This is a genomic window from Bacillus sp. WMMC1349 (assembly GCF_013155385.1).
Classification (GTDB): domain Bacteria; phylum Bacillota; class Bacilli; order Bacillales; family Bacillaceae; genus Bacillus.
In genome coordinates, this window is sequence record NZ_JABJUQ010000007.1 from 2,176,032 (window position 1) to 2,406,717 (window position 230,686).

At 38.0% G+C, this 230,686-nt stretch carries 242 protein-coding genes, 1 tRNA gene, 12 pseudogenes and 2 riboswitches (1 of these 257 running past the window's edge); of the genes and pseudogenes, 65 read left to right on the top strand and 190 right to left on the bottom strand.

What is annotated here, in order from left to right; all coding sequences use genetic code 11:
- Positions 1 to 487 carry the 5' portion of an aKG-HExxH-type peptide beta-hydroxylase gene (locus tag HOO54_RS23865; protein WP_216664775.1) on the bottom strand. 317 nt of this gene lie to the left of the window's left edge, so the window shows 487 of its 804 coding nt (coding positions 1-487); the start codon lies at positions 485 to 487; its stop codon lies beyond the left edge, outside the window.
- A 244-nt stretch (positions 488 to 731) separates the two neighbouring features.
- On the opposite strand from HOO54_RS23865, the gene HOO54_RS13440 reads away from it, so the two are divergent.
- Together HOO54_RS13440 and HOO54_RS24765 are read left to right on the top strand one after the other, a co-directional pair.
- Positions 732 to 1,901, top strand: coding sequence for an MFS transporter (locus HOO54_RS13440; RefSeq protein WP_172296053.1), 1,170 nt, complete (start codon positions 732 to 734; stop codon positions 1,899 to 1,901).
- Between the two features lie 174 nt (positions 1,902 to 2,075).
- A pseudogene (locus HOO54_RS24765) lies at positions 2,076 to 2,222 on the top strand (DUF4372 domain-containing protein); the annotation flags it as partial.
- A 258-nt stretch (positions 2,223 to 2,480) separates the two neighbouring features.
- Here the strand turns inward: HOO54_RS24765 and HOO54_RS13450 are convergent.
- Positions 2,481 to 3,599: a tripeptidase T gene (locus HOO54_RS13450; protein ID WP_172296055.1), complete on the bottom strand. Its 1,119-nt coding sequence runs from the start codon at positions 3,597 to 3,599 to the stop codon at positions 2,481 to 2,483.
- A 269-nt stretch (positions 3,600 to 3,868) separates the two neighbouring features.
- Between HOO54_RS13450 and prli42 the strand changes: the two genes are divergently transcribed.
- Positions 3,869 to 3,970: a stressosome-associated protein Prli42 gene (prli42, locus tag HOO54_RS25190; protein WP_375335807.1), complete on the top strand. Its 102-nt coding sequence runs from the start codon at positions 3,869 to 3,871 to the stop codon at positions 3,968 to 3,970.
- A 290-nt stretch (positions 3,971 to 4,260) separates the two neighbouring features.
- Here the strand turns inward: prli42 and HOO54_RS13460 are convergent, their stop codons facing one another.
- The 5 genes from HOO54_RS13460 to artP all read right to left on the bottom strand — a co-directional run bounded on the left by HOO54_RS13460 (position 4,261) and on the right by artP (position 9,169).
- On the bottom strand, positions 4,261 to 5,529 hold the full coding sequence (locus HOO54_RS13460; RefSeq protein WP_172296059.1) for an MFS transporter: 1,269 nt from the start codon (positions 5,527 to 5,529) through the stop codon (positions 4,261 to 4,263).
- A 393-nt stretch (positions 5,530 to 5,922) separates the two neighbouring features.
- Positions 5,923 to 6,882, bottom strand: a complete 960-nt coding sequence (locus HOO54_RS13465; protein WP_172296061.1) for an aromatic acid exporter family protein — start codon at positions 6,880 to 6,882, stop codon at positions 5,923 to 5,925.
- A 76-nt stretch (positions 6,883 to 6,958) separates the two neighbouring features.
- Positions 6,959 to 7,681, bottom strand: coding sequence for an arginine ABC transporter ATP-binding protein ArtM (gene artM / locus HOO54_RS13470; protein ID WP_172296063.1), 723 nt, complete (start codon positions 7,679 to 7,681; stop codon positions 6,959 to 6,961).
- The gene (gene artQ, locus HOO54_RS13475; RefSeq protein WP_172296065.1) at positions 7,674 to 8,336 is read right to left on the bottom strand and encodes an arginine ABC transporter permease ArtQ; all 663 of its coding nucleotides are present in this window, start codon (positions 8,334 to 8,336) and stop codon (positions 7,674 to 7,676) included. The genes artM and artQ overlap by 8 nt, the downstream gene beginning before the upstream one ends.
- A 71-nt stretch (positions 8,337 to 8,407) precedes the next feature.
- Positions 8,408 to 9,169: an arginine ABC transporter substrate-binding protein ArtP gene (gene artP / locus HOO54_RS13480; RefSeq protein ID WP_172296067.1), complete on the bottom strand. Its 762-nt coding sequence runs from the start codon at positions 9,167 to 9,169 to the stop codon at positions 8,408 to 8,410.
- A 449-nt stretch (positions 9,170 to 9,618) separates the two neighbouring features.
- Here artP and HOO54_RS24350 point away from each other — a divergent pair, with 449 nt between their 5' ends.
- From HOO54_RS24350 to HOO54_RS24360, 3 genes are all read left to right on the top strand, one after another.
- Positions 9,619 to 10,104 carry a transposase gene (locus HOO54_RS24350; protein WP_253907677.1) on the top strand — a complete coding sequence of 162 codons (486 nt, stop codon included), beginning with the start codon at positions 9,619 to 9,621 and terminating at the stop codon, positions 10,102 to 10,104.
- Positions 10,105 to 10,112: 8 nt separating this feature from the next.
- Positions 10,113 to 10,523 (top strand): transposase, encoded by a 411-nt coding sequence (locus HOO54_RS24355; RefSeq protein ID WP_253907678.1) that lies wholly within the window; start codon positions 10,113 to 10,115, stop codon positions 10,521 to 10,523.
- 189 nt (positions 10,524 to 10,712) lie between these two features.
- Positions 10,713 to 11,081, top strand: coding sequence for a transposase (locus HOO54_RS24360; protein ID WP_253907679.1), 369 nt, complete (start codon positions 10,713 to 10,715; stop codon positions 11,079 to 11,081).
- Positions 11,082 to 11,104: 23 nt separating this feature from the next.
- On the opposite strand, the gene HOO54_RS13490 is transcribed toward HOO54_RS24360, so the two are convergent.
- Entirely contained in the window at positions 11,105 to 11,542 is a 438-nt protein-coding gene (locus HOO54_RS13490; protein WP_172296069.1) for a BrxA/BrxB family bacilliredoxin, read from the bottom strand.
- A 143-nt stretch (positions 11,543 to 11,685) separates the two neighbouring features.
- Between HOO54_RS13490 and HOO54_RS13495 the strand changes: the two genes are divergently transcribed.
- Positions 11,686 to 12,588, top strand: a complete 903-nt coding sequence (locus HOO54_RS13495; protein WP_172296071.1) for a YegS/Rv2252/BmrU family lipid kinase — start codon at positions 11,686 to 11,688, stop codon at positions 12,586 to 12,588.
- Between the two features lie 29 nt (positions 12,589 to 12,617).
- Here HOO54_RS13495 and HOO54_RS13500 read toward each other — a convergent pair whose 3' ends face one another.
- From HOO54_RS13500 to HOO54_RS13535, 8 genes are all read right to left on the bottom strand, one after another.
- On the bottom strand, positions 12,618 to 13,856 hold the full coding sequence (locus HOO54_RS13500; protein ID WP_172296073.1) for a dihydrolipoamide acetyltransferase family protein: 1,239 nt from the start codon (positions 13,854 to 13,856) through the stop codon (positions 12,618 to 12,620).
- Between the two features lie 22 nt (positions 13,857 to 13,878).
- The gene (locus HOO54_RS13505) at positions 13,879 to 14,862 is read right to left on the bottom strand and encodes an alpha-ketoacid dehydrogenase subunit beta (RefSeq protein ID WP_172296075.1); all 984 of its coding nucleotides are present in this window, start codon (positions 14,860 to 14,862) and stop codon (positions 13,879 to 13,881) included.
- Positions 14,863 to 14,874: 12 nt separating this feature from the next.
- A complete protein-coding gene (locus tag HOO54_RS13510; protein ID WP_172296077.1) occupies positions 14,875 to 15,867 on the bottom strand; it encodes a thiamine pyrophosphate-dependent dehydrogenase E1 component subunit alpha in 993 nt (330 codons plus the stop codon).
- Positions 15,868 to 15,882: 15 nt separating this feature from the next.
- On the bottom strand, positions 15,883 to 17,304 hold the full coding sequence (lpdA, locus tag HOO54_RS13515) for a dihydrolipoyl dehydrogenase (RefSeq protein WP_172296079.1): 1,422 nt from the start codon (positions 17,302 to 17,304) through the stop codon (positions 15,883 to 15,885).
- Positions 17,288 to 18,400 carry a butyrate kinase gene (buk, locus tag HOO54_RS13520; protein WP_172296081.1) on the bottom strand — a complete coding sequence of 371 codons (1,113 nt, stop codon included), beginning with the start codon at positions 18,398 to 18,400 and terminating at the stop codon, positions 17,288 to 17,290. The genes lpdA and buk overlap by 17 nt, the downstream gene beginning before the upstream one ends.
- A 30-nt stretch (positions 18,401 to 18,430) precedes the next feature.
- Positions 18,431 to 19,525, bottom strand: a complete 1,095-nt coding sequence (gene bcd / locus HOO54_RS13525; RefSeq protein ID WP_172296083.1) for a branched-chain amino acid dehydrogenase — start codon at positions 19,523 to 19,525, stop codon at positions 18,431 to 18,433.
- Between the two features lie 2 nt (positions 19,526 to 19,527).
- Positions 19,528 to 20,439 carry a phosphate butyryltransferase gene (gene yqiS, locus HOO54_RS13530; RefSeq protein WP_172296085.1) on the bottom strand — a complete coding sequence of 304 codons (912 nt, stop codon included), beginning with the start codon at positions 20,437 to 20,439 and terminating at the stop codon, positions 19,528 to 19,530.
- A gap of 131 nt (positions 20,440 to 20,570) precedes the next feature.
- Positions 20,571 to 22,640: a sigma-54 interaction domain-containing protein gene (locus HOO54_RS13535; protein ID WP_172296087.1), complete on the bottom strand. Its 2,070-nt coding sequence runs from the start codon at positions 22,638 to 22,640 to the stop codon at positions 20,571 to 20,573.
- Between the two features lie 154 nt (positions 22,641 to 22,794).
- On the opposite strand from HOO54_RS13535, the gene HOO54_RS13540 reads away from it, so the two are divergent.
- Positions 22,795 to 23,043 carry a DUF2627 domain-containing protein gene (locus HOO54_RS13540; RefSeq protein WP_172296089.1) on the top strand — a complete coding sequence of 83 codons (249 nt, stop codon included), beginning with the start codon at positions 22,795 to 22,797 and terminating at the stop codon, positions 23,041 to 23,043.
- A gap of 30 nt (positions 23,044 to 23,073) precedes the next feature.
- Here the strand turns inward: HOO54_RS13540 and HOO54_RS13545 are convergent, their stop codons facing one another.
- Together HOO54_RS13545 and HOO54_RS13550 are read right to left on the bottom strand one after the other, a co-directional pair.
- Positions 23,074 to 23,796 carry a glycerophosphodiester phosphodiesterase gene (locus HOO54_RS13545; protein ID WP_172296091.1) on the bottom strand — a complete coding sequence of 241 codons (723 nt, stop codon included), beginning with the start codon at positions 23,794 to 23,796 and terminating at the stop codon, positions 23,074 to 23,076.
- 1,010 nt (positions 23,797 to 24,806) lie between these two features.
- Positions 24,807 to 25,073 carry a hypothetical protein gene (locus tag HOO54_RS13550; RefSeq protein WP_172296093.1) on the bottom strand — a complete coding sequence of 89 codons (267 nt, stop codon included), beginning with the start codon at positions 25,071 to 25,073 and terminating at the stop codon, positions 24,807 to 24,809.
- A 742-nt stretch (positions 25,074 to 25,815) separates the two neighbouring features.
- Here HOO54_RS13550 and HOO54_RS13555 point away from each other — a divergent pair.
- From HOO54_RS13555 to HOO54_RS13590, 8 genes are all read left to right on the top strand, one after another.
- Positions 25,816 to 26,151: a glycosyltransferase family 2 protein gene (locus HOO54_RS13555; RefSeq protein ID WP_172296095.1), complete on the top strand. Its 336-nt coding sequence runs from the start codon at positions 25,816 to 25,818 to the stop codon at positions 26,149 to 26,151.
- Complete coding sequence (locus HOO54_RS13560) at positions 26,148 to 26,660, top strand: SMI1/KNR4 family protein (RefSeq protein ID WP_172296097.1); 513 nt, start codon at positions 26,148 to 26,150, stop codon at positions 26,658 to 26,660. Before HOO54_RS13555 ends, HOO54_RS13560 begins: the two co-directional genes overlap by 4 nt.
- Positions 26,661 to 26,985: 325 nt before the next feature.
- A protein-coding gene (locus HOO54_RS13565; protein WP_172292672.1) for an IS3 family transposase occupies positions 26,986 to 28,136 on the top strand; the annotation gives its coding sequence in 2 pieces (ribosomal slippage) (positions 26,986 to 27,247 and positions 27,247 to 28,136; 1,152 coding nt in all).
- Positions 28,137 to 28,925: 789 nt separating this feature from the next.
- Positions 28,926 to 29,174 carry a hypothetical protein gene (locus HOO54_RS13570; RefSeq protein WP_172296099.1) on the top strand — a complete coding sequence of 83 codons (249 nt, stop codon included), beginning with the start codon at positions 28,926 to 28,928 and terminating at the stop codon, positions 29,172 to 29,174.
- Between the two features lie 178 nt (positions 29,175 to 29,352).
- Entirely contained in the window at positions 29,353 to 29,580 is a 228-nt protein-coding gene (locus tag HOO54_RS13575; protein ID WP_172296101.1) for a hypothetical protein, read from the top strand.
- A gap of 197 nt (positions 29,581 to 29,777) precedes the next feature.
- The gene (locus HOO54_RS13580; protein WP_172296103.1) at positions 29,778 to 30,155 is read left to right on the top strand and encodes a hypothetical protein; all 378 of its coding nucleotides are present in this window, start codon (positions 29,778 to 29,780) and stop codon (positions 30,153 to 30,155) included.
- A gap of 192 nt (positions 30,156 to 30,347) precedes the next feature.
- Positions 30,348 to 30,500 (top strand): hypothetical protein, encoded by a 153-nt coding sequence (locus HOO54_RS13585; protein WP_172296105.1) that lies wholly within the window; start codon positions 30,348 to 30,350, stop codon positions 30,498 to 30,500.
- 218 nt (positions 30,501 to 30,718) lie between these two features.
- Positions 30,719 to 30,880 (top strand): hypothetical protein, encoded by a 162-nt coding sequence (locus HOO54_RS13590; RefSeq protein WP_172296107.1) that lies wholly within the window; start codon positions 30,719 to 30,721, stop codon positions 30,878 to 30,880.
- Positions 30,881 to 30,948: 68 nt separating this feature from the next.
- Here HOO54_RS13590 and HOO54_RS13595 read toward each other — a convergent pair whose 3' ends face one another.
- The 28 genes and pseudogenes from HOO54_RS13595 to HOO54_RS13730 form a co-directional block, all read right to left on the bottom strand.
- On the bottom strand, positions 30,949 to 31,221 hold the full coding sequence (locus HOO54_RS13595) for a DUF3784 domain-containing protein (RefSeq protein ID WP_253907680.1): 273 nt from the start codon (positions 31,219 to 31,221) through the stop codon (positions 30,949 to 30,951).
- Between the two features lie 953 nt (positions 31,222 to 32,174).
- On the bottom strand, positions 32,175 to 32,975 hold the full coding sequence (spo0A, locus tag HOO54_RS13600; protein ID WP_172296109.1) for a sporulation transcription factor Spo0A: 801 nt from the start codon (positions 32,973 to 32,975) through the stop codon (positions 32,175 to 32,177).
- 285 nt (positions 32,976 to 33,260) lie between these two features.
- Entirely contained in the window at positions 33,261 to 34,583 is a 1,323-nt protein-coding gene (gene spoIVB / locus HOO54_RS13605) for a SpoIVB peptidase (RefSeq protein WP_172296111.1), read from the bottom strand.
- A gap of 276 nt (positions 34,584 to 34,859) precedes the next feature.
- Positions 34,860 to 36,590 (bottom strand): DNA repair protein RecN, encoded by a 1,731-nt coding sequence (gene recN, locus HOO54_RS13610; RefSeq protein ID WP_172296113.1) that lies wholly within the window; start codon positions 36,588 to 36,590, stop codon positions 34,860 to 34,862.
- A gap of 27 nt (positions 36,591 to 36,617) precedes the next feature.
- Positions 36,618 to 37,067: a transcriptional regulator AhrC/ArgR gene (gene ahrC, locus HOO54_RS13615; RefSeq protein ID WP_172296115.1), complete on the bottom strand. Its 450-nt coding sequence runs from the start codon at positions 37,065 to 37,067 to the stop codon at positions 36,618 to 36,620.
- 106 nt (positions 37,068 to 37,173) lie between these two features.
- Positions 37,174 to 38,019, bottom strand: a complete 846-nt coding sequence (locus HOO54_RS13620) for a TlyA family RNA methyltransferase (RefSeq protein ID WP_172296117.1) — start codon at positions 38,017 to 38,019, stop codon at positions 37,174 to 37,176.
- On the bottom strand, positions 38,016 to 39,917 hold the full coding sequence (gene dxs / locus HOO54_RS13625) for a 1-deoxy-D-xylulose-5-phosphate synthase (protein WP_172296119.1): 1,902 nt from the start codon (positions 39,915 to 39,917) through the stop codon (positions 38,016 to 38,018). The genes HOO54_RS13620 and dxs overlap by 4 nt, the downstream gene beginning before the upstream one ends.
- Before the next feature lie 192 nt (positions 39,918 to 40,109).
- Entirely contained in the window at positions 40,110 to 41,000 is an 891-nt protein-coding gene (locus HOO54_RS13630) for a polyprenyl synthetase family protein (protein WP_172296121.1), read from the bottom strand.
- Positions 40,990 to 41,247 (bottom strand): exodeoxyribonuclease VII small subunit, encoded by a 258-nt coding sequence (locus HOO54_RS13635; RefSeq protein WP_172296123.1) that lies wholly within the window; start codon positions 41,245 to 41,247, stop codon positions 40,990 to 40,992. Before HOO54_RS13635 ends, HOO54_RS13630 begins: the two co-directional genes overlap by 11 nt.
- A complete protein-coding gene (gene xseA, locus HOO54_RS13640; protein WP_172296125.1) occupies positions 41,240 to 42,589 on the bottom strand; it encodes an exodeoxyribonuclease VII large subunit in 1,350 nt (449 codons plus the stop codon). Before xseA ends, HOO54_RS13635 begins: the two co-directional genes overlap by 8 nt.
- Positions 42,590 to 42,661: 72 nt before the next feature.
- Positions 42,662 to 43,510, bottom strand: a complete 849-nt coding sequence (gene folD / locus HOO54_RS13645; protein ID WP_172296127.1) for a bifunctional methylenetetrahydrofolate dehydrogenase/methenyltetrahydrofolate cyclohydrolase FolD — start codon at positions 43,508 to 43,510, stop codon at positions 42,662 to 42,664.
- 16 nt (positions 43,511 to 43,526) lie between these two features.
- Positions 43,527 to 43,916 (bottom strand): transcription antitermination factor NusB, encoded by a 390-nt coding sequence (gene nusB / locus HOO54_RS13650; RefSeq protein WP_172296129.1) that lies wholly within the window; start codon positions 43,914 to 43,916, stop codon positions 43,527 to 43,529.
- Between the two features lie 206 nt (positions 43,917 to 44,122).
- A complete protein-coding gene (locus tag HOO54_RS13655) occupies positions 44,123 to 44,506 on the bottom strand; it encodes an Asp23/Gls24 family envelope stress response protein (RefSeq protein WP_172299551.1) in 384 nt (127 codons plus the stop codon).
- A 47-nt stretch (positions 44,507 to 44,553) separates the two neighbouring features.
- Entirely contained in the window at positions 44,554 to 45,906 is a 1,353-nt protein-coding gene (accC, locus tag HOO54_RS13660; protein WP_172296131.1) for an acetyl-CoA carboxylase biotin carboxylase subunit, read from the bottom strand.
- An 11-nt stretch (positions 45,907 to 45,917) separates the two neighbouring features.
- Entirely contained in the window at positions 45,918 to 46,400 is a 483-nt protein-coding gene (gene accB / locus HOO54_RS13665; RefSeq protein ID WP_172296133.1) for an acetyl-CoA carboxylase biotin carboxyl carrier protein, read from the bottom strand.
- Positions 46,401 to 46,597: 197 nt separating this feature from the next.
- Positions 46,598 to 47,123 (bottom strand): annotated as a pseudogene (tnpA, locus tag HOO54_RS13670) (IS200/IS605 family transposase).
- A gap of 171 nt (positions 47,124 to 47,294) precedes the next feature.
- Complete coding sequence (locus HOO54_RS13675) at positions 47,295 to 47,918, bottom strand: SpoIIIAH-like family protein (protein ID WP_172299553.1); 624 nt, start codon at positions 47,916 to 47,918, stop codon at positions 47,295 to 47,297.
- Positions 47,919 to 47,921: 3 nt separating this feature from the next.
- Positions 47,922 to 48,599 carry a stage III sporulation protein AG gene (gene spoIIIAG / locus HOO54_RS13680; protein WP_172296135.1) on the bottom strand — a complete coding sequence of 226 codons (678 nt, stop codon included), beginning with the start codon at positions 48,597 to 48,599 and terminating at the stop codon, positions 47,922 to 47,924.
- On the bottom strand, positions 48,562 to 49,221 hold the full coding sequence (spoIIIAF, locus tag HOO54_RS13685; RefSeq protein ID WP_172296137.1) for a stage III sporulation protein AF: 660 nt from the start codon (positions 49,219 to 49,221) through the stop codon (positions 48,562 to 48,564). Before spoIIIAF ends, spoIIIAG begins: the two co-directional genes overlap by 38 nt.
- Before the next feature lie 11 nt (positions 49,222 to 49,232).
- Positions 49,233 to 50,432 carry a stage III sporulation protein AE gene (gene spoIIIAE, locus HOO54_RS13690; RefSeq protein ID WP_172296139.1) on the bottom strand — a complete coding sequence of 400 codons (1,200 nt, stop codon included), beginning with the start codon at positions 50,430 to 50,432 and terminating at the stop codon, positions 49,233 to 49,235.
- Between the two features lie 20 nt (positions 50,433 to 50,452).
- Positions 50,453 to 50,854 carry a stage III sporulation protein AD gene (spoIIIAD, locus tag HOO54_RS13695; RefSeq protein ID WP_172296141.1) on the bottom strand — a complete coding sequence of 134 codons (402 nt, stop codon included), beginning with the start codon at positions 50,852 to 50,854 and terminating at the stop codon, positions 50,453 to 50,455.
- A gap of 7 nt (positions 50,855 to 50,861) precedes the next feature.
- A complete protein-coding gene (spoIIIAC, locus tag HOO54_RS13700) occupies positions 50,862 to 51,068 on the bottom strand; it encodes a stage III sporulation protein AC (protein ID WP_172296143.1) in 207 nt (68 codons plus the stop codon).
- Between the two features lie 20 nt (positions 51,069 to 51,088).
- Positions 51,089 to 51,604: a stage III sporulation protein SpoIIIAB gene (spoIIIAB, locus tag HOO54_RS13705; RefSeq protein ID WP_172296145.1), complete on the bottom strand. Its 516-nt coding sequence runs from the start codon at positions 51,602 to 51,604 to the stop codon at positions 51,089 to 51,091.
- Positions 51,598 to 52,521, bottom strand: a complete 924-nt coding sequence (spoIIIAA, locus tag HOO54_RS13710; protein ID WP_172296147.1) for a stage III sporulation protein AA — start codon at positions 52,519 to 52,521, stop codon at positions 51,598 to 51,600. The genes spoIIIAB and spoIIIAA overlap by 7 nt, the downstream gene beginning before the upstream one ends.
- Before the next feature lie 85 nt (positions 52,522 to 52,606).
- The gene (locus HOO54_RS13715; protein ID WP_172296149.1) at positions 52,607 to 52,888 is read right to left on the bottom strand and encodes a YqhV family protein; all 282 of its coding nucleotides are present in this window, start codon (positions 52,886 to 52,888) and stop codon (positions 52,607 to 52,609) included.
- A 285-nt stretch (positions 52,889 to 53,173) separates the two neighbouring features.
- The gene (gene efp / locus HOO54_RS13720) at positions 53,174 to 53,731 is read right to left on the bottom strand and encodes an elongation factor P (protein ID WP_172296151.1); all 558 of its coding nucleotides are present in this window, start codon (positions 53,729 to 53,731) and stop codon (positions 53,174 to 53,176) included.
- 36 nt (positions 53,732 to 53,767) lie between these two features.
- The gene (locus tag HOO54_RS13725) at positions 53,768 to 54,832 is read right to left on the bottom strand and encodes a M24 family metallopeptidase (protein ID WP_172296153.1); all 1,065 of its coding nucleotides are present in this window, start codon (positions 54,830 to 54,832) and stop codon (positions 53,768 to 53,770) included.
- Between the two features lie 181 nt (positions 54,833 to 55,013).
- Complete coding sequence (locus HOO54_RS13730; RefSeq protein WP_172296166.1) at positions 55,014 to 55,550, bottom strand: YqhR family membrane protein; 537 nt, start codon at positions 55,548 to 55,550, stop codon at positions 55,014 to 55,016.
- A gap of 254 nt (positions 55,551 to 55,804) precedes the next feature.
- On the opposite strand from HOO54_RS13730, the gene HOO54_RS13735 reads away from it, so the two are divergent.
- On the top strand, positions 55,805 to 56,761 hold the full coding sequence (locus HOO54_RS13735) for a DUF1385 domain-containing protein (protein ID WP_172296168.1): 957 nt from the start codon (positions 55,805 to 55,807) through the stop codon (positions 56,759 to 56,761).
- Positions 56,762 to 56,801: 40 nt separating this feature from the next.
- Positions 56,802 to 57,188 (top strand): SA1362 family protein, encoded by a 387-nt coding sequence (locus HOO54_RS13740; RefSeq protein WP_172296170.1) that lies wholly within the window; start codon positions 56,802 to 56,804, stop codon positions 57,186 to 57,188.
- Here HOO54_RS13740 and HOO54_RS13745 read toward each other — a convergent pair.
- From HOO54_RS13745 to HOO54_RS13755, 3 genes are all read right to left on the bottom strand, one after another.
- Entirely contained in the window at positions 57,185 to 58,057 is an 873-nt protein-coding gene (locus tag HOO54_RS13745) for a patatin-like phospholipase family protein (protein WP_172296172.1), read from the bottom strand. The genes HOO54_RS13740 and HOO54_RS13745 overlap by 4 nt on opposite strands.
- A 107-nt stretch (positions 58,058 to 58,164) precedes the next feature.
- The gene (gene mntR / locus HOO54_RS13750; protein WP_172296174.1) at positions 58,165 to 58,593 is read right to left on the bottom strand and encodes a transcriptional regulator MntR; all 429 of its coding nucleotides are present in this window, start codon (positions 58,591 to 58,593) and stop codon (positions 58,165 to 58,167) included.
- Between the two features lie 80 nt (positions 58,594 to 58,673).
- The gene (locus HOO54_RS13755; RefSeq protein WP_172296176.1) at positions 58,674 to 59,510 is read right to left on the bottom strand and encodes a lipoate--protein ligase family protein; all 837 of its coding nucleotides are present in this window, start codon (positions 59,508 to 59,510) and stop codon (positions 58,674 to 58,676) included.
- A 176-nt stretch (positions 59,511 to 59,686) separates the two neighbouring features.
- Between HOO54_RS13755 and HOO54_RS13760 the strand changes: the two genes are divergently transcribed.
- The 3 genes and pseudogenes from HOO54_RS13760 to HOO54_RS13770 all read left to right on the top strand — a co-directional run bounded on the left by HOO54_RS13760 (position 59,687) and on the right by HOO54_RS13770 (position 61,005).
- Complete coding sequence (locus HOO54_RS13760) at positions 59,687 to 60,067, top strand: rhodanese-like domain-containing protein (protein WP_172299555.1); 381 nt, start codon at positions 59,687 to 59,689, stop codon at positions 60,065 to 60,067.
- 192 nt (positions 60,068 to 60,259) lie between these two features.
- Positions 60,260 to 60,482: pseudogene (locus HOO54_RS13765) on the top strand (plasmid recombination protein); the annotation flags it as partial.
- 316 nt (positions 60,483 to 60,798) lie between these two features.
- Positions 60,799 to 61,005 carry a hypothetical protein gene (locus HOO54_RS13770; protein WP_172296178.1) on the top strand — a complete coding sequence of 69 codons (207 nt, stop codon included), beginning with the start codon at positions 60,799 to 60,801 and terminating at the stop codon, positions 61,003 to 61,005.
- Positions 61,006 to 61,102: 97 nt separating this feature from the next.
- On the opposite strand, the gene HOO54_RS13775 is transcribed toward HOO54_RS13770, so the two are convergent.
- The 7 genes from HOO54_RS13775 to gcvT all read right to left on the bottom strand — a co-directional run bounded on the left by HOO54_RS13775 (position 61,103) and on the right by gcvT (position 69,188).
- Entirely contained in the window at positions 61,103 to 61,354 is a 252-nt protein-coding gene (locus HOO54_RS13775) for a YesK family protein (RefSeq protein WP_172296180.1), read from the bottom strand.
- 581 nt (positions 61,355 to 61,935) lie between these two features.
- Positions 61,936 to 62,817, bottom strand: a complete 882-nt coding sequence (locus HOO54_RS13780; RefSeq protein ID WP_172296182.1) for a glycine betaine ABC transporter substrate-binding protein — start codon at positions 62,815 to 62,817, stop codon at positions 61,936 to 61,938.
- Positions 62,817 to 63,671 carry an ABC transporter permease gene (locus HOO54_RS13785; RefSeq protein ID WP_172296184.1) on the bottom strand — a complete coding sequence of 285 codons (855 nt, stop codon included), beginning with the start codon at positions 63,669 to 63,671 and terminating at the stop codon, positions 62,817 to 62,819. The genes HOO54_RS13780 and HOO54_RS13785 overlap by 1 nt, the downstream gene beginning before the upstream one ends.
- Before the next feature lie 2 nt (positions 63,672 to 63,673).
- The gene (opuAA, locus tag HOO54_RS13790; RefSeq protein WP_172296186.1) at positions 63,674 to 64,930 is read right to left on the bottom strand and encodes a glycine/proline betaine ABC transporter ATP-binding protein OpuAA; all 1,257 of its coding nucleotides are present in this window, start codon (positions 64,928 to 64,930) and stop codon (positions 63,674 to 63,676) included.
- 344 nt (positions 64,931 to 65,274) lie between these two features.
- Positions 65,275 to 66,738, bottom strand: a complete 1,464-nt coding sequence (gene gcvPB, locus HOO54_RS13795) for an aminomethyl-transferring glycine dehydrogenase subunit GcvPB (protein ID WP_172296188.1) — start codon at positions 66,736 to 66,738, stop codon at positions 65,275 to 65,277.
- Positions 66,731 to 68,077 (bottom strand): aminomethyl-transferring glycine dehydrogenase subunit GcvPA, encoded by a 1,347-nt coding sequence (gcvPA, locus tag HOO54_RS13800; protein ID WP_172296190.1) that lies wholly within the window; start codon positions 68,075 to 68,077, stop codon positions 66,731 to 66,733. Before gcvPA ends, gcvPB begins: the two co-directional genes overlap by 8 nt.
- A 13-nt stretch (positions 68,078 to 68,090) precedes the next feature.
- Positions 68,091 to 69,188, bottom strand: a complete 1,098-nt coding sequence (gene gcvT, locus HOO54_RS13805; RefSeq protein WP_172296192.1) for a glycine cleavage system aminomethyltransferase GcvT — start codon at positions 69,186 to 69,188, stop codon at positions 68,091 to 68,093.
- Between the two features lie 214 nt (positions 69,189 to 69,402).
- A riboswitch (glycine riboswitch) is annotated at positions 69,403 to 69,494 on the bottom strand.
- Between the two features lie 146 nt (positions 69,495 to 69,640).
- Here gcvT and HOO54_RS13810 point away from each other — a divergent pair.
- From HOO54_RS13810 to sinR, 4 genes are all read left to right on the top strand, one after another.
- Entirely contained in the window at positions 69,641 to 71,320 is a 1,680-nt protein-coding gene (locus HOO54_RS13810; protein WP_172299557.1) for a DEAD/DEAH box helicase, read from the top strand.
- Between the two features lie 3 nt (positions 71,321 to 71,323).
- Positions 71,324 to 72,118 carry a YqhG family protein gene (locus tag HOO54_RS13815; RefSeq protein ID WP_172296194.1) on the top strand — a complete coding sequence of 265 codons (795 nt, stop codon included), beginning with the start codon at positions 71,324 to 71,326 and terminating at the stop codon, positions 72,116 to 72,118.
- Between the two features lie 135 nt (positions 72,119 to 72,253).
- Positions 72,254 to 72,424 (top strand): anti-repressor SinI, encoded by a 171-nt coding sequence (gene sinI / locus HOO54_RS13820; RefSeq protein WP_375335808.1) that lies wholly within the window; start codon positions 72,254 to 72,256, stop codon positions 72,422 to 72,424.
- 33 nt (positions 72,425 to 72,457) lie between these two features.
- A complete protein-coding gene (gene sinR, locus HOO54_RS13825) occupies positions 72,458 to 72,793 on the top strand; it encodes a transcriptional regulator SinR (RefSeq protein WP_172296198.1) in 336 nt (111 codons plus the stop codon).
- A 115-nt stretch (positions 72,794 to 72,908) separates the two neighbouring features.
- Here the strand turns inward: sinR and tasA are convergent, their stop codons facing one another.
- The 3 genes from tasA to tapA form a co-directional block, all read right to left on the bottom strand.
- The gene (tasA, locus tag HOO54_RS13830; RefSeq protein ID WP_172296201.1) at positions 72,909 to 73,703 is read right to left on the bottom strand and encodes a biofilm matrix protein TasA; all 795 of its coding nucleotides are present in this window, start codon (positions 73,701 to 73,703) and stop codon (positions 72,909 to 72,911) included.
- A gap of 84 nt (positions 73,704 to 73,787) precedes the next feature.
- Complete coding sequence (sipW, locus tag HOO54_RS13835) at positions 73,788 to 74,357, bottom strand: signal peptidase I SipW (RefSeq protein WP_172296203.1); 570 nt, start codon at positions 74,355 to 74,357, stop codon at positions 73,788 to 73,790.
- Positions 74,358 to 74,399: 42 nt separating this feature from the next.
- Positions 74,400 to 75,017 carry an amyloid fiber anchoring/assembly protein TapA gene (gene tapA, locus HOO54_RS13840; RefSeq protein WP_172296205.1) on the bottom strand — a complete coding sequence of 206 codons (618 nt, stop codon included), beginning with the start codon at positions 75,015 to 75,017 and terminating at the stop codon, positions 74,400 to 74,402.
- A 268-nt stretch (positions 75,018 to 75,285) separates the two neighbouring features.
- Here tapA and HOO54_RS13845 point away from each other — a divergent pair, with 268 nt between their 5' ends.
- Positions 75,286 to 75,609: a DUF3889 domain-containing protein gene (locus HOO54_RS13845; RefSeq protein WP_172296229.1), complete on the top strand. Its 324-nt coding sequence runs from the start codon at positions 75,286 to 75,288 to the stop codon at positions 75,607 to 75,609.
- Positions 75,610 to 75,646: 37 nt separating this feature from the next.
- On the opposite strand, the gene HOO54_RS13850 is transcribed toward HOO54_RS13845, so the two are convergent.
- From HOO54_RS13850 to comGA, 8 genes are all read right to left on the bottom strand, one after another.
- Positions 75,647 to 75,829, bottom strand: a complete 183-nt coding sequence (locus HOO54_RS13850; RefSeq protein WP_172296231.1) for a YqzE family protein — start codon at positions 75,827 to 75,829, stop codon at positions 75,647 to 75,649.
- 82 nt (positions 75,830 to 75,911) lie between these two features.
- Positions 75,912 to 76,295 (bottom strand): competence type IV pilus minor pilin ComGG, encoded by a 384-nt coding sequence (comGG, locus tag HOO54_RS13855; protein WP_309244875.1) that lies wholly within the window; start codon positions 76,293 to 76,295, stop codon positions 75,912 to 75,914.
- 2 nt (positions 76,296 to 76,297) lie between these two features.
- Entirely contained in the window at positions 76,298 to 76,795 is a 498-nt protein-coding gene (comGF, locus tag HOO54_RS13860) for a competence type IV pilus minor pilin ComGF (protein ID WP_309244876.1), read from the bottom strand.
- A complete protein-coding gene (comGE, locus tag HOO54_RS13865) occupies positions 76,698 to 77,045 on the bottom strand; it encodes a competence type IV pilus minor pilin ComGE (protein WP_172296233.1) in 348 nt (115 codons plus the stop codon). Before comGE ends, comGF begins: the two co-directional genes overlap by 98 nt.
- Positions 77,029 to 77,478: a competence type IV pilus minor pilin ComGD gene (comGD, locus tag HOO54_RS13870; protein ID WP_172296235.1), complete on the bottom strand. Its 450-nt coding sequence runs from the start codon at positions 77,476 to 77,478 to the stop codon at positions 77,029 to 77,031. The genes comGE and comGD overlap by 17 nt, the downstream gene beginning before the upstream one ends.
- The gene (gene comGC, locus HOO54_RS13875; RefSeq protein ID WP_172296237.1) at positions 77,479 to 77,775 is read right to left on the bottom strand and encodes a competence type IV pilus major pilin ComGC; all 297 of its coding nucleotides are present in this window, start codon (positions 77,773 to 77,775) and stop codon (positions 77,479 to 77,481) included.
- A 15-nt stretch (positions 77,776 to 77,790) separates the two neighbouring features.
- Positions 77,791 to 78,828 (bottom strand): competence type IV pilus assembly protein ComGB, encoded by a 1,038-nt coding sequence (gene comGB, locus HOO54_RS13880; protein ID WP_172299563.1) that lies wholly within the window; start codon positions 78,826 to 78,828, stop codon positions 77,791 to 77,793.
- Entirely contained in the window at positions 78,815 to 79,882 is a 1,068-nt protein-coding gene (comGA, locus tag HOO54_RS13885; protein ID WP_253907682.1) for a competence type IV pilus ATPase ComGA, read from the bottom strand. The genes comGB and comGA overlap by 14 nt, the downstream gene beginning before the upstream one ends.
- A 232-nt stretch (positions 79,883 to 80,114) precedes the next feature.
- On the opposite strand from comGA, the gene HOO54_RS13890 reads away from it, so the two are divergent.
- A tRNA-Gln gene (locus tag HOO54_RS13890) sits at positions 80,115 to 80,186 on the top strand.
- A 168-nt stretch (positions 80,187 to 80,354) separates the two neighbouring features.
- A complete protein-coding gene (locus tag HOO54_RS13895) occupies positions 80,355 to 80,600 on the top strand; it encodes a DUF2626 domain-containing protein (RefSeq protein ID WP_172296239.1) in 246 nt (81 codons plus the stop codon).
- An 86-nt stretch (positions 80,601 to 80,686) separates the two neighbouring features.
- On the opposite strand, the gene HOO54_RS13900 is transcribed toward HOO54_RS13895, so the two are convergent.
- Positions 80,687 to 81,325: an MBL fold metallo-hydrolase gene (locus HOO54_RS13900; RefSeq protein WP_172296241.1), complete on the bottom strand. Its 639-nt coding sequence runs from the start codon at positions 81,323 to 81,325 to the stop codon at positions 80,687 to 80,689.
- 151 nt (positions 81,326 to 81,476) lie between these two features.
- Between HOO54_RS13900 and HOO54_RS13905 the strand changes: the two genes are divergently transcribed.
- Positions 81,477 to 81,650 carry a DUF2759 domain-containing protein gene (locus tag HOO54_RS13905; RefSeq protein WP_172296243.1) on the top strand — a complete coding sequence of 58 codons (174 nt, stop codon included), beginning with the start codon at positions 81,477 to 81,479 and terminating at the stop codon, positions 81,648 to 81,650.
- A 105-nt stretch (positions 81,651 to 81,755) separates the two neighbouring features.
- Here HOO54_RS13905 and HOO54_RS13910 read toward each other — a convergent pair whose 3' ends face one another.
- The 11 genes from HOO54_RS13910 to rpmG form a co-directional block, all read right to left on the bottom strand.
- On the bottom strand, positions 81,756 to 82,076 hold the full coding sequence (locus HOO54_RS13910; RefSeq protein ID WP_172296245.1) for an MTH1187 family thiamine-binding protein: 321 nt from the start codon (positions 82,074 to 82,076) through the stop codon (positions 81,756 to 81,758).
- A gap of 15 nt (positions 82,077 to 82,091) precedes the next feature.
- Positions 82,092 to 83,180: a YqgU-like beta propeller domain-containing protein gene (locus HOO54_RS13915; protein ID WP_172296247.1), complete on the bottom strand. Its 1,089-nt coding sequence runs from the start codon at positions 83,178 to 83,180 to the stop codon at positions 82,092 to 82,094.
- A gap of 66 nt (positions 83,181 to 83,246) precedes the next feature.
- On the bottom strand, positions 83,247 to 84,371 hold the full coding sequence (locus HOO54_RS13920; protein WP_172296249.1) for a M14 family metallopeptidase: 1,125 nt from the start codon (positions 84,369 to 84,371) through the stop codon (positions 83,247 to 83,249).
- A gap of 88 nt (positions 84,372 to 84,459) precedes the next feature.
- On the bottom strand, positions 84,460 to 86,346 hold the full coding sequence (locus HOO54_RS13925) for an LTA synthase family protein (protein WP_172296251.1): 1,887 nt from the start codon (positions 86,344 to 86,346) through the stop codon (positions 84,460 to 84,462).
- Positions 86,347 to 86,500: 154 nt separating this feature from the next.
- Positions 86,501 to 87,487: an ROK family glucokinase gene (locus tag HOO54_RS13930; protein WP_172296262.1), complete on the bottom strand. Its 987-nt coding sequence runs from the start codon at positions 87,485 to 87,487 to the stop codon at positions 86,501 to 86,503.
- Positions 87,488 to 87,501: 14 nt separating this feature from the next.
- On the bottom strand, positions 87,502 to 87,699 hold the full coding sequence (locus HOO54_RS13935) for a YqgQ family protein (protein ID WP_172299567.1): 198 nt from the start codon (positions 87,697 to 87,699) through the stop codon (positions 87,502 to 87,504).
- Between the two features lie 102 nt (positions 87,700 to 87,801).
- Positions 87,802 to 89,256 (bottom strand): spore germination protein, encoded by a 1,455-nt coding sequence (locus HOO54_RS13940; protein ID WP_172296265.1) that lies wholly within the window; start codon positions 89,254 to 89,256, stop codon positions 87,802 to 87,804.
- A 214-nt stretch (positions 89,257 to 89,470) separates the two neighbouring features.
- A complete protein-coding gene (locus tag HOO54_RS13945) occupies positions 89,471 to 90,652 on the bottom strand; it encodes a rhomboid family intramembrane serine protease (protein WP_172296267.1) in 1,182 nt (393 codons plus the stop codon).
- 90 nt (positions 90,653 to 90,742) lie between these two features.
- Entirely contained in the window at positions 90,743 to 90,916 is a 174-nt protein-coding gene (locus HOO54_RS13950) for a hypothetical protein (protein ID WP_172296269.1), read from the bottom strand.
- A gap of 45 nt (positions 90,917 to 90,961) precedes the next feature.
- On the bottom strand, positions 90,962 to 91,546 hold the full coding sequence (locus HOO54_RS13955) for a 5-formyltetrahydrofolate cyclo-ligase (RefSeq protein ID WP_172296271.1): 585 nt from the start codon (positions 91,544 to 91,546) through the stop codon (positions 90,962 to 90,964).
- 48 nt (positions 91,547 to 91,594) lie between these two features.
- Positions 91,595 to 91,744, bottom strand: coding sequence for a 50S ribosomal protein L33 (rpmG, locus tag HOO54_RS13960; protein WP_172296273.1), 150 nt, complete (start codon positions 91,742 to 91,744; stop codon positions 91,595 to 91,597).
- A 322-nt stretch (positions 91,745 to 92,066) separates the two neighbouring features.
- Here rpmG and HOO54_RS13965 point away from each other — a divergent pair, with 322 nt between their 5' ends.
- Entirely contained in the window at positions 92,067 to 92,417 is a 351-nt protein-coding gene (locus HOO54_RS13965) for a hypothetical protein (RefSeq protein WP_172299569.1), read from the top strand.
- Positions 92,414 to 92,956, top strand: coding sequence for an endolytic transglycosylase MltG (locus HOO54_RS13970; protein ID WP_172296275.1), 543 nt, complete (start codon positions 92,414 to 92,416; stop codon positions 92,954 to 92,956). Before HOO54_RS13965 ends, HOO54_RS13970 begins: the two co-directional genes overlap by 4 nt.
- A 254-nt stretch (positions 92,957 to 93,210) precedes the next feature.
- On the opposite strand, the gene pstB (HOO54_RS13975) is transcribed toward HOO54_RS13970, so the two are convergent.
- From pstB (HOO54_RS13975) to HOO54_RS14015, 9 genes are all read right to left on the bottom strand, one after another.
- Positions 93,211 to 93,990, bottom strand: coding sequence for a phosphate ABC transporter ATP-binding protein PstB (gene pstB, locus HOO54_RS13975; RefSeq protein ID WP_172296277.1), 780 nt, complete (start codon positions 93,988 to 93,990; stop codon positions 93,211 to 93,213).
- A gap of 12 nt (positions 93,991 to 94,002) precedes the next feature.
- Entirely contained in the window at positions 94,003 to 94,818 is an 816-nt protein-coding gene (gene pstB / locus HOO54_RS13980; RefSeq protein WP_172296279.1) for a phosphate ABC transporter ATP-binding protein PstB, read from the bottom strand.
- A 16-nt stretch (positions 94,819 to 94,834) separates the two neighbouring features.
- A complete protein-coding gene (gene pstA / locus HOO54_RS13985) occupies positions 94,835 to 95,722 on the bottom strand; it encodes a phosphate ABC transporter permease PstA (protein ID WP_172296281.1) in 888 nt (295 codons plus the stop codon).
- Positions 95,722 to 96,651 (bottom strand): phosphate ABC transporter permease subunit PstC, encoded by a 930-nt coding sequence (gene pstC / locus HOO54_RS13990; RefSeq protein WP_172296283.1) that lies wholly within the window; start codon positions 96,649 to 96,651, stop codon positions 95,722 to 95,724. The genes pstA and pstC overlap by 1 nt, the downstream gene beginning before the upstream one ends.
- A 73-nt stretch (positions 96,652 to 96,724) precedes the next feature.
- Entirely contained in the window at positions 96,725 to 97,630 is a 906-nt protein-coding gene (locus HOO54_RS13995) for a phosphate ABC transporter substrate-binding protein (protein WP_172296285.1), read from the bottom strand.
- A 167-nt stretch (positions 97,631 to 97,797) separates the two neighbouring features.
- Positions 97,798 to 99,921: a peptidoglycan D,D-transpeptidase FtsI family protein gene (locus HOO54_RS14000; RefSeq protein ID WP_172296287.1), complete on the bottom strand. Its 2,124-nt coding sequence runs from the start codon at positions 99,919 to 99,921 to the stop codon at positions 97,798 to 97,800.
- Between the two features lie 58 nt (positions 99,922 to 99,979).
- Entirely contained in the window at positions 99,980 to 101,266 is a 1,287-nt protein-coding gene (locus tag HOO54_RS14005) for an MFS transporter (protein ID WP_172296289.1), read from the bottom strand.
- A 120-nt stretch (positions 101,267 to 101,386) separates the two neighbouring features.
- Complete coding sequence (gene sodA, locus HOO54_RS14010) at positions 101,387 to 101,995, bottom strand: superoxide dismutase SodA (RefSeq protein ID WP_172296290.1); 609 nt, start codon at positions 101,993 to 101,995, stop codon at positions 101,387 to 101,389.
- A 158-nt stretch (positions 101,996 to 102,153) separates the two neighbouring features.
- A complete protein-coding gene (locus HOO54_RS14015; RefSeq protein WP_172296291.1) occupies positions 102,154 to 102,636 on the bottom strand; it encodes a DUF456 domain-containing protein in 483 nt (160 codons plus the stop codon).
- 113 nt (positions 102,637 to 102,749) lie between these two features.
- Here HOO54_RS14015 and HOO54_RS14020 point away from each other — a divergent pair, with 113 nt between their 5' ends.
- The 3 genes from HOO54_RS14020 (at position 102,750) to ispG (ending at position 105,101) form a co-directional block, all read left to right on the top strand.
- Positions 102,750 to 103,508: a DUF1189 domain-containing protein gene (locus HOO54_RS14020; protein ID WP_172296292.1), complete on the top strand. Its 759-nt coding sequence runs from the start codon at positions 102,750 to 102,752 to the stop codon at positions 103,506 to 103,508.
- Positions 103,509 to 103,583: 75 nt separating this feature from the next.
- A complete protein-coding gene (locus HOO54_RS14025; protein WP_172296293.1) occupies positions 103,584 to 103,898 on the top strand; it encodes a LysM peptidoglycan-binding domain-containing protein in 315 nt (104 codons plus the stop codon).
- Between the two features lie 90 nt (positions 103,899 to 103,988).
- Positions 103,989 to 105,101 (top strand): flavodoxin-dependent (E)-4-hydroxy-3-methylbut-2-enyl-diphosphate synthase, encoded by a 1,113-nt coding sequence (gene ispG, locus HOO54_RS14030; RefSeq protein ID WP_172299571.1) that lies wholly within the window; start codon positions 103,989 to 103,991, stop codon positions 105,099 to 105,101.
- Positions 105,102 to 105,126: 25 nt separating this feature from the next.
- Here ispG and HOO54_RS14035 read toward each other — a convergent pair whose 3' ends face one another.
- A complete protein-coding gene (locus HOO54_RS14035) occupies positions 105,127 to 105,498 on the bottom strand; it encodes a DUF4190 domain-containing protein (RefSeq protein WP_172296295.1) in 372 nt (123 codons plus the stop codon).
- 139 nt (positions 105,499 to 105,637) lie between these two features.
- Here HOO54_RS14035 and HOO54_RS14040 point away from each other — a divergent pair, with 139 nt between their 5' ends.
- Positions 105,638 to 106,234, top strand: a complete 597-nt coding sequence (locus HOO54_RS14040; RefSeq protein WP_172296297.1) for a hypothetical protein — start codon at positions 105,638 to 105,640, stop codon at positions 106,232 to 106,234.
- Positions 106,235 to 106,246: 12 nt separating this feature from the next.
- Here HOO54_RS14040 and zur read toward each other — a convergent pair whose 3' ends face one another.
- The 5 genes and pseudogenes from zur to HOO54_RS14060 all read right to left on the bottom strand — a co-directional run bounded on the left by zur (position 106,247) and on the right by HOO54_RS14060 (position 109,317).
- Complete coding sequence (gene zur, locus HOO54_RS14045; RefSeq protein WP_172296299.1) at positions 106,247 to 106,675, bottom strand: zinc uptake transcriptional repressor Zur; 429 nt, start codon at positions 106,673 to 106,675, stop codon at positions 106,247 to 106,249.
- Complete coding sequence (locus tag HOO54_RS14050; protein ID WP_172296301.1) at positions 106,653 to 107,513, bottom strand: metal ABC transporter permease; 861 nt, start codon at positions 107,511 to 107,513, stop codon at positions 106,653 to 106,655. The genes zur and HOO54_RS14050 overlap by 23 nt, the downstream gene beginning before the upstream one ends.
- Positions 107,513 to 107,839: pseudogene (locus HOO54_RS25385) on the bottom strand (AAA family ATPase); the annotation flags it as partial. The gene HOO54_RS14050 and the pseudogene HOO54_RS25385, both read right to left, overlap by 1 nt.
- 3 nt (positions 107,840 to 107,842) lie before the next feature.
- A pseudogene (locus tag HOO54_RS25390) lies at positions 107,843 to 108,268 on the bottom strand (metal ABC transporter ATP-binding protein); the annotation flags it as partial.
- A 167-nt stretch (positions 108,269 to 108,435) separates the two neighbouring features.
- On the bottom strand, positions 108,436 to 109,317 hold the full coding sequence (locus tag HOO54_RS14060; protein WP_172296305.1) for a YitT family protein: 882 nt from the start codon (positions 109,315 to 109,317) through the stop codon (positions 108,436 to 108,438).
- Between the two features lie 116 nt (positions 109,318 to 109,433).
- Here HOO54_RS14060 and HOO54_RS14065 point away from each other — a divergent pair, with 116 nt between their 5' ends.
- Positions 109,434 to 109,691, top strand: coding sequence for a DUF2624 domain-containing protein (locus tag HOO54_RS14065; RefSeq protein WP_172296307.1), 258 nt, complete (start codon positions 109,434 to 109,436; stop codon positions 109,689 to 109,691).
- 194 nt (positions 109,692 to 109,885) lie between these two features.
- Here the strand turns inward: HOO54_RS14065 and HOO54_RS14070 are convergent, their stop codons facing one another.
- Complete coding sequence (locus HOO54_RS14070) at positions 109,886 to 110,779, bottom strand: deoxyribonuclease IV (RefSeq protein ID WP_172296309.1); 894 nt, start codon at positions 110,777 to 110,779, stop codon at positions 109,886 to 109,888.
- Positions 110,780 to 110,790: 11 nt separating this feature from the next.
- Positions 110,791 to 112,110 carry a DEAD/DEAH box helicase gene (locus tag HOO54_RS14075; protein WP_172296311.1) on the bottom strand — a complete coding sequence of 440 codons (1,320 nt, stop codon included), beginning with the start codon at positions 112,108 to 112,110 and terminating at the stop codon, positions 110,791 to 110,793.
- Between the two features lie 244 nt (positions 112,111 to 112,354).
- Between HOO54_RS14075 and vrrA the strand changes: the two genes are divergently transcribed.
- Entirely contained in the window at positions 112,355 to 113,044 is a 690-nt protein-coding gene (gene vrrA, locus HOO54_RS14080) for a VrrA/YqfQ family protein (RefSeq protein WP_172296313.1), read from the top strand.
- A 124-nt stretch (positions 113,045 to 113,168) separates the two neighbouring features.
- On the top strand, positions 113,169 to 114,125 hold the full coding sequence (locus HOO54_RS14085) for a 4-hydroxy-3-methylbut-2-enyl diphosphate reductase (protein WP_172296315.1): 957 nt from the start codon (positions 113,169 to 113,171) through the stop codon (positions 114,123 to 114,125).
- 23 nt (positions 114,126 to 114,148) lie between these two features.
- On the opposite strand, the gene HOO54_RS14090 is transcribed toward HOO54_RS14085, so the two are convergent.
- From HOO54_RS14090 to rpsU, 26 genes and pseudogenes are all read right to left on the bottom strand, one after another.
- Positions 114,149 to 115,270, bottom strand: a complete 1,122-nt coding sequence (locus HOO54_RS14090; RefSeq protein ID WP_172296317.1) for a Nif3-like dinuclear metal center hexameric protein — start codon at positions 115,268 to 115,270, stop codon at positions 114,149 to 114,151.
- Positions 115,263 to 115,979: a tRNA (adenine(22)-N(1))-methyltransferase gene (locus HOO54_RS14095; protein WP_309244877.1), complete on the bottom strand. Its 717-nt coding sequence runs from the start codon at positions 115,977 to 115,979 to the stop codon at positions 115,263 to 115,265. Before HOO54_RS14095 ends, HOO54_RS14090 begins: the two co-directional genes overlap by 8 nt.
- Positions 115,980 to 116,057: 78 nt before the next feature.
- A complete protein-coding gene (locus HOO54_RS14100; protein ID WP_172296321.1) occupies positions 116,058 to 116,768 on the bottom strand; it encodes an endonuclease V in 711 nt (236 codons plus the stop codon).
- An 823-nt stretch (positions 116,769 to 117,591) separates the two neighbouring features.
- Positions 117,592 to 117,951 (bottom strand): cytochrome c550, encoded by a 360-nt coding sequence (cccA, locus tag HOO54_RS14105; RefSeq protein ID WP_172296323.1) that lies wholly within the window; start codon positions 117,949 to 117,951, stop codon positions 117,592 to 117,594.
- Positions 117,952 to 118,272: 321 nt separating this feature from the next.
- On the bottom strand, positions 118,273 to 119,394 hold the full coding sequence (gene rpoD, locus HOO54_RS14110) for an RNA polymerase sigma factor RpoD (RefSeq protein ID WP_172296326.1): 1,122 nt from the start codon (positions 119,392 to 119,394) through the stop codon (positions 118,273 to 118,275).
- Between the two features lie 166 nt (positions 119,395 to 119,560).
- Positions 119,561 to 121,384: a DNA primase gene (gene dnaG, locus HOO54_RS14115; RefSeq protein WP_172296328.1), complete on the bottom strand. Its 1,824-nt coding sequence runs from the start codon at positions 121,382 to 121,384 to the stop codon at positions 119,561 to 119,563.
- Positions 121,385 to 121,416: 32 nt separating this feature from the next.
- Positions 121,417 to 121,944 carry a YaiI/YqxD family protein gene (locus HOO54_RS14120; protein WP_172296330.1) on the bottom strand — a complete coding sequence of 176 codons (528 nt, stop codon included), beginning with the start codon at positions 121,942 to 121,944 and terminating at the stop codon, positions 121,417 to 121,419.
- 218 nt (positions 121,945 to 122,162) lie between these two features.
- Positions 122,163 to 122,981, bottom strand: a complete 819-nt coding sequence (locus HOO54_RS14125) for a pyruvate, water dikinase regulatory protein (protein ID WP_172296333.1) — start codon at positions 122,979 to 122,981, stop codon at positions 122,163 to 122,165.
- 12 nt (positions 122,982 to 122,993) lie between these two features.
- A complete protein-coding gene (gene ccpN / locus HOO54_RS14130; protein WP_172296336.1) occupies positions 122,994 to 123,632 on the bottom strand; it encodes a transcriptional regulator CcpN in 639 nt (212 codons plus the stop codon).
- 167 nt (positions 123,633 to 123,799) lie between these two features.
- Entirely contained in the window at positions 123,800 to 125,839 is a 2,040-nt protein-coding gene (glyS, locus tag HOO54_RS14135; protein ID WP_172296338.1) for a glycine--tRNA ligase subunit beta, read from the bottom strand.
- Positions 125,832 to 126,719: a glycine--tRNA ligase subunit alpha gene (glyQ, locus tag HOO54_RS14140; protein WP_172296340.1), complete on the bottom strand. Its 888-nt coding sequence runs from the start codon at positions 126,717 to 126,719 to the stop codon at positions 125,832 to 125,834. The genes glyS and glyQ overlap by 8 nt, the downstream gene beginning before the upstream one ends.
- A gap of 250 nt (positions 126,720 to 126,969) precedes the next feature.
- Positions 126,970 to 127,774: pseudogene (gene recO, locus HOO54_RS14145) on the bottom strand (DNA repair protein RecO).
- 40 nt (positions 127,775 to 127,814) lie between these two features.
- Positions 127,815 to 127,958, bottom strand: coding sequence for a YqzL family protein (locus HOO54_RS14150; RefSeq protein WP_172296345.1), 144 nt, complete (start codon positions 127,956 to 127,958; stop codon positions 127,815 to 127,817).
- Positions 127,959 to 128,116: 158 nt separating this feature from the next.
- Positions 128,117 to 129,022 carry a GTPase Era gene (gene era, locus HOO54_RS14155; protein WP_172296348.1) on the bottom strand — a complete coding sequence of 302 codons (906 nt, stop codon included), beginning with the start codon at positions 129,020 to 129,022 and terminating at the stop codon, positions 128,117 to 128,119.
- Complete coding sequence (locus tag HOO54_RS14160; RefSeq protein ID WP_172296350.1) at positions 129,003 to 129,413, bottom strand: cytidine deaminase; 411 nt, start codon at positions 129,411 to 129,413, stop codon at positions 129,003 to 129,005. The genes era and HOO54_RS14160 overlap by 20 nt, the downstream gene beginning before the upstream one ends.
- 144 nt (positions 129,414 to 129,557) lie before the next feature.
- Entirely contained in the window at positions 129,558 to 129,938 is a 381-nt protein-coding gene (locus HOO54_RS14165; protein ID WP_172296353.1) for a diacylglycerol kinase family protein, read from the bottom strand.
- Complete coding sequence (ybeY, locus tag HOO54_RS14170) at positions 129,916 to 130,392, bottom strand: rRNA maturation RNase YbeY (protein WP_172296356.1); 477 nt, start codon at positions 130,390 to 130,392, stop codon at positions 129,916 to 129,918. Before ybeY ends, HOO54_RS14165 begins: the two co-directional genes overlap by 23 nt.
- Positions 130,389 to 132,422, bottom strand: coding sequence for an HD family phosphohydrolase (locus HOO54_RS14175; protein WP_172299573.1), 2,034 nt, complete (start codon positions 132,420 to 132,422; stop codon positions 130,389 to 130,391). The genes ybeY and HOO54_RS14175 overlap by 4 nt, the downstream gene beginning before the upstream one ends.
- Before the next feature lie 166 nt (positions 132,423 to 132,588).
- Positions 132,589 to 133,548, bottom strand: a complete 960-nt coding sequence (locus tag HOO54_RS14180) for a PhoH family protein (protein ID WP_172296358.1) — start codon at positions 133,546 to 133,548, stop codon at positions 132,589 to 132,591.
- Positions 133,545 to 134,771: a sporulation protein YqfD gene (gene yqfD / locus HOO54_RS14185; protein ID WP_172296360.1), complete on the bottom strand. Its 1,227-nt coding sequence runs from the start codon at positions 134,769 to 134,771 to the stop codon at positions 133,545 to 133,547. Before yqfD ends, HOO54_RS14180 begins: the two co-directional genes overlap by 4 nt.
- A 15-nt stretch (positions 134,772 to 134,786) precedes the next feature.
- Positions 134,787 to 135,083 (bottom strand): sporulation protein YqfC, encoded by a 297-nt coding sequence (yqfC, locus tag HOO54_RS14190; RefSeq protein WP_172299575.1) that lies wholly within the window; start codon positions 135,081 to 135,083, stop codon positions 134,787 to 134,789.
- A 468-nt stretch (positions 135,084 to 135,551) separates the two neighbouring features.
- Entirely contained in the window at positions 135,552 to 135,998 is a 447-nt protein-coding gene (locus tag HOO54_RS14195) for a hypothetical protein (protein WP_172296362.1), read from the bottom strand.
- Positions 135,999 to 136,029: 31 nt separating this feature from the next.
- Positions 136,030 to 137,022 carry a flotillin-like protein FloA gene (floA, locus tag HOO54_RS14200; protein WP_172296364.1) on the bottom strand — a complete coding sequence of 331 codons (993 nt, stop codon included), beginning with the start codon at positions 137,020 to 137,022 and terminating at the stop codon, positions 136,030 to 136,032.
- 26 nt (positions 137,023 to 137,048) lie between these two features.
- The gene (locus HOO54_RS14205; protein ID WP_172296366.1) at positions 137,049 to 138,368 is read right to left on the bottom strand and encodes an NfeD family protein; all 1,320 of its coding nucleotides are present in this window, start codon (positions 138,366 to 138,368) and stop codon (positions 137,049 to 137,051) included.
- 135 nt (positions 138,369 to 138,503) lie between these two features.
- On the bottom strand, positions 138,504 to 138,950 hold the full coding sequence (locus HOO54_RS14210) for a GatB/YqeY domain-containing protein (protein WP_172296368.1): 447 nt from the start codon (positions 138,948 to 138,950) through the stop codon (positions 138,504 to 138,506).
- A gap of 14 nt (positions 138,951 to 138,964) precedes the next feature.
- Positions 138,965 to 139,138: a 30S ribosomal protein S21 gene (gene rpsU, locus HOO54_RS14215; protein ID WP_010196218.1), complete on the bottom strand. Its 174-nt coding sequence runs from the start codon at positions 139,136 to 139,138 to the stop codon at positions 138,965 to 138,967.
- Positions 139,139 to 139,322: 184 nt separating this feature from the next.
- On the opposite strand from rpsU, the gene HOO54_RS14220 reads away from it, so the two are divergent.
- A complete protein-coding gene (locus HOO54_RS14220) occupies positions 139,323 to 140,249 on the top strand; it encodes a Na/Pi symporter (RefSeq protein WP_172299577.1) in 927 nt (308 codons plus the stop codon).
- A gap of 45 nt (positions 140,250 to 140,294) precedes the next feature.
- On the opposite strand, the gene mtaB is transcribed toward HOO54_RS14220, so the two are convergent.
- The 12 genes from mtaB to gpr all read right to left on the bottom strand — a co-directional run bounded on the left by mtaB (position 140,295) and on the right by gpr (position 154,244).
- The gene (gene mtaB / locus HOO54_RS14225; protein WP_172296370.1) at positions 140,295 to 141,650 is read right to left on the bottom strand and encodes a tRNA (N(6)-L-threonylcarbamoyladenosine(37)-C(2))-methylthiotransferase MtaB; all 1,356 of its coding nucleotides are present in this window, start codon (positions 141,648 to 141,650) and stop codon (positions 140,295 to 140,297) included.
- A gap of 2 nt (positions 141,651 to 141,652) precedes the next feature.
- Entirely contained in the window at positions 141,653 to 142,420 is a 768-nt protein-coding gene (locus HOO54_RS14230; RefSeq protein ID WP_172296372.1) for a 16S rRNA (uracil(1498)-N(3))-methyltransferase, read from the bottom strand.
- 24 nt (positions 142,421 to 142,444) lie between these two features.
- Positions 142,445 to 143,380 carry a 50S ribosomal protein L11 methyltransferase gene (gene prmA, locus HOO54_RS14235; RefSeq protein ID WP_172296374.1) on the bottom strand — a complete coding sequence of 312 codons (936 nt, stop codon included), beginning with the start codon at positions 143,378 to 143,380 and terminating at the stop codon, positions 142,445 to 142,447.
- A 23-nt stretch (positions 143,381 to 143,403) separates the two neighbouring features.
- The gene (dnaJ, locus tag HOO54_RS14240; protein WP_172296376.1) at positions 143,404 to 144,534 is read right to left on the bottom strand and encodes a molecular chaperone DnaJ; all 1,131 of its coding nucleotides are present in this window, start codon (positions 144,532 to 144,534) and stop codon (positions 143,404 to 143,406) included.
- 151 nt (positions 144,535 to 144,685) lie between these two features.
- The gene (gene dnaK, locus HOO54_RS14245) at positions 144,686 to 146,521 is read right to left on the bottom strand and encodes a molecular chaperone DnaK (protein ID WP_172296378.1); all 1,836 of its coding nucleotides are present in this window, start codon (positions 146,519 to 146,521) and stop codon (positions 144,686 to 144,688) included.
- A 22-nt stretch (positions 146,522 to 146,543) separates the two neighbouring features.
- Positions 146,544 to 147,113 (bottom strand): nucleotide exchange factor GrpE, encoded by a 570-nt coding sequence (gene grpE, locus HOO54_RS14250; RefSeq protein ID WP_172296380.1) that lies wholly within the window; start codon positions 147,111 to 147,113, stop codon positions 146,544 to 146,546.
- A gap of 78 nt (positions 147,114 to 147,191) precedes the next feature.
- Positions 147,192 to 148,223, bottom strand: coding sequence for a heat-inducible transcriptional repressor HrcA (gene hrcA, locus HOO54_RS14255; protein ID WP_172296382.1), 1,032 nt, complete (start codon positions 148,221 to 148,223; stop codon positions 147,192 to 147,194).
- Between the two features lie 80 nt (positions 148,224 to 148,303).
- Positions 148,304 to 149,443 carry a radical SAM family heme chaperone HemW gene (gene hemW / locus HOO54_RS14260; protein ID WP_172296384.1) on the bottom strand — a complete coding sequence of 380 codons (1,140 nt, stop codon included), beginning with the start codon at positions 149,441 to 149,443 and terminating at the stop codon, positions 148,304 to 148,306.
- A 57-nt stretch (positions 149,444 to 149,500) separates the two neighbouring features.
- Positions 149,501 to 151,339, bottom strand: a complete 1,839-nt coding sequence (gene lepA / locus HOO54_RS14265) for a translation elongation factor 4 (protein ID WP_172296386.1) — start codon at positions 151,337 to 151,339, stop codon at positions 149,501 to 149,503.
- Positions 151,340 to 151,488: 149 nt separating this feature from the next.
- On the bottom strand, positions 151,489 to 151,812 hold the full coding sequence (locus HOO54_RS14270) for a YqxA family protein (protein WP_172296388.1): 324 nt from the start codon (positions 151,810 to 151,812) through the stop codon (positions 151,489 to 151,491).
- 14 nt (positions 151,813 to 151,826) lie between these two features.
- A complete protein-coding gene (gene spoIIP / locus HOO54_RS14275; RefSeq protein ID WP_172296390.1) occupies positions 151,827 to 153,029 on the bottom strand; it encodes a stage II sporulation protein P in 1,203 nt (400 codons plus the stop codon).
- Positions 153,030 to 153,134: 105 nt separating this feature from the next.
- Positions 153,135 to 154,244, bottom strand: a complete 1,110-nt coding sequence (gpr, locus tag HOO54_RS14280) for a GPR endopeptidase (RefSeq protein WP_172296392.1) — start codon at positions 154,242 to 154,244, stop codon at positions 153,135 to 153,137.
- Between the two features lie 205 nt (positions 154,245 to 154,449).
- Here gpr and rpsT point away from each other — a divergent pair, with 205 nt between their 5' ends.
- On the top strand, positions 154,450 to 154,716 hold the full coding sequence (gene rpsT / locus HOO54_RS14285; protein ID WP_172296394.1) for a 30S ribosomal protein S20: 267 nt from the start codon (positions 154,450 to 154,452) through the stop codon (positions 154,714 to 154,716).
- Between the two features lie 41 nt (positions 154,717 to 154,757).
- Here the strand turns inward: rpsT and holA are convergent, their stop codons facing one another.
- Complete coding sequence (gene holA / locus HOO54_RS14290) at positions 154,758 to 155,798, bottom strand: DNA polymerase III subunit delta (RefSeq protein WP_172296396.1); 1,041 nt, start codon at positions 155,796 to 155,798, stop codon at positions 154,758 to 154,760.
- Positions 155,799 to 156,025: 227 nt separating this feature from the next.
- Here holA and HOO54_RS14295 point away from each other — a divergent pair, with 227 nt between their 5' ends.
- Positions 156,026 to 156,157 carry a YqzM family protein gene (locus HOO54_RS14295; protein WP_172296398.1) on the top strand — a complete coding sequence of 44 codons (132 nt, stop codon included), beginning with the start codon at positions 156,026 to 156,028 and terminating at the stop codon, positions 156,155 to 156,157.
- Positions 156,158 to 156,239: 82 nt separating this feature from the next.
- On the opposite strand, the gene HOO54_RS14300 is transcribed toward HOO54_RS14295, so the two are convergent.
- From HOO54_RS14300 to HOO54_RS14310, 3 genes are all read right to left on the bottom strand, one after another.
- Positions 156,240 to 158,561, bottom strand: a complete 2,322-nt coding sequence (locus HOO54_RS14300; protein WP_172296400.1) for a DNA internalization-related competence protein ComEC/Rec2 — start codon at positions 158,559 to 158,561, stop codon at positions 156,240 to 156,242.
- A 6-nt stretch (positions 158,562 to 158,567) separates the two neighbouring features.
- Positions 158,568 to 159,137, bottom strand: a complete 570-nt coding sequence (locus HOO54_RS14305) for a ComE operon protein 2 (protein WP_172296402.1) — start codon at positions 159,135 to 159,137, stop codon at positions 158,568 to 158,570.
- Between the two features lie 67 nt (positions 159,138 to 159,204).
- Entirely contained in the window at positions 159,205 to 159,834 is a 630-nt protein-coding gene (locus HOO54_RS14310; protein ID WP_172296404.1) for a helix-hairpin-helix domain-containing protein, read from the bottom strand.
- Positions 159,835 to 159,917: 83 nt separating this feature from the next.
- Here HOO54_RS14310 and comER point away from each other — a divergent pair, with 83 nt between their 5' ends.
- A complete protein-coding gene (gene comER / locus HOO54_RS14315; protein WP_172296406.1) occupies positions 159,918 to 160,739 on the top strand; it encodes a late competence protein ComER in 822 nt (273 codons plus the stop codon).
- Positions 160,740 to 160,806: 67 nt separating this feature from the next.
- Here comER and HOO54_RS14320 read toward each other — a convergent pair whose 3' ends face one another.
- From HOO54_RS14320 to HOO54_RS14355, 8 genes are read right to left on the bottom strand one after another with little or no spacing between them, the layout of a single operon-like run.
- Positions 160,807 to 161,562, bottom strand: coding sequence for a class I SAM-dependent DNA methyltransferase (locus tag HOO54_RS14320; RefSeq protein ID WP_172296408.1), 756 nt, complete (start codon positions 161,560 to 161,562; stop codon positions 160,807 to 160,809).
- A complete protein-coding gene (gene rsfS, locus HOO54_RS14325; RefSeq protein WP_172296410.1) occupies positions 161,559 to 161,912 on the bottom strand; it encodes a ribosome silencing factor in 354 nt (117 codons plus the stop codon). Before rsfS ends, HOO54_RS14320 begins: the two co-directional genes overlap by 4 nt.
- Before the next feature lie 19 nt (positions 161,913 to 161,931).
- Positions 161,932 to 162,489 (bottom strand): bis(5'-nucleosyl)-tetraphosphatase (symmetrical) YqeK, encoded by a 558-nt coding sequence (gene yqeK / locus HOO54_RS14330; RefSeq protein WP_172296412.1) that lies wholly within the window; start codon positions 162,487 to 162,489, stop codon positions 161,932 to 161,934.
- On the bottom strand, positions 162,479 to 163,048 hold the full coding sequence (locus HOO54_RS14335; protein WP_172296414.1) for a nicotinate-nucleotide adenylyltransferase: 570 nt from the start codon (positions 163,046 to 163,048) through the stop codon (positions 162,479 to 162,481). The genes yqeK and HOO54_RS14335 overlap by 11 nt, the downstream gene beginning before the upstream one ends.
- Positions 163,049 to 163,066: 18 nt before the next feature.
- Entirely contained in the window at positions 163,067 to 163,357 is a 291-nt protein-coding gene (gene yhbY, locus HOO54_RS14340; RefSeq protein WP_172296416.1) for a ribosome assembly RNA-binding protein YhbY, read from the bottom strand.
- Complete coding sequence (gene aroE, locus HOO54_RS14345) at positions 163,357 to 164,187, bottom strand: shikimate dehydrogenase (protein WP_172296418.1); 831 nt, start codon at positions 164,185 to 164,187, stop codon at positions 163,357 to 163,359. The genes yhbY and aroE overlap by 1 nt, the downstream gene beginning before the upstream one ends.
- Positions 164,188 to 164,201: 14 nt before the next feature.
- A complete protein-coding gene (gene yqeH / locus HOO54_RS14350) occupies positions 164,202 to 165,302 on the bottom strand; it encodes a ribosome biogenesis GTPase YqeH (RefSeq protein ID WP_172296420.1) in 1,101 nt (366 codons plus the stop codon).
- Positions 165,303 to 165,305: 3 nt separating this feature from the next.
- Positions 165,306 to 165,824, bottom strand: coding sequence for a YqeG family HAD IIIA-type phosphatase (locus HOO54_RS14355; RefSeq protein WP_172296422.1), 519 nt, complete (start codon positions 165,822 to 165,824; stop codon positions 165,306 to 165,308).
- Between the two features lie 362 nt (positions 165,825 to 166,186).
- Here HOO54_RS14355 and sda point away from each other — a divergent pair, with 362 nt between their 5' ends.
- Positions 166,187 to 166,327: a sporulation histidine kinase inhibitor Sda gene (gene sda, locus HOO54_RS14360; protein ID WP_172296424.1), complete on the top strand. Its 141-nt coding sequence runs from the start codon at positions 166,187 to 166,189 to the stop codon at positions 166,325 to 166,327.
- A gap of 112 nt (positions 166,328 to 166,439) precedes the next feature.
- On the opposite strand, the gene HOO54_RS24770 is transcribed toward sda, so the two are convergent.
- A complete protein-coding gene (locus tag HOO54_RS24770) occupies positions 166,440 to 166,565 on the bottom strand; it encodes a hypothetical protein (RefSeq protein ID WP_301539288.1) in 126 nt (41 codons plus the stop codon).
- A gap of 391 nt (positions 166,566 to 166,956) precedes the next feature.
- Between HOO54_RS24770 and HOO54_RS14365 the strand changes: the two are divergent.
- Positions 166,957 to 167,304: pseudogene (locus tag HOO54_RS14365) on the top strand (sigma-70 family RNA polymerase sigma factor); the annotation flags it as partial.
- Between the two features lie 34 nt (positions 167,305 to 167,338).
- Here HOO54_RS14365 and HOO54_RS14370 read toward each other — a convergent pair.
- Together HOO54_RS14370 and HOO54_RS14375 are read right to left on the bottom strand one after the other, a co-directional pair.
- Positions 167,339 to 168,841, bottom strand: a complete 1,503-nt coding sequence (locus HOO54_RS14370; RefSeq protein WP_172296426.1) for a recombinase family protein — start codon at positions 168,839 to 168,841, stop codon at positions 167,339 to 167,341.
- A 253-nt stretch (positions 168,842 to 169,094) separates the two neighbouring features.
- Positions 169,095 to 169,301: a hypothetical protein gene (locus HOO54_RS14375; protein WP_172296428.1), complete on the bottom strand. Its 207-nt coding sequence runs from the start codon at positions 169,299 to 169,301 to the stop codon at positions 169,095 to 169,097.
- Between the two features lie 83 nt (positions 169,302 to 169,384).
- On the opposite strand from HOO54_RS14375, the gene HOO54_RS14380 reads away from it, so the two are divergent.
- From HOO54_RS14380 to HOO54_RS14390, 3 genes are all read left to right on the top strand, one after another.
- Positions 169,385 to 169,966 (top strand): hypothetical protein, encoded by a 582-nt coding sequence (locus HOO54_RS14380; RefSeq protein ID WP_172296430.1) that lies wholly within the window; start codon positions 169,385 to 169,387, stop codon positions 169,964 to 169,966.
- A 665-nt stretch (positions 169,967 to 170,631) separates the two neighbouring features.
- Positions 170,632 to 173,145 (top strand): ribonuclease YeeF family protein, encoded by a 2,514-nt coding sequence (locus tag HOO54_RS14385; RefSeq protein ID WP_172296432.1) that lies wholly within the window; start codon positions 170,632 to 170,634, stop codon positions 173,143 to 173,145.
- Positions 173,146 to 173,161: 16 nt separating this feature from the next.
- Positions 173,162 to 173,431, top strand: coding sequence for a hypothetical protein (locus HOO54_RS14390; RefSeq protein ID WP_172296434.1), 270 nt, complete (start codon positions 173,162 to 173,164; stop codon positions 173,429 to 173,431).
- Between the two features lie 117 nt (positions 173,432 to 173,548).
- Here HOO54_RS14390 and HOO54_RS14395 read toward each other — a convergent pair whose 3' ends face one another.
- The 3 genes and pseudogenes from HOO54_RS14395 to HOO54_RS14405 form a co-directional block, all read right to left on the bottom strand.
- Positions 173,549 to 174,478 carry a peptidoglycan-binding protein gene (locus tag HOO54_RS14395; protein WP_172296436.1) on the bottom strand — a complete coding sequence of 310 codons (930 nt, stop codon included), beginning with the start codon at positions 174,476 to 174,478 and terminating at the stop codon, positions 173,549 to 173,551.
- 60 nt (positions 174,479 to 174,538) lie between these two features.
- On the bottom strand, positions 174,539 to 174,802 hold the full coding sequence (locus tag HOO54_RS14400; RefSeq protein WP_172296438.1) for a phage holin: 264 nt from the start codon (positions 174,800 to 174,802) through the stop codon (positions 174,539 to 174,541).
- Positions 174,803 to 174,821: 19 nt separating this feature from the next.
- Positions 174,822 to 175,010 (bottom strand): annotated as a pseudogene (locus HOO54_RS14405) (hemolysin XhlA family protein); the annotation flags it as partial.
- A gap of 18 nt (positions 175,011 to 175,028) precedes the next feature.
- Between HOO54_RS14405 and HOO54_RS14410 the strand changes: the two are divergent.
- A complete protein-coding gene (locus tag HOO54_RS14410; protein WP_172296440.1) occupies positions 175,029 to 175,607 on the top strand; it encodes a hypothetical protein in 579 nt (192 codons plus the stop codon).
- 167 nt (positions 175,608 to 175,774) lie between these two features.
- Here HOO54_RS14410 and HOO54_RS14415 read toward each other — a convergent pair.
- From HOO54_RS14415 to HOO54_RS14425, 3 genes and pseudogenes are all read right to left on the bottom strand, one after another.
- Positions 175,775 to 176,170: pseudogene (locus HOO54_RS14415) on the bottom strand (sigma-70 family RNA polymerase sigma factor); the annotation flags it as partial.
- 683 nt (positions 176,171 to 176,853) lie between these two features.
- Positions 176,854 to 177,276: a GNAT family N-acetyltransferase gene (locus HOO54_RS14420; RefSeq protein WP_253907683.1), complete on the bottom strand. Its 423-nt coding sequence runs from the start codon at positions 177,274 to 177,276 to the stop codon at positions 176,854 to 176,856.
- Between the two features lie 116 nt (positions 177,277 to 177,392).
- The gene (locus HOO54_RS14425) at positions 177,393 to 178,604 is read right to left on the bottom strand and encodes an MFS transporter (protein ID WP_172296442.1); all 1,212 of its coding nucleotides are present in this window, start codon (positions 178,602 to 178,604) and stop codon (positions 177,393 to 177,395) included.
- A 123-nt stretch (positions 178,605 to 178,727) separates the two neighbouring features.
- On the opposite strand from HOO54_RS14425, the gene HOO54_RS14430 reads away from it, so the two are divergent.
- Positions 178,728 to 179,552, top strand: a complete 825-nt coding sequence (locus HOO54_RS14430) for a MerR family transcriptional regulator (protein ID WP_172296445.1) — start codon at positions 178,728 to 178,730, stop codon at positions 179,550 to 179,552.
- Between the two features lie 394 nt (positions 179,553 to 179,946).
- Here HOO54_RS14430 and HOO54_RS14435 read toward each other — a convergent pair whose 3' ends face one another.
- The 3 genes from HOO54_RS14435 to HOO54_RS14445 all read right to left on the bottom strand — a co-directional run bounded on the left by HOO54_RS14435 (position 179,947) and on the right by HOO54_RS14445 (position 184,116).
- Positions 179,947 to 180,654, bottom strand: coding sequence for a hypothetical protein (locus tag HOO54_RS14435; protein ID WP_172296448.1), 708 nt, complete (start codon positions 180,652 to 180,654; stop codon positions 179,947 to 179,949).
- A 68-nt stretch (positions 180,655 to 180,722) separates the two neighbouring features.
- Positions 180,723 to 182,108, bottom strand: coding sequence for an alkaline phosphatase family protein (locus HOO54_RS14440; RefSeq protein ID WP_172296452.1), 1,386 nt, complete (start codon positions 182,106 to 182,108; stop codon positions 180,723 to 180,725).
- Between the two features lie 958 nt (positions 182,109 to 183,066).
- A complete protein-coding gene (locus HOO54_RS14445; protein ID WP_172296454.1) occupies positions 183,067 to 184,116 on the bottom strand; it encodes an NAD(P)/FAD-dependent oxidoreductase in 1,050 nt (349 codons plus the stop codon).
- A 528-nt stretch (positions 184,117 to 184,644) separates the two neighbouring features.
- Here HOO54_RS14445 and HOO54_RS14450 point away from each other — a divergent pair.
- Positions 184,645 to 184,752 (top strand): YjcZ family sporulation protein, encoded by a 108-nt coding sequence (locus HOO54_RS14450; protein WP_172296457.1) that lies wholly within the window; start codon positions 184,645 to 184,647, stop codon positions 184,750 to 184,752.
- A gap of 404 nt (positions 184,753 to 185,156) precedes the next feature.
- Positions 185,157 to 185,717 carry an SMI1/KNR4 family protein gene (locus tag HOO54_RS14455; protein WP_172296460.1) on the top strand — a complete coding sequence of 187 codons (561 nt, stop codon included), beginning with the start codon at positions 185,157 to 185,159 and terminating at the stop codon, positions 185,715 to 185,717.
- A 400-nt stretch (positions 185,718 to 186,117) separates the two neighbouring features.
- Here HOO54_RS14455 and HOO54_RS14460 read toward each other — a convergent pair whose 3' ends face one another.
- The 7 genes from HOO54_RS14460 to HOO54_RS14490 all read right to left on the bottom strand — a co-directional run bounded on the left by HOO54_RS14460 (position 186,118) and on the right by HOO54_RS14490 (position 192,296).
- A complete protein-coding gene (locus tag HOO54_RS14460) occupies positions 186,118 to 186,654 on the bottom strand; it encodes an SMI1/KNR4 family protein (RefSeq protein ID WP_172296463.1) in 537 nt (178 codons plus the stop codon).
- A gap of 628 nt (positions 186,655 to 187,282) precedes the next feature.
- Positions 187,283 to 187,786, bottom strand: a complete 504-nt coding sequence (locus HOO54_RS14465; protein WP_172296465.1) for a hypothetical protein — start codon at positions 187,784 to 187,786, stop codon at positions 187,283 to 187,285.
- Between the two features lie 186 nt (positions 187,787 to 187,972).
- Positions 187,973 to 188,866 carry a heme o synthase gene (gene cyoE / locus HOO54_RS14470; RefSeq protein WP_172296468.1) on the bottom strand — a complete coding sequence of 298 codons (894 nt, stop codon included), beginning with the start codon at positions 188,864 to 188,866 and terminating at the stop codon, positions 187,973 to 187,975.
- A 736-nt stretch (positions 188,867 to 189,602) separates the two neighbouring features.
- Positions 189,603 to 190,031 (bottom strand): HIT domain-containing protein, encoded by a 429-nt coding sequence (locus tag HOO54_RS14475; RefSeq protein WP_172296471.1) that lies wholly within the window; start codon positions 190,029 to 190,031, stop codon positions 189,603 to 189,605.
- Positions 190,021 to 190,620, bottom strand: coding sequence for a CdiA family toxin C-terminal domain-containing protein (locus HOO54_RS14480; protein WP_172296474.1), 600 nt, complete (start codon positions 190,618 to 190,620; stop codon positions 190,021 to 190,023). The genes HOO54_RS14475 and HOO54_RS14480 overlap by 11 nt, the downstream gene beginning before the upstream one ends.
- 189 nt (positions 190,621 to 190,809) lie before the next feature.
- Complete coding sequence (locus tag HOO54_RS14485; protein ID WP_172296477.1) at positions 190,810 to 191,043, bottom strand: hypothetical protein; 234 nt, start codon at positions 191,041 to 191,043, stop codon at positions 190,810 to 190,812.
- Positions 191,044 to 191,444: 401 nt separating this feature from the next.
- Entirely contained in the window at positions 191,445 to 192,296 is an 852-nt protein-coding gene (locus HOO54_RS14490) for an alpha/beta hydrolase (protein WP_309244878.1), read from the bottom strand.
- Positions 192,297 to 192,773: 477 nt separating this feature from the next.
- Between HOO54_RS14490 and HOO54_RS14495 the strand changes: the two genes are divergently transcribed.
- Positions 192,774 to 193,226 (top strand): hypothetical protein, encoded by a 453-nt coding sequence (locus tag HOO54_RS14495; RefSeq protein ID WP_172296479.1) that lies wholly within the window; start codon positions 192,774 to 192,776, stop codon positions 193,224 to 193,226.
- 12 nt (positions 193,227 to 193,238) lie between these two features.
- Positions 193,239 to 193,444, top strand: a pseudogene (locus HOO54_RS14500) (helix-turn-helix domain-containing protein).
- Positions 193,445 to 193,615: 171 nt separating this feature from the next.
- Here HOO54_RS14500 and HOO54_RS14505 read toward each other — a convergent pair.
- Both HOO54_RS14505 and murQ read right to left on the bottom strand, forming a co-directional pair.
- Positions 193,616 to 195,037: a PTS transporter subunit EIIC gene (locus HOO54_RS14505; protein WP_172296481.1), complete on the bottom strand. Its 1,422-nt coding sequence runs from the start codon at positions 195,035 to 195,037 to the stop codon at positions 193,616 to 193,618.
- 26 nt (positions 195,038 to 195,063) lie between these two features.
- A complete protein-coding gene (murQ, locus tag HOO54_RS14510) occupies positions 195,064 to 195,951 on the bottom strand; it encodes an N-acetylmuramic acid 6-phosphate etherase (protein ID WP_172296483.1) in 888 nt (295 codons plus the stop codon).
- Positions 195,952 to 196,299: 348 nt separating this feature from the next.
- Here murQ and hpaB point away from each other — a divergent pair, with 348 nt between their 5' ends.
- From hpaB to HOO54_RS14530, 4 genes and pseudogenes are all read left to right on the top strand, one after another.
- Positions 196,300 to 197,745, top strand: coding sequence for a 4-hydroxyphenylacetate 3-monooxygenase, oxygenase component (hpaB, locus tag HOO54_RS14515; RefSeq protein WP_172299585.1), 1,446 nt, complete (start codon positions 196,300 to 196,302; stop codon positions 197,743 to 197,745).
- A gap of 477 nt (positions 197,746 to 198,222) precedes the next feature.
- Positions 198,223 to 198,333 (top strand): annotated as a pseudogene (locus HOO54_RS25195) (matrixin family metalloprotease); the annotation flags it as partial.
- Positions 198,334 to 198,438: 105 nt separating this feature from the next.
- A complete protein-coding gene (locus HOO54_RS14525) occupies positions 198,439 to 198,699 on the top strand; it encodes a hypothetical protein (RefSeq protein WP_172296485.1) in 261 nt (86 codons plus the stop codon).
- Positions 198,700 to 199,089: 390 nt separating this feature from the next.
- Complete coding sequence (locus HOO54_RS14530; RefSeq protein WP_172296487.1) at positions 199,090 to 200,460, top strand: amino acid permease; 1,371 nt, start codon at positions 199,090 to 199,092, stop codon at positions 200,458 to 200,460.
- A 171-nt stretch (positions 200,461 to 200,631) separates the two neighbouring features.
- Here the strand turns inward: HOO54_RS14530 and HOO54_RS14535 are convergent, their stop codons facing one another.
- The 13 genes from HOO54_RS14535 to HOO54_RS14595 form a co-directional block, all read right to left on the bottom strand.
- Positions 200,632 to 200,904 carry a hypothetical protein gene (locus HOO54_RS14535; protein ID WP_172296489.1) on the bottom strand — a complete coding sequence of 91 codons (273 nt, stop codon included), beginning with the start codon at positions 200,902 to 200,904 and terminating at the stop codon, positions 200,632 to 200,634.
- Between the two features lie 105 nt (positions 200,905 to 201,009).
- A complete protein-coding gene (locus HOO54_RS14540; RefSeq protein WP_172296491.1) occupies positions 201,010 to 202,434 on the bottom strand; it encodes an MBL fold metallo-hydrolase in 1,425 nt (474 codons plus the stop codon).
- A 24-nt stretch (positions 202,435 to 202,458) separates the two neighbouring features.
- Complete coding sequence (locus HOO54_RS14545; RefSeq protein ID WP_172296493.1) at positions 202,459 to 203,652, bottom strand: FAD/NAD(P)-binding oxidoreductase; 1,194 nt, start codon at positions 203,650 to 203,652, stop codon at positions 202,459 to 202,461.
- Positions 203,653 to 204,059: 407 nt separating this feature from the next.
- Positions 204,060 to 204,887 (bottom strand): PTS system mannose/fructose/sorbose family transporter subunit IID, encoded by an 828-nt coding sequence (locus HOO54_RS14550; RefSeq protein WP_172296495.1) that lies wholly within the window; start codon positions 204,885 to 204,887, stop codon positions 204,060 to 204,062.
- A 22-nt stretch (positions 204,888 to 204,909) separates the two neighbouring features.
- On the bottom strand, positions 204,910 to 205,707 hold the full coding sequence (locus tag HOO54_RS14555) for a PTS mannose/fructose/sorbose transporter subunit IIC (RefSeq protein ID WP_172296497.1): 798 nt from the start codon (positions 205,705 to 205,707) through the stop codon (positions 204,910 to 204,912).
- A gap of 15 nt (positions 205,708 to 205,722) precedes the next feature.
- A complete protein-coding gene (locus tag HOO54_RS14560) occupies positions 205,723 to 206,211 on the bottom strand; it encodes a PTS sugar transporter subunit IIB (RefSeq protein ID WP_172296499.1) in 489 nt (162 codons plus the stop codon).
- Positions 206,208 to 206,642 (bottom strand): mannose/fructose/sorbose PTS transporter subunit IIA, encoded by a 435-nt coding sequence (locus HOO54_RS14565; protein ID WP_172296501.1) that lies wholly within the window; start codon positions 206,640 to 206,642, stop codon positions 206,208 to 206,210. Before HOO54_RS14565 ends, HOO54_RS14560 begins: the two co-directional genes overlap by 4 nt.
- A 195-nt stretch (positions 206,643 to 206,837) precedes the next feature.
- Positions 206,838 to 209,627, bottom strand: a complete 2,790-nt coding sequence (locus tag HOO54_RS14570) for a sigma-54-dependent transcriptional regulator (RefSeq protein ID WP_172296503.1) — start codon at positions 209,625 to 209,627, stop codon at positions 206,838 to 206,840.
- 201 nt (positions 209,628 to 209,828) lie between these two features.
- The gene (locus HOO54_RS14575; protein ID WP_172296505.1) at positions 209,829 to 210,989 is read right to left on the bottom strand and encodes an MFS transporter; all 1,161 of its coding nucleotides are present in this window, start codon (positions 210,987 to 210,989) and stop codon (positions 209,829 to 209,831) included.
- A gap of 143 nt (positions 210,990 to 211,132) precedes the next feature.
- A complete protein-coding gene (locus HOO54_RS14580) occupies positions 211,133 to 211,678 on the bottom strand; it encodes a PadR family transcriptional regulator (RefSeq protein WP_172296507.1) in 546 nt (181 codons plus the stop codon).
- Positions 211,679 to 211,854: 176 nt separating this feature from the next.
- Positions 211,855 to 212,217, bottom strand: coding sequence for a GNAT family N-acetyltransferase (locus HOO54_RS23870; RefSeq protein WP_309244879.1), 363 nt, complete (start codon positions 212,215 to 212,217; stop codon positions 211,855 to 211,857).
- 309 nt (positions 212,218 to 212,526) lie between these two features.
- Positions 212,527 to 212,940: a YjdF family protein gene (locus HOO54_RS14590; protein WP_172296509.1), complete on the bottom strand. Its 414-nt coding sequence runs from the start codon at positions 212,938 to 212,940 to the stop codon at positions 212,527 to 212,529.
- Positions 212,941 to 213,114: 174 nt separating this feature from the next.
- Positions 213,115 to 214,377, bottom strand: a complete 1,263-nt coding sequence (locus HOO54_RS14595) for an ATP-grasp domain-containing protein (protein WP_172296511.1) — start codon at positions 214,375 to 214,377, stop codon at positions 213,115 to 213,117.
- 170 nt (positions 214,378 to 214,547) lie between these two features.
- Here HOO54_RS14595 and HOO54_RS14600 point away from each other — a divergent pair, with 170 nt between their 5' ends.
- A complete protein-coding gene (locus tag HOO54_RS14600; protein WP_172296513.1) occupies positions 214,548 to 215,840 on the top strand; it encodes an aminotransferase class I/II-fold pyridoxal phosphate-dependent enzyme in 1,293 nt (430 codons plus the stop codon).
- A 729-nt stretch (positions 215,841 to 216,569) separates the two neighbouring features.
- On the opposite strand, the gene HOO54_RS14605 is transcribed toward HOO54_RS14600, so the two are convergent.
- Together HOO54_RS14605 and HOO54_RS14610 are read right to left on the bottom strand one after the other, a co-directional pair.
- Complete coding sequence (locus HOO54_RS14605) at positions 216,570 to 217,208, bottom strand: SdpI family protein (RefSeq protein WP_172296515.1); 639 nt, start codon at positions 217,206 to 217,208, stop codon at positions 216,570 to 216,572.
- A 23-nt stretch (positions 217,209 to 217,231) separates the two neighbouring features.
- Positions 217,232 to 217,486, bottom strand: coding sequence for an autorepressor SdpR family transcription factor (locus HOO54_RS14610; protein ID WP_172296517.1), 255 nt, complete (start codon positions 217,484 to 217,486; stop codon positions 217,232 to 217,234).
- A gap of 733 nt (positions 217,487 to 218,219) precedes the next feature.
- On the opposite strand from HOO54_RS14610, the gene HOO54_RS14615 reads away from it, so the two are divergent.
- The 3 genes from HOO54_RS14615 to HOO54_RS14625 all read left to right on the top strand — a co-directional run bounded on the left by HOO54_RS14615 (position 218,220) and on the right by HOO54_RS14625 (position 219,476).
- Complete coding sequence (locus HOO54_RS14615) at positions 218,220 to 218,372, top strand: hypothetical protein (protein ID WP_172296519.1); 153 nt, start codon at positions 218,220 to 218,222, stop codon at positions 218,370 to 218,372.
- Between the two features lie 119 nt (positions 218,373 to 218,491).
- On the top strand, positions 218,492 to 218,761 hold the full coding sequence (locus HOO54_RS14620; protein WP_172296521.1) for a hypothetical protein: 270 nt from the start codon (positions 218,492 to 218,494) through the stop codon (positions 218,759 to 218,761).
- A gap of 613 nt (positions 218,762 to 219,374) precedes the next feature.
- Positions 219,375 to 219,476 (top strand): YjcZ family sporulation protein, encoded by a 102-nt coding sequence (locus HOO54_RS14625; protein WP_172296523.1) that lies wholly within the window; start codon positions 219,375 to 219,377, stop codon positions 219,474 to 219,476.
- 162 nt (positions 219,477 to 219,638) lie between these two features.
- Here HOO54_RS14625 and kdpDN read toward each other — a convergent pair whose 3' ends face one another.
- Genes kdpDN through kdpF form a run of 5 tightly spaced genes read right to left on the bottom strand, consistent with a single transcriptional unit; the run spans position 219,639 to position 225,505 of the window.
- Complete coding sequence (kdpDN, locus tag HOO54_RS14630) at positions 219,639 to 220,787, bottom strand: KdpD-like non-kinase potassium sensor (RefSeq protein WP_172299587.1); 1,149 nt, start codon at positions 220,785 to 220,787, stop codon at positions 219,639 to 219,641.
- A 50-nt stretch (positions 220,788 to 220,837) separates the two neighbouring features.
- Positions 220,838 to 221,401: a potassium-transporting ATPase subunit KdpC gene (gene kdpC, locus HOO54_RS14635; RefSeq protein ID WP_172296525.1), complete on the bottom strand. Its 564-nt coding sequence runs from the start codon at positions 221,399 to 221,401 to the stop codon at positions 220,838 to 220,840.
- Between the two features lie 17 nt (positions 221,402 to 221,418).
- Positions 221,419 to 223,488 (bottom strand): potassium-transporting ATPase subunit KdpB, encoded by a 2,070-nt coding sequence (gene kdpB, locus HOO54_RS14640; protein ID WP_172296527.1) that lies wholly within the window; start codon positions 223,486 to 223,488, stop codon positions 221,419 to 221,421.
- A 25-nt stretch (positions 223,489 to 223,513) separates the two neighbouring features.
- Entirely contained in the window at positions 223,514 to 225,181 is a 1,668-nt protein-coding gene (gene kdpA / locus HOO54_RS14645; protein ID WP_172299589.1) for a potassium-transporting ATPase subunit KdpA, read from the bottom strand.
- Between the two features lie 27 nt (positions 225,182 to 225,208).
- On the bottom strand, positions 225,209 to 225,505 hold the full coding sequence (gene kdpF / locus HOO54_RS24940; RefSeq protein WP_216664782.1) for a K(+)-transporting ATPase subunit F: 297 nt from the start codon (positions 225,503 to 225,505) through the stop codon (positions 225,209 to 225,211).
- Positions 225,506 to 225,509: 4 nt separating this feature from the next.
- A riboswitch (cyclic di-AMP (ydaO/yuaA leader) is annotated at positions 225,510 to 225,655 on the bottom strand.
- A gap of 260 nt (positions 225,656 to 225,915) precedes the next feature.
- Here kdpF and HOO54_RS24370 point away from each other — a divergent pair.
- Positions 225,916 to 226,149 (top strand): hypothetical protein, encoded by a 234-nt coding sequence (locus HOO54_RS24370; RefSeq protein WP_253907684.1) that lies wholly within the window; start codon positions 225,916 to 225,918, stop codon positions 226,147 to 226,149.
- Between the two features lie 21 nt (positions 226,150 to 226,170).
- Entirely contained in the window at positions 226,171 to 226,641 is a 471-nt protein-coding gene (locus tag HOO54_RS14655) for a Type 1 glutamine amidotransferase-like domain-containing protein (protein ID WP_253907685.1), read from the top strand.
- Between the two features lie 41 nt (positions 226,642 to 226,682).
- On the opposite strand, the gene HOO54_RS14660 is transcribed toward HOO54_RS14655, so the two are convergent.
- Both HOO54_RS14660 and HOO54_RS14665 read right to left on the bottom strand, forming a co-directional pair.
- Positions 226,683 to 226,862: a hypothetical protein gene (locus HOO54_RS14660; RefSeq protein ID WP_172296529.1), complete on the bottom strand. Its 180-nt coding sequence runs from the start codon at positions 226,860 to 226,862 to the stop codon at positions 226,683 to 226,685.
- 1,023 nt (positions 226,863 to 227,885) lie between these two features.
- Positions 227,886 to 228,068 (bottom strand): hypothetical protein, encoded by a 183-nt coding sequence (locus tag HOO54_RS14665; protein WP_172296531.1) that lies wholly within the window; start codon positions 228,066 to 228,068, stop codon positions 227,886 to 227,888.
- A gap of 201 nt (positions 228,069 to 228,269) precedes the next feature.
- Here HOO54_RS14665 and HOO54_RS24375 point away from each other — a divergent pair.
- Positions 228,270 to 228,652 (top strand): annotated as a pseudogene (locus HOO54_RS24375) (zinc ribbon domain-containing protein); the annotation flags it as partial.
- 88 nt (positions 228,653 to 228,740) lie between these two features.
- Here HOO54_RS24375 and HOO54_RS14675 read toward each other — a convergent pair.
- A complete protein-coding gene (locus HOO54_RS14675) occupies positions 228,741 to 229,565 on the bottom strand; it encodes a uroporphyrinogen-III synthase (RefSeq protein WP_172296535.1) in 825 nt (274 codons plus the stop codon).
- Between the two features lie 93 nt (positions 229,566 to 229,658).
- Here HOO54_RS14675 and HOO54_RS14680 point away from each other — a divergent pair, with 93 nt between their 5' ends.
- Complete coding sequence (locus tag HOO54_RS14680; RefSeq protein ID WP_172296537.1) at positions 229,659 to 230,612, top strand: cupin domain-containing protein; 954 nt, start codon at positions 229,659 to 229,661, stop codon at positions 230,610 to 230,612.
- Positions 230,613 to 230,686 lie beyond the last annotated feature (74 nt).

The following is a 230,686-nucleotide window of genomic DNA, read 5'->3' on the forward strand; positions in this document are numbered from 1 at the left end:
CCATGTCATCTAAAAATAGACTATTGTGAATAAACTCATGATAAATGGCTTCAGCGTAATCTACTACTGACCACGTCTTTGGCGGGCTTAACCATGTTAGTCCAATAATACTTGAAACTGAGCCACCGCCAAAACCTTTTTTTCTAAAACATATATAAGATCCAGTAAGCAATTGAATTAAATCATGAAGATCTGAGTGTAGAATTTTTATTAGTTGAAGTCCTTTTTCTATATTATATCTTATTTCTTCTCTTTCTATTTCATTATATAAATGTTTATTTTGCTCAATATCTTTTTCTTCAATCATTCTTCTATTAATTAATTTTTGTATCAACTCATTATCCTGGAATTCAACTTTAATATTCTCCTTTTCCATTGGGAGGTTAACATTTTGCAAATTTTTCATTACCTTAAAAAAGTTACTTTTACGATTCTCTTTTGTAATTACTTCATTTCTGTCATTTACATAATTTATTACAATATCCATATTTGAGATTATGTTCTCTCTATTCAAAAAATATAATTCATATTTTGATTTAGTTAATACATTATTCTAAGTGGTCCAACCATTTCATCCGCAAAGTGATTTTTTGAAAAATTCTCAATATTGTCTTTAATCTTTTCCTTCATTGAAATCACCTCCTATTTTATGTTAATTTATAATATATCAAAATTTTATTGAATGCTCAACTAACTTTAACCATTTTTTTAAAAAGGTGGAATAGTTGTTAATGAAAAATAAATCATTTTATGCCCTCTTTACTGGAAACTTTCTAGCTCAATTAGGCGATTCCTTTTATATCATTGCTTTAATCTCTTTCATTTATAATCAAACTGGTTCTGCTACTATTTCTGCTGTCATACCGGTCCTAAGGGTTATGGCCCAAGTCTTAAGTGGATTATTAACCCCATTTTTAATAGACCAATTTCCCTTAAAAGCTTTACTAGTAAGCTCTCAAGCATGCCAAACCAGTATTCTTTTACTTTTAACAATGGCAACGAACTCTGTTTCACTTCTGTTGATATTAACTTTTATCATATCCTTTTTTGATGGTTGGATTAAGCCCTGTAGAAATTCGTTAATTCCATCACTTGTTCCTAAAAGTCAAATCTTTAAAGCAAACAGTTTTATCAACAGTTTTGATCAAGTGATTCAGCTTATCGGATGGTCAACGGGTGGCTTGTTCATTGTATATTTTGGAGAAGTAGAAGTCTTATTGGCGACGGTAAGTTTATTTTTAATCTCAACACTTTTATTATCTGTCATAAAGACTCGATCAACGTTAGAAAAAAACAAAAAAGTAAAAGAAGCAAAACTAAAAAAGTTCCTTTCCGGTTGGTTACTAATTTGGAACAATAAAGTCTTAAAAACAATCGTTGCTATGGACATCATTGAAACCTTTGCTGGATCAATTTGGATAGGATCTATCATTCTCGTTTTTGTAAAGGAAAATCTTCATCAAAGTGAATCATGGTGGGGATTTATTAATGCAACGAACTGTGGTGGGATGATACTTGGAAGTTTGGTTGCTTTGTTGTTTTCTAAAAAAATGGATCATAAATTACGAGCAACTATCTTCGCCTCTTCTTTATCCGTTTGTATTTTAACAACGCTTTTTGCTATTAACACAAACCCGTGGTTCGCGCTCGGCATTTCCTTATTGATGGGAATTCCTTATCAAATTCGAGATATTACTCAACAAACTTTTTTTCAAACAAGCGTTTCATATACTGAGCTTCCTAAAGTATATTCAGTTCATGGAATTTTAAACTATTCAGCATTTGGTTTGTCTGTTTTGATGATGGGATTTATATCGGATTACTTTGGTGTACAGAAGGTTTATATTGTTGCCAGCTTTCTTTATGGATTATCGGCTCTTATGACAAGGTTTTTAAAATGAATAGATCAAGAAGATATCACTAGCAATGCATTAATTTTCGTTCTTTTTATGTTCATACAAAAAAAAGTCCTTTACAATGGAAGTACAGGTGGTTCCTGTCCAAATTCAAAAGTAAAGGATATCTGATATGAACAAGAATACACTATTTCAATCATGTGATAATGGGTATCACCATTAAGTATTGGAAAACTTTCTGAACAAGTTAAGGAACATAAACAGGATAATTACACAAAGAAACTTACGACACTTTCTTATATTAAGTTTCTACTTTTTGCTCACCTGCATGAAAGTGAGCGTCTACAAGCCTTGAGTAATGAATAATAAAAACGTGATCATCAAAAGTTACTTCCGCAGAGACCGACTGAAAAGGAGTAGTAAAGGAAGCGCTAACTTCTTTTTTAACATTTTGAGATATTTATAATCTTACAAACATAAAATGGGTTTCCAACCATTTTAACTCAATAAAGGGGAATTAGGGAGAACTTCATTTAAGTGTAATCGCAGAATACTCGAGGTTTTAGAATAAATGAAATTTTTTCATATATCGGGGCTGTTACGCCCCGATTTCTCTTACTGCCGTTATGACCGTTTTGCTGCTTCCTCAATAATCGCAATCACCATTTCTGCTGTTTTAGAAAGCTCTTCAATTGGCATTTTTTCATTTTTTGTATGAATTTGTTCATATCCGACTGCAAGATTGACTGTCGGAATGCCATGACCAGCAATAATATTAGCATCACTACCACCGCCACTAGTGAGCAACTCAGACGGCCGGCCAATTTTTTCTGCAGCTTTTTTGGCGATCTCTACCACAAGATCTCCGTCTTGGTAGCGATAGCCCGGATACATAACCTCTATACTTACCTCCGCCTTACCGCCCATTTCAGCAGCTGCTGCTTCAAAAGCATCCTTCATTTTTTCGGTTTGCTTCTCCATTTTTTCAGGATCAAGTGAACGAGCTTCCGCTAATATTTCAACATGATCACAGACGATATTCGTTTGAGTTCCGCCTTCAAAGCGACCGATATTTGCCGTTGTTTCTTTATCAATACGGCCAAGCGGCATTTTTGTGATAGCTTTTGCAGCCATTGTAATCGCAGAAACGCCTTTTTCTGGCTCAACTCCAGCATGAGCAGTTTTTCCGTAAACAGAAGCTTTTACTTTGGCTTGTGTTGGTGCAGCCACAATAATTTGTCCGACCTTTCCGTCAGAATCAAGGGCATAGCCATATTTCGCTTTAATGAGCGCACGGTCTAAAGCTTTTGCACCAACAAGGCCTGACTCTTCACCAACTGTAATGATAAACTGAATCGTACCGTGTGGAATTTTCTTTTCTTTTAGGACTCTGATTGCTTCAAACATCGCTGCCAGACCTGTTTTGTCATCTGCTCCTAAAATCGTTGTGCCATCTGTTTTGATATAGCCGTCTTCAATCACTGGTTTTACACCTTTGCCTGGTACAACTGTATCCATATGTGAAGTAAAGTAAATCGTATCAGCTTCCTTTGTACCTGGAAGTGTACAAATAAGATTGCCGGCTCCGTGACCAGTGACAGCCGCACTATCATCCTCATAGACATCAAGTCCGAGAGCCGTAAATTTTTCTTTCAGCACGTTGCAGATCTCTGCTTCGTATTTTGTTTCTGAATCAATTTGTACAAGTTCTAAAAATTCTTCCAATAAACGTTTTTCATTCATGTTGATTCCCTCCAATTTCAAAGCGATATATGCTAGCAAACACAATATGAGATATCCTTGCAATAGGATTCGAATGTGGAACGATAAAAACTTTTCGCTGATTCATTATGTAAAAATATCAAATCCCCAGAACAAGGACATCCGTAAAATAATGATCTTAATTAATGATAGCACAACAACTTGAAAACTCACACTATCAGGCCGGAAAAAGCTTGTCTACATAAGAAAATCAAGCTAAAATGATAGGTAGACGAATTTATTAAGCAGAGGTGAAAAACTTGTCTCAAAAAACGATCAAGTTTCTCGTGATTTTAATGATTAGTGTCATGGTGCTGACGAGCGTCCTTGCAGGAATCAGCATGATGTTTTAATACAACTGTGAAGCAGGCAGACAGCCTGCTTTTTTAACGATAATAATGGTCGTCTTCCTTTGTCATGAATACCATTGATGAAAAAGAACGATTCTCATTTGATATTAAGATTTTTTTCCAATCCATCTCCCCTAGTTGTGCCTGGATAATCTGTGCATTTGACGTCTTTGCACCCCACAGAGGAAACAGGACTAACAGTCAGCTCATTTTGTGACAAATAATAAAGTGTTTTTATATAGCATTACTTGCTTCTAAAAAGATATCAGTACCTTCCCTTTAATACTCGATAGCTAGACACTTTGTTTTTTTGCTCTCTGATCATATTGGACTTCCAGAATGTTCTTTCTTAAAAAAATGAGATAAGCAGATGCAGCCAAGATACATAGAATACCAGACAATGTAAATACATGACCGACTCCAAAAGCTTTAGCCATTAAAGCACCAATACTTGGTGCCAGAAGCATCATCATCATCTGAAGACTTTGAGCTACTGAGCTGACTCTCCCCATTTTTTCATTTGGTGTTTCAATTTGCAAAACATAACCATATGGTAAGTTCTGTCCTGATGACAAAGCTCCCAACAAAAATGCACACAGATAATAAATGATTGAAGGAAGTTGAAGGTAATGGGCTCCACCCAATCCCATGATCATAATCGTAATACCGGTGAGAAAAAAATTGACCGCCATCACTGTTAAAGGTTTATTTTTCCACAATGACAATTGTCCAAATACAAATGAATTGATGACAGAACCTAAGCCAACTAACGAAATGATTAAACCATACCCTGCTTGATTAAATCCAATTTGTTTAGACAAAATAACGAATAACCCATCACAAAGAAATACGATAAATAAAGATAAAGCAGATGAAATAATTGCAGTACTTAAAATAGGGCTGTTGAATATATGTTTTATGCCCTCTTGGAGTTCTTTTCGAAACTTTTTATTATTCTGAAATTGATTAAGTTTAGTTAAATTTCTTTGTTCAGGTATATCAACAAATATTAGTATTATAGTTGTTAAAACAAAGCAGAAAGCTTCTATCACAAATGCAATGTCAGAATTAAATGAGGCTACTAAAACACCTCCAAGTGATGGGCCGACTATTTTCATCGAATTTAATGAAATTTGAGTTAAGGTTATCCCTTGGGCCAATTTGGATTCATGTACTAGTGAACGAATACTCGCTTGACGAGCAGGATCAAACAAAGAAGCTAGGAGACCTTTAAAAAATACCAATATTAATAAAACATAGAAATGAGGAGCAACTATGTAACCTATGATCACAAATATGCGAAAAAAAGAAGTCATCATAAGGACCTTTTTCCTTGACCAGCGATCTACGAAAACGCTCGCAAAAGGACCGATTACAATCCATGGCAGACCATACACAATGACAAATAATGCCATTGATGATTCATTTAATCCCCACTCATATATAATTAAAACTGTCAAAATCGTGAAATCAATCCAATTTCCTAAATCTGAGAATAATTGTCCAATATAAAATCGCCTATAAGCTTTAAATGACAACGGAGAGAATAAAGAACTCTTCATGATTCCCCCTTTCTGATCTCTTGGTTTTTTTATCATTCTTGTGGATCATCTATGATTATGGTTGATGCACTGCCTCCAGCCGCATATTTTATTACATTCAAATTTCTCAAATTGATAAACTAGAATTTTCTTTGGGGGTTGTTAACTCTCATATCATTTTATGTATCAGCTAGACTTCCCTTACAGTATGTTCAAATTTTGCACACTATGAACAATTAACACCATTTTTCCCTTTCTTTTCTATACCATATATATCACTATGATATATCAGCTAGTAAATATTTTCAATAGATTGATTTGTGAAGGTTTTTGATATTTAGAGGAGAATTGTTAAAGAAAACATCGCTTCTCCTTTAGTGTTAGATTGGCTCATAAGGAGAAGCTGATGAGTCATTAGACAGGCGACTTAATTCCTTTAAAATAACTTTTAATTACCAAATACTGTTCCATCTCACCAAGAAAATTGAAGAGGGCTGCACGCGCTTCAAATTCTTCGCGTGTCGCTGGCAACTCCATTTCTTCAAATATTTCTCTCATTTCGACGAGGCGTTTAAGATATTTATGAGCCGTATTGCCCGGATGGATATGCAGCCTTAGATCATGTATAAAATCAGCAATCATTTGCCCCTGTTCAATTTTTATTGAAATCGATGTGATTTTAGGAAGAACCCTTTCAATAATGTCAAACTGTTTTTCCCGCATTTTAAAATATCGATAATATTGATTTTCATGACGCAAAAAATGATTTTGCACATCACGATATGCGATTGCCTTTGCTTCATTAATTAATCGGTGTGTCTCCGGTATTTCTTTACCTGTCCAATCCTGATCACCTGTCAGCAAATAGCGCTCAATTTCTTTAAACATGATTGAGAATTGATCTTCAATTTTCTGTTGGTACTGTTTCAACTGTTTATCTACACTCGGCATATATAAATTCATAAGAAGTGCAACACCAATACCGGTGATGATGATCAGAAATTCATTCCAAATGATCGGGATGGTAATGCCTTCTGACATATAAAGATGAAGAATAATTACTGAACTTGTGACAACCCCTTCATTTACTTTCAAAAAAACGGTAGTCGGAATAAAAAACAGTAACATCAAACTGATCACAACTGGATGATAGCCAATCAATTCAAAAAAACTATATGAAAACAGTATGGCCAGACAGCAAGCAACAAATCGTGACCACGATGCTTGCAGAGAGCGCTTTTTCGTTACCTGAATACAAAGGATCGTGATAATTCCTGCTGAAACAAAATTATGAAGTCCAAAAAGCTGTGCCAAATATATGGACAACCCTGTTCCTAACGCTGTTTTCAATGTACGATAACCTATCTTAAACATGATAACCCCATTCTTTTTTACTATAATAAACTCTAATCAAAAAAGAAGATGATCATCATCTTCCCCTGAGCCTATTTTATAGTATTTTATCCAAAAAGTCTTGAGCTCTTTTCGTTTTTGGTGAAGAAAAAAATGTCTTAGGATCGTCATCTTCAACAATAGTACCTTCATCCATGAACAATACCCGATCTGCAACCTCTTTTGCAAAGCCCATTTCATGAGTCACAATCACCATAGTCATTCCGGTTTCCACTAAATCTTTTATGACTTGAAGTACTTCTTTGACCATTTCAGGATCAAGTGCAGATGTTGGTTCATCAAACAACATCATTTTAGGATTCATAGCCAGTGCCCGTGCGATGGCGACACGCTGTTTTTGTCCTCCTGACAACCGATTTGGATAAGCTTCTTGTTTATCAATGAGTCCGACTTTTTCAAGTAATTGTTCTGCTGTTTTAACAGCTTCTTGTTTGCTTTTTTTCTTTACATTTATTGGTGCATAGATAATATTTTCAAGAACAGTTTTGTGTGGAAATAAATGAAAATGTTGAAAGACCATACCGATGTTTTCTCTGATTTTCAAAACGTTTGTTTTTGGCTTTGTGATCTCCTGGTCCTCAATCAAAATACTTCCTTGCGTTGGTTTTTCCAACAGATTAAGACATCGTAAAAATGTCGACTTACCTGAACCAGATGGACCGATGATTGCGGCTACTTCACCTTTTTCAAAGGATACAGAGATATCTTTCAACACCTCATGTTTCCCAAAAGATTTTGATAAATGACTCACATTAATCATTGACATTCAGCTTCCTTTCAATTGCTTTACCGAGAAACGTCAAAATAAGGACGAGTACATAATAGATGAGACCGGCAAACAGCATGGGTTCTAATGGGCTGTATATCGCCGCTCCGGCTTGATAACTACGTCTCATAATATCACCAAGCCCGATCACTGTGACAACGGCAGATTCCTTTGTTAGGGTAATCGATTCATTAATGAGAGCAGGCATAATATTTTTGAAAGCCTGCGGAAGCAGAAGATCCTTCATCATCTTTGCATATGGTACTCCAAGAGCGATTGCCGCCTCTTTCTGTCCTTTATCAATTGCATTGATGCCAGCTCTAATAATTTCTGATACATAGGCAGCTGAATTCAGTCCAAATGCAGTCACTGCTGCCCAATAAGCATCTATATCAAATCCTAATACTTGAGGTAACCCATAATAGACAATCATGAGTTGAAGAACGAGCGGTGTCCCGCGAAATATGGAGGTGTAAAAATCAGCGATCCAAGCAAGAGGTTTGATCGGGCTTATTTTCATCAGTGTGATGACAACCCCCAATAAAAATCCAAATACCGCTGCAGCTGCAACTACTTTTAATGTAATCCCCAGGCCTTCAAGTATAAAAGGCATCTCGGGTATCGTACTTGAAAAATCAAGAAAGCTCATTTTGTCTCTCCTTCTCCGCCTTCTTTATCATTGAAAAAAAGTTCAACAAAAAGTTGAACTTTTTGAGGCTTTTATTTTTTCTCTCCACCAAACCATTTCTTTTTCAATTTCTCTAATTCTCCGTTTTTCTCCATTTCTTGAAGTGCTTTATTAAACTTCTTTGTCAATTCACTATCCTTTTTAAAAGCGATCGCAGAACCTGCTTTGTCATCTGGTTCTTTTGGTAAATTAAAACCGATCAATTCAGAGTTTTTATCAATGTACTTTTGAGCAACGATATCTTCAATAATAGCGGCATCAAAACGTCCAGCTTTAATTTCTTCTGTCAAATCTGAAATACGGTTGCGATTTTCGACATTCAAATCGTAATCAGCTGACAATTCTTTTGCTTTTTTTTCTTGGATTGAACCAAGCTGAACACCGATTGTTTTTCCTTTAAGATCATGAAGTGATTTTATGCCGGATGCTTTTTTCGTCACAATCATATTGTGAGCTGTATAGTAAATATCTGAAAAATCAACTTGCTTTTTACGATCTGGTGTCGGTGTCATCCCTGACAGCACGATATCAACTTTGTTTGTTTTAAGAGCTGTGATCAAACCATTAAAATCCATATCTTTAATTTCGAGATCATGCCCTGTTTTTTTCGCTAAAGCTTTGGCAAGATCAACGTCAAAGCCAACAATTTTATCACCATCTTTTGATTCAAATGGCGGATAATCAGCAGAAGTTCCCATAACTAATGTTTTTTTATCACTATCACTTGAATTTCCACAAGATGTTAAAACAAAAATTATACAAAATGCAAAAAAAAGTAAAATAAATTTCTTCATGTTCTCTTCTCCCTCTTAGTCTATTTGAATATTTATTCGTTGTTATGTATTTTAAACACTTTCTTGAAAGTATTCAAGACTTTTTTATCAATAAATATATAAGTTTATGAAAAATAACTATTTATTCGTTATTCATTATTATAAATAATTATGCATTATAGTTGATTATAAATACCCCAAAGAAGTTTTCTAAAAAAGAAAAAATACGGGGCTGTCCTGAAAGTCGTGTGGATGAATAAAAATTGGGGAATTTGCTCGCTTTCCGCGGGCGATCCGCGAGCCTCCTCAGAGCTCGTTCCTTGCTCCTGCGGGGTCTCGCAATTCCCCCTGATTGATGTTGAAAAAGGACTTTTTAGACAGCTCATTCTAATAGTTTTTTTCACAAAAAAATCGTCCTTTTAGTAAAATAAAGTTACCAGACCACATTTACGAAAGGACGTAACACGCAAATGACACTTCTACCAGAGACAAAGAAAAAAAGAAGCCGAAAAAAACAATTAGCCCCTACCTTCAAATCTTATGACAATCATCAAATTCAAGCGATTTATGATCTTGAACAACTGATTCCAGAACATCATGTGGCACGTGTGGTAGATGAAATGGTCGAAGCTGTTCCAGATGAGCAACTGTTTTCACATTATACTGGTGGAGGTCGAAGTGCCTTTCATCCGAAAATGATGCTTAAAATCATCTTGTTTGGTTATTCCCAAAAAATCTATTCTTGCCGAGGAATTGAGAAATTAACAAAAGAAAACATCCCTGCCATGCTACAACCCGATTTTCGGACAATCAATGAGTTCCGTGGTGTACGAATGAAGGCACTTATGGATGAGTTATTTGAAGCGATGATGTTAAAATTGATCGAACAAAAATACGTAACACTGGAAAACTACTTTTTAGATGGTACTAAAATTGAAGCGAGTGCCAACAAGTAGTCTTTCGTATGGAAAAAATCTTTAAGCTGATTCGAGAAAATTTCTTACCACGGTTGGCAAAATACAAGAAACAAAACAGTACATTTGGCGATCGGAACAGCTATTCCAAAACAGACCATGATGCCACCTTTATGCGAATGAAAGAAGATCATATGAAAAACGGTCAACTAAAACCTGGATATAATGTGCAGATCGGAACGGAAAATCAATTTATTTTGTTTTATTCCATTCATCAACGGCCAACGGACACACGTTGTTTTATACCGCACTTAGAAAAACTAGCATCTACCTCTTTACCCATGCCTCAAACAGTGATTGCCGATGCAGGGTATGGGAGTGAAGAAAATTACATGTATGCAGTTGGTGAAGAGAAAGAACCACGTTTTGATTTTCTCATTCCATATGGCTCTCTTACATAAAAGAACAAACACGCAAATATAAAAAGGACATCAAAAACGCAAAAAACTGGACCTATCAAGAACAAGACGACTGCCTTATTTGCCGTAACGAACGAAAAGTCATGTTTAAAGGATATCGGATGAATAAAAGTAATATGGCTATGAGAGAAGTTATAAAATATATAATGTGAAGATTGTACAGGTTGTCCATTGAAAGCGAGGTGTACGAAAGCAAAAAGAAATCGTCAAGTTCGCTGGAATCCAATCTTCGAAGAAATGAAAGCGAAGGCAAAAGCAGCCTTTGAATGTGAAGAGAAAGCCGCCATCTATACACGACGAAAAGTCGAAGCAGAAAGCGTGTTCGGTCACATCAAGGGCAATCGGTCGTTCCGCAGGTTTTCTTTACGAAGCCTCGACAAAGTTCATGTCGAATTTGGAATTGTTGCATTAGCCCACAACCTACTGAAAGTAGCAGGTATCCGCCAGCTACTTTCAGGGAAAAGCCGAAACAAAAAATTAGCAAGTGGAGAAACACAATTCAAGTTTCTTCACTTGCTTTATTTTTGGACTTATTATTAGACAGCCACGTTTAATAAAATTGATTATACTTCTTCACAATATGTTTCAAATAACTCTTGTAACTTGTTCATGACTTCTGTTTGCTCAAATCCTTCAATTTCATGACGTTCAACCATTTTTAAAATCTTTCCATCTTTCAACAAAGCAAATGATGGTGAAGATGGCGGGTATCCTTCAAAATATTCTCTCGCTCTTGCAGTTGCTTCCTTATCCTGACCTGCAAAAACCGTGACCAGTTGAGCAGGTCGTTTATCATAGTGGATTGCATGATGAGCAGCCGGTCTCGCAATCCCACCGGCACATCCGCAGACAGAATTCACCATAACAAGCGTTGTCCCTTTTTTTGTAAGTGCCTCATCGACATCATCAGCTGTTTTTAATTCTTTGTATCCAGCAGCTGTTATTTCCTGTCTTGCTTGCCGGACAATATCATTCATAAACAAATTAAAATCCATACTCATTTTTAAACTCTCCTTTGTTAACAGATCATCTCTTCATTATGATACTTTGAAACCACACAGACCGCAAATGAGCCGTTTTGTTTATCATCCGAATTGATGGGGAAACTAAAAATAGACCACTTTTATCGATAAAGGAGGGCCATATGAGTCGACGAAAAGCGATGTTGATCTATAACGGCCATGCAGGACAGAAAAGTATTGATAAAACGCTTGGTATCACCGTTCCAATCCTTTCTGAGGAAACCGATGAACTAATCGTAAAAGGTACAAAACAGCAACATGATGCTCTCCATTTTTGTCAAAACATAGACAACGAAATTAAAGAATTGTTTATTTTAGGCGGGGATGGTACAGTTCACGAATGCATAAATGGCGTTAGCCAGCTTCAGTCCCCACCTACAATCGGTATTCTTCCCGGCGGAACATGCAATGATTTTTCAAGATCTCTTCACATTCCACAGGATATAACAAAGGCAACTAAAGCGCTTGTAAACGGAGATTCTATTCCTGTTGATATTCTGAAAACAGACGAGCACTATTGTTTAAACTTTTGGGGAGTAGGGTTCATCACCGAGGCTTCAAACCATATCAATCCAACAGAAAAAGCTTTTTTAGGAAGACTCAGTTATTTCACAAGCGCATTGCGGATGATGACAAACCTTAAACCTTTCCCTGTTAAACTGACCATTGATGGAAAAACACTTACTGATCATGTCGTGCTGGTTTTGGTTTTAAATGGACAGTATATCGGAACAAACCGGCTGCCCCTTTCAAATTTAAGTATTTCTGACGGAAAAGCGGATGTACTAGTTTGCCGGAATCCAAATCTAGCTGCATTAAAAGAGCTTCTCACATTAGAAGAACCTGAATGGGAAGCTTTCAAAGGGGAACTTTCGTATTATAGGGGAACAACGATGACGATTGAAACGGCTGAAAAAATGGATGTCGATACCGATGGTGAAATCTATACACAGTCACCAACTTCTATCGAAGTGCTGAACAGGCACCTCAATATGCTTGTCCCATCTCATAGCGAAAACAGCTGACCTCACTTAAGATCAGCTGTTTTTTATCGTTAATAAACAGATGTATGTTCATCCATATGTTCTAAAATATGTTTGACACGAGTTAAGAACTTACCACAAATTAGACCGTCCAGAACGCGATGATCAATTGATACACATAAATTGACCATATCTCTGACAGCGATCATGCCATGTTCCATCACAACAGGACGTTTAACAATTGATTCCACTTGCAAAATTGCCGCTTGCGGATAGTTGATGATCCCCATTGATTGAACAGAACCAAATGAACCGGTATTGTTTACAGTAAACGTTCCGTCCTCCATATCTTTACTCATCAGCTTTCCGCTTCTCACTTTATTTGCCAAATCAGTAATTTCTCTCGCAATACCTTTAATTGTCTTTTCATCAGCATACTTAATGACCGGCACGAACAAAGCGTCTTCTGTTGCAACTGCAATAGAAATATTAATGTCTTTTTTCTGAATGATTTTATCACCAGCCCACATGCTATTCATTTGCGGGAATTCTTTTAAAGCCTGCGCAACCGCTTTGATAAAAAACGCAAAAAAGGTTAAATTGAACCCTTCTTTCTTTTTAAAATCAGCTTTTATTTTATTACGGTAGCTGACAAGATCGGTTACATCAACCTCCATCATCATCCAGGCATGAGGAATTTCATGCTTGCTTCTGACCATATTGGCAGCAATTGCACTGCGGACGCCAGTAACCGGGATTTCAATATCACCGACTGTTCCACGAGGCTTTGGTGTTTCTGCCTGTGGCTCCGGTTGTGGTTCAGCATGTTTCAGCTCTGCTTCATGTTCTTTAGAAACAGTGCCTGATGCAATGATTTGTTCAATATCTTTGCGAGTAATTCTCCCGCCGGCTCCAGTACCTTCCACATGTTCCAAATTAATCTGATGTTCCCCGGCAAGTCTCACAACAGCGGGCGAATAACGTTTTTTATTCGTTTGATCTGCCGGAAGTGGTGATTTTTCTGGTTCATTTATTTCTTCTTTCACTACCTTATTGTGCTTCTCTTTCTCAGCTGTTTCAAATGTGCATATCATTTCTCCGACTTCCAACGTTTCTCCTTCTTTTGCAATCAGTTTCGTAATTTGACCAGTAAAAGAAGAAGGTATCTCAGCATTCACTTTATCTGTCATCACTTCAGCGATCGGATCGTATTTATTGACATGATCTCCGACATTGACAAGCCATTTACTGATTGTTCCCTCTGTGACACTCTCCCCAAGTTTCGGCATTGTCATCTGTTCCACTGCCATTCAATCGTCCTCCTTCCGTCTATTAAAACTCTGCTAGTTCTCTCATGGCCTTTTCTGTTTTATCTGGATTGATCAAGAAATATTTTTCCATTGTCGGTGCATAAGGCATTGCCGGAACATCCGGACCAGCCAACCGTTTAATTGGTGCATCCAAATCAAATAAGCAATGTTCAGCAATAATGGCAGCCACTTCACCCATGACACTGCCTTCTTTTGTATCTTCCGTCAACAGAAGTACTTTTCCTGTTTTCGCAGCGGCTTCAATGATCGCTTCTTGATCAAGCGGATATACTGTTCTCAAATCAAGAATGTGAGCCGAAATTCCATCTTTTGCGAGGCGTTCAGCAGCCTGAAGGGCAAAGTGGACACATAAACCATAAGTGATCACAGTGATGTCTTCACCTTCCCGCTTGACATCTGCTTTTCCGATCGGGATCACATCATCATCTGTTGAAACTTCCCCTTTAATTAGACGATATGCTCTTTTATGTTCAAAAAAGAGCACTGGATCTTCATCACGAATTGCCGCTTTTAACAGCCCTTTTACATCGTTTGGTGTTGAAGGCATGACAATTTTCAAACCAGGCTGGTTAGCAAATATGGCCTCAACTGATTGGGAATGGTACAATGCTCCGTGAATCCCACCGCCATATGGAGCCCTGATGACAACCGGACAAGTCCAGTCACTATTTGAGCGGTAGCGGATTTTTGCTGCTTCAGACACGATCTGGTTAACAGCCGGCATAATAAAATCAGCGAACTGAATTTCACAAACCGGTCTCATCCCATACATTGCAGCTCCAATACCAACACCAGCAATCGCAGATTCAGCTAAAGGAGCATCCATCACTCTATCCGCTCCAAACTGTTCATAAAGACCGGTAGTCGCTTTAAATACCCCGCCTTTTTTTCCGACGTCTTCTCCAAGAATAAAGACACGGGAGTCTCTTTCCATCTCCTCTTTTAAAGCCAAAGTAACAGCATCTATATATGACATAACAGGCATTGTTTTTCCCCCTTACTCTGCATAAACATGCCGCAATGCTTCTTCTGGTTCAGCGTAAGGTGCATGTTCAGCATATTCTGTTGCTTCATTGACGATTTTTGCAATCTCATCTAAGATCTCTTTTTCTCGGTTGTCATCAAGAAGTCCTACTTCTTTTACATACTCTGTGTATTTCACAAGCGGATCATTTTTTTTAGCCTCTGCTACCTCTTCCTGACCTCTGTAGCTACGGTCATCATCATCACTTGAGTGAGGGGTTAACCGGTATGAAATGGTTTCAATCAATGTTGGTCCTTCACCTCTTCCAGCTCTTTCCCTGGCTTCTTTGACCACTTTATATACTTCAAGCGGATCATTACCGTCAACTGTCACACCTGGCATACCATAGCCAAGGGCACGATCGGAAATATGTTCACATGCCACCTGTTGTTCATAAGGAACTGAAATGGCATATTTATTGTTCTCACACATGAAAATAACAGGAAGCTTATGGACGGCCGCAAAGTTTATACCTTCATGAAAATCCCCTTGATTTGAAGAACCTTCACCAAAAGTCACAAAGGTAGCCAACTGTTTGTTATCAAGCCTTCCTGCAAGCGCGATGCCGACCGCGTGGGGAACTTGTGTTGTTACCGGGGAAGACCCTGTCACAATCCTGTTTTTCTTTTGACTAAAATGACTCGGCATTTGTTTGCCTCCTGAATTTGGGTCTTCGGCTTTAGCAAACGCAGAAAGCATTAAATCTTTTACCGTCATCCCAAAAGCTAGCACGATCCCCAAATCTCTGTAATATGGAAGGACATAGTCGTGTTCACGATCAAGCGCGAAGGCTGCACCAACCTGAGCCGCCTCCTGACCTTGACAGGAAATAACAAATGGAATTTTTCCAGAGCGATTTAACAACCACATTCGCTCATCAAGTTTTCTTGCTAAGAGCATGGTTTTCAATATATCAAGCGCTTGCTCATCTGTTAAGCCCACAGCCTCATGACGATTTTTGCTCATTATTTTCCACTCCTTTTAAAAATGAATCGCTTTTCCATCAGCGGCAAGCGCCGCTTCGCCGATCGCTTCAGAAAGTGTTGGGTGCGGATGGATCGTTTGGCCAACTTCCCACGGCGTTGCATCAAGCACCTTTGCCAACCCAGCTTCAGAAATCAACTCTGTCACATGAGGACCGATCATATGGATACCTAAAATATCATCTGAGTCCCGGTCAGCAACAATTTTAACGAAACCAGCCGTTTCACCATACACAAGCGCTTTTCCGATGGCCTGAAATGGAAACTTTCCAATTTTCACATTTCGTCCTGCCGACTTTGCCTCTGCTTCTGTTAAACCAACAGACGCCGCTTCAGGACTTGAGTAAATACATTTTGGAACAACAGTATCATCTAGAGGAAAAGGCTCTTGACCAGCAATATGTTCAACAGCAGTGATGCCTTCATGTGAAGCCATATGAGCCAGCTGCAAACCACCGATGACATCTCCAACCGCATAAATATGAGACTCTTTCGTCTGATACATATTGTTGGTTACGATATACCCATTTTCTATTTGAATATCAGTGTTTTCCAAACCGATCCCTTCTACATTTGCCTGTCTGCCGACGGAGATCAAGATTTTTTCAGCAGCAAACATCTCCTTTTCTCCGTCCTTTTCAGCTTGAATCCTAATTGTTTCTCCATTTTCAAGGCTGTCAGGCATCACTTTCACACCTGTGACGATCCGAATCCCTCTCTTCACCAGTTGCGCTTGCATTTCTTTAGAAATATCGCGGTCTTCGGTCGGTAAAATGCTGTCCGCATATTCAAGCACTGTCACCTCAACACCAAAGTCATGAAGCATTGAAGCCCACTCAATTCCGATGACACCACCACCAACGATTAGGATCGATGCCGGCAGACTCTCTAGTTCAAGCGCTTCATCAGAGGAAAGAATATTTACCCCATCAGGCTCCAGTCCTGGAAGTGACCGCGGTCTTGATCCGGTAGCAATGATCACATTTTTCGGAACCAGCATTTCATTTTCATCGCCATTTGCCATTTCAACTGATACCGTTCCTGGAATGGGAGAAAAAATTGACGGTCCGAGAATTCGCCCAATCCCTTCATAAACATCAATTTTACCTTTTTTCATTAATTGTTTAACACCGCGATAAAGCTGATCAACAATCTTTTGTTTTCTGTTTTGCACTTGAGAAAATTGCAGCTCAGCTCCAGAGATGTTTACCCCGTATTCAGCTGCCTTTTTTGTCATTCGAAAAACTTCAGCGCTCCTCAGAAGCGCTTTAGATGGAATACACCCTTTATGAAGACATGTGCCACCAAGCTTTCGTTTTTCAACAACAGCCGTTTTTAATCCAAGTTGCGAAGCTCTTATCGCTGCCACATATCCACCGGTTCCTCCTCCAAGAATGACGAGATCATACTCGGTAGCCATCTGTTTCCCTCCTTTGGTTCGGATACTGTTTTGCCTCTTCCTCGTTGTTTAATACACGATAAGCCCCCTCTGCCAAGGCTTGAAGTTCGTTTTCACCAGGATATACAAAGACATCCGAAATCCAATCAATATATTTTTTGATTGAAGCAATAAACATTTTGCCGTAAGCAAGTCCGCCAGTCAGTATGATGACATCAACTTCACCTCTTAAAACAGTACTGGCAGCCCCGATTTCCTTGGCAATCTGATAAGCCATCGCCTCATAAATAAGCTCTGCGGTTTGATCGCCTTCCTTAATCATTGTTTCAACCTTTACAGCATCTTTTGTCCCGAGATAGCCATATAGGCCACCGCCGCCAATTAGCATTTTCATCAGTTCTTCACGCGTATAGTCGCCTGAAAAACATAAATCAATCAGGTCACCAGCCGGAATAGTACCGGCACGCTCAGGACCGAGCGGGCCTTCGCCATGGAGACCATTATTGACATCGATGACACGACCATTGCAATGGACACCGATTGTAATACCGCCTCCCATATGAGTGATGATCATTTTCATATCCTCATAGCGTCTACCAAACTGCAAAGCCACTTTTCTGGCCACCGCTTTTTGATTGAGAGCATGGAAAATGCTTCTTCTCTCAATTTTTGGAGTGCCGGAAATTTTTGCAACTGGAGACATTTCGTCAACAACAACAGGGTCAACGATAAAGGCTGGGATATTTAAACCATCAGCAATTTCTTTAGCGATGATTCCACCAAGATTTGAAGCGTGCTGTCCAGCATAGCCGTTTTTTAAGTCCTCAACCATTTGATCATTTACTTTATATGTGCCGCCTTCAATCGGGCGAAGCAAACCCCCTCTGCCACAGACGGCATTCAGCTTCGAAATGTTAATCCCTTGTTCATGTAATGTCTCTAAAACAGCCTGTTTTCTAAAAGCATATTGATCAATAATCGTTTCAAATTGTTGGAGCTTCGCCTCGTCATGGCGAATAGATTTTTCAAAAATTGAACGGTCATCATGAAAAACGCCGATCTTTGTAGATGTTGATCCCGGATTTATGACGAGAATACGTTTTTCCTGTAGCTGCATTTATTTAAAACCTCCTGTATGGGGGACATTTTAACGTCTGCTTAAAATGTGATGCCCGTTTTGTAAAAATTGGCTTCTTGACTGACGCATGCGCTCGATCCGCTCTTCAGCAAGGCGATCTGCTGCTAAATATGTCGGAATACCATCACGTTTTGATATTTCAAGGACACGCTCTATATTTCCATAAATTCCTTCGACCTTTTTCAAAGCTCGTTCAGCATTATAGCCATACAGTTCATCTGCTACATTAATGACACCACCAGCATTAATCACATAATCTGGTGCATAGACAATCCCCATCTCGTGAATCTGATCCCCATGTCTTGTTTCTTTAAGCTGATTGTTAGCAGCTCCGGCAATTACTTTGGCTTTCAGCTTAGATATTGTCTCATCATTAATCGTTGCACCAAGTGCACATGGTGCATATATATCACAATCTTGCGAATAAATATCATCAGGGTCGACAGCCCTAGCACCAAATTCGGCAACAACTCGCTCAACCGCTTCTTTGTTGATATCTGTCACAATTAAGTTTGCACCTTCTTTGTAAAGATGACTACAAAGATGATAAGCAACATTACCGACACCTTGGACGGCAACCGTTTTTCCAGCAAGAGAATCCGTACCAAAAGCCTCTTTTGCGGCTGCTTTCATTCCTTTGTATACACCGTAAGCAGTAACAGGCGAAGGATTTCCTGATGAACCGAATGCAGGAGAAATACCAGTGACAAAGTCTGTTTCATCATGAATAATATCCATATCTTCAACAGTTGTGCCAACATCCTCTGCCGTAATGTATCTTCCATTTAGACCTTGAATATAACGGCCGAAGGCACGGAACATTTCCTCATTTTTATCTTTGCGCGGATCACCGATGATGACGGTTTTACCTCCACCAAGATTTAATCCTGCCGCCGCATTTTTATAGGTCATTCCCCGAGCCAAACGCAAGGCATCTTCAATAGCCGCATCTTCATTTTCATACGTCCACATTCTTGTACCACCTAAAGCAGGACCAAGTGTTGTATCGTGGATGACAATGATCGCTTTTAAACCAGAAAGTTTATCTTGACAAAATACCATTTGTTCATAGTCATATCGTTCCATATACTGAAATAATTCCATTTTTATTCCTCCTCGTGTTGACTTTCAGACGTACATAGTGCGAGAGCAATTGAATACAATTTGTTCTCAGCGGAATCAGCCCTGCTTGTTAAGGCGATTGGAGCTTTTGCTCCAACTAGAACAGCTCCTACCTTTGCATTTGCAAAATGAATTAAGGATTTATAAAGAAGATTGCCAGCTTCAATTGAAGGAACAAGTAAAATATCAGCTTGACCTGCTACAAGGCCGCTAATATTTTTATGACGAGCGGCACTCTCTGAAACAGCATTATCCAGAGCCAAAGGACCATCGACAATACAATTTCGAATTTGTCCTCTGTGGTACATTTGTGTGAGAACAGCTCCATTTAAAGTCGCTTCCATAGCTGGGTTTACCGTTTCAACAGCTGCAAGACAAGCGACTTTCGGCATCGAAACCCCGACTGCTCTTGCAACACGTACAGCATTTTCTAAAATTTGTTTCTGTTCCTCTAGCTTTGGTTTAATGTTCATTGCGGCATCAGTGATATAGATCAACCTATCAAACCCGCTGATTTCAAATGCCGATACATGCGATAGAACACCACGAGAACGCAAACCATATTCTTTGTTCAAAACAGCTTTCAACAGGATAGCTGTAGGAAGGTTCCCTTTCATCAAAACATCCGCATGACCATTCCTCACAGATTGAACCGCAATATTTGCAGATTCTTCGACTGTCTCCGAATGAATGATGTCCACATGGCGTTTGGGAAGATCGATCTCCAACATGATTTCCCTGATTTTCTCTCTGTTTCCGATTAATAAAAAACGGGCAAATTGTTGCTCGATTGCAAGTTTGACAGCCTGAAGTACTTCATCATCTTCTGCATGTGCAACAGCTACCGTTTTATTTTTCAACTCTGTTGCTTTGTGCAATAGTTGTGTCAGTTTCATAGTACCCACCTTTCTCAGCAAACATCCGCTCCCATTTACTACATTGCAAGTTTTGTGCCACATTCATAAACCGACTAAAGTACTGTGAACCTGTTGAACACCCTGCATGATTTTGCATAAATACCTGCATTTTATTGCATGCCATCTTTTGCAAGATCGTATTTGTCAATCTTATAATAGAGATTACGGATGCTAACACCAAGTGCTTTGGCAGTTTTTGTTCTATTATATTGATGTTTTTCAAGCGCCTCTTGAATCACATGAGCCTCAAACCGCTCAACAGCGTCTGACAGTTTTTCATTTTCGATTTCTGTTAAAAGCGGGTCTATCTTGAGTTTATTCTTCGGATGATCTATTTCAGGTAGATGTTCAAGATCGATCCACTCAAGTTGCGGCTTCAAAAAGATCATTGCTCGCTCAAGCACATTTTCAAGCTCCCTGACATTCCCCGGCCATTTGCGCATTGCCAGTGATTTAATCGCTTTTTTTGTCAATCCTTTTACATTCCGCCCATACTCTTGATTGATCTTTGCGAGTAAATGATGACTTAAGGAATCAATATCCTCTTTCCGCTGTCTAAGCGGCGGAATCGAAATCGGATATCGATTAATACGATAATACAAATCTTCGCGAAATCTGCCTTCAGCAAGTGCTTTTTCAATGTTGACATTCGTTGCCGCAATCACTCTTACATGAACGGATATCGGTTTTGTGCCTCCTACTCTGACAATTTCTTTTTCTTGAAGAACGCGAAGCAATTTTGCTTGCGTATTATGTGAGAGTTCACCGATTTCATCCAAAAAGATACTCCCGTTATTCGCTTCTTCAAAAAGACCTTTTTTTCCACCGCGTTTCGCTCCAGAAAAAGCACCATCTTCATAGCCGAACAACTCTGATTCAAGTAAGGATTCAGAAATAGCCGCACAGTTTACTCTGACAAACTTATTATACTTTCGGTCACTTTCGTTATGTATCGCATGAGCGAACAACTCTTTTCCTGTCCCCGATTCACCTCTTAACAAAATCGTCGCAGGGGTTTTCGCTCCTAATTTCGCCTGTTCCAATGCAACGAGCATTTGTTCACTTGAGCCGATAATATCAGCAAATGTATATTTTGCTTCAAGGGTGCGGATAATTTGACGGGCTCTATCCAACTCCTTTGTCAGTGATTGAATTTCAGAAACGTCGTGAATTAAACCGACACTCCCTTTTAAAATGCCATCAACAATAATCGGCGCAACATTGACAATAACTTCTTTTTTATTCGGACCGACTTTCATTCTCACGCCTCTAACAGGCCGCCTTGTTTCCAGCACTTTTAAATGCATGCTTTCGCCTTCAGAAATATCAGTATTTGCCGGTTTTCCAATTACTTGATCTGTTGAGAGGCCGGTCATTTTCGTATATGCCCGATTGATCATCATTCCGATTCCATTCTCGTCAACGACCGATATCGCTTCATCGGATGATTGAATAATCGCTTCAAGCATCGTTCTGACTTCTTTGAGATTCGTTACCTCTTCAGCCAGCTCAACAGCATCAGTGATATCTTTAAAAATACTGAGTGCCCCTAATAGTGTCCCGCCGTTATCGATAATCGGAATCCTCGTTGTCACAATCTGCCGATTTGGATGAAGAAATTGCTTTTGATGGTATTCCGGTTCTCTTGTGTTGAGTATCCGCGGAAGCTTTGTGGTGGGAATCACCTTTTCAATAGGCTGCCCAATCGCTTCATGTTGTTTTGTACCAGTCATGACTTCTGCCATTTTATTAAACAACATAATTTCTCCATTGATATTGATATAGATCATGCCATCATTCATGGAATTAAAGATTCTGTCATGTTTATATGTTTGTTCTTTTAAAATTTGAATGAGCTGCTGCTTCTCATTCATTAATTGAGACATGATATATGCAAGCGAACCAGGGACCACAGTCGTTTTATTTTGTTTTTTACGGATGATTTGTTTCAATACATCCGGATCACCGGTTGTTTCAATGATAATATCGATTGGCTTTGTCATGTATGGTATCCAATCTAGCGCTGTCTCTATGTTGTTTTGCTGAGCGATAGCCAACCCCGGGGCTTTTGAGTTTTTATCGATGACTGCTTCAATATCCATCGTTTTGGTTTTCATCAGCAGATCTAAGAGAGCCGTTCCCCCTTTTCCAGCACCTATAATCAGTACTTTTTGTAACATTCATTTACCCCATTTCATGAAAAAATTTGCACACCATAACATTCCAGTTGCAATTATTTGCACAACACCTATTATGTTATCATGTTTTCCTTTCTTGACAAAGTATTTTTTCAAACAGACAATAAAGGTAAATGATTTGTAAGGGGATTCATATATGGGGAGACTAATCGCACTGCTTATTTTGCTCATTCCGGGAGCTTTGGCAGCCGCCGGCATTAAACTGATGCGAGATACTTTTTTCGGTATTTTAATCAATCCTTTTCAAATTTTATGGATTCAGGGTCTTACAGGAATGATCCTTTTTGGAGTCGGGCTTTATCTTTTAGGGGGCTTTATCCTATACAGGGACAAGAAACGAAATCTGGTCAGCACCCGATTCCGAAAAAATGAGGACGATCAATAAAAAAACGCCGCTTGCAAATGCGGCATTTTTTTATGAGTTCTTCATCATCAGTGCTTTCTCAGGAAAATCAGTAAAAAAACCATCAATTCCCGCTTCAATCAGCTTTTTCATATCCTCCTCACGATTGACCGTAAACGGTCTAACCGCTTTTTGGTTTCGATGAGCATTTTTAATCGTATCTTCTGACATAGAGCGAAGATAAGGATGAAACCCTGAAGCAGGTATTGTCTCAATATATCGCTCAGGCTGATAAAGAACATCCATATACAATGCAGCCAACTCGATATCAGAGTTCAGCCGAAAACAGTGAACAAGGCTTTCATGGTTAAAGGAAGAAAGGATAAGCCGTTCCTGAAGCCCATATTTAGAAATCAGCGACAACACTTTTTCTTCCATCCCATCATACCGAACAATGCTATTTTTCAACTCTACATTAAGGAGAAAATCTTCTTTTTCTGCCCAAGCAAATACTTCTTCTAGGGTTGGTACTGTAACAAATCCGGTCTTTTCAGAAAAGCGAAAACTCGCGTCTCCTCTTTGCATTTCTTCGTATGTATAATCTTTAACGAAACCTTTCAATGATGTTGTTCGATCAAGTTTTTCATCATGGATCACAACAAGATGACCATCTTTTGTCATCTGCACATCCAATTCAATACCATCAGCCCCTACTGCTGCAGCGTGTTTAAAAGCAATCATTGTATTTTCAGGAAAAGTACCTGAAGCACCTCTATGCGCAAAAACCTTTGTCATGTCGTTCACCTCTGGGAAGAATATTTGGTCTCTCCTCATTATGAAGATCTTATGCTGTTTTTTCCACAGTTAGGTTCGTCATTTTAGAAAACAAAAAAAGATCTGTCTAAAAAGTCTTTTTTTAACATAAATCAGTGGGAATTGCGAGACTCCTTCTAGAAAAGAGAGCCTAAAGACCTTTATATCTGAACCCTATTTTATGCTTTTTAGCGGTTATTTTAAATATAGGTCCTGATGTAAATTGACAATGCCGTACTTCACCATACATAATTGTAATAAAATACAAATTGTTTACTTTGAATAAGTTTGATATTATTCAGAAGTTCTTTCATATAGCGATTGAAGGAAACACTGAAACCTATCTAGAAGTATGCTGAGATGTATAAAAATATATTATAGATAAGTGATCATGAAAACATTTCTAAAATATATAACGATGTTTATTTTTGGAACAATTTTTCTTTATTATTGTAACATGGTTATGCCAAAGAGTTTCCTTTATTTCGTTGTAGGTATACCTATTATGATACTTGCTCTTGAGATCATTTCAAAACTTTTCGATTCCAACAGTGATGACAATTGAGGTCATTAAAAAGAGGTCAGAAAGAATTCTGATCTCTTTTTGTGCTGATGAATATCGATATTCACTTTTAACAATGATTGAATGATCATGAATCAAGTGATGAGAATGATAAAAGATCTCTCATGAACTGACTCGCTATGGTCACCGCAAATACGTTTAATCGATACATCTCCACAGCCAATATCCAAATAATGATTTCTACGTTTTGTTCAGCACTTTGTCAGCGATACTGAAATTGAAAGAATGCAGATCTGCAATTGATAATTAAGCGGTTTCTCATATAAGATTTTAAAACGATAATAGATCTAAGTTTGTATAACTAAAAATTGTTGTGGTTTTTTTATTAGTTTATACTGCACTGATACTGAAAGACAAAAAGCTTGTCGATGGCCGTTTTCACGGCGTTATCGACAAGCTGTTCAGTAAATCATGTATTCCCACCACGAATTTCTACAACACGTTTGGAACTAAAATCAATATCTACTTCAAAACTTGGATTAATTAAACAACGTATTTCTGGAGGACAATCGACCCCAAAATAAATTGTTCCTTTATCTGGATGACTTTCTTCTTGAGAAAACGTATACCCATTAAAAAGGTATTTATGCAGCATTTTTTTTTGAAGTACAGATAAAAATTCTGAATCGGAAAAAGCGATGTCCAAGGCTGAAGAATATAAATCGTTTTTTGTCATGATAAAACACCCTTTTCAAAATATTGAATTAACTATGTTTTAGAAAAGTGTTCTAAGCCTGCTTTCTCAAAGGAACAAATAAATAATCATTCTACGTTCACTAAGCGGTTATCGACATCACTCACCACCTCTCACTCATATAAAGCAACAACATGGTGAATCACAGTCAAAACAGACAACTCAGCTGAAATGATATGAATTTCAAAGTGTAGCTGTCTATCGCTACACAATTACATTATATTCCCATTCTTTACCCTGAACAACCCAAAACAAATAAGTTCATATAATGTTAAACTTTCTGCAGCTTCGCACTTTCAAAAAGTTCGATTAGCCGTGTATTCTGTTACTTTTGTACAATTCTAAGGTATTCTCTATATGAGAGGTGAAGGAGATTCCAGATAAAACCAGTTCTCTTTTCTTAGAAATCTCCATATCATCTTCACCAGCCCCAAGCTTTTATATTTTAAGACACGCTATATGTGTATGGCGGTTTTATATGGACTTAAGCTAAATCTGAGCAAAATTTTCACTATAAATGCCCGCTTCATCCACTACTGTTCTAGGATATCCATTGCGTAAAGTATCTCCGTTTAATCAATGAAATATAGTCGCAAAAACATACTCGGATACTCAAGCGAACCCGAAGTGTTAAATGTTCAATTTTATTCAAGCTATTCCGTTAGTATAATTATCCTATCTAGACAATTTACAGAATGCCGAATTGAATAGAGCTGTTGACCAAATGAAGCCGATAGTGAGTATTATTATACCAGTGTATAATGGAGAAAAATATTTGCGCAACTGTTTAAATAGCGTTGTAAGGCAGACTCTTAGCAGTATCGAAGTGTTAGTTGTTGATGATGGATCAACTGATTCTACCCACAATATAATAAGAAATTTCACAGCCGCCGATAGTCGGATCGTACCGATATACCAATCAAATCAAGGGCCGGCAACCGCGCGAAATAACGCGATTAAGCAGGCAAACGGGGAATTTGTAGCGTTTCTCGACTCAGACGATTGGGTTGATCCGGAAACTTACGCCGAAATGTGTGAAGGAGAAGGAATTAGACAATGAGGAATTGGAAAGAGAATATAGCCACAATGGTGCTTGTAAAGCAGGAATTAATGAAACATGATGTAAAAAATATATGGCCTCATCATTTTCCGGAAGTCGGGGCCAGTGAGGAGCAAATTCGTGTAATAGAGGACCAATTAGGACATAATCTTGATTCTATGTTTCGAAGGTTTCTTAAACATGCAAATGGCTGGAAAGGATTTTATCAAACCGTTGATTTATTTGGTACTGAACAATTACAGGAATCAGCGATTAAAGATTATGCGAAAACTTTTCTAGATGATGACGTATTAAAAGAAAGTGGTGTTTCCAGAACACAGTTGCTTCCGATAGCTATTACTGAATTTGACAAAGATTTATTTGTATTATGTTTACCGAATTCATCTACTCCTGGTGAAGTTATTTGGTTTGCTGGCGAGGAAATTGACAGATTCAAAAATTTTAATGAATATTTTTTAGCAATGATTGATTACAATAGGGAAGAAGTATTTGAGTTAAAAAAATCATGATATTTGAAAACCTCGATTTGCTAAATAAGTTTAGGGAATTTTATTAGATCTTCAAACATTGAAAAGGAACCAGTCCTCACTTACATTGTTGAATTGATAATGACAATCACTACCAATGTTTGTGCTAAACCCCATATAAGAAGCTAAAGTCATGTTGGTTTGTGTTTAACCTTTAAATCATACGATGTCTAATGTGACGAAGCGAGTAGGCTACTTCACACGAAGAACAGTCAATAAATGTACGAAAAATGATGTTAGTCTAATAATTGGACACAGAGAATAGAGATTTTTATACTGAAACTAATAATTTCTAGGAGTGTCCAAAATGAACGGAAAAAGATACGATAAAGACTTTAAAATCTATGCTGTTAAGATGGTTGTGGAAGATGGAAGAAAGGTAGCTGAAGTTGCACGAGAGCTAGATTTAGTTCATCAAACTTTGCATAAGTGGGTGGATAAGTATAAGGAAGAGCAGGAGGATGCCTTTGTAGGAAGTGGGAATCTTAATCCCAAGGATCAAGCTAATTATGAAAAAGATAAACGTATTCGTGACTTGGAAGAGGAAGTTTCCATTTTAAAAAAGGCTATGGGCATCTTCGCAAAAAACCAGAAGTAATTTATGACTTCATCGAAAAACACCGACACGAGTTCCGTGTAGCGAAGATGTGCGAAGTATTAGGTGTTTGGAAAAGTGGTTATTATGACTGGAGGAATCGAGATAAGAGTGAGCAGAAAAAGCGTAGAGAAAAGCTAACAGCCGAAGTGAAGCGTGTTTATATGGAGTCCAAGAGAAGGTATGGTAGCCCTAAAATCACTGAACAATTAAAACAAGAGGGTTGGGATGTATCTCAAAAGACTGTTACTCGTATCATGAGCGAGAATGACTTGCGGTCTAAAACGGTGAAAAAGTACAAGGCGACGACAAATTCTAAGCATTCTTATCCTATTTATCCGAATGTATTGAAGCAAAACTTCCACGTAGACAAGCCTGGAGCTGTTTGGGTTGGTGATATAACCTATGTATGGACAAGAGAAGGTTGGTTGTATTTAGCTACGATCATGGACTTATTTTCAAGGAGAATCATCGGTTGGGAAATGAGTAGACGTATGACGAAGGAATTGACCATTACCGCTTTGAAACGGGCGATAAACCAGCAGCCACCACAGAAAGGGCTTATTCACCATTCCGATCGAGGTAGTCAATACGCAGCGTATGACTATCAAGCAGTTCTACGAGACTATAAGATTACGACAAGTATGAGCAGAAAAGGTAACTGTTACGATAATGCATGTATTGAATCTTTTCACAGTGTGATCAAGAAGGAGCTCATATTCCATCAGAAGTATCAAACACGAGCAGAAGCAAAAAGAAGCATATTTGCCTATATCATGACTTTTTACAACTACAAACGTATTCATTCATCTATTGGTTATTTATCACCGATAGCTTATGAGAAAAAGTATGCGCAAAAGTGAATACAACTGATAGAGTAGAAGTTTAGTTACCTCTTAATAGAAGGAATGGGAGAATGCCGTTCCTTCTATTAAGAGGACAGCAAGCGAAGCGCGGTAGCCTTGACAATAATTTAATATTTTAAGTGTCCAATATCTTGACATAGGTCCAAAAAAGATCCTTTTATTAAATATAAATCAGTTATTATCCTGATATTTTTGAAATTGAAAACAATAACCTTTATTAGACTACGATTTAAAAAATTGCGATCTAGCATTCCCTCTCACCTATCCAAACTGACCGATGATGAGAGAAAATAATTAAATCGACAGTTATTAGTTGAAATCGATAACAGAGCTGTCGAAAAAGTCCTTATCAACATGAATCAGGGAGAATTGCAAGACCCCTCAGGAGTAAGGAACGAACTCCGAGGAGGCACGCCAAAGCGAGCAAGCCAATTCCCCAATCCACACTACTTTCAGGACACCCCCATTTATCTCTCTCAATCTACTTTAACCCGTATTTTTTAAAAATGGATATTTTGAAAAAGTGAGATAGTCAGTAGTAGTGTTAATAGGGTAAAAGTCGAAAAGATCCTATCACAAACGATTATGGAATTAAAGTCAATACAGTATTGACAGAACTCAAATCTCTTAGTGAGTTCAAACAACAGGCAAACAAAGTTATAATTGAGGAAGAGGTACAACAAGTGCTTAATCTTACTAAAAAGCTTATCATGATAAAAAAATACCAATAACAGCAAAAAATATGTGCAAACGATGGAAAGATAACAAACGAGGAGGAAAATAAAAATGGCTAGAATGCAATGTAAGTGTGGAAATCACCTATCAACTGTAGATGCTCCAAACGATGTTCAACTGCATATTTATACTGATAAAGAATGGGATGTTATTATTAATATGGCAGATTATCTTGACCCTCTTTCAATTCCTGATCCTAATAAAGAGGTGTGGAGATGTATTCATTGTGATAGAATTTATGTTTTTAACGAGGATAACACGGTTAATAAAGTATATGTAGTAGAAAAAGTAGGAAGTTAAAGGAGTCTGCCTTGTCAATTCAATGCCTTGGTGTAGTTCATTGGGAGATCTCATTGTCTAACGCTTGGAATCTCGTAACTATTTTCGTCAGTTCCTCTGCCTTGCAGCCTGGTCTGGCCCCTTTATTTACTTCAGTATTCAAATGCTCAAAAAGGTTTATGCGGAATAGCTTCAACAAATGGATTCAGTGAAGTACTCACCGGCTAAGATATGTTTTGCGAATAAAATTTCTGTTGAACAAAAACAGCAAAGCCATAACCATGCTTTGTCGGCACTTGGAGCATCTGGTTTGCGAAGTATTAGCGGGAAACTGAATATTAACGATTCCAAGCTAATTGGAAAATTCCGCAAACAAGGTGCCACAATGAAACATATGCATATGCAAAGAGATGGGAAGAATTTTTAGGACCTGATACACACAATAATAAACACCCAAGAACAAACAGAATAGTTTTAGGGAAGCATGAATATGGAAGCCGTAAAATGAATAGTAAACCAACAAAACCTGATGATCATGAAGAAAATAGACTTGCGATCCTCAAATAATGTTATGAATGTAGATCATACTGTTGTGAGAGTCCCATTACCAAAGAGGTGTTATATGTGAAAGTTTTGATAAAACATTTTAATGCTGAAAATAATACAGTTGCATTTTCTTTAGAATACGGGAGAAGTTCTGCTTATTGGGAAGGATCTATACCTGAATGTAACAAGTATTATGATGTAGAATTTGAAATACCGGAGTTATTAATTTGGAACAAAGATATTAAAGAAGAAAAGTCCACTTCTTTTAATATTAAGGGTGGAGAAGATACTTCTTATATTGTAGGAAGGTTAGAATCATCTAGTGAAGACGGTTGTTGTATAGTAAAGATTGGGGATGGTGTTGTATTTTTAGAAACTGAAGGAAATCCGTTCAAAAATGGTACGTATATTTCTTTCAGTTCAAAAGGACTTACCTTATGTGAAACCGAACTATAATCTAGTTTGCTCCTTTTTCCAGATTTAAATGGGTGAGGATTTTAGCTCTACAATTCAATCTGAATTTAACAAGATAAATTACCAATCATTAAACATATCAGCTGATTATACACTGCAAGCCTACATGACGGAAATGCACGCTTATGGTCTTGTTCGCTGCAAACGGCTTTAGCGAAGCCTTCACAAGTAAGTTTGAATGAGAAAGTCTCAGCGAAAAAACAAGCAAAAGGCTTTATTGACACAATGTTAAGTATGGGCGGGGCAAGAGCCGCAGTCTGGACAAAAAACGTAGCCAAACTAAGTCAGAGCATCACCCATCTCATTAAAGCAGCAGCCAAGAAATAACAACTTGTGATATCACCAAAAGCTGTTACTATGAAAAAAGTAACGGAAACATGCAGGGACGTATTAAAGTCTCTGTAAAACCCAAGATTGTATGCAAGAGAATTTGCAATAACCGATTTAAGCAGTTCTAAAACCTATCATATCGATTTTGAGAACATGGGATTGTAAAGTTTGCTCGTAGTACGGGTATGCCTAAAGGTTCTGAAGGGTAATCACATATGAGACATATCGTAGATCAAGAAGAGCATCACCATCTTCAATTACAAAGAGAAGTAAACAAACATATCGATGATATTATTGGAACTAAGGATTTTGCTTTACCTGGAAAAATAATTGATAAAAAACTGCATGCAGACCATTTCCAGTATGGAAGGTTTTGAGATACTAACTTACAATAATAGACAGTAATTTTAAACAAAGTTAATTTAGCTCATATCATATTTTAGATTTATTTTAATAATACTCTGATTAAAATGAATAATGTTAAAAGTTCAATAATTATGACAAATACCCATGAATACCATGTACCAATATACACCATCAAGAGTGGGAGTGTTATGATAAAAATTCCAAGAACAATTGAATATATCCCCATCTTTCTTGCTAATTTGTTTTTATCTCCTTTATATTGTTTTTCATCATAACCTGCAATTAAGTTTAGCTTCTTTTTTTCCAAATAAGCAAACCAACAAGAATAAACAATAAACCAGTAGTAATACAAATAACCACAGCTGTGGATAAATCTGTATTTAAGGTCATCTTACACCTCCAATATAAACATTGATCTTTCAAATCTCAAACAAATATTTAATGATGTGGTTTCTTTTTTGATTATATTTTAAAAAATAGTAATAAAGTATTAATTTTCAATTTGTGTATGCACGATCTTTAACTCATGAAGTCCATACTTTTATTTTCAATACTTTCGGACAAATTTTATCGATATTTTGATTGATGGATACCATAAGAGATTTACACGTACTATTTGATATTCCTTCTTAGGTAAAAAAGAAAAAAACAAAGGGGGCATTATTGATCAACAAAGAAGACTTATTTATAAGCAATTCGTGATCTATATGATTGTTCAGTTATTAGTTATGTTTTAGCATATTAATCTTGTGTTCAAAACTCCGGTGTCGAAGTGCCAAAGGAGCGAAAGCCGTATATGGCTGCAAATAAAGCGTTAACTATGCATCGGTGGCTCTTGGAGCGTTTGATTTGCGTAAGTTCAGTGAGAAGTACATATTAAAGGGATGGGGAAACCTCAAAAAAAGCAAGAAAGATTTTACACCTGATCCGAACGAATGGCAAATCGATCGAAAAATGTCTTGTCTTCGAGTACCGCTTTCATGATGCAGACCGAACAATGATCGTAGGAAGTCAATCGAGCGTTTTCCGTTTTTCCTTGGTATACGTTTTTGAAAACACACAGGCATTTTTCCCTCACTTATTGATCCATAATATAGACATTGTTTTGTAAAAAATAACCCCGCCTATAAAGACAAGGTTATAAAGACTTGCACTATTTCTCTTTACCACTTATCGCGTAGAACTAGCGACCAAATTCATCACAATAACAACGAAAAATTCATTGGGGTGACGATAAACTATTCGTTAGAAACAGACCGGCAATTCAACGCTTAAACCATCGCCAAACCCCGATCACTGCTCCTTTCAAGAAGCCTTATGCTCTAAGCGAAGCTTATCAGCAACCATCGCGATGAATTCGGAATTCGTCGGTTTTGCTTTTGTCATGCTGACTGTATAACCGAACAGTGAGGAGATCGAATCGATATTTCCTCTGCTCCATGCGACTTCTATGGCATGGCGGATTGCCCGTTCGACGCGGCTGGCTGTTGTATTAAATTTTTTTGCAATATCAGGATAAAGTACTTTTGTGATGCTGCCGAGTAATTCAATATCGTTGTACACCATGGAAATGGCTTCCCTTAAGTATAAATATCCCTTAATATGTGCAGGTACACCGATTTCGTGAATGATGCTTGTGATGCTGGCATCTAAGTTTTTCTTTGGTGGTTCTTGTTGCGGACGCAAAATGCTATTTTGAGTAGATGGTGCTCGGTGAACCGTATGTGAACCATTTCCGCTCACTTGACGGATATGACCGACTAAGTTTTCCATATCGAAAGGTTTAAGTATAAAGTAAGAAGCGCCTAATTCTACTGCTTTTTTCGTGACATCTTCCTGTCCGAATGCTGTTAACATGATCACGTTCGGCTGTTTTTTCAACTCCGACTTTCTCAGCCGCTCTAGCACAGCCAATCCATCAAGATGAGGCATGATAATATCAAGTACAAGGACGTCAGGTTCCTTATTCTTAAACAATGAGAGACATTCCTGACCATTATACGCCACGCCGAGGACTTCCATGTCAATTTGGCCCTCTATATATTCACTTAAAAGGCCGACAAGCTCCCTGTTATCATCAGCAATACACACTTTAATTTTCTCCACGTTTCTTCCTCCCCAATGTGATGTTGATAAATTTCATCAATCTTTTTCTAATATGTTTAATTCGACAACACCAGTTTATTCCCTCTTTTTAAAAATGTTTTTTTCAATTATTAGTCGTTTACCACGGTTTTCTTCTTATTTTCACTGTTTTTCTTGATTTTTCGACCAATTATGAAGCTTGACAATCAACAAATCACAAGTTTGTCGAAAAATCTTTTTCTTCTTTTATTTTACATGAGATGGATCAAAAATTAAAGGCGAAAACTGCCAGAGAATCCTGGCAGTTTAGCTTGCTTTATTATTTTTGTAAATATCAATTCCGGCTTCAGATAACATCCATTCAATATGAACACCATACCCACTAGTTGGATCATTAACAAACACATGTGTAACCGCACCGATGATCTTTCCATTTTGAATAATAGGACTGCCGCTCATTCCTTGAACAATTCCCCCTGTTTTATTTAACAACCTGGAATCGGTGATTTTCAGCACCATTCCTTTTGTAGCCGGAAATTTCTGAGGAGTTGTGCTGACAATTTGGATATCAAATTTTTCAACCTTATCATTTTCGATAACGGTTAAAATCTTTGCTGGTCCTTCTTTTACTTCATTTGAAAACGCAATTGGAAGAGCTTTATCTTCAATGTGGTTTTTAATGGGGTGATGAAGTGTTCCAAATATTCCAAATGGGCTGTTTCTGTTAATGTCACCAATGACTTTTCTTTCAGATGCAAAACGAGCTAATTTCTCACCGGGATTTCCGCCTGTTCCTTTTTCAATTGAGGTAACAGTGGATTTTACAATTTCCCCATTCTCCACTTCAATCGGTTTTTTTGTGTCCATATCTGAAATGACATGCCCTAGTGCCCCATATTTTTTGGAGGTGGGTTCAAAAAATGTCATCGTCCCGATTCCTGCAGCAGAGTCTCTAATATATAAACCAATTCGATATTTTTTTTCGGTTTGGTCCTTTTTTGGGGTCAGTTTTGTTTCAATTTTTTGACGATCTCTTTTGACGGAAAGATGAAGCGTTTCTCCTGTTTTCCCTGCTTTTTGAATAAACGGGGTGATATCGTTCATTTTTTCAATTTTCTTCTCATTTATTTTGGTAATGATATCACCAGTCATAATTCCGGCTTCTTCACCAGGTGATTTTTTTCCGTCTTTCGTATTAATCTGATGAAAACCTACAACTAAAACCCCTACAGAATGCAACTTTACACCAATTGACTCCCCGCCTGGTATCACTTTTAAATCAGAGAGAACGTTTACTTTTGTTTTTTTAACTGGAAAACCGGCAACATTATAAACCAATTCTCCTGACCCTGTCTTTTCCCCATTTAGTTTCACATTATGGTGATTCTTTTTTAACGTAAACGCTTCTGATGATGCATTCTTTTCTTTTTGGGTCTTAACAGGTAAACTGGTGTTAATGACCCGTGAGTCGGTTTCAAAAATGTTCATATGCTTTGGTATTACAATGTATTCTTTAACAGGTTTGTAAAACCCCACACTTATTAAAGAAACAAGGAGAATTAAACCTACTGCTTTTCTGATTTTTTCAACATCCACCTTTTCACTCTCCTCGCACCTAACCCATACCATAATGATTCGCTACATCATTACTTTTGCCTTTCAGAGAGTGATTTATAACTTTGATCGAGAGAAAAACATTGGATAAAAAGATAAAGAATATAAAAAAGCGGGGGTGTCCTGAAAGTAGTAGGATGAATCAAGATGGGTAATGCCTGCTTACCACGGGCGATCCGCGAGCCTCTTCTGAGCTTGTTCCTTGCTCGTGCGAGGGCTCGCCTGACTCGCTGTTCCTGGAGGAGACGCGCAATTCCCTCTGATTTATGTTGAAAGGACTTTTTAAACAGCTTACCCACTATTTTTAACAAGAGTGGCTTGACTTAAAAGTTCTTTTGCATGGCGTTTTGTCAAGTCAGTGACTTCTACACCGGCAATCATCCGACCGATTTCTGAAATTTTTTCCTGTTTTGACAAAGGATTAATACTCGTCATCGTCCTGCCGCTTTTAGATTGCTTTGTTATCAAAAGATGTGTATCAGCCATGGCAGCTACTTGTGGCAAATGGGTAATACATAAAACTTGAGAACCTGTTGAGACTCGGTGAATCTTTTCGGCAATGGCCTGCGCAACTCTTCCGCTGACTCCTGTGTCAACTTCATCAAAAATTATGGATGTAACATCTTGTTGTGTGGAGAAAATACTTTTAATCGCCAGCATAATTCTTGACAATTCGCCACCTGAAGCAACTTTTGCCAAAGATTTGAGCGGTTCCCCTGGATTTGTTGAAATGAGAAAACGAGCGACATCTATCCCTTTTTTTGTAAGCTGAACAGGTGTACCGTTGATAACAGGTACACTGTCTCGAGAGTCCGTTGTTTTGATGTGAAAGCTAGTGTCAAATTTCGCCTTTTCCATATAAAGTTCTTTTAATTCTTGTTGAACATGAAAAGAAAGTTTTTCAGCCCAAGATTTACGGATTTTTGAGACATTTTTTGCTTCTATACAGAGATCTTTTATCACAGAATCCAACTCGATCTTCAACTTTTCCAAGTGGCTATCCCGATTTTGAATCCGTTCAATTTCTTCTTCTATTTTAGAGGAATAGGTAAAAATATCTTCGACAGTAGCACCGTACTTTCGCTTCAGCTGCTTGATTTCATCCAAACGCATTTCAATCATGTTAAGCCGCTCGGGATCATATTCCAATTCATCTAGCTTGTTTCGAATTTGAAAGGTGGAGTCTTCTAACATATAGTACGCATTGGTGACAGACTCAGAAATTTTTTTTAGTTCTTCATGAATATCGGAAACACTTTCCAATTCACTTGCTGCCATGCCTACCCAATCCAGTCCTGCCTGCTCATTACGAAGTGCATGATAAGCATTTTGCAAGGCTTCAAATATGTTTTCAAAGTTCGCGATTTGTTGTCGTTCTTCCTCTAAACGTTCGTCCTCTTTTGGCTCAAGGTTTGCTGATTCAATCTCACCAAGCTGGAATTGAATTAAATCAAGACGATGAGCCATGTCTTGTTCACTTTCAGAGAGCTGATGAACCTTCTTCAGCACGTTCAAGTAGCGATCATATACTTCTTGATAGGCTTTCAAAGCTTTATCAATTTCTTCCCCAGCATAACGGTCCAAGAGCTCAAGATGATGATCTTCTGTCATTAAAAGCTGATGATCATGTTGACCGTGAATATCCAATAAAAGCCTTCCGATTTCTCTTAATGTTGCAATTGTGACAAGTTTTCCGTTTACACGGCAAATGCTTTTGCCATTTGCATTGATGTCTCTTCTCAAAATGATCATTTCATCTGAAGCCTCTATTCCTTGTTCAGAACATAGCTCTAAGGCAGGATGATTACCATCAAGCAAAAAAAGCCCTTCTAATTCAGCTCTTTTTTCACCATATCTGACATATTCAGAAGATCCCCTTCCTCCAATAAGCAAAGAGATCGCATCAATGATAATTGATTTTCCAGCACCGGTTTCTCCTGTTAATACGGTCAGTCCTTTTTCAAAAGAAACGGTTAGTTTTTCAATAATGGCAAAGTTCTTAATTGATAATTCAGCTAACAAGCAATATGACACCTCTTTTTCTAAACATTATAAGAGATCCAAAATTTTCTTTTGCACTACCGCTGTATCTTCTTGCTTTTGGCAAATAATTAAAATGGTATCATCGCCACAGATGGTACCTATGATCTCTTTCCAATCTAAATTGTCCATCAACGCTCCGATTGCCATAGCATTTCCTGGCATTGTTTTTAAAATAATCATATGGCTGGCTGAATCAATTTTAACAAATGCATCCATTAATGCTCTTTTCAGTTTGGAAAGCGGGTTAAATCGCTGATCTGCAGGAAGACTATATTTGTATGAGCCGCTGTTTGTCGGAACTTTTACTAAATGAAGCTCCTTAATATCACGTGAAACTGTCGCCTGTGTTACATTATAGCCGGCTTCTTTTAAAATATCGACGAGTTCATCCTGGGTCTCGATTTCATAAGCAGTTATAATTTCCCTGATTTTTATATGCCTTTGTCCTTTGTTCATTTTGCACCTCTGTCTATACAGATTTCGTGTATGTTTATACAGTTATGTTATATGATTTTGACGAAAAAGTACACGCATATAGTAAAAAAGGAATAATAGCCGGCTATCATTCCTTTTCATCCGATTTCTTTGCTTTTAATGTTCTATGGGCTTCTTCAACAATTTGACTGATTTTATCCTCTGTTATCGGTGAACCAGATTGATCTTTTCCACTCCATCTTAAATGAAGCAGAAATTCGATATTTCCGTCACCGCCTGTAATCGGAGAAAACGATGCATCTTGACAATGATACCCTTGTTTTGCGGCAAATTGGTTGATATCGTTCAAAACATGACGATGAACGATAGGATCGCGAACAATTCCTTTTTTTCCGACCAACTCACGTCCGGCTTCAAATTGAGGTTTAACGAGCACAACGCAATCACTGCCTGGTACTAAGAGCTTTTTAAGCACTGGCAATATCATTTTTAACGAAATAAATGATACATCAATCGTTGCAAACTCTGGCATTCCCTCTGTGAAATCAGCGGGGGTGCAGTAGCGGAAATTAGTGCGTTCCATGACGATGACGCGTTCATCTTGGCGCAACTTCCAAGCAAGCTGATTATAGCCTACATCAACCGCATAAGAACGGGCAGCCCCATTTTGCAGAGCACAGTCTGTAAAACCACCGGTTGATGAGCCAATATCAATCATCAATTTTCCCTGAAGTGAAAGCTGAAACTCTTTTAATGCCTTTTCAAGCTTCAATCCGCCCCTACTGACATATTTTAATTGGTTTCCTTTAATGGTCAACGGGATTAAGCGGTCGACCTTCTCTCCCGGCTTGTCTAACCGGTTTTCATTTGTATAAACAATCCCAGCCATAATGGCTCTTTTTGCTTTTTCTCTTGTCTCAATTAATCCTCTTTCTACTAGTAATACATCGAGCCGTTCTTTTTTCACTGTCATGATCCAATTCCTTTATGAGTCTTTACTGGTGTTAACATTCTTATGCGTTTGATTACATTCTCTTTTGTTAGACCGATTTCTTCAAGAAGGCATGTAACACTGCCGTGTTCAATAAATCGATCAGGGATTCCCATCCGGTCAATCATTGGGCTATAGGACTGGTGATCATGAGCAAACTCAAGAATTGCGCTCCCAAATCCTCCTTGTAGTACAGCCTCTTCAATCGTTAAAATGGGCAGACCTTCGTTCAGGATACTTTGCAACATCTCTTCATCAAATGGTTTGATAAAACGAGCATTTACTACCCTGACCGAGCGTCCTTCTTTTTGAAGCTCTTCAGCCGCACTAAGCGCCATTGGAATGGTTGTGCCAAACGTCAAGATAACTGCATCTGTACCAGATTTCAAAACCTCCCATGTTCCAATTGGAATGGTTTTTAAATCTTTATCCAGCCTAACACCTAGTCCGTTTCCTCGTGGAAAACGCATAGCGATTGGACCATCGTCATAGTGTATTGCCGTATTGACCATGTGTTGACCTTCATTTTCATCTTTAGGCATCATGAATACCAAATTCGGAATATGTCGCAAAAAAGCAATATCAAATACACCTTGATGTGTTTCACCATCAGCTCCGACAAGACCTGCTCGATCAATCCCGATAAAAACGTTTAAATTTTGCCGGCAAATATCATGAACAACTTGATCGTATGCACGTTGCAAAAATGTTGAATAAATGGCAAGAAACGGTTTCATGTTTTGTGTTGCAAGACCGGCCGCCATCGTAGCAGCATGCTGTTCTGCAATCCCGACATCAATCATTCGATCCGGAAATTCTCTCGCGAACCCTTCAAGTTTTGAACCGACAGGCATGGCCGGGGTAATTGCCACGATTCGTTTGTCTTCACGAGCCAGCCGACGAACGGTTTCACTCACAAGTGCACTCCAAGACGGAGCAGCTGCCGTTGGTTTCACGAAATCTCCTGTATCGATCTTATAAGGACCTGTACCATGCCATGTTCCAATTTTATCGGATTCCGCAGGCTTGTAGCCCTTTCCTTTTTTCGTAATGACATGAAGAAGAACAGGACCTTTCGTTTTTTTGGCGTACTGCATATTTTCAAACAGCTCTTCATAGGAATGACCGTCTACAGGCCCTAAATATGTGAAGCCGAGTTCTTCAAAGAACATACCTGATACTAAAAGATATTTCAAACTGTCTTTAATACGTTCTGCTGTGGCTGCAAGTTTCCCACCTACAGCTGGTATTCGTTTGAAAAGATATTCGAGCTCGTCTTTCACCCATTGGTATTTTCCTGCTGTACGCAATCTTCCAAGCATGGTATGAATTGCACCAACATTTGGAGCGATACTCATTTCATTGTCATTTAAAATGACGATCATATCTTTTTGTTCATGACCGATGTGATTTAATGCTTCCAGTGCCATACCGCCAGTAAGTGCGCCATCACCAATGATTGGTATAATATACTCGTTTGTCCCTTTTAAATCTCTTGCAACTGCCATTCCCATTGCTCCGGAAAGCGAAGTCGAGCTATGCCCCGTTTCCCAAATATCGTGTTCGCTTTCATTCCGCTTCGGAAATCCGCACAATCCCTTATGCTGACGGAGTGTCTCAAAATCTTTGCCGCGGCCTGTCAAGAGCTTGTGCACATATGATTGATGACCGACATCCCACAAAAGTTTATCCTTCGGACTATTAAATTCTTTATGCAGTGCAATGGTAAGCTCAACCACACCGAGGTTAGGTCCGATATGCCCTCCTGATTTAGAAAGCGTTTCAACTAGAAAATGGCGAATCTCAGCACTCAAGCTTCTCAGTTCTTGATTTGAAAGGTTTTTTAAAAAGGTTGGGTCTTTTATAGATAATAGATCCAATTGGATCAACTCACTTTCAGCATGATTTCTGCAAGTATGCGCTTTGCTAAAGTTGTTTTTAGATCAATGAGCGCAAATATAAAATCCTGAAAAAACCGCCGCTAACACTTCGTGATAACGGCGCGTTGTTTTAAGATTTAACTGTCTATATTTTATCATAATCAGCTTTTTATTCAAATGCGAAGCACGCGTTTAATGGTCTCTATCTGCAATCATATCACAAAACTCACAAAGCAGATCTTTTTCTAAAGAAAGTTGTGAGATGATTTGCTTGGCTTTTTGAATGTGTTCAATGAGCTTTTGTTTAGCCCCCTCCAAAGACAGAAGCGATGGATAGGTTGATTTTCCATTTGTCATATCAGAACCAGTCCGCTTACCAATTATCGCTTCTGAGCCTTCAAGGTCTAAAATATCATCTCTAATTTGGAAAGCAACCCCAATATGGTAGCTGAATTCTCGAAGTTTTTCTATTTCTTTTGAAGGCGCATCTGCCAATATAGCCCCTGCTATCACGCTAAAGCTAAGTAACTTAGCTGTTTTCCCTTCATGAACAGATTGCAATTCTTCTAATGAAATCTGTCTTGATTCAGCTTCCATATCTAAAATTTGTCCACCAACCATACCTTCTGCACCTGCTGCTGAAATCAGTTCATTGACTAGTTTGAGGCGTTTTTCAGCTGATACTTCAGGAGAAACGGATGTCGTGATCATCTTAAAGCTTTCCGTCAAGAGCGCATCCCCTGCAAGTACAGCTGTTGCTTCACCAAAGATTTTATGATTTGTCGGTTTACCTCTTCTTAGGTCATCATCATCCATACAAGGAAGATCATCATGGATCAGAGAATAGGTGTGGATCATCTCAACAGCACATCCGACCGGAATACCATCTTCTTCTTTTTTGCAATAAGCATGCAGAAGTGCAAGCACTAAAATTGGTCTCAGCCTTTTCCCACCCGCTTGCAATGAGTAAAGCATAGATTGTTTAAGGGTTGAAGGTGCTTGCAACTCTTGAATATATGAGAAAAGGCACTGTTCAATGACGGCTTTTCTCGTTTTTAAAAATTCGGCTAGCTTACTGTTCACCTTTGTCCTCCTCCCGAACACTAAAAGGAGCTAACTCACCATTTTCTCGTAAAATGTAGTCCATTTGTTTTTCCACATTTTGAAGCTTTTCATGGCACATTTTTGATAAAACCATGCCTTTCTGGAAATAATCGATCGCTTTTTCCAAAGGCACGTCCCCTTCTTCAAGTTTTGATACAATCTCTTCAAGACCTTTCATCGCCTCTTCAAATGTCATATCGTTTTGATCATTATTTTTTTCAGCCATTGTTCTCGCCCCTCTTTTGCCGCACACTACAGGTTAATGTGCCGTCCTTTAATTTCACCAAAATATCATCATTTTCTTGAACCTGTTCAATACTTTTAATCAGTTCGTTCTCTTTATATGTCAAACTATACCCTCTATTCATGACTTCAAGTGGGCTTAATGCATTTAACTTACCAAGAATCGTTTGAAACTGTGAATGAATTTGCTTAAGCTCAACATTCATATTTCGTTTCAACCGGTTTGTTTGCTCATGATGGCGTTTTCGCGCCTGTCTTAGCTGTTCTTGGGGATGAAGCATCTCAAGTTTATATGTTTGTTCATTCAGTTTCTGATTTTTCCGGTCTAAAGTCAATGCTAACTGTCTTTGAAAATGACCAAATGCAATGTCAAATTCTTGTTCTTTTTGAGCATAAAGCCTTTTTGGATACCGGAAAGCGTAAGAACTTTGAAGGGTGTTGAGGCGCTCCTGTTGTTTTTTAAAGGCTTGTTGCATCATATTCGTTATTCTGGCTTCAAATGTTTTTAATCGCTCCATTAGGTCAAGGATATTGGGTACTGCCAGTTCAGCGGCCCCTGTCGGAGTAGCCGCTCGCAAATCAGCAGTTAGATCACTGATTGTAAAGTCTGTCTCATGACCGACAGCAGAAATAATCGGAATATCAGAAGAAAAGATAGCTCTAGCAACAATCTCTTCATTAAATGCCCACAGTTCTTCAATCGATCCTCCGCCACGTCCGATAATTAATAGATCACACAACTGTTTGCGATTGGCCTCCTCGATACTTTTGACAATCGACCGACTTGCGTTGTCTCCTTGTACAAGGGTTGGGAGGACAATTACTTTTACGAGAGGGTATCTTCTTTTAATGGTGGTGATGACATCCCGTACAGCCGCTCCCGTAGGTGAAGTCACTACACCAATGGTAGATGGAAAAGCAGGAATGGGCTTTTTATATTGTTCATCAAATAATCCTTCTTTTGAAAGCTTTTTCTTTAGTTCTTCGTATGCCAAATACAACGCACCAATTCCATCAGGTTGCATTTCTTTGGCATAGAGTTGATAATGACCACTCGGTTCATATACCGAAATCCCGCCTCTAACCAAAACCTTCATTCCATCTTCCGGCGTAAAGCCAAGATTTTGATTCTGTCTAGCAAACATTATCGCCTGGATGCGAGCGTTATCGTCTTTTAGTGTAAAATAAATATGCCCCCTGCTATGTATTTTAACATTTGATAGTTCTCCTTTAATCCAAATGTCATCAAGATGGGGGTCTACATCAAATTTACGTTTAATATACTTTGTCAAAGCTGTGACCGTGACAAATGAAACTTCGCTCATGTACAGTCTCCTTTCTCGCCAAACAGACTGAACGTTCATTCGGCAATTACTCACGAATGAACGTCTTAGTGGTTAAATAAATCGTTTTGCAGATTTAACCGTATTATGGGCGAGCATCGTAATCGTCATCGGACCGACACCACCTGGGACTGGTGTGATATAAGAAGCTTTTTCTTTCACCTCTTCAAACGCCACATCTCCAGCTAGCTTACCGTTTTCAAGCCGGTTGACACCGACATCGATCACAACTGCCCCTTCTTTTATTTGATCGGCTTGAATAAAATGCGCTTTACCCACTGCAACAATGAGAATATCGGCTTTTTTCGTATGAGCTGTGAGATCAGCTGTTCTTGAGTGACAATATGTAACGGTCGCATTTTCATTCAAAAGCAGCATTCCAACTGGTTTACCAACAATATGACTTCTGCCAACGACAACAACTTCTTTTCCTGACAAATCAATATTGGTTTTGTTTAACAATTCAATAATACCTGCAGGTGTGCAAGGCAGGAATGTCTCTTCACCAAGCAACATTTTCCCGATATTCAATGGGTGAAAACCGTCAACATCTTTATCAGGAGAGATTCTTTCAATCACCGCTTGTTCAGAAATATGATCTGGGAGAGGCAGCTGGACAAGAATCCCGTGAAAGTCGTCATTCTCGTTGTATTGGTCAATCACTGCCAGAAGCTCTTCTTCGGTGAAATGTTCGTCAAAATGGTCTAACTGAAAACGCATTCCCATATCCTCAGCTGCCTTCTTCTTCCCACGGACATATGAAAGAGAAGCAGGATCATCACCAATTAAAATAACGGCTAATCCCGGAGTCACTCCTTGTTTTTTTAGTTGTTCAACTTCCTTGGCCAACTGCCCACGTTTTTGTTTTGCTGTTTCTTTTCCATCGATGATGGTTGCTGTCATTTGCTCTCCTCCTAAATTATTCTAAGTCAGATTTAATGTTAGAAAGCATACCGTTAATAAACTTCGCCGATTTGTCATCTCCAAATTGTTTTGCAAGTTCAATCGCTTCATTCATAGAGACGCTTACTGGTATTTCATTTAAGAACATCATTTCATAAGCTGCAATCCGTAAAATAACACGATCTACATTGGCCAACCTTTCCAGTTTCCAATTGACAAGATGACGTGAAATCATTTCGTCGATTTTTGCTTGATGATCTAAAACTCCATAAACAAGCTGTTCGAAAAATGCATCACTTTCTTGGCTACCTAAGGCATGTTCCATCGCTTCCTTCGGTTCTATATGACTGACATCAATCTGGAATAGAGATTGTAAAGCCTTTTCTCTTGCTGCTCTTCTTTTCATTCTTTATATTTCTCCTTTAATCCTCTTTGCTGCTTCAGGCACAAAGAGATCATATCATATTTTTATGCTTTCCGCATGTGAATACAACCGAATAATAAAGATAAAACACTAAAAAATATTCGTGTTTTGCTCTAAATGATCAATCGAACATGAAAAAACCAAAGGGCCGACATTCCCCTTGGTTCTTCTGTAAAATAGTCGTCGTACTACATCTCTTGATCAATTGCTACTTCTTGTCCTTTTTGATCAAATTGAATGCCTACGATATGGACATTAATTTCATTAATAGAAAGAGAAGTCATGTTAAGGAGCGTCTGACGAATATTATCTTGAACCGTTTTAGCAATTTTCGGGATTGAAACACCAAATGATACCACGCAATATACATCAATTGTTATTCCCTCTTCAGACAAATCAACCTTAACACCTTTACCATGGTTTTTCTTTCCAAACCGTTCTACAACACCAGTTGCAAAATTACCTCTCATTTCGGCAATTCCATCGACTTCAGATGCAGCAATTCCAGAAATAACCTCAATCACTTCAGGCGCAATTTCCACTTTACCTAAATGATTTTCTTCCTGGCTCATTTCCAATAAACGATTGTCATTTTTCAATTCACTCACCTCCGTAAAAATTACGACCCCATCACATCAAATATTTCTAAAAACTTTGTATTAAATTCTCCGCTTACAAATGTTTCATGCTCCAATAATTTTAGATGGAAAGGGATTGTTGTGTGAATTCCCTCAATTACAAACTCGCTTAAAGCCCGCTTCATTCTTGAGATTGCTTCATCCCTAGTCTTTCCATATGTGATCACTTTGGCAATCATGCTGTCATAGTAAGGTGGAATCGTGTAACCTGGATAAACCGCTGAATCGATTCTAACACCTAGACCCCCTGGGGGAAGGTACATCTCGATCTTCCCTGCTGAAGGCATGAAATTTTTCTCAGGATTTTCCGCATTAATCCGACATTCCATCGCCCATCCGGTAAAGGTCACATCATTTTGGGAAAGGCTTAAGCTTTCCCCTGAAGCAACTTTGATTTGCTCTTTGATTAAGTCTACACCAGTCACCATCTCAGTAACTGGATGTTCAACCTGAATCCGAGTATTCATTTCCATAAAATAAAATTTTTGCTCACGATAGTCGTAAATAAATTCAACCGTTCCAGCACCTGTATATTGAACAGCTTCTGCCGCTTTAACAGCTGCTTGTCCCATCTGTTCTCTGATCTTCTCATCTAAAGCAGGTGAAGGGGTTTCTTCAAGTAGCTTTTGCAGCCTCCTTTGAATTGAACAATCCCGCTCACCAAGATGAATTGTGTTTCCATGTGTATCAGCAAGCACTTGAATTTCAACGTGTCTGAAATCTTCTATATATTTCTCAATGTACACACCTGGATTTCCAAATGCTGTGGCAGCCTCTTGTTGTGTGATCTTAATGCCGTTGATCAATTCTTCTTCCGTACGGGCGATACGGATGCCTTTTCCACCACCGCCTGCTGTTGCCTTTATAATTACAGGATACCCAATATCACGTGCCAATGAAACCGCATCTTCGATTTCTTCGATAATCCCTTTAGATCCTGGTACAATCGGGACACCGGCCGCTTTCATCGTCTCTCTTGCAACATCTTTCGTTCCCATTTTTGAGATGGCTTCTGCTGTCGGACCGACGAAAGTTACATTTACTTGTTCGCAAAGCTCAGCAAAATCGGCATTTTCAGCTAAGAAACCATAACCAGGGTGAATCGCGTCTGCTCCAGTCATCTTAGCAACACTCACAATATTGGTAATATTTAAGTAGCTGTCTTTTGAGAACTTCGGACCGATGCAAAATGCTTCATCCGCCATCTGAACATGAAGTGCGTCTTTATCTGCTTCTGAGTAGACCGCTACCGTATCAATGCCTAGCTCTTTACAAGATCTGATGATTCTAACGGCGATTTCTCCTCTGTTCGCAATTAATAGCTTTTTTATCATCTTAATACTCCTTACTCTGCTTTTACTAAAAATAAAGGTTGTCCATATTCTACAAGCTGACCGTTTTCCACTAGAACTTCAACAATTTCGCCTTTCACTTCAGCTTCAATTTCATTGAACAGCTTCATCGCTTCCACAATGCAGACAACCGTAGATTCACTTATTTTTGAACCTATCGTTACATATGGATCAGCATCAGGTGAAGATGATGCATAAAAGGTTCCAACCATTGGAGATGTGATTTTATGTAGGTTTTCATGTGCACTTGCCGCTTCCTGGTTGACTGGTTTTTCCTGAACAGGAGACTGCTGTACTTGAGCTTGTACAGGAGAAGCTTGTGTAGAGACAACTGGCGCTTCTTGAACCATCTGAACAGGCTGATTAATTCGCTTTTTAAGCTCTATTTTTGTTCCTTCATTTTCATATGTAAATTCATCTATTGACGATTCATCAATTAATTTAATCAGTTGTCTTATTTCATCAATGTTTAACATGCTATCGCACTCCTAATGAATAAATTTTTCATTATTAGTTAGTACTAAAAGTACATACTATATTCATCTTACAGGAGTAGGAGAGTGAATTCAACTACAAGATGACAGCTCTCTCTCTCGGCATTCATTTCATGAATCAAAGGGGCTGTTCTGAAAGTCGTGTGGATGAATAAAAATTGGGGAATTTGCTCGCTGATTTATGTTGAAAAAGGACTTTTTAGACAGCTCCTTGCTCTGCGGCTGAAAGCCTCTGTTACCGGCCTCGGCCTAAAAGGCCCGCTGAAAAGGTTAGTAAATGGGTCATATTCTTCAAACAATGTTTGATCTGCTATATAGTCATCTTTTAGCTGATTTCTAATATATTCTTGTATTTGTTTCTTATTTCTACCCACTGTATCTACATAGAAACCCCGACACCAAAATTTTCGATTCCCATATCGATATTTCAAGTTGGCATGTCGATCAAATATCATAAGACTACTTTTTCCTTTTAAGTAACCCATGAATTGAGATACACTTCATTTCGGCGGGATATGTACTAACATATGGATGTGATCTGGACAAGCATTTGCTTCATGGATGATCACACCTTTCCATTCACATAAATCTCTTATGATTTGCCTAATGCTCTTTTTATATTTTCCATAAATCATCTGTCTTCTGTACTTTGGGGCAAAAACTACGTGATACTTACAATTCCATTGTGTGTGATAAACTGTTCATGTCCTTCACGAGGGCATACCTCCTTCTATGGTGGGATGAAGTGATCGGGAAACCAACTTTATCCTACCATGAAGTGAGGTTTTTTTATGACCACGCTATAAGCTCTCTCGAACCCCCGGCATAGCCAAATCATTTTAAAAAAATCCCGCCTTTTCATGGCGGGAAATCTTTTTATTTTGCAGGTTCAAATGTGATCGCAACATCATTTAGTTTGTTCACTTCTTTTTTGACGATATCGATGATATCAATAGCTGCTGATTTTGAATGATCCTTTGATTTGACGGTAATATTTACTTTATCACCATCGGCATTAACCAAAGCATCTTCATATCCTTTTGTTTTAATAAGGGTTTCCAATGTTTTTTCTGTACCTTCCGCATCGCTTAACGCCGTCATTTTATCATAAGCTTCACTTTTTTCTTTTGCGGATGCTTTGTCACTCCTGACAATTTCGTTTAATTCTTCTCTCATTTTGCTGCGCTGATCTTCCATTTCCATCCGATAGGTTGTAAATAAATCTTTATCAGAAGATTCCTTTGTCACAACATTAGCATTTTGATCACTTTGTTCGTGAGCGGAAGTTTCTTTATCTTGTTTACCTTCAGGTTTGTCTTTTGATTCTATATCTTTTTCTTTAACAGGTTTCTCCTCTATCGGCTTTTCTTTTTCTGAAGCGACTTGTTCTTTATCAATGGAGACGGCATTTTCACCTTCAGGGGACATAATGTAGTAAACACTTAGCACAACAACGAGACTTAACATTGTAAGTAGCCAAACCGTTTGTTTTTTCAGCATCATTTATGAATCCTCCTTCATTTTTTTAGGGGCAACAGCGACACGATGGCTTGGAACATCAAGTACCCTTGTCACCGCTTCAATAATAGTCTTTTTTATTTGAACGTTGTCCACTCCTTGAGCGACAACGAGTACACCTCTAATATCAGGCTTTTTCGTCTGAACAATAACTGGAGTTTCCGTCTCGCCATTTTTGATGATGACGATCTCTTCATCGGAATTGTGTTCTGAGACGGTTCGTTTACCACCTTGTTTATCCGTTTCATCTGTAGTTGTTTCTTGTGATTTTCGATTTTTTTCAAACACTTTCAATGATGTTGCATCAACATTGACAACAATTGATACATCCTCAACACCGATGATCGTTTCTAATATTTCTTTCAATTGATTCTCATACTCTTGTTCATAATCTTTAATAGAGTCCTTTGGTTTATCAGTTCCTGAAGGTTTAAATACTTCTTTTTCACGGCCAGCTTTAGAGCTGTCAGTTTGCGTTTTCGATGATGCTGGAAAAGCCGCTTGATCTTGAGAAGGCTCGGAAGAAAAGATTTGGCTTAAGAGCATGAAGGAAACACCTAGAACAAATAGAAGTAAAAAATAGTGATATTTTGTCAGTTTCGTTTTTCCCTCTTTTGGGAGCAAGTTACCGATCAGCTTGTCGATCCATGTTCTTTTGTTCATTGCCGCTTTGTTCCCCCCCTTCTATATGAACAGTAATCTTATCGGGGCTTATTTCCCAAATGTCTGCAAGCTGATGTTTTAATTTTTCAATCTCTTTTTCGTTTTGTTCGTGTTTGGATTGGTAACTTTCCTCTGTATCAATTTCAACAGGAGAAATAGCTTGGACAGTTTTTTGGGAAGCGGAATCCATAAAAACAGCGACTTTTATTTTTTCAAGAACATCCTTCTCTGACTTGACCTCACCAGCGGCTGAGAGTTTAACTTGATCTATTACATATTTGTCATGATTGAACAGCTCCTCTGCATTGTTTTTTAATTGGTCTGCCATCTGTTCTAAAATATATGCTTGTTGTGAAGCTTGTATTTCTTTTTTTTCTGAATTTAGCTGACTTTTTATTTTTTCTGGACGAACTTGTCCATTTTTGGTCAATTGTTCAAAAATAATATCTGGATCTGTGCGGAACAGTTTAAAGATTGGGTTTAAGATCACGACAATCAAGAGTAGGCTGATCACCATTTTTGCGTATTTTTTCATGCTCGAATTTGGCAAGAGCATATCGATAATCGTTGCAAGCAAGATAAACAAGATAATATTTGTCAGCCATTCTGTCAAAAATCCCACGACAGACCCCCCTACTTTATCATCATGGTCAGATTCCCTGCGGTAATGATCACAGTTAAACTTAGGAAAAACATGAGCGAAACGATAGCCATTGCCGCAAAAATATAGATCACGCTTTTGCTGATGACACCAAGACAGCTGATTACTGGGCCTCCTCCCAAAGGCTGCAAAACTGCGGCGGCCAGTTTGTAAATGAGAGCTAGTGAGAGCACTTTAATAGCCGGAAATGCCGCAATACATAATAAGATCGCCACTCCTAAAATCCCGACAGTATTTTTAAGCAAAAGGGACGCACTGATGACTGTATCTGTTGCTTCAGTAAACATTCGACCCAATACGGGAATGAAATTTCCCGTAATAAACTTTGCCGTCCTTAAAGCAATTCCGTCCGCTACTGCAGCTGAAGCCCCCTGAACAGAGATAACACCTAGAAATATTGTTAGAAACGCGGCAAGTGTGCCAATCGCAGCATTCCTTAGCAGTTGGGCAAGCTGTGTGACTTTATATTGTTCTGTCATCGTACTGACAATGCTCAGAATAGCTGATAAAAATAAAAGTGGGAGCACAACATACTGGATAAACAGACCGCTCGTATTCATTAAAAAGAGAATGACTGGATGGAAGAAAGCGGCTGAAGCAGCACCTCCAGATGTTGTCATAAGGGCAAGAAGCATCGGAATAAGTGCCAAGATAAAGCTGGTCATTGTTTGAATGGTTTGATTCGCATATGCGATCGCAACCTGAAAACTGTTTAAAGCCAAAATAATTAACACCATGTATACAATTGCATAAGCCACTTTACTTACCGTACTTTGTTGAAATGCATTTTGTAAAAGTTGTAATAGTGTACAAAATATTGTTAAAAGGATGAGCGTCCCCAGCAGTTTTCCATTCGTTAGTACTTCATGAAATAAGTAAGAAAAAAGGGCCTTGACCCATTCTTCTGGCGAAAAATGCTTATCTCCCTTAATAAATTCCAACAAACTCCCTTTTTGACTTTCTGGAAGATGCCCGCCATATTCAGTCATGATCTTATTCCAGAACTCTGAGACCCGATCGATTTCCAGTGAATCCATTTGTTTTTCTGCCATCATTTCTGCTGTTTTCCTAGCGGGTTCTACCGTTTCCCCATGATTTTCCGAAGCTTGTACATGTCGGGACCCGGTGCAAGCAATTCCAATGACAAACAGCCAGACTAGAGCACGCTTCACATTCAAAAATCCTCCTTTAATTAAGACATAGAAGGAATCAACTTAATGATGGTTTCAATAATGACAGTTAAGATTGGGATAGCCATAACTAATATGAGAATTTTGCCTGCCAGCTCAATTTTTGAGGCGATCGCTCCTTGTCCAGCATCTTTTGTTATCTGGGCGCCAAACTCAGCAATATAAGCAATTCCAATAATTTTCAGAATGGTTTCAACATATGTCATATTGATATTTGCGTTGGAGGCGATCTTCTCGATCATGCGAATGATGTGGTAGACTTGATCTACTAAAAATAAAAAAATAGCACAACCGGTAAACACGATGATCATAAAAGCAAATGTTGGTTTTTGCTCTTTGACAATCAGGCTGAGGAAGGTCGCAATCATTCCTAATCCAACGATTTGAACGATCTCAATGAGCAAGCCCCCCCTATCCCTGAAATAGAAAGACAGCTTTTATCTTTTGAAACAAATCATCAACGATGGTAGCGACCATGAATAAAATATAAATAAACCCCAGCAGTGTAACCCATTGAGCGTATTCTTTCTTACCCATTTGATCGAGAATGGTGTGAAGAAAAGCGACAACAATTCCCACGCCTGCTATTTGAAAAATAACATTTACGTCTACTCCCATTTCATGTGTGCTCCCCTCTTTTACATCAATAGAAGAATCAGTAATAACCCAGCTAAAAACCCGAGGCTTTTTACCATTTTTTCATTTTTTGCCTGAGCAAGATTTGCTTCGGCTTCTTCTGTTTTTAAATGAGTGATCGCCAATTTAATATGCTTTTGTTGAGAAATCAGATCATGCTTGCCAAGTGTTTCCCCAAACTGTTTTAAGATATCAATTTCTTTTTTTTTGAGTGCTGTTTCTGGCCACACCTTCCGCAAACTATCCTCCCAAGCTAAACCTGCTGTTGCTCTGCCTTCTTCAAGTTTTTCGGCAAAATCTACAAACAAGGAGGAAATGGGCTTTGCAAGCTGATTGGCAACATGTTTTGAGGCTAGGCATAGCGGTGTATGTCCATACATAATTTCAGCTTCTAGTGACTGCAAAGCGGCCAAAAGTTGACGGATTTGCTTCGGTCTTTCACTGAAAGGTTTGGCCATTTCAAAACCCATCCATGTGACCGTTACCAAAATAAATGCCGCCCCTAAAAGTTTCAGCATGATAAAACCTTCTCAGTGTTTCTCATTGGTTTACCTTCCCCGTTATAAATCCTGTTTAGGCTTCCAGGTCCGTTGTTTCTAGATAGTTCAACAACTCGCTGGAACACACCGTTTTCTAAAAGAACTTTCAATGAAGGTCTTTTTTGCAAATCGGAATATGTGAACGCATGAGCTGAAACAATCACTGACACACCGGCATGGATCGCTTCTAATAAAGCTTCAGCGTCTTCCATCTTGCCAATCTCATCTGCAATGATGACTTCCGGACTCATCGACCTGATCATCATCATTAACCCCTCAGCCTTTGGACAAGCATCAAGAATGTCAATACGATGACCAAATTGATACTGAGGTATTCCATCTACACAGCCGGCTATTTCTGATCTTTCATCAATAATCGCGACTTTTTTAGCCTGGATCTGTCCGCTTCCGGCGCTCATCAGTCTGGCAAGATCTCTAAGCAAGGTTGTTTTACCTGTTTGTGGTGGACCGATAATGAGCGTATTTAACCATACTTTGTTAAATAGATGCGGGACATACGGCTTTGCAATACCAATCTTTTCTTTGGCGATTCGAATATTAAATGACGAGATCTCTCTGATTCCCTTTACGACACCGTTTTCTAAAATGACCCTGCCGCAAAGCCCAACTCGATGTCCGCCTTTAATTGTGACATAACCTTTTTTTAGCTCCTCTTCAAGTGTGTACATACTGTAATTACCTAATCGGTTCAAAAGTATTGTTGTATCTTTTAGTGTTGCTTTATAATTCAAAAAATGAGGTTGCCCTTTGTTGATTAATTCCAGCGGACGACTTGTCCTGATTCGGATTTCTTCTATTTGGTCAACTTCTTGTTGACTAAGCCCACTAAGCGCTTGTTTAATCGTGTCAGGGAGAATCTCTATGATGCGATGCAAAAACACTCCCTCCTCTTTTTTTGCTATGTCTTTTATAAAAATGTATGTCCAAAGAAAGACTTTATGACAAGCCCTCTTTAGAAATCTATTTGTAGATTCCTGCAATAATGAAAACAACACCCGTAAAAATAAGAATAAGTTTCGCATATGAAAGCTGTCCTGCAATTTGATATATTCCAATCGTCATTGTGATGATAAAGATGATCGGTCCGACCATAGCAAGAACACTGTTTACGACAACTGCTTTTTTTACATCATTCACCAGCAACATGACAACAGCTGCTGTCAACTCGATTAAGGATGATAACATTCTTAACATTGCCATAGTTAAAACAGCTGGGTTGGCTTGTCCAAATAAAAACTTCATTTTGTAAACCTCCAGTATCACCTCGGCTTTTTTTACAATCTATGCTCTATCTAAAAAAAGTAGTCTTCTCATTTTTTTATAAAAGGTAAAATCAATAGATTGGGAAGGGGAAAATTGTTTACGACAGTTTCGCTCATGTTATCTGACTCTTTCTTGACGATCACAAATAACAGCTGACCATGTTCATGTTGTTGGTAGGGGTAGAAGGAGAGGCGGGATTGCTTACAAAAAAAACTGTCCTAAAGGTCAATTCCTATGACCTTTTAGAACAGTTTCCGATTTTTTCTATGCTCTTGATACATATGATCCGTCAGAAGTGTTGACAACGAGTGTATCTCCTTCGTTTACGAAGAACGGTACATTAACAACTAAACCTGTTTCTGTTTTTGCTGGTTTTGTACCACCTGAAGCTGTATCACCTTTAATGCCCGGTTCTGTTTCAACAACTTTCAGTTCAACAGTGTTCGGTAATTCAATTCCAATTGTTTCAGTCTGATACATGACGATATGAACAGACATGTTTTCTAGTAAAAATTTCAATTCTTCTTCAATTTGAGAAGCATTTAGTTCAAGCTGCTCATATGTCTCCGTATCCATAAAAACGTGTTGATCACCATTTGCATATAAATACTGCATTGTTTTTGTTTCAATTTGAGCCCGCGCCACTTTCTCACCCGCACGGAATGTTTTTTCCTGAACAGCCCCTGTGCGAAGATTTCTTAATTTTGAACGGACAAATGCCGCTCCCTTTCCTGGTTTGACATGTTGGAAGTCCATAACACGCCAAATCCCCCCGTCTACCTCTATCGTTAAACCTGTACGAAAATCGTTTACTGAAATCATGATTTGCTTATCCTCCTAAAATCCAATTCAAACTGATTATAAAATAATTAAGTGTTTTGCAGAGTGGGTAAGAGATTCATTCCCTTTGTCAGTCAGGACAATATCGTCCTCTATTCTAACACCACCCGTGCCGGGTATGTAGATTCCTGGTTCAACGGTTACAACCATGCCTCTTTCAAGGGTTTGGTCAGAACGAACTGAGAGTGCTGGACTTTCATGAACTTCCATACCAAGACCATGACCTGTAGAATGCCCAAAATAGTCACCATAACCTTTAGAAGTGATATGATCTCTTGTATAGGCATCAGCCTGCTTTCCACTGATACCTGGTTTAATATTCGTCATGCCGATCATTTGCGCTTCAAACACAATTTGATAAATGTTTTTCAGCTCATCACTTGGTTCCCCCACTGCAATTGTTCGGGTTATATCTGAGCAGTAACCTTTATAATAAGCCCCGAAATCCAAGGTTACAAAATCACCCTTTTCAACAATTTTGCTACTTGCCACTCCGTGAGGCAAGCTTGAACGAAGCCCTGATGCCACAATCATGTCAAATGATGAATGATCCGCTCCCTGACTTCTCATGTAAAACTCAAGTTCATTGGCAACTGAAATTTCTGTCATACCTGGCTTGATAACCGTTAAAATATGGCTGAATGCAGCATCTGCAATCTTTGCAGCTTCCTTTAATATCTTAATCTCTTCACTTGACTTAATCAAGCGTAACCTTTCCACAGATCTTGAAACCGGAATAAATTCAACTGCCCCAAGAGCATGCTTATAATTTGCATACATTCCATATGTCATTTTATCCTGTTCAAAACCGATTTTTTTCAATCCCATTTCTTTTATAACATCAACTGTTGTTGCACTCATACCTCCAGTATGTTCGATAATTTCAAAGCCGTTGACGACTTGTCTTTTAGCCTGCTCAGTATAACGGAAATCTGTGATAAAGACAGCTCTGTCCTCCGATATAACCGCAAGACCGGATGAACCGGTAAACCCGGTCATATACTGGAGGTTAACTTGACTTGTGACAAGGAGTCCTTCTATTCCGAGCCCGTAAAAAAGCTCTCTCAATTTCTTCAATTTCATTGTTGAATCCCCCTATTTATGGTTTTAGAAATAACAGAAAACCTCAGGCAGAACACAAATATTACTGTACATCTCCACAAATCATATCAAATCAACGTACCTAACCTCCCTTTTTTACAATATTCAATAAAAAAATGTCCACTTACAGTGAACATTTTATCATACAACACCTATCTCAACATTATTCTCTTGATTCACCGAAGACACGGGACAGTTTTTCTTCATTTAATTCATTGTATTCAAATGAAATAGAGTAGCCAACAAATAATCCGTACAATAAATAGATACACAATGTTGTAATAACAGTTTCCCGTTTTAGTTCGGGAACAGTCTGAACATCCGGAAACATCGGATTAAACAGATAAAACACAATGACCCACAAAATGGCTCCGTATACAACACCCATCCACATGCCTTTCACCTGTTTGAAAATGCTGTAATACAGCAGTGCAGCCCCAATAGATATAACCCCGATCAATAATATGCTAATGACCGTTCCAAGAAATTCACTTTTCCAGTCTCCGAGAATAAACAGCTGGAGAATCATATTAGGACTGACTTCTGAAAACTTCAAAAAATGTGCTAGCTCCCCTAAAGCACTCCAAAATACACCAGCGAAAAACCCAGTTGTAATGACTCTCCCACTAAAAGATGTAGGATTTTCCCGTTTATTTTGTTCTAATTCTTCATCTTTTTTCTTATTGTCTTCACTACTCATGTTATTTTGTTCACCTCCATCTCCATTATGTCCAAAAATGGTAGTGTCAAAAATAAACGTTTTAACAGATTTTCAATTCGATAAGTGTAAAAAATATGAAAACGGGTATACTTTTATTAGATTTGACACAGTTGTAAATGAATTTGATAATTTTTTTCAAGCCATCGATCTAGAGGTTTCATCACTTTTCCTGTACAATAGGTGTAAGGAAATGGTTAATGATTTTAAAGATTGATACAGATAGGTTGATGCTTATGTCAAATCAAAAAAACCAACAGCGAGCATACGGTGGGCAGGCTGTTGTTGAAGGTGTTATGTTCGGAGGCAAACGCCACTATGTCACGGCGATTCGCAGAAAAGATCAAAGTATTGAATTTTTCAAACTGCCGCGCAAATCAAATCCGACATTTGAAAAGTTAAAGAAAATTCCTTTTATTAGAGGAATTATCGCAATTGTCGAAGCAAGCGCAAATGGAACCCAACATTTGAACTTTTCAAGTGAAAGATATGATCGTGATCCTGCGTTAGATGGTCAGATCCAAGAAGAAAAACAGTCAAAACTGGCGATGATTTTTGGTGTTGCTGTTATTGGAGTGCTTTCATTCCTGTTCAGCAAATTTATATTCACCTTGGTTCCCGTCTTTTTAGCGGAATTTACTCGACCTATATTTCAGTCCGATGTTGCACAGATTATGATCGAGAGCTTGTTTAAGCTGGTTCTGCTTTTAAGCTATATTTACGTGATCTCATGTACACCTTTTATTAAAAGAGTATTTCAGTATCACGGAGCTGAGCACAAGGTCATAAACTGTTATGAACAAAATTTGCCAATAACAGTTGAAAATGTCCAACGTCAGTCAAGACTTCATTACAGATGTGGCAGCAGTTTTATTTTGTTTACTGTGATCGTGGGCATGTTTGTTTACTTGCTTGTTCCTACTGACCCTCTCTGGGTCCGCATTTTAAATAGAATTGCTCTAATACCAGTTGTTCTTGGGATTTCATTTGAAGTACTGCAGCTCACCAATAAAGTGAGAAATATTCCTGTGCTTAAAGCACTCGGCTATCCCGGTCTTTGGCTGCAGCTCTTAACAACAAAAGAGCCATCTGATGATCAGGTGGAGGTTGCAATTGAAAGTTTCAATGAACTTCTTCATATGGAAACCAAAGCAGAGGACGAACAGAAGGAACCTTCTCATATCGTAATATAAACTTTAACGAATTGGTTAATTTTTTGGGAGGTGGACAGTTATGAAGCAACGCGTACATCCAGTCTCAAGCTTAGTTATTGCGCTTGGTATTTTCGGTTTTGTTTATTTCGCAATTACAGAGCCAGGTCTTTTGCTCCAGTATATTCTCGTTACTGCCGCAGTCGGTGCAATCATTTACTTCGTGATCAAACGACTGAATAGTCGAAATACGGGAAATGAGGGAGCCGCTTTTAGAAAGGCAGCCAAACAATCAAACAAGCGTTTTCAGGATCATAAAAAACGCTCTGTGAAAAGCCGCGGCAATCATCTCAAGAGTGTACCGTCAGCCAATAAATCCAAACCGGGATTAATCAAAAAAAAGAACCATACCCAGCTGACAGTGATTGAAGGAAAAAAAAGCAAAAAGAAAAACAGAGCGCTTTTTTAATACGTCCACTGTTTCAAAAATATTTCTGTTCGTTTTTTCCCTAGCTCAATAAGAGCTAGTTTTTTTTCTTTTGAAACTGTAAATTCTGTTGATACGATTTCTTCAACAGGTAAAAAAATAATGTTGCGCTCGTGTTTACTGGAGATATGTCTGGCATCATGAGCTTCTTTCATCGTCTCAAAAAGTGCTCCGAACAGTTCAAATGCATTATTGACGACATTTTTAGGCTTTTCCTTTATGTTCGGCATTAAGGTCACACCTAATACCGGCCGCTTTTTATCAGGAAAGAGCCAGATCGGAAAATTACTGAGCACTCCGCCATCTACAACCACGCTGACACCAGCCGATGATTTCAATTTGACAGGTTGGAAAAAATAAGGAATACTGCAGCTCATCCGCACGGCTCTTGCGACTGAAAAGCGATCTGGATTCAAACCGTATTTCGTTAAGTCGTCAGGAAGGACAATCATTCTTCCATTTGTTATGTCAGAAGCAATCAGCTTTAGTTTTCCTTTTTCAAAATCACCAAACACCGAAATACCTTTTGCTTTTAATTTTTCTGCTATCCAACTCTCCAGCTTATCACCATTATATAAGCCAAGCCGCCAATAAATTGAAACCCATTTTAAAATTTTTAAAGGATAAAATGAGTACCGCTGATCAAGGAGTTCAAGCTCATTTAATTCTTCTATTATTTGACGGATCTCCAGACTCGTATATCCAGCTGTTATGAATGATGCAATAATCGAACCAGCGCTCGTTCCAGCCAGCCTTTTAAAACGGAATCCTTTTTCTTCAAGTGTTTCATAGGCTCCTACAAGCGCTATCCCTTTCATTCCTCCACCTGAAAATACCCCGTCTATGTACATGTGTCGTTTCCTCCTCTTAAAAAGTTGGATCTAACACCATTCTAAGAAAAGGACAGAAAAAAAAGACCACATTAAAAAAGCTGCCTGGTCATTCGGCAGCTTTTTTCCTAGCGATTTTCTTGTTCATTTCTTTTTTGAACGCTTCTTAGTTCATCGGTTCTTTTATGGTCATCTTCAAAATATTGTACAAGATCTCCAATCCGATCAATGCTGTTCCAGCTTAAATGATGTTCAATTCCTTCCACATCATTGTAAATTCTCTCTTCTTCAACACCAATGATTCGTAAAAACTGTTCGAGTAATTCATGTCTGTAAACTAAACGCTTACCTATTTTTTTCCCTTTCGGCGTCAGTACAAGACCGCGATACTTCTCATATATCAAATATTCGTCTTTATCAAGTTTTTGAACCATTTTTGTAACGGAGGAGGGATGGACAGCTAAAGCTTCGGCTATATCTGAAACTCTGGCATATCCTTTTTCTTCTATCAGCATATAAATTTGTTCTATGTAATCTTCCATACTCGGCGTTGTCATGAAACCCCTCCAAATCACACCTTTTCAAATCACTACAAGTTTACACTATGATCATGTAAAAAACAAGCAAACATAGATCTTTATCTTTTATAATTCCATTCATCTGACGCATATTTTTTTTGGGCTAAATCCTCGACAAACCTCATTTCTTCCTCTGTTAGTTCATAAGGCTGCAAATTGATGTTCAACCCTTTTTCAAATCCTTTTTTAAATGCTAATACTGCTTCTTCAATGTTGACTTTTTGTGAGCTTAATTGATTAATGGCGACTGCTTTTTGTTTAAAGTTTCGCTGCAAGCGTTCTCTCACCCGATCATTTTGATAAAGAAACAAATCAAAGAGCATATCTTCATCTAAATCAAGCAGAATTGACCCATGTTGGAGAATGACACCTTTTTGCCTTGTCTGAGCGCTGCCTGCAACTTTTCTTCCTTCAACAACAAGCTCATACCATGACGGCGCATCAAAACAAACCGATGATCTTGGGTTTTTCACACTTTGCTTTTCTTTTTCTGTTCTCGGAATCGCAAAGTAAGCCTCAAGCCCAAGCTTTCGAAAACCTTCAAGAACACCCTCAGAAATCACTCTATACGCTTCTGTTACCGTCTTAGGCATTTCAGGATGCTCTTCAGACACGATTACACTATAGGTGAGTTCTTGATCATGGAGAACACCTCTGCCGCCAGTTGGTCTTCTTACAAAGCCCAAACCGTATTTTTTGACAGCTTCTAGGTTGACCTCCTTTTCAATGTTTTGAAAATAACCGACAGAAAGTGTCGCCGGGTTCCAACCGTAAAATCGAATAGTCGGTGGAATCTGATTTTGACTGTGCCAGTAAAGCAACGCCTCATCAAGTGCCATATTAAAAGCTGGAGACTGTTTTCCTGAGTTAATAAAACGCCATGTTTCTTTTTCCATATCCTACCCTCTTTTTTTTCGGTATAAAATTAGTCTATCATTCCTTGCTAAAATTGAAAATAAATTCGGCTAACTAGATGACATATCTCCGAGCCTTTACTATAATAGTACTTGTCTTAAGATAAAACTATCCCATCTTCCGGGATGATTTCAAAAGGAGTCGGATCAGATTGTCTATTAGCAATATTATCGTCCTCAGCATTTCCGCTGCACTGATTATTTACGCAGTGGTTTCATACATTTACCAACAACGAATTATGAAGACCTTGTCAGAAGAAGAATTTCGAGCTGGTTATCGTAAGGCTCAGCTTATTGATGTACGTGAACCGAAAGAATTCGATGGCGGTCATATTCTTGGAGCGAGAAATATCCCCCTTTCTCAACTGAAACAAAGGAAAGTGGAAATTCGCCCAGACAAACCAGTTTATCTTTATTGTCAAAATAACATGAGAAGCGGGCGTGCCGCACAAACTTTAAAAAAGTACGGTTGTAAAGAAATCTACAACTTAAAAGGCGGATTCAAAAAATGGGGCGGAAAAATTAAAACGAAAAAATAACAAAACAGCTATCTCAAATTGAGATGGCTGTTTTTGATGCTTTTGCTCTTAGAATTTCTTTTATACTTTAAAAATCGTTTTACTTTGGTTTTTGGTAAATCCCTCCACCCCTCGTTTCTGACGTCCCAGTTTAGTACATTTCTTTTTTATTTAAAAGTGTCCCGGCAATCCCCGTCTCGAATGGTGGTTTTTGTGAGTTTTGCAGTTGTACGAATGCAGAAAATGAAGTCTCATGATTTGGATTCATAATCAAAGAGAACGAGAAAGTAAAACGAATCCTGACATTGATAAAGAACGCTCACATCAAAATGATGATTTGGTGAATGCCGAGAGTATTAGCTACAACGAACGTGTGAAGGAAATGATTGAATCGCAGACAGTTGGAACGAGGAAAGACGCTGTACTCGTTAAAAAGCAAACAAATTCCCTAATTTTTATTCATCCACACTTTTAAGATGAAATGATATCTATAATTTATAAAAAAGTGAAATTTATATGTGAAAATTTTAAATGACATTGATTTTATATGATTACTTTTCACTTTAAATAGTAAGGCGTACATCAAGTCCAATTATCCAGAGATTAATACACCGTCTCAATAATAAAAAAAGGAGGAAAAAACTATGGATGAGAAAAAGCCTACAATTGAAGGGAATCTGATGAAAGAATAAGCATTCAAAGTGGTATGTGTCAGCCTATTCGTAACGGATATGGATGAGTTAGTATTTCAAATGGAAAATATAGATGTTGAGGAAAATCAAGATGGCATTTCCACACAAGCTTGGTGGACTGCTAATGGTTGTTCACCCAGTGGATATCAACACTGTGGTGGAAATTGTGGTTACGGTCTTGACCATGGTGGTGATAGCCAATTAATGCAACAGACAGATGTTACTCCGTATTTGGCGACGGAGATAATTGCTGCGATAAAGAGTTAGTTTCTTGCGTTGATGGGCATACAACTTGGGCAGCAGCAGGAATAAGAGCATATTTTGGACCACAAGCATTATTTTGCTAAATTCAAAAATTTAATTATTATTTTTCCGTTACAAATTTATACATAAATATTATATATAAACAAATTGTGGCCAATAACATTCCAAGTCCAATCACACCTAGTCCCATGCCAGACCAACCACCTATTATAAGGGAAATTACTAAACTTAAACCAACGAAAATTAAAGTTATATTTGTTGCCCGTATTGAATTTTTCACCATAAACATACTAACAATAAATATCAAAGTATTAGATAAAAAGCCTATCCCAATAGGAAGTAATATATCCATTTAACCACCTACCCATTTAGAATGTGTTCATTATTAACGATAAATGAATTTGACAAAAACCTCAAAGGGATTTTGTCAATTAAAATGTCAATACAACTTTAAAAGATACATATGTGAAAAGGTTGCAATAGATGGCGGTCTAGGGGTATGCCCTCTTTTCCTTTCCCATTTATCCGCGGAAGGAATATCCAGAAGTTTTGCCGGAATCTGAGGCGACACTAGCCTTAATGGCTCTAGAAAGTGTTTATGTTAAATGAGTCATATAACAGCCTCGGCATGAAGTGATAAAACCTAAATTTAGGGGCTGATTATTTTTTGTTAATTTACAATGTGATATTAAACTTCATAAAAAATGGTGACTTTTTGCATTTCAGATAGCGCAAAATAACATCAAGAGGAACAGTCCTTACACTTGACTATACTCTCTCCGGAAGAGGCTTATCAACATGAATCAGGGAGAATGGCGAGAGCCTGTAGAAGCAAGGAGCGAGCTCCGAGGAAGAATCGAGGATCGCCCGCGGAAAGCGAGGAAATTCCCATACAAAAAACCGGTGAATCCTAAATTCACCGGCTGCTGTTCATTATTTTTTCAAATCTTCAATTGAGTTGATATCTTTCATATACTTCGGCACGACTAGTCCAATTTTTACACCTTTCATGCTTACACCGACATCTTCAAACTCACCTTTGTATTTTTCAGCATATGCTTTGTGTGTTTGTGGTAACCATGCTGCAAGTGAAGCATCAATACTTCCGTCTTTAACTCCTGCCCACATTGGACCAGCTTCTACTTGACTGAGTGTTACTTTGTAACCTAAATCTTCAAGTACTTTGCCGACAACATTTGTACTGGCAATTTCACTATCCCATGCAACATAGCCAAGCTTAATCTCTTCGCCGTTTACTTTATCAACACCTTTTGTCCATTTTGCAACAAGGTCTTGATGTTTTTTTACAAAGTTAGCTGCAGCTTCTTCCGGTTTTTTACCATCCTGAATAGCAAGCATGACTTCACCCATATCATCCTCTGTCCAACTGAATTGACTTAACAATTTGTTGGCACCTGGATGATCCGCTTTAAATCCTTTACGTGTAATTGTATGAATTTCTTCTGCATCACCATATGAACCTTTTGGATCTTTCAAATACTTCAAGTCGTACTTTGAGAACATCCAATGCGGTGTCCAGCCAGTAATGATGATTGGTTCTTTTTTATCGTAAGCCTTTTTTAAAGCAGCCGTCATCGCTGCACTCGATCCTGAGGTTAACTTCCATTTCTTCAGGTCATAGTCATTTAACGCCTGCTCAGTTGCCGTCATAATCCCTGCACCAGGGTCAATACCTGTGATTTTATGGTTTACTTGTTCACCTACTGAAGCATTTTTATCGGTATTGTTTCCACAAGCTACCAAACCTAACATCAGTGTTGTTGCAGCGCCAATTCCTGCTATTTTTTTCCACATTATGCATTCCTCCTGTTTTTCTTCATTTTTATATTTTGTGTAATCCGGTCAAGCACAATGGCTATAATGACCATTGCCAACCCGGTTTCTACACCGACTCCTGTTTTTACCTGTGTCACAGCACGATAAACTTTTTCTCCAAGTCCTTCTGCTCCGACCATTGAAGCGATAACCACCATTGACAATGCAAGCATAATACTCTGATTTATACCTGCTAAAATGGTTTTTGTTGCAAGCGGCAACTGAACTTTGAAGAGCCGTTGGCTTGTTGTTGAACCAAATGCTTCTGTTGCTTCAATCAGATCTTTAGGTACTTGCTGAATCCCTAAAATCGTCATTCTAATGGTTGGAGGCATTGCAAAAATAACCGATGCAACAATACCTGGCACAACTCCGACGTTAAAAAAGAAAATCGCCGGTATCAAATAGACAAATGCAGGCATCGTTTGCATCAAATCAAGGATTGGTGTAACGATTCTTTGAACCAGCTTCTTTTGCGAGCCCCAAATGCCGACCGGAATCCCGATGATAACCGAAATCAGAACAGATGTCAGAACCAATGCTAATGTTTGCAACATATCATCCCAATATCCTAAATAATCAATAACAGAAAACCCAATAAAAGTAAAAAGAGCAATTCCTTTTGTACTAATTAACCAAGCTAAAGCTGCAAACAGGATAATTAGGATTAACGGCTCAACAACCCCAAGTCCTTCAACAATCTTTTGATAAAATGCTTCCAATCCTTTGGAAATGCTGTCAAATATGCTTCCGAACGACATGGTCATCCAATCAACAGATTTGTCGATCCATTCTGCTAAAGGAATTCTGGGAAGTGAAGAAAAACTCCACATATTTATTTCACCTCCTGCAAAACAGCTTCTTGTTTGTTAGCTGATTCATGATGTGCATTAATATATTCGTCATTACCAGCAAGAGCACCAATGAGGGCTCCCCTGACAATAATCCCTTTCATGCGATGTTTTTCATCAATAACAGCAATCGGGATACTCGCATCTGATACCATTTCAAAAATATCAGTCAGAATCGTTTCTTGTTCGACTGTTTTGATGTCTGTTGAGATCACTTGATCAAGAGGTAAACCTTTCTCAGTTGCTTCCTTTGCTGTTGCAGCATCAATTGCTCCGATCAAGCGATTATGTTTATCAACAACATAAATTGAAGAAATACCTAAGTTTTTCATTAATTCTAGTGCAACGCGAGGTCCTTTATCAATTCGCACAGTTTCCGCACGTTTCATAATGTGACCAGCTGTTAATACTTTAGATAAGTCCACATCTTCTACAAATTTTTCAACATATTCGTTTGATGGATTCATTAAAATTTCTTCAGGTGTACCGATTTGAACGATATTACCGTCTTTCATTAACGCAATACGATCACCAATCCGTAAAGCTTCATCAAGGTCATGTGTGATAAAAATAATCGTTTTCCCAACAGATTCATGTAAGTCGAGCAACTCATCCTGCATGTTTTTACGAATGAGCGGATCAAGAGCACTGAATGCTTCATCCATGAGCAGAACATCGGGATCATTTGTCAATGCGCGAGCAAGTCCAACACGTTGTTGCATGCCACCGCTTAGCTGATTAGGATACTGGCTTTCATACCCTTCAAGACCAACGAGTTTAAGGGATTCGAGTGCCTTTTCTTGCCGTAAGTTTTTTTTAACACCTTGCAGTTCTAGCCCATACTCCGTATTTTCAAGGATTGTCCTATGTGGGAACAAAGCGAAATTTTGGAAAACCATACTGATTTTTTTTCGACGTACTTCTCGGAGCTGGTCTTTGGACATATTTGTTATCATGTCACCATCTATATAGATATTTCCAGCAGTCGGTTCAATCAATCGATTTAACAGCCTAACTAATGTTGACTTACCGCTCCCAGATAGACCCATGATGACAAATATCTCACCATCGTAAACATTAAATTCTGCTTGATTGACGCCAACGGTTGATCCGGTTTCTTTCAGGATCTCTTTTTTCGTTTTTCCGTCAGCAAGCATTTGTATCGCTTTTTTTGTGTGTTTACCAAAAACTTTGGATACTTTTTCTACTTTTATCTTAATTGGTTGTTCACCTACACTCATATTGTCCCTCCAATATTTAAGCAATCCTTTATAGCCTAACATTTATAAGTGGTACCACACAAACTTCATATTTTGTTTCATATCTTCATATACTTTCTTTGTGGCTTTCTATTCTTCTTTATACGGCTAAATGCTCTGTAATCCTCTATAATCAATATATATCAGACGATAAATAGCGACTTTTTAACTAGTTTTGTCAAAATAACTTGAATTATGTTGGTTATTTTTACCCATTATAAAAGTATTGTTTTTCTGGATACTTCATAAATAAGGGGTAACCAATCGAATTTTTGATAATTGGTCACCCCTTTTTTAAAAAAATCTACTATACAATTCTTCTTTCATCAATTTTCTTTAATAAAGCGGAGCATAGGTTGGCGTGCCGCTTTTGTTTCATCCATTCGCTTAACAACCGTTGTGTGCGGAGCTTCTTGAACAATTTCAGGCGTTTCTTCCGCTTCCTTTGCAATTTGGATCATTGTATCGATAAAGGCATCAAGCGTTTCTTTCGATTCAGTTTCTGTCGGTTCAATCATCATACATTCTTCAATATTAAGGGGGAAATAAATTGTAGGTGGATGGAAACCAAAATCCAAGATTCGTTTGGCGATATCCAATGTTCTCACCCCAAGTTTTTTCTGCCGCTTACCAGATAAGACAAATTCATGCTTGCAATGACAATCAAATGGCAAATCATAATACGGTGCTAATTTTCGCATCATATAATTCGCATGTAAAACAGCATTTTCTGTAACCTCTTTCAGCCCATCAGGACCCATTGAACGAATATATGTGTATGCTCTTACATTAATACCGAAATTTCCGTAGTAAGGTTTGACTCTGCCAATTGATTGAGGGCGATTATTGTCAAATGTGTAATGGTCGTTTTGTTTCACTAATATAGGTTTTGGCAAAAACGGGATAAGCTCGTGTTTTACACCAACAGGACCTGATCCAGGTCCTCCGCCTCCATGCGGACCTGTAAATGTTTTATGAAGGTTTAAATGGACGACATCAAAGCCCATATCTCCAGGTCGTACTTTACTGAGAACAGCGTTTAGATTTGCTCCGTCATAATACAGCTTCCCCCCAGCTTCATGGACAATCTCGGCCATTTCTAAAATATTCATTTCAAAGAGACCAAGTGTATTCGGATTTGTCAGCATGAGAGCTGCTGTTTCTTCATTGACGACTCGTTTTAAGTCTTCTATATCAACAAGACCGTCAGCATTTGACTTGACAGTAACTGTTTCAAGTCCAGCAACTGTTACAGATGCCGGATTTGTGCCATGAGCAGAATCGGGAACAATGACTTTCGTTCTTTTCACATCACCGTTTGCTTCATGAAAAGCACGGATCATCATCAGACCTGTCCACTCGCCATGTGCACCTGCAGCCGGTTGCAGTGTAACCTTATCCATCCCAGTGATTTCCTCTAGATGCTCACTCAAATCATATAACAGCTCTAAAGCCCCTTGCACAGTATGTTCATCCTGAAGGGGATGGATAGCAGAAAAACCAGGGATTCTTGCAATTTTTTCATTTAGTTTAGGATTGTATTTCATCGTACATGATCCAAGTGGATAAAAACCCGAGTCTACACCATGGTTGCGGTTTGATAGTGCTGTATAATGCCGCATCATATCAAGCTCAGATACTTCAGGCAACTGTGCTGGCTCAGCCCTCTGATATGTTTCATCAAGAAGGCTTGATAGATCTGTTTCAGGGACATCAAGTTTTGGCAGACTGTAACCGATCCGCCCTTCTTTTGATACTTCAAAAATAAGCGATTGCTCCTGATTATTCATGATCATCCCCCAATTCCTTGATGAGTGTATCAATTTCATTTTTCGTTCGAAGCTCTGTAACAGCGATCAGCATATGGTTTTTTAAATTGGGAAATGTCCTACTTAAGTCATATCCACCAATGATTTCTTTTTTAAGAAGACGTTCATTTGCTTTGCTGATAGGTTCGTTTAGCTTAACAACAAATTCGTTAAACATCTGACCATGATAAACAACTTCAAGACCTGCCTGTTGAGCAGCTTGTTTGGCATATGCTGCTTTTTGCATGTTTTGCCAAGCGATTTCACCGATACCCTTTTTGCCGAGTGCTGTCATGGCCACTGAAGCAGCAAGTGCATTAAGGGCTTGGTTAGAGCAAATATTTGAAGTCGCTTTATCACGCCTGATATGTTGTTCCCTAGCTTGAAGTGTTAAGACAAAGCCTCTCTTGCCATTTTCATCTTCAGTCTGACCGACTAGACGTCCAGGAACCTTTCTCATCAGTTTTTTTGTGACAGCAAAAAAGCCGCAATGTGGTCCTCCAAAAGACGCTGGAATTCCAAATGGCTGTGCATCTCCAATAACAATATCAGCTCCAAATCTTCCCGGCGGTGTTAGAATCCCTAGAGCTAACGGATTGACAGATACGACAAACATGCTTTTTCCTTTGTGAGCAATTGGTTCAATTTCTTTCAGCGGTTCAATCTGACCAAAAAAGTTCGGATATTGGACGATCACAGCAGCAGTTTCATCACAAACAGCTTGATGAAGAGCATCCAGATCTGTTATTCCATTTTTTGATCGCACTTCAACTACATCGATGTACTGCCCTTTTGCATATGTTTTCAAAACCTCTCGAGATTCTGGATGGACGGTTTCAGACACAACGATTTTTTTCTTTTTCGTATGCCCTGCGGCAAGCATTGCTGCTTCTGCCAATGCTGTTCCGCCATCATACATCGATGAATTGCTAATATCCATACCTGTTAACTCACAAATCATGGTCTGAAATTCAAAAATGGCTTGGAGTTCCCCTTGAGAAATCTCAGGCTGATATGGTGTATAAGCTGTATAAAACTCAGATCTTGAGATGACATGATCAACAATAACGGGCTGATAATGATCATAGACACCCGCTCCCAAAAATGAAGCGTATGCGTCTGCATGTTTATTTTTAGCAGCTAGCTTTTGCAACTCTTTCATCAGTTCTGTTTCAGATTTTGCTTGTTTTATCTGATATTCACCTTTGAATCTAACCCTCTCCGGTATATCTGAGAAAAGATCATCGATTTGATTAACTCCGATCGCCTCAAGCATGTCTTTTTTATCTTGAGTGGTTGTTGGCAGGTAACGATGCTTCATCTTCATTCTCCTTTCAAGACGTTTGTCGTTTATAAAATGGGGTTTTTACAATTTTAGCTTTCAGCCGCTTTTTCCTGACTTCCACTTCAACCACCGTGTCAATTTCAGTAGCTTCTATATTCAACATTGCGAGACCAACATTTTTTTTCAAAGTTGGTGACTGTGTGCCGGTTGTGATCTCACCGATTTTTTCATTTTGATAAAAAACAGCATATCCGTGCCGCGGAATTCCTTTATCAATCATTTCAAGTCCGACCAGCTTTCTGTTCACTCCTTTTTCTCTTTGAGTGGCTAAGACAGACTTCCCCAAAAAATCAGATTTTTTATTTGTTTTTACGACAAAGCCAATACCAGCCTCAATCGGTGTAATGTCTTGCGTCAATTCTTGTCCGTATAAGGGTAGATTTGCTTCAAAGCGGAGGGTGTCTCTTGCGCCAAGACCGCACGGTACTAATCCGTCATTTTTGCCGGTTTCGAGAAGAAGCTTCCAAATGCAAGGAGCGTCTTGATTTTGACAATAGATTTCAAATCCATCCTCTCCCGTATACCCAGTTCTCGAGATCAGTGCCCGCACACTTCCGATATCTGTACAATCTTGAAATGTGAACGGTTTTATTTTAGCAATGTCTGCCTTTGTGACTTGTTGTAAAATACGCTCAGCTTTTGGTCCCTGCAAAGCGAGCAAACAAATGTCATCAGACATGTTCTTGATTGCAACATCCCCTTCAGCATGACGTGTCATCCATTCGATATCTTTATGAATATTAGCTGCATTCAAAACAAGTAAATAGTGATTGTCTCCCTTGTGATAAACTAGAAGGTCGTCAATCGTCCCTCCGTTTTCATTACACATCACTGTATATTGGACGCGCCCTTTTTTTAATGCATGAACATCATTAGTCAACAGCTTCTGTAAAAATGGAAGGCTGTTTTCACCAGTAACCTCAACTTCCCCCATATGTGAAACATCAAATAGTCCAGCATTTGTTCTTACCGCTTCATGTTCTTCTTTAATTGAAGAAAAACGAACCGGCAGCTCCCAACCGCCAAAATCAATCATTTTCCCGCCATAATTCTGATAAAGATCAAATAAAGGCGTTCGTTTCAACATGTTGTTTCCCCCTTCGCTTTTTATAGAAATTTGTTAATCATCAGAAAACGCAAAAAATTTCAATAATAAACCACAAAAAAGGACAGAGAACCCCCATTGAATTGGTTTTGGGTTCTCTGTCCTGGCACCTGAAAGTTTACTTTGCATAAAAGCAAAGGCGTCCCCTTTGGTGGTTTGCTCGTCATGATGATTATACAAACTCTCTCCAGAGTTGCGTCAAGCAAGAGTTCTTTTGCCTGAGAGATTCACTATCTTCGAAAGTTTGCTCCTTCGGCGCCCACAAAAGGTCTCTCCTCTTGCTATCATTCGCTCATATTCATATCATTTCTTGGACATACTAAATAAAGCTTATGTATTGTCATGATGATCTACAATTATCCTACCATCACTCATCTGATTGGGCAATAGAAAAAACATTTTAGATTTAAAAGAGGAGGAAGATGGCATTTATGATGAAACCAGATATCCATTTTGATCATGAGTGGCCGGCACAGTTTGCTCAACACCTTGATCAGAACGGTCCATGGGCGAATTGGGAGCTCTACAAATTATCATGTGAAGTACAAAAACGGCTGTCGATTCCATCCTTTAAAGGGTTGCAGGCTCCATTTCATTTGCCTGACTTCACCCCTCTCCCACATCAGCTTGAAGTGGCTCAAAAAGTCATTGAACAAATGAATGGAAAAGCTATTTTAGCTGATGAAGTCGGACTTGGAAAAACCATTGAAGCCGGATTAATTTTAAAAGAATACATGATTAGAGGACTAGCAAAGAAAATTCTAATTCTTGCACCAGCTTCCCTTGTTTCACAGTGGGTCAAAGAACTACGTGAAAGGTTTTTAATTCCAGCTGTTGAACAGAAAAAACATTATGTATGGGAGCAATGTGATGTTGTCGTCTCTTCTCTTGATACAGCGAAGAGATCTCCACATCGTGAGACCGTTCTCTCCATTCAATATGATGTCGTGATTATTGATGAAGCTCACAAACTGAAAAACAGCAAAACGAAAAACTATGAACTTGTTCGTCATTTAAAGAAGAAATATTGTCTGATGCTCACAGCAACACCTATTCAAAATAAGATAGATGAAATTTTCAACCTTGTATCCCTTTTAAAACCGGGACACCTAGGCAATGAAAGTAATTTTAATAAAGATTATTCAAAAAAGAACGGCTCTGCTGAAGCACACGAACATTTAAAAACATTAATTAACAAAGTGATGATTAGAAACAGACGGCACGATACTGGAATCGCTTGGACAAATCGCCATGTTGAAACTGTGCCTATCTCGTTTTCACCGACTGAGCAGGCTTTATATAATGAGATTAAAAATTTGAAACAGGATCACCTTCATTCGTCAAGTATGTTTTCCATTATGACACTTGAACGAGAATGCTGTTCTAGCCGAGAGGCGGTTTATATGACTTTAAAAAATATGCTTGACCGAAAAAACCAAGAAGCTCCGATAATCGGAGAAACAATGATTCATTACTTGATTGAAAAAGTGAATGAAGTCACCCAAAACTCCAAAGCAATGAAAACAGTAGAACTGATCCAAGAGCTCAATGACAAAGTGATTATTTTTACAGAGTACAGAGCAACACAAATATACCTTCAGTGGTTTCTTCAACAAAACGGAATCAGCTCTGTACCTTTTAGAGGAGGTTTTAAAAGAGGCAAGAAAGACTGGATGAAAGAACTGTTCAAGAACAAAGTTCAAGTGCTCATTGCAACAGAAGCTGGTGGTGAAGGGATCAACCTCCAGTTTTGCAATAAAATTATTAACTATGACTTACCATGGAATCCAATGCGTCTTGAACAAAGAATCGGTCGGATTCACCGCCTCGGTCAAAAACGAGATGTTTTTATTTACAATATGGCAACCAAACATACGGTAGAAGAACATATTTTAAAGCTTCTTTATGAAAAAATCGACTTGTTTGAAAAAGTAGTTGGTGATTTGGATGATATTTTAACAAAAGTAGAAGTCGGCAATTTTGAAGAACACTTGCATGATATCCTTTTCTATTCGACTACAGATGAGGAAATGAAGCTCAAAATGGACAACCTAACTTCATTCATTTCTTATGGGAATAAAACAGTTTCAGATTACAAACAAACTGGAGGCTAACAGATGAGACAGGAGGACATCTACCGGTTTTTAGAACACTTTTTCGAAGCGACTGGTTGCACGATTACAGACAAAAGTAGCGCTCATTTAACTGTTCAACTGACGGCTGATGTCGATAAACAAATCATGAACAGACCCTTTTACTGGCACTGGCTTGAAAAAACAGGTGGTCAGCCGAATCCAATGAAAATTACACTTATTACAAATGAAAAACAAGCTCCGGCAAATATAGAAGGAGAGTTTATTCATTTTGGTTCACCTAGACTATTCCAAATTTTTCAGACTGTTAAGAGGAATGGAAGATTTATTCGTCTCTATGAAAAAGTTCGTTCAAATGGCTTGCAAATCTCCCTTGAACCATGGCTCGGTGTAAATGTGACAATCTCTTACCAATCAGACCTGAAAAAAGATAAGCTTTTGTCTTGTGGTCTTCATTTAATCAACGGACAACTCAAAGAAGGATTTCAAGATGAACTAAAGGACTTTTCACTCACAACACAGATCTCTGATTATTGTTACACGATATCGCCTTTAATTAAACCGGAGAGCGGCATCAAACGACTTGAACATTATATCGAACAAATCGCCCGAGATGAACCGCTTGATTGGGCACAAGCTGCCCTTAAAAGATGGAATGATGATCTTTCACTCCTCAATCAATTTTATGAGGAGGCAGAAGAAAAACCGCAAGAATACGAAATTGAAAAAAAAGCACTTCAGACATTATACGAACCAAAAATTGAAATTAAGATTGAAAATGGTGGATTATTTTATTTACAAAAAAAACAATTAAGTTAATTTTCAACGATTCGACAAAATTCTCCAATTTATTCACGGCGCAAAGGTTATAATCGATAATGGAGACTCAAAGATTCTTGATGACAACACGATCGACTAAGATACATGATGAAAGTATTTTGGGAGGGGAAATGTGTGAAGAGAATTCAAAAGGAAGAATTGGATATGGAATGGGTGAAATTAATTCATGACGCACTTAATGATGGGATTAGTCCAGAAGAAATACGAACTTTTCTCCAATTAGGAAAGAAGTCATCGAAAACTTCCATGTCAATTGAAACAAGTCATTCAATAAATCCTTTCTGAATGTGCTATAATATCGAAAGGAAGGTGATGACATTGATTGGCCAGCGTATTAAACAATATCGTAAAGAAAAAGGCTACTCACTATCTGAACTAGCTGAAAAGGCTGGGGTAGCGAAGTCTTATTTAAGTTCTATAGAAAGAAATTTACAAACAAACCCCTCCATTCAATTTCTAGAAAAAGTCTCCGCTGTTCTGGACGTCTCGGTTCATACTCTGCTTGATGAAAAAGATGAAACCGAATACGATGGTCAATTAGATAGTGAATGGGAAAATTTAGTTCGCGATGCAATGGCATCAGGGGTATCTAAAAAACAATTCCGTGAATTTTTAGACTATCAAAAATGGAGAAAAAGACAGGAAAAGGAGTAAGGAGTTTTCTTACTCCTTTTGGTTTTTTCTATCATTATATTTTACCGTCAGTATATTACAAATAAAACCATATTAAAAAACGGATCTGAATGATCCGTTTTTTATTAGAACTATATTATTTGTCTTCACTGTGAGCTTTTTCGTTCTCTTTAACATACCCATTTTCATCAGCATGTTTTTTACCATCGATTGTTAAGCCATTCCATTGAGTAGCTTCGAATGAGAAGTCAAGCTCTACAGAGTCACCTTGGTATTTGTTTTGTAACATTCTGCCTTCGCTGTCTGTTGCTTTATCATTGACAAATTCAATGACCATTTCGACTTTATCGAAATCATATGGATCTTTTGGAACACCATCATATTCAGGTGCAGTTTTTCCTTTAATTGTTGCTACATTGATTTTACCATTTTCATGTAAGAAACCTGGTGCAATATGTTTTTTAACTTTGTCATATGCAGCTTTATCTTCTTTAGCAGACGCATTGTATAGATCATAAAGGTTAGCAGAATCTAAAATGATGTTTTTCGGATAACCGTTTCCACCTTCAAGACCTACTGTCAATACGCTAACTTTAAATTGTTTCAAGAAGTCTTCAGCAGAGTTTTTACCGCCGTTTTTCGCTTTTCCATCAACAAAGTTTTTGTAGCCCATTTTCATTAAAACTTCTTTGATAGCCAATGTGCCATCATTTTTGAATGTAAATTCTTTTTTGAATTTATCACCCGGTTTTAAGTTAGACAAGTTTACTCTAGCTGATGTATCTTGAGCATTTAAGTCAAGCTCTCCAGCTGCGTAAGTTGCATGAGTTGTTTCAATATCGTTGAAAGCAGCCCATGTTCCTCCACCTACTAATGCAAGACCTAACGCAGCAGATGCAACTCCTAATCCAATCTTTTTCTTTGTTCCCATGATAACTCCTCCTTTTATAATGAAAAGTTTGCTATATATGGAGACCTGAATTTCAGGTTACCAACGAATTCACATTGAAATTGATCAATCTTTTTGGGCGGCTTCAACCGCTTTTGTTTTTCGATCAATTTCTCTTAAAGCCGATGTTATATTAATCACGGCATAAAGGATTAATAAAAGCCCTGGCACAATTAATAAAACTGCAGTGCCAATCGGTTTATTTGCAAAATCCAGTACATATCCGGCATACGGAATTGTAAATCCAGAATATTTAGCTACTACATTTTTTGCTAAAACCGGATCGGAATCAGGTGATTTATTATTGTCACCTTTTGTTTGAAACTGTAAATTAGATTTATTTTTTGTTATACCGATAATTCGGTGAGTAACCATTGTGTTTTGATCTTGCATAAAGGTAATAATGTCTCCCTTTTTTAACGACTTAGGATTGTCAATTTTCTCCACAGCAATCATAGAACCTGTCATAAATTTCGGTTCCATTGAACCAGACAAAACCGTTTTCAGCTGATAGCCAAATAGTTGCGGTTCTCCGCCTGACGATTTAGTAGAAATCACGACGATAATTGCAGCAATGATCAAAGTGAAAATAATCACATATAAAATATTGCTGACCCATTTCATGACTTTTTTCATGACGATGTTTCCCCGCTTCCTAATGAATCTCTTTGTCTCTGTCTATTTTTCTTGGTTGGTCTTAGTTGTATCTTTCTGTTCTTCTTTAGAATCTTTTATTTCTTTAGATTCTTTTAATTCGATTACTTTTGACCAAATATAAGATTTTTTTCCTTTAAAATCAGGATGACCTTTAGGTATAATCAATTTGAAAACATATTTACCTTCGCTAAGTTCCTGGGTTGATTCTATTCTGTATACTCCATCGTGAATCTCTTTAGAAACTGTACCTTTATCAACCACTTTTCCATCTTTTAGAGGTTTAGAGGAACTTTCAACTTTGTGCAGCTCCCATTTCCACTTTGAAGTGGTCATCTTATCTCCATGGTTTTTTACTTCAGCAAATAAAGGTAAAGACTCGGGTATTTTTCCTTTGGTCGATGTCTGTTTTTTGAAAGTCAGATCACTTCCATCCCACTGTTTATCATTAACATCTTTGAATTTTGTGCCCGCTTTCATCGAAAAGCTAGATCGTTCCACATCATGAAACGACGCATTTGTATTTTGATTTAGCTGACTTCCCAATCCAATTAAGAGATAAATGATTAAAGCGATTTGTAAGCCAATGACTGTTTGTTTGTTCCTTTTTCGACATCTCCTAGATTTAGATAATCTAATCATGACTACCCTCCTAGTGAGTGCTATACTCTATCGTTCGTTTTAAAGAACCTTATAGTTAGAGTATAAAGAACTAGAGAAAGGTTGAAAACTGCCAAAATAGTCGATTAAGTTCGTTTCAACGAACAATATCGTTTAATTTCTCGAAAAAACTCTTAAATTCTCATCTTTTGAGTTTTTTCAGTTCTTTATAGTGGACATCGTTTGTAACAAATTTCTGTATAATTCACGAGATAAAAGGGGAAAAATAGGTTTGAAAGGGTGATGATTCATGCTGAAAAGACTGGCTATCTGTTTTTTACTAGTTCAAATTAGCCATGTCCCGCTTCATATTCAGGTTCAGGCTGTAAATAACGCATCAACTTTGTCAAAATGGGAAGAGAGAGCAATAGAAGCAGCTCAAAAAAGATATCCAAAAACCGAAGTACGCTCTATTCAAAAAGTATGGGACAGAAAGAGAACAGATGAGGCAGTCAAGCAGTATCATCTGACCCTAAACAAAAAAAATAAAAATTTTGGCGTATTTGTTACCATTTCATACGAACCTACAACCCATAACATTAATAAGATCGTAATCGTTGAAGAATATAAATAAACCGGTTTGCATAAAAACAAACCGGTTTGAGTTACTGCTATTTACGTCTCTTAAAAAGCATCATACAACCCATTGGTAAGATGCCCAACCATCTATAACTACCTGAAGACGGCCTAGCTTCTTTCCGTTTTTCTTTCAATTGTTTTCTTTCTTGTTTTGGTGTATCCATATACTTGACAAGCTGTTCAGTCATATATTTTACATAATCATTTGTTTTCATTAAGTCACCTCACCGCTCTTCTCTATATGATGAAGTTTTGTCAAGCACCTTCCGTTTTATACATTTATGTTCCATCCATATACTACTTCTCCTTCCATTTTGTTATATGTTTAGTTTTTATATCATAATGAAATTCAACTGTGTGAACTGCTTTAGATGCTGTTTTCACCTGAATCTCTACATGCATTGTTTTCTTATCAGAGGGAGAAATAACATATGTCACTAATTGATTTACCTTTTTCTCTATCCCCTCCTTTTTAACTTTCTTTGTTTGAATCTGCCGTAACGCATGTAGAACCCCATTTTGCAGGAGATTTTGCTGAATATAAAATTGTTTTGTTTGTTTAACAAAAGCTTGTTTTGTCATATATGAAGAAGCTGTTTGACTGGCACAAAGTATACATATGACAGCCATAAACAGTGTTGCAGGGTAAATAAAACCATTTGAATTTTTCAGGTTTATCACCTTCATCCTACTTGATAAATTGAAAATGTTGCATGATATTTCTTATTGTTAAGACTGATTACTTCCATAACCACCTGATGATGTTGAAATGTGAAATTGACCCGTTTGATATGTTGTAAAATGGGTACATGTCCTTTTCGATTCACTCTTTTTCGAATCGTTGTTTGATACGGTTCATAACGTACTGTTTCACCGAGAGAATTCGTCATTACCAATAGCTGACCATTATTTTTCACTTTAACGCTATGAGCTTGTCTACATTCTTTTAACATTTGTTCAGTCGTAATGGTCCACTCTTGCGGATTGAGATCTGTATTTTGTACTGTTGGGGTTAAAAACAAATGAAATATTGTGGCCATCGTCCCTGTTATGAACATATAAATTGATAGAGAAAGTAAAACATTAAGAAGGGTAAAGCCCCTTTGTTCTGAGAATGTTAAAACAGTGTTGTTGATTTTTCCGGACCTCGATAGAAACACAGACGTTATAATGATCTCCATCCTCCTCCCAATTAATAAGATAAGCTGTCCCTTGATAAAAAACAGTTTCTGCTGGCTGATAACGGCCGGTTATCAGATAACGATTGAGTTTTTCATCTAGAATGCGATATGCCTCTACTTCTTTTCTTGTTATTTCTTCTTTTAATGTAAACTGGTGAAACATTGGAACAAATAGAATTGTAATCATCAACCATATGCTAAATGCGGAAACCGTTTCAATCGTTGTAAAGCCACTATTGTTTTTGAACATTGATTTTGCCGCTTCCTAAATAAATTGTGATAACAAAGGAGGCTTCACCTGTATTGATCATGATTTTTCCTCCTCGACTAGGAACTCCGTCAGGGCTGTAGGTTAGATTTTGGCTAATAGTTGTTCGTTTTATCATCACCTTCTTGTCATAAGTTCTGACAAGAAAAGGACTCTCATTTTTATCTGCAGACTGGATTGTGTAAGTAAAATGATCAAAATCAAATTTTACCTTAATCTTCTTATTTTGAGTAATAGCCACTTGCTGAGCATAGTGTAAATCTTCCTCAAGCTGGGATACAAAGTGTTGAATGACCCTGTTTTTATAAACGGGAGGCAACCCACTAAATAAAAGAATAGACATAATCGAACTGATCAGCAAAACCGTTAAACTCTCAAGAAGTGTAAAACCGTTTTGTGCCTTTATGTTTTCCATTTATCTAGTTTGTGCCTTGCCATTTATGATGACGATCTTCTTCCCATTAGGACAGGTTGTATTTTTCTTGAGATACCCTTTTGATCTTAGTTCCCCTATACTTGGTGTAGAACCTTTATGATCAATCTGATAAGCGGTGATTTGAGCTTGAACCATATTTTTCAAGCCATCACAACCTTTCTTTTGAATGCTCTCATTGTGCTTTGTCACATTAGGAATTGTAATTAAAAGCAAAATGGATACAACAAACATAACGACTAACATTTCAATTAGGGTAAAACCCTGTTCATTCTTCATTCATTAACATCTCCTTTATAATTGATTCATCATTTGGTACATAGGCAAAAGCATGGACAAGTATAGAATTAAAATCATAACCGCAGTAACCCCATAAATAACTGGTTGGAGCATACCTGTCCACCTTTCTGCCTTTTTTTCAAGCCGGTCGAGTATAAATTGACTATATGAATAAAGCTCTCTATGAAGATAACCGTTCAATTGACCGTGAGCTACTGCTCTAGATAAGTCCTTCTCGTAAAACGGTCGACCATTTAAAATCACTTCTATGGCCTCACCTTGTTTTAATCTTTTAATAAAGTGTTTTGCTTCACTTTGATAAAAAAGTAAAAAGGGTTGATTTTCAAACGCTTTTAAACTGTCATATATGGACATACCAGATTTTAATAAATTACTCAGTTGAAGAGATAAGAAATAGCTGTTGAATAATTTAACACTCCTCCCTATCAGCGGCATTCTGATAAGAAAGATCATTTGATTTTCTGATGATTTTTTACGAAATCCATACCAGTAGAAAACAAACATTCCTATAGCACTAACAATCATAAGCAAAAATATAAAGGAAAAACTGTCGAAAAATATGAATATGAAAGATGTCAGAAAAGATGTTTTCACATTCATGGAGTGATAAATCGCAGAAAATTGAGGAACAATAGCAGATTTCATGATGTAGGTAATCATACAAACTGTTAAAATGAGGAAGGTAGGATATTTTGCCGCTTTCTTCATTTTTTCTGCCTGATCAATTTTACGCTGAAGCAACTCACCGCTTTGCATAAAAGCAAATGGCAAATTACCGTGTTTTTCGGCAAAATATATAATACTGACGGCATCTTTATGAAATGAGATCATATTTAAAACTTGAAAGGCAGGATATCCTTCTGTAAGTTTTCTCATCCCCATTAAAATATCTTTTCTTTGTTTTTCATTCATCTGGAGCTCTAACATTTTTAAAGCATCCAGAAGCGTGTAGCCATTTCTCATCATCTCGCCAAGCTTTTTTAGCAGGTCAGCCTGATCCCGTATAGACCAGTGTTTTTTATTCCGCTTCATGATAAACCCAACGATCATAAGTTTCAGCTGGTAAATAGCCAAGGGCTATTCCTTTTCTGATTAGAGGTGTTAGTTTTTCAGAGCAATTGTTCAAATATTCGCCTTTTGCTTCTCTTATACAAAGGTTCAGGTTCTTCCCATATAAAAGTTCAAAGATGCTTGCTCTCCTAACTGTTCTTGATAGTTTACAATATAAAGAACAATCATCCCCGCAAAATGGACAAACGAGATTAACAAGACGTTGTGCACTTACCGCAATCAATGTCTGCTCAAGTTCTGTTATATTAACACCTAACTCAAGCAGTCTGTATATCGTACCTTTTGCATTTTGCGCATGCATACTGGATAACACGAGGTGTCCTGTTAAGGCTGCTCTAACTGCAAGTTTAGCTGTTTCTGCATCACGTATTTCCCCCACAATAATCATGTCCGGATCATGACGCAGGATCGCTTTTAGACCTACAGAGTATGTCATACCGGCTTTTTCATTAACCTGAACTTGAAGAACACCGCTACTTCGAGATTCAACCGGGTCCTCCAATGTTATAATATTGCGATTAAAATGTTGTTTGGCATGATCAATCAAGGAATATAAGGTCGTTGTTTTCCCTGATCCTGTCGGACCACTTAAAATCATCAGACCATGAGCATGTTTAAGGAATGACAACAGTGTGATTGCTGCATTTGGAAATAATGAAAGTCTTGTGAGTGAAGGAGTCCTTTCCTTTGGAAGAATACGAATAACAAGGCTTTCTTCATGAATAGTTGGCAAAGTGGACATTCTTAAATGAACTGGCTTATTTTTCACAATAAGTGATAAAGCCCCGCTCTGCGGCTGTCTTCGTTCACCAATATCCATTGAAGAAAGGAATTTAAAATGGGAAATGAGCCTTGAACACTCTTTTCTTGTCATCCTTTCCTTATTAAATAATTGATCATCAATTCTAAATCGGATAACGGCTTCTTTTTCTCCGGGGACGATATGAATATCAGAAGCTTTCATCATACATGCTTCTTCAATAAGCTTCCCGCCCAGCGCTTCAATCGTGTACAAACCTTTCGCCTCCTTTCTTAGCCGCAGTTTAATGCAAAAGATCAGAAGCTTCAACTCCTCAAAAAGGTAAAATGGCTCTACAAAAACAGCGAAAGAATATTTTTAATGTTGCAAAGAATCACTTTTGACGTTATTCTTCCCCTCTATTTAATCTTTTTTCTTAAAGACCCGTTCGATTCCCGTGATTCATGTATAAAATAGATACTCTAGCTAAAACTAATACTGAAAGCAATGGGCTATAGCCAAGCGGTAAGGCAACGGACTTTGACTCCGTGACGCGCTGGTTCGAATCCAGCTAGCCCAGTTTATTTATTTCTCTATCGAGATTTGTGAAGATTCCCGTCTATAATTGTTTCAACTTCCCCATCATAATTTTGTAAAAAATGAATTGATTTTCCCTAAATGATAATGTTTACATCTGAAGTTGTGTTGATTATAATAGAAGCAAAGGGGTTTTTGGGGAGGGATATTAATGAATCGCATGTTCCGTGTGTTAGGTTTTTGGACAGGTATTTTTGCGGTCATGTTTTATCTAGGAAATATGAAAGATGCATCACTGCTGTTTTTTGGTCAAACCATTTTCTTTGTTTTCTTATCGTATCTTAACTTGACCGAAAGGATGTACATTTATATTTTCGGCGCCTATTTAACGGTCTTTTTTGCAGCATTTACATACTATTCTGTCTTTATTATGGTCCCAGGTCAAGGAGGCCATTAAAAATTCATATATTAAGCAAGTGCAACAAGATGATCTCTGTTTGAACAGCGGTCATCTTGTTTATTTCTACGTCATGATGTGCTTAACTATAATGTGAAACCATTGATAAACGGGTTTTCTTCCTGTTCTGTCATAATATCGGTTTCAGGACCATGTCCACTTAATACAAGCGTATTTTCAGGCAGAGAAAGCAGTTTTTTATGAATACTGTTGAGCAAAACTTCATGATTTCCACCTGGGAAGTCGGTACGGCCAATGCTTCCTTTAAATAAAACATCTCCAGAGATAATCAGGTTTTCCTCATCTAGATAATAAGAGACACTTCCTGGAGAATGACCGGGGGTTAAGAAAACTTGAAGTTTAAACGGACCTATTTCTAAGTCCTCTTCCTTTTCGAGCAGATGATCGGCTTTTTCCGCTGTGATATTCTGACCTGTTAGTAAAGCTGAACCGTTCAGTGACGGATCAGTTAGCCAGTTTTCTTCATTTTTATGGACATAAACAGGGATGTCCCACTCTTTTCTCACCTTGTCCACAGCTCCGATATGATCAAAATGTGCGTGTGTCAGCAGGATGGCAAGTGGTTTAAGGTTTTTTTCTTTTATGTATGTGTTTAATTTTATCGCTTCGCTACCTGGATCAAATATTAAACAAAATTTCTCATCGTTTGAGAGAATATATGCATTTGTTTGTATAGGACCTAACGGCATTCTTACCCAATTCATTTTTCTCACCTCGATAATTATTCTTTTTTCATTATGAATGTTTTATGAAAATTTTTCAATGAATCAGATTGTTCTCGACAAAGTGATTGAAAACCATTAAAATAAAATTGGAAATAAACTGCAGGGGATCCAAACGAAGGGGGTTTTATTGATGTTGCTTGTTATCATTTTTGGTCTTGTCGCAATATTATCCGCTTTTGGGGTTGTTCGTTCATTTAAACAAATTAATGTTCTCGGAATTTTATTTGGAGGAGCTGCTTTTTTAGTTTTCGGTTGGTTTACAGTGATGACGATTATAAACAGCGGATATCCAACAGCACACTAAATTTGAGCTATACCAGAGGTGTGTCTAGTGTGCGATGAAATTTGGGGAATTTGCTCGCTTTCCGAGGAGTCTCACAAATTCCCCCTGATCCATGTTTGATAACCCCTATTGAGGATGGTTCAAATGGTTATGAACACTTAAAAGTTTCCCCTCCATTGTTGTGCTCTTATCACGTCGATCATCTATCCTGATATTGGTCGCAACTCTGTCTATCCCTTTGCTGAAAGGGGCTTCATGAATTGATTGAATGACTTCAAACAATTCACTTAATTCTCCTTCAATTATCGTATTCATCGGTGTCAGTTGATATTTAATCTTCCCTTCTTTTTTAAAGTTTTCTAAAATCATTTGAATCTCTGCTACATACTTGCTCACACTTGGAGTTTTAGTTCCAATCGGTATAATTGTAACATCTGCAATTGCCACTGTTATACTCCCTTTCTATTCCTCGATTACAAGAGGCTCTAATTTTTTTGAAGAAATTGAAATGATCTGATTTTTTGTATAGCCGTATAAAATATGATTTCCGTCTGGAGACAATGTAAGTGGATGCATTTCGATCCGTTTACAGATTACCTTCCGTTTTCCTGACTGAAGATGAATAGCGATCAGATCAAAGAGAGACCCCGATTGATTCTGCTCATATGTATAAAGCACTTTGTTTTTTTGGTCATAAGTGTATTCCATTGAAGACAGGCTGGAATAAGCAGAATACAACGGAAGCTTTAAAGAAATCTGTTTTTTCATTGATGAGACATCCGAAAATAGATAGACTCCCTCAGCAGATTCTTCAGGTGCCGATTTTACAATCAGTCGAATATTTTGAAAAACGTCAAGAAACAAAACATCATCAGCGATTTTTTTTTCATGTTTACTCACGATCTCGTAGGAATAAACAGGAGCCGGTTTTTCCCGGTCCCCATCATCCCATTTTATATATTCAAAAGTTTCTGCTGATGTCCAGTGGACAAATGCTGCCTGAGCAATGTTTTTCTCTACTTTATGGCCTTTTACATCGACTAAATATGAATGATAATCCCAATCTTTTGTAAACTTAGTAACATATAAAAGATAAGGATTAAATTGATTCCAATCCACTTGAAGTTCGTGACTATGAAAACTTTTAGTAAACAGTATATCGCCTTTCAAATTGATCAAAGTTAATTTAATTTTTGAGCCGTTTTCTAAAGTTTGAACGAGAATCATTTTTTGCTTTTGATTTAATTCAGCTGATATCAACCGATTATCTGATGTATAAATCGTTTTCCCTTTCCCTTTAAAAATATGATAAGCATTTATTTTACTTCCTTTAATTGGATCGTTTTTTGTATATAAAATGGTTTCATTATCAAGCCATCCTGCCGCTTCACTGAAATGTTGTTCTGTTAAAGGTATGATTTTCTTGTTCGAAGCTGTCAGATTATTTTTTTTCTCTTGGTGAACGGCTTCTTGATCGCTTGACTGTGAGTGTGTGCAAGAAGTTACTAAACTAGCCGAAACTGCGGCAATAATACATAATGAAACTCTCAAAAAAGTGCCTCCTCCCTCCGTAACACGATCATCTATTTACATTTACGAATAAAATTGTAAAAAGTTTCAACTATTATAGTAACATGCTGCCCAAAGAATCCCTCTACTTTTACGATATATATCATGAAATTGTTTCATTGATAAAGGATTTTTTCCTTTGCCAAGCTCAACAGTATATCCTTCTCTATGGTAAAAATGGATAAACCAATCCCTAAATCCCGCATAACTATCAATATCTCTTATCCCTAAATACCCGCTGAGTCGTTCAAATAGTTGAATCACTTCACCTGAAACAGCTGGTTCAAACCCTTTATAACCCCAATAAATTTCTTCACCCTGTGTATGGAGCGCTATCAGACGGTTTGGTGGATGACGAACAATCAAATCACGCATAACGATTGCTTCTGGCTCGGTTAACGGTTCATCTCCTGGGTAGTCTCGATATGATGGTGCTTTGGGCGGTTTTCTTTGTTTTTCAATTTCCCAAAAAGACGGAAATTGATTATTCAAATCTACACCGTTTATATTGGCTTTCCATTCTTGAAAATGAGTTTGTTGCTGATTCATTTCATCAAAACTCGCCCGATCTATTCCAAGTTCTTCTGGTCCCTTCAGTACAAGATCAACCCCATCAGGATTGACAAGCGGAACAACTGAAAGTTTAGTCTGACTAAAGAGTTGGAGTGGGGAAAAACCTAAAACTTGCTGATTATAACATAGAGAAAAACAATATTCTTTAAGCCATTTCATGAGTACAGAAGTTGTAATCCACTCATTGGCATGAAAAGAGGCATTGATATGTGTTAACTTTTCAGCGTCTGGCGCTCCTATATTCAACTCGTATATTGGCTTTCCTAATACTGAATGACCGAGAATATGATACGTAACGAAAGGAAAGCATTCCGCAAGTTTTTCAATTTCGATTTTCAATGTTTCAGAATCATATATGATTTCTTTTGTTAGCCACTCTTCTTCAAAATGCTGTTTGTTGTTGACCATTAATTGCAGCTGTTCATACGTGTCTACTGTTGGAACATCTTTTTCTGCTTGGTGATTGGTACCTGGAAAATAAAGCTCATCATGGGCAGCAGAGTGGTTTCCAGAGATTAGTATCTGTTCAGGTATGTTCAGGATTTCAGCCAGCCTTGACATGTTTTGTTTCAAAAATGGTTTGAGTTTGATAAGTGCCATTAATGATCCCTCCCACAATAGCATATGAAGGAAGTTTGTCTAACTCCTACAAAAAAAGCCTCCTTTTGTAAACGGAAGCCTTCAATCATTATTGTTTTTTACTGCTTTTCTTTAGGCGTTCATTGTCATAAAACCTCAGCAAATCACCATAAATGATTTCGTCAGAGTATGACAACTCCTCCTTTGCTTTTTCAACATATGGTTCACAGCTTGCTTGATCTTTTACAGGCTGACCTGTTGCTTTATCATAACATACACCATCAGTGTACACTCTATTCTTTGTAATAAAGCTACCGTCACGCAACACGGTGAACTCTTTTTTATCTTTTGAAAACAAATCATTGCCAAACTGAACCTGGTCACTTGAATGAATACCGAGAAGATTTAATAATGTTGGGCGAATATCAATCTGTCCACCAACTGTATCAATCGTTTTCGGTTTTTTATCTGTTACTCCTGGAATATGAACCACAAGTGGTACTTTTTGAAGCTGAACCTCTTCAAATGGTGTAATTTCTTTGCCAAGGAACTGCCCCATTGCTTCATTATGATTTTCCGAAATTCCGTAGTGATCCCCATATAAAACGATCACTGAGTTTTCATAAAGGCCGTCTTCTTTTAGCTTCTCAATAAAACGTTTAAGTGCCTCATCCTGATAACGGACAGTTGGGAAATATCTGTTTAATGTGCGGCTGTTTGACTGATATTCATCAATCATTTTATCTTCTTCATCTAGCTCGAATGGAAAATGATTTGTTAGTGTGATCAAACGAGTATAAAACGGTTGAGGCAGATCTTTCATAAGTGCTGATGTCTGCTCGAAAAATTCTTTATCTTTCAATCCCCAACCTACAGAATTTTCTTCAGTTACGTTATAAGATTGGACATCATAAAATTTATCATATTTTAAAGACTGGTACATGATATCTCGGTTCCAGAAACTTTTATTGTTAGCGTGAAAAATAGTGGAATAGTAGCCATGACCTTTCAGTATTTCAGGCATTGCTGTATATTCGTTTCCTGCATTTGTAAAGAAGACCGCTCCCCTTCCTAAAGGATAGAGAGAGTTATCCACGATAAATTCCGAGTCAGCTGTTTTCCCTTGACCTGTTTGATGATAAAAATTTTCAAAATAATAACTTTCTTTAATCAAGTCATTCAAGTAAGGTGTGATCTCTTTACCATTCATTTTTTGATTGACAACAAAGTTTTGGGTTGATTCAAGAGATACAAGGATGACATTGCGTCCTTTAGCAATCCCAGCCAAATCTTGATTGGTATCAGTCTGATTCGCATTCACATAATTTTCAATTTCAGTGAGGCTGTTACTATCAGCCAAGGCGCGTTGAGCGGACTGCTTTGATTGAATCAAGCCATCATAGATATGATAGTTGTACAGACTGATGTTCTTCACTAGTACTTCCCTGTCAAACGATCTCGTCAATAATTGGGGTCTTTCTGTTTCCGATAATCCTAAATTAAAAAAGAACACAGAAATTGCAAACAAAAAATAAGCTGCTCGTTCTTTCCTCGTCGCTACAGAACTAGCATGAATTGGCTTTCGTTTATACAACCAAACCAAAATCACAATATCCACGATTAAAAGCAAGTCAGTAGGCATAAACAGTGAGTTTATGCTGCTGCCCAAATCGCCCATATTATTTGTTTGGAATAATACAGGGATCGTTAAAAAGTCGTTATAAAAACGATAGAAGACCATATTGGCCAACAGTACAAATGTCAAAAGGACGCTGGTTCCAATAATGAATCGATTTCTGTTTTTTTCTTTAAAAAACAGACCGATTCCGAATATAAACAGCAAAAAGCTTAATGGATTAATGAATAATATAAACTCTTGCATAAAGTTTTCAATTTTAATGTTAAAGCTAGTTTTATAGACGACATACGTTTTTAGCCACATAAGCAATGTCGCAATGAACAGAAACGAAACTTTTGAAATAAACGACTTTCGCATGCCAAACCTCCCTTATGCAGCAAGACAAAATTTTTATAATTAACATCCATATATTTCTTATTTTTCAAAAAATGATAAAATAACTACACCATATCTTAACCTGTCTTCACAAAAAAATCAATCTTTTTTAAAATCTGTTCAAAATTCCCATTTTTTATATGTGAAGGTGTTCCGTTTTATCACTTTTACTCTTAAGCCATGCGTTTTTTGCGATCCATGCTCCACCGATCACCCCTGCATCATTCCCAAGGGAGGCGATCACAATGTCAACTGCCTCTCCTGCTCGCGGAAATACATGTTTCTCAAAAGATTTTTCCACCTTAGAACGAAGGAATTCGCCAGCTTTTGAGACCCCTCCGCCGATTAAAATTTTTGAAGGGTTTAACGAACTTGTTAAACCTGCTAAAACTATTCCTAGATAATGTGTCACATATTCGACAACTTTGAGTGCTACCAGATCGTTTTGTTCAGCTGCTTTAAAGATATCCCGTGCTGTTAAGGGAGTATTCTTTGCCAAACATGTTTCACAATCACTAGCTGCAATGGTTTCTTCGGCAATTCTTACGATGCCTGTAGCAGATGCAATTGTTTCAATACAACCGGATCTTCCGCAGTTGCAAGTCGCTCCTCCTTCAGCAACCGAACAGATGTGACCAATTTCTCCACCAGCTCCGTTTTTCCCGTGTACAACTTCTCCGTTGACAATAATACCGCCACCGACACCTGTCCCTAAAGTAACAAGGATCAAATCCTTTGCTCCATTTCCAGCACCTTTCCACATTTCTCCTAAAGCCGCGAGGTTTGCATCATTTTCGATGACAACGGGAAGTCCTGTCTCTGCCTCTAGATGCTCTTTCAAAGGATAGTTTTCCCACCCCATATTTGTCGTTTTATAGACAATTCCTGTTTCGGTATCGACTGGTCCTGGGGCCCCCATGCCGATCCATTTTAAGATTTGTTTCGGTTTGCCAATTTCGTTTAGCTTGCTGTCAATTGCCTTTGCAATACTTGTCGTAACAGTCTCTCCTGACTTATCCGTCGGTATTTCCCATTTGTGCTTCACTTCTCCACAAGCGCTTACAAAAGCAAGTTTAACGGTTGTTCCTCCAAGATCGATTCCTACGAGCCAGTTTTCATTCATCAACAAGTCCCCCATTATTTTCTCTTTATTTTGGTCAATTCATTCTGCAATATCGACATCGAAAGTACCCATTTTTCTTTATCAATCAAATTTGAATGATACATTTCCTTTAGTTCGTCCATCATAAACTCGAGTTCAAGCTGACGATCTCCGAAATAGACATAACATCCGAACTGCTTTAAAAATAACTGAACATCATATGCTGTTTTCATTTCATTCACCATTTCTCTTTCATATCTACCAATATTAAGCGTATTCATAAACCTATCTTTCGTCAAGTAGAAAAAAGCCTGTTTTCAAATTGAAAACAGGCTTTATCGGTCTGGATCTTGTGGATTTAAAAATCTAGGCCTTCGGGTTTTGAGCGGCATAGGTGTTCGAATAACAACATCGCGAAAAGCCTCGTAGTCAAAAGGTATAAACGGCCATAGATATGGAACATAAAAGGATTTCATTCTGACCAAGTACAAAATCCAACAAAATATTCCAATGATAAAACCAGAAGGGCCAAACGCTCCTGTAATAATGAGCAACACAATTCTAGTGATCCGGTTTGCCATGCTCATTTCATAACTTGGTGTCGCAAATGTACCGATGGCAGCGATCGCCAAGTACAGAACAACCTCATGTGAGAAAAGCCCGACTTGAACGGCTACTTCACCAATCATTAAAGCTGCTACAAGCCCAAGAGCTGTGGCCAATGATGAGGGGGTGTGAATCGCTGCCATTCTCATCATGTCGACACCTAATTCAATGATGAGAAACTGACCGAGTAAAGGAATGACTCCTTTTTTTTCAGGACCTATATATTGAAGTGGTTCAGGAAGTAATTCTGGATGAATAGCCAACAAAAACCATAGTGGCAATAAAAAAAGCGATGCCATGACAGATAAAAAGCGTACCATCCTCAAATAAGCTCCTGTAAGAGGTTTATTTCTATATTCTTCAGCATGCTGTAAATGATGCCAAAAAGTTGATGGTGTAATCATCGCACTTGGAGATCCGTCGACAAAGACGAGAATATGACCTTCTAATAGATGGACTGCCGCAGTGTCAGGTCTTTCTGTATAGCGCACTGTAGGGTATGGGTTCCAATGTCTTCCGCCAATATACTCTTCCAATGTTTTTTCAGCCATTGTTAACGCATCCGTGTCAATGGCTTTAAGAGACTGTTTTATTTTTTTTACATTTTCCAAATCAGCAATATCTTCTAAATAACAGACCACAACATCGGTTTTACTTCTTCTGCCGACTTGCAGAAACTCCATTCTTAATGACCTGTCGCGGACCCTTCTTCTAGTCAATGCTGTATTAAATACAATCGTCTCGACAAACCCATCTCTTGATCCTCTGACAACACGTTCATTATCCGGTTCTTCAGGACCTCTGGCAGGATATGTTCTGGCATCAATAATAATGGCATGATCAACCCCGTCGACAAGTAGGATCGTCGGTCCTGCGAGTACCTGATCTGCTGCTTTATCCAAATCTCCCTCAGTATTAATTTCAACATATGGAATGTGGGTTTTCATCAGTTTTTCAAGTGGATCATTCTTTAAACTTTCTGGAGGTAGGGTCGCCAAATATTTTTGTAAAAGGTGCATGATGTCGTCTTTTACAAACCCATCAATAAAATATAACGCCATATCTCTTCCAGCATAGGAGACATCAAGCCTGATCATATCAAAACTCTTACCGACTCCAAGTTTTTCATTTAAATATGCAACATTTTCGGCTAGACATTCTTGAACATTGTGCTTTTTTTCCATTATAAAAGCTCCCATCAATGAGTCTGTTTCATCAGACCATTTTTTACATCTTGGGAGCTTTTCATACTCTATAATAGAGACATTCTTTTTTTCTTATTCAATCGATTATAATGTTCGGCAAAAGACCTAAAATCATATATTGCGAAAAGGACCGTATGAGATGTCCTGAAGTGCTTCTAAACGTTAAGCGCTAAACAGAGGCAGTTTTAGGTTTTTAGAGAGTTTGAGAATGGACTCCCCAGTACAATGCTCCACCGCCTAAAATGATGACTAAAATCCAGCCAAAGATCCGCTTGATTAAGGTTTTCTCCTTAGGAAGACCGACTGCTAGAGCTGTTAAAAAACCACCGACTAATCCGCCGATATGCCCCGCATTATCAATGTTAGAAATCGTAAAACCTAGCCCAAGGTTTAGGATGATAATCACAGCAATATTAGTCCCAATCGTTTTTAAGAAAGCCTGCTTATTTGAAAAAGCGAGATACAAAAGAGCTCCGAGACAGCCGAAAATGGCTCCAGATGCCCCTGCTGAAAGATACGGACTGAACAAAAAGCTCCCAACTGAACCGAAAACCCCTGCTAATATGTAGATCACTAAAAATCGAAATGAACCAAAGACTCTTTCTGCGGCTGCTCCGACAGATAGCAAAGCAAAAGTGTTAAATAAAAGGTGAATGAAACCGATGTGAAGGACAATTGGAGTTAATAGCCTCCACCATTCCCCGTCTAAAATCAGAGTATTAACCTTAGCGCCAAAGAGAATCAGTGTTTCAATATTTTGACTGCCTCCCGATATTTCTAAGAGAAGGAACATTATGATTTGAAGAATAGCAAAAAACCAGGTGAAAATTGGTTTTCCACTTTGAAAAACAGCAGAATGTCGCTGTCTTTCTTCCTCTTTATTTTTAATTTCTTCCAACACTTGGGTCTTGATATGCTCTACTTCCTCTTCAGATCGCTCAACAATCTGATCAGTTAATTCACTTAACTTTAAATTTAAGGCAAGGGCCACTTTATTAAGCTCTTCCTCAACACCAGACTGATCGATAAAAATAGGAACAATGCTAATTCGTTTGTCTTGAATAGGATGGTTGACAACATCTTGCCATTCATCAACAGGCGCCTCTTGTGATAAATATATTGTTAATATTGAGAGATTCCGTTGACCAGAGGCAACGCGGATTCGATCCGCTCTTTCAGCCAGAGATTCCAGATCAAAAACAAGTGCCTGACGGAAGTCAATGTCTTTTCGATAAATCCGAATCAAATCATAAGGTACATGCCCCTTCGCTTCAAGCCATGTTTCTTCATCAGAAACAGGCGCTTTTAAAACCTCGAACCCCCTTTTCGATAGAGTTTTGATTAAATTCCAGTACATATAATCAAATGAATACATTCCAACGCTCCATTATCATTTTTGTTCATTATAACAAGAAATTCACAATTTTGCTTAAAACAGATAAAAAAACCCCGCATTTTACGGGATTTAATAAACAGGTTGGGTAAATTTATTTCGAAAAAAAGGAATTCTCATGATCCAGTGAATAAAGTAATGGCGAATTCGGTCCTGACCAAGAACAAAATTGAGTACCCGATAACGGTTTTGAAAAAACAGGACAATTGTAAGCATTCCTAAAATCAAAAAAGTAAATCTTCTCATACCATCCCTCCTACCACCTATCGTCTCACATTTTGCATGATTTATTCAGGTTCGAAAATCAGAGGAGCTATATTTACAAATCAATGTAACGCCTTCCGTAAAAATTTGATCCACCGGAATATCGTGTTTTTCATGGGGAACTTGATCGATCATTTGACATTGAAAAGCAAGTGAAGCTGTCTTTTTTCTATAGCTAGATAAATATCTGTCATAATATCCGCCTCCATAGCCAATTCTATAACCATTCCGATCAAAACAGATGCCAGGAACAAGGATAAAATCAATGTCTTCTTGACTGACCAGTTCGGTTTTATTCATGATGGGTTCTAGTAAACCAAAATAAACAACTTCAAGTTCGTTTTCATTTTTGAAACAGCGAAAATGCATATCATGCGTCTCAGGAAAACATTTTGGAATACATACGACCTTTCCTTCCTGCCAAGCCCGTTTAATAATCGGTTTTGTAGGTATTTCAAGCTTTCTTGAGATGGTAAGGGCGATCACAGATGATTCTTTCCATGCTTTAGATTGAAAAAGTGCCTGGTGAATCGCTTCTGCTTTTTCTTGAAATTCTTGATCTGTAAGCTGTTCAAGTTTACTTCTCATCGTATTTCTTAAAAAACGCTTCACATCGCTTCCTCCCTTAAAATTGAAAAAACAGCAGGAAGTTCCTGCTGCTTACTTTGTTTCACGGTGTAAAGTTGATTTTTTGTCACGTGAGCAATACTTTTTGAATTCAACGCGATCTGGATTGTTACGCTTGTTCTTTTTAGTAATATAGTTACGCTCGCCGCATTCAGTGCAAGCTAAAGTAATATTTACGCGCATGATTTTCCCTCCAAACTATATATCATTTCTGTTCAGACTTATCTATAATACCACTAATAAAGCTGGAATGCTAGGCGTTTTTTTCGTTTATCATTTTGTTATGAGATTATAATCGATGATCGACGCTTCTTTTGACAATTAACATGCTTTATTTGATTATTTGTTAAGCAATTTGTAATATAGAGATAGGGAATTTTCGAAGGAATCTCTCCTGAAAGTATTTTTTTCGACAAATTTTATTATTTTTTTATTAAATCCTTTTGGAACAAGCATTTTTATGGTATAAAAAAGAAGGAGAAAATAAGAATTGAAGGTGATGAACGTGGAATTTGCTATAATTGCACTGCTTGTCGTCAGCATTGGGCTGATTGCATTCTCATATTTTCAAAGGGAACCGATTAAGGAAGTGGAGCAAGAGTTGGAGACGCTTCAGCTGTCAGCAATGCAGGAAATTTATAAACTGAAAAAGAAGATGACAGTGCTTGAGGAAGAACTTCTTGATTCAAACGTTGTGATCCGTAGAACGGCTTCAGGGATCAACCAGCATATCGCAAAACAGATTCTTTCCAAATATCAAAACGGGATGTCTGAAGAAGCTATCGCCAAAGCAGAACATGTCTCTATTGAAGATGTTAAGGCGATTATTAGTGACAATAAGAGGGTGCTTGTATGAACAGACAAAGTGTACAAGCATTTGCCGGGGGAATGATTTTAGCCACGGGTGTTCTTGCAGGAGCATTTTACCTGACAGATAACGGAAGTGCCGAATCTAAAGATGCTGAAAAAATAAGTAAGGCCGATGTTAAAACGTATTTAAAAAACAATGAACAAATTGCTGTTGAAAAGAATGATTATCAAGAACTTCTGCAATATAAAGAAACAGCATTAAAACATGGTAAAGTCGCCCAAAAAGATAACAATAAAGCAGAGGACAAAAATAAAGACAATAATAAAGACAAAGATAAGAACAAAGATAAAAAGGAAGATAAAGACAAAAAGAAAAAAGATACAAAATATAAACTCGAAATTAAGAGCGGGATGAGCCTATCAGAAGTGGCTGATACTCTTGCAAAAGAAAAAGTTGTCTCATCTGCAGATAAATTTGAAAAATACGCAAAAAAATCCGGGTATGAATCAAAACTTCGTGCCGGTAAGTATGAATTAAAACGTGGGGAAAGTTTCAAAAAAATCGTGGAGACACTATCCAAGTAAAAATAACCGTCGGTCAAACCGGCGGTTTTTATTTAGCCCTAAAAGACACTTGTGGTCTTTATCCTTTACCCCTATAATTTGAGTCTCACTGTACTCAAAAACTATCCTCTGGCCCGAATTGTATGATCTCTAAATTTGGATGGCGATTGTGGATCATAGGTTTTCATCGCGAACACCACAACCTTCGCATAAACGCTCATTTCCACAATAAAAACAGGCTGTGGAACTTCAGCCTGTTTTTATAAGTAGTTATGTTATCCAAAACGACCGGTAATATAATCTCTTGTTCGGTAATCATTCGGGTTTGAAAATAATGTCACCGTATCCCTGCATTCAATGAGCTCTCCCATTAGAAAGAAAGCTGTTTGATCAGAAATTCTTGAGGCTTGCTGCATATTGTGAGTGACAATCGCAATCGTATAGTTTTCTTTTAGTTTCAACATCAGTTCTTCTATTTTCAAGGTGGACACGGGATCAAGGGCTGATGTAGGCTCATCCATTAATAAAACATCAGGGTTTGTGGCAAGCGCCCTTGCAATGCATAATCGCTGCTGCTGGCCTCCAGAAAGACCGAGTGCCTGTGAATGAAGACGGTCTTTCACTTCATCCCACAACGCTACATCGATCAATGCTTTTTCAACTCTTTCATTCAGTTCCTGTTTGTTTTTTACGCCATGAATTTTAGGACCGTACGCAACATTATTAAAAATCGATTGTGGGAATGGATTCCCTTTTTGAAAAACCATACCGACATTCTTTCTTAATTCAACAAGGTCAGTTGATCTATTCAAAATGTTATTGCCCTTATAGCTAATATCACCTGTTATTTTAACGTTTGGCACCATGTTGCTCATCAAATTTAGCGTCTTAATAAAAGTTGACTTCCCACAACCTGATGGACCGATGATCGCAGTAATCTCACGTTCAGGGATCGATAAATGAATGTTTTTTAATGCATGGTGTTCACCATACCATAAATTCAAATCACGTACTTGATATACATCTTTTGGCTTTATTGCTGTTACAGCATCCATGACCATCCCTCCTTAACCGAATCTACCGTTGATATAATCCTCTGTTTGTTTTTCAGAGGGATTTGTAAAGATTTTTTTTGTTCTGTTATATTCAATCAAATCACCATTTAGGAAAAACGCTGTTTTGTCGGAAATTCTAGAAGCCTGCTGCATATTATGAGTCACAATGATAATAGAATATTCTTTTTTTAATTTGACGATTAATTCCTCAATTTTTGCATTTGAAATTGGATCAAGTGCTGAAGCCGGTTCATCTAAAAGTAATACTTCAGGTTTCATCGCAAGCGTTCGGGCGATACAGAGGCGCTGCTGTTGACCTCCTGACAATGATAAAGCCGATTGATGAAGGCGGTCTTTTACTTCATCCCAAAGCGCTGCTTTCGTTAGGCTTTCTTCTACGATATCATCCAAAACCGTTTTCCTTCGTTCTCCTGCATACTTCAAAGCATGCGTGATATTCTGATATATCGATTTTGGAAAAGGATTCGGCTTTTGAAAGACCATGCCAATTTCTCTTCTCAAATTGATAACATTTATATGGGAATCAAGAATATTAAGCCCTTCATATAAAATTTGACCCGTAGTTCTGGCAGAAGAAATCAAATCATTCATGCGATTAATACTTCTTAAAAAAGTCGATTTTCCACAACCTGACGGACCGATCAATGCTGTAACAGCCTGTTTATCAATTTCAAGAGAAATGTTGTTAACAGCCCGTTTTTCTCCATAATAAATATTTAAGTTTTGCACTTCTAAAATGTGTTCTTTTGGAAGCTCCGCAATTCCGCTACTGTTATCTACAATTTCTAAAGCCGGAATTTGAACCATAAACATTCACCCTTCTTTATTTATTTGCCGTTAATTTTCTGTGAATAAAAGAGCCTAGCCATCTTGCTAACAAGTTAAACATCAGAACGGACAGCACAAGTACTGCTGAAGCTCCGTTTGCAATGGCTTCTGCATCTGGGATGATGCCTTGTGTATTGACATTCCAAATATGAACGGCCAGCGTCTCTGCCGGTCTGAAAATATTAAGTGGAGACGTTTCTGAAAATGGATTCCAATTACCAAAATTCAATCTCGGTGTTGTCAAACCGGCTGTAAATAACAATGCAGCTGCCTCACCAAATACACGCCCTGACGCAAGAATTGCTCCGGTGATGATAGATGGAACAGCCCCCGGGACCAAAACAGTTTTGATCGTATGCCATTTGGACACCCCTAAAGCAAGTGAAGCTTCTTTTTGATCTTTCGGTACAGAACGAATGGCATCTTCTGTCACCCTGACCATTACAGGGAGATTAAAGATCGTTAATATGAGTGCTCCACCGATGATACTATAGCCCCAGCCAGTAAGATTGACAAACACAAGCATTCCAAACATCCCCATGACAATCGATGGAAGGGATGATAACACTTCAATACAGATTCGGATAAAATCCGTCAGTTTATTGGCAGGTGCATATTCAGCCATATAAATCCCGCCACCAACTCCAATGGGAATGGTGAACAACATGGTTAAAATCAAAATATAAAAAGAGTTAAACAGCTGATCACGAATCCCACCACCACTTAAAAGTGCACTTGAACGGGACGTCAGAAAGTCAAGACTAATATGTGAAACACCACCGACAATGATATATGTGAACAAACTGACAAGAATCGCCGTAATGATTGCGGCAATAAGTCCAAAAATACCTGTTGCAATTCGATTGGCTACTTTGCTATTCATTACAATTTCCTCCTAGATGACAGATACCGGATCAGCAGAATGAAACAGAACGACATGACCAATAGTACAAGTCCCATTGACCAGAGCGTATTGTTTTCTACACTTCCATATGTTGTATGACCCATATTAAGTGTGATAATCGTTGTTAATGTAGCTGCTGGATCTAAGAGACCATTAAAAACATCACGTGAATTTCCAATTACCATCTGCACAGCAAGCGCTTCTCCAAACGCTCTTGCCATTCCCAATACAACAGCTGTTAGGAGTGAAGGGAGCGCTGCTGGAATCAAGACTTTTCTGATCGTCTGCCACCGGGTCGCACCCAATGCATATGAGCCTTCTCGCAAGCTTTTCGGCAGAGAGATGAGTGCATCTGTTGAAATCGAAGTAACGGTCGGTAAAATCATCACAGCTAGAACAATCGTTCCTGCTAGTAGGCTGTGTCCTGAGCCACTTGTTTTAAATTGAGATATAAACGGCACTAATACTGTAAGACCTATGAATCCATAAACGACAGAAGGAATTCCAACAAGCAATTCTACAACCGGCTGTAATAGTTTTCTTCCCCATGAAGGTGCAATTTCCGTCATAAATATCGCGCCACCGATACCAAGTGGGGCTGCGATTAGAGACGCGAGCAGTGTCACTGCGAATGAGCCGAGTATAAACGGCAATGCTCCATATTGAGGATCTTCTTTTGTTGGATTCCAATCTAAACTGGTTAAGAACTCAATTGGACTTACATTGTTAGCCAGAAAAGATTGTAACCCCTTATTCCCAAGGAAGATTGTGATTGAAATCGCCGCAACGATCATGATAAATGCGCACGCTGCAACCAGTATTTTCCCCCGGATTTCATCCATTTTACGGTTTTTCTTGGAGCTGATCAGCCGCTCTTGCGCGGACGGTTTCTCTATTTTTTGATACATTTTTTACACTCCCATATAAAAACAAGTCATAAGAGGGAAAGCAAAAGTACTCACTTTCCCAGAATTATTTTCATTATTTAGCAGTTTGTTTTCCCTTTGCATCACGTTTTACTTCCATGTCTGTTACTGGAATATAACCTTGGTCTGTCACAATCGATTTTTGGATTTCTTCACTCTTCAAATAATCCAAGAATTTTTTAGCTAAACCTTTAGGTTCGCCTTTCGTATAAGAGTGCTGATATGCCCAAACTGGAAATTTGCCTTTTTGGACATTTTCCGCAGTCGGTTTTACACCATCAAGTGACAGAGCCGTAATAGAGTTATCAGTTAGGTATGAAAAAGCTAGATATCCGATTGCTCCAGGTGTATCAGCAATTAGTTTTTTAACTGTATTGGAAGAATCCTCAGTAATTCCTTCAGCAGGAGCTTCTCCGTCCAGGGCGTATTTTACAAATGTCGCACGAGTTCCTGAGGAATCAGGGCGATTGACAAGGGTGATCTTTTGGTCTTTCCCACCAAGTTCCTTCCAGTTTTTGATTTTTCCTGTGAATACCTTTTTCAGATCTTTCATCGAAATATCTTTGATGCCCACATCAGGATTGATAGCTGCTGCCATGCCGACAACGGCTACTTGGTGATCGACCAGCTGATCAGCAGGAATGCCTTCTTTTTCTTCAGCAAAGACATCGGAGTTTCCAATTTGAACATTTCCTTCAGCCACCTGTGAAAGACCTGTACCAGATCCTCCCGCTTGCACTTGAATATCAGCACCTTCATTCTCATTCATGAATTTCTCAGCCGCAGCCGAAACAAGTGGTTGCATTGCAGAAGAGCCGGAAATGGTTAATGTTCCTGAAGCCTCACCTTCATTATTATCGTTTTTCTTGCCTTCATCTGCATTACCGCCTGCACAAGCCGCTGCGAAGACAACTAAAACGGACATCATCAACATCAATGTGACTTTTTTAAATGGTTTCACTTCATAATCCTCCCGAATAGAATAGTGTGTAATTTGTCCTGCATAATTAGCGTACCTTTTCAGTATTAATCTTGTTTGAATAAATTATTAAGGTTTTGTAAAGGAAACTTGTTTTATTACTGAAAAAAAACGTCCGCGGGAATTTATGCGGACGTTTCGAGTGGTCACTATTCATAAGCTTTTTCTTCAATGTTGAGTTTATTTTTCTCTTTTGTATCATCTCGTGCTTGTTTAGATTTCAGTTCAAAATACTTATCAAGTACTTTTCGGCCGATATTATTCGTGATTGAATATCTTTTCTTATAATCAATATAAGCCCATGGAACCACAACAGAAATTGCGACCTCTGGTTGTTCGTAAGGAGCATATGCAACAAGGGTTGTATTATAAACCGGTGTCCCTGTTTTTGCCTGAACAGGCCCTTCATAGAATGACTCTACCGTTCCTGTTTTACCTGCAGGTTGATATGGTGCTGCTGCAAATTGTTTTTTTGCTGTTCCTCGTATCATCACCCGTCTAAATCCTTTTTGAACAGTCTCTATGTCTTTCTGACTCATATCTAATCTATTTAATACTTGAGGTGGTATATATTTCGTAATAGCTCCGATGCCTTTTTGAGAATCAGGTCTTCTTATTTCCTTTATGATCTGAGGCTTCATCCTATAGCCACCATTTGCAATTGTTGAAACATACTGGGCCATTTGAAGCGGTGTATACGTATCAAACTGCCCGATGGAAAAGTCAAGCAGGAAACCGGGAAGCTTTTGTGAGCCCTTGAAGCCGGTCGCCTCATTCGGTAGATCGATTCCCGTTTTAACACCGAGTCCGAATTGATTGAAATAATATCTAAATGTATCAAATGCTTTCGGATTAATGTTAAGTGGCTGATGCGGTCTGTAATACCCTTTGCCGACTCCAATGGCTGTTTTAAACATAAAGACGTTTGAAGATTGTTCAAGCGCTTTTTTAATACCAACTCTCCCAAGATATTTTGACCATGATTTTTTGACAGGAGATCCTGCAATATAAAGAGGTTCATCAAAAAAATGGGTGTTTAATTGAATGGCGCCAGTCTGTAAACCTGTTAAAACAGTCGCTCCTTTAACAGCTGAACCCATAGCATATGAAGATGTCATTGTACCTAAGGCATAACTATCAAACTTCAATTTCCCATCTTTATTTTTCATTTGTTTTCCAGCAAGTGTTAAGACTTCCCCGTTTCTTGGGCCCATCATCACAACAAATGCACGATCAAGGAGTGGTGCATATTGTTGAGTTTTTGCTTTTTTCATCTCTGCCTCAATGATACGCTCAACTGCTTTTTGCATGTCAACATCAATTGTTAGCACGATATCTTTACCGCTTTCCCCTTTTGAAATCATCTTTTTATTAATTAAATTCCCTGATTTATCAGTAATGTTTTTCACTCTTTCTTTTTGCCCCTTGAGTACTTCCTCATACTCAGCTTCAAGATAACTTTTACCGACCCGATCATTGCGGTTATAGCCAAGTGATAAATAATGATCAAGTAGATGTCTAGGAAGCCCTTCATTTGAATTAGAAACACGACCAATTACTGTTCTCAGAAGTTCATGATACGGATAATCTCGTTCCCAATCAGATGTCACATCAACTCCCGGAAGATCGTCAAGATGTTCGCTGACATAAGCCATTTCTTTTACGGTTACATGCTTGTTTTTAATGTATTGGGGTATTTTCGGATAACCTGAATCCATCCTTCGTTTAATCGCCAATACCTCTAAATCCGTTTTGGTTAATTGAGAGAGCTGATGTTTTGAGATCCGGTTAAGCTGAAGTTGATATAAATCATCCTCAGAAATTTTACCTTGCTTGACCTTTTGACGATCACTGCGATTCACTAATTTTTTAGCTTGTTTGGGTCTTGTTAAGATCCAGTAATCTTTTTTATCTCGCTCTGTTATTTTACTGGTGTCAATCGTAAGCATATCCGCCAGTTTTTTTGCAATCTTTAGCTGATCCTTCTGTGAAACCGATGATGAACGAGTGTATGTAATCGCATTTAAAGGTTTATTTTGGACAAGGGTATTCAAGTTTCGGTCAAATATTTTTCCTCTAGGAGTTGATGTTGTCACATCGACTTCTCCCTGTTTTTGAATTTGATGAATATAGTCTTCACCATAGACAATCTGTACCATTCCAAGACGGATAATCATAGCTGTAAAAGTAAGAAAAGCTAAAAAAAACAAGATATGGAGCCGAATCGGGATTAGTTTTCGTTTTTTTTCTGTCTTCGTTTTGTTTTTTATCATTTATCATCACCTATTCTTAACCTAAAGAAAAGACACCTTAGAAAAGGTGCCAAATCGATTATCGTTTCCCTTCTAAATAATTTGGCTCTGCTGTCTGTTTGCGGGTATCTTGTCCGACTGTTTCCTGAGCAGGCTCTGTCAAGCTTACATCTTTAATGAAATAGTAAATGAGCGTGTGTCCAGCCCCTAGTAAAACTAATGAAATTGGAATACCTAAATCTTCTTTAAACAGAAGGACCAGGAGCAGAAACACTAAAATGGAGGCAATACGACCGCTATTTAAATAAACTTCTCTCACAACAATATATTCAATTCGCGCTTTTCTGGCATATCTTGCCTTTCCAATTACATCATAGGTCAATGATGAGTACGGAACTAGCAGCATCGGATAGCCGATCGCAATCGCTACAGCGTAAAAAAGTAAAGTCACATATGTCATATGAAACAGAATGAGAAACAGGGAACCGAATAAGACGAGCCCTCCTAGAAAAATTGCTTTTTTACGTGCTCCTTTTTTTATAAACCTTGTGGCAAAATAATAAGCAAAAAAAGAAACTGCCGAATTAACAAGCCCGAATTTTCCTAACGCAAGCTCACTTTTTGTTGTGATAAACACAAAAACATTAATTAAGAAAACAAAAATACCCTCTCTTAGCCCTTGAAAAAAATGAGCATTGGTGACATTTTTCCAGTTTTCATCTGAATGTCGTTCTTTCCAAATTTTCTTTAAAATATACTGACCTCGAGCTTCTCTGCGTTTAAGAAAAAAGCTTGTAATAACGGCGATCGTAAACAATCCTAAAGAAAAACTAAAGATCAGTGTATAGCCTGTATTGTCTGTGAGCCGTGAAATGACATAACCGGCAACAATCGGTCCGATCATTCCAGCACCTGAGGTTAATACACCAAGAAATCCATTAAAAAAATCCCTTGTCTCTGGTTCTGTGATTTCAAATGTCAATACATTAAAAGCAAGCCAATAAAAACCATAGCCCACTCCAAGAACACTGCCGAGCAGTACCAATTGTGATCCAGCATTTTCCCCTACCAAAAGAACCGTTAAATAAAAGATCGCCAAAAATGAGACACCAAATCTTAAAATAAATACCCGATCGATTTTTTTTGCCAGCCTCCCAGCAATCATAAAGGTTAAAGGTTGCATCACAACAATTGACAGATTGTAAATAGCCAAATCAATAAATTGCCCTGATTGTTTCCACAAATATACATTTACAAATGTATTGGAAAGAGCAATGCTCAGTGAATAAAGGCCGCCAACAGTCAGTAGAAGCAACAAGTCCCTGTTTACCTCAACATCGCCTATTATGTTTTTGATTTTGCTCATAACTGACTCCCCTTTACTGATACTCTTTAGTTTGTCTAATCAAAAGTCAGTTATGTACTGAAAAAAGAAAACAAGCAAGGTCCACTCATAACGGACCTTGCTTGTTTTCATAAAGCTTATTTATTTTGCTTCGCTATAAAGTCGGGAAACTTCATCCCAATTCACGACATTCCAAAATGCTTTAATATAATCTGGACGGCGATTTTGATAATTCAAGTAATAAGCATGCTCCCATACATCAAGACCTAGGATCGGAGTTTTGCCTTCGGAAAGCGGAGAATCTTGGTTTGGTGTACTTGTGATTTCAAGCTCACCATTGTTGACAACAAGCCATGCCCATCCGGAACCAAAGCGGCCTGCTGCTGCATTTGCAAATTCTTCTTTGAATTGATCAAAGCTGCCAAATTTATTTGTGATCGCCTCTTGCAATTCACCTGATGGAGCTCCACCTCCATTTGGAGAGAGCAGTTTCCAGAAAAGCGAATGGTTAGCATGTCCTCCACCATTGTTACGAACAGCAGTGCGAATGTCTTCTGGAACAGCATCAAGATTAGCGACAAGTTTTTCCACTGATTTGTTTTCTAGTTCTTGAATTCCTGCCACCGCATCGTTTAATTTTGTTACATATGTGTTATGGTGTTTCGTATGGTGAATATTCATTGTTTCTTTGTCGATGTGCGGTTCTAACGCATCATAAGCATATGGTAATTCTGGAAGTTTGTAAGCCATCATCAATTCCTCCTTATTTTATATGTACTTACCAGCTTTCATTTTCAATGTAACAAAAGAAAAAGCCTCTTTCAATTGAAATGCTCACAAAATGATCACATTATTGTGTATTTCAATTGCACATTACACATTAACCGTTTGTGCTTCTTTTTAAACATTTATAAGACCGCAAATAAAAAATACCCGATCATTATCATCTGAATTACACTTTTCGCCAATACGCTTGAAATAAATCCAAGCAATGAACCTGCACCTATTTTCACGGCAGTTTTTATATCCTTTTTATGAATGAGCAATTCCCCAAACATCGCACCGATAAAAGGTCCGATAATAATCCCGGCTATAGGGATGACAAAAGGTCCAACAAGAAGACCGATTGTACTTCCCCATATAGCAGCCCGGCTTCCACCGAAGCGCTTAACCCCAAAAAGATTTGCAAGGTGATCTGCAACTAGTAAAGCAACAATAAATATCCCCTGGACAATCCAAAACAGGTATGTAAATGGTTCAAATGAAAATAAAAAACCGTACAAAATAAATCCGGCGATGATGAAAACGACACTTGGAATAATTGGATAGACTAGACCGATAAACGCAATGATAAACATGGCAGAAATCAACAACCAATATAAGATATCCAATATCCTCCCCCCAATCTCTTCTATTGTCTAATAAGTTCCCTTGAATTCCTTCTTACCTAGCGATACAATAATGCAAGCAAATACCTTAGATTATGATAGGAAGTGAAAATGAAATGAATATGTTGAGGTTATCGTTAAAAAGTACGTATTCTCCTCAGGCAATAGCAAAAGCACGTTTTCAAGGCATAGGCAAAACCATTTTATATGTTTTTTTACTCAGTATCATCGCTGCTTTACCAAATGTGTACCATACTAACAATCATTTCACCGAGGCAATGAACAGCCTTCAATCGGATCTTAAAGATTTACCTGAATTTTCAATTGAAGGCGGTTCATTACATACAAATACAAAAAAAGCAACCGAATTACACACAAATGGATATACGGTTGTTTTAGATCCTGAAAACTCTTATGATATGAAACAGATAACAGACAAACAAAATGCAGTCGGCTTTTTGAAAGAAAAACTTGTCATTGTCATCAATGGACAGGACATAGAAGTATCTTATACAGAATTTAATGAAAAAATCTCACAACAAGACATATTATCTCTTATTGATCAAATGAAAACAATTATTTTCCCTGTATTATCTGTTCTTATTCTCTTAGCTTCTACCGCTGGAAAATTTATTGCTGTTACATGTCTTGCCCTAATCGGTTTATTTATACGGTACAGACTGAAAAAAAATCTAAGGTACAAAAATTTATGGGTGATGTCTGCTTATTCCATTACACTCACAACTGTCTTCTTTTTTCTGATGGACACTCTCCAAGTGGCTGTCTTTAAAGGGTTTTTACTGTATTGGCTTGTTAATATTGTGATGTTGTTTCTAGCTATTAAAGAAATTCCACAACATAAAAAACAAGACTAATCCGCATTTAATTGTCATGTCAGATAATGGACAAGCATAAAATAGTAAAAAATGAATGAAGTGGGGACAAGTCAAATGAAGCGGTTAGTGATGTTCCTATCTATTTTACTGACGCTGTTCATTATATATTATGATTTAAAAACCGGCACCATTCCAGAACAGGCAATCCCTGTTTCTGCTAGGACGAAAGAAACGATCGCTACTGACATGATTGAATATAAGACCGTCACTGTTCAACCTGGTGAGACCGTCATTTCAATAACTGGAGATGATATGTCTACGAGCCGAATTATCAATGATTTTGAAAGATTAAATCCGAATGTAAAGGCGAGGCATATTCAAGCGGGAGTTACCTATAAATTCCCGGTTTACCCTGAGAAAAAGCGTTAATTCTTGTCAGCTTAATCAACATACTGTTACAATAAGACTTGTTATAAAAACGGTGATACCCGCGAGCTGTATCATAAATTTAAGGAGAGAATCAGAGTGAGTGAAATCACACATCGTACAAAAACGCGTCCCGTTAAAGTGGGACCTTTAACAATAGGCGGTAATAATGAAGTCGTCATTCAAAGTATGACAACAACGAAAACACATGATGTTGAAGCAACCGTTTCTGAGATCAACAGGCTTGCTGAAGCGGGCTGTCAAGTCGTACGTGTAGCTTGTCCTGATCAGAGAGCAGCAGAGGCTATTCCAGAGATCAAAAAACGGATCTCCATCCCCCTTGTCGTTGATATTCATTTTGACTATAAATTAGCATTAAAAGCAATCGAAGGCGGAGCTGATAAAATTCGGATCAACCCAGGGAATATCGGCCGCCGTGAAAAAGTCGAAGCTGTCGTTAATGCAGCAAAAGAAAAAGGCATTCCGATCCGTATCGGAGTCAATGCAGGCTCTCTTGAAAAACGAATTCTTGAAAAGTATGGCTATCCGACAGCAGACGGTATGGTTGAAAGTGCGTTACACCATATTCAAATCCTAGAAGAACTGGATTTCCACAATATTATTGTGAGCATGAAAGCATCGGATGTTAACCTGGCAATCGAAGCATATGAAAAAGCAGCAAAAGCCTTTGATTATCCACTTCATTTAGGAATTACTGAAAGTGGAACATTGTTTGCAGGAACAGTGAAAAGTGCCGCTGGACTTGGTGCCATTTTAAGCAAAGGTATCGGCAACACGCTCCGCATTTCATTAAGTGCAGATCCTGTTGAAGAAGTAAAAGTCGCAAGGGAATTGTTAAAATCGTTTGGACTCGCGGCTAATGCAGCAACATTGATCTCTTGTCCGACCTGCGGGCGGATCGAAATCGATTTAATTAAAATTGCCAATGAAGTCGAGGAATATATTTCAAAAATTAAAGCACCGATTAAAGTAGCTGTTCTCGGCTGTGCAGTCAATGGTCCAGGTGAAGCTCGCGAAGCGGATATTGGCATCGCTGGCGCACGTGGGGAAGGTCTTCTTTTCCGCAAAGGAGAAATCGTTCGAAAAGTACCTGAGGAAACTATGGTTGAAGAACTGAAAAAAGAAATCGATAAACTGGCAGAAGAACATTATGCCAAGCAAGCTGCCGAAAAAGCAAAAGCTTGACGGAAATCCGTCAAGCTTTTGTGCTTTAGAAAAACGGTGCCAAAAATATGCCAAGCACTACAGAAACAACACCAATACCCATCGCCCAAGCTCCTATGCCAGTTGCTCCTTGTCTTCTGGCTATAAAACCAACGATGATCCCTGCGATTCCCAATAATACAGGAAGCATAAACAATGAGATAATTGACAGTGCCAGCGCAATATATCCGGTCACCCGACCACCAGCAGCACCTGTCTCATTTTCTGCAGTTCCGCCATTCCGGTCGTTTTCCATACCATATCCCGGAGCAACTTCTGCCGCTGTTTCCTCTAAATAATTATCATCATTTAAAGTTGCGTCAACTATATCGGCATTATAACCGCTGCGATGACGCTCTTGGTTTTGCTCTCTTTCCATTCGTGGTCCCCCCTTTGAGTCCATCATAAAGGAGCATTTATAGTGTAAACATTTTAGTCTAATTCATGTTTGCTAAACTTTACTGGCATTGTTAAAAGTTTATGATACACTATAGGAATGGAAAATAAGGAGTGTGGACATGTTACACTTAGGAATTGATATTGATGGTACGATTACAGCACAAGATACATTAGTCCCTTACTTAAACGAGGCATTCGACCTCTCGATTACATTTGAAGACATTACGGACTATGATTTGACAAAGCTATTGAATATATCTGAGCAAGCTTTTTGGAAATGGATGGACGAGAATGAACCTCTCATTTATAAAGAAGCAATGGTCGCCCAATATGCCAAACAAACAATTGACGAATTGAAGAACAAGCACAAACTTTTTTATATTACGGCAAGAAGACATCACTTAAAAGATACAACACATACTTGGTTTCACAGAAATAAAATCCATTACGATCATATTGAACTTGTCGGTGGTCATGATAAGCTAGAAGCTGTATCTAAACACAAAGTCGATGTTTTTTTTGAAGACCATCACGGAAATGCGACCACGATTGCCAAAGAAGCGAATATTCCGGTTATACTGTTCAATACACCCTATAACCAGCTCCCGACCGATTCAAACATTATAAGAGTCAATAGTTGGCTTGAAGCAGCAGAATGGCTCAGAAAACATGAAAAAGACTTAAAAGTGATCGAACCAAAAAAAACCGGCGTATAACCGGTTTTTTTGTTATGCATTTATGCTTTTTTCTTCACATAATGGACATGTTCCGTAAATTTCAAATTTATGTCCGCTGATCTGATAACCTTCAAGATCAGCATTTAATTTTTCCATAGGGCATGATTCAATTTCTTTCGTTTTTCCACAAACCATACAGATAAAATGATGGTGGTGATGTATGGAAGAACATTTAAAACGAAACAGTTTTTCACCAGAAAGCTCAGTCGTTTCCAGAATACCGAGTTCCTCAAATAAAGACAGGTTTCTGTATATCGTATCAAAACTCAATCCCGGGTAATGATCATTTAAGGCAGATAATACATCTTTCGCTGTTAAATACTTATCAGAATCTCTAAAAAGCTGAAGCATATCCTCTCGTTTACTTGTATACTTATATCCTTTTTCTTTTAACAAATCAAGCGCTTCCTGTACGTTCATGGGGAATCCTCCTTTTGATTTTGTTAAAACTGATACACAATATGAGAATGAAAATCGAGAGCATCACAATCGTCCCGCCTGGAGCAAGATCTAGATGATAGGCAAGTACCAACCCGATGACAACAGACAGTTCTCCAAACAAGACAGAAAAGAAAATCGCTTGCTTAAATCCTTTGGCAATCCGCATACTTGCAGCAACTGGTAGTGTCATCAATGCAGAAACAAGTAATGTCCCAACGATTCTCATTGATGCAGCAATGACTAGCGCAACAATTAAAATAAAAATAAAATGAATCCACTTCGCAGAAATCCCAGAAGCTTTCGCATGTTCTTCATCAAATGAAAGCAAAAATAACTCTTTAAACAACGAGAAAACGACAATTAAAACAGCAGCAGAAATCCCGAGAATGACCAGCAAATCCTCACGGGAGACTGCGCTGACACTGCCGAACAAATAACTGAACAAGTCAGTGTTAAATCCGTCGGCAAGCGAAATGAAAATAACTGAAATGCCGATACCACCAGACATGATGATGGGGATTGCAAGCTCCTGGTAATGTTTATAAACAGATCTCAGTTTTTCAATCATTAAAGACCCGGTAACTGAAAAAATCATACCAAAATAGATCGGACTGATTCCAATCAGAGCGGTAAATTGTTTACTTAAGTAAAGACCTGCCGCAATTCCTGCCAAAGAAACGTGGCTTAGTGCATCAGCAATCAATGATAACCGTCTAACAACGATGAAGACTCCGAGCAAAGGTGCAATAAAACCGATTAATAATCCTGAAAAAAAAGCATTTTGTAAAAATTCATAATGAAAAAAAGGTGTTAACATTATTGTTGACCTCCATGCTCATGGTGGTTGTGGCTGATTGCTTGAACATCATGCCCGTAAAGATGCGAAAGATCTTGGTCTGTCATTGTTTCAAACTCCTCTGTATCGCCATGAAAATGAAGATGCTTATTCAAACAAGCAACATGTGTCACTTTATCAGAAACCGTTCCCACATCATGGGTAACAAGAATTAATGTGATACCTTTTTTGCGATTTAATTTTTCTAAAAGCTGATAAAAACCTTCAACTGTCTTTTGATCAACACCGACTGTCGGTTCATCCAGAATAAGTAGCTTCGGCTCACTCACAAGTGCTCTGGCAATAAACGTTCTTTGCTGCTGTCCTCCAGAAAGTTCACCTATATTTCTGTCTTTTAAAGAGGTAATTCCAACTGCCTCGATCGCGTCCAATACTTTTTGTTTATCCGTTTTTGACATCCGCTTAAACAACCCAAGCTTTGCTGTTAAACCGCTTGCGACCACTTCATAAACTGAGGCAGGAAACCCAGTATTAAAGCTGTTTGCCTTTTGTGAGACAAATCCAATCTTGTTCCATTCTTTAAATTTCTTAACAGGGACACCAAACAAAAGCAGTTCACCTTGTTGTGGTTTAATAAGGCCGAGTATGCATTTTAACAACGTTGTTTTTCCCGAACCATTTGGACCAACTAAACCGAGAAAATTCCCTTCTTCAACTGTTAAATTAATATCTTCTATCACATTTCGTTGATCATATGAATAAGATATTTGTTTCATTTCAATAATAGGTTGTTTCAATCCGTTCACCTTCAAATATTATCAGAATCATTCCGATTTAATACACAAAAAGAAAATGGCATCCGAAAATTCAGCAAGCCATTTTGCTTATGTAACCAGTTCAATATGAAATTATACATCAAATTTGCAAAAAAGTAAATCAAGACTTAATGGATCGGATTTTTAAACTTGCCGCCTCGGGTTTCATGCGTATCAACAATTGTAATAAAGGCATTACCATCAATTTCGAAAACAATTGATTTGAGTTTTGTGACTTCAAGCCTTGTCACAACCACATATATCACCTCAGTGTCTTCGTTTGAATACCCGCCTTTTCCTTTTAGCTTTGTTGTCCCCCGACCAAGGCGGTGCAATAGGGCATCAGATATTTCTTCATATTGATCAGATACGATCATGACAGCTTTTGTTTCCTCTAGTCCTTGAATCACAGCATCAATTGTCTTCATTGCAATATAATACGTCATAACGGAAAACATCGCTTGTTCAAGTCCAAATACAAACCCTGCCCATGTAAAAATAAAGACGTTTATAAACATGACAAATTCCCCAACTGAAAATGGCAGTTTCTTAGTAAGCAATATCCCGAGAATCTCTGTTCCATCCATAGAACCGCCGTTACGAATCACAAGTCCTACACCAAACCCAAGCAGGAGACCGCCGAACACAGCAGCTAAAACAGGTTGAGTCGTAACCCCTTCTACATGATGCAACAAAGTTTCAATAATAGACAAGCTGACAATTCCAATAAGCGTTGAAATCACAAATGTTTTACCTATATGCTTGTAACCGGAAAACATAAACGGGATATTGAGGACAACAACAAGCAGTGCAAAATTGATTATCGGACTATCTTTAAAAAGGTAATCCAATATTAAAGAAATACCGATAATTCCTCCATCAATGATTTTGTTTGGGACTAAAAACAGTTCAATACTGGCGGCGGCACAGGCGGCACCGATCAAAATCATAATGATTCGGAACATCAAATGGATAGTGGATTCTTTTTTATGCTGTTTTTTTGCTACCATGCCTCTCTCCCTTCCTGAACTGACTTTATCGCTATTATAGCATTTTATAGTCAGCAATAAAAAAGTGACACATTTTTTAATTTCTCCCATACATTAGTTCAGAGGGGGGAACGGACGTGATATTATTTCAGAAAATCGTACTGCAGCGCTTAAATCAGGTTACTGCTGATGAAGTGCTCAAATATGCAAAGAAATACGGAATTCATGTCACAAAAAAACAGGCTCTTGAGGTGGAAAAGCTCGTTAACGGGAAAAATATTAATATTTTCAATGAAACAGAACGGATCAAACTTCTCCGTCAAGTAGAAGCAGTCACATCAAAAGAAGCCGTTCAACTGCTGAACCAGCTGTTTGAACAATATGTATCAACATAAAAGGGGCTGTCCTGAAAGTCGTGCGGATGAATAAAAATTGGGGAATTTGCTCGCTTTCCGCGGGCGATCCGCGAGCCTCCTCGGAGCTTGTTCCTTGCTCCTCTTGGGTCTCGCCTGGCTCGCTGTTTCCGCAGGAGTCTCGCAATTCCCCCTGATTTATGTTGAAAAAGGGCTTTTTAGACAGCCCCTTATTCTTATTGGTTTTTAATTTTTTCTAAAATCTCTGCATCAAACTGTTTATTTCTAATCATGTCAATTTCAAAGCGATATGGTGGCTTTTTATTCTTCTTATCTTCCCCAACATATGGCGTCTCAAGGATCTTCGGTATATCAGTCAGCTGATTGTGGTGAACGATATATTGAAGGGCATCAAAACCGATTTCCCCAAAACCAATGTTTTCATGCCGGTCCTTTCTCGCTCCTCTGACATTTTTACTATCATTAATATGAAGAACTTTCAAACGCTCGATTCCAATGATTTGATCAAATTCGTTTAAAACTCCATCAAAGTCAGAAACCAGATCATAACCTGCATCATGAGTATGACATGTATCAAAACAAACAGACAGGTGTTGATTATGTGTAACACCGTCGATGATCTGAGCAAGTTCATCAAATGTCCGACCGCATTCTGAACCTTTTCCAGCCATTGTTTCCAGAGCAATCTGTACATTTTGTTCTGGATCAATCACTTCATTTAGCCCCTCAATGATCTTTTTAATCCCTGTCTCAGCTCCTGCTCCGACATGTGCCCCAGGATGAAGGACAATTTGTTTCGCACCGATTGCCGCCGTTCTTTCGATCTCTGAGCGCAGAAAATCAACGCCAAGCTGAAATGTTGCTGGGTTCGTTGTGTTGGCAATATTAATGATATATGGTGCATGAACAACAATATCCGTGATCTGATGTTCTTTCATATGAGCATGTCCAGCTTCAATATTCAAATCCTCGATTTTTTTCCTGCGGGTATTTTGCGGTGCACCTGTATAAATCATAAAAGTGTTGGCACCATAAGAACTCGCTTCTTGGCTGGCCGCAAGCAACATGTGCTTGCCGCTCATTGAAACATGTGAACCAATTTTCAACAAAGCTGTTTCCCCTACTTTCCTTTTTTAAATTGTTTCCGTTTTTGTTGTCTTTTAATTTTATTTATTTCTGTTTGCATTTTTTTCTTATAGCCTGGCTTGACTTTTTTCGGTCGTTTCACAAGCCGTTTTGCCAACTCATCTGTTTCATCAGGTGTTCTTTTCCGGTTTTCACGGCGTTTGCGATCATCAATTTTTTTCCATTCACCTTTTTCAAGCTTCATATTTTCGAACACAATTCCCATTTGTTCAAGGCGAACAAGAGCATCTTCATCAGAAGTGTCATAAAAAGTCATCGCTGTTCCAGATGAACCTGCACGCGCCGTCCGACCAACTCGGTGAACATAAAAATCAAGGTCTTCAGGCAGCTCATAATTAATGACATGACTCACACCTTTAATATCGATGCCCCTCGCTGCCAAATCTGTCGCAATGATATAAGTGAACTCAAGATCACCGATTTGTTTCATCACTTTTTTGCGCTCGCGCGGTGTCAGCCCTCCATGAAGAAGCCCGACTTTCATGCCCTGATCAGTTAGAAACGCGGCTATATCATCAGCCATTGTTTTTGTATTGGCAAATACAATTGCTAAGTACGGGTTTAAATGTGTCATGACCTCTAGTAAAAGTTTATTTTTATCCCCGTGCTTTGACGGAATCAGCACATGTTCTATTTTTTCGGCTGTAATGTGTCTTGGTTCTACATGAGCATATTTCGGATTCGCCATATATTTCTTTAAAAAAGGTTTTAATTTCTCTGGAATTGTTGCAGAAAAAACAAGCATCTGCAAATCCTCTGGCATGTTAGAGCCGATAAAATCAACATCTTCTAAAAAGCCCATCTCAAGCATTAAGTCTGCCTCATCAATCACCAATGAATCCGCCTTATGAACATTTAGTGCCTGTTCCTTGATCAAGTCGGCTATTCTCCCCGGTGTCCCGACTGCAAGGTGAGGTTGGGTTTTTAATTTATCAATTGATTTTTGTTTGTCAGTTCCGCCAATAAAAATTTTAGAACGGATCGCTTGATCAGGATCTAAAAATTTAGTGATTTTCAACACTTCCTGATGAATCTGGTTGGCTAGCTCTCTTGTTGGAGCTGTAATCACAGCCTGAACAAACTCTTTTTCAGGATCAATTCGGCTTAAGATTGGAAGAAGGTATGCATGGGTTTTTCCTGTCCCAGTCTGAGACTGACCGATTGCACTTTCTCCTTTGAGTGTGGACGGAATTAATCTTTTTTGAATATCTGTCGGTTCATAAAAACCTAACTGGCTAACAGCCTCTATAATAAAGGGCTTTAAATCGTACATTTCAAATTTCGTCTGCTTCATTTTTCCAACTCCTTCTTGGAAAACGAATTCCAAGCTTTATCCTATATGGCTAAAATTGTGCACTTATGTACCCTTTTTTATGCTGAAGCAATTAAAAAAGGCAACAGCCTGTCCATCATTAGATTATAACTGATCCAGCATAAAAAAACCATCACAATGATGGCAGGCACCCATGAGACAAAAGCACTTTGTGTGTGATCTGCATATCTTATTTAAAGAGAAAGGTTTGAAAGGAGGTATTAGTATGTTCCCTCAACAGCCCATGAGAAATCCGAGAGTTCCAATGGCACAGAGACCGAGTCAGACATTGCTGCCAAGAAACCAAGGGATGGGAATGAATCCTGGACAACAGCAAGGATTCCAACAGTTTTTTAATCCGATGAACGCAACCCAACAAGCGGGAACTCGTGGAGGTGGCTTGAAAGGATTAATTTCTAAATTTCTCCCTGGCGGTGGCGGAGCACCACCTAGTGGACCCGGAGTCGGTTTTGGCGGTTTTGGCGGAGCAGGCAACGGCATTGGTGGAACAGGGGCCGGTCTTGGCGGGATGAAAGGACTCACAAACCCGACGTCTATATCAAACATGCTGGGCAATGTTCAAAAAGCACTTGGTGTTGCCCAACAAGTAACACCAATGATTCAGCAATATGGTCCGCTCGTCCGTAATCTACCAGGAATGATCAAAATGTTCAAGCAGATCAACTCAGATGACAGCAACAGTGAAGATCATGATCAGGAAGAAGAAAAAGAGAAAACAAAAGAGTCAAGTACAAAAAATCAATCCAGTAAAGAAACAAGTACAAAAACAGAAACAGATCAAAACCTTACCTCTTCTGAAAAATCTAAGAAGAATGCACAGGAAAAATCAAATCGTTCTGTGTCTGCTCCAAAGAAAAGAAAAAGTGGCGGATCAAAGCCTAAACTATATATATAACATTCTTTGATATCTCATTCGCGATCATTTATAATGAGGTCTAAAGAGACTGTTAGTATATTAAGCCGTTTAATTACGGCTTTTTATCATGTTCAGTTCTCACTTCTTCATAGGAGGACTCATAATGAATGTTCTTAAAATATCGCCAAGAGGCTATTGCTATGGCGTTGTTGACGCGATGGTCATCGCCAAAAACGCGGCTCTTGATAAAAGTCTACCAAGACCCATATACATTTTAGGCATGATTGTTCATAACAAACATGTCACAGACGCTTTTGAAAAAGACGGCATTTATACCCTTGATGGTCCGAACAGGCTGGACATATTGAACAAGGTCGATAAAGGGACTGTCATTTTTACCGCTCATGGCGTCTCACCGGAAGTCCGGAAAGTAGCGGAAAAAAAAGGGCTTGTAACAATTGATGCTACATGTCCGGACGTAACAAAGACACATGATTTAATTCGAAAAGTAGAAGCAGAAGGTTATCATGTCATTTATATCGGAAAAAAAGGGCATCCAGAACCTGAAGGTGCTGTCGGAGTAGCGCCTGATATCGTTCATCTTGTTGAAACAGAAGAAGATGTCGAGCGTCTCACAGTTGATTCTGAAAAACTGATTGTCACCAACCAAACCACCATGTCCCAATGGGATGTTCATGACATTATGGAGAAAGTAAAAGAGAAGTATCCGCATGTCGAATTCCATCAGGAAATTTGTCTGGCGACCCAAGTTCGTCAAGAAGCTGTCTCTGAACAAGCAAAAAAAGCTGACCTTACAATCGTTGTCGGTGATCCGAAAAGCAATAACTCCAATCGCCTTGCACAAGTATCTGAAGAAATTGCCGGTACAAAGGCATATAGAGTTGGCGATTTAAGCGAATTAAAACTAGAATGGCTCGAAGGTGTTGATACAGTGGCGGTGACAGCTGGAGCTTCAACACCAACACCAATTACAAAAGAAGTTATCCGTTTTCTAGAACAATATCAACACGAAGATCCGTCCACATGGAATATTAGTCATGAGGTCCCGCTTCATAAAATCTTACCTAAAGTAAAAGCGAAAGGGTCGAATCTTGTATGATACAAGATTCAACCCTTTTTTTCTTACAGAAAAGTAAACGGATTGGTATTTGTTTCAGAAGGAAAAATATGAATAGCATAGTTTTTCTCTTCGCATAGTGATAACAGTTTCTTTGTGACACCATCTTTCATAATTTGTTCAACATAATGACCAGGATCAATAACAGCAAGTCCGATCATCATCGCATCGTGTGCTGTATGAAAATACAAATCACCTGTGATGTACACATCGGCACCCATTCGTTTCGCTTGATGAATATATTTGTTTCCATCCCCTCCAAGCACCGCCACTTTTTTTACTTTAGCATTTGGTTTTCCGACCATTCGCGCTCCGTTCGCTTGAAGCTTTTTCTTTACAAATTGAGCAAAATCCCCAAGCTCCATCTCTTCTTTCAGTTCACCGATTCGACCGAGCCCTTTTTGAAGCGGGCTTTGTTCAATAGGATAAATATCATAGGCAATTTCTTCATATGGATGAGCCTTTTTCATGGCTGTCAATACAGTTTTTTCAATCCCTGCAGGATAAACCGTTTCAATTCTTACTTCCTTAACACGCTCAAGCTGACCTGATTGGCCAATAAATGGTTGAGCATGTTGGAGTGGACGGAAGCTACCCGTACCTTCTGTAGAGAATGCACAGTGACTGTATGCCCCAATATGTCCAGCTCCCGCATCACCAAGTGCTAAACGAACCTGCTCTTCATAATCTTTCGGAACATAAACAACAAGCTTTCGAAGCGGTTCTTCATAAGTAGGAACAAGCACCTTTGTTTTTTCAAGACCTAATGCGTCTGCAAGCATATCATTGACACCACCATCGGTAATATCAAGATTTGTATGTGCCGCATAAACTGTAATATCGTGTTTGATACATTTTTCAAGCAGTCTTCCGCTTGGCTGATCAGTGATTAGATGTTTAAGCGGCCGGAAAATCGGCGGATGATGGGCAATGATTAAATCGACATTTTTCGAAATCGCTTCATCAATCGTTTCTTCAAGCACATCTAGTGTGATCATGACATTGTTTATTTTTTTGCGCAATGTACCAATTTGCAGTCCGATTTTATCCCCTTCAACAGCCAATGACTTTGGTGCAAATTGTTCAAACAGTTGAATAATTTCATTACCATTAATTTGTTTAGCCAAGTTTAAGAACCTCCTTCAACATCTCAATTCGTTCTGAAAGCTCAATGAGCTTTTGGTGATTTTCCGTTTTCGAAGCACCAGCCGTTATTTGTTGATAGATATGTTGCATATGTTCAAGTTCCCGGCTCCACTTTTTGATAAAAACAGCGTTTTTTTCTTTAGCTAGAAACGGACCGACAAATAAACCAGTCGCAATAGGAATTTCTCGGTATGCAGCATCTTTATCTCCTTTTTCAGCCACAAGAACTTCATAATATTTCCCATCTTCTTCAAGGATTTCTTCGTTGATCAACGTATATCCTTCCTTATACAACCATTCTCTTATATGATAGGCATGAATATTCGGTTGTAAAATCAAACGTTCCTTGCCAGCTAGTTTGGTCTTGCCAGACTCAAGAATTTGGGCAATAAGGGAGCCTCCCATACCGGCAATCGTGATTGCATCTACTTCACCTTTTTGAATAACTTCAAGCCCATCCCCTTTTCTCACTGAAATGAGCGAACTTAATGATAACTTCTCAACCTGTTGTTTTGCAGAGAGAAAGGGACCATCTGTGATCTCTCCAGCAATCGCACCGTTTGCGATATCGTTCAGTATACAATAGCAAGGCAGATACGCATGATCAGACCCGATATCTGCCACAACTCCCTCTTTCGGTATGTATTTGACAACAGTCAGCAATCTTTTTGATAATTTCATTTCATTCACTAATCATCACAACTTTTCTCATTCATTTTTCCATTACTATCATATTAAAAAACAGGTTGATTTCCAAGCTGAAGGGCGCTACTTACCGCGATAATATTTTCTTAAAGCATGTGTCTCAAGGTCAGCTAGGCGAACAGGGATCGGCAGTCTACTTTCTTGATTAATCAAGGTCATGGTTATTTGATAACTGCTTTCAAGATCAATAAAATTTCCGCATGACAAAAAAATAGGCTTCACATCTTGCCTCGTCCGCAATGTGCGTCCATATACTTCACCTTCTATCACAATATCGGTATAAGCACCGATTTGGTTGTCAGGCATCTTAAAGTCATGGTTTTTAATTTTGAGGTAAGTTTTTGCAATCCCTATTGTCGGTTTGTTAAGAAAAAACGATGCGTGCGTTGCAATCCCCAGATGATGAGGATGCAAATAGCCGTTACCATCAAACAAAAAAACATCCGGTTCAATCGTTAACTTTTTTGCAGCCTCCACGATAAGAGGTAACTCTCTAAATGCAAGAAACCCGGAAACATATGGTACATTGATGTTTCCAAAATGATGAACTTTTTCAACGACTTTCTTCGTATGAACATCCAGCACAATGATACTGCAGACACCAAATGACTCTCCGTTTTCTTCCCAATAAGCTAAATCAACACCTGCGCAAGTTTGTAAGGAATCCGTATCGATGGCATTTGATAAGTGAATCAGATATTTGAGCTCCTGCTGCACAGCCAAAAAATCTTGTTTAGTATTCAAAGTGAAATCATGAATATAGTTTAATTGCATGTTTAAATAACTCCTGTATTCGTTCTAAATTGATTTTTTGTTTTAGAAGCTTGGGCTACTTCAAGCATAAATCTACTCAAGTCCTGCATTTTGTTTCAAGATAGGAAGTAGACAATATAAAATCAAACTCACCTGTTGAGATTATTTTCTGATTCTAGCGGTTTGAGTCGTCATTAAGAATACCCATAGTGCCAACATAAAACCGGAAGTCATTAAAATAATCGTTATTACGGTAGCCTAAGATTAGCGCCAACTTCCTGTTTTACTGATTCCATTATACAACAAAGGAACGAATAATAAGTTCCCAATCAACTCTATTACTTAGATCAACTTTTTTTCATTAGTTTTGTAGTTGTTATTTGGCAAACCAATGGCTGTTATATCGGCACCCCAACACCAGTTTTTTAAAAAATTGATACATCGATATACATGATGATCTTTAGTGACAATTGCAATCAATTTAAAAAAATTCCCTTTTTAAAACGATAAAAGGTGCCTGCGTATAATTTGAATTTAAAAAGGGCTGCCCATAGTTATTCCATGAGACAGCCCCTTCAAAAATTCGATATTCAGGTGAAAGTACTATAATTTCTGCGGAATCTCTATCTTGTTTCCAAATTGAGCATAACCTTCTTTCGTTAGCGTTTCCTGATCATATTTAAATCGTCAACAAGAATAGCAGGAGAAAATGGTTCTTGTGGTTCACATTTAACCCAAGCACCGCCTCTTTTTGCAAGATTTGCAGGTATAGGTGTTTCCTCCATGCCTAGAGGATCTTCACTCCCTTTTGGTGCTACTAATTTAAAACACCCTTCCATAACGGCTATTTAATTTTAGATAGCCATTTTGCCATCTCATCCAGTTTTTCCGCTGGCACCAGTCCGGCTGGCATGCCATTACCTCCTTTTTGAATCTTTTCTTTAATCTTAGCGGTATCCAACCGTTCTCCAACTCCTTTTAATTTTGGACCTGATACACCTTCATAGTTTTCGCCATGACAGGAAACACAGTTCTGTTTATAAATTTCTTCAGGTGAGGCGGCAGCTTTATTTTCTTCAGCTGTTTTATTATCCTTGCCGGCAATTTCTTTTTGATCGTGCAGACCTTTCATCGATAAGAAAAATACTAGACCTATACCCATAATTGCAATCAATAAAAATGGAATTAACGGATTTCGCTTCATTTTATATCCCCCTTTTTCATTTACCCCAGTCCCTTATGAAAACAATTCTAATTCTACTTTAATTTTACAAAAAATAAACCCATTATGTAAGAATAGCTGTTGAAGTTCACATTTTAGACAAATTAAGCGTCTCATTTTTGAATACGGTTTCAACATCATTATAAAGGCCTTTCCCTACGATCTCAAGGCATAATGCCTGAATTTCCGTTTTTGACTATTTGCATTATCGAAAAAAATTAAGTAAAATATAATCATGTTTACCAATAACAGCGTTTTCAAATTGAACAAAAAAAGAACGGATCTATTTGACCCGTTCAACATTTATTCTAGAAAATCTTTTAACCGTTTGCTTCTACTAGGATGTCTTAATTTACGAAGCGCTTTAGCTTCGATTTGGCGGATTCGTTCCCTTGTTACTCCGAATACTTTACCGACTTCTTCTAGTGTTCTTGTTCGACCGTCATCAAGACCGAATCGAAGACGCAACACATTTTCTTCTCGATCAGTCAGTGTATCTAGAACATCTTCAAGCTGTTCTTTTAACAGCTCATATGCGGCATGATCTGAAGGTGAAGTTGCTTCCTGATCTTCAATAAAATCGCCTAAGTGGGAGTCATCCTCTTCTCCGATTGGAGTCTCTAGTGAGACCGGCTCTTGGGCAATCTTTAAGATTTCACGAACTTTTTCCGGAGTCAAATCCATGTCTTCGGCAATTTCTTCAGGTGTTGGTTCGCGTCCTAGATCTTGAAGAAGCTGTCTTTGAACACGAATCAGCTTATTAATCGTTTCCACCATATGAACAGGAATTCTGATGGTTCTTGCCTGATCAGCAATGGCTCTTGTAATCGCCTGTCTGATCCACCATGTAGCATAAGTACTAAACTTGTAGCCTTTTCGATAATCAAATTTTTCAACTGCCTTCATTAGACCCATGTTTCCTTCCTGAATGAGGTCTAAGAAAAGCATGCCGCGACCAACATACCGTTTTGCGATGCTGACTACAAGCCTTAAGTTCGCTTCTGCCAGTCGGCGTTTAGATGCTTCATCGCCTTCTTCTATCTTTTTGGCAAATTCGATTTCTTCTTTGGCAGACAAAAGGTTTACCCGTCCGATCTCCTTTAAATACATCCGGACAGGGTCGTTTATCTTAACGCCCGGCGGGACACTTAAATCGTTTAGATCAAATTCTTCTTCAGCCTTTTCCAGTTGTTGAATATTAGGATCCTCATTTTCCTCAGTCTCACTAATTAATTCAACACCTTGCTCTCCTAAAAATTCATAATACTCATCCATTTGGTCTGATTCGATTTCGAAACTGGACATACGCTCAGCTATTTCTTCATATGTGAGCACGCCGCGTTTTTTACCGGCCTCTGTCAATTGATCCCTTACCTGTTCAAATGTGAATTCAGTTTCGGTTTCGTGTGCTTGTTTATCAGCCATTCATGGATCCCTCCTTCCAAAACTTACAGACGGATTATAAAAAATGCTCCGCTTCAATTTCCCTGTTTTTTAACAAATCATAATTGACAATATATGATTAGGATAAGCCCGTTTTTGCTCCTCCATTAGGATTCATTGCCAAGAGCCTTTCCTATTATATAACGGTTTATTTTAGCGAACGGTTTAACTTCACGATTTCTTGAGCCAAAGTTGCTGCCCTGATGAAATCCTTTTGCCTTTCAGCTTCTGCCCTTTCAGCTTCTTTTTCTTTTATCATTGACCATTTTCGATAATTCAACACTTTTTTTACATAATCAGAAAATTCTGTTTCACTAAGTTCGTCATTAATCTGGAGCATTAAAATATCTGTAAGGAGTTGACTTAACTCCTCATCCTCGATTCTTTTATAGAGATGCTGGATCGATATTTCGGTTTCTTCCTCATACATACCATACAGAAAAGCGGCTAGTGCACGATGCTGATCAATGTTAAATTCGAAACCGATTTTGTCTAAAACCTTTCGAATGACATCACGATCATGAACCATGTGAGCTATCAGCATTCGTTCAGCATTTTCATACGCTGGGCGAAGTCCAGTGCGTTTTCTTGGTGTTCTTGAGATATAAGCGCGCCGCTCCTTTGATTCCTGACGGCTGTTTTGTTTGCTGCGAGCTGCTGTTTGTTTTTCAAAAACTGAGAGCTGCTCTTTTAATGAATCACTGGAGATTGAGAATTCATTTGCTAGCTGTTTAACATATATCTCTTGTTCCAAGGGACCACTAAGGGAACTAATTTCCCTTAAACAATCGTTTATATAGGTAATACGGTCCCCTTCATCAGACAGATTTTTCCCTTTTTTAAAATAGTGCATCTTAAACGTCATTACGGTCACGCTGGCCCCTATTACATCCTGTTTAAATTTTTCGCTACCAATTTTTTTGATGTAGTCATCGGGGTCAAGTCCATCAGGTATCATGGCAACTTTGACTTTACAACCTTTTTTTTGGAGCAGATTCGAAGCTTTCAGTGTCGCTTCATACCCAGCCAGATCAGAATCGTAGCAAAGAATAATTTCCTCCACATTGCGCCTGATCACCTTTGCATGTTCTTCGGTAAGTGCAGTTCCCATCGTCGCGATCGATTCTTTAACTCCCGACTTGACGGCTGACATAACATCTGCAAACCCTTCAAAAAGAACTGCTCTTTCCTCTTTCCTGATATGAAGCCGAGCCTTATGAAAATGGTAGAGCAATCTGCTTTTATGAAAAATCGGTGTTTCTGGACTGTTCATATATTTTGGATGTTCTCCGGTAAATGTTCGACCAGAAAAAGCAACGGTTGTTCCATGATGATTATGGATCGGAAAAATAATCCTATTTCTAAAACGGTCAAAATAGCCTTCCCCATTCTCCCGGCTGATAATGAGCCCCGCTCTTTCCATTAGCTCGGCTTCAAAGCCTCTCCGTTTAAGAAATTTTGTGATAAAGTCCCATGAGTCAAGCGCGTAACCTATTTCAAAATGCTCAATCTCTTCCATTTTGAAACCTCTTTTAAGCAAATAGTCCAACGCTGCCTGACCTTCTTTTGTATTGACCAGCAGATGATGATAAAATTTCTTTAAGAGCTCGTGCGCTTCCATCATTTTCTTTTCTTCTGAATCGTTTGCATTGTCTGATGAAACAGCTGTAGCATGATCCGGAAGATCAATCTGATATTTATCTGCCAAGTGGAAAACTGCTTCAGTAAACGAGTAACCTTCCATCTGTCTTAAAAATGAGAAGACATTTCCACCGGCTCCACATCCAAAACAATGAAAAATTTGTTTCTCGCCTGAAACAGAAAAAGATGGTGTATTTTCACCATGAAATGGACAAAGCCCAAAATAATTACGCCCCTGTTTTCTTAACTGGACGTATTCTCCAATAACTTCAACAATATCAGCTGATTTTTGTATCTGTTCCACAATTTCATCCGGTATACGATTGCCCATGTTTAACACTCCGCCCGTACATAATTCGCTGCTTAACATTTAAATCCTTCATTTTTCGACAAGATTTTTTGCAGCTGTTTGACAAATCGCTCCTTGTCTTCTTTGACCAGTTTTTTCGGGCCTTTCGTATAGTGTCCGCTCTTTCTCAGTTTTTGAGAAATATGACGGCGGTAAAGAGCGATATCTATGGACTTTTCTTCAAACAAAAATCCTCTCTCCGATATCACGATAACCTTTTTCCCAAGCAGTAAAGAGGCAAGACCAATATCCTGAGTAATCACCAAATCACCAGCTTGGACATGGTTAGCAATGTACAGATCAGCAGCTTCTTTATGCCGATCAACATATGTCCAATCCTCTTGTTCGTTTCTAGTGATTTGAAAATGTTCGAATGAGGCCACGAACTTCACCTTTACTTGATAATCCGCTGCCACTTTTAGAACTTCATCTTTGACCGGACATGCGTCTGCATCGACAAAAATCGTCCTTTCTTTTTCTTGAAGAATTATTTCTACATCCCTCCACCGATTTCCTGCTAAAATACAGGCAAAATCACACATGTTTCAAATTAATTGATTTATAAAATTTGTCAAAAACTTTTTACGTCGACTCCTGACACAGTTTCCCCTAATAGTTTATTCGTTCTATCCATAGATTAAACCTAAAAATTAATCATTTTATCACAATTTTTTATTATAATACAAATGCTAAAAAGATGCTAATATTTTCACTCTCTCCACTGCCAATGGAAAAACCCAGGATATTAAGTTCCTGAGTTTTATGATTGATCACCTTTTGTCATCATGTTGTGAATAATGTTTGCCGTCTCCTCCACAGCTTTATTTGAAACATCTACCACTTTACAACCGATACGGCCCACAACCTTCTCGAAATATAAAAGTTCGTCTTTGATACGATTGATATTTGCATAAATCGCTTTATCATTTAGCCCCAGGGATTTTAACCGTTCTTTACGGATATGATTCAATTTATCAGGGCTGATTTTTAAACCAATACATTTTTTCGGATCTACCTTATAAAGCTCTTCAGGAGGATCAACTTCCGGAACGATCGGAACGTTTGCAACCTTTAAACGTTTATGTGCCAAATATTGAGACAAAGGGGTTTTTGACGTTCTTGAGACACCTATTAAAACGATATCAGCTTTTAATATTCCGCGAGGATCTCTGCCGTCATCGTATTTTACAGCGAATTCAATCGCTTCTACTTTTTTGAAATAGTCTTCATCAAGTTGGCGAACCCGACCCGGCTCACATTTTGAACTATGTCCAAAAACCGACTCCATTTTATCGATTAAAGGGCCAATAATATCGTAATAGACAACATTTGCCTTTTCAGCTTCAGCAATTAAAAATTCACGAATTTCAGGGACAACAAGTGTAAAACAGATAATTCCACCGTCTGATTCAGCCTGTGAAATCACTTCTTTAATTGTTCCACGGTCTTCTACATAAGGAATTCTTCTTATATTTGTATGTTCAGATGAGCCATTAAACTGGCTAACTGCCGCCTTGACCACTAATTCGGCCGTCTCGCCAACAGAATCGGAAACAACATATATTGTTTGCTGATTCATGATATCCCCCCATTACATAATTTCATTTTCCGATAAACCGACAAGGATTTTTGTCATATTTGTTTTCGTAATTCTTCCAACTACTTCATACCCTTTTACTGTATCTTTTACAACGGGCAGTGCATCTATCTGCTTATCAATCAACATTTTTGCAATGTCCAAAACAAAATCATCACGTTTGCATAACGTAATATTCGGCATTCTTGTCATAATAATATGAACAGGTATAGATGGGAGCTCCTGTTTGCCAATACTCGCTCTTAGCAAATCTTTTCGTGAAAGTACACCGACTAAGATGGCGTTATCATCTACAACAAACAGTGTCCCTACGTCTTCTAAGAACATCGTGCAAATCGCATCATAAACAGAAACATTTTCATGTATCACCACGGGAATCGACTGGAAATCTTTGACCTGAAGTTTTCTTAGTTTATCGGCCAATAGCTGTGTCCCTGTCTTTCCCGTATAAAAATAGCCGACTCTCGGTCTTGCTTCCAAAAAGCCCGACATCGTCAAGATCGCCAAGTCTGGGCGAAGAGTGGCTCTAGTTAAATTCAGTCTTTCCGCAATATGTTCTCCAGTGATTGGTCCGTTCTCTTTCACAATCTGCAAAATATGCTCCTGACGTTTATTTAATTCGATCGTACTCACCACCTTTTGTTAAAAACTAACACGGAATATGTAATTAAAATATTATTTATTATAACGTATGTGTAGGTTCATTTAACAGCATAACTATCGAAAAGGCAAGCGTATTTTGACAAGGCTGTGAAAATATTAACAAAAGACGATTGCTTGGTTGCAACCGTCTTTCAATATTATTTTACAATAATGACATCAATATTTGCAAAACTTTCAATCAGCGCAGCTAAACTTGCCATTTGTGCAAGACGGTTCTTCTTCAGTCTTTCATCTTCAGCATGAACCATTGTATGATCAAAATATGCTTCAATCGGTTGTTTTAGTTTAGAAAGCTCTGTAAAAGCACCTTGATAATTTTTTTCTTTGTAAAGTTCAACAATGTTCTGCTTACATTCTTGATAAGCTGTAAACAGTTCAGTCTCTTGAGAGGTTTCAAACAAAGACGTATCAATGTTTGTTGTTTCGCTTTTCTTACTGATTGAAATCACCCTGGCAAGTGCTTCAGCTTTTTCTTTAAACTCTTGTTTTTTTGCCTCTAATTCTAATACAGCAGCTTTTTTCAACGCTGAATATGGTTCAAGATCTGTACTTTCCAGCACAGCGTCTATCACATCATATCTAATATGTTCTTCTGTTAACACATATTTAAGCCGTTGTTTAAAGAAATCAAGAAGTCCACTGTGTTCTCCCTGTCCTGTAAAAGAAATCAGCTTTTCAAAGGAAAGGTCCCAATTTCGATCAAGCAGGATTTGAACGATTCCACTCGCTTGACGTCTTAATCCATACGGGTCTTGAGAACCAGTTGGAGTAACTCCAATTTTGAAAAAGGATACAACGGTATCAAGCTTATCAGCTAAGGCAACAATGGAACCAACAACTGTTGTTGGAGTCTTTCCACCTGCTTGCCGCGGCATATAATGTTCATTGACAGCTAAGGCAACCTCTTCATGTTCACCATGCATACGCGCATACTTTTCTCCCATAATACCTTGAAGTTCAGGAAACTCGTATACCATATTTGTCACCAAATCGAACTTGGAAATGTGAGAAGCACGTTTGATTAACTTAACGGTTTCAAGATCAGTATCTATTTCTTGGGCTATTCGTTCAGCGATTGCTGCTGAGCGTCTCACCTTGTCTCCGAGCGACCCAAGCTCCTCGTGAAAAACGATTTTTTCAAGTTTTTTCACATTTTCATCAATATTTAATTTCTGATCTTCTTTATAGAAAAAGGCAGCATCTGAAAGCCTTGCACGCAAGACTTTTTCATTCCCTTTCACAACCTTTTCGAGCGCGTGTTTGTCTCCATTTCGAACGGCTACAAAGAAAGGAAGCAGTGTACCGTTTTTGTCTTTAACCGGAAAATAACGCTGATGCTCTTTCATTGTCGTTACGAGAACCTCTTCAGGAATCGTCAAAAACTCCTCTTCATAAGAACCGGATAGTACAGTCGGATATTCTACTAAATGGCTGACTTCATCCAATAATTCTTCATCTCTCGGAATTGACCATGATTTTTCTGTTGCCAATTGATTGAGCTGATCTGTAATCAGCTGTTTTCGTTTCTTAGGATCTGCAATGACAAATTGACTTTCTAATTTTTCTTCATACTCAAAAGGTGAAGCTAAAGTAACTGATTTGCCAAGGAAACGATGTCCCTGTGTGATACGACCGCTTTCAACCCCAGCGACAGAAAGTGGAATAACCTCACTGCCAAATAAAGCGACGATCCATTTAATTGGACGAATATATTTGAGATCTTGGCTACCCCAGCGCATGTTTTTCGGAAAGTGAAGATGTTTCACCAGATCGCTAATTTCTGGAAGAAGCGCAATTGTATCTTGACCCTTCTGAAACTTTTCGACAAAAACATATTCTGTCCCTTTAACATCTTTAAAATATAAATCTTCCGGACTTGCACCTTGTCCCCGTGAAAAGCCAATAGCAGCTTTCGTCCACTCACCGTTTTCAGTAAGCGCAATTTTCTTGGCAGGTCCTTTTGCTTCTTCTTTTACATCATCCTGTTTTTCAGCAATATTTTCGATCAAAACGGCAAGTCTTCTTGGCGAGTTAAAAAGTCTGACTTCACCATAGGCAATCTTTTTATCTTTTAGCCAGCTTTCGATTTTTTCACCTAATTGATTCATGCTGTCATCTAAAAATCGTGCTGGCACTTCTTCTAATCCGATTTCTAAAAGTAAATCTTTTTTATCCATGAGCCGCCTCTCCCTTCTCCAACATTGGAAAGCCTAACTTTTCACGTTCATTATAATATGTTTTGGCTACTTTTCTGGCGAGATTTCTGACTCTCGCAATATAGCCGGTTCGTTCCGTAACAGAAATCGCTCCTTTAGCATCAAGCAAATTAAACGTATGAGAGCATTTTAAAACATAATCGTACGCGGGATGCACAAGTCCTTGATCCATTTGACGGTTCGCTTCTTTTTCATAAGTAGCAAACAATTCAAACAGCATATCCACATCAGACGTTTCAAATGTATAAACAGAGTGTTCGTACTCCGCCATCATAAATAAATCTTTTATTGTATAACCGCTTGTCCATTCTAAATCAAACACGTTTTCTTTATCTTGAATGTATGAAGCCAAACGTTCAATCCCGTAAGTGATTTCGACAGATACCGGATGACATTCAAGTCCGCCGACTTGTTGAAAATAGGTGAATTGGGTAATCTCCATCCCGTCAAGCCAGACTTCCCAGCCAAGGCCAGCACAGCCAAGAGACGGATTTTCCCAGTTATCTTCAACAAATCGAATATCATGTTCTAAAGGATCAATTCCGAGTGCTTTTAAAGAATCTAAATATAGCTCCTGAATATTGTCAGGGGATGGTTTAATAATCACTTGGAATTGATGATGCTGATAAAGCCTGTTTGGATTTTCACCATACCTTCCATCAGCAGGTCGTCTTGATGGTTCAACATAGGCGACCTTCCACGGTTCAGGTCCAAGACTCCGTAAAAATGTATATGGACTCATTGTTCCTGCTCCTTTTTCCACATCATAGGATTGCAAAAGGACACAGCCTTCCTTTGACCAATGCTTTTGCAATGTCAATATCATCTCTTGAATATTCAAATGAAGCACCTCCACAATATCTGTATTACAGTAAAAAACTCCCGTCTCTATGCTTGTTTTCTACAAACATAGGGACGAGAGTTCTCCCGCGGTTCCACCCTAATTGCTGAGAAATCTCAGCCTCTTTTTTAAAGCTGTTCAGGTAATGCCTTTCATTACGCTCTCATCCCTGGCTCCCACCGTCCCAAGATCGCTAAATATGAGGTATATGCGCAATTACTGTTTTCCGTCACCACAGCATCATTATTGTTTATGAAATGATCTTATAAGACATTGAAGAAGATGTCAACTTTTTGTTTTCACCTGAGCATATCTTTCATATTGTCCATTTGCTCGATAAAACGCCGCGATTTCAGAAAAATACCAGAGTATTCGTCATAATAAAGACGGATCACCCTTTTGAGTTCTTCTTTCGTTTCCTTTTTGACTGACACATTCCCAAGCCTTGCTAGATCAAAATAGTAAAACAGCCTCAACAGTCTTACAGCAGGCGGAGAAAGCGGGACTCTGTATGGATCTTTTGCAAAACAACGGTGGCAAATAAAACCATTTTCCCGAATGGAAAAATGAAATGTCCCTTCTTTGCTTTTGCAATAAACACATTCGTCAAATTCCGGATACAAACCGATAACACCAAGCATTTTAACTTCAATCAAGTTTGTAATGATGTCAGGATCAGTTCCTTCATTCAGCCTTTGTAATGATTGAAGAAAAAGTTCAAATAAAAATGGGTTCGGTTTCTTTTCTTCAGTTCCCTTATCGATTAATTCGGCAATATATGCCGCATGCGCTGTTAAAAAAAGATCCTCCCGGATATGACGCATGCTTTCTATCATCTCGCCCTGTTCCAATGTTCCAAGACCTGATGATTTCCGAAACAAAAAGGAAGCATAGAGAAACGGCTGGGAAATCGCTGACAAGCGACTGTTCGGTTTTTTTGCACCCCTTGCCAGCAGACCGATTTTGCCATGTTCCCTCGTTAAGATTGTAATGATTTTATTTGATTCACCATAATCATTTGTACGAAGGACTATACCTTCACATTTTGTCAGCATATGTGCACCATCCAAAAAATTCGAGGGGAATCAAGCATGATCACAAAATTGGATAATCAACTTGCGCTAGCTCTTCTTCAAGTACATCGGGTCTTTCCAGGTTCTCCTTTTCCAATTCTTTGAAAAGAAGATACGTATCAACGCTTCCTGTTTGTGAAAATACATTCCAAGTAAAATTCAACATAAAAACCCCACCTTTCTGTTTATAACTAGCTTTTCAACTCCAAATTCATAAGATTATCTTGACCCCGTAATCCTAATTTCATGTTAAACATTTTTTTCTAATATTACTTTAATTTTGAGAGGTTATATTACGACACCACGGTCAAGTTGGGTTCGTCGTTAATACTCGTCTTCCTTAAATCCAAAATCACGAAGCTGTGACATCTTATTCCGCCAGTCTTTTTGCACTTTGACCCACAGTTCCAAAAAGACGCGTGAGCCAAGAAGAGCTTCAATATCAGTCCTGGCACGTTTACCAACTTCTTTGAGCAGACTGCCCTTTTTTCCAATGACTATTCCTTTTTGGGAGTCGCGCTCGACAACAATAGTTGCACCTACATAAACAGAACCATTATCTCGTTCTTGAATTGAATCGATGCTGACAGCAATGCTGTGAGGAATCTCTTCTCTTGTCAGATGCAGCACTTTTTCCCGAATCAGCTCAGAAATGATAAAGCGCTCTGGGTGATCGGTTACTTGGTCACTCGGGTAAAACTGCGGACCTTCTGGCAAATAATCTTCAATTTGCTTTAAAAGCGTATCGATATTATTTCCCTCAAGAGCAGATATTGGAATAATTTCTTTGAACGGATATCTGGTTCTGTATTCATCAATTAGCATCAGTAATTGGTCTGGATGAATCTGATCGATTTTATTGACAATCAAAAAAACCGGTGTTGTCAATTGATTTAAGCGTTCGATTATAAATTCATCACCTTTTCCATACCCTTCGGCTGCATTGATCATGAATAAAATAATGTCGACTTCTTTTAAAGTATTCTGGGCAACCTTCATCATAAAATCGCCAAGTTTATGCTTTGGTTTGTGAATTCCGGGTGTATCGATAAAAATCGTTTGCGATGTCGAAGTTGTTAATACACCCTGAACCTTGTTTCTCGTTGTTTGTGGCTTATCGCTCATGATGGCAATTTTTTGGCCGATCACGTGATTTAAAAAAGTTGATTTTCCTACATTAGGTCGCCCAATAATGGACACAAATCCTGATTTAAAGTTTTCCAGTGTCATGTAAATCCTCCGATGAAAATGCTCCTGGCAATAATTCTTGAGCGGTCATTTCGACTACTTGGCCTTTTAGATTAGTCAGAATAACAGGCATATCCTTTGAACAAAGTTCAGAAATCACCTGTCTACACGCCCCACATGGTGATACAGGTCCTGGCGTATCTGCAACAACAACAAGCATTTTAATGGCTGTATCTCCTTCAGAGTAAGCTTTAAACAGCGCTGTTCGTTCAGCACAGTTGCATAGGCTGTATGCAGCATTTTCAATATTGCAGCCTCTATACAATTTGCCATCCTCTGTTATGAGTGCTGCACCGACTTTAAACTTTGAATATGGAACATATGCGAATTCTCTTGCTTCTAACGCTTCTGCAATTAACTCTTGTTTAGTCATTTGAAAGTTCCTTCCTTCATACGGTTTTTGGTACCGCTAACACTTTTATTTTACATAATCATGACCAGTTTTTCACGCCCAAATCGAAAATGTAAAATCTTTGTAAGAATCTTTTACCTGATAGAAATAAAAGGCATTTTTGTGTCAAAATAATTTTGGTATAAAGATGATTAATCCAATCATACACGAAATAGCAGCAAAGACGCAAACGGCTCCTGCTGCTGCATCTTTAGCAGCTTTTGCAAGTGGATGGTTCTCGTTTGTGATTAAATCAACAGCATGTTCAATTGCTGTGTTGATTAACTCCAAAGCAAACATTCCACCGATAAGCATTAAAATAACGACCCACTCTAAAGCTGTCAATCTAAAGATGAAGCCGCAAAATATGACCAATATTGCGGCTCCAGTGTGTATTTGAAAATTGCGCTCGGAAATGAACGTCAGGAAAATTCCGTTGAAGGCATTTGCAAAGCTTTTTCGCAACCGCTGCCATTCTTTTTGTTTAGGAGGATCTTGAAAGCCCATATTTATTTAAAAGATCCTTCTGTTTAGTAAACATTTCTTCTTCATCTTCCTTTGTCATATGATCATATCCGAGTAGATGCAAGAAACCATGCACAGTAAGAAATCCCAGTTCCCGCATAAGTGGATGCCCATACTCTGTTGCTTGCTCTTTCGCCTTATCCACACTGATGATGATATCACCAAGAACGGGCGCTAGGTCAGTACCGATGATTTCAATCTCTCCCTCCCCTTCTTCTTCAAGTGCAAATGAAATGACATCAGTCGGACAGTCTTTTCCACGGTATTCTTTATTTATTTTTTGAATTTCTTCATTCGTAACAATCGTAACGGATACTTCCGCTTGATCAGCAACTCCTTCTTCACGAGCCGTAAATTGGAGAAGCTTTTCAATCTCTTGCAAATGTTCATCAGAGAGACAACTTGTTTCATCTGAAATATCAATGATTAAACTCATGTGTTTTTCACCTTCTGTTTTGAATTAACCTCTGGATACTCAATCCGCGAATGAAAAATGCCTTTTAACGTTTCACAAATCGTCGTCGCGACTGTATGAAGTTCTTTTAATGTCAGGTCACATTCGTCAAACTGTCCATCTTGAAGCTTATCGGAAATAATACCGCGTACAAGCTTTTCAATTCTCTCCAGATTCGGATTATGCATCGATCTGACCGCCGCTTCCACACTGTCAGCTACAGAGATAATCGCCGCTTCTTTTGATTGTGGTTTTGGACCGGGATAACGAAACTCTTCTTCTGTCATCTGATCTCCTTTTTCTTTTGCTTTATGGAAAAAGAACTTAAGCAACGATGTGCCGTGATGCTGTTCAGCGATATCAATTAGTTCTTTTGGCATATTATGCGCCCGTAACATTTCCGCCCCATCAATTGTATGTGCGATAATAATATTTTTGCTTAACTGAGGTGACAGCTTGTCATGCGGATTATCAATATTCATTTGGTTCTCAATAAAATATTGGGGTCGTTTCGTTTTACCAATATCATGATAATAAGCACCAACCCTTGCTAACAGCCCCTTTGCACCAACTGCTTCACATGCCGCTTCCGCCAAATTAGCAACCATTACACTGTGATGATACGTACCAGGTGTTTCCGTTAATATTTTACGGAGCAGCGGGTGATTTGGATTTGAAAGTTCAAGCAGTCTCATGGTTGATAAAATACCAAATCCACTTTCAAAAAACGGCATAAAGCCAAGAACAAGGACAGAAGATCCGATACCTGATACCACACCCATCACAATATTTGTACCAATTTCCAAGCCTGATTGCGCCGCATTTTGAATCAATTGCAGGGTAAACATCACGACAATATTAATAAAAGATACAAACAGACCAGCTTGGAGAATTTTAGCCCTTGCATTATGCTTCCCTAATAACAGTATGCCTGCTATAGAACTAATCAGAAAATACGTTCCAATTCCATAATTAAATGTTCCTGTAACACCTTGATTAAACATCATGCTACCACAAATCGACAGAATCATACTAGCAAGGATTGCCAACCGTTCATGAATTAAAAGCTTAATCAACATGGCGCCCATTGCGATTGGAACTAAGTAACCGATATGGCTGAACTCAAGTTCCTGAAACAGGCTGATGACTTCCATGACAATTAAAACAATCGCAGTTACGAGTGAAAATAACATCAATGATTTCGTTTTCGATAATCTTTTAGGATCATGCTGTTTTTCAAAATAGTAAACCAACACAGCGATAAACAACCCAATTAATAATAACAGTCCGCCAATCGGTTTATACATATTAGCACCGCTTAATAATCCTGTTAATTCCAACTTTCTGTATACTTCTCTATCAATTAGCTCATTTTCCTCAACAAGAATTTGTCCTTGTTTAATTTGAATCTGTTGAACGCTATCTTCTGCCTCTTGTCGTTTTTGTTCCGTTTTATTAGGATCATATACATAGTTGGGAATGATCGCAAAGCGAGCAATTTCATTTGCAGCACTCTTTAGTTTGCTAGGAATAGAATTGCTTTTTAATTCTTTCGTGACTTGTTCTCTGGCACTTTCAAGTTTTCCCGCCGGTATTTCCTTGCTCATGACATCATTAACGGCTGTAATGACAGAGTCCTGAGTCATTGAAAGTTCACCATCACTTGCATTTAACAGTTTTTGCACTGATTTTTCTGATAAAGAATCTGTCACATCTGAAGTCAGTTTATCTTCCACAGATTTCACTTGTTCTTTTTCAGATCCATCAGAACTTTCTTTTTTGACTTCTTTAATGATATCAAATATCGATGAGACTAGATCAACTCTGTTATCAGAGTACTCTTTCTTAAGCGTATATTGATCGGGGACCTCTTCACTTGCTTCTTGCTTTTTCTTGGCTGTTGCCTGTTGATCTTCCACTGTTGCCGGTGCATAAATTGTATTTTCACTGATAGAAAATAAGTCAAGGTCAAGTGATTCAGGTCTTACATGAACAAAAAGCAGAATAAACATTAAAATCGAAATCACTGTATAAAGAATAACCGGAAGAAAACGTTCTTTTTTTATTAGCTTGATCCGTTTTTTCTCAATTTTTCGTTTCTTTTTCAAAACAAACACCTCTTTTCCGGCAACAAACTAAAAAACGACCCGATAGCGGGCAACAATCGGGTCATTCCAATTATTTTGTCTTCTCATATGCTTCAATGATTCGGGCGACAAGGGGATGTCTGACTACATCTGTCTGATCCAATTCAACAATTGAGATTCCATCGATATTAAGGAGCATATTTTTTGCAACAGCAAGTCCAGATGCAACTCCCTTTGGCAGATCAATTTGTGTAATGTCGCCTGTAATAACCATTTTAGAACCAAAACCTAGTCTCGTCAAAAACATTTTCATTTGTGCCGGTGTCGTATTTTGTGCTTCATCCAAAATGACGAAGGCATCATCGAGTGTCCGACCTCTCATATATGCGAGCGGTGCGACTTCAATCGTTCCCCTTTCAAGCAACCGTGCTGTATGATCTGCTCCTAGCACATCATAGAGAGCATCATACAAAGGGCGTAAATAGGGGTCAACTTTTTCTTTCAAATCACCGGGTAAAAAGCCGAGACTTTCACCAGCTTCAACTGCTGGTCTTGTTAAAATGATCTTTTTAACGTGCCCATTTTTCAGTTCATGAACGGCTTTTACAACAGCTAAATAAGTTTTCCCCGTTCCGGCTGGGCCGATGCCAAAGATTAAGTCGTGTCTTTTCATTGCAGCTATATATTCTCTTTGACCCATAGTTTTGACACGGATCGATTTACCTTTGGCGTTTTTGGTAATTTCGTCTTCATACATACTTTCAAAAAATTCAAGTTTTTGCCTCTTCGCCATCTTCATCGCATATAAGACATCTCGTTCTGAGAGTTCAATTCCTTTGCGAATCAGACGTAAAAGGGCAGCAAGCAGGCTGTCCACAATTTGAAAAGTTTCCTCATCACCGGTTACATATACAGTTTCTCCCCTAGTGATAATCGAAATATTCAGCTCTTCTTCCATCATCTTCAAATGCGAATCCTGATTTCCAAATAATGCTTGAGCTTCATTCGGACCTTCCAACTGTTGATTAATCGCAAGTAAATGTTCTGTCATTCTTTAGTCTCCTGAACAATTGGTGTTGTTTGAACAATGTCTTCAATAACTTGGTAAAGGATGATCAATTTAACTTTACCATTCTCACTCGTTTCGTGCAAAACTTTTTCACTGATAATCTTTCCGTCCTCACCAATTTTTTTTCGCACATCTTGTTTTCCCATTCTGATCGCTTCCTGTGCTGCTTCTTTTTTTGTGTAAACTCTCTTAACTTTTTCGCTTTCCCTTGTTGTTTCCTTTACATATGTGAAGGGAAGTGTAAATTTAAAGAAATGAAGCGAATGTTCTTCCGTTTCTGTTTTTGGATCAGAGAGCTTTTCTTCTTTGAAGGAAAAACCCCAAAAAGGCACAGATAAAAAACTGCTAGAGAGCTTGTGCCTTGTCTTTACTTTACCCGTAAAAACATCAAATGATGTCTCAAGAGGGACCGTTACCGTTGATCGGTACCATGTTTCACCAAAAATTTCCCCCTTGGCTCCAACTTTTTGCTTATCCTCCTCTTCCTCCTCTTCCTCTTCTTCCTCTTCTTCATTGCCAAGCAACCCAGAAACAAGCTTTTGACCTTTCTTAACATGTTCGTTAACAGTGACAAGTGGTTCACCTTTTTCGACAAACATGCTAGAAATTGTTGCATCTTTTTTTGCGATAATATGCCTCGGACCAATCGCCTTTTCTTTTTCCGGTTCGTTCTTTTCAACCACTTTCATATGAAGGGCTGTCCCATTTAATTCGATACCCACCCATGTAATATTCTCAACTTTTTTTGTAAGTGATTGCTGGATTTTTTGCGGTGTCATCATTAAAAACTGTAACCGCCCCTTTTTAACCCCAATTCGATTCAGTTCCTGCCTGATTTGATGCTCTGTTTCCGGATTTGCCCCGGAAATATCGATTTTCCATATCATATTTGAAAGAAGAAACATGATGACGAAAAAAGCAGCAATTCCTAAAGTAAAACCGCTGTTTCGTTTTGATTTTCGCAACAAGAAAGGGAGCCCTTTTCTTTTCAAAAAGCGGCATTTGCAGTCGAAATCCCTGATGGTCTTACGGAAAGCATGTACATCTGAAAGCAGAATATGAAGAAAAACGATCTGATCTTTTCTTTCTACATCAAACAGCGGGATGCCCTGCCTGATGCATTCGTTTAAAAAACGTTCAATTCCCGTTCCCATGACTTGAAGCCGTATCTTTCCTGAAAAAAAAGAAAGCCATTTATTTTTCACGCTACTTCCCCCCAACTATGACTCGATATAGCGAACAAGCTCAATTGTTCCTTCAAGTAAAATTTCTTCAGGCAAAATCGTCTTAATCACAAAGTCTTTTCCTTGAATAATACATTGTCCCTGTTTTAGCATCAGCCTTACTTCACGGTCACTGAACATCAGGAGCCCTCTGTGATTTTCAATATATATATGAAGCCTCCCAATCATTGTTATTCTCGGAAGATCCATCATAACGTCAGGGGGAACTTCCAATGTTCTTGTCAGCCACGCTCTCAAGCGGTTTTTTCTTTTCACAAAAGAACCCCCTTTCATTAGGTTTAATTCATCTATCATATTCTTATTCTGTTGGAGTTCATATCATGCTAATTCAAACACTCTCTAAATCCAATCAGTTTTCTTTGAATGAATGCTATGTAAAAAAGGAGACCAATCGCGGATTAAAAGTGTGGCTGAGTAACTAGAATATGTTGTGAAGAAGTCTGACTGAGAAGGGGTTGTGGCGGGTTTAGGCCGATCTTATTCCAGTTTTAACGTGAGTGTAGACGGGACAATTTCATTACCCGTTTATGCGTTGGGGGTGTTTGTACTACGTTATAGAAGGATTGCCATGCCAATATTGAACAGCAGTTCGACATAACGTCAAAGATCTAATTGGAGTTGTCTCAAGAAAACGATTCTGTAGTTTGACTGTTTACGAGTGGTTGCAAAGAATAAAGAGTTCTTACAAAACATTGGGCTCAGATTCCCCTTGTAACTGTGGAACCTGAGCCCGACTTTCTGTTAATTTTTAGAACGGCGCCTCATCGTATAATGCGGTTTTTTAGAACGAGGAGGACCGAATACCTCTCCAAGAACAATGCCTTGAACAACAGTGCTTTTATTCATGTTGAGCAATTTTTTATTTTCTTTTACTTGCAAAGAACTGCTTTGTTTTTTGATCGCTCGTTTAACAGCAGGTAGAGACCGTTCTGCATCTGTCTTGATTCTATTCAGCTCAGCCATCACGTCTACTGTTTGCTGTTTCGTTACTGTTTGTAACGATGGTTTGTCATCTTGTTTATGCTGACGTTTTGGTTTTTGCTTTTGCGTTTGTGTTTTAGAACGCGCAGGAGTCTTCTTGTTTTGTTCTTCTTCTTCATCATTTTTTCCTATACGGTTGAAAATGAGAGAAATAGCCCCGACAATAATGGCCATCATGATCGGGTTGTCTAAAATGAAGTCTAACAATTTAGCTCCCTCCTTTTAATTAGGGGCTTGTTTATTTATGATCGTCTTCAGACTGATCTTTTGTCAGTTTTCCGAACGAATCGCGCATATCTGTGTCGGCATCAATATTTTTAAAATTGAGGTAATCCATGACACCGATATTTCCGCCGCGGAGTGCTTCAGACATAGCAAGTGGTACTTCAGCCTCGGCTTCTACTACTTTAGCGCGCATTTCTTCAACACGGGCACGCATTTCTTGCTCTTGTGCAACTGCCATCGCACGGCGCTCTTCCGCTTTGGCTTGTGCGATATTTTTGTCCGCTTCAGCTTGGTCAGTCTGAAGAATGGCTCCGATGTTTTTGCCGATGTCCACATCAGCGATATCAATCGACAGAATTTCAAATGCTGTACCTGAATCTAAGCCTTTGCTCAACACGGTTTGTGAAATCATATCTGGGTTTTCAAGGACTTTTTTATGGTTAGTAGATGAACCAATTGTTGATACGATCCCTTCACCTACACGGGCAATAATCGTTTCCTCTCCAGCTCCCCCGACAAGTCTGTCAATGTTGGCACGTACTGTAATTCTTGCTTTTGCTTTTACCTCAATACCATCCATAGCTACACCAGCAATAAACGGTGTTTCAATTACTTTTGGATTAACGCTCATTTGCACAGCTTCAAGAACATCGCGGCCTGCTAAATCAATGGCTGCACATCTGGCAAATGTTAATTCAATGTTGGCACGATGGGCTGCAATTAGTGCATTAACAACTCTGTCAACATTTCCTCCAGCAAGGTAGTGGCTTTCAAGCTGGTTAATGGAAACATCTAATCCCGCTTTATGGGATTTGATAAGCGGATTGACAACACGATTTGGAATAACTCGGCGAAGCCTCATTCCAATCAGTGTAAAAATGCTAATCTTGACTCCTGCTGCTAATGCTGAGATCCAGAGCATAACAGGAACGAAAGTGAAAAAGACGGCCAATACAATGATTCCTGCTGCTATCATCATTAAAAGTAGCAAAGTTGACGAATCCATAGTCTGATTCCTCCTAAATAGTTGATTTAAATTTCTCTTACAACAATACGTGAACCTTCTACTTTCACCACTTTCACTTTTTTGTCTTTTGCGGTGAAAGAGCCTTCGGAAACGACGTCGAGCCGTTCGTCCCCAATGATGACCGTTCCTGACGGTCTAAGCGGTGTAAAAGTAATTCCAATTTGACCGATTAAATCATGACGGGTTTCATTAGAAATATAGCCGCTTTCTGAATTTGTAGAATCGGTTAAGATCAATTTTTTAAAAAAGTTCATTCGCTTCCCCAACACCCTTGTCAATAGTATGGATGCTGCAACAGAGACAGCAATTGCAATTAAAATGGAGATGGCCATATCCGTGAAACTACCTGAAGCTAGAAAGAGACTCGCAATAACAGCAATGATACCGATAATCCCGACAATTCCACCCGGTACAAAAAATTCTAAAATAATCAGAATGATCCCTGTGATAAATAGAAGGAGCGTTTCCATTCCCGCAAGTCCTGCTACGAGATGACCATAAAAAAACAACATCAGCGCTGAAAGACCCATGAAACCCGGTATTCCAAAACCCGGTGAATAAAGTTCGACAACTAGGCCGAGACTTCCGATAGAAAGCAAAATCGGGATTACAACAGGGTGTGTAATAAAACGTGCTACTTTTTCAGCAAAGCTAACCTCTGTGTGCTCTACTTTGGCATCTTGAAGTTTCAATTTTTTCAAAAGATCATCAAGATTTGAAGCAGTACCTTCTGAATAACCAACTTTAAGTGCCTTATCAGGACTTAACGTTAATAGTTCACCCTTAGGAGCACCGACCTCTTTGGCATCGACATTAGCATCAGCCATCGCAAGTGCATACTTAGGATCACGACCATTCTTTTTAGCAGCGTCTTCCATTTCTGCTAGCCACAATGATTCTGCCTTTTTGTCCGCCGCATTTCCTTGTGTATCGATGATTGCAGCAGCTCCCATTTTTCCACCTGGTGCCATATAGATATCATCGGCATTTAATGCAAGGTATGCACCGGCAGAAAGAGCCCTCCGATTGACATAAGCCGTCACAGGAATGTCGGAGTTATGTATCGTGTCAGCAATCTTCAATGCTGCATCGACGGCTCCGCCAGGAGTATTGATATCGAGTATAATGTGTTTTGCCTTCATTTCTTTGGCTTCCTGAAAAGAACGCTCAAGAAATTTAGAAAGTCCCTTTTCCACCGTTTCTTCAACCGGAATCACATATACCGTATTTTCTTCTGCCTTTACGGTCAAATGAACTCCTAATAATAAGAATAATCCAAAACCACATATGAGGGCAACTGACAATTTTATTTTTTTCAGTAACAAGGACTTAACACCCTCCTTCCACATTATCATTAACCATATATACGTAACAAATGTATCAAAGGTTTCAACTTACGATTCTTGCTGACATATTAAATATAAAAAAGACACCTTTCGTTTTGAAAGATGTCTTTTTCTTTAAGACAGTTGTTTGCTGACAAGCTTATTGACGAGAGATCCATCCGCCTTGCCTTTAACCTTTGGCATGATAGCTGTCATCACTTTGCCCATATCCGCTTTTGAAGCGGCACCGATTTCGGCAATCGTTTCATTAACAATTTCAGACAGCTCTTCTTCTGTCAGTTGTTCAGGCATATAAGCTTCCAAAATGTCTAACTCTTTTTGAACTTTATCTACTAAATCTGAACGATTAGCGTTTGAAAATTCATGGAGGGAGTCTTTACGCTGCTTTAATTCACGAGAAAGAACAGTCAGTTCCTCATCATCGGTCAGCCTGTCTTTCTTAAGCTTGATTGCTTCGTTTTGAAGCGAAGCCTTCACCATTCGAACGACAGTCAGTTTGTCTTTCTCCCGGCTTTTCATATAGAGCTTCATATCTTGGTTTAGTCGCTCAAGAAGACTCATAAATCCACCCTCTTTTAAAATTTGCGCTTTCTTGCAGCTTCAGACTTTTTCTTACGTCTTACACTAGGTTTTTCATAAAATTCACGCTTTCTTGCTTCTTGCAAAGTACCTGTCTTTGATACACTGCGTTTGAAGCGACGAAGAGCATCTTCAAGCGATTCGTTTTTTCTAACGACCGTTTTTGACATTCTCTTTCCCTCCCTCCGAATACACCAATCGACTGCTTTTAAAAAAGACATACATTAATACATGTACTTTGACATTATAATATAAGCTTTCGGTAAGGTCAACCGAACAAGGTTGTTTTATGTTTTTGTCATCAGCACGCAAGCTTGTCTATATAAATTTATTAGGGGGGTGTCTCAACATCTGATGTTCATTTTTACATTATTTTTATTTTTTATTATTTTTTTTCTTACGGGTATGGGCATGTTACGAAAAGGTTTGTTTTCTTTAACATTTGAAACGATTGAAAAACGGCTACTTTTTTTTACTGATCATCCATTAAAAGCTTTTCTTGTTAGCATTATTTTTACTGGAATTTTACAAAGCAGTTCAGCATTTATGGTTATTGTTATCGGATTTGTCAGTGTTGGGGCATTATCGTTTAAACGTTCCATTCCGCTGATTTTGGGGACAAACATTGGCTCTACATTTACAACAGAATTTTTAGCTATCAAACTAGAATTTCTCATTTTCGCTCTTTTTACAGTTGGGATTGTCTTGTGGATGGCAAGAAAACACCCTTATCACCACTTAGGTGTAAGTTTGATCGGGTTAAGCATTATTTTTTTCTGTATTCATGGTTTTAGCCATCTTGCCATTCCATTATCAAATCTTGATTCAGGCGCATATATTGTTCACCTTGTTGAACATTCATCATTTTATGCTTTAATCGTCGGGACATTGTTGACGGCTCTGATCCATTCCAGTTCTGCCTGTGTTGGGATTTTGATGAGTTTTATGGATCAAGGGGTCATTGGATTGACGCAAGCTATGAGTGTTGTGCTCGGTTCCAATATCGGGACATGCATCACAGCAGTAATGGCTGCTGTCAAAGGCGGTACAGCCGCTAAACAAACAGCTTATGCCCATGTGATCTTTAATGTTATTGGTGTGTTAGCCATTTACCCTATTCTTTCATCATTAACTGAATTTATTTCTAGCCTTTCCACAAGTCCAGCTCAACAAATTGCACATTTTAGCCTGGTGTTTAACATCGTAACTGCCGTTCTTTTTTTGCCGCTGACCAATCTGTTTCATTCGTTTATCTTGTTCCTCTTCCCAAAGCGCAATTAATAAAAAAGCCAAATCACAATCTTAATGTGACTCGGCTTTTTAAAATCAAGACGTGAGGCGAATATTTTCGTGATGATCTTCACCAGAAACTTTAAGGAATTGTCCTTGATTATACGGATATCCTGCTTTTACGATTTTCACTTTGACAAGTTTTCCGATAAGGTTTTCAGAACCTTCAAAAACCACCTTCATATAATTATCAGTGTAGCCGACAAATAAGTTGTCTTCACCGGTTTCTGTAAATGGCTCTTCAGGAATAATTTCCAGAACATCACCTTCATAATTTGACGCATACTCTTTTGCCAGCTGATTTGAGAGGGCAATGAGTTGGTGAACGCGTTCATTTTTCAGGTTTTCATCAACTTGGTTTTCCATTCTTGCGGCAGGAGTTCCGGTCCGTTTACTGTATGGAAAAACATGCAGTTCAGAAAATTTGTGTTCTTTAATAAAACGATAGGTCTCCATGAATTCTTCATCAGTTTCTCCCGGAAAACCGACAATCACATCAGAAGTGACAGCAAGGCCAGGAAGAGCTTTTTTGAGTTTTGTTAACCTGTCAGCGAAAAATTCCATTGTATATTTTCTTCTCATCCGTTTTAAAACACTGTTTGAGCCGGACTGAAGAGGGATATGAAGATGTCTGACGATTTTATCAGAGCGGTCAAGCACTTCGATCACTTCATCTGTAATTTGACTTGCTTCAATCGAAGATATCCGAATCCTTTTCAAACCTTTGACACGGCTATCCAACTCTCTCAATAACTGTGCGAAATTATAATCTTTCATATCTTCTCCATAGCCGCCTGTATGAATCCCTGTAAGAACGATTTCTTTATAACCAGCATCAACTAGCTGCTGTGCCTGACGAATGACCGCTTCTGGATCACGGGAGCGCAACAAGCCTCGTGCCCATGGAATAATACAAAACGTGCAGAAGTTGTTGCAACCTTCCTGGATTTTCAAAGAAGCCCGCGTCCGATCAGTGAATGCAGGAACATCAAGCTCTTCAAACACTTTGGCTTTCATAATGTTGCCAACACCGTTAATCGGTTGTCTTTCTTTTTGGTATTGCTTAATATAGTCGAGCATTTTTTCACGATCCTGTGTACCAACAACGATATCTACTCCAGGAATCGCCATAATTTCCGCTGGAGAAGTTTGCGCATAACACCCAGTAACACAAATGACAGCATCGGGATTTTGACGAATCGCCCTTCTAATGACCTGACGACTTTTCTTATCGCCTGTATTTGTAACAGTGCACGTATTAATGACGTATACGTCTGCTACACTTTCAAATTCTTTTCTTTCAAAGCCATTTTCTTTAAAGAGCTGCCAAATTGCCTCTGTCTCATAATGATTGACTTTGCAGCCAAGGGTATGAAAAGCAACGGTTGCCATGATTATTCACCTCTTAATAACTCTGTTTGATAAGAAACAGCCGCCAAAGCATAAAGCGGCGCTGTTTCTGCCCTTAATATCCGCGGACCAAGCCCGCAAGCAATTGCCCCTTCTTCTTGGAGTGCCTGAATTTCACTGTCTGAAAAACCTCCCTCAGGACCAAACATCAAAAGGATTGAGGAACCTTCCGGCAAGTCTTTGATGACAGATTGAAACAGGATGTTCTCTCCTTGTTTTGATGACTCTTCATATGCAACGACACATTTATCGAAATTGTGAAGGCTCTTCAGTAAACTGTGAAATGTATGGATGTCTTCTACCTTTGGGATCTTGTTTCTTTGGGACTGTTCTGCAGCTTCCTTGGCGATTTTCGCCCATCTTTCTCGTTTTTTCTTCGCCTTTTTATCATCAAATTTCACAACAGATCGCGATGCTTCAAAGGGAATAAAAGAACCGGCTCCAAGTTCTGTCCCTTTTTGAATGATCCATTCCAGTTTATCACCTTTTGGAAGTCCACTGGCAATATGAACTTGAAGCGGAAGTTCACGACTTTTCCCAGTCCATTCAACGATTGTTAACTCAACCTCATGCTTTGATAAAGAGTCAACCGTACAGTATGCTTCACGACCATCTTTTGTACAGCAAATGATCTGATCGCCCTCAGCCATTCTCATCACATTTACGATATGGTGGACGTCTTCTCCTTTGATGACAAGCACACCCGACGTTGTTACTTCTTGTTTCGTTTGTTCAATAAAATATCGTTGCATACGCTAGTGCCACCTACTAAACAATTATTTTTGGGCAATGATGCTGACCCAATCTTCCATCGACAGAACTTCAATGATTGTGAATCCCTCTTTTATTAGCGCATCCTTGACTTCCTGTTTTTTGTGCTGAATAATGCCTGATGTGATGAAATAACCATCTTGTTTTAGCAAGCTGTAGGCTTGGTTAGTAAAACGAAGAATCACTTCTGCCAAAATGTTTGCCACAATTACATCTTTTTCTCCGCTAATCCCGTCAAGCAAATTATTTTGTTTAATTTGAATCTGTTCGGCAACCTTATTCAGTTTGGAATTCAAACGGGCGCTTTCAACAGCAACTGGATCAAGGTCATATGCTTCTACCCGGTCAGCACCAAGCATTGCGGAAGCGATGCTCAAAATACCTGTTCCCGTTCCAACATCAACAACTGAATCGCTTGGTTTCACATAACGCTCCAGTGCTTGTATGCAGAGAACTGTGGTTGGATGCGTGCCTGTTCCGAATGCCATCCCGGGATCCATTTCAATGATCAGTTCATCTGTATGAACGGGCGTATAATCTTCCCAAGTTGGAACAATCGTAAACTTCTCAGAAATTTTTACCGGATGGTAATATTTTTTCCAGGCTGTTGCCCATTCTTCTTCATTTACCTCACTGATGGTAATTTTATTTCTACCAAGATCAATGTCATATAACAACAAATTATTAATCGTTTTTTTGATGCCGTCAACAGTTTCTCCTAAAAAACTGTTGATCGGCAGGTACGCTTTAATAATTACACCTTCTTCAGGGTAATCATTGGGATCGAGCTGGTAGATTTCTCCGTAAACATTCTCACGTTCTTTACTTAAATCAAGCGGATCTTCTATCACCACACCACTTGCACCAGCTTCATGCAAAATATTTGAGATGGGCTCTACCGCTTCATGTGTCGTGTGAATGCAAATTTCGGACCATTTCATACTACCAACTCCTCATCCAATCATTATTCACCTTTAAAGGCACGTTTTACTTTATCAAAAAAACTCATTTCTTGTTCATCTGGCATATTCCCGCTTACTTCTGCAAAGTCACGGAGAATATTTTTTTGTTTTTCGGTTAAATTCGTCGGTGTAATGACTCGGACGACAATATGTTGATCGCCTTGCCCATATCCCCGAACATTTTTAACCCCTTTTCCTTTTAGACGGAACTTCGTACCCGTTTGAGTACCTGCCGGAATCTTTAATTTCACTTTTCCATAAAGAGTGGGAACTTCTATTTCGTCTCCAAGCGCTGCCTGTGCAAAAGTCAGAGGCATTTCACAGTAAATATCATCTCCATCACGCTCGAAAAACTCATGTTCACGCACATGGAACACAACGAATAAGTCTCCTGATGGACCGCCGTTTGCACCAGGTTCGCCATGTCCTGATACCCGAAGTTGTTGACCATCATCAACACCTGCAGGGATAGTGACATTAATTTTTTTGCGGTTTTTCACTTTCCCTGTTCCACCGCATGTTGAACATTTATCCTTGATGTGCTTCCCGGTTCCATTACAGTAATGGCAAACTCTTCGATTGACAACTTTACCAAACGGTGTAGACTGTTCCATGTTCAGCTGGCCTGAACCCCCGCAATGTGTACATGTATCAGGGGTCGTACCTGGTTTTGCTCCTGAGCCGTGACATGTATCACACGTTTCTTCCCGGGGGATTTCGATCGTCGTCTCTTTTCCAAAAGCTGCTTCTTCAAATGACAATGTCATTGTATATTGTAGATCTGCTCCTTGGCGAGGGGCATTCGGATCTCTTCGTCTTGTGCCGCCTCCAAAAATGCTTGAGAAAATATCATCAAATCCAAAACCACCGAAGTCACCGCTTCCCCCGAAACCACCGCCGCCAAATCCTTGATTTGGATCAGTGTGGCCAAACTGGTCATAATGAGCCCGTTTTTGTTCATCAGAAAGTGTCTCATAGGCCTCTTTCACTTCTTTAAACTTTTCATCTGATCCAGCTTCCTTATTAATGTCAGGGTGATACTTTTTTGACAGCTTGCGGTACGCTTTTTTTATTTCGTCTTTAGAAGCGCTCTTACTTACCCCAAGCACCTCATAGTAATCACGCTTACTCATCTCTTCACACTCCCGATTTTCTCACATAAATTAGATTGTATCATTTTAAAATATGTTTTTTCAATTCCTTTTGTCTTAAATGATAAAAAAGTCAAAGTCAAGAGATCCTGACTTTGACTTTCATTACTTGTGATCAAAGTGATTTCATGTTTTATTTTTTGTCTTGATCATCGTTGACTTCTTCAAATTCAGCGTCTACGACGTTGTCATCCGCTTTTTTAGCTCCTTCTTCACCTTGTTCGGCTTGAGCTTTTTTAGCAGCTTCTTCATATAGCTTCATTGAAAGTTCTTGAACGATTGCCTGCAATTCTTCTTTTTTCGCCTTCATTTCATCAAGGTCATTTTTTTCAATTGCTGCTTTCAGCGCATCTTTAGCTTCATTTGCTTTTTTCACTTGCGCTTCGTCCACTTTGCCTTCAAGATCTTTCAACGTTTTTTCAGTTGAGAAGACAAGCTGGTCTGCTTCATTGCGAATTTCGATCTCTTCTTTTTTCTTAGCATCGGCATCAGCGTTTTCTTCAGCCTCTTTCACCATGCGTTCGATCTCATCATCAGAAAGACCTGAAGAAGACTTGATGGTAATGTTTTGTTGTTTTCCAGTTCCTAAGTCTTTTGCACTTACATTGACAATCCCGTTTTTATCAATATCAAAAGATACTTCAATTTGCGGAACACCTCGTGGTGCAGGTGGAATATCTGTAAGCTGGAAGCGGCCCAATGTTTTGTTGTCAGCAGCCATCGGACGCTCACCTTGGAGAACATGGATATCAACTGCTGTTTGGTTATCAGCCGCTGTTGAGAACACTTGTGATTTACTTGTTGGGATTGTTGTATTCCGATCGATCAGTTTCGTGAACACGCCACCCATCGTTTCGATACCAAGTGATAAAGGTGTTACATCAAGAAGAACAACGTCTTTAACGTCACCGGTAATGACACCACCTTGAATTGCAGCACCAAGCGCTACTACCTCATCAGGGTTTACACCTTTATGCGCTTCTTTGCCAGTTTCTTTTTTGATAGCTTCCTGTACAGCAGGAATCCGTGTTGAGCCACCAACAAGGATGACTTTGTCAATTTCGCTTGCAGAAAGATCTGCATCTTGTAAAGCCTGGCGAACAGGACCCATTGTCCGCTCTACTAAATGAGAAGAAAGCTCCTCGAATTTTGCGCGCGTCAATGTGAGCTCAAGGTGCAGCGGACCTGCATCACCAGCTGTGATAAACGGCAGAGAAATTTGTACAGAAGAAACACCTGACAAGTCTTTTTTCGCTTTTTCAGCTGCATCTTTTAGACGTTGAAGCGCCATCTTATCTTTAGAAAGATCAATGCCGTTTTCTTTCTTGAATTCTGAAACGAGATGATCGATGATCACTTGGTCAAAGTCATCTCCACCTAAACGGTTATCACCCGCTGTAGAGCGAACTTCGAATACACCATCACCAAGTTCAAGGATAGATACGTCAAATGTACCGCCACCAAGATCATATACTAGGATCGTTTGATCTTCATCAGTTTTATCCAAACCATAAGCAAGTGCAGCTGCAGTCGGTTCGTTAATAATCCGCTCAACTTCAAGACCTGCAATTTTACCGGCATCTTTTGTCGCTTGACGTTCTGCATCATTGAAGTATGCAGGAACAGTAATAACAGCTTTTGTAACAGTTTCCCCAAGATAGCTTTCCGCATAAGATTTTAAATGTTGAAGGATAATGGCTGACACTTCTTGAGGTGTGTACTTTTTGCCGTCAATTTCGACTGTATAGTCTGTCCCCATATGACGTTTAATTGACATAATCGTATTTGGGTTTGTAATAGATTGACGTTTTGCCACTTCACCTACCTGGCGTTCTCCGTTTTTAAAAGCAACAACTGACGGAGTTGTGCGGCTTCCCTCTGCGTTAGGAATGACTTTAGGCTCACCGCCTTCAAGTACTGCGACACATGAGTTCGTTGTTCCTAAGTCAATTCCGATTACTTTACTCATAATATAACCTCCTGCTATGTAGCTATTGATTTACTTTTACCATAGAAGGACGGATCACCCGGTCCTTTAATTTGTAGCCTTTTTGCAATTCTTCTACGATCGCATTTGATACGTATGCTTCATCCTCAACCTGCATGACCGCTTGATGTAGATTCGGATCAAATTGTTCTCCGACTGAAGGTATCTGTTCAACACCTTCGTTTTTAAACGCTTCTAAAATTTGACGCCGAACCATTTCCATTCCTTGCAGCAAACTTTTCGTTTGCTCATTGTCAGGTTCGACTTCTAGAGCCCGTTCAAAATTGTCAAGTGCCGGTAGCAGCTCACTGATCATTCGTTGTGAACGATATTTTTCAGCTACCTCAAGGTCAAGGCGCGCACGTCTTTTGTAATTTTCAAAATCTGCCTGAACACGCAAGTATTTATTTTCTTGTTCATCAAGCTTTTCTTGAAGTTCTTTTATTTGTTTTTCGAGTTGTACTGTTTGAGATTCTTCAGCCTGTCCATCGGCCTCCAAATTTACTTGCTCTACTTCAGTCACTTCTGTTTCCTTTAGTTGATCTTGCTCTTTCGTGTGGTTTTCTTCTGCCATCTGTGTTCACCTCCCTTAAAGGTTTATGTTGATGATGAAGAGAAGGGAACATCCCTTCTGCTTCCTGTCAATCCCGCCTTACCCATCATACAAACTCGTCAGTGCTTTTGACAAGTCAGATGAGACATACTGAAGTAAGCTAACGACACGAGAATAATCCATACGAGTCGGACCGATGACCGCTATTGAACCGATTTGTTTTGAACCGACCGTATATGTTGCGGTAATAAAACTGCAGTTCTCCATTTCTTCATAATCATTTTCTTTACCGATTTTAATCGTGATTCCGGTATCTGTCGACTGAAATAACCGCAAGATTTCCTGTTTTTTCTCAATTAATGACAAGAGGGATTTTACCCTATCAATGTCATGAAACTCAGGCTGATTCAGCATATTAATCTTACCGCCGAAAAAGAGTCGTTCCGTTTGAGATGAGGAATCAAAAGTAGCACCAAGACCGGCTAAGATTTGGTCATAACTTTGTATATGAGATCTTAAAAAGGTGGTAACTTCTTTGAAAATCTTGTCTTTAAGATCTGATATTGGTACGCCTCTAAGGCGTTCATTTAATATATTCACCAGCTTTTCAAGATCAGACAGATCCACTCTAGCTGGGAAATTGATCATTTTATTCTCTACATGACCGGTGTTGGTTACCAATATGGCAACGGCCTTATCTGGCTGGATTGGCACAATTTGAATCTGTTTCAAAAAGTTCTCGCTCAGCTTAGGCCCAAGGACAATCGATGTGTAATTCGTCAGGTCTGATAAAATCTGAGCTGATCTCTGCACGGTTTTTTCAAGTTCAAAGATTTTTTCTTTAAATATAGAATGGATCAATGACAGATCCGTGTTTGTCAGCTTTCCTGGCGACAGCAAATGATCAACATAATAACGATAACCTTTTTCCGAAGGAATTCGTCCCGAAGATGAGTGGGTTTTTTCAATAAAGCCAAGTTCTTCTAAATCAGCCATTTCGTTTCTGATTGTAGCTGAACTAAATGTAATATCTTCCTTCTTAGAAAGTGTTCTTGACCCCACCGGCTGAGCTGAACGAATGAAATCGTTGACGATAACCTGTAAGATTAGCAGCTGACGATTTGTTAACATCCATATCACCTCTGTTAGCACTCTCAGTAAATGAGTGCTAATTGTATTTCAAAATTACCAAACTGAAATCAAAATGTCAATTATAACTCACCTAAGAATGATTGAAATACTTCATTCCCCAACAATTTTCCAGTATGTGTTAAACATACATTTGTATTTGTGTTCTTGATCAGACCTTTTTGTTCAAGAGAATGTAAAACATCTGGAAAAAGCTCATCAAGGGACTGACCGTACTTGTTGAAGAATCGAGTTTTACAAACACCTGTTATCTTTCGAAGACCGAGAAACAGTTCTTCTTCAATCTGCTCATTTTTTGTGACACGATGAGTTTCCTTATAAGGAAAGCCACTGCTGTCAATTCGGTCAATATACTGTTTAACAGGCCCTGCGTTTACAGTCCTGATCCCATTCATATATCCGTGTGCGCCTGCTCCAAACCCAAAATACTCTTCATTACTCCAATATGTGAGGTTATGCTTACTTTCAAACCCTTTTTTGGCAAAGTTACTGATTTCATATTGATGAATATCTGCCTCACTCATCTTTTTCATGACCAATTCGTACATTTCTGCTTCACGATCCTGTGGCGGCAGACGGAGGCGGCCTTTTTTTGCCAGGTTATAAAAAACAGTTTTAGGCTCAACAATTAGCGAATAAACGGAATAATGTTCAGCATCAAGCGAAAGTGCTGTATCAAGTGAAGCAGCGAGCTGATCAATGGTTTGCTCAGGCAGTCCAAACATAAGATCCAAGCTAATATTATCAAACCCAATCGCTCTCGCTCTATCAAAAGAGCTTAGCACATCTTTCTGTTTGTGAACTCTGCCAATTTTTTTTAACAGATCGTCTTCAAAAGTCTGAACACCAAAGCTCAGCCTGTCTACACCCGCATTTTTTAAAATGGTAAGCTTTTCAGCTTCAAGATCATCTGGATTAGCTTCAACAGTAAATTCAAGCAATTGTTCAGATGGTTTTAAAATAGTTATAATCCCATCAAGCAACCGTTCAAGCTGTTTGGCGGATAATGAAGTCGGTGTGCCACCACCGATAAAAATCGTTGTCAACTCAGGGTAACCAGAGGCTTCCATTGAATTCACCATTTCTTTTTCCAATGCATTTAAATACTCATCAACGGGCTGGCTATGATAAAAGAATTTATTAAAATCGCAATAATGGCAAATGTGTTCGCAAAATGGAATATGGATATAGGCTGATTTCATTGTTTTCACCTTCTTTACAGGAAGAAGCCGCAGTGTTTTAAGCTGCGGCTAGTCTGCTTATGATTTTTGACCGCTATCATCCATTTTCAGAACAGCCATAAAGGCTTCCTGTGGAACTTCGACAGAGCCAACCTGTTTCATTCTTCGCTTACCTTCTTTTTGCTTTTCAAGAAGTTTTCGTTTTCTGGAAATATCACCGCCATAACATTTTGCCAGCACGTTTTTACGCATGGCCTTAATTGTAGAACGGGCAATAATTTTCTGTCCGATGGCAGCCTGAACTGGCACTTCAAACTGTTGACGCGGAATGAGTTCTTTTAACTTTTCAACAATGACTTTTCCACGTTCATAAGCATAGTCACGATGAACAATAAAGGATAGAGCATCGATTTTTTCGGCGTTCAGCATGATATCCATTTTCACAAGCTTAGATGGTCTATATCCGATCAATTCATAATCAAATGACGCATAACCCTTTGTATTTGATTTTAATTGATCAAAAAATTCATAAACAATCTCTGCAAGCGGAATTTCATAAACAATGCTGACTCGGTTGGCATCAAGATATTGCATGTCGATGAACTGTCCGCGTTTTCCTTGACACAATTCCATGACAGCTCCGACAAAATCATTAGGTACCATCATGGTCGCTTTTACAAACGGCTCCTCAACTCGTTCAATCTTCTGCGGATCAGGCATATTGGCTGGGTTGTCGACCACAAGCTTTTCATCATCTGTCATATACACCTCATAAATAACACTTGGTGCCGTTGTAATCAGATCGATTTTAAACTCCCGCTCAATCCGCTCTTGAATGATTTCCATATGCAGCATTCCTAAAAATCCGCAGCGAAAACCGAAACCAAGCGCTTGCGAAGTTTCCGCTTCATATTGAAGTGACGAGTCATTCAGCTCGAGTTTTTCCAAGGCTTCTCGTAAATCATTATACTTCGCCGTATCAATTGGATACATTCCGCAATACACCATGGGGTTTAGTTTTCTGTAACCTGGTAAAGCTTCAGGAGCTGGATTTTCTGCACCTGTAATCGTGTCTCCTACCCGGGTATCTCCGACGTTTTTGATAGCTGCCGTCAGAAACCCGACATCCCCCACAGTTAATTCGTCGACAGGAACCGCTTTCGGTGTAAATACACCAACTTCAGTTACTTCAAATTCTTTGCCTGTCGCCATCATCTTAATTTTTTGACCTGCCTTAACTGTCCCTTGAACAACTCTAATATAAGCAACAACACCTCTGTATGCGTCATACAGAGAATCGAAGATTAAAGCTTGTAAAGGCGCCTCAGGATCACCATTTGGAGCAGGAACTTTCTCAACAATTTGTTCCAATATATCTTCAATCCCGATACCGGCTTTGGCAGATGCAAGTACAGCCTCAGAAGCATCAAGTCCAATGACATCTTCAACTTCCTGGCGAACTCGTTCAGGCTCTGCGCTCGGAAGGTCAATCTTGTTGATAACCGGAAGAATTTCAAGGTCATTATCAAGGGCAAGATAAACGTTTGCAAGTGTTTGCGCTTCAATCCCTTGAGCAGCATCGACAACAAGAATTGCACCTTCACACGCAGCCAAGCTCCTTGAAACTTCATAGGTGAAGTCTACATGTCCTGGGGTATCGATGAGGTGAAAAATATATTCTTCTCCATCTTGTGCTTTATATTTGAGCTGAACGGAGTTTAATTTAATCGTAATGCCTCTTTCACGTTCCAAATCCATTGAGTCGAGCAATTGTTCTTTCATTTCTCTTTGAGTGATAGCCGCCGTCTTTTCCAATATTCGGTCTGCAAGTGTTGATTTTCCGTGGTCTATATGGGCGATAATAGAGAAATTGCGAATTCTCGACTGTCTTTGTAATCGTTTTTCTTTATCTGTCACACTAATCACTCCTACTATTAAACGCAAGTTGCGCTAGGTTAGATTATATCAATAGGGGTGTTAAGATTCAATCTCTAGAAAACATATAGTGAATGGATACGATCTTTGAGACCATAAAACACAAAAAAACGGGCGAAGGTCTCCCGTTTTCACTCTATTTTTTCCTTTATCCAGTTAAAAACAAACTTAGCTGAGTTTGTGATCGAGTCAGCCAATACCCGACCTGCTGAAGAAAACAAGTTAAATGCTTCCAACTGTTCAAGTTCTTTCTGCTTTTCCTCCAAATCAATTTCATGTCCTAGAACAGAAGCCTCTTTTATTTTCCCTTTAGAAATACTGAATGCTCCTTTTAAGTCAGGATCACTGTAACCCTTCATTTCCAACATTCCTTGATTTGCCTGTTGCATACCGAGAAGAACGCCAAACAACATGATGACAGAAACCAATATCGATTTTCCGATAAAAGATGCCATTTTATCACCTGCTTCTACTGTTTTTTCTTATTTTTTTCATCTGAACCAGCATCAACTTTCTCCGCTTCCCAAAACATCTCACTGAACACATCAGCTGTTGCGTCAGCAGCTCTCTCAAGCTCTTTTCGGTTATTATCTACACCACCAAATTCTATTAATATCGATCGTTCATTTAAATCTTGATTATATACTCCATTATCCCCAGCAGCCCCTTTTGATATAACACCCCGACTTAAGCCCGGATATTTTTTTTCCAGCCGTTCATGCAGCTCTTTTGCCAGCTTAAAGTTAGCTTCAAAATTAGAGCTTTTCTTACCAATCACAAATGCAATCCGCGCATACTTTTTCCCGCCAATCTTTGTAGTCGTTGCTTTTTTTCGTTGTGCATCCCGGTGAATATCGATAAAATACTGCAAATTTTTGTTTTTAGCCATTGCCTCCTTAATAGCTGGTCTTGATTCATCATATGAACGCGCATAATTCCAGCCTTTTTTCTTCAGGTTTGCTTGAAAATCCGTTTTATCAATTGAAACACCCACCCCTTGTGACTCGAGTGCTTGACCAAGCATATCACTGACAAGTGTGATATTCGCTTTTGAATGAAGGGCCAGATCAGGATCTGTCTCACCCTTTAAAAAAGGGAGATAGGATTCTGTATTATGAGTGTTATAAATAAACACTACTTTTCGGTCACCTGTTGATTGTTTAGGTGAATTTTCATCTTTTTTCTGTTTGTCTTCTCCTTCAAGTTCAGCAAGATTCGCCTCTCTTTCTTCTTTTAACACTTCAGCCGGCGGTGAAGATTCAGAGGGCATATTTGTATAATTCGTTCCTTTGCCGGCCACAAGAATATCTGAGTCAAATTGAGCAAAGCCAGGGAGTTCTCGTCCGAGAAAACTTCGCGGATCTTTTAAATTAATGCTTGTTGCTAGTTTTAAAATAAGAGGGGATAACTGAAAACCTTCTTTCGAATTGGGAATTTCAGATACAAAATAGTGGTTTTCCATTCCTAAAATAAGTCCATAGGTTTCGCCTGCTAGCTCATTGGCCACCCGATAAAATGGTGAAGACGGCCTTAGTTCCGGACGAAGAGATGTAAGAACTCCAGATAAAATAAATGTCAGCAGCAAACCGACGATGAATAAGAAAACGGTTTTTGCCGCAGTTCTCCCATTGACCGTTAACATCAATTCAACGTTTCTTCCTTTTTTTCTCATCGGAAATCCCTCCATAGCTTGTCTAGTAAATAGACTATGAACAAGCTAGAGGAAGTAGAACAAGTTCATCAATACAACCTAAAAAAGGCGACTATAGCAGCCGCCCTAGTGATTATACATTCCTTTATTGTCTTGAGAGATTTGCTCGTGTAAAGCTGTATTTAGCCCATTAGCAATCACATTTGCCATATCATCAATAAACGTATCAACTTCTTTAGGTGTTACCATTAAATTATGACCAAGCGGTGATAGCACTTCATGTATCAGCTGTCTTTTTTCATCTTCTTCAAGAACACCGACGATACCGAGAAATGATTTCCGCTGTTCCTCTTCTGGAAGATCTTCCTCAGTCAGGACTTTCCTTTTTCCGAAACTCATTCCTGCAGGGACAAGTGAGCGAGACGGACTATCATCTTTCATTTCTCTTCCAAAATGTTTTAAAATATAATCGATCGTATCACTTGTAATCGTTACCGCATCTACAACAGTCGGAACACCAATTGCAATAACAGGGACCCCCAGTGTTTCCTTACTCAGTTCTTTTCGCTTATTCCCTACCCCTGAGCCGGGATGAATTCCACTATCAGAGATTTGAATAGTAGAATTGACCCGCTCAATACCTCTAGAAGCCAAGGCATCGACAGCAATGACAAAATCGGGCTTTGAACGGTCAATCACTCCTTGAATAATATCGCTTGTCTCAATTCCAGTCAGCCCCATCACTCCTGGCGAAAGTGCACTAACCGGTCGATATCCTTCTTCAACATGTTCAGGCTGCAGTTTAAATAAGTGCCTTGTCACTAAAAGGTTTTCCGTAACAAGCGGTCCAAGCGAGTCTGGTGTGACATTCCAATTTCCCAACCCCACGATCAAACAGCTGGCATTTTTTGAAATATTTAAATAATCAAGGAAATCGGAAAACTCTTTTGCAAAAACGTTGACAACGTTTTCTTGCAAGTCAGAATCCTGCTGTCTGATTCCTTGTGTTTCAATCGTTAAATAACGTCCTGCTTTTTTACCGGACAACTTTTCGCCTTCTTTATTAATATCTATCGTCTGTACTTTTATTCCATCATGCTCATATTCTTTAACTGTAAAACCTTTTGGATCTTTTTTAGGAGCAACCGTTTGATTGGCATGCGCTAAATCTTTTGCTTCAACAGCTAGATCTGTGCGAACACTGTATTGACTTAAATCAAGCTTTTTCTTCTCCATGGTTCATTCCCTCCAAAAAACGTCACTGTTGTTAGTATTGCCCGACCCCAATTTAATCATTCCTTTCGGTACGACTTTCAAACAAAAATACTTTACATTTATATTGCAATCTCTGGGTGTGTTTGATAGAATACAATTTGTTCTATTGTTGAGATTTAACCTTTTAGAGAAAGGACAGAGGTTATATCTTAGGAGGTGAAATACATTGCCAAATATTAAGTCAGCGATCAAACGTACAAAAACAAATACTGAGCGCCGCGCACATAACGCAACAATCAAATCTGCAATGCGCACTGCTATCAAGCAAGTTGAAACACTTGTAAGCAATAATGAAGCAGACAAAGCAAAAACGGCTTTATCTGCAGCAGCGAAAAAAATTGATAAAGCAGCGAAAAAAGGTCTTGTCCACAAAAATACTGCCGCTCGTTACAAATCAAACTTAGCGAAAAAAGTGAACGGACTTTCCGCATAAAAAAAAGCTTGGCGAGCGCCAAGCTTTTTTACTTGCAACGATTAAAGAGAATCGTTTTTCCCAGATGGTTGTAGCAATTTGAGCAGAAACAGTTCAAGCAGTAATTGCTTGTCTTTTTTTCCTGTTTTCATCTCATAATCCATAACTGCAAGCTGTTCAATAATATTTTTTAGTTCCTCTTCCGAAAAAAGCTTTGCCTGATCGATCGCCAGCTTTATCCTGAATGGATGAACTTTTAAGTTTGAAGCAATTTGCTTTTGACCATATCCTTGTTGCGAAAAGTATTTAGTCTGTAAAATCAGACGAAATTGATTAACAATCAACGCCATCATTTTAATTGGTTCTTCATTTTGTTTTAATAAATCATAGAAAATTTGCAGTGCTTCAGTTCGGTTTCGATTCACAATTTTGTTAATCAATTCAAAAATATTTTGCTCAAGTCCTCTTGCAACAAGCTTTTTAACATCAGCAAGCGCAATGAGCTCGCGTTCTCCAATATATGTACTAAGCTTTTTAATCTCTTGGTCAATTGCTGATAAACTGGCATTACACAAAATAACAAGCTCTTCTGCCGCCTCTGTTTCGACTTGTTTTCCTTCTGATTTTGCAAGACTTTTAATAAAGTCAGCCGTTTCTTTTCCATTTAATTCTTTTGCTTCAACCATGTAAGCGTGTTTTTTCAACAGTTTGGTCAGCTTTTTTCGTTCATCAAGCTTTTCATACGGGGCAAGCAAAACGAAAACAGAATACGGAGCAGGCTGTGTGATATAAGCTTCCAACATTCCCAAATTGTGCTCATGCTTTTCTTTCTTTTTTTCAGCAGTTAAAAAGGATGGATTTTTGACTATAACGAGTCGACGCTCGCCCATAAACGGAAATGTTTCAGCATCCTCTACGGCAAGCTCCAAAGAATCCTCTTCCAAATCAAATACGGAAAGATTAAAGTCTTTCGTCTCCTCATCAACAACAGCTTGTCTAATCCTTTGAACCGTTTCCTGCAACAGGAATGTCTCTTTCCCATATAAACAGTAAACAGAATGAATATCCCCTTTTGTTAAGCCTTTCCAAACGTCAAATACCATCTTAAATTTTACCTCTCTTTCTTCTCCCTTCTATCCTAAAGCGTGATTGATAAATAGTAAAGAGAGATGCGGAAGATCCGCTCTCTCATTTATAATAAACGCCTTTTACAAACCCCCGGGTCAGCTTATAAAAGACGATATTCATAAATTTTGAAAACGGCTACAGAACACTTCTAGATTTTTCTAAAGAATTGAATTATACTGAATATCAATAGGAGGGGTAAATGATGAACGAATTTGAAAAAAACGTACAAAGCAAACGCAACGATCTTATTGACTCTGGTGTCGGTTTTGTCGTAACCTTTGGCTTTTTTGCTACGATGTTCATTATTGCTACTGTGATCCATCTAGCCAGTTAAATCAATTCATCATAACAGGTCTACTCTCTTCATTTTAAGGCTAGGCTGCTTCATCCCGACTGCTTAACTGCAGTCTTTTTCTCTATGAGGAAGATATTTTATCATATGGAGGATGAAGAAAAAACGTTCCGCCTCTCTTTCCAAATAGGTACTGAATGGTTCCATCTCGATCTATTCTCAGGACCTTAACATGATATCGTTTTAAAATCTTCAACACTTTGACATGTGGATGGTGATAGCGATTATTTTCACCCGCTGATATAAGAGCTATTTTGGGCTTAATTTGTTCGACCAATTCCTCTCCCGTTGACCCTTTGCTACCATGATGACCAACTTTCAGAACATCAGCTTTTAAATGTGGATACGTCTCTATTAATTGCCTCTCCCCTTCTTTTTCTAAATCACCTGTTAAGAGCCAACTAAAACCGCCTACCATCATCCATAAAACGAGTGAGCTGTTATTTCTACTATGCCTATCAATCTTTTCTGGTGACAAAACATAAAATGTGAGATCCCCGATCTCCAATCTGTCACCTCTTTTGACAACTTTTACTTCTACACCTTTTTTTAAAGCAAGGTGGAGGAGATTCTCGTCGGCCAACTGAACCGCATAACCTTTTGGAACAATTAATTTGTTGATCTTATTTTTTTTAATCAGAGTCTCCGCTTCACCGATATGATCTTGATCGGCATGGGTAAGTATTAAGGCATCGAGTTTTTTAATACCTTTTGAGGACAAAAATGGTATTAACACACTATCACCTAAAGAAAACTTCTTTTTCCTTTTCCGCCAGTCCTCATTGACAAATGAAACAATTCCCCCTGTATCTATTAAAACGGTTCCGTTCTGTCCAGGAGCACTAACATACATGCTGTCTCCTTGTCCGACATCGATCATTGTGACTTCACCTTCTTGTTTTAAAAATGGTGTTGCGATATGAAACAAAAGCACAACAAAAACACAACAAAACGGAGCAATAAGTTTTCGAAGAGACAATGCCTTTTCCATACACACAAGGAGAAAGCATATAGAAACCGAATAAATAAGCAATTGGAGGTGTCCTGGCTTGACAGCAGCAAATGTAAAAACATCAACAGAGGAAGCAGCTGTTGCAACTTGATGGCTCCATCGGATCAATGTGTCAAGTACATTTACGATCATTTCGCCCAGAGGATGTACAATCAATAAAGCTAGTATACTACCAAATGCTAACGGTATAATGATGTATAAATAAAACGGTACAAACATGAGATTCATGAAGATGCTCAGAAGTGAAAAGGTTTGGAAATGATAAAGGAGGATTGGAAGGGAACCGAGTTGAGCGAGAAAAGATGCCACTAACAATTGTGAAATTCGATATTTCAACTTGACGAATATCTCTTTTGAGAGAATGAAAACAAAACATATCGAAAAAGAAAGCTGAAAGCCGACTTGAAATAATAGATATGGGTGATATAACAATAGTCCAAGACAAGCAAGACCGAGAACATCGGCTGTTTTAAGCCGTTTTTTTAACAATGAAGAAAGTAAATATATTTCTGACATGAGAACAGCTCTTAGAACTGATGGAGCACAACCTGTTAAAACTGTAAGGACAGGGAGAAATATGATTAAAAATACCTTGGCAGTTTCTCTCGTTATACCTACTCGAAGAAGAGTGTAAAAAATGGCTGTTGAAAAAATCGCGACATGAAGACCGGAAATAGCTAAAAGGTGGATGATGCCAAGTGTTTGATAGCTAGCCAGCACTTCCTTTTCAATCAAAAACCGCTCGCCAAAGATCAGTGCTTGAACAATACCGGCTGCTTGTTCAGGCATATTTTTTTCAATAAAAGCAAGCCCTTTTTGACGAATGTTTAATAAAAATGAGGATTCGTCAAATTTACAATTGGTCATCGATTTGAGCTTATAATTCCAATGTATACCTTGCTGGTAAAGATACTCATAAGCATTAAACGTCCCGGGAACCGTCGCTTTTTTCGGTTTCCTTAATTCACCTGTAAAAAAACATGAACTGCCAGGTTTAAACATTGAAAGCACTGTTTTTTCCTCAGGGGATCGAATGGTGTAATTAACTTTCAACCTTTCCTTATCAGCCGTTTCTGCAATGAAAGTGAAACGGTCTCCATCAATTTTAGGAATATCCAGTACAGAGGCTTTAGTATGAACAGTCCCTTCTTGGTAATATGTCGTATTTGAATGGTCAATGATTAAAAAATAAATCAAATACAATCCGAAAACAAATATACAGATCACGAAAAGAATAAACTGCTTTCTTGGAAGACAGAAGATTGAGAGCAGACATAAAAAGATGGCTACGGGGAGAAAAGAAGAAGATTGTGCAGAAGCAATTCCGGCAACTGCTGAAATTGCTCCGCACGGGATGAGGCGGTACATGTCCATTACAGACTACACATGACTTGCAAACAATTGATTTGCCTGCTTCTGAATTTTTTCCATCTCTGCTTCTTCCAGTCCTGCGTCAGAAAGCCGTTTCATCATATCAGCTACAAAAGATAATTTTTCTTGGTGATGAAGATCGATCATCATCTCATTTAATTCTACCTGCTCGACTCTGACTGAAGCCTGTTCAAAAAGTTCAATGGCATATGGGTGATTTTTATAATCCTTGGCGTAATATATTGTTTGAATGCCTGCTTGAATAATTGATTTAGAGCATTGCATACAGGGGAAATGAGTAACATAAATTTCAGCTCCTTCTGTTGGAACACCAAATTTAGCACATTGAAGGATCGCATTCATCTCTGCATGGATCGTTCTGATACAGTGATTGTCCACAATATAACAGCCTTCATCTGTACAGTGGACTCCACCGGCGATTGATCCGTTGTATCCCCCCGCTATAATACGTTTATCTCTGACAATCGTCGCTCCCACAGCAAGTCTAGTACATGTACTGCGAAGCGCCAATAAATGACTTTGCGCCATAAAATATTGATCCCACGAAATCCGTTCCAATTGTTTTCCCTCCAGAGTATGAAATCATCTTTCCTAAGTTTACATAGGTTTGTATCCTTACGTCAATTTAGTTTACAGATAATGATGCTTTCATTTTTTCAAACGATTTTTCTCCAATGCCTGCTACATTTGTTATGTCTTCAATTTTCTGAAATAGTCCATTTTCCTCCCGATAGGCGACAATCGCATCTGCTTTTGAGGGACCGACTCCTGGTATTGATTGAAGCTCTTTTGATGATGCATTGTTTATATTAACCACTTCGGGCTGTTCTCCCCCTCTCTCTTTCACCGAAATCGTAGCCTCTGTTTGAGCTTGAAGCGCCTTTTCACCTTTACTAGGGATATACACTACCATTCCATCGTGCAGAACTGCAGCTAAATTGATTTGCTTTTCATCTGCCTTTTTAACGGTCCCACCAGCTTGTTTCAGCAATTGATGCACCCTGTCTCCCGTCTTCATATGATATACCCCAGGGTGTTTCACAGCTCCTTTTAAATCGATCACAACTTCTTTGACTTTTTTGGGTTTTGTTTTTTTCACATGCTTAGCTGAAACAGCTGCAGCCTCTTTTGGCAAAATAGTATGTTTTGATGATTGATGTCCTTGATTTTTTATGATAATAACTCCTGCAATGATCAAAACCAGAATAAAACCTCCTACCACGATCCATTTGTAAGGTTTTAAAAGTCTAGCCAATCGTTACCACCTGCTTTCATACATATTTTGGCTACCGCTGTCATAATGTTTAAAAGATACAGGTTTAAAGGAGGGGAGACCGATTGAATATCGGCTTTATCGGAACTGGCAATATGGGTACGATATTAATTGAGGCGCTAATTGAATCTAAAGCAGTAGATCCTTCATCATTAACAATTACAAATCGTACGATTGCCAAAGCATTATCAATAAAAAAACGATTTCCAGACATTCATGTTGCAGAGCGACCAGAAGAAGCGGTTTCGGAAAGTGAGGTCGTGTTTATTTGTGTTAAGCCGCTTGACATATACCCACTACTTAAACAGTTAGCACCTCTTTTCACTAAGGATCAGGTTGTCATTACAATCACGAGTCCGGTGCAAGTCGAACAGGTAGAATCCGTCGTCTCCTGTCAAGCGGCAAGAGTGATTCCGAGTATTACGAACCGGGCTTTGACAGGTGTTTCACTTTTAACTTTTGGGGAAAGTTGTCATACAACTACAAAAGAAGCCATTACTAAGTTGTTGAAGAATATTTCCATTCCTTTAGAAATCAATCCAAAAATCACACGGGTCGCTTCAGATATTGTCAGTTGCGGTCCTGCTTTCATTAGCTTTTTGCTTCAAAAATTGATTCAAGCAGCACAAGAAGAAACAACGGTGTCAAAAGAAAATGCCATTTTGATGTCAACTGAAATGCTCATCGGTTTAGGGAGACTCCTTGAAAACGGAGTTTATACTCTCCCAACTCTCCAAGAAAAAGTCTGCGTAAAAGGCGGGGTGACCGGTGAAGGGCTCAAAGCACTGGAAAACGGTGTTCAAGATATGTTCAATCAAATGTTCCGAAACACTCATTCGAAGTATGAGGAAGACATAGCTGCTATCAAAAAGCAATTTCAAGTTTGACTCATTATTTCACACACGCTCTCATTGTTCAACAAAGGAAAAAGGCATTTTTAAAACCATCGTCATTTCAAACGATGGTTTTAGGTTTTTTAGCTATATAAAAAAGACGTTCTGAGGTTGCCTCAGGTTCTTGATCTGAAAAATCGGCTGTTATCTGTAGCACTTCAAAACCAGCAACTTTCAAAAGACGGCTATATTCTTGGGTAGCAAAGGTGCGCTGTTCATGGGTTTCATCAAAGCGATTGTAGAAACCTTCATTCTCCACAAAAAATGTCAAATCATGAACAATCGAATGAGGTACATCACCTCGATAGCTTTGCCAGATCACACTAATGTCTTCATTCTGGTCAGCATAAGTGCTGTCGGGAAAAACATCGTCCATTTTATAGATGGAATGAACATCAAATAGTAGAAGGCCTTGATCCTCTAATAAAGAAAAAACATTTTTGAAGGTAACTAAAACATCTTTTTCAGCTTTTAAATAATTTAATGAATCACAACAAATCACAACAGCATCAAATTTTTCAGAATGACCTATTAAATTGCGCATATCCTGCTGAAAAAATTGAATGGACAACTGTCGAGTAGCTGCTTTTTGCTGAGCCTGAGTGAGCATATCTTCACTTATATCAATACCTGTTACATGATAGCCTTTTTCAGCTAAACGAACGGAAATTTCACCTGTACCACAAGCCAAATCAAGAATCCGCAGCTTTTCATTGTGCTGTATGGATAATGTTCTCTCAATCCATTTTACCCACTGATCATACGGGGCATCAGACATGAGATTGTCATAAACACTAGAAAAACCTTCATAAATCATTTTTGATCTCCAAAAGGATCTTCAAATGGGGCATCTCCCCATAACTTCTCAAGATTATAATAATGTCTTTCCTCTTTATGAAATACATGGGCAATGACATCACCTAAATCAATCAGTACCCATTTAGCTTCATCAAAACCTTCCATTCTCTTAACATTGATACCATTTTCTTCAGCGCGATCCTTAATTTCCCGGGAAATCGCCTGTACCTGTTTATCTGAGTTTCCGTGACAAATGAGAAAATAGTCAGCCACAAGCGAAATCCCTTCCATATTCATGGCGATAATATCCTCTGCACGTTTATCATCACAGGCTTCTGCGGCAATTTTTAAAATTGAAGCTTGATCCATTCACTAATTCCTCCTATTGTCATTTTTTTATTAATGCATTATATGTCGCTATCGTCTTCGGAAAAACGGCTTGATTTTTCGTTAACAAAAAGATAATCGTATTTTTTAAAGCCTGAATTAATGCAAGATCTAAATCGGTTTCAGCTAATGTACGTACATCCTCAATACCTGAAAAAGAACGACCAGGCTCGATATAATCCGCAACATAGATCACCTTTTCCAACAATGTCATATTAGATCGTCCGTACGTATGGTATTTAATAGCTGAAAGAACATCTTCATCTGTAATTCCGACTTCTTTTTTCACTAATATCGCCCCAGCTGGTGCATGCCAAAGTTCAGGGTGAAAATCAAGCACTTCTAGAGATTCACCTTCAGAGACAATCATTTGTTTCATTTCTTCTTTTGGTCGAAATTTAGCATAATCATGAAAAATTGCAGCGGTTTCTGCTTTGTTCACATCTGCACCAAAACGGTTAGCAAGCTCAATCGCTGTTTCCATCACACGAATTGTATGGGTATAGCGTGCTTCGGTCAGTTGTTTTTTCACACAAGCAAGAGCTTCATCACGTTTCATATAAATGATTCTCCTTTACATAAAGCTTCACTTTGTCAGGAATTAAATAATCAGTCGGCTGACAATCTTTGAAACGATCTCTCAGTAAAGATGATGATACTTCAAATGCTGGTACATCCACGAAAACAAGCGGATAAGGTGTTTCTATTTGATAACCTGGCCGCTTAACGCCGACAAATTTAATCATGCTGACAAGTTCATCAATATTTGACCACTTTGGCAAGTACTCTACCATATCTGCACCGATAATAAAATAAAATTGATCTTTTGGATATCGTTGTTTTAACAAGGATACTGTATCAAATGTATAGGAAGGACCTTCCCGTTCCAGTTCAATGGTCTCCAGTTTAAATTGCTTTCTCTCCGATATCGCAAGTTTGAGCATCTCAACCCGATGTTGGCTTAATGAAAAAGCATTTTCCTGTTTGTGTGGCGGAATTTGATTGGGCATAAACCATATTTCATCAAGTTCCAATTTGTAAAGCACTTCATTTGCCATTAACAAGTGCCCATTATGAGGTGGATCAAATGTCCCCCCAAAAACTCCGATTTTCCTCATATTTACCACCTTTAAATGTTAAGGAAGCTCAATTTGTTTATTTTCTTTTGATTCTTTGTAGAGCACAATTATATTTCCAATGGTTTGAACGAGCTCGGCACGCGTTCCACTTACCAGAGCATCTCTTACTTCTTCTTTTGGTTGTTCACAATTTTGAAGCACACTTACTTTAAGCAACTCTCTGGCTTCAAGTGCTTCACTAATTTGTTTGATCATATTATCATTGACTCCACCTTTTCCAACTTGAAAAATCGGTGTCAGATGATGTGCTTCTCGCCGTAAATAGCGTTTTTGTTTTCCGGTTAACATTATTTTCCTCCTAATTTTCGTAAAACGATTGATTTCATTTTTTCCATGTCTGGCTCATGTCCGGTCCACAACTCAAAAGACAGTGCGGCCTGACCGATAAACATCCCGATTCCATTCAGTGTCTTTAAGCCTTTTGCTTCAGCTTGTTTGAGAAAAGCCGTTTTCAATGGATTGTAGATAATATCGCAGACAAGACAGGTTTTTTTGGCTTTTGTTACGTTTAACGGACATGCCTCTAGATTCGGGTGCATTCCAACTGAAGTCGTTTGAATCAAAATATCATATGATGCTAGATTTTTTTCTGCCTCAGCCAATGATAAAGCTCTCGTTTTCCCCTCATAAAGCGAAATAAATGCTTCAGCTTTTTGAGGTGTCCTGTTTGCTACATCGAGCTGTTTCGGATGCTGTAATGCAAGCGTTGTGAAAATCGCCCGCGCTGCCCCGCCGGCCCCTATCATGAGAATCTTCAACTCATCAATTGGTTTTGTTAGTGACTGCTTCAGTGATTTTAAAAAGCCTTCTCCATCTGTATTATATCCGACTAACTGGTCTTTTTCTCTTCTAACAGTGTTTACCGCTCCAAGGATTTTGGCACTTTGGTCAATTCGATCAAGGTATTTTATAATTGACACCTTATGCGGTATGGTTACATTAAACCCTTGAATACCCAGTGCTCGCATCCCGTTGACTGCATCTTCAAGGCTTTCATTTTTAACACAGAAAGCATGATAGTATCCGTCTAAAGATAGATCCTTGAAGGCTGCGTTATGAATGTCAGGAGACATGGAATGCGCTACTGGGTTTCCAATTAGTCCATATATCGGTTTCATGACTCTCCCCCCGCTTAAATTAACGATCGGCGCAAAAACACGTGAACACCTTTAGGTGCATAAGCAGCAACTCGTTGATTTGCTTCTTGAACAGTAACCCAACCTAAACCTGAAAACACAACATCTGTTTTTGGCTCCTTTATAGAAAAGGTGTGTTTAACCAGTTCTGGAAATGTTTCAAGCTCTTCTTTTGCAGGAGGAGCCAATAATTCTCCCGCGTGTTTTTCATAAAGTTGGTCCGCATTTTCAAGTTTTGTTCGGTGAATGTTTAATGCATTCGGTATATAACAGACAAACGATGATCTGCCTCCAGATAAATAATCAAACCGGGATAGCCCCCCGAAAAATAAGGTTTGCTGTTCATTTAATTGAAATATGCGGGGCTTTAGTTCTTTTTTAGGCGTCAAGATTTTCAAATCGTGATTAGCAACATAATGTGCCATCTGATGATGGTTAATGATACCTGGTGTATCAAACATTGACGAACCATCATCAAGCGGAATTTCAATCGCATCTAGTGTTGTTCCTGGATATTGAGATGTTGTAATAATATCTTCTTCTCCAGACACTTCTTTAATAATCCGGTTAATAAAGGTTGATTTCCCTACATTTGTACAGCCAACGACATAAACATCTTTGCCTTGTCTGTAATTCTCAATTGCTTCAATCGCTTCTTTCATTCCCTGCCCACGTCCAGCACTGACAAGCAAGACATCAACCGGTTTTAAACCGAGCTCTTTTGCCTCACGTTTCATCCACTGAATAAGCCGCTCCCGTTTTAATGATTTAGGAAGGATGTCTGCTTTATTTCCTATTAATAAAATCGGATTGCCTCCTACAAAGCGATTGAGGCCGTTAATCCAGCTTCCGTTAAAATCAAAGATATCGACAATTTTCACAATGAGTGAATCAGTTTCCCCTATACCATGAAGAATCTTCAAGAAATCATCATCTGTTAAGGTGACATCCTGGATCTCGTTATAATTTTTCAATCTAAAGCAACGCTGGCAGATAACATCATCTTTTAGCAGAGAGCTTTCAGGGGCATAACCCAGTTCATGTTTGTTTTCCGTTTGGATTGTGATACCACATCCGATACAAACGACCTTTTCCATTCTTTAATCCTCCCACTGAATATGGCCTTGCCGTTTTAAGGCGTTCAAAATTCTGCGCTCAACCTGGCGGTTAAAACGGGTAAAGAAGCCATCTGATGATGCAACAGGTACAACCAAAATGGTGTGAAAACCATTACGATTTCCTCCGAGTACATCGGTCATTAGCTGATCACCTATTACAACAACATCTTCTTTATTTAAATTCATATCTTTTACAGCTTTTCTAAAAGCCCTACCCATCGGTTTTTTCGCTTTATAGATAAACGGAATATGTAGTGGTTCAGAAAAAATTTTGACACGTTTTTCGTTGTTATTGGAGACAATCGTTACTTTAATATCGTTTTCCTTCATCTCCTCAAACCATTCAATAAGTCGGGGAGTCGCACTTGGCCTGTCCCATTCGACCAGTGTATTGTCCAGATCTGTAATAATCCCCTTTACATTTCGCTTCTTCAGTTTTTCAGGAGTAATATGAAAAATGTTTTTTACAAATTCATCGGGTAAAAAAAACTTTTTTAACACAAGTCGCACCCTTTCTCTAATCTGTTTCTTTTTGATCGTGTCGAATTAAATCTAAAAGTGTCTTAATACATCACCTATTTGAAAAGTTTTCGACATATAATAGGATCGTTCAACAGGTGTGGATAAAATTACACACATTATCCACTCTTATTTCATCTACCTTTTATTAAATTATAAACATGATACCCACAACTTATCCACTTTTAGATGTGGATAACAGAACGATTGTTCTTACCCGGCATTCATGATAGATTATAGATACTCCAAACAAAGACCACATAACTTAACATTTTATGACGATTCTAAACAAGTCATTCCAACTTTATATGAGGAGGTGCCTTCCCATTAATTGGGTATCTAGTATGAAAAAGCTGTCTGATGAACTTTTAATAGAATCATACATTAAAGCAAACGAGATGAATCTAAATCGCGAATTCATTGAGCTGATTGAAGTCGAAATTAAAAGAAGGTCGCTCGGTCATCTACTTTCCATCTCTTCATAGTCAAAGACTTCCGGGCGTTCCTTGAACTTTTTTCACTTAGGTTGATATTATATCACTTGAACCATACGCTTACTACTGTTTTCATGAAAAACACCTCCTTTTAAAGAGGTGCTTATTTTAGGAACCCGTAAGGTCCCAACCAGTAAAACCCGCCGACAACAAGCAGGACAACCACCAAAACAACAATAAATGCATAACCGTATGCTCTCCCAGAATAATATGGATAACCCCAAGTCATAGCGTCCCCCTCCTTTAGACAGTTGTAATAACAACCTATGAAATCAACAAAGAATATGGCTAGGCCATTGACCGTTCCTCACTCAAAAAGAAGACATTATTTTCGTTTCTCACATTACGTAAGACACAAACAGCCGTCCTTCTACATATATACTTTTTGTGGAGGTCAATGCAATTCGCGATAATAAGTTTATTTTGTTGAGTTAAAATGTCACTATCACTACTTTACGACATCCCCTTCAATTATAATCAAGGCTTGTCTTCTTTTATTGAAAAAAGCAACAATTCACATCTCTCGGTAATTTAAATGTGTACAGACACAAACAGCCCCCCCTCCTACATACATTTACATATAGGCTTCTGCCTACATACATTTTGTGGAGGTGCCGATAATGACAGGTGTTTTTGCAGCGCTCGGGTACGTCATCAAGGAACTTGTTTTTTTAGTATCATATGTGAAAAACAATGCCTTTCCACAACCGCTCTCAAGCAGTGAAGAAAAAAAGTATTTAGAATTAATGGCTGAAGGGAATGAGCATGCGAGAAATATGCTAATTGAGCACAATCTTCGCTTAGTCGCCCACATCGTCAAAAAATTTGAAAACACAGGCGAGGATTCGGAAGACTTGATTTCCATCGGAACAATCGGGCTGATCAAAGCGATCGAGAGCTACTCTGCGGGCAAAGGAACAAAGCTCGCCACATATGCGGCACGGTGTATTGAAAATGAGATATTAATGACGTAAGGGGAGTGCGAAATACCGCACATCCCCTTTAATATGTCTCAATATCCACTTTGTCAGAATCAACGATAACGATCTCTTTGACCAGAAAGTTGATGATCGCTTTTTTGTCTTCGGAAGTTAAGTTGTCGGCTCCAATATGATTAAAATAATCAATTGCCCTTTTCAAAGCATTATCACTTAACTTTGAATGTTGAGCTTCTTTCATTTTGGACTCTATTTCGTTCAGTTGCTTTGTAAGATGATTTTGCTTTTTTTGAAGTTCAACGATTTGACCCTTAATTTCTTCTATATTTATTTCGTCATCTTCACTCAGGCTGATTAGTGTAAATAAACGTTGTCGGCCTCTTTTAGTTTTTTCGAGTTCTTTTTTTACAAATTCGAGTTCTTCAGCAAGATGATTTGTTTTACTTACTTCTTTAAAAGCTGAATATTTTTCAGGATTTGTTATGAATCTATAAACTTCTTTCCATACATAATTGTTCAGTTTATTTTCAGACATTTGTTTGCCGCACCCGCGGTTTTTAGATCCAGCGTAATTTTTCCGGCAATCGTAAATGTAGTAGTCTTTTCCATGTGACTTTCTTTTTCGACCAGTCATTGTATTTCCACATATACCACATCTCACTAAACCAGATAATAAATATTGGTGTGGGCTATAGCTTAAATGCTTTCTTTTACTCTTCCCTAACAGTTCTTGAGCATAATCCCATTGTTCTGATGGAATGATTTGCGGAATGTTGATGACATACCGTTCTTCTTTCGGTCTTAACTTTAAAAGACTTTTCCCTCCTGCTTGCTTCGAAACATAACTGCCAACAGTATCATATTTGTACTGTTCATATTCACCTTTGTAAGCAGGGTTCATAAGGATTTGGCGCACCACTTGCCTATGCCAGACCTTTCCGCCTTTTTTGGTTTTTATTCCTAATTCGGTTAGGTGTAAAGCTATTCCATTTACTCGGGAGAAAAAGGGGCTAGTATGATCCGTAAAATAATCAAAAATCATTCTTATGATCTTTGCTTCTTCATCGATTATTTTAAGGGTTCTTTTTTCTTTTATAAATTTCAATCCAAATAGACCTGAATCTTTTATGATCATACCTTTTTTTATTTTTTGAAGGCGACCGGCTGATGTTCTTTCTTTTATTTTCGCTTTCTCAAATTCTGAAATAGCTCCTCGCATAGAAAAAAACAGCTGACCTTCTGGTGAATCTGCATATTCACCATTCACAAATATTAAAGTAATTTTTTGCTTTCTTAATTCATCATCTATTATGAGTTGGTTCATTAATTTTCGTGAAAGTCGGTCTGGGTCGTAACAAATCACTTCATTTATTAACCCTTTTCGAGCATCTTCACGTAAACGACTTAACGCAGGACGTTCTAACAACTCACCTGAATATCCTTCATCAGCGTATTTTAATACGTCAGTCGTCCCAGCCTTCTTCAGACAAGCTTCTATTTGACTGTCGATACTCGACCCTTTGATTGCTTGTTCCTCGGTCGATACCCTTACATATATCGCTATCACGCTGTATCTCCTTTCTATAGAGACTTATTAAATAATGATAGCAATCATTAATGCATTTGTCTGCATGAGGCCCCTCTATGATCTTGATTTTCATGGTGTCATCCCTCCTGCTAAATGTTTATGAATTAGCAGGTTGTACAGATGCTCTAGATAAATTATTCTATTTCAAGACAGAACATTCGTTTCTTTATAATCATTTTAATGAACTACACACACCAATAAACAATTATATATTTTTGTAAAAAAATGGACACTACGCCTGCTTATTTTCATCAGTACTTTTTCTTTTTTTCATTATTAACATAACAGAGGTTGTAATAAGGGCTATCAAAAAGACAATACCAACGTAAAGAAAACCAATTAGCTCCATCCCCTTAAATTTATAAGCGAAATAAACACCACAAAAAAAGATTGTTCCCAATAAAAAAAATGAATTAATACGGCTTAAAATTTTACTCATTTTACCATAACCTCCATTTAATTCTTTACTTCCTATAATATATGATTTATAATATTTTCCAAAGAGTCAAAAGGAGTGATGTTTTGGTTAAAAAATCCTTGTTGCTTACATTAGTGATTTTTTTGAACCTAACAGTTTTAACACCTTTTTCAGACGCATTAGCCTCTGAAAAAGACTATAAACAACAAGAGCAATTATCAGATGTTGATTTAGATAAAAAGGTTGTAGAAAAAGAGATAGACAAGCTACGTAATGCTGGCATTAACGAATTTAGTATTGTTACAGGCTTTGAGGATAAAGACGAAAGCGTTCTTTTTCCTGATAATGCTAACACACAAGCAAAATGGAAAACAATACTAACTGGTTCTAAAACTTTAACAAGAGCTGATTTTTATGCACATGGAGCCTATATTTTCATGATTACTTCAATTCTTGGATGGGGTAGAACTTTAACAAGCATACTTGCTGGTGTTCTTGGTGTTGCTGTCACCGCAGTTCCAAACGCTCTTCCAGGAGAAAAACTACGCTTTAAAAAAGAAATGAAATGGGTTAATAAGAAAAAATACATTTACGATATCCGCACAACTGAATATATTCGTCGAAATGGAAAAACAGCCATCATTAGCAGGAAAGTAATTAGAGAAGATGGATGGGGAAATGGATAATTAGAAGTAATGCCCCTTCGTTTTGAGATCATTTTTATTAATTCAATAAAGATTTAATTTTTGCCTTTGATCTCTGTGAAAGTTTGAGAGAGAATTATATTTACATTTTCGTATATGAGTCAGCCCTTCGCTGGACCCCCTTTATATGAAAGACTTGACTATACCATCAGTCGGGTCTTCTTTTTTATTTTATGCAATTTCTTTAGAAGATAATTAATCCTTATTCTGTCTTTATGATAATGAAAAAAACGTTTTTTTGCAATGAGATAGCGCCAAAACCAGCTTTTCAAGTTAGTGATCCCCTGTTCCTAAGAAACTTTCCAAACAACTTTTTTATGATCCGCAGGAAAAACAGCGAGGATATTTTCAATTGTAAACGTCTTTGGTTGTCGGCTCTTAAAACAATACGCTCGTATATAACCCCCATTGATTTGATGAACAATCATTGGTCTTTTGGAAATATGACCGTCTATTTGAAGATAATACGTTAGAAATCTCTAAAAATTCCAACCGATGATAATAGGAATAATATCCTAATCCTAAAGATTCATTTTCTTAGAATAGCAATATTTCACCGCCACCCTTTTCATTAACATGATAAAATTTTAACTGATTGTATTTTTATGATGTTGTTTAAAAAAATAACTATCTGAAAGGAAAATGTGATGGCGGACAAGAAAAAACAAAATAATGAGTTAGATAGTTCAGCTAAAGTTTTTGAAGCCAGTACTTTAGTTGAAAGAGCCGATCAACGTAAAAAAGATTATGAAAACCTGAAAGAGAAACTTCAAACATTAAAAACAGCGTGTCTTGGAGTGGCAGATTTAGGTGATGATTTCACAGGAAAAGGCGCAGATAACATTAAAGAGTTTTTTAGAGGACAGGCTGAGGTTGTCGACAGTTGGATCACACTTGCCGATATGCAGATCTCGTTTTTTAATGGGGTTTCTGGTGATATCGAAGCGAAAAAACTGCCCGATTCGTACATTGAAATGTCTTTTTTAAAAACTGAATTAAAAAATGCAGATAAAAAGTCCGATCAAATAGTCGATACCCTCAAAAATAACATGGATCGGATCATAAACCGAGTGAATGATATCGTTGATCTGGATAAGTGGACTGACCACAATTACACAGTAGAGATGTCAAAAGCACAAACAACTCGGAAAAATGCAATTGATGCTGTAGACGATCTGGATAAATCTTTGACAGGCGAATACACACAAGCATTGGCTGAAGCCGAAAGTGTCTCCAAAAAATTATCAGCATTGATGGAAGCCACAAGTAATGGAAAAAGCGCTTCTCCTATGTATTTTGATAAGAAGGCTTTTCACTCGAATAAGTTATATAAAGAAGCAATCAAAACCGACAAACAAGCGACTACATATATTAATGCGAAAAAAGAGCAAGCAGAAGCCCGCAGAATTGCAGAGTTACAAGAGAAGCTTGCAAATGTATCTGACCCTGATGAATATGTTAAAATGGCTAAAGAAATTGGTTATAACAACCTTTCACCAGAACAACAGGAACGTTTAACAGAAATTAAAGAAGATAAGGAATTTTGGGATAATCCGTTTTTAGGCACTTTAAATAAAGCAGGAGATATGGTAGTCGGTTCAGCTAGCGAAGCATTTGAGGCTGGTAAAAGCATTGCTAGCGATGTTGGCGAATCATTGGAGAATGGGTTACACACGATAGCCCATCCGATAGAAACGATGGAAAATGTCAGAGATGGCTTACATGCGATTGGTGAAGAGATAGATAATGCGGCTTCTGCAGTTTGGGACAAAGTATCTCATCCAAAGGAAATACTTAATGCAACGTGGGACAATATAACCCATCCAATGGAAACATTAGAAGGGATTGGTGAGGGAATTAAAAACGTTGCTAGTGATACAGTTGATGGAGTTCTTTACACTGTCAATCATCCATTTGAAACTATAGCAGGGGTCTCACATGTGGTATCTCATCCTGTAGACACATTGAATATCATGAAAAAAGGAATTGCAGATTCTTTTGAGAGAGATGTCATAAACGGGGATGCAAAAAGTAGAGCGAAATGGTTCATGTATGCTACAGGAACAGTTGCAACATCTGTTGTTGGAACAAAAGGTGTAGACAAGCTGGGGAAAGCTGCAAAGCTTGGGAAACTTGGAAAGGCCGGGTCTAAAGCTTATAAGATTTCTAAAAAAATTAGAGAAAAAACGATTAGAGTACCGAAGAAAGCTTTGAAGAAAGTTTTGACAAATCCTTTAGCCGAAAAACTTAGATTAGGAGCTTTAGGGCGTCTCCCAATAAATGCTCTTAATTTAAAAAAACTTGGACATGATTTTATTCAATTTATCAAGAAGAAGTTTTCTCGTAATAAAGGGACTCTAAAGTTAGATTTACAATTCTTTGCAGAAAAGAAAAAAGGCGTTGGCAATGTTTCTGTTAAGCGTCCTAATGGATCTTCACAACCAAAGTCAAACGAGCCGTTTCTTAAGGTTAAAAGGAAAAAAGAAGCAACGAAAAGCACTGGAAAAGTTACCGAAAAACACGAAGACAAAAATGTTCAAAAAGGCAAGCATGGTGACGGAGATCCCAAAACTCCGCATCAATCAAAATCAAAACCACATGAGTCAGTTCACAAGGTGGATAAGCCTCACGAGTCTAATAAAGATGCTGGAACCGTTCCTGGTAAGCATCCTCATGAGTCTTCTAAGCCGAAGAAGCATGAACCAGAGAAAGATGTTGACAATGGAAGTAAGGGTACGAGAAAGTATTCAACTACTATCGATGATAAAGTAAAAGTAATTGAAAAAATAGATTTACCAGATTGGATAAGTGAATCATTTACTGATGGGTATTATAGAACTGTAATTACAGAAGAAAACATTACATTCTATAGAACTTATGGTGGTGGTGCAAAAGTTAACGGGGCATTTGTCACTACTATCCCAGCTGGAAATAGAATAAATGCAAAAATAAGTACTGCTTTAGTTCCAGATTGGAAAAACTCTAGACAATATGAAGCTGTTATAGAAGTGCCAAAAGGGCAAGTTTTAAATATAGGTAAAGTTGAAAAGCAATATACAAAAACAGGGGCATTACTAGAAGGTGATGGAGATCAAATATTATTACCTCAAGGATGGCCATCGGAATGGATAAAGGAGATAAAACAAGTTCCAAGTAGATAGGAGGATATAGGATATAATGGATAAGAAAAAGCAGTTAATCGAACAAATAAAAGTTGTGATAAATAATCTTGAAAAAGATTATAGTAATGAAATAAATAGTGGTGTTTTACAACTTATATATAAAAGATATAAGAATGCATTAGAAATATTGGAGAGTAATAAAGATATTAAAGGAATCAATATTATTGGTGGTGTAAAGGCTTATATGGATAGTTATAGTGACTATCAAAATCCATTATTGGGAGAAATGCATAAAGCTGAAAAATTAAATAAAGAATTATTATAAAATTGTTGTTGCAAAATCTAACAAGAGTAAGCTTCATCCTGTAACCTTGGACCTTGATTGGCGCTAAATACCTTTCAAGGTTCTTGATATAAAAAGGGCCCATTAAAGGGCCTTTTTTCATGCAAACAACCTTGTCCAAGTACCCCGCCCAGCAATCCCATCCACATCCAGACCATTCGCCTTTTGAAAATCTCTCACAGCCTTCTCAAGTCCATGACCAAAGATAGAATCAAGCCCATTCACATCATATCCCTTACAGATCAACAACGCTTGAAGAATCCAAGTGATATTTCCTTTCGCTCCCTTACGAACATTTACGACTGCCGCACGAGTTTTCGGTCCCCATTCCCCATCTACGACAAGACCTGCATGAAATTGCTTATTTAATTCGGTCTGGAAGCCCTTAAGCAGAGCTTTGTATGTTTCAGGACCTTGATAACCGTCTACCTTAATATTTAACTTATAGCGTTTATTTAACGTACTCTGAATCGTTCTAACAATCGCACGACCGCCACTGGAAGATGATTTCTTTGTTGACGATTGCTTTTTAGTTGGTTTAGGAACCGCTGGTGTTGCGTTGTTTACTTTTGATACGAGAACCGGACGTTTACCAGCTTGCAGCTGCGCCAAACTTAAACCGCCCATCATCTCTAAATGTGGGTAATCTTTAAAGCTTTTCCAATCTCCTCCCCACGCAAATCCTAAAGCCTTTGCGATTTGAGCGACTCTTTTCCATTTGGAATTAACAGTCCAGATCGCTGTTTTGCCATCTGAGGATAATAGAACATAATCTACGGCTAAACCGTAATTGTGGTTAGACTGTCCAGCTCTAGCATGAGTCACAATCTTCCCTGATGCAGTACGTCCTTTCGCATACAGCTTATTTTGTTCCGCAAAAGAACGATAGCCAGATGTCATCTGTACATAAATTTTCTCTTTATATGCTCTTTTGATGACTTCGATTGCTGTTTCTTTTACTACCGGATGGATTCCAGAACCCATATTTCGAACAGAACAATCAATCAAGTTTTCTAGTGATACCGTCATTGTAAAACACCTCTATTTTTTATTTTTGACAATAAAAAAAGACTGCCTCTTGGCAGCCCATCATTTTGTTAATCCGTTTTGTTTTAACACTTCTTTTTGCTGCTTACCCTTCTCTGTGACATAGTTATTTTTATACCAAGCCACAACTGCCGTAACGATCGTAAACACTGTAGAACCGACCAAATACAAAGCATCCGCCACCGTATTGACTTGATCTTCACTAATTGGCAGAGCACCCTTTCCAAACATCATCAAAGTCTGGTTAATAAGTGCAATAAAAAGAAGCACCGTCCGAATGACTGTGCCTTTGTCAACGTTTTTCATATTATGTTTTCCTCCTTCTTTATTTCTGCAAGAGATTATAAAATAATGCAATCGTTCCACCGATCACACCTGTGCTGATTGCTGTAATGATGGCGCCGATGCTGCGCTTAATCCAAGTGGTGTTTTCTTCAATTTTGTTGAGTTTTTCATTAATAGATATAATCTGTTGGTCGTGTCGTTCTGTTGTCCTCTCCAGAGTGCTCGTCTTGGTAAATATTGTGATGCAATGTATTTTGATGAATTTCAGGATTATAATGGTGCTGATTTCAAGACAATGAAATATTTACTTGAGAAAACAAAAATAAGAGTAACAGCAGTTGGTGATATATTCCAAAGTTGTCTAACTCCACGAGCTCGTGGTGCGTCATCACCCTTTAATAAAATTAATTCAGCGGCTGATCTGAAAAAGAAACTCTCAAACAAAATCATGGTTAATGAGTCTGAGTTAATAAAAAATCGAAGAGTCCCACCTTCTGTTTGTGAGTTTATTAAGTCCAATTTAGGAATAAAAATCGATTCAGCTTCAAATGTAAATGCTGCTATAATAACACTAACTGAAGTTGAGAGCATCCATCAAATCATGATAGACTCTCACATTCCTAACCTGATCTGGAATAGTCGTTTAAAACATGCGTTGGGGAATAATTACATTAATTGGACTTACTCTAAAGGTGATACCTATAGTCAATCATGTGTAATTTTAACAGATAAGACTAGCCGAAAAGACCATTGGAGGAGTACATCAGTTAAAACGAGGAATGCTTTATATGTAGCATTGACTCATTCAGAGGGGATTTGTACCTAATAACTAACGAAAATTATAAAAAATGGAGAAAGTATGCTGATTCATTACAAATTAAGGACAGATAGACTTGGAGAAAGAACAAGTAATCAATAATTTTATAAACATTATGGATTAAATTATCTATTTAAAAATAGAGGCCAGAAATTTCTTCTCCTGGCCTCTTAAAATCACTTCCCCTTCGCCTTCTTCCTTTTCTCCTTCTCCGCCCGGTAAAATTCATGAAACATCTTCATCAATGCCCGCTTCTCAATCCGCGACACATAGCTCCGCGAGATCCCGAGCTCCTTCGCGATTTCGCGCTGCGTTTTCTCTTTCTTCAAATCAAGGCCGAAGCGGCCGACGATGACTTCTTTTTCTCTACCGTCCAGGATGTCGATGTATTTTTTGACTTTTTCAAGCTCCATATTGAGCTGGATGGTATCGATGACGTCTTCGTTTTCCGATTTGAGGACATCGATGAGGCTGATTTCGTTTCCTTCTTTATCTTGCCCGATTGGATCATGAAGGGAAACATCTTTTTTCGTTTTTTTCAAGGCTCGCAGGTGCATTAAAATCTCATTATTCATTTCGTAACGGGAGTGCGTACTTGGTTATTTATTTTCTTAAAAAAAGCATATTCGAATTGTTTTCTTTAATACATTTCAAGTCTACATGATGCGAAAGGATATGTCACATTAATGTCTCCAATAAGTTTGATTGCTTCTGATTTAAATTGAGAATTTTGATTTTATTGAGCATGAAAATAGGCATGCAAAAATGGTACTAGAAATACTTTGCTTGGTTCTCTAAATATTGATACCAAGAAAGAGGCATGATTTTTTCATCATTAATATGTCTAAGGTCATGACATACCTCATGTGAGAAGTCTATCCATTGTTCTTTTCGAGTTTTCTGGGAATCTAAGGCATGGTATACATACATAAACAAAGAATAAAAAGCTGTAAGTGCTCTTTATCTGTTCATTTGTCTAAAATCCATATTCAAATGAACTGTTGCTTTTTGACTTCATCGAATAATGTTACTAGGTAACCCTCTCCTGCTACACAAGCACTGCACTATGAACAATTCCATTAATTTTGCCTTGGTTCTGTATTAACCTATAGCCCTATAGTTACCTGTATCAATGCTCTTGATTTCAGCAAAAGCCCCTAGCTTATTAATCGAAAACCATTTTCCAACCATGAAAAACTCCCCTCTATTTCATCTGTCTACCTTTAGGGGAGCATATCATAACGCGGAGATCATTTTATAACAAAAAATTATTTATATCCGTCCAGCCGATAGCAATGGCTTTGAAATCATCTTCACCGATTTGTATTTGTTTTGTTGTGCTTTGTCTTCCACCTAATTTTTCATAAAAATTTATCGATGGATTACCGGCTAAAACCCATACCATTAATGATTTTATGTTTTTCTTTACAAGCTCCTCTACAATCGCCTTCATTAGTCGAGAGCCGATTCCTTTTCTCTGATACTGTAACAACAGATAAAGTGCCGAAACTTCACCCTTATATTTGCTTAGATGATCGCGGTTTGGACCTCCGGAAGCAAAGCCTATCATTTTGCCGTCGGTTTCTTCTGCAACATAGACAATATCTTGGTGTTGAGAATCTCTTAATGAAGTTCTCCAAAGTTCTGCCTGATGTTTGACAGAGGGCCTAGATAACATGTCATCAGGCAATATTCCTCGATATATCTAACTTTCCACATGAACATTGGCAATTGAAACAGCGTCTGATGCCTTGGCTTTTCTTATTAAGACCATGTTTCCTCCCCCTTCTAATGTTAAAGCTGTTCATTCAAGATTGAAACCTCATTCGTTTTTTCTTTCCAAACCATTGTTAGACTCAAGCCGACAATCATAATGATACCTGCAAAGAGGAAAGGGTAATGAATGTTAAGATCAAACAGAATACCTCCCAGAGCCGGACCAAAAATATTCCCTAAGCTGGTGTAAGTGGAGTTCATGCCTGCTACGAAACCCTGTTGATTGCCGGCAACTTTGGATAAAAACGTTGTTAAGGCCGGGCGCAGCAAATCAAACGCCAGAAAAATAAAACAAGTCACAATCAAAACGGCTAAAAACCCTGACATAACAGTAGACACGAAAGCTAAGACCGCACCGGTGATTAAGCAAAGCTGAATCACCCTTTTCTCTCCAAGTTTGTTGACCAATTTCCCGAATAATAAAACTTGAATAATGACGGCAACGCTCGAACTAATCGTAATAATGGTAGCGATATCTTTTGGCGTGAAGCCGAATTTATGATCAGAAAACAAGCTGAATACCGTTTCATAGGCTGATAAGCCAAAAGCCAGTACAAAGACGATCATAAATGCAATGAAATAGACTGGATGAATTGATTTTTTTAAGTCTTTGAAGAAATGAAGTTCCTTTGTATTTGACAACAGTTGTTCGCGTTCTTTTTTTGGCAATGACTCTTTTAATATAAAAACGGAAGAGATAGCAGCCAAGAATGCTAAAGCAGCAGCGAAAAAGAACGGCATGCGAATGCCATAGCTGGAAATAAACCCTCCAGCCCCAGGCCCAATGATAAAGCCGGTGCTAATTGCTGCAGAAACATACCCCATAGCCTTTGACCTTTCCTCTAGAGTTGTCATATCAGCTACGTACGCCGTTACGGCCGGCATGATAAAAGCAGCGCTTATACCGCCTAATATCCTTGATAAATAAAAAAATTGAACATGGGTTCCTAAGCCGAAAATTAACTCTGAAATACTAAAGATCAGTAATCCGAGGACAATCATTTTTTTTCTCCCGAAAAGGTCAACCCATCTTCCTGCAAAAGGTGATATCATTAACTGGGAAATTGCAAAAACGGCAACAAGATAACCCATAGTGCTGCCGGATAAATTCATAGTATTTATAAAAGTAGGCATAACCGGAATAATTAAACCGATGCCAAGAAATGCTATGAAAATGTTGCTTAACAATATGATGAATACTGTTTTTTGTTCTTTAATTGATTTTTTCATCTAAAAAGTCCTCCTTAACCGAGTTGGAACCATTTTATCTATCGTTTTCTTTGTAGATCGAGGTTTTTTCAAGTACAATAAAATCATAAAGTATATGGTTACCGTACAGTCAAGGAGATTATTATGAGCGAAGATTTAAAAAAGTATTTCACTACAGGTGAGTTTGCCAAACTATGCCGCATAAAAAAACAAACTCTGTTTCACTATGACGAGATTGGTCTATTTTCTCCAGAAATAAAACAACAGAATGGTTATCGATATTATTCCTATAATCAGTTTGAACTTTTTCAGGTGATCAATTTGTTTAAAGAGGTTGGTGTACCATTAAAAGAAATCAAGTCCCTCTTAAAAGACCAAACACCGGACAGGATCGTTCCGCTTCTCAAAGAAAAGTCAGCTGAAATTGACAACAAAATTAAAAAACTCAAGCACTTGCAAAAGATCATCCAGACGAAAGTAGCCTTAACTGAACAAGCGTTAGAAACTGATTTCTCATCAGTTTCCTTTCAGTATTTATTAAATGAAGAAAAATTCATGATAAGCAAAAATACATTAGATTTACCGGAACGAAAATACATTGCAGCCATTTCAGAACTCATTCACTATGCAGAGTCTCATGAATTAGATGAAGGATATCCTGTCGGCGGGATCTTCGCACGGGAACAAATGCTTAAAAAAGACTTCTACAATTACAATCACTTTTATATAAAAGTAAAAGAAGGAATAAATAAGATAAACTATCATGTGCGACCAAAAGGTTTGTATGCCGTCGGATACCAAAAGGATGAAGATGTTGAAGCTACCTACAATAGACTGATTCAATTTATTAAACAGACTGGGATGCAGATAGGTGAGTATGCATATGAGGAATATATGCTTGATGAGGTGATGGTCGATAGATCAGAAAATCAGATAACCAAAATCCTCCTCCAAGTTAAAGAGATGTAACGTGAATTTTAAAAATATCACACTGTATTGAGGTAACATTATAGATAGAAAACCTCTAGTAGAATCAGACTCACGATATCCTCAAATCGGCAAACGAAAAAGTCATCGTTTTTGACCTTGATTTAAAGGAATAGAAATTCAGCAGAAACCGCGAAGAAGCTCTTATGTATTGACCTCTCCCCTCAAGCCTCTAAAAAAGGGGCTGTCCTGAAAGTCGTGTGGATGAATAAAAATTGGGGAATTTGCTCGCTTTCCGCGGGCGATCCGCGAGCCTCCTCGGAGCTCGTTCCTTGCTCCTGCGGGGTCTCGCCTAGCTCGCTGTTTCCGCAGGAGTCTCGCAATTCCCCCCTGATTTATGTTGAAAAAGGACTTTTTAGACAGCTCCAGGCCATCTTTAAAACTCAATTTTAATTTTTTGATGAGCACTGATTTTTTTATGGTTTTTGTTAAAAACGTCGCTCGTTGTGATCTCAATCCACTTTATATCCTTCGTTTTCTTGCTGCCCTCTGTTTCTTTGTGATGCGCATGTCCGGTTGCTGCGTTCACAATAAAGCCAAGATTTCCGGCTTTTGCAGCACTTCCTTTTAATTCTCCATTTAACTCTTCAAGGTAAATATCTTTTTTCCAATCAAAGGTTTCACCAGTGTTTGTTTTCAGCAATGCAATTGGTGCAAAACTTACTTTCTCAGAAGACTTGTTTTTAATTTCAACGAAAACCTTAACAAAATCAAACTCTTCATCATGTGTTAACACATGAAAATAATCAATCATGCTGTAGTCCGGGCGTAGGTGAATCAACTTCATTTTTCTGACGGTTAATTCAATTGGTCCTATATCATATGTTTTGTTAACGTTTTTTATATCTTTTAAAACGGCTTCCCCTTTGTCATCGGCAAATGTTTGATTGACCTCTTGTAATGACCTATCATCTGTCACCTGTGGATTAGGCTGGTATTGATTTTGTTTACTGTTTACTTGAGTTGAAGCATTCTGCGTTTTGGTTTCTGCTGTCTGGCCGCCTCCTGTATTGTTATTGCTAGTGTTTGATGAGCAGCCGGTCATTATCATGATTGAAAATAAGATGAAGAAAGTCTTTCTCATCTTGATCCCCTCCATTCCAAAAAGAGAGCCCGTTACTTCATACAAGCAACGGGATACCTTGTATTCTCTTACTTATCTTTAATCTTAATTTTGTAATGTAAGGCCTTGAAAACATTTTTTGCGATTTCAGTATTATCGATTTGTCCGGCAAATGGCTCACTTGACGGTCCGTATGCATATACAGGAACATCTTCCCCTGTATGTCCGCCCGTTGTCCAACCTGTGTGAGAGCGTTTATTAAAAATATCTTCAATTGCATTGTCGATGTCTTTTACTTTCTTCGATTTGGCTGCTTCTTCAACTGAGTGAATTTCTGCTGCTGTTAAGGCTAACTTCTTTTGGTTAATATATTTCTTTAATGTTTTTTTAACATCTGCACCACCGGCGATTTTTTCTGCCATAAAGTCAGGCGTACGCTTTGCTGCTTTAATCGGTTCACCAAACCAGTTGTAAATGCCGTCTGAACCAATAGAGAATCCGCCAGTTGAATGGTCAGCGGTTGCGACAACTAGCGTATGCTTGTCTTTTTTTGCAAACTTAATCGCTGCCTTAAAGGCTTGTTCGAAGTCATCCATTTCACTCATTGCGCCGACAATATCATTATCATGTCCAGCCCAATCAATTTGGCTTCCTTCAACCATGAGGAAGAATCCGTCTTTATCCTTGCTTAATTTTTTAATGGCTGTGTTTGTCATATCTTTTAAAGAAGGCGTATCTTTTGTACGGTCTATTTTTTTAGGCAGGCCGCCGTCTGCAAATAGGCCGAGCATTTTGCCTTTTTTGTTTTTCAGCATGTCCTTACGGTTATCTACATAGCTGTATCCCGCTTTTTTGAATTCCTTGATCAAATTGCGATCCTTACGGTCAAAATTACTTTTTCCTCCGCCTAGAAGGACATCAATTTTATGCTTGCCTTTTACCATTTCATCAAAATAATCATCGGCAATCGAGTTCATATTTTTTCGGCTGTGGTCATGTGAACCGAAAGAGGCCGGAGTGGCGTGGGTAATTTCTGAAGTGGCCACAAGTCCAGTTGATTTCCCTTTTTCTTTGGCAGCTTCCAGGACTGTTTTAGCCTCTGATCCGTCATTATCTACCGCAATTGCATTATTGTATGTTTTAATTCCTGCAGACATGGCCGTTGCAGCAGCTGCAGAATCCGTCACATTTTGCTCAGGATCGTCTGGGTAAGTCGTTTGCTGACCGACAAGATATCGATCAAAAGCCGTAGGTTTCACCTTTGTCTTTTTATTGTTCTTGAAGTATCGATAAGCAGACGTATATGACACACCCATACCATCACCAATCAAAACGATGACATTTTTAATTTCGTGTTGGTTCCCCTTTTTCTTTTCTTTGGCGCTGGCTTCAGGCACACTAGCACTGGCTAAGCTGCTGAACACAATCGATGATAAAACTGCGATAGGTAATAGCTTCTTTGAAAATTTCTTCAACTAGATAACCTCCTCAAAATATATGAATCTCAAGTGACATCCTCATTATATTTTTAAAGTGTTAAGCTAGTGTTAATCGATTTTAAAGATTGGATTTACATGACGGAGAAGTCCGGACAACTTTATGAAAGGGATGGGGAAATTTAGCTGTATCGATGTTGTTAAATCGGCAAAGGTCCAGCTCCGGTACAGAGCTAAAAAAGGTATTCTCGATGGAAGAAAAGGGAATATTCAGATTTTACTTGACCGTGAAATCGCATAGGAGCTTTATGTCCCGAATTAAGAAGTATGCATATGTAGGAAGAGGGCTAAAAGTTCGGCATTTTCTCACATAACTTCACTAAGTTTGCGCTTGATGAAAGGATCGTTAAGCTTCCATATTGACTACATGGACGTTTTCTTGTTTTATCAATAGTTTGTATGTAGTTAGATAACCAATATATGGAATTAGAAGTTTTAGAGAGTCATTTTATATTATTTATTCCTCCATCACTAATAAAATCCCGAATTTCCATATTCAAAAAGACATCTGCCAAAATTCTATTGATCTCTGTACTTCTTCTGGTTTCAGCAACATCCTTTTACTATTCATCTTCTCCTTGTTTTAAAGCAATTTCATTCAAAATCTTATACTTAGTGAAAGTCTAGCATATAAGTTTTTCCGCTTTGACCAGGTGTTAAAAGATGCCTCAAAAATTAGCTCATTTTGTTGTCATTCAATTTCAGGAAGTCTTTCTTAAACATCCGCCTCTGCAATTATGTATTGTTAACCTTATGTAATAAACATGCAAAAGAGAAACATTTTCTGATGGCGGTAATAATGGATTACTTGGTGATAGTACAAGCTCATTTATTAACAAAAAGCTAAAAGAAGGGGTGAGAAAACTCGATCCCTCTTCTCCCCCTTCAGATTAGAATGCTTTAAGAAATCCTATCCAGACTGTTTAATTTACGTTTTTTATTTGCACAACTTTTCTATAAGCCCGCGGTTGCGCTCTTTGAAAACCTCGTTATGTGATGACACGATCGCGCTCTTTCTGGCTTCGGGCTCAATAAAGCGCTTGGCACTGTTGACTGCATTTGCTGCATCTTGAAACGCTCCGGCGATCAGGTGCAGTTTCCCTTCGTAATGCAGGATATCTCCTGCCGCATACAGCCCGGGCACAGAAGTTTGGGAGTTGGCAGTACCCGCGATAAAATAGTCATCAACTCGGTTAATATCCAGTCGACTGTTCTCCAGCAATGATTTGTCCCGTTCATATCCGTGGTTAATCATGACCTCATCCACATGTAGCACCGTAACTTCACCGGTTTGAGAGTTTGTCAGCTCCACACATTCAATCATCTCATGATTATCCGATGCGATCAGCTTGGTAATCTCAGTATGGAAGAAGCAGCTTACCGAACTATTCAAAAGCTGTTTCACCTGAGATTCATGTCCGCTGAGTTCTTCTTTGCGGTAAGCGAGGTAGACCTTCTTCGCTACAGGTTCGAGCTCGTTTGCCCAATCAACAGCCGAATTTCCTCCACCTGAGATGATCACCGTTTTATCTTTAAAATACTGCAGTGACTTCACCGTATAATTCAGATTTGACACTTCAAAACGCTCTGCCCCTTCAATCTGAAGCTTTTGTGGATTGAGGATACCGCCGCCCACAGCAGCGATAACCGTCCTAGACAGATGCACGCCCGAGGTAGTCGTATGTAATTCGAACAGCCCTTCTTGATTGCGAGCGATCGACTCTACTTTCTCATTTAGCAGCACTTCAGGATGAAATGTTAATCCTTGCTCTACCATCTGTTCAATTAGCTTGGCTCCCGGAATCGGCGTTTGCCCCCCGATATCCCAAATCATTTTTTCCGGATAAACATGAACCTTTCCTCCCAACATCGGCTGATATTCAATAATCTTTGTTTTCATACCCCTCAGCCCGCTGTAGAAAGCGGAATATAATCCCGCCGGTCCTCCGCCGATAACAGTCACATCATACACTTCATTCCTACCCATATCTCTTCACTCCTCATATATATCATGATCAAAAACATCGTTGTAAATGATTATCATTATCATTTAGTGTACTTTGATTTCTTCTCTTTTACAATCAATTTTAGAAATTATCTTTCGGTAAGTTTGCTTGTCAGAGATAAACAGTCTGGGAACACTGAAATCACAATATAATCAGGCGGTAACCGGTATGATCTGTCTTGGAAAACGTTATGAACATTGTGATTGATAAGGAGGATTTCTCAAAATTTCATTATTTTTTTTTTTCACAAATAGCTTTCTATCAGTCTCTTCATCCATTAACATTAATTTCATTACCATTTTTGTCATTGTTACCTCAAACATCCACTGTTGTCCATTTCAATTTGATATTTAAAACATAAACTAAATTATCTCCTCTGTTACCATGTTTTTACCTCCAAGGGCACTCAAATTTGGGTGCCCTATTAAAAAATTGGGGAGAAACTGTCCAACCATTTTTATGGAATTATCATAAACTATATAAGCTCCTAAAAAGAGGAGGTGGATTGAATGAGTGGAGGATATGGCGCAGGTTTTGCACTAATTGTTGTCCTGTTTATCCTTTTAATCATCGTTGGTACTTCTTACGTCGGTGGTTTTGGTGGTGGTTTCTACTAATTGGTTAAAGGCAGACTACTTTAGTAGTCTGTCTTTTCATATTTTTGTGTCATATTTAAAATCTATTCAATACTGAATCAACATTGGAACAATCAATCACGAGTTCAAGAATAAAATGACAACACCTAACAATTGCGCGAGTCATGACTTTAGACCTGTCCGCCTGTTGAACTTTTCTAAGATCATTAGTTGTCAATGATCAGCATCTTATTTCGCAGCTGCTGCATTTCTGATAGTGTATCATCTGTATCAAGCCAGCCGTAAAACCTCGATACATTTTCAAGACGACTCTGTCTCAAACAATAACGGAAAATGTAAAACTAAGAAAGGAAAATTTCTTTTCGTGTCGAAAAACTAGAAAGTATGCTACCTTCGTCCACAATTTGGCTAATAAGAGGTGAAATATGAAACATTTTATTGGTGCTACATTAAATGGGTTGAAAAAACGATTGAATGAAAAGAATGAAATCACTCTTTTCTGCACTGAGGGAGATTCATGTGAGACCGTATGCAGTTTTCATGAACCTGCTTCAGATAAAGAAATACGAGATTTTGAAGAAATAGCTTCAGTCAAATTACCGTCAGACTATAAAGCGTTTTTAAAGCTGCACAATGGAGCCGATATATTTGATTTGCTGTCTGAGGGTTCTAATATTGGTGGAGGTCTTCACTTATTTAATCTGAATCAAGTAAATCATGATCTACACGAGTTAACACATCTTGAAGAGGAATATATTCCTATTGCCCATTTACTCGAAGGAAGCCACCTACTCATTGACCAACGTATTTTAAAAAAGGAACGAAGAAACTATCTTGTCTTATTCAGCGGAATAGATTATGAACCTTTAAACTTGAATTTCGAACTTTTTATGGACAGATATATCTTATCTCAGGGTCAGAACTTTTGGGAATGGCCTATTTATACAGCGGAAAACTATTACGACCTTTGTCAAAATCATTTTTAATGTCCTGTTAAAGTGAATGTGAGGATAGTTTAACTTACATCAAAGAAGCGGCAGTCTAATAATAAATGTAGCCGAAGGAATATGAAAACACGCTATGTCTCACTCACTTTAAGCGTATTCAAATCGTATTATCGTCATAGCCTACTTCAAAAACCCAAGTCCATTTTCCTTTATTGAATCATAAATTCGATTCAAAGTGATCAGGTCGGTTGTTTCAACTAAGCGATGTTGAAATTGTTCCTAATTTTACATTAGGTCACCCTTTTCACCATTTATCATCAAATCTATTTTAGTTATCATATACAAGTCTATCACCTTTTGTTTACTGGACAAGTCCGATAGCTGGGTTGATCTTAGAGCTTATTTTTCCACGGAAGTGACGTGAATGTCTATGGGTACTTCATTCCTCAACAATGCTCTCATAATATTTCTTCATACATTGATTTGATTCCCAGTACTTGTTTCCATTTGCGGACAATATCCGATCAAGCCAGATTTCAAAACTAGACCCTAAAGCTTCAGCTTCGTTCATATCGTCTAGCCCATCTTTATAATACATATAATCTAAACCTTTATGATATTTATTGGTGTCAATGATATAATGCCCAGCATCATGATACCCAATCAATATATAACCTTTTGGGAGATCTTGAATTTCATTATATGTTAAAACATCTTTTATGCTCAGGACTTCAATGCCATCTATAAATTCTATTCCATTGTGTAAACCAAGAAACACTTTATAGTCTTTCGGAAGCTTCACATTTAAAGCCTTTTCTAAATCATCAATTTGTTTATCAGTGGCTGGATCATTAAAATAGAAGTATGGATCTTCCAAGACATCTCCACCTTGTATAAGCATAGGGAAGGTTCCGTACTTTGAAACTGTTTTTTTTAGACATGCTATTGTCATCTTAACCAGTTTACCTTCTTTCATTGCCCTCTTCTCCTTTATGTATGTACTTACACACTTTTTAATCGCTCATCTAAACAACTAGCATTCTTTCTCTGTTTATTGCAAAATTGTTTTCTACCCGTACTAACATGAGACTAAAGTGCGAAGATCCCTGAATATAACCAAAGTATATTAAATGAAAATTCAGAAAACAAGACCAGAAACTTTCTTTAGGATGTTCGTTGGATACATACAAAACCAAGACAACAGCTTCGGAATTTATGAGACTTCCCTTCAGAAACTTCAGCACACTCTTGGCAGAACCACTACCACAAGCATCTTCACAATTCCATGTCCCATTTTACCTAAAGTCTTTTTCTTAACATGCACATGATAGTTTCTAAACCTGTGGTCGTTTGAAAAGCATTTAGCCAACCAAGGTAACTGATATTGGTTATTTGGATTATACCTCATCTAATTGACTAAATTTTTTCACTTAAATTAGCAGCAAACTGAAAGAAGCCTCGACCATATCCAAAGATTGAACATGAGCATAGGTTGCTCCCCTATCCTGGGATGGGCGGGAGTGTATTGCGGATTTAAAGGAATCTTGAAAAGTATGTATTAGCAATCAAGGTTAGTTAATTTAATTAATAATACTTACGACTATTCAGTCTATAAAATCGCTTTCTTTAATGTTGTAATGAGTTTTTAATTGAGTCAATACAGAATCCGTATCAATATAGATTTCAAAATATGAGAAGTCAAATGCTCTTAATTCTATTTGAGCTAAGCAATGTTGAATAAATAAACCTTCTTCAGTTTCAGGTAGAAATTCTTGATTCCATTTAACCACATGACCTTTTGGAATTCCAATAAAAACTCCTTTTTCAAATTGGTGCACTTGTCTTACTGCGTTAATTAAATCTTCTGTTGCTGAAAAAAAACTATAGGGTTCTGATTGATTCTTAGGAAATAATACTGATAATCCTACTTCCGTGGAGCCGAAAACATCAAATACATACCAATCCAATTTTTCTTCAACTTCTTTTAGACACAAAAGAAGTTCAGCCATTTGTTTCCCTAGACAAATTATTTCACTTGATTCGTGAAAATGCTTGTCGTCCAATCTAACTATATACTTTGGTTTTCTATGGTGAATATTTTCAGTCATGCAACCACCTCCTGGCTATTCTAATGCTTTTCCTTTCTTTTTAAAACTCCAAGAACTATCTTTAAGTTCAGCATCATGAACATGGGGATTTACATGATCAGGCCAATCTATCCTATTACTGGTTCCCCTTTATCCTGCTTAAAACAAAAATTTGACTCATTATTTTTAAATAGAAGTCTTCTAATCCTATAACTTAAAAATTATCCCCATAAGAGAATAGATAATTACAGTTGAAAAGAGAATCGTCATATGGAACAAGGAAAAAATAAACATTGATTTTGCCCATTTTTCAGCATTCATTTTTTTGTAACCCAAAAGACTTAACATAAGCCATAAAACCCCTAATAAAAGTGCTACTAACATAAGACCAATACTTAATGAACCAAATAGAACGCTTATAGCAACCAATACAACTAAATAAATATTTGTTTGTATGTATGTTCTCTTTATCCCTTTGACAACAGGAAGCATAGGAACTTTTGCAGCTTTGTATTCCTCATGTTTTCGAATAGCTATCGCATAAAAATGTGGCATTTGCCAAATGACTGCAATCACAAAAAGTCCAATAATAGCAGGATGGGTGATGTCTGGAAAAATAGCAGCCCATCCTAGAAGAGGTGGCATTGCTCCAGAAATACTACCGATTTCTGTATTGTAAACCGTTTTTCTCTTACTCAACATTGTATACGGGACAATATAAAAAAATAATCCTAGGAACCCTAGGAATGCTGCTAAAGATGATGCAAATGCAAGAATTATTATTCCAAAGGTAGACATAAAGATACCAAGCCATAATACTGTTCGGGGCTTTATTTCTCCTGTCACTGTAGGTCTGTTTTTAGTTCTCTCCATAATAGAATCAATATCACGATCATACAAGTTGTTAAAAGCTCCTGCAGCACCCATTACTAATACCGAACCGATTAATGCATATATTATTTCCGAAGTTTTTTCAAACAAGCTAAAATGATATGTATATAAAGCTAAAGTCAATCCAGCAAACATAGGAATTAAATTTGATTTTATAATCCCGATTTTAATAGTTTGTGCCAAAATTTTTGTTAGAGCCTGTTTCGGCATTGTATTGTTTTCTTCCCTTCATATTATTATTCTCATTCTTCCTATAAAAGAGTTTTTCGAATTTCTAAAATTTAAAAATGACAAAACTATAATAATCGTTAAAATAATTTATATGTGGTAGATGAAAATTTATGAATGATCAACTCGGGGGATACATCATGTTGTATATAATTGGTATGTTAATTCTAACTGGTAAGATTGTCAAGAGATGCTGATTGGTTAAAGACTCGATCAGAAATAAATGAAAAACCGAGTTGATACTAATTTGTTTAACTATGTAAAATATTGATAGGTTAAATGAATTAGTATTTTATATTTTTTGTAGATAAAAGTACAGAGTTCTGCAGGAAATTCGTGCAGAGTACATCTGCATAAAAAAGGCTTGCGAAGCTCTAAAATATCATCTAATACTTTGAATCGTTAGGAATTCATGTATCTTCGTCTTGTTAAATAAAGACCTATTTAATTTTCCATCCAGTTAAATCCAAAAAAAGTGAGCAAACTATATGATAGTTCGGCTTCAACTAATCCTATCTATAGCTGTGTCGAACCGGAATCGAGAGACCTCCAATCATTCTTTATGATGATCTGGAAACCAGAGCTGGAGAAATACCAATACCAGCATGTTGTATTTCTTTTAAAAAGCTATCCAAATCATAACTCAAGTTTTGACGCTTACAACCAAAGACATAACAAATCCAACTTTGATTTAACAGGTTAAACAAAAAATAAACGATCATCCCCTTACAATTTTTTCCCAAACTGAAAGTAAGTTATTTTTCTCAGCTGCTGTATAGTCAGTGTCTAATTGAAATACACACTTTTCATTCGCGTGTCTTGGTATTACATGAAAGTGCAGGTGTCTAATGCCTTGTTGAGCAAAATGCCCATTATCCGATAGTATAGTGTAATCTTCACAGAGACCTGAGTTAATTAGTATTTGAGGAACCTTTATTAAAGAATCCATTATAGCATAAGATAGAGAAGGATCGTTTAGATGATCAAGTCTTTCAATATGTTTATTTGGTATAATTAATGTATGCCCATATGCAATAGGATTTATATCAAGAAATGCTGTTATATAGTCATTTTTATATACTTCAAAACACGAAATTTTTTGATTAACTATTTCACAAAATATACATTTTCCCATTTCACAACTCATACTTTGTTAAGTCTCCCTTTCTTTCTGACATTCTTTTCGAAATATCATAAAAAATAAAACACCCAGACAAAATAAAAAGATAAAAGTAATTCAGAAATGATACCATAGAATATAAAGGTATAATATCATATAAAAAGCCTGTATTAATTGGCAACGATATTACTGACAATAACAAATATTGTAAGAACGGTATTATATCTTGTATTCTTTTGTATAATAAAGCAACCACAGCTTCCCTGCCAAGTGCACCATTAGCAGAAGCATCATGTGCCGCCTCCTTTCCTAATTTAATATACTGTTTATCGGAGACGACTGTAGGGTCATAAACTGTTTTGTTAAACTCAGTCGCTTTCCATCCTGTTATTTCTCCAGTTTTTCCATCAATAGATGGCACTTGATAACTTATCTTTTCAACTCCTGGCATGGACGGGTGTCGTTTATTATTTAATACATTGACTTCATTCTTATAAAATTCATCCTTGTTATGTGCCCGTCTCCTTGGAACAGAGGGATCAACATTTTTTATGTGGTTTTCTAAATTAGATGAAAATTTAACATCTCTCGCACCACTACCACGAGCAAACTTCATAATCCCATGGCCGATTTCACCTCAACGATAAGAATTATACAGATTTATCCACCGAATGATTGTATATCTCTTCAATTTTAGAACAGTTAAGAAAAGATCTGAATAGACCCTTAGGCCTTTCTTTTGTGAAGATCGCTTAATTAAGAATGGTGACGATATGGAGTTGCAAAGTTTAAGAGGTGGAGTTCTTTAGTGTAATGCATAATTCTCGGTTCTTTTATCATGCTCCATTAGAGAAACAGCAAGGATATTCTCAATCGTAAACGTCTTTGTTTGCCTGCTCTTTAAACAATAAGCCCGAATATAGCCTTTATTAATTTGACGAACAATGATTAATCTTTTTGAAAGTTGGCCATCTCTTCTCATATAGATCATATCTATAGCTGTTTTCTCTTTAATTGAAAGATTTAACATCAAATTCATGTGCTCCTCCTCCTTCTTACTCTATTTTACAGGAACACTCGTTCTGTTTCAATATGGATAGGAATGTTTGTTCGCGATATCTGTTTATCATGTTTTGTTGTGGATACCAAACTCATTGTTATTGAATGTTAAGCGAAGGGTTCTTTTTTTGGGATGAAGGTAAAAGATTGGTGGTCAAAAGCACGAAATATTCTGTCTACCTTTAGGGGAGTAGGTAGCCACGGGTTTCCCAAATCATTAAATTAGGATAGACACAGCCTTTTCAACTGTGTCCATATCCAATCGGTCCATATGTAAATCAAAACTTGTACATCCTACATTATTATAGGGTTAGGGCATCATTTAAGTGTAACAATAGTCAACAACAACTTAGAAGACCGGTGTTACCAGCCCTTTCATGCTCATTTGTTTTGTTTTTTTAGAAATGCCATCACCGCTTTTGTCATATCCCGCGCTTCTTTTGGTGCATCTGGAGAACCGAACATCTTATTTAAATCACTGTGAGATAAGTTTTTCACTTGATAAACAAAATCAGATCCTTTCACCTTGTTTAAAGTTCTGGCGAATTGATAGACAGAAGGATTTTCCCAGCGCGTAACCATAAAAGCCGGAGGCAAATTTGAGTTGTTCATATAGGTAAGCGGTGATGCTTCTGTCCACACCTTTTGATTGGTGCCAAACACCTTTTTGTAAGACGGAATCGCTTCAATGAATTGTTTCACATTCATAGGTCCATCTAATACAACAATCGAATGTAGTGATGCGGGTGCAAGACCAACACGATCTAAATATCTTGGATCTGTGGCAATTAAGCCTGTCAGATGCCCTCCGGCAGAATGCCCCATGACATTTATTTTTGTTTGATCCATTTGATAGTCATCTGCATGGTCCATCACCCATTTAATTGCCTTAGCAACATCATAGGCCATATCATTATACTGAGCATCTGGATGAAGTCGATAATTTACAGACACGAAAACATAACCGTTTTCTGTAAAAAACGCCGGCTTTGATGCAACATTGCTCTTATCTCCGCCTGTCCATCCCCCTCCATGAATGTAGATGAGAACAGGATGTTTTTCTTTGTTAGCCGTCTGCGGTGTATAAATATCTAATACTTGTTTGTCATCTTTTGCATAATGAATATTTTCCTTATCCTTATCCTTTTCTTTTTCCTTTTCGTTATCTGCAGTACATCCGAATAAACCTAGCAATATTGTAACTAATGCTGCCCATTTAATCATTCGTCTCAATTTAAAACACCTTTCTTCTTTAGCAATGTTGTATTAGAGTCCCGTCATCTATATTAAAAAACACGACATGTTTGTGCTCCCCAGCACCATTAAAAGAGATTTTGATAATGTCCTTAAATGGATTTTGGCAGTTTCAACAACATTCACTCCCCTTTCTCTTAACCTTAAAGCTATATCTTTCATTATACAACTACATCTATTCATTTTGAAAATGCTTGAGAACAGGAAAATAAGTCAATAAGAGAGAACGATTAAAATATTATGTATTCGTGATCACTCCAAACACACCATAACAAAATGTTCCTTATTATCTTTCTGTTATTTTTTCTATGAAACTTTAAAAATAGAAAGTAAGCATTAAGTTTTTAAATTTATATTTTAAATTGAATGGTAGTAAAAATATTCTGTAAGCAAATGAATCGATTGATTTCAACATTAAAGATTTCGAAATTTTTGTTAATGTTAACAGGGATATGGATGTATTGTGGCAACCTTTTGTTGCCAGGGCACTCTTTTACATGGACTAAAATCCAAGTTTTTGGGCACACAAAAATATACATACCTCATTTATCGACTTTCCAATTTACTATTATTCTAACCATTCCACTATTTTTACTCACTCTAATTGGCATAGGACGATTCATCTCTATATTAGAAACGATGCTGGCAAAGAAAACTCCATTTCATAGTGAAGTCGTTTCTATATTTAGAAAATTCAGCAAAATGATTTTATATTTCGGCTTTCTAAAGCTTGTTATCAGTATAATTGGCGGATTATTTAACCTATACCCAGAGAATCTTTATACAGAGGAAGTGGTTATCTTATTTTTTCCAGCCGATTATCTACTTGGTTCACTTATTATGATGGGAGTAGCCTATATTTTAAAGCTTGGGATCTCAATTAAATCAGAAAATGATATGTTTGTTTAAAAGGAGATTCTCATGAAAATAATCGTTCGATTAGACAAGGTAATGGCCGAACGGAAGATGTCATTACATGAAAGATCGAAAAAAGTTGGGGTAATAAAATATCGATGTTAAAAACAGGAAAGGCGAAAGGTGTAAGATTCAAAACTCTGTCCGCCATTTGCAAAGCCTTAAATTGTCAGCCTAGAGATATTTTAGAGTATAGTGAGGAAGAAGAATAGCCTGCCTTGGAAACTCGCAAACAAACGTTTTAAAAGGGGCGAGACGAGAATGAGATACCGCCCCCTTTTTGCCATCATTATATGTCTGGAAAGCTAAAGTCAGCCGACAACTAAATGACAAGTATAATGAAAGGTTCTGTACTAAACTCAACACTTGTAAGAGAGTTTAAATTATTCTTGTTTCATCATTGCTTCTTTTGGTACACCGAAAAAGTATGTTGTGAAAAATCCACCAAAATAACCTACAATTAGACCCATGATATATTTCCAGATTCCACCTTGAATAAGTGGAATTAAAGCCACACCAGACGGTCCGATTGCCATTGCCCCAACTTGGCCAAATAATCCAATTGCTGCTCCGCCAATACCGCCACCGATACAGGCTGTTATAAATGGACGACCTAAAGGCAAAGTGACCCCATAAATCAATGGTTCACCAATTCCAAGAATACCTACAGGAAGTGCACCTTTGATCATATTTGTTAAAGATTTATTTTTTCGGCAGCGTATCCATAAGGCAATAGCCGCTCCAACTTGTCCTGCACCTGCCATTGCAAGGATTGGAAGCAATTGTGTCATTCCTGATGTATGAATCATCTCCATGTGGATGGGGATTAATACTTGGTGTAATCCTAACATTACAAGCGGTAAAAATGTTGCGCCAAGTACAAATCCGGCAAAGACACCGCCGCGCGCTAGCACCCATTCAATTGAACCAATTAAATGATGTGAAACAAATCCGGCAAAAGGCATAATCAAGAAAATGGTGATTAAACCTGCAATAAGTAATACAATAGTAGGTGTCACAATAATATCAATTGCGTCAGGAATCACTTTACGTAATTGTTTTTCTAACAGTGCTAAAATCCAGACCGCTAATAATACCCCGATTACTCCCCCTTGCCCGTTCATTAATGGTTGTCCAGTAAAGATATTTTGAATAGGAGCCTCTGGCGTCATCCCTGTTAAAAGTGTTGTTCCACCAATGACTCCACCGAGTGCTGGTGTCGCACCAAACTCTTTTGCTGCATAAATCCCTACATAAATAACCAAATAGAAGAAAATTGCATTTTTAATAACAGATAATATGGTTACGTACTGATTCCAAGTATCTCCGTCTAAATGACCTGCAGTAATATTATTTGATAAAATAGACCCGATACCAGCGATCAATCCTGCCCCAACAAATGCGGGAATAAGCGGAATGAAAATGTTTCCAATTTTTCTTAAGATATTTTTTAGTGGTGTGTTGTTCTTTTTCTTTAATTCTGCTTTCATATCAGCCCCTTTTTCTTGCAACTTTTCTGCAGAAAGAGTTACGGATTGACTAGTTGTCCCTTTCCCTTCTGCCAATATAAGACCTACTTGCTCAGCTACCTTTGTCACAACACCCGGTCCAAGGATGATTTGATATGTTTCATGATCAACTACCCCAAGAACTCCATCGATTTTTTTTAAAGTTTCTTCATTTATTAAATGACGATTTACCGGAGTTAAGCGAAGACGTGTCATGCAGTTTGTGTATGACGCAATATTTTCCGCGCCACCAACCGCTTCCAATATTTGATGAGCTAAGTTTTTATATTTACTCATAACCTCTCCTCCTAAATAGTGTTTCTTTATTTTATGGCTCGGCGAACAAATCCTTGTGTTTCTGTTAATTTTTGAATCGCTTCTTCTTTCGTAAGACCTGCTAAAATCATCACAATTGCAATTTTTGGTTTGTTGTCAGCTTTTAATAAGTAACACTCTGCTGTTTCAGCATCACAAGATGTCGCTTCCATCACAATCCGTTTTGCCCGTTCTACTAGTTTTATATTTGTTAACTTCAAATCTACCATTAAATTCCCATACACTTTTCCAATGCCTATCATTGAAGCTGTTGAAAGCATGTTACATATTAATTTTTGTGATGTCCCTGATTTTAAACGTGTTGAGCCTGTTAATACTTCCGGTCCATTTACAACCTCAATTGAAATGTTCGCGATTTTTCCGATGACTGTATCTTTGTTGCAACAGACACCCACTGTTGACGCTCCTATTGAATTAGCATATTCTAAGCCACCGATTACATATGGTGTTCGCCCACTTGCTGCAAGACCGACGACAATATCCCGATCAGATAAATGAATGTTTTTCAAATCATCAACACCTAATTCTTGACGATCTTCAGCACCTTCTACTGCTTTAATAAACGCTTTTTCTCCGCCAGCAATTAATCCGATGACTTCTTCCGGGTTTGTCCCGAACGTTGGAGGACACTCAACAGCATCTAATAAACCAATACGACCACTCGTTCCAGCACCTATATAAATTAAACGCCCCCCTTTTTTTTTCGCGGCTATAATGGCTTCAACCGCTTTTGCAATTTGTTGCAACTGTTGTTTCACTGCTTTTGCAACTTTTTCATCCTCTTCATTCATAACTGTTAATACTTCGATTGTTGACATTTCGTCTACATTTAGCGTTTTTTCATTACGAGTTTCTGTTGTTAAATTCTCAAACATCATCATCACCCTTATTTTTTAAAATGAACGGCTTCTTTCAATCGATATACCCTAAAATTTAATAGACTTTATAGTCAAATGGGCCTTCATTGAAAGCGCTAACACCAGTATAGAATATTATACCACTAGTTGTCTATACCATTTAAAATAGTATCTCTCCATTTGGATTCTTTAAGTTTAAGATATGATTCAGATCATGAAGATAGAAGCAGCGATTGACGAACAATTTCAACTTAGTTTTAGAAGTATCATGAAAACAGGCTCATCCAAAACAAACTTTTTGAACAGGTATGAAGCATGACTAATATATTATTAGTGCCAACCGTTACCGCAGAAGGAGCGAAATCAATGGGAATTATCAGTGGAAAAGAATTTATTAACCGAATAAATCAGCTTCAAAATGACATTTGGTTTGATGGAAAACAAATCGAAGGCAATATTTCTGAACACTATGCATTTAAGGGTCTGCTTAAAACAAAGAGTTCTCTTTATGATTTACAAATGAACGAAAACTTGATGAATGAAATGACTTTTCTTCCCTCGGGAAAAACCGAGCCGATTGGCTTATCTTACTTACAGCCAAAAACAAAGGAAGATTTAATAAAACGAAGAACAATGATTGAACATTGGGCAAGACATACACATGGATTGATGGGAAGAAGCCCAGATTACATGAATACAGCCATTATGAGCTTTGCATCTTCGACCTCACTTTTAAATAATCGGGAAAATTGCTTTCCAGAACACATTCGTGCACTGTACGATCAAGCGATGAAGGAAGACCTTTCATTTACCCATACATTTATTACACCACAGTTAAATCGATCACAAATCAATTTGATGCAAACGGAACAGCCAATATCTGCAAAAGTTATTGAGAAAAATAAACAAGGCATCGTTATTCAAGGAGCCCGTCTTCTTGCTACTCAAGGCGGCTTAACAGATGAAATTTTAATTTTTTCAGCCCCAAGATTTTATCTGAATCAGGATGAAGCTTTTGCTTTTTCAATCCCCTCTAATACGAAAGGTGTAAAATTCATTTGTAGGGAATCGTTTGTTTCAAGTGAATCTACCTTTAATCACCCCCTTGCTTCAAGGTATGAAGAAATGGATTCCATTGTTGTCTTTGATCATGTATTAGTTCCATGGGAAAGGGTATTTTTTTATGATCATGTAGAGGCTGCCAATGACTTTGTCGTCCAAAGTTCTTTTCATGCATTCACAATTCATCAAGTTGTCACAAGACAAATTGTCAAAACCGAATTTCTTTTAGGAATTGCTCAACTTCTTGTTGATACGATTAATGTGTCTGAATACCAACATATCCAAGAGAAACTGTCAGAAATTATCATCGGCCTTGAAACAATTAAAGCACTTTTGGAAAAGGCAGAAAATGATGCAACTCTAGATGAATGGGGCTATATGCGGCCAAGTTTGATTCCTCTTAAAGTGATAAGTACAGTCTTTCCCAAAATATATCCCCGTTTTACAGAGATCATCCAATTAATCGGTGCTAGTGGAATTGTTACATTACCAACCGAAAACGCTTTTCATTCCGATCTTAAGGAGGATCTTAACCATTATCTCCAAGGAACCAAGACAAGTGGCGTAGATCGAGTGAAAATTTTCCGCTTAGCATGGGATCTCACAATGAGCTCTTTCGGTACAAGGCAAACTCAATATGAACGGTATTTCTTTGGAGATCCCATTCGTTTGGCAAGCCGACTATATGACTCCTATCCAACAGATAAACAAGTTAAGACTGTTCAGGAATTTTTAAATATAGAGAAATAAACTTAGTAGACCCAAAACACAAAAGCCCTTTTTGGATCATTAACAATCTAAAAATGGGCTGGAATCTTTTTATCTGCCTGTGCAAAAACGTTTTCAAATTACTGTACAAAATAAAACCAACAAAAGAGACTTGAACACAGACCAGCTCTCAATATTACATACTCTTGACAGTGTGTCTATAAAACTGAAATGAACCAATCTGGCATACATTGTCTGAATATCATAAAAGTGTTACATGCCCTATATGCACACAAATACCTAAAATTTGTTTGTTTTTCTCACTCTACTTTAAATTATAAGCAAATTTCCATCTTATTAAAGAAAATCAAATGGACGTATGCGAGCAACAGGGTGGAATAAATCCCCTTACGTTAATAATGGACATTGAGTCATGCGAAAAGAAATAGCTGATTTGTAGTTTTTTCATAAGAAAAAAATGTTAATTCCAGCACGACACAACAAAAAAATGAAACCGCTGTCCATGAAGTTGGTCATTCAATCGGTTTAGATCACGAAAATAAAAATAAATCAATTATGCAATCGAAAAGATTCTTAAACGATAATAGATCAAGGTGGAAAGGCAAATGAAATATTTGTTGCCTATTATTCTTTTCACTACTTTTCTTCTCCTACCAAAATATATTGGTGTTAAAGACTTAACAGAGCTAGAAAATCGATCTGAATTCATTAAAATTGGATGAAAAATCTATAATTGAACCGATAGCTAATGAAGACAAACAGGTTGAAGGACTGCCCAGTGATTTTTATACAGAATCTAAGGTAAAAATAAAAAAGATACATATGAACAAAAAATCCTTTAATATCATGGAAGGAAACTCATTAATGATGAAAGAGCCAGCAACAATTGAAAGAGCTATTAATGGAAAACAATCCTATTATTCATTAGAAAATGATGAGCTAATGAAACAATCTACTCTTTTTAAGAGAAAGTAAACTAATATGTATGTGTTAATCGGGCATCATTACGGGAAGTACCTTTATAATACCAAAGAATGAAAAGCAATTATTGCTAAACATAAGAATGATATAGAGAATGATTCTAAAATAGCACAAGAAGCAAGAAAGACATATAAAACACGAAAGTTTTCAAAAAAGTCACAAATGCGTCAATCATACAAAATGAGAAAAAAGCGCTGAATAGAGAGGGGAAAATAGACCAAAGCTAAGATATATTGGTTAAACAAGAGGCTTGGTGTGATTAAATAAATCTAGCCTCTATTTCCTATTTGGTGTTATAATCAATTTTATACATAAAATTAGTGAGAGCCTAGTGTCTAAAATGAGCTAAAAAACTAACAAATTTTCTATGGAGGCATATTCGAAGTGACAGACGATCATACTCAAAATCAAGAACAAAAATTACAGCGAGGTCTTAAAAACAGACACGTACAGTTAATTGCTATTGGTGGTGCTATTGGGACAGGATTATTTCTCGGATCGGGAAAATCGATCCATTTAGCAGGACCATCTATTTTATTTGCTTACATGATTACTGGGGTTATTTGCTTTTTAATTATGCGCTCATTAGGTGAATTGCTCTTAACTAATTTGGAATACCACTCTTTCGTTGACTTTGTCAGCGATTATTTAGGTGGTATGGCTGGGTTTATCACAGGATGGACATATTGGTTTTGCTGGATTTCGATTGCGATGGCTGACTTGACAGCAGTTGGTCTTTATACTCAGTATTGGTTTCCTCATGTACCGCAATGGATACCTGGTTTAATTGCCTTGGTTATTTTGTTATTAATGAACTTGGCAACTGTAAAACTGTTTGGAGAAATGGAATTTTGGTTTGCTTTAATTAAAGTTATTGCAATATTGGCGCTAATTATTATCGGGATTTTTATGATTATAAAAGGCTTTTCTACTGATTCTGGTACATCCAGTTTCACAAATCTTTGGAATCATGGCGGCATGTTTCCAAATGGTTTACATGGCTTTATTCTCTCTTTCCAGATGGTTGTCTTTGCCTTTGTTGGCATCGAACTCGTTGGACTTACAGCAGGTGAAACTGAAGATCCGGAAAGGGTCATTCCAAAAGCGATCAACAATATTCCTGTTCGGGTTTTGCTTTTTTATATCGGTGCTCTAGTTGTCATTATGAGTATCTATCCGTGGGATGCGATCAATCCGAGTGAAAGCCCGTTCGTTCAAGTTTTTGCTGCAGTGGGGATTATTGCCGCAGCAAGTATTATTAATTTTGTTGTGTTAACATCAGCCGCTTCAGCCTGTAACAGTGCTGTTTTTAGTACGAGCCGAATGGTCTACTCGCTTGCCAAAGATCAAAATGCACCTGCGGCAATGGCGAAACTGACTTCGCATAAAGTGCCGAGCAATGCTTTGTTCTTTTCAACTATCGTTATTTTAATCGGTGTTTGTCTAAACTATATTATGCCAGAAGCAGTCTTTACGCTTATTACAAGTATTTCTACCGTTTGTTTCATTTATATATGGGGAATTACTGTGATCTGCCATTTGAAATATCGGAAAACAAGACCAGATTTAGCGAAAGTGAATAAATTTAAGTTACCGTTTTATCCATTTTCCAACTATTTGATTCTTGCTTTCCTTGCATTTATTCTTGTTGTATTGGCACTGGCGGAAGATACTCGTGTTTCTTTATTTATAACTCCTGTATGGTTTATATTATTAGTTATCATTTACAAGATCAAAATAAAAAAACATGCATGACTTTCCTAAAAAAGGGGCTGTCCAGTAAGTCGATTTTTGACTATTGGACGCCTTTTTTCTTGCTCGCTTTCCACGGACGATCCGCGAGCCTGTTTCGCTGTTCCCGCGATCCCCTCTGATTCATCTTGATAAAGGACTTTTTAGACAGTTCTTTTTCTAAAGAATGCGATCTTAAATTGTCATACCAAACAAAATAAAACAAACAATTGCGATGAGAGCATATCCTAAGCCGCCGGTTACTCTACTTTTCTTTTTGAATAAGACAAAACGCTTTGGATTGATGACACCTAGAAAGATACTTAATAGAGATGCTAACAGTAAATAAAGAAAAATGTTATGTAGTATGACATTTAAATAGTCAAAATAATGATTAATTATTTTAACGATAATGCCGATGATGATTAGCATTATGATAAATTTTAACCAACGTAAATTCTTTTTCAATGCATTTCCCCCTCATTTTCTTAAACATATATATCATCGGCAATCCATAGTCAAAGTTTAAGAGGAAATTGTTAAATTGAATATAAAAAGGCCGAGGTAAAACCTCTAGCCTCCCGAAGTTACATTTTCATGTTGAACGTCTTTTTTCCACTGCACATACCCGCCTAACATATTATAAACATCTTTTATTCCGTTTGCTTGGAGCAAGCTTGCTCCTATAGCCGAACGAATACCAGATCCACATTGAACAATCACTGGACATTGAAGAGTTATTTCATCAATGCGATCAGCAATCGTGCCAAGCATCATATGCTTTGCCCCTTCAATATGCCCTTTATTCCATTCGCTTAAGTTCCGAACATCAAGAAGCTGGGCATTTTTTTCTTTCATGATCGCATCTATTTCTTGAGGAGAAATGTTTTGATATGATTCACATCTTGATGCCGCTGCAATTGCCTCATCAACATTCATATAAGAATTAATGTGATCAATCCCAATAGAATGAAGCATTTCTTTTATCTCATCAATCTCTTCCGATTTTGCGAGTAAATCCAGAGGCTGTTCATAGTCGACAAGCCAACCTGTCCAGTTCACAAATGAGCTGCCAAACGGTATATTGATTGTACCCTCAATATGTTCTTGGGCAAACTGTGCAGACTCTCGAGTATCAATGACTTGTACACCGTTTCGAATTCTTTCTTCTAACAGCGCGATTTCGGTCATTTTTTTTATATCAGGTAAATCACCTAACAAATGTGTTCCGACTTTATTAACACGTTTCATGATCGCAAAGTATTTAGGCGGTTCAGGCTGACCATCTAGTAAAGCGGTTACAAATCCATCGCAGTTTGTGTGCTGTAAAGCCCAATTAAACCTTTTCTCATATCCAACGGTGGAAGAGGGAATCGCTCCAAGAGATTTTCCACAGGCACTTCCAGCTCCATGCGCCGGCCATACTTGCAAATAATCGGGAAGTTCTCTGAACCTTTTCAAAGATTCAAACATCTGATAGGCACCTTTTTCAGCTGTGCCTTGTGCCCCTGCCACTTTCTCTAATAAATCTGGACGCCCAACATCCCCTACAAACACAAAGTCTCCTGTAAAGATCCCAATTGGCTGATCTGCTTGACCACCGCCATCTGTTAACAGAAATGAAATACTCTCCGGGGTATGACCAGGCGTATGCAATACCTGAAAAGTCAACCGACCGATCTGAAATTCATCACCGTCTTTTAATAGATTGTGTCGAAGGTGATCAATATTTTCATACTTCCAATGTTTATTTCCTTCATCTGATACATATAGACAAGATTTTTGCGTAACCGCAAGTTCCCTGGCTCCTGATACAAAATCAGCATGGATATGCGTTTCTAAAGCGCCAACAATTTCCATCCCATTTCTTTTAGCTTCTTCTATATAGGGTGTGATATTTCGAGCTGGATCTATGACTACAGCCTCTTTTGTTACTTGACATCCTACCATATAAGAAGCTTGAGCAAGTTTCTCATCATAAAAATATTTTAGTAGCATATCATGATCCTTCTTTCGTGGTTTTTACATGATTCCTTTTAACATACCTTTCCAATAGATAATCGGAAGTAGGTCTTTTTTCAAAAAATACATGCTTCGGCGTTCAACCGCTTGATTAAATGGCATCGTTTCTCTCGGCCGTTTATCATAATCAAACTCAGCCAGTACGACCTTGTTGTAGCCTGTCACAACAGGACATGAAGTATATCCATCATATTTTGCACTTAAAGGATTTCCCCTCATTAAAGAGATGATGTTTTCTGCTACTACAGGAGCTTGTTTTCGAATCGCTGCACCTGTTTTAGAAGTTGGTAAATGACTTGCATCACCAAGCCCAAAGATATTTGAATAGTGAACATGTTGAAGTGTATGTTTATCAACATTGATATAGCCTGAATGATCAGCAAGCAAACTATTTTTAATAAATGTTGGTGCCTCCATAGGTGGACAAACATGAAGCATATCAAATGAACGCGAAATCAGTTTACCAGTTTCTAAATCTTCAAAAACGGCCTCTTTTTTCTCACCATCGACTTCCATAAGATGTCTGCGGAAGTACGCCTGAATGTTTTTTCGTTGCAGAACTTTTTCTAAAACCTTCCGATATTTAGGTACATCAAAAATCGCTTGATTGGCTGATTCAAAAATGACATTTGTTTGACTTCGAATCCCCGCGCTCTCAAATGCTTCTTCTGCTAAATACATAATTTTTTGCGGAGCTCCCCCGCACTTAACGGGTGTGTTAGGATGAGTAAAAATAGCATTTCCGCCTTTAAAATTTTGAATTGTTTCCCATGTATAATCAACGTGTTCGTATGAATAATTGCTGCAAACATGGTGTTTGCCCAATGTTTCTGTTAAACCTTTAACACCCTCCCAATTCAGTTGAATACCAGGAGCTACGACTAAGTAATCATATGTAAGTCGATTCTGATCTGATGTTATAAGACTGTTTTTTTCAGGGTCAAACGATTGGACGGTTTTTTTAATCCAATCTGCCCCAGTTGGCATGACTGAGCTCATATCTCGCCGTGCTTTTGTTTTTTCTACAACTCCTGCTCCGGCTAAAGTCCAAAGAGGTTGATAATCATGGTGATCGCTAGGATCGATAATAGCAATCTCTCCGCGTAAAACTTTTAATTTTCGTAAAAGCCGCGCACCTACTGTAATTCCAGCCGTACCTCCTCCAACAATTAATACTTTATAATGTCTCTTCATCTTAATACCTCCTCTAGAAACGCATAAATGACTGTAAAAGAGTTGGACTGACGAAGCAGGGTAGCACCCTGATTACGACTATAACTTACCATATAATTACTTTACAGTAAATAGGAAAAAGGTTGTCTACATTCCAAAGAAACCACTATCAACACTGGTTTTTAATCGTTTAACAATAATGGTCTTTTATATCATAATTATTGGACTTACTAACAAACTGAATCCATTCTTCTTCACACGGACCAACGTAAAGGGGTATTTTGCGCTTCCATCATTCTGCTACAACAAGAGCAAACATATTTATATTTTCACCTCAATTTCTATCCTATCAGTTTTTTAATTCTTTAAGCAGTATTAGAAAAAGCGTGAATTCTTATGTGAATTCACGCCGCTTATCATCAGCTTTCTTATGCTAAAAACCCGCTCCAGTAACCTAGAATACCCATTATAAAGATACCTAAAATAATGAGGAGAGGGTTAACTCCTTTACGCAACATCCATGCAACCAATAATGTCAACCCTAATGGTAATATGCCCGGCATGATGCTATCTAAGACATTTTGCAATGTTTGCACATCAACTTTTCCAGCATCATTTTTAATCCTGGAAACAACAATCGGAATGTTAATGGTTGTCCATTTTGAAACAAGAGCTCCCATCACAAATAATCCTAGTATAGATGCACCTTCTGTTAACTTTTGGATTTTATTGCCGACTAAATCTTGCAAAATTTCCATTCCTTTAACATAACCATACTTTAAACCGAAATATTTTGTACTTAATCTGATCGCATTAATAAGGAAAAAGAAGAGCAAAGGTCCAGCGATATTTCCTCCTAAAGCAAGAGACGCTCCTAAAGCTGCTAATACAGGGCGAAGCGTTCCCCAGAAAATAGGATCTCCAACACCTGCCAATGGCCCCATTAAACCAATTTTCATCCCGCTAATCGCTTTGCCGTCAATTTTTTTCTTATTTGCCATCTGTTCTTCCATGGCAGCTGTAACACCAAAAATCGGTGCTGTTAACCACGGATGAGTGTTGAACCATTCGAGATGGCGTTGCAGTGCTTCGTTTCTTTGTGCTCCTGGACCATACAATTTTTTAATTGCCGGGATCATGACATAACAATAGCCTAGAGCCTGTACACGTTCAAAGTTAAATGATCCAAGTAAAAAGTTCGAACGAATAAACATACTAAAAATCTCTTTTTTTGTTAATCTTTTTTCTGGTTCCATTCTCATCAACCCTCCTTATGATTTAGGCATCAAGATCATCGTCGTCATCAAGTGTATTGTGACCTGCAGTTGCTGGTACGGCTTGTTGTCCTTGATTTTTTTGCATCACCTGTTGATATAAAAGGGCAAGACAGAGACCAAGTGCACCAAAACCTACTAAATTGAAATCGGTAAATGCAGCTAACAGAAAACCAATATAGAAAAATGGCTTTAAATATGGGATATTCATCATATTAATGACCATAGCATACCCTACAACTACAATGATTCCTCCACCTACTTGCAAACCTTTTGTAATGACTTCAGGAATATTTCCTAAGAAGGCTTGAACGGCATGAACACTAATTAAGGCTACAATTAATGTTGGGATCATCACCCGCAAAGCCTGAAAAACCATCGCTGTTATATGCATGATTTCAATTCCTCTCAGATTTCCATCCTTGGCATATTTATCAGCCCGGTGAATTAAAAATACAGTGATGGTACGAACAAAAATAGTTAATGCTTGGCCTGCAGCTGCCAAAGCAACAGCAACAGCAATTCCTTCACCAATTCCTTGGTCAGCGGTAATCACCAAAATTGTGGAAATAACAGAGGCAATCGCTGTATCGGGTGCCATCGCTAGCCCAACATTCATCCAGCCCAATGCCATCAGTTCCAATGTTCCTCCTAGAATAATACCTGTCTTTAAATCTCCTAATACCAAACCTACTAACGTACAAGCAATCAATGGACGGTGTGTTTGCCCTTCATCCAACACACTTCCTATCCCTGTAATTGCTGCAATGATTAACAACAAAATAATTTGTATTGAAGACATTTTGGCTCCTCCTTATTATTTTGTTACATTTCTTAAAATTTGAATAAAGTCTTCACTGGAATCCGAAGGTAGCTGCCGCAATTCCAATTTCACACCTAATTCAGCTAATTTTTCAAACGCAGTCCTATCTTTTTCTGTCACACTGACTGATTTTGTAATTTGCTTACGGTTATTCTCAAAGCGCATTCCCCCAACATTAACGATTTCAATAGGGACACCTGCTTCAATAAGAGACACAATATCTTGTGGATTTTCAAAGAGCAGCATCGCTGTTGTGTCTTGATACCGCGGACTGTGAAATGCTTTTGCCATTTTCGAAATAGAGACTGCGCTGGCTTTCACATTTGAAGGTGCAACAGAGAGAATCAACGTTTTCCTCATTTCATCTTGAGCAACATCATCAGAAACGATGATGATGCGATCAGCTTGATGGATTTTAATCCACCTTGTTAATACTTGGCCATGAATAAAACGATCATCTATTCTTGCTAACACAATTTTCATAGTAATTCATCCTTTCTTTCTATTGTTGTTACTTTCTTTAAGTGTTCACTGCAAATTTGGAAGCTTTCTTGACTCACTTTTTTTAATTTATTCAGCAATTCTTTCAGTGACAAATGTTCTCTTAAACTTAATACTTCAAGTAAAATTGGCAAGTTAACTCCAGTAGCCATATCCATTTTTTGCCCTTTCAAAATATATGGGGCAGCCGCATTATATGGTGTTCCTCCATAAATGTCGACTAAAAAAAGCACTTCACTTTCTTTTGGAATTAACTTTAGTGTCTCCTCAAATTTTTCTTGTAATGTTTGAACCCCTTCTCCTTTAAAAAACGGTACTGCCAACAGGCTGTCTTCTTCACCGAATATCATTCCAGAAGACTCTTTTAATGCTGTGGGAAATTGTCCATGACCACTAATAATGACTGAAATCATCTCCTGTTTGCTCCTTTCTTTTTATTCATCCATTTATAATGCAAGTTTCGTGCCAACAAATTGTTTTGACGGTTTGCAGGTGCTGATTTGTTTTTTCTTGAAACACTTTCAAATAAAAAAAAGAACCTGTATTAAAAGAGTGTCTATTTTAATACAGGTTCTTTTTCATATATTGTTTTTAAAAACAGGTCATCATCATTCTTCAGCGAATATTGTTGCGATAAAGCGTTTTTCATCACTGCTAATATTCAGTCCAAGCTTTTCCTCATAAGGTTTTAGTGTTTTCTCTGTGATCTTATAGGCTTTTAAAAATTTATCATTTATTTCTTCTTCTTCGGTAAAAGCGATCGGGTTTTGCTTAATCACTCTTTCAAAAGCAAAAGCCGTATGCATAATGACTTTGATCTTCGTTGAATTATTTAAACTGATCTCTAATTCATCTTGCACTACTTCCAACCACTCCAATAAAATCTCTATAATATGATAAGGATTTAAGAACACTAAATACTTCTTCAAATTATCCTCGCAAAGCTCCCGAACAATGATATGTTGACTATTTAATCCGTTAAGCTTAGAGGTATCACCTGTTGTGATGGCTTGTTGAATCACTTTTTCGCCTTCACCTTCAATTAACACTTCTAAAGATATGTGCGGTGCACTGATCTTTGGATTTTTCGTCCCTACTGTGGCAAGGATTTCATATTCTTTTTCAATTTCTTTTATCCGATTTGCTAGTTTAATAGAAGATACAGTAATGATTTTTATTGAATCATCGGTCGCTTTCTGAGTGATTGTTGTTAAGATCTCTTCCAGTTTCTTTGCAGTGCCGCTTCCAGTCGTACAAATTGACACCAACGCCTTCTTTTTGCCGGTCGATATCGGCTGCCTGACTAATAATTCAAGAAAATCTTTTTTCACCGAATCATATATGGCATGTAAATTTAAATTAAGGTAATTCACTTTTCTGACGGCATCCAGTACCATTGAAGTTGTAACATGACTAATTGTCTTTATATTGATACCTGTTTTTTGTTGAAGCTTACTTTCAAGCATAGCAAGTGATCCCATATCAACAAGCATTAAAACACCTTCTCCTTCATCTACCTGTTTAATCTTTGTTGTTAAACATTCGATGATTTCTGATGGAGAAACAGTAAGAGGCATATCAACTGCTACAATCGGTGTATGTCCTAAAAGTTCAGTTGCTACTTCAACCATTGAATTTGCCGTGCTATTTCCATGTGCAGCAACAACAATGCCAACTCTCTTGGTCTCTTCTAACGATTTGATTGAATGAATTAACATCGTGAAATAGATCACTTCGACTTCTGGGACAATCAATTTAAATTCATGTTGAATTTGATCTTTGAATATCATAGCTACCTGATATTCTTTCACATGAGTGTTACGGATCTCATCAGTCTCTTGCGTATTTAAAACATCAATATGCTTTCCGCGCTTTAAAAAAGCATCAATATGCATACTTAAAAAATAGATAAATCTACGGTCAAATTTACAATTTAATTCTTGCTCAGCCACTTCTTTTAATTGTTTTGTCAGCTGGATGACATCATCTTCAACAAATTTTAATAAATGATAGTTATGGTAAGCTTTCTGATTGAAAAAACTTCTTACATGCAAATGAATATCAGTTAAAATATATTGGTTGATTTCCTTTTTTGTTAAGCCTTCTTTGTTCAATATGTCTACTTTTTCCTCTATTAAATTGTACAAATTAAATGAAAGCTCATCATCGATTTTTGTTGTTTCATCTTCTATAATTGGCGAAATAATGGTTGTAATATTTACATATTCAGAAATCATTTTGCTTCTTTCAATATTTTTGCTACTTGAGATCCATTCTTGCTTCATTTCATCAGGAAGATCTCGAACCGTTAATTCTACAACATCCTCTCTATCGAGGTTATTCAAAAATCCATGTGCACAAACTAATTGTACATTTGATTTCAACTGTCCTACATTCCCAAGTTTGGCAGAATGGATTAAAGCATTATAGACATCAATATGCACATTTAAATTTTTTTGTAATCGCTCGGCTTCTTTTCCTAATAAAAAAGTGGTTAACTGAACTTTTTCTTTGAGAGATCTTTCTTCAAGTGAAGGAATATGGATTGTCATCGGAATCCTTCGCAAAAATGTTTTAAGTAAGACAGAGCTTGGGTTTTCTGTTGTCGCACAAATAAATAATACTTTTGCTGTTCTTTTATGTTCTGTTTCACCTAATCGATGGTACATACCGCTATCAATAAAGTAAAATAGCATTTCTTGTCCTTCAGGGGGAAGACGGTGTATTTCATCCATAAAAAGAATACCTTCATTGGCATGCTCAACTAAACCAGCTTTATCATCATTGGCACCTGTGAATGTCCCTTTTTTATGTCCAAATAATTGGGATAGCAAGAGCTGAGGATTGTTATAGTAATCCGCACAATTAAATGTGATAAATGGGGCACCTGGCTTTAATATTTTCGAATAAATGGCAAACTGATAAATGCGGTTTGCAAAAAGGGACTTACCTGAACCTGTTGGTCCTAAAAGAAGCATATGTAAACCATGCGGAGGATAAAAAACAGCTGCTTTCGCTTGAGAAACCGCTTTCTTTAAGCTGTCTTTTGCTCCGATCATTAATTCCAGCGGATTTGTAGAAATGGTTTGACTCACTCTTTTTTGTTGACCAAGCAGCTCTTGCAGTTCATTTACTTCCATCAATTCGTTATTCCATTTTTGGTTAAACGCGCTTTCCACTATCTCTACAGGGATGTAACGAACCGGGAACATTTTAATCTTAACTACTTTTTGGGAACGAACAAGATTGTTTAATTCAAAGCTGACATTTGAGCGCTCCATTTCCAATTGATCTGCGATTTCCTGTGCTGTATTTCCTTGTACCTTTAGAAGTTGATCTAAGCTCATTTCATTAAAATTATAAAATAATTGCTGATAAATTTTTTCGATTCTTTTCATATTTGTCACCCTTTGTCAGTGATCATGATGCTTAAAAATTTAAAACTCCATTTTCTTTAAAATATCACTCCTAAGACCCCTTTTTTCAGAAACTTTTAAAATAATAGTTTGTTTAATCATACATTCCAGTTGTAAGCTTTTCAAGTTAACTTCTAAGCGTAAAAAAGCCAACCAGTGAACTCCGGTTGACCTGCTAAATGATTAGGACTTTAGTCTATTTAAGGGGATTAAATAGATAAGGAATATAACGCTCAATGTCAGATAAGCCATTTTCAAACCGAAACTCCCGGCTATCCCACTTGCCAAAAGCGGCCCCATCATCATGCCAAATGAGTAACCGGTGTTGTAAACAGCAAATGTGACACCTTGGGAAACAACACCTGCTTGATCGGAAATTTCAGCTAGTTTCGGAAGCGCAGGTGTTAACACAACTCCTAGACTGATACCTAACATGGCAAGCGTAACGATTTGTAACCATAATTGAGTTGGGAGTGCATTCAATGGTAAAGTAACTGCTACTAAAATAACACCTGCCATCATCGTTTTCACATACCCAAATCTTGTTGAGAACGCCCCAATTAAAGGTGCCGACAAACCATAAGCTAAAGTGACAACAATAAACATCGTACCTATCACTCCAGGACTTAGATTCAAATGTTCATATAAGTGGATAGGTAGTGTTGGCTCAATACTTGCAAACACTGCTGACCCAATGATTGCAACACCGACTATCATCAGTACCTGTTTTCTACGCAAAACATGAAAAGGTGAAGAAAAGTTTTCAGCCCTAGAATCATTTACATTCCTCAAAAAAACGATACTTAGTATGGCAGCAATAAGGGCAATTCCGATAGCTACGAAAAATGGCGCTCGATATCCTCCCCATTCGTATAGCCAGCCACCAATCAGTGGTCCTAGTAATACTCCACCTGCTTGACTTGACATTGCAGTTCCCATTGCTTTCCCACGCTCTTCTCTAGGAAAATTCTCAGCCAATAGTGATAGACCAGCTGTCCAAGGAATGGATGCTGCTACCCCTTGGAGAAAACGAGCAAGAACCAAAACCCAAAAATTCATTGCAAGTGCATATACCATTGTTGTCATAGCAAGACTTAAAAGCCCAACAACCAACAGTTTCTTTCTGCCAACCCGATCTGCTAAAGCCCCAAAAATTGGTGTTGATATCAATAAAGCAATAGCATAGCTGGCAAATAAAAGTCCGATCTTTGATTGGCTCGCCCCCAATACTTCTGCATAAATAGGCAAAAATGGCACCACTAAGCCATACATCAACATATCTGTAAAAATGGCAATCATCACAACACTAAGTACTCGTTTTTTGAATGAATACATTGATTTCATAAGCTGTTTCCTCTCCTATTTAGTTAATATTTAATACTAAATGTTTAGTATTTATATATAAGTATTCTATATTGAATATAGAGTAAAGTAAAGTTTTTAACTAAAAAAACACCGTCATAATCAGACGGTGGTGGAAGTATTGTTTAATGTTTTGATTGATCTTTTAATAAGTCCTGTTTCAATTCCTCTAAAAATTTTAATTGTAAATCACATTGATCATACATGTTTTTGAAGATAAACATGACGTTTTTCGGAACTTCACCAACTTCCTCTTTTTTTCTTTGTCCTTCCATCATTTCATCGTAAATACTTTGAATTGCCTGCTGCTGAACAGTTAAGGCTTCGATGATTTCTTCAAGAGGTGCTTCATCCATAAATGTTAGGACTGTATATAATGGGGTTGGAAAAACAACAGATGCTTTTTTAAATGAATGAATCAACATTCTATGAAATTCTTCTTTTCCTTTTGAAGTGATGGAGTAAATGGCTCTCGTACGATTCCCCGTCTGCTCTAATGTCTGCAGGGTTACCAATTCATCTTTATCAAGTTTTTTTAGAGCATGATAAATCGAGGCTGGCTGAACATATGCCCACTTATCTGTTTGAGCAGATTGCATTTTCTGCTGAATTTCATAACCAGACATTGGACCATACTTTAACAACAAACCTAGAACCATTACAATTGTCATTTTATCACTCCGTTCAATCTTTATGTATCATCTTAAATTTGTAATGTTTCTTTAATCGTAATGTTCTCATGATAAATTGTAAAGAGTCTAAACTAAAACCGAACGTGTTATTTTGAGTTCAAGTCATAGTCGTAAATAAAAAAGAGAAGCCATGTAGGCTCCCCACATTATCCAATTTAGAGATTAGAAAATTGCTTTTCAAAATTCGCCAATTCCTCTTGATCTACTGAAAAAACGGGATCCGCATAAAATTTTCGATGAATTCCTGTAAGAGAACCTTCATATAACTCCAATACCATGAATTCTTCAAGGTTGGTTCCCCAAGCTGTTTGAATATTGTATGTCTTGGCATTTTCAAAACCAAAGCGATGGTAGTAGTTAGGTTTTCCAAAAATAACAATTCCTCGATAACCTAAAATTTTTGCAGTTTCAATCGAAGCATTCATAAGCAAAGTCCCTATTCCGTTTCCTTGATAAGAAGGCAAGACAGCCAACGACCCCATACACAATATATCAAATTCATCATCATCATGAATCACTTTTGCTTTCGAGTATCTAGTTCTTTTATAAACGCTTTAACCTTTCTTAGACGATGAACAATAAAGTGTTCATCACATCTAGGTTTATATACGTCCCAAAACGCTTCTCTTATGAGATGCTCTACTTTTTTGAAATCATTTTTATGTTCTAATCTAATGGATATATTCAAGTTGATATCCTCCAATGCTTTCTAATGACAAATAGAGGATTTAAACCTTCAGCAAACGTTCTTCTCCACTATTTGTGTAAAATGAGAAAAACATTGAAAAACACTCATCAAATCACTCCTTTAAAAGCGCTGATTGTTGCTATTTTCCTCTATGCTTTGCTTTAGCTTTTTGTTTTCTCAATAAGTATTTTTGTTCCTTGATTTTTTCTCGCATTTGTTTATTATGTTTCTTTTTCTGTTCTTTTTTGGCCTCAAATTCCTGTTTTATAGCAATTTGAGCCTTTGTTGATACACCGATGTTCTTCATTTCTTTAGAAATTTTTCGCTGTAATCTTTTTGGGTTGATTTTCTTTTTAGATCTTGGTTTTATCGTCATTCCTTCTTGTTCAGACTGCGAGATGATCTGTAACAGTTGATGATGAATAAAATCGATGACTTGCTCATCATTGGGCTCATGACCAAACATATGACGATATGCCTTTAATTTCCCGTTTTTGACAACTTCAATAATTCCTATCCAAAACTGACCATCATAGTAAATTGTTAATTTCATAACAATTCCCTCCTCTAAAATAACTAAAGAATGATGGACATCCCGAGGAGGGGAAGGTTACTGACATTTAAAAATGCATCCGGACTACCAACCGGATTGTGTTTTTTCATTCTTCTTCAATATAAATTTTAACAAATCCTTTCATGAAAGAAAACGATAAAAAATCGAACTCTTTTAAACATGGTCCTTGTTCACTGTAAAACAAATCGTATTTTTAGCTTTAAATAAAGCATTCTCCAACTTTTCAGCATCATTGGATTCCCCAAGGATGACCCCATAATAACTTGAAAAATCTTCAGGTGGCCGTTTTACTTGATCGCCAACCTGTTTGACAGGAATATATGTAGTAACACAATCGGTTTCTAAAGCCTGAATGACACCTTGAATAGATGTAATCAAACCTTCTTTTTCGGGTAAAAGAATGATCATTCCTGCAAATCTTTTATAGTCTCTTAACTGATCGAAACAGACTGTTTCACCGACTGCCATTTTAATCACTTCTGCTTGAAAAGAGTGATCTGTAGCCATTTTAATTAAATTTGATGAAATATAACCGCCTCCAGGTCTTGCGGCACATTCTATCATTCTGACTCCGTTTGTTGTGACTCTACACTCTAGATGAAATGCGCTATCATTAAGCCCAAGAGCCTTGACGGCTTGCTCAGCCTTCTTTTCAATTTCATGAATTACTTCTTGCGGTTTTGCAGAAGGAAACTGTGCGAAATATTCCAATGAGTAGTCTGGTGTTATATGTTTATCCGTCACTCCTGCAATATACACTTTTCCATGTTGAACAAGACCGTCTACTGTAACTTCTGGGCCGTCCAAATATTCCTCTGCAATGTATTCGTTTGGAAAATATGAATATATTTTATCTTTGTCTGGTGATGTTGAGTGCAGCATTTGTTGATAAGCTTCTTCAAGTTGATCGATAGATTCAATTTTTAATATAGATTTACTGCCAGAAGCTCCAACCGGTTTAAAAATAAACGGAAACGTTAGTTTTTTTGCAGCGAGTTTTAATTCTTCAAAGGATGTCACACTCATAAATTTCGGTGAGAGACCTGGCACATGTTCCCATGACTTTCGCATGAGATATTTATTTCTTGCATTTTTTGCAGCACTGGCACATGGACCTGGTAATCCTAATTGATTGGTTATATAGGAAGCTAGCTCCACATCCTTGTCAGACCATGTCAATACACCTGAGATCGGCTGTTTTTCATGGTATTTTAGCACATCCTTTAAGACTGTTTCTTGACAGTAGGTATTGGATAAGATGAAATCATCGATTAAAGAAAGGTCTATATCAGGTTTTTTATCAGCCAACAACACAACTCTCAAACCTAATTTTCTTGCTTGTTTAAGTGGTTCGACCCTTTCGACAGGATGAGATCTCAAGTTCATGTATAAAATCGTTTTTGTTTCATACTTCATAACAAACAAACTCCTTTTCTTCCTATTTTCAAACAAATCAAACCAGCAAACTAGCCCTTATGTCACACAAAATGTGTATAGCAAAACCATCCTTTTTATGCTAAAATATTTAACTATATTGAAAATATACCATTTTAGACGATAAATGCAAATAACAAAAGGAGGTCCAAATGAACAAATTAGCTGCAGAATTAAATGCAACCATTCAACAGAAAAATCCATTTGTATTCAGTTTATTATCAAATCTAGGTAAAAAAATTTTTTTCCCGAAAGGAATTCTAACGCAAGCGGCAGAAGCCAAAGAGAAGGCTTACAAAATGAACGCTACGATCGGTATCGCGACAGAACATGGGGAACCGATGCATCTGAAAGGGGTAAGTGAACAGCTTCATCTAAAACCGGCTGATGTCTTTCCATATGCACCTCCCGGCGGAAAAATGGAGCTTAGACAGGAGTGGAAAAATAAATTAATCGAAGATAACCGTTCATTAGAGGAACAAGATTTCCATCTTCCCATTGTTACTCATGCGATTACCCATGGATTGAGTATTGTAGCTGATCTATTTTGTGATAGTCATGATAAAATCATCGTCCCTGATAAACTGTGGGGAAACTATAAATTAACGTTTGAGACTAGAAGAGATGCTCAATTTGCTTACTTCCCGTTTTTCAACGAAAATAATCAATTTAATGTGAATGGATTAGCTGAAACCATTGAAAAATCAGCTGAAGAAAAATTAATCATCTTGCTCAACTTCCCTAACAATCCAACCGGTTATACACCTACTGAGGAAGAGGCTACTCAACTTGCCGATGTTTTACGAACACAAGCTGATGCAGGTAAAAAATTGCTTGTGATTGTTGACGATGCTTATTTTGGTCTATTCTATGAAGATTCGATGAAAGAATCAATTTTTTCTAAAATCGTTCATATTCATCCAAATGTATTTGCAGTCAAGCTGGATGGCGCTACAAAAGAAGAATTTGTTTGGGGTTTACGAGTAGGCTTTTTAACTTTCCCAAACCTAGACCGAGATGTGAATGAGGCTCTTGAGAAAAAAGTATTGGGAATCATCAGATCAACGATTTCAAGCGGAGCACACCCCTCTCAAACGATCGTGCTGAACGCGTTAAAACATACATCTTTCCAAAAGGAAAAAACAGAAAAGTTCAATATTTTATTAAATAGAGCAAAAAAAGTAAAAGACGTGCTCACTAAGGAAACAAAATATCATGACCAATGGGATGACTATCCCTTTAATTCAGGTTATTTTATGTGTTTAAAGCTCCATCATATTCATGCAGAAGAGCTGAGAAATCATCTGTTAGCTCAATATGGGATTGGGACAATCGCGATCAATGACACCGATTTACGTATTGCTTTTTCATGCATTGAGGAGTCGGAAATCAAAACGTTATTTGATACAATTTATCAGGCGGCTGTTGAACTGACGAAAGAATAGCACTATCTCAAACTCCTAGCTAAGCCCAAAAAAAGTATAAAAAACCCGGTATATTAGAAACGAAAACGGTTCAAATAAGATAAATGACGCAAAGTTCCATAACGATCTTGTAGACTTTTCAATCCTTGATTACTCCAATAAGAGTTTTCGAGGGTTTTCTTTAATTTTGGACTTTTCTAGATACGTCAGTAGGCTTTCCTTCTATACCCCGTTCGTAAGTACGCCTTTGGGCACTTCTAGCCTGATGAAATTTCGCAATTTAGTCTCTGAGTTTTTTCAGTTCTTCTATATTCTTCGGATCCAGCCCTCTCTCTCTAAAGATTGATTTCGTATTTGCTAATGCAAAATAGCCACACTTCGATTAAATACTGGTTCAGTTTTTCAATCCGATATTCTATTGGAAATGGCGTCTTCCTATAAGTCATGTTTGACTTTCTCCTACATTCGTTTCAGGCTTTCTTTACCTTCACAAGGGCATACATCCATCTACTGTGAGATGAAGTGGTCGGAAAACCAACTTTATCCTACCAAGAAGGAGTTTTTTTATTACCACGCTGTAAACTCTCTGGAACTGTGCTGTCTGAAAAACGCAAAATTATTAAAACATATGATTCAAAATTGCTGATATATCATCGATTGTTAAACGTGAAAAGAGCGTCCAATAGCCAAAAATTGACTTACTGGACAGCCTCTTTTCCAAATGCGAGAAAAATCCAACTTATCTCACACTCACTGGTCAACAATATTTAGTTTTTTATAGATCAAATATGAAGCATAAACCGCTATTAATACGCCTCCCAATAACAAACCAATTATAACTATTGTTATATACTCAGGTATCACAAAAGATAATCCTATTATTAGAAAGCCAATGACAACAAACAGTTTTGCTCCAAAACGGTTTGCCTGTTTCCACACTTTTTCATCTTTTAATGTCCATGGTGTCCTCAATCCATACGCATGATTAGGTTTTGTTTTTTGCATGGAATTAGCCACAATGATGATAAATAGTCCAAGTAAAGCTCCAATAAGAAAGTGAATATTAAACTCGAAACCTAATCCAAAAGCAATGATGACCAAGTGTATCACAAACAATAAACTCAGCATCACCATATTGATTTTATTCAATATAGTCATATTATTATAATTCCCATTTACTTGTTTTGTTTTTAAAAAAAATAGCGACAAAAAATTCGATATCAACATTAGAATGGGTATTAATAAAATAGCCAATGTTTTATTAGCATATTTATCAGGTTCACCGTTTGACCAGTGAATGGGTAATTCATGTGGTAAGCTCGGAAACGCAACAATCCCTACTATAATACTTACTAAAATAACACCAGTTGGTAAGAAATCTTTTTTCATTCCGATTCACTCCTTGATAACTGTTAATTTTGGAGCTTTAGTAACCAAAGAATCGCATCCTGAAATACTGTTGTATTTAATGAGTAGTAAATATGTTGTCCCTTTCTTTCTCCTTCAATCAATTTAGCATTCCTTAAAATTGTCAAATGATAAGAAATACTGGGTTTACTAATATTAAAGTGGTGAGATATTTCTCCAGCAGTCATGTCTTTATCTTTAAGGAAATCAAGTATCTTTCTACGAGTAGGGTCTGACAAGGCTTTAAATAAATCGTTCACTTTTAATCACCAGCTTATACCAACATTATTTAGACATTTAGAATATTTTCTAAATATTATCCAATATATATTAACACCCCCTAAATCAAAAGGAACACCATAGAGGTAATATCATCTATGGCTTTTCATACCCTGAAATTACAAACGCCACCTTCTATAACTCTAAGTTTTTTTGATTTAGTTGGATTTTTTTCATATTTTTACCTATATAGGGACTGTAGCACGTTATAACGAAAAGTGTCAATGGAGCCTATCCATTAAATTCAAGCATTGAAAAATATATTTTCCAAAAGGGATTTTTACATAGCCTAAAGCTCAACAGCTATTGTTTAATTGAGCCAGAATGGTAAGACTTCAAAAAAAGTCGTCACAAAAACAGGCATATTGTCTTCACCTCACAATATGCATAGATCAAAGGGTGACTTTTTGCAAGAAGTATAGTACCTTTTCTGGCTCTTCTGTTCATTTTTTTGTGTGAATTTAATGGTCTTTCAACTTTATTTTTTATTTGCTTGTTAGCATTGTCATCAAATATAAGAAACATGTTGTTTGTAAATGTATTTCCCCCACTTACAGATGAAATTCCTGCAATACTTTAGCACCACAAACTTGATTCTTTCCTATAAAAATTCCCGAATTGTCCTTCAATGCTATCTACCTACATTCCGTTAGTATATGAAATTAGAATATGCTAAGAAGGAGTGGCAAACAGCTTAGTTAGGAGGTGTATCAATTGTATTATTATTATCCTTCTTATTACTTTCCCTATCATAATCGCGATATCATTTATAAAGAAATGGGAACAGAAAAACTTGATAAGATCATCAAAATGCTAGAAGATTTAAATGAAAAAGTAGATTCAATTGACAAAAAAGTAAAAAAATAGAGCACACACTCTAACGTTGCTCCCCTAAGTAAAGTCCAAAAAATGGGCTGTTTTGACGACACGGCGAATGACTGACTGACATACGCTGATATTGACTAATGTATATAGGAGGTCATCTAATGCCACACAAAATGTCAAGCCAGCTTGAGCATCATTTAATGCAAGCCAATCTTTACGGATTACTAGCCAAAAAATATGAGTATGTCGATCCGGCCAAACATATCCATTTTTATCAGAAGTATTTTGAACAAGTGCAACAAGTAGAAGCATTGTATATGGGGATGCATAAAAAACATCTGGACAATGATATGAATATGAATATGAATATGAACATGCCGATGCAAAGCCCTATGAATAACTGGCCATACCCTACTAATGTCCCTGGATAAACATCTATTTTCACATGTTGAGCGGCAGCAGCGGCTGCCTTTTTTTAGTTATCAATCACCGGCTATTGATCTTGGCTTGATGGCTGAGCATTTATTAACTCATGAAGGAATCATTAACAAGTCACAACTATTCAATTAAAAGAAATCATTCTCAGCAATTTCATGTGATGCAGATGCATATCCGGGTGATGTTGAAATTGATTGATCGATCCAACCCATTAACGATTTGTTGAAGTTCCACCTCTTCAACCGAGATAAAGCTGTTAAACAGTTAACGACAAAGCGAACGAGCTACTGCAAAAAGCATGACCACTGATTCTTTTCTGTCCTCATGATGAAAATTTGAATGTTTGCTACGCACACCTTCGAATGGCACTACACAAGCATTGTTTCAACAACGAATGGATCAAGAATATGGGGTGGGATTTTGTTCCGCATGCATCTTTCTATCAAGAAAGCAACACCTATCAGCAGTTTCAATATTTGTTAAACATTTAATCTATTCAAAAAATGTCCATTTCATCGATTCAATTTCTTCATCCGCAAATGTGTAAACCAAACCTTTTCTTTAAACATAGTATAAATCAGTTCTGACTAAGAGGAGGTGAACACGATGAGCGGAGGTTATGGAACAGGATTTGCCTTAATTGTTGTTCTGTTTATCCTATTAATCATTGTTGGTGCTTCTTGGGGTTATGGTGGCGGCGTCTACTAAGGCGTGACTTAGATCCAACTAGCAGTGCAATGATAGGGTAGTAAGAGCTTTTGCTATTCACAAATGAAACGTTAGTTATCAGAATAAAGCTGTTCGTTACAAAACTTTCAGCTTCTATTCTGACTGACGTTTCAACCTTCAAAGCCAACCTCCTCCACTAATCTATATTTTGTCATCAGCAACAATGTGAATATCAATACCATCTGTCTGACGCATAATCGTATTGACAATTGACCCTTTTCTAATTTCTTCCCATCTTGAACGAGCAGACTGTCCTAGGACGATCTGTGTAATGTTTTTTTGTTTGGCTATGGCAGTAATTGTATCTGAAATATAGCGGCTTCTGGCGAGTTTGAAAATAAATTCGGCTTCAAATTGGGCACAAAGACGTTTCCATTGTTTGATTTTATTTCTTTCAGCCGCTGTCATTTTTTCTTTTGGTTTACGTGATACGTTTAAGACAAACAAGTCAGCCTTCAGCCGACTAGCAATTCTCCATCCGCGACGAATCAATTTTTCAGCATTTTTACCGTGCTGGACACAAACGAGGATTTTCTCGTTTGTCCCCCTTGGCCGCGAATTTCCATTTATGCGTTCCAACCTATCGTCAACATCATCGGCAACTTCACGTAAGGCAAGTTCTCTTAGTGCAGCTAAATTATTTTTAGTGAAAAAGTGAGATAATGCCTGTTGTATTTTATGTTTTTCATACACTTTTCCGTCCTTTAAGCGCTTTTGCAGTGTTTCTGGTGTCACATCGATAAGGATGACTTCATTGGCAAGATCTAAAATACGGTCAGGGATTCGTTCCCGCACTTTAACACCGGTGACATGTTGAACGATATCACGGACACTTTCAACATGTTGAATATTAACCGCTGACAAAACATGAATACCTTCTTTCAAAATATCCTCAACATCCATGTAACGTTTTTCATTTTTTGATCCAGGAATGTTCGTATGTGCAAGTTCATCAACAATGACAAGATCGGGTTTCCGTGTCTTGATCGCATTGACATCCATTTCTTCAAGTTGTTTTCCTTTATAGTCAATTTTCTTCATCGGAATGATCTCTAAATCCTTTATTAATGCAGCCGTGTCTTTCCGATTGTGGGTTTCAATTAAGCCGATGACAACATCAATGCCCTCGCGTTTTAAATCATGGGCTTCTTGCAGCATTCGATATGTCTTCCCTACACCTGGAGCTGAACCGATATAAATGGTCCAGTGTCCTCTTTTTAACTGTTCGATTTCTGCCAAAATCTCTTCGGGTTTTTTTCGTCGATAGTTATTTTTGCGCATGGCGAACATCTCCATCTAATCGCCCCCATATCTGCATAAGCAAACATTGGGGCGGTGTTTTACTTTAACTTTTCTTGCAAACCTATATTGAGGAGCAATACATTAACATGTGCTTCATTGAAAAGAGAAGCTTTTTCAGTATGTTGTTCGACTAAATGTTTAAGTTCTTTTTGTGTAATTCCTGTCAATCTGCTGATTCTTGGAATTTGTACTAGTGCACTGTCAGGTGTAATATCAGGATCCAATCCAGAAGCAGAGTTCGTCAGGACATCATCTGGCAATTGCTTTGCAGAAACACCAGGGTTGTCTTTTTCCCATTTTTGCATTGCTGTTTTAACCCTTTTTTGAAGATTGGGGTTTGATGGTGCCTCATTTGGCGAACCAGATCCAGAAGCATCATAGTTGATACTTGATTCCCTGCCATGAAAAAAGCGTGGCTCGGTAAACGACTGACCGATTAATTTAGAACCGATAACCTCTCCTTTTTTGTTATAGACAAGGCTCCCATTGGAATGATCAGGCATGACCGCTTGAGAGATACCAGTTAGTGCCAATGGATAAGCAAGACCGCAAACGATCATTAAAAGCAGACTAACTCTAATGATTGTACCTAGTTCTTTCATTATAATATATACCCTCCTTAAACAATGATTTGAACGATCATATCAATTAGTTTTATTCCAACAAATGGAATGATCATCCCGCCAACACCATAAATGAGAACATTTCGAAAAAGCAAAGCGTTGGAACTCATCGGTTTATATGTGACACCTTTCATCGCTAATGGAACAAGTAACGGGATAATGATCGCATTAAAAATTAATGCCGACAAAATGGCTGAAACAGGTGATGCCAGTCCCATAATGTTCAACAATTTCATTTCAGGGATCGCCAGCATAAACATTGCAGGAATAATCGCAAAGTATTTAGCGATATCATTTGCAATACTAAACGTTGTTAGAGCACCGCGGGTCATTAACAACTGTTTGCCGATTGAGACCACTTCAATGATTTTCGTTGGGTTAGAGTCGAGATCTACCATATTTGCCGCTTCTTTGGCAGCTGTTGTCCCACTATTCATGGCAAGCCCTACGTCCGCTTGTGCCAATGCTGGTGCATCATTCGTACCATCCCCCGTCATGGCGACAAGCTTGCCTGCTGCTTGCTCACGTTTGATCACATTGATTTTATCTTCCGGCTTACTTTCTGCAATAAAGTCATCGACACCAGCTTCTTTGGCAATGGTCGCTGCTGTTAAAGGGTTATCCCCAGTACACATGATTGTTTTAATCCCCATTTTCCGAAGCTCTTCAAACCGTTCTCTCATCCCTGGTTTAACAGTATCTTTCAAATAAATCAAACCGAAAATTTGCTTGTCAGCTGCAACAGCCAGCGGGGTCCCGCCCTCTTTTGAAATTCGTTCACTTTGTTGATCAAGATCTGCCGGAATCGTTCCGCCATTTTGTTTGACCCATTTTTTCACCGCATCGACAGCACCTTTTCGAACTTTCCTTCCATCTGGCAGATCAACTCCACTCATTCTTGTTTCCGCTTTGAACTCAATAAACTCTCCCTCTTCAGCGGCTGATGAATGATACTGGATCGCTTTTTTTCCTGCAAATTCAATGACAGATCTTCCTTCTGGTGTTTCATCACGAACTGAACTAAGTGCTGCATATTCACCAACAGATTGAAGTGTTTCTTGACCGACTGGTACAAATTCGCTGGCCATCCGGTTTCCAAAAGTAATGGTTCCTGTTTTATCAAGAATAATTGTGTTAATATCACCAGCAGCTTCTACGGCTTTACCTGACATCGCCAACACATTAAAACGGGTCACACGATCCATTCCCGCAATCCCAATAGCTGACAAAAGACCGCCAATAGTTGTTGGAATCAGACAAACCAAAAGGGCAATTAACACAGCCGGGTCAATTTGAAACCCAAGGTATCCAGTAAAAGCTGGAAGTGTCACAACAACGATAAGAAAAATGATCGTTAAACTTGTTAGAACCGTATTCAAAGCAATTTCGTTCGGTGTTTTTTGTCTTTCTGCTCCTTCAACTAAAGCGATCATTTGGTCGAGAAAAGTTTCGCCCGGATCACTTGTAATTTTCACCTTGATGGAATCACTGACAACTCGAGTTCCGCCTGTGACCGAGCTAAAGTCACCTCCAGCTTCTTTAATGACTGGTGCTGATTCACCCGTAATCGCCGACTCGTCAACTGATGCAAGACCCCCGATCACTTCACCATCACCAGGAACCATTTCTCCTTGAGAGACAATGACAATGTCACCTTTTCGTAAGTCTTCAGCTGAGACTTTTTCTGTTTTTCCATTGACGAGTTTATTTGCCCATACACCCTTTTTCGTTTGCTTTAATGCACCGGCTTGCGCTTTTCCTCTTCCCTCAGCTAGCGCTTCGGCAAAGTTGGCAAATAAAACAGTAAACAGTAAAATAACCGAGACCGTTGGGTTAAACCATGGGACCGTTGTACTTCCGAAAAATTGCGGAAAAATGGAAAGCAATACCGTAATGATAAATCCGACTTCTACGACAAACATAATCGGATTTTTAACCATCATTCGCGGATCTAGTTTTAAAAAAGCATTCTTCATCGCATCTTTTATGATCGTTTCATTAAGTGTTTGAGTTGATTTCGCTCCTGAATTCGGAGTAACTTGCGGATTAGCATGTAAGTCATTCATTGCTAAAGCCTCCTTTTCTGCAAGGTTATAATGTTAAGTACTCTGCGGCCGGTCCTAAAACAAGAACAGGGAAAAACGTTAGAGCCCCAACAATCAAGATCGCGGTAATAAATATCCCACCAAACAGACTTGAATCTGTTCGGAAAGTTCCAATCGTTTCTGGCACAGTTTGTTTCTTAAGTAAGGACCCTGCGACAGCCATCAGTGTAACAATTGAGAAATATCGACCGATCATCATCACAATACCTGTTGAAATATTCCAGAACGGTGTGGCATCTCCCAAACCTTCAAATCCAGAACCATTATTTGCTGCGGATGATGTATATTCATATAAAACTTGGCTGATCCCATGAAAACCTGGGTTTGAGATCGCTTCACGACCAACTTGCGTAAACATGGCAAGTGCTGATGCTCCTAAAATCAATAAAGGATGAATCAACAAAGTGAGCGCAATTAACTTCATTTCTTTTCCTTCTATTTTCTTTCCTAAAAACTCTGGTGTTCTTCCAACCATTAATCCAGAAAGAAAGACGGCTACCATCGCATATAGAAGCATGTTCATAAACCCGGCACCAATCCCGCCAAATACTGTGTTCAGCATCATATTAAGCAAGGTCAGCAAGCCTGTTAAAGGTGAAAGGGTATCATGCATTGTATTAACAGCGCCTGTCTCACTTGCGGTAGTAACCATTGCATATAATGCGGAATGCAAGGTTCCAAAACGCACTTCTTTACCTTCCATACTGCCTGTATCCTGGTGAATTCCCAGTTGATGGATCACAGGGTTGCCATTTGATTCTGTCATAAAGGCTGCACCTGCAATCAGAACAAACAATAAACCGGCCGAAACAAACAGAATGCGACCTTGTTTTCGATTACCGACCATTTTTCCATATGTAAACGGCAGAGAAATCGTAACAAGCAACATTAATAATATTTGTACGGCATTGCTCCAGATGTTTGGGTTTTCATAAGGATGGGAAGAGTTAACCCCAAAATATCCCCCACCATTATTTCCTAGCTCTTTTATAGATAAAAAAGATGCAACAGGTCCCCGTAAAATCGATTGGTCTTGACCGCTTATCGTGTGTGCCGTAACAGTGGCATCAATTGTTTGCGGGACACCTAAGCCGACAAACACAAGAGCCGCAATCATTGCTACCGGCATTAAAATTCGAGTGATCCCACGAATCAGATCAACAAAAAAGTTGCCAAGCGGTTTTCCAGCAAGTCCTCGAATCATCGCAATAGCTGCAGCTAGTGCTGTTCCAGGTGCTGCAAACATTAAGAAGATAATGGCAATCATTTGTGATAAAAGTGAAAGACCACTTTCACCACTGTAATGCTGTAAGTTCGTATTCGTCATAAAACTGATTGCTGTATTAAAGGCTAAAGTCGGCTCCATCCCCGGAACATTTGTTGGATTCAAAGGTAATACTCCTTGTAAACGGAAGACGAAATAAACGATACAGATCATCACCATGTTTGTTAAAACTAAAATTGTAGCGTACTTTTTCCATGATTGATTTTCTCCTTTTACACCGCCAATTCGATAAAAAAACCGTTCAATCGGTAGATAGACCCGATCAAGTTTAGATGGGGCATAATCAAATACTTTAGCTATGTAAAGCCCCATTGGTTTAGCTACTAACAACACGATGAACAAAATCATACAGATAGACAGAAGTGCTATCATGTTCTAACCCCCCAATCTATAAAGTTAAAATTTTTCCGGATTTAATAGAGCATAGGTTAAGTAAATAAACATCACGATGACGACTACTCCAAGTAGAATCATGGCATTCATCCTTTCAAAAACAATTTTAATTAACGGGTCGCTTTTCCCGACCATTTCACCAATAGAAGCAGCATTGCCGTTAAAAATAAGATGATTGATAGCATGACAATATCCAACATTGTGTTCACCTCCTTTGTTTTTGAGCACGAAAAAAAGCCGTAAGAGAACAAACCTCTTACGGCTTTTTTTGGCATAGTGAAGAAACCATGCTTTTTGCACGTATTTGGGTTCTCTTCAAACGCTTACGAGGTTAGCTGTCGGATTCAGGTGGGAAGAGTCACCTTACCTAAAAAAGGATTCACCCCTAGTGGCTCAGGCCACAAAAAATGGTTCCCCCGTTTCCTAAATGGAATTCAGCGATTCAAATGGAAAATTCATTCAGTTTTGATGATGAGAACTATAATACGCTCGTTAAATAATCATGTAAAGTTCGAAAAATGATCGGATTTTATGATATTAACCTCTTATTGTTGTTTTAGTGAACTTTATTTGTTATTTACTTCTATTATCTTTAAATATCTTACTTTTTCTCACGTCATTACACATTTGTTATGATGAATAACGTCGGATAAAATCGATATTTGATTATAAAAATTTTTGACTAGCAAATGTTACAAGAAGGTGGTATGATGCGAATATCATGTCATAGTGAAAACGTAACAGGATCGTTTGGAGGTATTATGAAAAAGTTGTTTCTTTCTGGCGGCGGAGATGCGGAGCAAACACAAAAACTAGATCAACGTTTTACAGAAGAAATTGACAGAAACAAGCCTTTATTATACATACCAGTTGCAATACATGCATCACGATTTGATGATTGTTACGAGTGGATCAGCAGCCTTTTTCATCCATTAGGCATCTAGAACATCACGATGTGGACGAATTTGAAAGATCGAAACATTCAAGATTTAGAAGGGTTTTCATCCATATACATTGGCGGAGGGAATACTTTTCAATTATTAGACCAGCTGATTAACACAGGTTTTATCGGGATTTTGGACAGGTATATTGAACATGGCGGTGTCGTTTATGGCGGGAGCGCTGGTGCGATTATTTTTGGGAAAGATATCATGACATGTTCACACATGGACCACAATACTGTAGGATTGAAATATTTTAAAGGCTTAGGGCTTGTTGGAGAATATTCGATATGGTGTCATTATCAACATGAGCAGGATCCATTCATTCAAAAGTATTTGGAAGTACATAAAACCCCAGTTATGGCTTTACCTGAAGAAACAGGTGTGTTGATGTGCGGTCAGCGTTTGCATATGATTGGCGATAAGCCCGCCTATGTTTATAAAAGAGACAAAAACTCCGTTATGATCATAGACGGGGACTTTATCAACAAATGAGCAGGACATCATGACTGCTCATTAACCAGCAATTTTATAACTTAGATTGACTGCAGCGATGATTGTTTAATTCCGCAAAACACAATTTTAAGCACTTCTATCTTTAGCCGTTTATTATTTCGTTTTTCCAAGATGGTCAAAATGGATAACATATCCTCCATCTTCAACTGAAGAGACCCAGCCACCTTCAATTTCAATGTTATTTTTGATTTCTTGCTCATCACCATATCTCTTTTTAAATGTTACATTGTTTTCCTCATTGACTTTAATAGATGCTCCAATTTCAAATTTCCCATTTTTAATAAAATCACTATCTCTTACTTCGAGACTAACTTTCCCGTCCTTAACAGCAGCTCGCCCTAGAAACTTCTTCTCTTTTGACTTTTTATATAAACCGAATTCTATTTTTGTTCGATCTTGTATATTCGTTTTACATGTTATCGTGACAGTACCTTTTGATAATGAAGTTTTAAATAAATCAATTCTTCAAATTGAGGAATTCCTGATACTGCCACATTTGATATTTCAGTAGTCATTTCTTCACTATAAGAAATGCGGGTAAATATTACTGCAAAACATAAAGAAACCGACATAAATCCAAAATGCATAAGTGCTTTTTAAAAAGAAATATAACACAACAAACTAAAAAGATGCCCACAACTACTTATTTGGATCTGATTTTCACTTTTCAAAGCAAAGTATTTGGAGCAGTACATGAGCATTTGAAAATTAAAGATAAGGACTAATGTTCCTTACTTTCTGAATTTAATAATATAATAGAAGAAGGCTCATAAAAATATTGACAACTCATTACCAAAAGTTCAAATATTATTTCTTTAGTAGTAAAACCCGCCAAAGAAATCTACTCGAAAAAGAGACTTCCGTAAAAGTCTCCATACAAAAATAAGCCTGTTTAGCAGACTTATTAGTGAGGTGCCTCAATTTAAATTTGATTTATTTAAATCCTCCGTAAATACTTCCATCAACTGTTGACCACCCAACACATGCTTCAACAGCATCTAAAGAAGAGTTTTTGGAAGTTCTTCCAGTTCCTTTTTCAAAATAGGGACATGATTCTCTACATAGTATCTTATTTTATTAATGTCCTTTTGATTTTTCTCACTTGATGAAACATCTGGCGCATTAAGTCTGAAAATACCAATTATTAACACAAGAAATATACCTTTTCATTTTATACTCCTTTATAATCATATTTACTATATACCTTTTATCTATAAAAATTGTCAACCCTTCCTTTTTTTAAAATTTTTTATTTCAAGCCTTATAACAAAGTAAAAACAAATCATTAGAGCTATAATAGATACAACCAAAAGAGGCTCAGCTAAAAAAGGTGCAAATTGAGATACAACGATTAAAATCACACAGGTTAACAAGAAAAGACTTAAAAATCTTAATAATACGAGCATTTCCCATCCCCCTTTTTTTGTTTCCTTCACTGTCGTTATAAGGTTAACATATCAATAAATAAGGTTAAACATATTTTCAAGAAATAGGGATAAACATAGGAATTTTCCTTTGATAAAAAAGTGGATATGAACCCATATATCTTAACTGGCACGAGAGCTTAAACGATAAAACGATATATAAATTTTTATACCTTAAGTTAGCAAAAAAGCAACGTATTAAAGTTGCACGTATTCTCTAGAAATGATTACTTACATAAAATGTCTACCCATTCAAAAATTCTATTAAAAATATGTTAAAGAATCATAATCTTGCTAAAACGATTAGTGAAGTATTATGGGCATAATTAAGAACAATGTTAGAATACAAATTCAAGTGGTGTGGAAAGCAATTAGTGACAGCAGGTAAAACATTTGCAAGTAGTCAGCTATGTTCTTGTTGTGATTATAAAAATGAAGACGTTAAGAATCTAAAGCTTAGAGAATGAGATTGTCCATCATGCAAAAAATTCAGATATTAACGCACAGTTAATATAAAAAATAAAGCAATAAGACTTCTAACTGAAGGAACTGCGAGAATAGCCTAATCAATAGCTGACCGTTAGGCTGGTGTTCTTAGGAATGGGGCTGTCTAAAAAGTCCTTTATCAACATGATTAACTTTGATATCAGAAGATTATCTGATTGTGTTCCTCTCTTTTTCATAATACCGGCTCAGTTCAACAATCATTGCGCCCATCCGTTCAAGCTGAGGTGTGACAATCTCGTTTATGCCTACCTCTTTTAATGCTTCTGCCGTCACCTTTCCGACTGCGACAGGTAAAACTTGTTCATGAAAAGATTGAACAAGGTTCGGAGCAATTCCTTTTTCGCGGGCAAAATTGAAAAGTGAGCGAACTTGAATAGCTGTTGTGAAACAAACCGCATCCACTTCATGATTTTGTAATTCTTGACACAATAAAGCAACGGTTTCTTGATTTGGAGCGACATGCTGATATGGGAGAAGCGGGACTACAGTTGCACCTTTCGCTTTTAAAAAAGTTAGCAAATCCGGGGCATTTTCACCGTGAAGCTGTACCATGACCCGTTTCCCTGTTAAATCATAAGGCTCGAGTGACTTTATCAGCCCTTTTGTCGTCCCATCTTCATCTATTGCTTCCGGAGTGATGCCAAGCTTCTTTAGAGCAGCGATTGTTTTGTAACCTCTTACTGCCGCTTTTGCCTCGCTGACTATTTGTATAAAGCGGTTTCTCATTCCGAGTTTCTCAGCAAGACTAACAAGTGCTTCTGTGCCAACTCCAGTCGTAAACACCACCCAGTCTGCACCTTTTTCAACAAAAGCCTGTAAATCAGGACCGACTTGTTTTTCTGCTAAAAATACTGTTCCTTGTAATGAGCGAACAATCGGGGTTCCCCCTTGTTTTTTAATAAGTGTACACATATCCTCAAGTTTTCGTGATGCACCGATGACAATCCGTTTACCGTTTAATCCTTTTCTCATAAACAGCCCCTCTTTCATTCAATTTGAATATTGCTAACATATTCCATATGAGATACGATAAAGTTATCAAAATATGACAGGAGGTTTTCTTTAATGACAAGTCACTCACATGTTGAAACTCCAGCAGCACACTTGCTAAAACATGCTCGTTTTCTCGAGTATACCACTGCTAGTGATCCGATTGGTAGCGGTGTGATCAATCCCGTGCCAATGAAAGAGTTTGGTCCCGAATTATATCAATCAGGCCATACACGTATCATTCCATTAGACATCTCTAAAGAACTTAAAACAGACTATCCTGCAACAAGCCCATCATTACTTGCTCACTTTATTAAGATTCGTTCTGGTGATACGATCAAAACTGAAGCCCAAGCAACAAGTGAATTATATTACATGATCGAAGGTAATGGTGTGACTGAAGTAGATGGGGAAACAATTCATTGGAAAAAAGGTGATTTTTTAACATTGCCTGCTGGTTCAAACAGCTGTCATACCGCAGAAAAAGATGCCGCAATCTATTATATTACAGATTCGCCACTCCTTCATTATCTAGGCGTGAAACCTGCTAAAGCACGCTTCAAACCGACCCTTTACACTGCTGAAAAAGCAAAAGCCAAATTGACTGAAGTAGCTGAATCCCCTAATGCCCGTTTTCGTAATCGTATTTCCGTTCTATTAAACAATGAGATCTTTGACCAAACGTTAACAATCACACATGTGCTTTGGGCTATGTTTGGCATCGTTCCACCAGGATCCAAGCAAGCCCCTCATAGCCATAAATCAGTAGCTCTCGACTTTGTCGCACATGCGGCACCCGGAACGTACACACTTGTTGGAAATCACATTGATCCGATTACAAAAGAGATCATCAATCCGCAAAAAATAGACTGGGTAACTGGTAAAGCCTTTATTACACCACCTGGGCTATGGCACTCTCATCATAATGAATCAGATGAACCAGCTTATATTATTCCCATTCAAGATGCCGGTCTGCACACATATTTACGCACATTGGATATTCAATTTCAACATTATGAAGAAAAGTAGTCAAACAGTTTTGCAGGAAGTTCGAACAGATTAACCTGTCTTCCTGCTATTTTTTTACCTAAATGGCATATCAT

Coding starts and splice junctions, on each gene's coding strand:
- HOO54_RS13440 (WP_172296053.1), top strand. CDS start 732: ATGAAAAATAAATCATTTTATGCCCTCTTTACTGGAAACTTTCTAGCT.
- HOO54_RS13450 (WP_172296055.1), bottom strand. CDS start 3,599: ATGAATGAAAAACGTTTATTGGAAGAATTTTTAGAACTTGTACAAATT.
- HOO54_RS13460 (WP_172296059.1), bottom strand. CDS start 5,529: ATGAAGAGTTCTTTATTCTCTCCGTTGTCATTTAAAGCTTATAGGCGA.
- HOO54_RS13465 (WP_172296061.1), bottom strand. CDS start 6,882: ATGTTTAAGATAGGTTATCGTACATTGAAAACAGCGTTAGGAACAGGG.
- artM (WP_172296063.1), bottom strand. CDS start 7,681: ATGATTAATGTGAGTCATTTATCAAAATCTTTTGGGAAACATGAGGTG.
- artQ (WP_172296065.1), bottom strand. CDS start 8,336: ATGAGCTTTCTTGATTTTTCAAGTACGATACCCGAGATGCCTTTTATA.
- artP (WP_172296067.1), bottom strand. CDS start 9,169: ATGAAGAAATTTATTTTACTTTTTTTTGCATTTTGTATAATTTTTGTT.
- HOO54_RS24350 (WP_253907677.1), top strand. CDS start 9,619: ATGACACTTCTACCAGAGACAAAGAAAAAAAGAAGCCGAAAAAAACAA.
- HOO54_RS24355 (WP_253907678.1), top strand. CDS start 10,113: ATGGAAAAAATCTTTAAGCTGATTCGAGAAAATTTCTTACCACGGTTG.
- HOO54_RS13490 (WP_172296069.1), bottom strand. CDS start 11,542: ATGAGTATGGATTTTAATTTGTTTATGAATGATATTGTCCGGCAAGCA.
- HOO54_RS13495 (WP_172296071.1), top strand. CDS start 11,686: ATGAGTCGACGAAAAGCGATGTTGATCTATAACGGCCATGCAGGACAG.
- HOO54_RS13500 (WP_172296073.1), bottom strand. CDS start 13,856: ATGGCAGTGGAACAGATGACAATGCCGAAACTTGGGGAGAGTGTCACA.
- HOO54_RS13505 (WP_172296075.1), bottom strand. CDS start 14,862: ATGCCTGTTATGTCATATATAGATGCTGTTACTTTGGCTTTAAAAGAG.
- HOO54_RS13510 (WP_172296077.1), bottom strand. CDS start 15,867: ATGAGCAAAAATCGTCATGAGGCTGTGGGCTTAACAGATGAGCAAGCG.
- lpdA (WP_172296079.1), bottom strand. CDS start 17,304: ATGGCTACCGAGTATGATCTCGTCATTCTTGGAGGAGGAACCGGTGGA.
- buk (WP_172296081.1), bottom strand. CDS start 18,400: ATGCAGCTACAGGAAAAACGTATTCTCGTCATAAATCCGGGATCAACA.
- bcd (WP_172296083.1), bottom strand. CDS start 19,525: ATGGAATTATTTCAGTATATGGAACGATATGACTATGAACAAATGGTA.
- yqiS (WP_172296085.1), bottom strand. CDS start 20,439: ATGAAACTGACACAACTATTGCACAAAGCAACAGAGTTGAAAAATAAA.
- HOO54_RS13535 (WP_172296087.1), bottom strand. CDS start 22,640: ATGTTACAAAAAGTACTGATTATAGGTGCTGGAAAAGGGGGAACGGCT.
- HOO54_RS13540 (WP_172296089.1), top strand. CDS start 22,795: ATGGGGAGACTAATCGCACTGCTTATTTTGCTCATTCCGGGAGCTTTG.
- HOO54_RS13545 (WP_172296091.1), bottom strand. CDS start 23,796: ATGACAAAGGTTTTTGCGCATAGAGGTGCTTCAGGTACTTTTCCTGAA.
- HOO54_RS13550 (WP_172296093.1), bottom strand. CDS start 25,073: ATGACAAAAAACGATTTATATTCTTCAGCCTTGGACATCGCTTTTTCC.
- HOO54_RS13555 (WP_172296095.1), top strand. CDS start 25,816: ATGAAGCCGATAGTGAGTATTATTATACCAGTGTATAATGGAGAAAAA.
- HOO54_RS13560 (WP_172296097.1), top strand. CDS start 26,148: ATGAGGAATTGGAAAGAGAATATAGCCACAATGGTGCTTGTAAAGCAG.
- HOO54_RS13570 (WP_172296099.1), top strand. CDS start 28,926: ATGGCTAGAATGCAATGTAAGTGTGGAAATCACCTATCAACTGTAGAT.
- HOO54_RS13575 (WP_172296101.1), top strand. CDS start 29,353: ATGGATTCAGTGAAGTACTCACCGGCTAAGATATGTTTTGCGAATAAA.
- HOO54_RS13590 (WP_172296107.1), top strand. CDS start 30,719: ATGAGACATATCGTAGATCAAGAAGAGCATCACCATCTTCAATTACAA.
- spoIVB (WP_172296111.1), bottom strand. CDS start 34,583: ATGGTATGGGTTAGGTGCGAGGAGAGTGAAAAGGTGGATGTTGAAAAA.
- ahrC (WP_172296115.1), bottom strand. CDS start 37,067: ATGAACAAAGGACAAAGGCATATAAAAATCAGGGAAATTATAACTGCT.
- HOO54_RS13620 (WP_172296117.1), bottom strand. CDS start 38,019: ATGACAGTGAAAAAAGAACGGCTCGATGTATTACTAGTAGAAAGAGGA.
- HOO54_RS13635 (WP_172296123.1), bottom strand. CDS start 41,247: ATGGCTGAAAAAAATAATGATCAAAACGATATGACATTTGAAGAGGCG.
- xseA (WP_172296125.1), bottom strand. CDS start 42,589: ATGAGCGAAGTTTCATTTGTCACGGTCACAGCTTTGACAAAGTATATT.
- folD (WP_172296127.1), bottom strand. CDS start 43,510: ATGACAGCAACCATCATCGATGGAAAAGAAACAGCAAAACAAAAACGT.
- nusB (WP_172296129.1), bottom strand. CDS start 43,916: ATGAAAAGAAGAGCAGCAAGAGAAAAGGCTTTACAATCTCTATTCCAG.
- HOO54_RS13655 (WP_172299551.1), bottom strand. CDS start 44,506: ATGAGCCAGGAAGAAAATCATTTAGGTAAAGTGGAAATTGCGCCTGAA.
- accC (WP_172296131.1), bottom strand. CDS start 45,906: ATGATAAAAAAGCTATTAATTGCGAACAGAGGAGAAATCGCCGTTAGA.
- accB (WP_172296133.1), bottom strand. CDS start 46,400: ATGTTAAACATTGATGAAATAAGACAACTGATTAAATTAATTGATGAA.
- HOO54_RS13675 (WP_172299553.1), bottom strand. CDS start 47,918: ATGCTGAAAAAACAAACGGTTTGGCTACTTACAATGTTAAGTCTCGTT.
- spoIIIAG (WP_172296135.1), bottom strand. CDS start 48,599: ATGAACAAAAGAACATGGATCGACAAGCTGATCGGTAACTTGCTCCCA.
- spoIIIAC (WP_172296143.1), bottom strand. CDS start 51,068: ATGGGAGTAGACGTAAATGTTATTTTTCAAATAGCAGGCGTGGGAATT.
- spoIIIAB (WP_172296145.1), bottom strand. CDS start 51,604: ATGCTGAAACTTTTAGGGGCGGCATTTATTTTGGTAACGGTCACATGG.
- HOO54_RS13715 (WP_172296149.1), bottom strand. CDS start 52,888: ATGAAGTTTTTATTTGGACAAGCCAACCCAGCTGTTTTAACTATGGCA.
- efp (WP_172296151.1), bottom strand. CDS start 53,731: ATGATTTCAGTAAACGATTTTCGTACAGGTTTAACGATAGAGGTAGAC.
- HOO54_RS13725 (WP_172296153.1), bottom strand. CDS start 54,832: ATGAAATTGAAGAAATTGAGAGAGCTTTTTTACGGGCTCGGAATAGAA.
- HOO54_RS13730 (WP_172296166.1), bottom strand. CDS start 55,550: ATGAGTAGTGAAGACAATAAGAAAAAAGATGAAGAATTAGAACAAAAT.
- HOO54_RS13735 (WP_172296168.1), top strand. CDS start 55,805: ATGTCAAATCAAAAAAACCAACAGCGAGCATACGGTGGGCAGGCTGTT.
- HOO54_RS13740 (WP_172296170.1), top strand. CDS start 56,802: ATGAAGCAACGCGTACATCCAGTCTCAAGCTTAGTTATTGCGCTTGGT.
- HOO54_RS13745 (WP_172296172.1), bottom strand. CDS start 58,057: ATGTACATAGACGGGGTATTTTCAGGTGGAGGAATGAAAGGGATAGCG.
- mntR (WP_172296174.1), bottom strand. CDS start 58,593: ATGACAACGCCGAGTATGGAAGATTACATAGAACAAATTTATATGCTG.
- HOO54_RS13755 (WP_172296176.1), bottom strand. CDS start 59,510: ATGGAAAAAGAAACATGGCGTTTTATTAACTCAGGAAAACAGTCTCCA.
- HOO54_RS13770 (WP_172296178.1), top strand. CDS start 60,799: ATGGAAAATATAGATGTTGAGGAAAATCAAGATGGCATTTCCACACAA.
- HOO54_RS13775 (WP_172296180.1), bottom strand. CDS start 61,354: ATGGATATATTACTTCCTATTGGGATAGGCTTTTTATCTAATACTTTG.
- HOO54_RS13780 (WP_172296182.1), bottom strand. CDS start 62,817: ATGTGGAAAAAAATAGCAGGAATTGGCGCTGCAACAACACTGATGTTA.
- HOO54_RS13785 (WP_172296184.1), bottom strand. CDS start 63,671: ATGTGGAGTTTTTCTTCACTTCCCAGAATTCCTTTAGCAGAATGGATC.
- opuAA (WP_172296186.1), bottom strand. CDS start 64,930: ATGAGTGTAGGTGAACAACCAATTAAGATAAAAGTAGAAAAAGTATCC.
- gcvPB (WP_172296188.1), bottom strand. CDS start 66,738: ATGAATAATCAGGAGCAATCGCTTATTTTTGAAGTATCAAAAGAAGGG.
- gcvPA (WP_172296190.1), bottom strand. CDS start 68,077: ATGAAGCATCGTTACCTGCCAACAACCACTCAAGATAAAAAAGACATG.
- gcvT (WP_172296192.1), bottom strand. CDS start 69,188: ATGTTGAAACGAACGCCTTTATTTGATCTTTATCAGAATTATGGCGGG.
- HOO54_RS13810 (WP_172299557.1), top strand. CDS start 69,641: ATGAAACCAGATATCCATTTTGATCATGAGTGGCCGGCACAGTTTGCT.
- HOO54_RS13815 (WP_172296194.1), top strand. CDS start 71,324: ATGAGACAGGAGGACATCTACCGGTTTTTAGAACACTTTTTCGAAGCG.
- tasA (WP_172296201.1), bottom strand. CDS start 73,703: ATGGGAACAAAGAAAAAGATTGGATTAGGAGTTGCATCTGCTGCGTTA.
- sipW (WP_172296203.1), bottom strand. CDS start 74,357: ATGAAAAAAGTCATGAAATGGGTCAGCAATATTTTATATGTGATTATT.
- tapA (WP_172296205.1), bottom strand. CDS start 75,017: ATGATTAGATTATCTAAATCTAGGAGATGTCGAAAAAGGAACAAACAA.
- HOO54_RS13845 (WP_172296229.1), top strand. CDS start 75,286: ATGCTGAAAAGACTGGCTATCTGTTTTTTACTAGTTCAAATTAGCCAT.
- HOO54_RS13850 (WP_172296231.1), bottom strand. CDS start 75,829: ATGAAAACAAATGATTATGTAAAATATATGACTGAACAGCTTGTCAAG.
- comGF (WP_309244876.1), bottom strand. CDS start 76,795: ATGGAGATCATTATAACGTCTGTGTTTCTATCGAGGTCCGGAAAAATC.
- comGE (WP_172296233.1), bottom strand. CDS start 77,045: ATGTTCAAAAACAATAGTGGCTTTACAACGATTGAAACGGTTTCCGCA.
- comGD (WP_172296235.1), bottom strand. CDS start 77,478: ATGGAAAACATAAAGGCACAAAACGGTTTTACACTTCTTGAGAGTTTA.
- comGC (WP_172296237.1), bottom strand. CDS start 77,775: ATGAAGAATGAACAGGGTTTTACCCTAATTGAAATGTTAGTCGTTATG.
- comGB (WP_172299563.1), bottom strand. CDS start 78,828: ATGAAGCGGAATAAAAAACACTGGTCTATACGGGATCAGGCTGACCTG.
- HOO54_RS13895 (WP_172296239.1), top strand. CDS start 80,355: ATGAATCGCATGTTCCGTGTGTTAGGTTTTTGGACAGGTATTTTTGCG.
- HOO54_RS13900 (WP_172296241.1), bottom strand. CDS start 81,325: ATGAATTGGGTAAGAATGCCGTTAGGTCCTATACAAACAAATGCATAT.
- HOO54_RS13905 (WP_172296243.1), top strand. CDS start 81,477: ATGTTGCTTGTTATCATTTTTGGTCTTGTCGCAATATTATCCGCTTTT.
- HOO54_RS13920 (WP_172296249.1), bottom strand. CDS start 84,371: ATGGCACTTATCAAACTCAAACCATTTTTGAAACAAAACATGTCAAGG.
- HOO54_RS13925 (WP_172296251.1), bottom strand. CDS start 86,346: ATGCGAAAGTCGTTTATTTCAAAAGTTTCGTTTCTGTTCATTGCGACA.
- HOO54_RS13930 (WP_172296262.1), bottom strand. CDS start 87,487: ATGAATGAAAACTGGCTCGTAGGAATCGATCTTGGAGGAACAACCGTT.
- HOO54_RS13935 (WP_172299567.1), bottom strand. CDS start 87,699: ATGAAAACAGCATATGATGTTCAGTTATTTTTAAAGCAGTTCGGATGT.
- HOO54_RS13940 (WP_172296265.1), bottom strand. CDS start 89,256: ATGGAAAAAAAGCACAATGTTCAAGAATGTCTAGCCGAAAATGTTGCA.
- HOO54_RS13945 (WP_172296267.1), bottom strand. CDS start 90,652: ATGTATTCATTTGATTATATGTACTGGAATTTAATCAAAACTCTATCG.
- HOO54_RS13950 (WP_172296269.1), bottom strand. CDS start 90,916: ATGAGAAGATTTACTTTTTTGATTTTAGGAATGCTTACAATTGTCCTG.
- rpmG (WP_172296273.1), bottom strand. CDS start 91,744: ATGCGCGTAAATATTACTTTAGCTTGCACTGAATGCGGCGAGCGTAAC.
- HOO54_RS13970 (WP_172296275.1), top strand. CDS start 92,414: ATGAACAGACAAAGTGTACAAGCATTTGCCGGGGGAATGATTTTAGCC.
- pstB (WP_172296277.1), bottom strand. CDS start 93,990: ATGGATGCTGTAACAGCAATAAAGCCAAAAGATGTATATCAAGTACGT.
- pstB (WP_172296279.1), bottom strand. CDS start 94,818: ATGGTTCAAATTCCGGCTTTAGAAATTGTAGATAACAGTAGCGGAATT.
- pstA (WP_172296281.1), bottom strand. CDS start 95,722: ATGAATAGCAAAGTAGCCAATCGAATTGCAACAGGTATTTTTGGACTT.
- pstC (WP_172296283.1), bottom strand. CDS start 96,651: ATGTATCAAAAAATAGAGAAACCGTCCGCGCAAGAGCGGCTGATCAGC.
- HOO54_RS14000 (WP_172296287.1), bottom strand. CDS start 99,921: ATGATAAAAAACAAAACGAAGACAGAAAAAAAACGAAAACTAATCCCG.
- HOO54_RS14005 (WP_172296289.1), bottom strand. CDS start 101,266: ATGAGCAAAATCAAAAACATAATAGGCGATGTTGAGGTAAACAGGGAC.
- sodA (WP_172296290.1), bottom strand. CDS start 101,995: ATGGCTTACAAACTTCCAGAATTACCATATGCTTATGATGCGTTAGAA.
- HOO54_RS14020 (WP_172296292.1), top strand. CDS start 102,750: ATGAATATGTTGAGGTTATCGTTAAAAAGTACGTATTCTCCTCAGGCA.
- HOO54_RS14025 (WP_172296293.1), top strand. CDS start 103,584: ATGAAGCGGTTAGTGATGTTCCTATCTATTTTACTGACGCTGTTCATT.
- HOO54_RS14035 (WP_172296295.1), bottom strand. CDS start 105,498: ATGGAAAGAGAGCAAAACCAAGAGCGTCATCGCAGCGGTTATAATGCC.
- HOO54_RS14040 (WP_172296297.1), top strand. CDS start 105,638: ATGTTACACTTAGGAATTGATATTGATGGTACGATTACAGCACAAGAT.
- zur (WP_172296299.1), bottom strand. CDS start 106,675: ATGAACGTACAGGAAGCGCTTGATTTGTTAAAAGAAAAAGGATATAAG.
- HOO54_RS14050 (WP_172296301.1), bottom strand. CDS start 107,513: ATGTTAACACCTTTTTTTCATTATGAATTTTTACAAAATGCTTTTTTT.
- HOO54_RS14060 (WP_172296305.1), bottom strand. CDS start 109,317: ATGGTAGCAAAAAAACAGCATAAAAAAGAATCCACTATCCATTTGATG.
- HOO54_RS14075 (WP_172296311.1), bottom strand. CDS start 112,110: ATGAAGCAGACGAAATTTGAAATGTACGATTTAAAGCCCTTTATTATA.
- vrrA (WP_172296313.1), top strand. CDS start 112,355: ATGTTCCCTCAACAGCCCATGAGAAATCCGAGAGTTCCAATGGCACAG.
- HOO54_RS14085 (WP_172296315.1), top strand. CDS start 113,169: ATGAATGTTCTTAAAATATCGCCAAGAGGCTATTGCTATGGCGTTGTT.
- HOO54_RS14100 (WP_172296321.1), bottom strand. CDS start 116,768: ATGCAATTAAACTATATTCATGATTTCACTTTGAATACTAAACAAGAT.
- cccA (WP_172296323.1), bottom strand. CDS start 117,951: ATGAAGCGAAATCCGTTAATTCCATTTTTATTGATTGCAATTATGGGT.
- rpoD (WP_172296326.1), bottom strand. CDS start 119,394: ATGGCTGATAAACAAGCACACGAAACCGAAACTGAATTCACATTTGAA.
- dnaG (WP_172296328.1), bottom strand. CDS start 121,384: ATGGGCAATCGTATACCGGATGAAATTGTGGAACAGATACAAAAATCA.
- HOO54_RS14120 (WP_172296330.1), bottom strand. CDS start 121,944: ATGTGTGATTTTGCCTGTATTTTAGCAGGAAATCGGTGGAGGGATGTA.
- HOO54_RS14125 (WP_172296333.1), bottom strand. CDS start 122,981: ATGAATCAGCAAACAATATATGTTGTTTCCGATTCTGTTGGCGAGACG.
- glyS (WP_172296338.1), bottom strand. CDS start 125,839: ATGGATAAAAAAGATTTACTTTTAGAAATCGGATTAGAAGAAGTGCCA.
- HOO54_RS14150 (WP_172296345.1), bottom strand. CDS start 127,958: ATGTTGAATTTTACTTGGAATGTATTTTCACAAACAGGAAGCGTTGAT.
- era (WP_172296348.1), bottom strand. CDS start 129,022: ATGACACTGGAAAACTTTAAATCAGGATTTGTGTCCATTATTGGGCGA.
- HOO54_RS14160 (WP_172296350.1), bottom strand. CDS start 129,413: ATGACTAAACAAGAGTTAATTGCAGAAGCGTTAGAAGCAAGAGAATTC.
- HOO54_RS14165 (WP_172296353.1), bottom strand. CDS start 129,938: ATGGGCTTTCAAGATCCTCCTAAACAAAAAGAATGGCAGCGGTTGCGA.
- ybeY (WP_172296356.1), bottom strand. CDS start 130,392: ATGAGTTTAATCATTGATATTTCAGATGAAACAAGTTGTCTCTCTGAT.
- HOO54_RS14175 (WP_172299573.1), bottom strand. CDS start 132,422: ATGTTTATTCTGCTTTTTGTTCATGTAAGACCTGAATCACTTGACCTT.
- HOO54_RS14180 (WP_172296358.1), bottom strand. CDS start 133,548: ATGACAGAACATTTACTTGCGATTAATCAACAGTTGGAAGGTCCGAAT.
- yqfC (WP_172299575.1), bottom strand. CDS start 135,083: ATGAAAGGGGGTTCTTTTGTGAAAAGAAAAAACCGCTTGAGAGCGTGG.
- floA (WP_172296364.1), bottom strand. CDS start 137,022: ATGGATTCGTCAACTTTGCTACTTTTAATGATGATAGCAGCAGGAATC.
- HOO54_RS14210 (WP_172296368.1), bottom strand. CDS start 138,950: ATGAGTCTTCTTGAGCGACTAAACCAAGATATGAAGCTCTATATGAAA.
- rpsU (WP_010196218.1), bottom strand. CDS start 139,138: ATGTCAAAAACGGTCGTTAGAAAAAACGAATCGCTTGAAGATGCTCTT.
- HOO54_RS14220 (WP_172299577.1), top strand. CDS start 139,323: ATGTTCATTTTTACATTATTTTTATTTTTTATTATTTTTTTTCTTACG.
- mtaB (WP_172296370.1), bottom strand. CDS start 141,650: ATGGCAACCGTTGCTTTTCATACCCTTGGCTGCAAAGTCAATCATTAT.
- HOO54_RS14230 (WP_172296372.1), bottom strand. CDS start 142,420: ATGCAACGATATTTTATTGAACAAACGAAACAAGAAGTAACAACGTCG.
- prmA (WP_172296374.1), bottom strand. CDS start 143,380: ATGAAATGGTCCGAAATTTGCATTCACACGACACATGAAGCGGTAGAG.
- dnaJ (WP_172296376.1), bottom strand. CDS start 144,534: ATGAGTAAGCGTGATTACTATGAGGTGCTTGGGGTAAGTAAGAGCGCT.
- dnaK (WP_172296378.1), bottom strand. CDS start 146,521: ATGAGTAAAGTAATCGGAATTGACTTAGGAACAACGAACTCATGTGTC.
- grpE (WP_172296380.1), bottom strand. CDS start 147,113: ATGGCAGAAGAAAACCACACGAAAGAGCAAGATCAACTAAAGGAAACA.
- hrcA (WP_172296382.1), bottom strand. CDS start 148,223: ATGTTAACAAATCGTCAGCTGCTAATCTTACAGGTTATCGTCAACGAT.
- hemW (WP_172296384.1), bottom strand. CDS start 149,443: ATGAAATCAGCCTATATCCATATTCCATTTTGCGAACACATTTGCCAT.
- HOO54_RS14270 (WP_172296388.1), bottom strand. CDS start 151,812: ATGGCATCTTTTATCGGAAAATCGATATTGGTTTCTGTCATCATGTTG.
- spoIIP (WP_172296390.1), bottom strand. CDS start 153,029: ATGAGAAAAAAAGGAAGAAACGTTGAATTGATGTTAACGGTCAATGGG.
- gpr (WP_172296392.1), bottom strand. CDS start 154,244: ATGGAGAAGAAAAAGCTTGATTTAAGTCAATACAGTGTTCGCACAGAT.
- holA (WP_172296396.1), bottom strand. CDS start 155,798: ATGGTATTTGACGTTTGGAAAGGCTTAACAAAAGGGGATATTCATTCT.
- HOO54_RS14295 (WP_172296398.1), top strand. CDS start 156,026: ATGAACGAATTTGAAAAAAACGTACAAAGCAAACGCAACGATCTTATT.
- HOO54_RS14300 (WP_172296400.1), bottom strand. CDS start 158,561: ATGGACATGTACCGCCTCATCCCGTGCGGAGCAATTTCAGCAGTTGCC.
- HOO54_RS14320 (WP_172296408.1), bottom strand. CDS start 161,562: ATGATTTATGAAGGTTTTTCTAGTGTTTATGACAATCTCATGTCTGAT.
- rsfS (WP_172296410.1), bottom strand. CDS start 161,912: ATGGATCAAGCTTCAATTTTAAAAATTGCCGCAGAAGCCTGTGATGAT.
- yqeK (WP_172296412.1), bottom strand. CDS start 162,489: ATGAAACGTGATGAAGCTCTTGCTTGTGTGAAAAAACAACTGACCGAA.
- HOO54_RS14335 (WP_172296414.1), bottom strand. CDS start 163,048: ATGAGGAAAATCGGAGTTTTTGGGGGGACATTTGATCCACCTCATAAT.
- yhbY (WP_172296416.1), bottom strand. CDS start 163,357: ATGTTAACCGGAAAACAAAAACGCTATTTACGGCGAGAAGCACATCAT.
- aroE (WP_172296418.1), bottom strand. CDS start 164,187: ATGAAACCGATATATGGACTAATTGGAAACCCAGTAGCGCATTCCATG.
- yqeH (WP_172296420.1), bottom strand. CDS start 165,302: ATGGAAAAGGTCGTTTGTATCGGATGTGGTATCACAATCCAAACGGAA.
- sda (WP_172296424.1), top strand. CDS start 166,187: ATGAAAAAGCTGTCTGATGAACTTTTAATAGAATCATACATTAAAGCA.
- HOO54_RS24770 (WP_301539288.1), bottom strand. CDS start 166,565: ATGACTTGGGGTTATCCATATTATTCTGGGAGAGCATACGGTTATGCA.
- HOO54_RS14375 (WP_172296428.1), bottom strand. CDS start 169,301: ATGAGTAAAATTTTAAGCCGTATTAATTCATTTTTTTTATTGGGAACA.
- HOO54_RS14385 (WP_172296432.1), top strand. CDS start 170,632: ATGGCGGACAAGAAAAAACAAAATAATGAGTTAGATAGTTCAGCTAAA.
- HOO54_RS14390 (WP_172296434.1), top strand. CDS start 173,162: ATGGATAAGAAAAAGCAGTTAATCGAACAAATAAAAGTTGTGATAAAT.
- HOO54_RS14395 (WP_172296436.1), bottom strand. CDS start 174,478: ATGACGGTATCACTAGAAAACTTGATTGATTGTTCTGTTCGAAATATG.
- HOO54_RS14400 (WP_172296438.1), bottom strand. CDS start 174,802: ATGAAAAACGTTGACAAAGGCACAGTCATTCGGACGGTGCTTCTTTTT.
- HOO54_RS14410 (WP_172296440.1), top strand. CDS start 175,029: ATGTATTTTGATGAATTTCAGGATTATAATGGTGCTGATTTCAAGACA.
- HOO54_RS14420 (WP_253907683.1), bottom strand. CDS start 177,276: ATGTTATCTAGGCCCTCTGTCAAACATCAGGCAGAACTTTGGAGAACT.
- HOO54_RS14425 (WP_172296442.1), bottom strand. CDS start 178,604: ATGAAAAAATCAATTAAAGAACAAAAAACAGTATTCATCATATTGTTA.
- HOO54_RS14430 (WP_172296445.1), top strand. CDS start 178,728: ATGAGCGAAGATTTAAAAAAGTATTTCACTACAGGTGAGTTTGCCAAA.
- HOO54_RS14435 (WP_172296448.1), bottom strand. CDS start 180,654: ATGAGAAAGACTTTCTTCATCTTATTTTCAATCATGATAATGACCGGC.
- HOO54_RS14445 (WP_172296454.1), bottom strand. CDS start 184,116: ATGGGTAGGAATGAAGTGTATGATGTGACTGTTATCGGCGGAGGACCG.
- HOO54_RS14450 (WP_172296457.1), top strand. CDS start 184,645: ATGAGTGGAGGATATGGCGCAGGTTTTGCACTAATTGTTGTCCTGTTT.
- HOO54_RS14455 (WP_172296460.1), top strand. CDS start 185,157: ATGAAACATTTTATTGGTGCTACATTAAATGGGTTGAAAAAACGATTG.
- HOO54_RS14460 (WP_172296463.1), bottom strand. CDS start 186,654: ATGAAAGAAGGTAAACTGGTTAAGATGACAATAGCATGTCTAAAAAAA.
- HOO54_RS14465 (WP_172296465.1), bottom strand. CDS start 187,786: ATGACTGAAAATATTCACCATAGAAAACCAAAGTATATAGTTAGATTG.
- cyoE (WP_172296468.1), bottom strand. CDS start 188,866: ATGCCGAAACAGGCTCTAACAAAAATTTTGGCACAAACTATTAAAATC.
- HOO54_RS14475 (WP_172296471.1), bottom strand. CDS start 190,031: ATGAGTTGTGAAATGGGAAAATGTATATTTTGTGAAATAGTTAATCAA.
- HOO54_RS14480 (WP_172296474.1), bottom strand. CDS start 190,620: ATGAAGTTTGCTCGTGGTAGTGGTGCGAGAGATGTTAAATTTTCATCT.
- HOO54_RS14485 (WP_172296477.1), bottom strand. CDS start 191,043: ATGAATTTGATGTTAAATCTTTCAATTAAAGAGAAAACAGCTATAGAT.
- HOO54_RS14495 (WP_172296479.1), top strand. CDS start 192,774: ATGTATTGTGGCAACCTTTTGTTGCCAGGGCACTCTTTTACATGGACT.
- HOO54_RS14505 (WP_172296481.1), bottom strand. CDS start 195,037: ATGAGTAAATATAAAAACTTAGCTCATCAAATATTGGAAGCGGTTGGT.
- murQ (WP_172296483.1), bottom strand. CDS start 195,951: ATGTTTGAGAATTTAACAACAGAAACTCGTAATGAAAAAACGCTAAAT.
- hpaB (WP_172299585.1), top strand. CDS start 196,300: ATGGGAATTATCAGTGGAAAAGAATTTATTAACCGAATAAATCAGCTT.
- HOO54_RS14540 (WP_172296491.1), bottom strand. CDS start 202,434: ATGCTACTAAAATATTTTTATGATGAGAAACTTGCTCAAGCTTCTTAT.
- HOO54_RS14545 (WP_172296493.1), bottom strand. CDS start 203,652: ATGAAGAGACATTATAAAGTATTAATTGTTGGAGGAGGTACGGCTGGA.
- HOO54_RS14550 (WP_172296495.1), bottom strand. CDS start 204,887: ATGGAACCAGAAAAAAGATTAACAAAAAAAGAGATTTTTAGTATGTTT.
- HOO54_RS14555 (WP_172296497.1), bottom strand. CDS start 205,707: ATGTCTTCAATACAAATTATTTTGTTGTTAATCATTGCAGCAATTACA.
- HOO54_RS14560 (WP_172296499.1), bottom strand. CDS start 206,211: ATGAAAATTGTGTTAGCAAGAATAGATGATCGTTTTATTCATGGCCAA.
- HOO54_RS14565 (WP_172296501.1), bottom strand. CDS start 206,642: ATGATTTCAGTCATTATTAGTGGTCATGGACAATTTCCCACAGCATTA.
- HOO54_RS14570 (WP_172296503.1), bottom strand. CDS start 209,627: ATGAAAAGAATCGAAAAAATTTATCAGCAATTATTTTATAATTTTAAT.
- HOO54_RS14575 (WP_172296505.1), bottom strand. CDS start 210,989: ATGAAATCAATGTATTCATTCAAAAAACGAGTACTTAGTGTTGTGATG.
- HOO54_RS14580 (WP_172296507.1), bottom strand. CDS start 211,678: ATGACAATTGTAATGGTTCTAGGTTTGTTGTTAAAGTATGGTCCAATG.
- HOO54_RS14590 (WP_172296509.1), bottom strand. CDS start 212,940: ATGAAATTAACAATTTACTATGATGGTCAGTTTTGGATAGGAATTATT.
- HOO54_RS14595 (WP_172296511.1), bottom strand. CDS start 214,377: ATGAAGTATGAAACAAAAACGATTTTATACATGAACTTGAGATCTCAT.
- HOO54_RS14600 (WP_172296513.1), top strand. CDS start 214,548: ATGAACAAATTAGCTGCAGAATTAAATGCAACCATTCAACAGAAAAAT.
- HOO54_RS14605 (WP_172296515.1), bottom strand. CDS start 217,208: ATGAAAAAAGATTTCTTACCAACTGGTGTTATTTTAGTAAGTATTATA.
- HOO54_RS14620 (WP_172296521.1), top strand. CDS start 218,492: ATGCCACACAAAATGTCAAGCCAGCTTGAGCATCATTTAATGCAAGCC.
- HOO54_RS14625 (WP_172296523.1), top strand. CDS start 219,375: ATGAGCGGAGGTTATGGAACAGGATTTGCCTTAATTGTTGTTCTGTTT.
- kdpDN (WP_172299587.1), bottom strand. CDS start 220,787: ATGTTCGCCATGCGCAAAAATAACTATCGACGAAAAAAACCCGAAGAG.
- kdpC (WP_172296525.1), bottom strand. CDS start 221,401: ATGAAAGAACTAGGTACAATCATTAGAGTTAGTCTGCTTTTAATGATC.
- kdpB (WP_172296527.1), bottom strand. CDS start 223,488: ATGAATGACTTACATGCTAATCCGCAAGTTACTCCGAATTCAGGAGCG.
- HOO54_RS24370 (WP_253907684.1), top strand. CDS start 225,916: ATGCGAATATCATGTCATAGTGAAAACGTAACAGGATCGTTTGGAGGT.
- HOO54_RS14660 (WP_172296529.1), bottom strand. CDS start 226,862: ATGAGCAAGAAATCAAAAATAACATTGAAATTGAAGGTGGCTGGGTCT.
- HOO54_RS14665 (WP_172296531.1), bottom strand. CDS start 228,068: ATGCTCGTATTATTAAGATTTTTAAGTCTTTTCTTGTTAACCTGTGTG.
- HOO54_RS14675 (WP_172296535.1), bottom strand. CDS start 229,565: ATGAGAAAAGGATTAAACGGTAAACGGATTGTCATCGGTGCATCACGA.
- HOO54_RS14680 (WP_172296537.1), top strand. CDS start 229,659: ATGACAAGTCACTCACATGTTGAAACTCCAGCAGCACACTTGCTAAAA.